At 71.4% G+C, this 164,657-nt stretch carries 129 protein-coding genes, 2 tRNA genes, 6 pseudogenes and 1 riboswitch; of the genes and pseudogenes, 47 read left to right on the top strand and 90 right to left on the bottom strand.

Going from position 1 to position 164,657, the window contains the following annotated elements; genetic code table 11:
• Window positions 1-76: 76 nt before the first annotated feature.
• The 6 genes from AMK22_RS29840 to AMK22_RS29815 form a co-directional block, all read right to left on the bottom strand.
• Window positions 77-964, bottom strand: a complete 888-nt coding sequence (locus AMK22_RS29840; RefSeq protein ID WP_073790107.1) for a Bax inhibitor-1/YccA family protein — start codon at window positions 962-964, stop codon at window positions 77-79.
• 150 nt (window positions 965-1,114) lie between these two features.
• Window positions 1,115-1,462 carry an ArsR/SmtB family transcription factor gene (locus AMK22_RS29835; protein WP_073790138.1) on the bottom strand — a complete coding sequence of 116 codons (348 nt, stop codon included), beginning with the start codon at window positions 1,460-1,462 and terminating at the stop codon, window positions 1,115-1,117.
• A gap of 250 nt (window positions 1,463-1,712) precedes the next feature.
• On the bottom strand, window positions 1,713-2,153 hold the full coding sequence (locus AMK22_RS29830) for an ATP-binding protein (protein ID WP_073790104.1): 441 nt from the start codon (window positions 2,151-2,153) through the stop codon (window positions 1,713-1,715).
• On the bottom strand, window positions 2,150-3,823 hold the full coding sequence (locus AMK22_RS29825; RefSeq protein WP_079186464.1) for a SulP family inorganic anion transporter: 1,674 nt from the start codon (window positions 3,821-3,823) through the stop codon (window positions 2,150-2,152). Before AMK22_RS29825 ends, AMK22_RS29830 begins: the two co-directional genes overlap by 4 nt.
• Before the next feature lie 77 nt (window positions 3,824-3,900).
• Window positions 3,901-4,242, bottom strand: coding sequence for a transcriptional regulator (locus tag AMK22_RS29820; RefSeq protein WP_073790101.1), 342 nt, complete (start codon window positions 4,240-4,242; stop codon window positions 3,901-3,903).
• 472 nt (window positions 4,243-4,714) lie between these two features.
• Window positions 4,715-4,800, bottom strand: a tRNA-Leu gene (locus tag AMK22_RS29815).
• Between the two features lie 720 nt (window positions 4,801-5,520).
• Between AMK22_RS29815 and AMK22_RS29810 the strand changes: the two genes are divergently transcribed.
• Together AMK22_RS29810 and AMK22_RS29805 are read left to right on the top strand one after the other, a co-directional pair.
• Window positions 5,521-6,291 carry an ABC transporter ATP-binding protein gene (locus AMK22_RS29810; RefSeq protein WP_073790099.1) on the top strand — a complete coding sequence of 257 codons (771 nt, stop codon included), beginning with the start codon at window positions 5,521-5,523 and terminating at the stop codon, window positions 6,289-6,291.
• Window positions 6,292-6,445: 154 nt separating this feature from the next.
• Complete coding sequence (locus AMK22_RS29805; protein WP_073790098.1) at window positions 6,446-8,974, top strand: ABC transporter permease; 2,529 nt, start codon at window positions 6,446-6,448, stop codon at window positions 8,972-8,974.
• Between the two features lie 183 nt (window positions 8,975-9,157).
• Here AMK22_RS29805 and AMK22_RS29800 read toward each other — a convergent pair whose 3' ends face one another.
• The 14 genes from AMK22_RS29800 to AMK22_RS29735 form a co-directional block, all read right to left on the bottom strand.
• The gene (locus tag AMK22_RS29800; protein WP_073790097.1) at window positions 9,158-10,462 is read right to left on the bottom strand and encodes an SAM-dependent methyltransferase; all 1,305 of its coding nucleotides are present in this window, start codon (window positions 10,460-10,462) and stop codon (window positions 9,158-9,160) included.
• 384 nt (window positions 10,463-10,846) lie between these two features.
• Entirely contained in the window at window positions 10,847-12,232 is a 1,386-nt protein-coding gene (locus AMK22_RS29795; RefSeq protein WP_073790096.1) for an NAD(P)/FAD-dependent oxidoreductase, read from the bottom strand.
• A gap of 493 nt (window positions 12,233-12,725) precedes the next feature.
• Window positions 12,726-13,676, bottom strand: coding sequence for a Ppx/GppA phosphatase family protein (locus AMK22_RS29790; RefSeq protein ID WP_073790095.1), 951 nt, complete (start codon window positions 13,674-13,676; stop codon window positions 12,726-12,728).
• Window positions 13,677-13,779: 103 nt separating this feature from the next.
• Window positions 13,780-14,313 (bottom strand): DUF501 domain-containing protein, encoded by a 534-nt coding sequence (locus tag AMK22_RS29785; protein ID WP_073790094.1) that lies wholly within the window; start codon window positions 14,311-14,313, stop codon window positions 13,780-13,782.
• A 159-nt stretch (window positions 14,314-14,472) separates the two neighbouring features.
• Window positions 14,473-14,943 carry an FtsB family cell division protein gene (locus AMK22_RS29780; RefSeq protein ID WP_073790093.1) on the bottom strand — a complete coding sequence of 157 codons (471 nt, stop codon included), beginning with the start codon at window positions 14,941-14,943 and terminating at the stop codon, window positions 14,473-14,475.
• A gap of 163 nt (window positions 14,944-15,106) precedes the next feature.
• Complete coding sequence (gene eno / locus AMK22_RS29775; protein ID WP_073790092.1) at window positions 15,107-16,387, bottom strand: phosphopyruvate hydratase; 1,281 nt, start codon at window positions 16,385-16,387, stop codon at window positions 15,107-15,109.
• Between the two features lie 333 nt (window positions 16,388-16,720).
• Complete coding sequence (locus AMK22_RS29770; protein ID WP_073790091.1) at window positions 16,721-17,461, bottom strand: LysM peptidoglycan-binding domain-containing protein; 741 nt, start codon at window positions 17,459-17,461, stop codon at window positions 16,721-16,723.
• A gap of 2 nt (window positions 17,462-17,463) precedes the next feature.
• Window positions 17,464-17,635, bottom strand: a riboswitch (cyclic di-AMP (ydaO/yuaA leader).
• A gap of 304 nt (window positions 17,636-17,939) precedes the next feature.
• On the bottom strand, window positions 17,940-18,965 hold the full coding sequence (locus AMK22_RS29765) for a LysM peptidoglycan-binding domain-containing protein (RefSeq protein WP_073790090.1): 1,026 nt from the start codon (window positions 18,963-18,965) through the stop codon (window positions 17,940-17,942).
• A gap of 117 nt (window positions 18,966-19,082) precedes the next feature.
• Window positions 19,083-20,441, bottom strand: a complete 1,359-nt coding sequence (locus tag AMK22_RS29760) for a cytochrome P450 family protein (protein WP_443333325.1) — start codon at window positions 20,439-20,441, stop codon at window positions 19,083-19,085.
• A gap of 110 nt (window positions 20,442-20,551) precedes the next feature.
• Complete coding sequence (locus tag AMK22_RS29755) at window positions 20,552-21,562, bottom strand: nucleoside triphosphate pyrophosphohydrolase (protein WP_073790088.1); 1,011 nt, start codon at window positions 21,560-21,562, stop codon at window positions 20,552-20,554.
• 193 nt (window positions 21,563-21,755) lie between these two features.
• Window positions 21,756-22,418 (bottom strand): SurA N-terminal domain-containing protein, encoded by a 663-nt coding sequence (locus AMK22_RS29750; RefSeq protein ID WP_073790087.1) that lies wholly within the window; start codon window positions 22,416-22,418, stop codon window positions 21,756-21,758.
• A 659-nt stretch (window positions 22,419-23,077) separates the two neighbouring features.
• A complete protein-coding gene (locus AMK22_RS29745; protein WP_073790086.1) occupies window positions 23,078-24,658 on the bottom strand; it encodes a serine/threonine-protein kinase in 1,581 nt (526 codons plus the stop codon).
• On the bottom strand, window positions 24,655-25,458 hold the full coding sequence (locus tag AMK22_RS29740; protein ID WP_242434176.1) for a hypothetical protein: 804 nt from the start codon (window positions 25,456-25,458) through the stop codon (window positions 24,655-24,657). Before AMK22_RS29740 ends, AMK22_RS29745 begins: the two co-directional genes overlap by 4 nt.
• A 139-nt stretch (window positions 25,459-25,597) precedes the next feature.
• The gene (locus tag AMK22_RS29735; RefSeq protein WP_079186463.1) at window positions 25,598-27,763 is read right to left on the bottom strand and encodes an N-6 DNA methylase; all 2,166 of its coding nucleotides are present in this window, start codon (window positions 27,761-27,763) and stop codon (window positions 25,598-25,600) included.
• Window positions 27,764-27,997: 234 nt separating this feature from the next.
• Here AMK22_RS29735 and AMK22_RS29730 point away from each other — a divergent pair, with 234 nt between their 5' ends.
• The gene (locus AMK22_RS29730; RefSeq protein WP_073790085.1) at window positions 27,998-28,837 is read left to right on the top strand and encodes a DUF4190 domain-containing protein; all 840 of its coding nucleotides are present in this window, start codon (window positions 27,998-28,000) and stop codon (window positions 28,835-28,837) included.
• 41 nt (window positions 28,838-28,878) lie between these two features.
• Window positions 28,879-29,646 carry a hypothetical protein gene (locus AMK22_RS29725; RefSeq protein ID WP_073790084.1) on the top strand — a complete coding sequence of 256 codons (768 nt, stop codon included), beginning with the start codon at window positions 28,879-28,881 and terminating at the stop codon, window positions 29,644-29,646.
• A gap of 175 nt (window positions 29,647-29,821) precedes the next feature.
• Here AMK22_RS29725 and AMK22_RS29720 read toward each other — a convergent pair whose 3' ends face one another.
• Complete coding sequence (locus AMK22_RS29720) at window positions 29,822-30,610, bottom strand: HNH endonuclease family protein (RefSeq protein ID WP_443333324.1); 789 nt, start codon at window positions 30,608-30,610, stop codon at window positions 29,822-29,824.
• Between the two features lie 315 nt (window positions 30,611-30,925).
• Between AMK22_RS29720 and AMK22_RS29715 the strand changes: the two genes are divergently transcribed.
• A complete protein-coding gene (locus tag AMK22_RS29715; RefSeq protein ID WP_073790082.1) occupies window positions 30,926-32,374 on the top strand; it encodes an ATP-binding protein in 1,449 nt (482 codons plus the stop codon).
• Between the two features lie 196 nt (window positions 32,375-32,570).
• On the opposite strand, the gene mfd is transcribed toward AMK22_RS29715, so the two are convergent.
• Window positions 32,571-36,113, bottom strand: a complete 3,543-nt coding sequence (mfd, locus tag AMK22_RS29710; RefSeq protein ID WP_073790081.1) for a transcription-repair coupling factor — start codon at window positions 36,111-36,113, stop codon at window positions 32,571-32,573.
• Window positions 36,114-36,932: 819 nt separating this feature from the next.
• On the opposite strand from mfd, the gene AMK22_RS29700 reads away from it, so the two are divergent.
• Complete coding sequence (locus tag AMK22_RS29700) at window positions 36,933-37,931, top strand: helix-turn-helix transcriptional regulator (RefSeq protein ID WP_073790078.1); 999 nt, start codon at window positions 36,933-36,935, stop codon at window positions 37,929-37,931.
• Window positions 37,932-37,947: 16 nt separating this feature from the next.
• Here AMK22_RS29700 and AMK22_RS29695 read toward each other — a convergent pair whose 3' ends face one another.
• Both AMK22_RS29695 and AMK22_RS29690 read right to left on the bottom strand, forming a co-directional pair.
• Window positions 37,948-38,235, bottom strand: a complete 288-nt coding sequence (locus AMK22_RS29695) for a hypothetical protein (RefSeq protein WP_073790077.1) — start codon at window positions 38,233-38,235, stop codon at window positions 37,948-37,950.
• On the bottom strand, window positions 38,232-39,449 hold the full coding sequence (locus AMK22_RS29690; protein ID WP_073790075.1) for an amidohydrolase: 1,218 nt from the start codon (window positions 39,447-39,449) through the stop codon (window positions 38,232-38,234). The genes AMK22_RS29695 and AMK22_RS29690 overlap by 4 nt, the downstream gene beginning before the upstream one ends.
• Before the next feature lie 368 nt (window positions 39,450-39,817).
• Here AMK22_RS29690 and AMK22_RS29685 point away from each other — a divergent pair, with 368 nt between their 5' ends.
• Window positions 39,818-39,994 (top strand): thiazolylpeptide-type bacteriocin, encoded by a 177-nt coding sequence (locus tag AMK22_RS29685; RefSeq protein WP_073790073.1) that lies wholly within the window; start codon window positions 39,818-39,820, stop codon window positions 39,992-39,994.
• 155 nt (window positions 39,995-40,149) lie between these two features.
• Here AMK22_RS29685 and AMK22_RS29680 read toward each other — a convergent pair whose 3' ends face one another.
• The 14 genes from AMK22_RS29680 to AMK22_RS29615 all read right to left on the bottom strand — a co-directional run bounded on the left by AMK22_RS29680 (window position 40,150) and on the right by AMK22_RS29615 (window position 65,705).
• Window positions 40,150-42,129: a TOMM precursor leader peptide-binding protein gene (locus AMK22_RS29680; RefSeq protein WP_073790071.1), complete on the bottom strand. Its 1,980-nt coding sequence runs from the start codon at window positions 42,127-42,129 to the stop codon at window positions 40,150-40,152.
• On the bottom strand, window positions 42,126-42,881 hold the full coding sequence (locus AMK22_RS29675) for an ABC transporter permease (protein ID WP_073790069.1): 756 nt from the start codon (window positions 42,879-42,881) through the stop codon (window positions 42,126-42,128). The genes AMK22_RS29680 and AMK22_RS29675 overlap by 4 nt, the downstream gene beginning before the upstream one ends.
• Window positions 42,882-42,996: 115 nt before the next feature.
• Window positions 42,997-43,992, bottom strand: coding sequence for an ABC transporter ATP-binding protein (locus AMK22_RS29670; protein WP_073790067.1), 996 nt, complete (start codon window positions 43,990-43,992; stop codon window positions 42,997-42,999).
• Window positions 43,993-44,090: 98 nt separating this feature from the next.
• Window positions 44,091-45,260 (bottom strand): M50 family metallopeptidase, encoded by a 1,170-nt coding sequence (locus AMK22_RS29665; RefSeq protein WP_073790065.1) that lies wholly within the window; start codon window positions 45,258-45,260, stop codon window positions 44,091-44,093.
• On the bottom strand, window positions 45,257-46,378 hold the full coding sequence (locus AMK22_RS29660; protein ID WP_073790063.1) for a lantibiotic dehydratase C-terminal domain-containing protein: 1,122 nt from the start codon (window positions 46,376-46,378) through the stop codon (window positions 45,257-45,259). Before AMK22_RS29660 ends, AMK22_RS29665 begins: the two co-directional genes overlap by 4 nt.
• The gene (locus tag AMK22_RS29655; RefSeq protein WP_073790061.1) at window positions 46,375-49,158 is read right to left on the bottom strand and encodes a lantibiotic dehydratase; all 2,784 of its coding nucleotides are present in this window, start codon (window positions 49,156-49,158) and stop codon (window positions 46,375-46,377) included. The genes AMK22_RS29660 and AMK22_RS29655 overlap by 4 nt, the downstream gene beginning before the upstream one ends.
• Window positions 49,159-49,242: 84 nt before the next feature.
• On the bottom strand, window positions 49,243-50,817 hold the full coding sequence (locus tag AMK22_RS29650) for a SagB/ThcOx family dehydrogenase (protein WP_073790060.1): 1,575 nt from the start codon (window positions 50,815-50,817) through the stop codon (window positions 49,243-49,245).
• Window positions 50,818-50,922: 105 nt separating this feature from the next.
• Complete coding sequence (locus AMK22_RS29645; protein WP_073790128.1) at window positions 50,923-52,935, bottom strand: TOMM precursor leader peptide-binding protein; 2,013 nt, start codon at window positions 52,933-52,935, stop codon at window positions 50,923-50,925.
• On the bottom strand, window positions 52,925-55,258 hold the full coding sequence (locus AMK22_RS29640; protein ID WP_079186460.1) for a TOMM precursor leader peptide-binding protein: 2,334 nt from the start codon (window positions 55,256-55,258) through the stop codon (window positions 52,925-52,927). The genes AMK22_RS29645 and AMK22_RS29640 overlap by 11 nt, the downstream gene beginning before the upstream one ends.
• Window positions 55,259-55,263: 5 nt before the next feature.
• Window positions 55,264-57,246, bottom strand: a complete 1,983-nt coding sequence (locus AMK22_RS29635) for an AfsR/SARP family transcriptional regulator (RefSeq protein ID WP_073790132.1) — start codon at window positions 57,244-57,246, stop codon at window positions 55,264-55,266.
• Window positions 57,247-57,255: 9 nt separating this feature from the next.
• Complete coding sequence (locus AMK22_RS29630) at window positions 57,256-57,531, bottom strand: hypothetical protein (RefSeq protein ID WP_073790058.1); 276 nt, start codon at window positions 57,529-57,531, stop codon at window positions 57,256-57,258.
• A 391-nt stretch (window positions 57,532-57,922) separates the two neighbouring features.
• On the bottom strand, window positions 57,923-60,511 hold the full coding sequence (locus tag AMK22_RS29625; protein WP_073790056.1) for an ABC transporter permease: 2,589 nt from the start codon (window positions 60,509-60,511) through the stop codon (window positions 57,923-57,925).
• A complete protein-coding gene (locus tag AMK22_RS29620; protein ID WP_073790055.1) occupies window positions 60,508-61,296 on the bottom strand; it encodes an ABC transporter ATP-binding protein in 789 nt (262 codons plus the stop codon). The genes AMK22_RS29625 and AMK22_RS29620 overlap by 4 nt, the downstream gene beginning before the upstream one ends.
• Window positions 61,297-61,742: 446 nt before the next feature.
• Window positions 61,743-65,705, bottom strand: coding sequence for a DUF11 domain-containing protein (locus AMK22_RS29615; protein WP_079186459.1), 3,963 nt, complete (start codon window positions 65,703-65,705; stop codon window positions 61,743-61,745).
• Between the two features lie 718 nt (window positions 65,706-66,423).
• Between AMK22_RS29615 and AMK22_RS29610 the strand changes: the two genes are divergently transcribed.
• Window positions 66,424-66,915, top strand: coding sequence for a DUF485 domain-containing protein (locus AMK22_RS29610; RefSeq protein WP_073790052.1), 492 nt, complete (start codon window positions 66,424-66,426; stop codon window positions 66,913-66,915).
• The gene (locus AMK22_RS29605; RefSeq protein ID WP_073790050.1) at window positions 66,912-68,564 is read left to right on the top strand and encodes a sodium/solute symporter; all 1,653 of its coding nucleotides are present in this window, start codon (window positions 66,912-66,914) and stop codon (window positions 68,562-68,564) included. Before AMK22_RS29610 ends, AMK22_RS29605 begins: the two co-directional genes overlap by 4 nt.
• Window positions 68,565-68,596: 32 nt before the next feature.
• Here the strand turns inward: AMK22_RS29605 and AMK22_RS29600 are convergent, their stop codons facing one another.
• Window positions 68,597-69,118, bottom strand: a complete 522-nt coding sequence (locus AMK22_RS29600; RefSeq protein ID WP_073790048.1) for an ATP-binding protein — start codon at window positions 69,116-69,118, stop codon at window positions 68,597-68,599.
• 177 nt (window positions 69,119-69,295) lie between these two features.
• Between AMK22_RS29600 and AMK22_RS29595 the strand changes: the two genes are divergently transcribed.
• Together AMK22_RS29595 and AMK22_RS41225 are read left to right on the top strand one after the other, a co-directional pair.
• A complete protein-coding gene (locus AMK22_RS29595; RefSeq protein WP_073790127.1) occupies window positions 69,296-70,210 on the top strand; it encodes a helix-turn-helix domain-containing protein in 915 nt (304 codons plus the stop codon).
• Window positions 70,167-70,313, top strand: coding sequence for a DUF397 domain-containing protein (locus AMK22_RS41225; protein ID WP_079186458.1), 147 nt, complete (start codon window positions 70,167-70,169; stop codon window positions 70,311-70,313). The genes AMK22_RS29595 and AMK22_RS41225 overlap by 44 nt, the downstream gene beginning before the upstream one ends.
• 146 nt (window positions 70,314-70,459) lie before the next feature.
• On the opposite strand, the gene AMK22_RS29585 is transcribed toward AMK22_RS41225, so the two are convergent.
• From AMK22_RS29585 to AMK22_RS29575, 3 genes are all read right to left on the bottom strand, one after another.
• The gene (locus AMK22_RS29585) at window positions 70,460-71,431 is read right to left on the bottom strand and encodes a cellulose-binding protein (protein WP_242434175.1); all 972 of its coding nucleotides are present in this window, start codon (window positions 71,429-71,431) and stop codon (window positions 70,460-70,462) included.
• A 321-nt stretch (window positions 71,432-71,752) separates the two neighbouring features.
• Entirely contained in the window at window positions 71,753-74,467 is a 2,715-nt protein-coding gene (locus AMK22_RS29580) for an SUKH-4 family immunity protein (protein ID WP_079186457.1), read from the bottom strand.
• A 5-nt stretch (window positions 74,468-74,472) separates the two neighbouring features.
• The gene (locus AMK22_RS29575) at window positions 74,473-75,450 is read right to left on the bottom strand and encodes an SMI1/KNR4 family protein (protein WP_073790044.1); all 978 of its coding nucleotides are present in this window, start codon (window positions 75,448-75,450) and stop codon (window positions 74,473-74,475) included.
• Between the two features lie 325 nt (window positions 75,451-75,775).
• On the opposite strand from AMK22_RS29575, the gene AMK22_RS29570 reads away from it, so the two are divergent.
• A complete protein-coding gene (locus AMK22_RS29570; RefSeq protein WP_073790042.1) occupies window positions 75,776-76,312 on the top strand; it encodes a YwqJ-related putative deaminase in 537 nt (178 codons plus the stop codon).
• 10 nt (window positions 76,313-76,322) lie between these two features.
• A complete protein-coding gene (locus AMK22_RS29565; protein ID WP_073790040.1) occupies window positions 76,323-76,847 on the top strand; it encodes an SUKH-3 domain-containing protein in 525 nt (174 codons plus the stop codon).
• A gap of 133 nt (window positions 76,848-76,980) precedes the next feature.
• Here the strand turns inward: AMK22_RS29565 and AMK22_RS29560 are convergent, their stop codons facing one another.
• Window positions 76,981-78,309, bottom strand: a complete 1,329-nt coding sequence (locus AMK22_RS29560) for a sensor histidine kinase (RefSeq protein WP_073790038.1) — start codon at window positions 78,307-78,309, stop codon at window positions 76,981-76,983.
• A 155-nt stretch (window positions 78,310-78,464) separates the two neighbouring features.
• Here AMK22_RS29560 and AMK22_RS29555 point away from each other — a divergent pair.
• From AMK22_RS29555 to AMK22_RS29525, 7 genes and pseudogenes are all read left to right on the top strand, one after another.
• A pseudogene (locus AMK22_RS29555) lies at window positions 78,465-79,105 on the top strand (hypothetical protein).
• An 11-nt stretch (window positions 79,106-79,116) separates the two neighbouring features.
• Window positions 79,117-79,190: transfer RNA gene (locus AMK22_RS29550), tRNA-Gln, on the top strand.
• Window positions 79,191-79,327: 137 nt separating this feature from the next.
• Window positions 79,328-80,776 carry a bifunctional UDP-N-acetylglucosamine diphosphorylase/glucosamine-1-phosphate N-acetyltransferase GlmU gene (glmU, locus tag AMK22_RS29545; protein WP_073790036.1) on the top strand — a complete coding sequence of 483 codons (1,449 nt, stop codon included), beginning with the start codon at window positions 79,328-79,330 and terminating at the stop codon, window positions 80,774-80,776.
• A 118-nt stretch (window positions 80,777-80,894) separates the two neighbouring features.
• The gene (locus AMK22_RS29540) at window positions 80,895-81,869 is read left to right on the top strand and encodes a ribose-phosphate diphosphokinase (RefSeq protein WP_073790034.1); all 975 of its coding nucleotides are present in this window, start codon (window positions 80,895-80,897) and stop codon (window positions 81,867-81,869) included.
• 192 nt (window positions 81,870-82,061) lie between these two features.
• A complete protein-coding gene (locus tag AMK22_RS29535) occupies window positions 82,062-82,649 on the top strand; it encodes a 50S ribosomal protein L25/general stress protein Ctc (protein WP_073790032.1) in 588 nt (195 codons plus the stop codon).
• Between the two features lie 155 nt (window positions 82,650-82,804).
• On the top strand, window positions 82,805-83,398 hold the full coding sequence (pth, locus tag AMK22_RS29530; RefSeq protein WP_073790031.1) for an aminoacyl-tRNA hydrolase: 594 nt from the start codon (window positions 82,805-82,807) through the stop codon (window positions 83,396-83,398).
• 221 nt (window positions 83,399-83,619) lie between these two features.
• Window positions 83,620-84,090, top strand: a complete 471-nt coding sequence (locus AMK22_RS29525) for a hypothetical protein (protein ID WP_073790029.1) — start codon at window positions 83,620-83,622, stop codon at window positions 84,088-84,090.
• Between the two features lie 248 nt (window positions 84,091-84,338).
• Here AMK22_RS29525 and AMK22_RS42435 read toward each other — a convergent pair.
• From AMK22_RS42435 to ppc, 3 genes and pseudogenes are all read right to left on the bottom strand, one after another.
• Window positions 84,339-84,459 (bottom strand): annotated as a pseudogene (locus AMK22_RS42435) (phosphoenolpyruvate carboxylase); the annotation flags it as partial.
• 1 nt (window position 84,460) lies between these two features.
• Window positions 84,461-84,673, bottom strand: a pseudogene (locus AMK22_RS41220) (hypothetical protein); the annotation flags it as partial.
• Between the two features lie 48 nt (window positions 84,674-84,721).
• Window positions 84,722-87,451: a phosphoenolpyruvate carboxylase gene (gene ppc / locus AMK22_RS29515; RefSeq protein WP_073790026.1), complete on the bottom strand. Its 2,730-nt coding sequence runs from the start codon at window positions 87,449-87,451 to the stop codon at window positions 84,722-84,724.
• 339 nt (window positions 87,452-87,790) lie between these two features.
• Between ppc and AMK22_RS29510 the strand changes: the two genes are divergently transcribed.
• Together AMK22_RS29510 and AMK22_RS29505 are read left to right on the top strand one after the other, a co-directional pair.
• The gene (locus AMK22_RS29510) at window positions 87,791-88,792 is read left to right on the top strand and encodes an acyl-CoA desaturase (protein ID WP_073790024.1); all 1,002 of its coding nucleotides are present in this window, start codon (window positions 87,791-87,793) and stop codon (window positions 88,790-88,792) included.
• A complete protein-coding gene (locus tag AMK22_RS29505) occupies window positions 88,789-89,475 on the top strand; it encodes a TetR/AcrR family transcriptional regulator (RefSeq protein ID WP_073790124.1) in 687 nt (228 codons plus the stop codon). The genes AMK22_RS29510 and AMK22_RS29505 overlap by 4 nt, the downstream gene beginning before the upstream one ends.
• Before the next feature lie 121 nt (window positions 89,476-89,596).
• Here the strand turns inward: AMK22_RS29505 and AMK22_RS29500 are convergent, their stop codons facing one another.
• Together AMK22_RS29500 and AMK22_RS29495 are read right to left on the bottom strand one after the other, a co-directional pair.
• Window positions 89,597-89,971 (bottom strand): VOC family protein, encoded by a 375-nt coding sequence (locus AMK22_RS29500; RefSeq protein ID WP_073790022.1) that lies wholly within the window; start codon window positions 89,969-89,971, stop codon window positions 89,597-89,599.
• Window positions 89,971-90,816 (bottom strand): trans-aconitate 2-methyltransferase, encoded by an 846-nt coding sequence (locus AMK22_RS29495; protein ID WP_073790020.1) that lies wholly within the window; start codon window positions 90,814-90,816, stop codon window positions 89,971-89,973. Before AMK22_RS29495 ends, AMK22_RS29500 begins: the two co-directional genes overlap by 1 nt.
• 103 nt (window positions 90,817-90,919) lie before the next feature.
• Between AMK22_RS29495 and AMK22_RS29490 the strand changes: the two genes are divergently transcribed.
• On the top strand, window positions 90,920-91,417 hold the full coding sequence (locus tag AMK22_RS29490; protein ID WP_073790018.1) for a MarR family winged helix-turn-helix transcriptional regulator: 498 nt from the start codon (window positions 90,920-90,922) through the stop codon (window positions 91,415-91,417).
• On the opposite strand, the gene AMK22_RS29485 is transcribed toward AMK22_RS29490, so the two are convergent.
• From AMK22_RS29485 to rsmI, 14 genes are all read right to left on the bottom strand, one after another.
• Window positions 91,376-92,203 carry a response regulator transcription factor gene (locus tag AMK22_RS29485; RefSeq protein ID WP_073790017.1) on the bottom strand — a complete coding sequence of 276 codons (828 nt, stop codon included), beginning with the start codon at window positions 92,201-92,203 and terminating at the stop codon, window positions 91,376-91,378. The two genes, AMK22_RS29490 and AMK22_RS29485, sit on opposite strands and share 42 nt — an antisense overlap.
• A gap of 395 nt (window positions 92,204-92,598) precedes the next feature.
• Window positions 92,599-93,813 (bottom strand): galactokinase, encoded by a 1,215-nt coding sequence (gene galK / locus AMK22_RS29480; RefSeq protein ID WP_073790015.1) that lies wholly within the window; start codon window positions 93,811-93,813, stop codon window positions 92,599-92,601.
• Window positions 93,810-94,790, bottom strand: coding sequence for a UDP-glucose 4-epimerase GalE (gene galE / locus AMK22_RS29475; RefSeq protein ID WP_073790013.1), 981 nt, complete (start codon window positions 94,788-94,790; stop codon window positions 93,810-93,812). Before galE ends, galK begins: the two co-directional genes overlap by 4 nt.
• Complete coding sequence (gene galT, locus AMK22_RS29470; protein ID WP_073790012.1) at window positions 94,787-95,830, bottom strand: galactose-1-phosphate uridylyltransferase; 1,044 nt, start codon at window positions 95,828-95,830, stop codon at window positions 94,787-94,789. The genes galE and galT overlap by 4 nt, the downstream gene beginning before the upstream one ends.
• Before the next feature lie 263 nt (window positions 95,831-96,093).
• Window positions 96,094-96,789, bottom strand: coding sequence for a helix-turn-helix transcriptional regulator (locus tag AMK22_RS29465; protein WP_073790010.1), 696 nt, complete (start codon window positions 96,787-96,789; stop codon window positions 96,094-96,096).
• 292 nt (window positions 96,790-97,081) lie between these two features.
• On the bottom strand, window positions 97,082-99,037 hold the full coding sequence (locus AMK22_RS29460; RefSeq protein ID WP_073790008.1) for an outer membrane protein assembly factor BamB family protein: 1,956 nt from the start codon (window positions 99,035-99,037) through the stop codon (window positions 97,082-97,084).
• Window positions 99,038-99,177: 140 nt separating this feature from the next.
• Window positions 99,178-101,055: an outer membrane protein assembly factor BamB family protein gene (locus AMK22_RS29455; RefSeq protein ID WP_073790122.1), complete on the bottom strand. Its 1,878-nt coding sequence runs from the start codon at window positions 101,053-101,055 to the stop codon at window positions 99,178-99,180.
• A gap of 316 nt (window positions 101,056-101,371) precedes the next feature.
• On the bottom strand, window positions 101,372-103,180 hold the full coding sequence (locus AMK22_RS29450) for an outer membrane protein assembly factor BamB family protein (protein WP_073790121.1): 1,809 nt from the start codon (window positions 103,178-103,180) through the stop codon (window positions 101,372-101,374).
• A 287-nt stretch (window positions 103,181-103,467) separates the two neighbouring features.
• A complete protein-coding gene (locus tag AMK22_RS29445; protein ID WP_073790007.1) occupies window positions 103,468-105,285 on the bottom strand; it encodes an ABC-F family ATP-binding cassette domain-containing protein in 1,818 nt (605 codons plus the stop codon).
• A 257-nt stretch (window positions 105,286-105,542) separates the two neighbouring features.
• On the bottom strand, window positions 105,543-106,436 hold the full coding sequence (locus AMK22_RS29440; RefSeq protein WP_073790005.1) for a 4-(cytidine 5'-diphospho)-2-C-methyl-D-erythritol kinase: 894 nt from the start codon (window positions 106,434-106,436) through the stop codon (window positions 105,543-105,545).
• On the bottom strand, window positions 106,433-107,398 hold the full coding sequence (gene rsmA / locus AMK22_RS29435; RefSeq protein WP_073790003.1) for a 16S rRNA (adenine(1518)-N(6)/adenine(1519)-N(6))-dimethyltransferase RsmA: 966 nt from the start codon (window positions 107,396-107,398) through the stop codon (window positions 106,433-106,435). The genes AMK22_RS29440 and rsmA overlap by 4 nt, the downstream gene beginning before the upstream one ends.
• A 93-nt stretch (window positions 107,399-107,491) precedes the next feature.
• Window positions 107,492-108,358, bottom strand: coding sequence for a TatD family hydrolase (locus tag AMK22_RS29430; RefSeq protein WP_073790001.1), 867 nt, complete (start codon window positions 108,356-108,358; stop codon window positions 107,492-107,494).
• Window positions 108,359-108,502: 144 nt separating this feature from the next.
• Window positions 108,503-108,916, bottom strand: coding sequence for a hypothetical protein (locus AMK22_RS29425; protein WP_073790000.1), 414 nt, complete (start codon window positions 108,914-108,916; stop codon window positions 108,503-108,505).
• Window positions 108,917-109,074: 158 nt separating this feature from the next.
• Window positions 109,075-109,962 (bottom strand): 16S rRNA (cytidine(1402)-2'-O)-methyltransferase, encoded by an 888-nt coding sequence (gene rsmI, locus AMK22_RS29420; protein ID WP_073789998.1) that lies wholly within the window; start codon window positions 109,960-109,962, stop codon window positions 109,075-109,077.
• 320 nt (window positions 109,963-110,282) lie between these two features.
• Here rsmI and AMK22_RS29410 point away from each other — a divergent pair, with 320 nt between their 5' ends.
• The 5 genes from AMK22_RS29410 to AMK22_RS29385 all read left to right on the top strand — a co-directional run bounded on the left by AMK22_RS29410 (window position 110,283) and on the right by AMK22_RS29385 (window position 116,924).
• On the top strand, window positions 110,283-112,133 hold the full coding sequence (locus tag AMK22_RS29410; RefSeq protein WP_073790119.1) for a dolichyl-phosphate-mannose--protein mannosyltransferase: 1,851 nt from the start codon (window positions 110,283-110,285) through the stop codon (window positions 112,131-112,133).
• Between the two features lie 268 nt (window positions 112,134-112,401).
• Entirely contained in the window at window positions 112,402-114,036 is a 1,635-nt protein-coding gene (locus AMK22_RS29405; protein WP_073789995.1) for a penicillin-binding transpeptidase domain-containing protein, read from the top strand.
• 742 nt (window positions 114,037-114,778) lie between these two features.
• Window positions 114,779-115,294 carry a YbaK/EbsC family protein gene (locus AMK22_RS29395; protein ID WP_073789993.1) on the top strand — a complete coding sequence of 172 codons (516 nt, stop codon included), beginning with the start codon at window positions 114,779-114,781 and terminating at the stop codon, window positions 115,292-115,294.
• Window positions 115,291-116,142 carry a DMT family transporter gene (locus AMK22_RS29390; RefSeq protein ID WP_073789991.1) on the top strand — a complete coding sequence of 284 codons (852 nt, stop codon included), beginning with the start codon at window positions 115,291-115,293 and terminating at the stop codon, window positions 116,140-116,142. Before AMK22_RS29395 ends, AMK22_RS29390 begins: the two co-directional genes overlap by 4 nt.
• A 194-nt stretch (window positions 116,143-116,336) precedes the next feature.
• Entirely contained in the window at window positions 116,337-116,924 is a 588-nt protein-coding gene (locus tag AMK22_RS29385) for an RICIN domain-containing protein (RefSeq protein WP_073789990.1), read from the top strand.
• Window positions 116,925-117,097: 173 nt separating this feature from the next.
• Here the strand turns inward: AMK22_RS29385 and AMK22_RS29380 are convergent, their stop codons facing one another.
• From AMK22_RS29380 to AMK22_RS29360, 5 genes are all read right to left on the bottom strand, one after another.
• Window positions 117,098-117,940, bottom strand: a complete 843-nt coding sequence (locus AMK22_RS29380; protein WP_073789988.1) for an SDR family NAD(P)-dependent oxidoreductase — start codon at window positions 117,938-117,940, stop codon at window positions 117,098-117,100.
• Window positions 117,937-119,097, bottom strand: a complete 1,161-nt coding sequence (locus AMK22_RS29375) for a serine hydrolase domain-containing protein (RefSeq protein ID WP_073789987.1) — start codon at window positions 119,095-119,097, stop codon at window positions 117,937-117,939. The genes AMK22_RS29380 and AMK22_RS29375 overlap by 4 nt, the downstream gene beginning before the upstream one ends.
• Window positions 119,098-119,333: 236 nt before the next feature.
• Window positions 119,334-120,119: an energy-coupling factor ABC transporter ATP-binding protein gene (locus AMK22_RS29370; protein WP_073789985.1), complete on the bottom strand. Its 786-nt coding sequence runs from the start codon at window positions 120,117-120,119 to the stop codon at window positions 119,334-119,336.
• Window positions 120,116-120,877, bottom strand: coding sequence for a cobalt ECF transporter T component CbiQ (cbiQ, locus tag AMK22_RS29365; protein WP_073789983.1), 762 nt, complete (start codon window positions 120,875-120,877; stop codon window positions 120,116-120,118). The genes AMK22_RS29370 and cbiQ overlap by 4 nt, the downstream gene beginning before the upstream one ends.
• Window position 120,878: 1 nt before the next feature.
• Window positions 120,879-121,988: an energy-coupling factor ABC transporter permease gene (locus AMK22_RS29360; protein ID WP_073789981.1), complete on the bottom strand. Its 1,110-nt coding sequence runs from the start codon at window positions 121,986-121,988 to the stop codon at window positions 120,879-120,881.
• Between the two features lie 241 nt (window positions 121,989-122,229).
• On the opposite strand from AMK22_RS29360, the gene AMK22_RS29355 reads away from it, so the two are divergent.
• The gene (locus AMK22_RS29355) at window positions 122,230-122,595 is read left to right on the top strand and encodes an SsgA family sporulation/cell division regulator (RefSeq protein WP_073789979.1); all 366 of its coding nucleotides are present in this window, start codon (window positions 122,230-122,232) and stop codon (window positions 122,593-122,595) included.
• Window positions 122,596-122,811: 216 nt separating this feature from the next.
• Here AMK22_RS29355 and AMK22_RS29350 read toward each other — a convergent pair whose 3' ends face one another.
• Entirely contained in the window at window positions 122,812-125,061 is a 2,250-nt protein-coding gene (locus AMK22_RS29350) for an MMPL family transporter (RefSeq protein WP_073789977.1), read from the bottom strand.
• A 271-nt stretch (window positions 125,062-125,332) separates the two neighbouring features.
• Window positions 125,333-125,905, bottom strand: a complete 573-nt coding sequence (locus AMK22_RS29345; protein ID WP_073789975.1) for a TetR/AcrR family transcriptional regulator — start codon at window positions 125,903-125,905, stop codon at window positions 125,333-125,335.
• 302 nt (window positions 125,906-126,207) lie between these two features.
• Between AMK22_RS29345 and AMK22_RS29340 the strand changes: the two genes are divergently transcribed.
• Window positions 126,208-129,516 carry a S41 family peptidase gene (locus tag AMK22_RS29340; protein ID WP_073789973.1) on the top strand — a complete coding sequence of 1,103 codons (3,309 nt, stop codon included), beginning with the start codon at window positions 126,208-126,210 and terminating at the stop codon, window positions 129,514-129,516.
• 211 nt (window positions 129,517-129,727) lie between these two features.
• Here the strand turns inward: AMK22_RS29340 and AMK22_RS29335 are convergent, their stop codons facing one another.
• The 3 genes from AMK22_RS29335 to AMK22_RS29325 all read right to left on the bottom strand — a co-directional run bounded on the left by AMK22_RS29335 (window position 129,728) and on the right by AMK22_RS29325 (window position 131,181).
• Window positions 129,728-130,210, bottom strand: coding sequence for an ATP-binding protein (locus tag AMK22_RS29335; RefSeq protein ID WP_242434174.1), 483 nt, complete (start codon window positions 130,208-130,210; stop codon window positions 129,728-129,730).
• Window positions 130,207-130,443 carry a hypothetical protein gene (locus AMK22_RS29330; RefSeq protein WP_073789971.1) on the bottom strand — a complete coding sequence of 79 codons (237 nt, stop codon included), beginning with the start codon at window positions 130,441-130,443 and terminating at the stop codon, window positions 130,207-130,209. The genes AMK22_RS29335 and AMK22_RS29330 overlap by 4 nt, the downstream gene beginning before the upstream one ends.
• Window positions 130,444-130,656: 213 nt before the next feature.
• Window positions 130,657-131,181: a class I SAM-dependent methyltransferase gene (locus AMK22_RS29325; RefSeq protein ID WP_242434173.1), complete on the bottom strand. Its 525-nt coding sequence runs from the start codon at window positions 131,179-131,181 to the stop codon at window positions 130,657-130,659.
• Window positions 131,182-131,197: 16 nt separating this feature from the next.
• Here AMK22_RS29325 and AMK22_RS42125 point away from each other — a divergent pair.
• Window positions 131,198-131,293: pseudogene (locus tag AMK22_RS42125) on the top strand (transposase); the annotation flags it as partial.
• 138 nt (window positions 131,294-131,431) lie between these two features.
• On the opposite strand, the gene AMK22_RS29320 reads toward AMK22_RS42125, so the two are convergent.
• The 5 genes from AMK22_RS29320 to AMK22_RS38670 form a co-directional block, all read right to left on the bottom strand.
• Window positions 131,432-132,001, bottom strand: a complete 570-nt coding sequence (locus AMK22_RS29320; protein WP_073789969.1) for a hypothetical protein — start codon at window positions 131,999-132,001, stop codon at window positions 131,432-131,434.
• Complete coding sequence (locus AMK22_RS29315) at window positions 131,998-133,260, bottom strand: DUF7224 domain-containing protein (RefSeq protein WP_073789968.1); 1,263 nt, start codon at window positions 133,258-133,260, stop codon at window positions 131,998-132,000. The genes AMK22_RS29320 and AMK22_RS29315 overlap by 4 nt, the downstream gene beginning before the upstream one ends.
• The gene (locus AMK22_RS29310; RefSeq protein ID WP_073789966.1) at window positions 133,257-134,003 is read right to left on the bottom strand and encodes an ABC transporter ATP-binding protein; all 747 of its coding nucleotides are present in this window, start codon (window positions 134,001-134,003) and stop codon (window positions 133,257-133,259) included. Before AMK22_RS29310 ends, AMK22_RS29315 begins: the two co-directional genes overlap by 4 nt.
• 81 nt (window positions 134,004-134,084) lie before the next feature.
• Window positions 134,085-134,495, bottom strand: a complete 411-nt coding sequence (locus AMK22_RS29305; RefSeq protein WP_143203603.1) for a hypothetical protein — start codon at window positions 134,493-134,495, stop codon at window positions 134,085-134,087.
• A gap of 317 nt (window positions 134,496-134,812) precedes the next feature.
• A complete protein-coding gene (locus AMK22_RS38670) occupies window positions 134,813-135,316 on the bottom strand; it encodes a hypothetical protein (RefSeq protein ID WP_107430661.1) in 504 nt (167 codons plus the stop codon).
• Window positions 135,317-136,191: 875 nt separating this feature from the next.
• On the opposite strand from AMK22_RS38670, the gene AMK22_RS29295 reads away from it, so the two are divergent.
• Complete coding sequence (locus AMK22_RS29295) at window positions 136,192-137,070, top strand: DUF5753 domain-containing protein (RefSeq protein ID WP_073789963.1); 879 nt, start codon at window positions 136,192-136,194, stop codon at window positions 137,068-137,070.
• A complete protein-coding gene (locus AMK22_RS29290) occupies window positions 137,027-137,299 on the top strand; it encodes a DUF397 domain-containing protein (RefSeq protein ID WP_073789961.1) in 273 nt (90 codons plus the stop codon). The genes AMK22_RS29295 and AMK22_RS29290 overlap by 44 nt, the downstream gene beginning before the upstream one ends.
• A 287-nt stretch (window positions 137,300-137,586) precedes the next feature.
• Here the strand turns inward: AMK22_RS29290 and AMK22_RS29285 are convergent.
• Window positions 137,587-137,833: pseudogene (locus tag AMK22_RS29285) on the bottom strand (transposase family protein); the annotation flags it as partial.
• A gap of 156 nt (window positions 137,834-137,989) precedes the next feature.
• Here AMK22_RS29285 and AMK22_RS29280 point away from each other — a divergent pair.
• Both AMK22_RS29280 and AMK22_RS29275 read left to right on the top strand, forming a co-directional pair.
• Complete coding sequence (locus AMK22_RS29280) at window positions 137,990-139,156, top strand: amidase domain-containing protein (RefSeq protein WP_079186455.1); 1,167 nt, start codon at window positions 137,990-137,992, stop codon at window positions 139,154-139,156.
• 58 nt (window positions 139,157-139,214) lie between these two features.
• Window positions 139,215-139,670 carry a hypothetical protein gene (locus AMK22_RS29275; RefSeq protein WP_073789958.1) on the top strand — a complete coding sequence of 152 codons (456 nt, stop codon included), beginning with the start codon at window positions 139,215-139,217 and terminating at the stop codon, window positions 139,668-139,670.
• A gap of 45 nt (window positions 139,671-139,715) precedes the next feature.
• Here AMK22_RS29275 and AMK22_RS29270 read toward each other — a convergent pair.
• A pseudogene (locus tag AMK22_RS29270) lies at window positions 139,716-140,000 on the bottom strand (transposase); the annotation flags it as partial.
• Between the two features lie 332 nt (window positions 140,001-140,332).
• Between AMK22_RS29270 and AMK22_RS29265 the strand changes: the two are divergent.
• Complete coding sequence (locus AMK22_RS29265; RefSeq protein WP_073789956.1) at window positions 140,333-141,943, top strand: pentapeptide repeat-containing protein; 1,611 nt, start codon at window positions 140,333-140,335, stop codon at window positions 141,941-141,943.
• 354 nt (window positions 141,944-142,297) lie between these two features.
• Window positions 142,298-142,699 carry a hypothetical protein gene (locus AMK22_RS29260; protein ID WP_073789954.1) on the top strand — a complete coding sequence of 134 codons (402 nt, stop codon included), beginning with the start codon at window positions 142,298-142,300 and terminating at the stop codon, window positions 142,697-142,699.
• Between the two features lie 61 nt (window positions 142,700-142,760).
• Here AMK22_RS29260 and AMK22_RS29255 read toward each other — a convergent pair whose 3' ends face one another.
• From AMK22_RS29255 to AMK22_RS29240, 4 genes are all read right to left on the bottom strand, one after another.
• A complete protein-coding gene (locus AMK22_RS29255; RefSeq protein WP_073789953.1) occupies window positions 142,761-143,453 on the bottom strand; it encodes a class I SAM-dependent methyltransferase in 693 nt (230 codons plus the stop codon).
• A gap of 271 nt (window positions 143,454-143,724) precedes the next feature.
• On the bottom strand, window positions 143,725-144,237 hold the full coding sequence (locus AMK22_RS29250) for a COG4315 family predicted lipoprotein (RefSeq protein WP_073789951.1): 513 nt from the start codon (window positions 144,235-144,237) through the stop codon (window positions 143,725-143,727).
• 207 nt (window positions 144,238-144,444) lie between these two features.
• Window positions 144,445-145,137 (bottom strand): zf-HC2 domain-containing protein, encoded by a 693-nt coding sequence (locus AMK22_RS29245; RefSeq protein WP_073789949.1) that lies wholly within the window; start codon window positions 145,135-145,137, stop codon window positions 144,445-144,447.
• The gene (locus tag AMK22_RS29240) at window positions 145,134-145,643 is read right to left on the bottom strand and encodes a sigma-70 family RNA polymerase sigma factor (protein ID WP_199883347.1); all 510 of its coding nucleotides are present in this window, start codon (window positions 145,641-145,643) and stop codon (window positions 145,134-145,136) included. Before AMK22_RS29240 ends, AMK22_RS29245 begins: the two co-directional genes overlap by 4 nt.
• Window positions 145,644-145,966: 323 nt before the next feature.
• Here AMK22_RS29240 and AMK22_RS29235 point away from each other — a divergent pair, with 323 nt between their 5' ends.
• From AMK22_RS29235 to AMK22_RS29210, 6 genes are all read left to right on the top strand, one after another.
• On the top strand, window positions 145,967-147,226 hold the full coding sequence (locus AMK22_RS29235) for a vanadium-dependent haloperoxidase (protein ID WP_073789948.1): 1,260 nt from the start codon (window positions 145,967-145,969) through the stop codon (window positions 147,224-147,226).
• Between the two features lie 221 nt (window positions 147,227-147,447).
• The gene (locus AMK22_RS29230; RefSeq protein ID WP_079186453.1) at window positions 147,448-148,179 is read left to right on the top strand and encodes a DUF6333 family protein; all 732 of its coding nucleotides are present in this window, start codon (window positions 147,448-147,450) and stop codon (window positions 148,177-148,179) included.
• Between the two features lie 226 nt (window positions 148,180-148,405).
• Complete coding sequence (locus AMK22_RS29225) at window positions 148,406-150,814, top strand: LPXTG cell wall anchor domain-containing protein (RefSeq protein WP_079186452.1); 2,409 nt, start codon at window positions 148,406-148,408, stop codon at window positions 150,812-150,814.
• 252 nt (window positions 150,815-151,066) lie between these two features.
• A complete protein-coding gene (locus AMK22_RS29220) occupies window positions 151,067-151,414 on the top strand; it encodes a hypothetical protein (protein WP_073789946.1) in 348 nt (115 codons plus the stop codon).
• Window positions 151,415-151,451: 37 nt separating this feature from the next.
• On the top strand, window positions 151,452-152,120 hold the full coding sequence (locus AMK22_RS29215; RefSeq protein WP_073789945.1) for a siderophore-interacting protein: 669 nt from the start codon (window positions 151,452-151,454) through the stop codon (window positions 152,118-152,120).
• Window positions 152,121-152,322: 202 nt separating this feature from the next.
• Entirely contained in the window at window positions 152,323-153,339 is a 1,017-nt protein-coding gene (locus AMK22_RS29210) for a threonine/serine dehydratase (protein ID WP_073789943.1), read from the top strand.
• 79 nt (window positions 153,340-153,418) lie between these two features.
• Here the strand turns inward: AMK22_RS29210 and AMK22_RS29205 are convergent, their stop codons facing one another.
• Window positions 153,419-154,033, bottom strand: a complete 615-nt coding sequence (locus tag AMK22_RS29205) for a TetR/AcrR family transcriptional regulator (protein WP_073789941.1) — start codon at window positions 154,031-154,033, stop codon at window positions 153,419-153,421.
• A 100-nt stretch (window positions 154,034-154,133) separates the two neighbouring features.
• Between AMK22_RS29205 and AMK22_RS29200 the strand changes: the two genes are divergently transcribed.
• Complete coding sequence (locus AMK22_RS29200) at window positions 154,134-155,075, top strand: beta-ketoacyl-ACP synthase III (RefSeq protein ID WP_073789940.1); 942 nt, start codon at window positions 154,134-154,136, stop codon at window positions 155,073-155,075.
• 224 nt (window positions 155,076-155,299) lie between these two features.
• Here AMK22_RS29200 and AMK22_RS29195 read toward each other — a convergent pair whose 3' ends face one another.
• From AMK22_RS29195 to AMK22_RS29180, 4 genes are all read right to left on the bottom strand, one after another.
• Window positions 155,300-155,533, bottom strand: a complete 234-nt coding sequence (locus AMK22_RS29195; RefSeq protein WP_073789938.1) for a hypothetical protein — start codon at window positions 155,531-155,533, stop codon at window positions 155,300-155,302.
• Window positions 155,534-155,627: 94 nt separating this feature from the next.
• On the bottom strand, window positions 155,628-156,521 hold the full coding sequence (locus tag AMK22_RS29190; protein WP_073789936.1) for an SDR family oxidoreductase: 894 nt from the start codon (window positions 156,519-156,521) through the stop codon (window positions 155,628-155,630).
• Window positions 156,518-157,495: an alpha/beta fold hydrolase gene (locus tag AMK22_RS29185; RefSeq protein ID WP_073789934.1), complete on the bottom strand. Its 978-nt coding sequence runs from the start codon at window positions 157,493-157,495 to the stop codon at window positions 156,518-156,520. Before AMK22_RS29185 ends, AMK22_RS29190 begins: the two co-directional genes overlap by 4 nt.
• Window positions 157,492-159,102, bottom strand: coding sequence for a flavin-containing monooxygenase (locus AMK22_RS29180; RefSeq protein ID WP_073789933.1), 1,611 nt, complete (start codon window positions 159,100-159,102; stop codon window positions 157,492-157,494). The genes AMK22_RS29185 and AMK22_RS29180 overlap by 4 nt, the downstream gene beginning before the upstream one ends.
• Window positions 159,103-159,269: 167 nt before the next feature.
• Here AMK22_RS29180 and AMK22_RS29175 point away from each other — a divergent pair, with 167 nt between their 5' ends.
• Window positions 159,270-159,929, top strand: coding sequence for a MerR family transcriptional regulator (locus AMK22_RS29175; RefSeq protein WP_073789931.1), 660 nt, complete (start codon window positions 159,270-159,272; stop codon window positions 159,927-159,929).
• 373 nt (window positions 159,930-160,302) lie between these two features.
• On the opposite strand, the gene AMK22_RS29170 is transcribed toward AMK22_RS29175, so the two are convergent.
• Both AMK22_RS29170 and AMK22_RS29165 read right to left on the bottom strand, forming a co-directional pair.
• Window positions 160,303-161,253, bottom strand: a complete 951-nt coding sequence (locus tag AMK22_RS29170) for a phosphotransferase family protein (protein WP_073789929.1) — start codon at window positions 161,251-161,253, stop codon at window positions 160,303-160,305.
• A gap of 101 nt (window positions 161,254-161,354) precedes the next feature.
• The gene (locus AMK22_RS29165; protein WP_073789927.1) at window positions 161,355-162,173 is read right to left on the bottom strand and encodes an exodeoxyribonuclease III; all 819 of its coding nucleotides are present in this window, start codon (window positions 162,171-162,173) and stop codon (window positions 161,355-161,357) included.
• Window positions 162,174-162,232: 59 nt separating this feature from the next.
• On the opposite strand from AMK22_RS29165, the gene AMK22_RS29160 reads away from it, so the two are divergent.
• Both AMK22_RS29160 and AMK22_RS29155 read left to right on the top strand, forming a co-directional pair.
• The gene (locus AMK22_RS29160; RefSeq protein ID WP_073789925.1) at window positions 162,233-162,715 is read left to right on the top strand and encodes a GNAT family N-acetyltransferase; all 483 of its coding nucleotides are present in this window, start codon (window positions 162,233-162,235) and stop codon (window positions 162,713-162,715) included.
• Window positions 162,716-162,934: 219 nt separating this feature from the next.
• On the top strand, window positions 162,935-164,497 hold the full coding sequence (locus AMK22_RS29155) for a peptide-N4-asparagine amidase (RefSeq protein WP_073790109.1): 1,563 nt from the start codon (window positions 162,935-162,937) through the stop codon (window positions 164,495-164,497).
• Window positions 164,498-164,657 lie beyond the last annotated feature (160 nt).

Raw genomic sequence — 164,657 nt, 5'->3', positions numbered from 1 at the left:
GTACGGGAACGGCCCGCAGGCGCGGTGCCTGCGGGCCGTTCCCGTACCCGTCACGGGGTCGGTGGGTCTCCGTGCGTCAGTCGTCGCCGCTGAGGATCGAGAGCAGACGCAGCAGCTCCAGGTAGATCCACACCAGGGTCATGGTGAGACCGAAGGCCGCCAGCCAGGACTCCTCGCGGGGCGCGCCGTAGGCGATGCCGTCCTCGACCTGCTTGAAGTCCAGGGCCAGGAAGCACGCACCGAGGACGACCCCGATGACGCCGAACAGGATGCCGAGGCCACCGGAGCGGAAGCCGAGACCGTCACCGCCGCCGAAGACGGCGAACAGCAGGTTGACCATCATCAGCAGCATGAAGCCCATGGCCGCGGCCATGACGAAGCCGTAGAAGCGGCGGGTGACACGGATCCAGCGCATCTTGTACGCCAGGAGCACACCGGCGAAGACGCACATGGTGCCCAGCACCGCCTGCATCACGACGCCGGGGCCGATGTACGTGCTGACCGCGCTGGAGATCACTCCGAGGAAGACGCCCTCGAAGCCCGCGTACGCCACGATCAGCGCCGGGACCGGCTTGCTCTTGAAGGACTGGACGAGCGAGAGGACGAACGCCACCAGGGCGGCGCCGATCGCGATTCCGTACGACTTGCCGAGGTTGGCCGGATCGACCGGCAGCAGGGCCCAGGCGAGAACGGCGCCGAGCACCACGGTGCCCAGCGTGATCGCCGTGCGCGTGACGACGTCGTCGATCGTCATCGCACCGGATCGCGCGGGCGCCTGCGGGGCGCCGTACTGGGCATCCGCCTGGGCGTAGGGGTTGGTGGCGTACGGGTTGGCGGCGGTGCCCTGGGCGTACGGGTTGGCACCCGTGACGGGGGCCCCGGCCTGCGGCGCCGCGTTGAAGCCCGCGTGTCCGTTGTCGCGGCTGAAGCCCCGTCGCGAGAAGACCGGGTTGCTGCTCCTCATCTCACTCCTCCATGGCCACCCTGCGTGGCCTTCCCACAAGAGTAATGGGTAGGCAAAGGATTCAGACTAGTGCCTGAGGAGGATCTTTACCGAACCGAAGGACGACGCGCAGCTCTTTTGCGTACCGTTTCCAAGGCCGTCGGCACCCGTTCAGTCCTGTGGCCTGTCCGGCTCGGTGGCGCGCAGGTCGGCAAGCAGTTCGGCCTGGCCGGCCAGGACCCCGGACAGGATGGTGCGCGCGACCCGCAGGAGCTCCGCCACCTGGGGGTTGGCCAGGGAGTAGTAGACGCCCGAACCCTCCCGGCGCGCGACGACGAGATTGGCCCGCCGCAACACGGCCAGCTGCTGCGAGAGATGGGCGGGCTCGACGCCGATCCCGGCCAGCATCTCGGACACCGCGTGCTCCCGTTCACTGAGCAGTTCGAGCACCCTGATGCGCACGGGGTGCCCGAGCGTCTTGAAGAACTCGGCCTTCAGTTGGTACAACGGCGCGCTCATCGAACCGGCCTCGTGCCCTCGGCCCCGGCCGTCCGGCCGACCCACCGCGGCCATGTGTGTGCCCTGCATCGCGTCCACTCACAACTCTTCGCCATGGGGTCATCCTCGCGCGTCCGCCTGGACGCGCTGACCTCGTCAATTATCGAAACCCGAAACCGGAGGCCCGAAAACGGAACCGGAGCCGCCCGAACCGGCGGCCCGGAAGCCCGGAGACCCGGAACATTCTGACGGGCCACCGCGGGGAGCGGCATCACGGGGCTCCCACGCCCCGCAGGGGCACGGTGACCCAGACACATTTGCCCTGGCCGTCCGGGTCCTCGCGAACGACCGCGGTGCCCGACAGGCCCCGGGTGAGCTCGCTGACCATGGCCAGCCCGCCGACCGTTCCGACGGCCGGTCCGTGCAGCGCGGGCCGGTACGGGTGGCGGTCGTGCACACCGAAGGCGAACGTGTCCGTTCCGGCCGCGTAGTACACCGTCACCGTCGGGGAGAGCACGGCGGCGTGCCGGACGCTGTTGGTGACCAGTTCGCTGAGGATCAGCAGCACCGGGTCGACGCCGGGGTGGCGCGGCCCGACGCCCCACTCGGCCAGCACCTGCTCGGTCGTCTCGCGGGCCATCCGTACGGCGGCGCCCATGGTGGGCAGGGTCAGGACGTGGCGCAGGGGCAGGGCCTCGGGCCGGGCCGTCATGGGGCTTCCTCGGGGACCGCGGCGGGGGCCGGGGCGGTGGCAGCGGCGGCGGGCCGGGCCGGTACGAGACCGGCGTGCTGGAGCCGGGCGCGGGCCGCCACGATGGCCTCGGGGGTGGTGGCGTGGTCCCGGCCGTCGGGCCGGAGCAGGTCGAGGGCGCCGACGGCGTCGAGCGCGCGCCGCTGGCCCGGTCGTATCCCGGAGGCCAGCACGGTGATGCCGCGCCGGTTCAGCTTCTCCACGGCGTCCTTGAGAACCAGTGCGCCGGTGGCGTCCATGGTGGTGATCCGCGACATGCGCAGGATGACGACGCGGACGTCGGCGACCTCGGAGAGTTCGAGGAGGAAGCGGTGGGCGCCGGCGAAGAACAGGGGCCCGTCCATCCGGTAGGCGACGATGTGCTCGGCCAGCAGCTCGTGTTCCTCGTCGCTGTGCTCGCCCGGCAGGTCGGGGCGGAAGTCGACCTGGTCCATCCGCGTCTGGCGGGCCACCGCCCGCAGCGCCAGCGCACCGGCCACCACCAGGCCGATGATCACCGCGTAGACGAGGTCCAGGACGAGCGTGGCGGCGGCCGTCAGGCAGAGGACCACGGCGTCGGAACGGGTGGCGCGGGCCATCGCGCGCAGCGAGCCGACCTCGACCATGCGGATCGCGGTGGCCAGCAGCACGCCCGCCAGCGCGGCCAGCGGGATCTTCGAGACGAGTGGTGCCGCCGCGAACACGATGACGGCCAGGACGGCGGCGTGGGTGAGGGCGGCGAGCCGGGAGCCGGCTCCCGTACGGACGTTGACCGCGGTACGGGCGATGGCGGCCGTCGCCGGGACACCGCCGAACAGCGGGGCCGCCAGGTTCGCGACGCCCTGCCCGAAGAGTTCCCGGTCCGGGTCGTGCCGCTGGCCCACGGTCATGCCGTCCGCGACCGTGGCCGACAGCAGCGACTCCAGTGCCGCGAGGGCGGCCACGGCCACGGCGGGCGCGAGCAGCGAACCGAGCGCCGACACGTCCAGGAAGTCCAGGGAGGGGGCGGGCAGCCCGGACGGCAGGTCACCGATCGGTGTCGCCCCGTCCAGGTCGAGCAGCTGGGCGGTCAGCGTCGCGGCGATCACCGCGACGACGGAGAACGGGACGGCGGGCCGCAGGCGCGCGCCCAGCAGCATCACGGCCGCCACGCCGACGGAGAGGGCGACGGCGGTCCAGTTCGGCGCCCTCACGAACTCCTCGACCGCCCGCCAGGCCACCACCAGGACCTTCTCGCCCTCGGGCTTGGCCACGCCGAGCGCGGCGGGCACCTGCTGGAGCCCGATGACGCAGGCGATGCCCAGGGTGAATCCCTCGACCACCGGCGCCGGGACGTACCGCATGTACTGACCGGCCCTGAGCAGGGCCAGGGCCATCAGGAGCACCCCGGCCAGCAGCCCCACGGTCAGCACGCCGCCGGGCCCGTACTGGGCGACGATCGGGACGAGGACGACGGTCATGGCCCCGGTCGGCCCGGACACCTGGAGGTTCGAACCGCCGAACAGCGCGGCCAGGGCCCCGGCCACCACCGCGGTGGCGAGCCCCGCCTCGGCGCCGAGCCCGGAGGAGACCCCGAAGCCGAGCGCGAGCGGCAGCGCCACGATGGCGACCGTGAGACCGGCGAGCAGATCGCGGCGCGGGTTGCGGCGCATGGCCACGAGGTCGGCGCGGACGGGCAGCAGCGCGCGTACCCGGCCCAGTGATCGTTCGAGAACCGTGCTGACCGTGCTCACGACGCGGCGACCTCGGCTTCCCGTGGTTCGGCCGGCGGTTCGCCGCGCCCGGCCGGCGCCTCGGCCGGGATCCGCCGCGCGGCCCGCATCGGCTCCGCGACGCCCCCGCCCGCGGGTGCGTGCACCGCGGTCGAGCCCTCCCGCGTGGACGTCACGGTCCCGGAGCGGCGCGGGACCGCCGGCCGCCGCGACGGCGCCGCGGGGTCCACCGCGGTCGCCACGAGCGGAGCGCGCACCGGCGTCGGGCCGCGCTGCGGCTTTTCGAGCGCCCTGATGCGTGCCGGGTGACCCGGCATCCGGAAGAACTCGGCTTTCGCCTGGTACAGCGGAACCGGCACGTCCGCGAACCCCCTGTCGAAAACTGTCGGCCGTCGGCCTGCTGTCGGATGTCGGCGTCCCCGCCCCCCGTGTCCCGGGGCGTCCGTCGGTGCGTGGCCCGGGGCGTCGCTCGGCTTCGCCGCGCTCACGGGTCGCGTCGCATCCGCGCGACCACGCGCCGCGAACACTTGCGGATACAACAAAGACAGCATGTAGTGAATTGCATAAATTTGCAATTCACTACAATGTGGCCACGGCGCGGTTCGGCCATCGCGCCGCACACACGCTGCCGCGCCCTCCAACCGCCGTCGGCGAACTGGGCGAGGAGCAGGGCTACGTCCGCCCTCGTGCTCGGGGCGGCGCAGGACGGACGAGGGGAGACCGGAAACAGCGATCCGAGGCGGTGACGGCGGCAGTGCGACAGGGAGCGGAGGCCGAGGCCGTGGGAGACATGTCACCGGGCGATCCGACCCTCGGCCGCCAAGCGCGAAGTGGTGCCCGGAACCGGACTCGAACCGGTACGCCCCCGAGGGGCAGCGAGGTTTAAGCTCGCCGTGTCTGCATTCCACCATCCGGGCCTGGCGCGCGGCTCCGCGTTGGCACATGACCCTATCCGGGGGCTTCCTCCGATCAGCGGACGAGTGGCGCGATGTTGTCTTATTTTATTGACCGTTTGAGGGTGCGTCAGCACTTCCGGGCATGCATCGTCACATGCCTGGGCGGGGTAGTGGGTACGGCGGACGGCAATCCGGATTGACGTAAAGTCGCCGCACCCGGACGGGCGCTTTCCCCAGGTGCGCGCCAGTGGCCGCCACGGCCGCGCCACCGCACCGGCCGGACGGGCGCTGCGCGCGGGTCGGGGCGGACGGGTGGGCGGGGTCCCGTGCCGTGCGTCGCGCGGCGACGCACGGGGCCGCGGCGGGCGAATCCCGGCCCGGCAAGGGCGTCAGCCTCCGGCCCCTCGGCGTCCCCCGTAAGAGGACCTCCGCCGCGCCCGTACCGGCGCCCGGCCCCCGCGTCCACGACACGGAACACGGTGCTCCCGGGGCGGCGGGTTGACGCCCGCGCGCCACCCGGCCCGGCGGGCCGTCTCGGGGTCGATGTCATACCGGAGGAGGACATCGCGCTCCGCCGATGCGACTCAAGACGACCTCGGGAACGGGCACGGGGACTGACGAAACGTGGCGAGGCGGCGGTGAGGATGAAGAGGTCCGAAAACGATCGGACACCTCGAACGCACCTCAGGTACACGACCCCGGACGAAACCCTCGTCCGGAGCCCCGGATCAGGAGATTCCCGTGACCACCACTTCCACCGCACACCGCGTCACCACGGTGGCTGCCCGCGCCACGGATCTGTCGAAGGTCTACGGCGAGGGCGAGACCAGGGTCACCGCCCTGGACCGGGTCTCCGTCGACTTCCCGCGCGGCGAGTTCACCGCGATCATGGGCCCGTCCGGTTCCGGCAAGTCCACGCTGATGCACTGCGTGGCCGGTCTCGACAGCTTCAGCAGCGGCTCGGTGCGCATCGGGGACACGGAGCTGGGGTCCCTCAAGGACAAGCAGCTCACCCAGCTCCGACGGGACAAGATCGGCTTCATCTTCCAGGCGTTCAACCTGCTGCCGACCCTGACGGCGCTGGAGAACATCACGCTCCCCATGGACATCGCGGGCCGCAAGCCCGACGAGGCGTGGATGCGCCGGGTCATCGACATGGTCGGGCTCTCCGAGCGGCTGTCCCACCGGCCGACCCAGCTCTCCGGCGGTCAGCAGCAGCGCGTGGCGGTGGCCCGCGCCCTGGCGTCCAAGCCGGAGATCATCTTCGGTGACGAGCCGACCGGGAACCTGGACTCCCGTTCCGGCGCCGAGGTCCTCGGCTTCCTGCGCAACTCGGTGCGCGAGATGGAGCAGACCGTGGTGATGGTGACCCACGACCCGGCGGCGGCCTCCTACGCGGACCGGGTGATCTTCCTCGCGGACGGCCGGATCGTCGACCAGATGATGCACCCCACCGCGGACGGGGTCCTCGACCGGATGAAGGCGTTCGACGGCAAGGGCCGCACCAGCTGAGCCCCGCCCTCCCGCACGCCCGAGTCCCGCACCTCCCGCACCAGCCCGGAGCCCGCCCCCGCCGCGCGGCCGGATCCCTTCCTTCCGCGCGCCCGGGGCCTGCCCGCGCACGCGCTCTTTGCCGGACCCCCTCCCTTTCCCAGGACTGACAGACATGTTCCGTACCGCCCTGCGCAATGTGCTCGCGCACAAGGCCAGGCTGCTGATGACCGTCCTCGCCGTGATGCTCGGCGTGGCCTTCGTATCCGGCACCCTGGTCTTCACCGACACCCTCGGCAACGCCTTCCGCAACCAGTCGGCGAAGAGCTACGACGACATCGCCGTCGCCGTCACCACCCGGGCCGACCAGCGCGACCCGAAGGCGCCCGGCGGCGTCACCACCGCCGGCCTGGCGAAGATCCAGGGCCTGGACGGCGTCGACACCGCCACCGGCCGCGTCAACGGCTTCGCCGGGGTCGCCGACCCCGACGGCAAGCTGATCGGCAACGGCTGGTCCAACACCGGCGCCAACTTCTTCCCCGGCAAGGACGGCAAGGACGCCGCGTACACCTTCGTCGACGGCAAGGGCCCGGACGCGGCCGACCGGATCGCGCTCGACGAGCAGACCGCGAAGAAGGGCGAGTACAAGGTCGGCGACCGGGTCCGGGTCGCCACCAACGGTCCGGTGAAGGAGTACACCCTCTCCGGTGTCTTCACCACCGAGGACGGCGCCGTCAACGCGGGCGGCAGCCTGGTCCTCTTCGAGACCCCGGTCGCCCAGAAGCTGTACCTGCGGCCCGGCGAGTTCATGAACGTCGACATCTCCGCCGCGTCCGGCGCCTCCGCCGACAAGCTGCTGGCCGAGGTGAAGCCGCTGCTGCCCGAGGACGCAGACGCCCGGACCGGCCAGGAGCTCGCCGACGAGCAGGCCAAGAACATCGAGACCGGCCTGAGCAGCCTCAACACGATGCTGCTCGCCTTCGCCGCGATCGCGCTCTTCGTCGGGATCTTCCTGATCGCCAACACCTTCACCATGCTGGTCGCCCAGCGCACCAAGGAACTGGCCCTGATGCGCGCCGTCGGCGCCTCCCGCCGCCAGGTCAAGCGCTCGGTGCTGCTGGAGGCCGCCGTGGTCGGCGCGCTCGCGTCGGTCATCGGCTTCGTGCTCGGCCTCGGACTCGCCGTCGGCCTGCGCTCCGCGATGAGCCTGACGGGCGGGAAGATCCCGGCCGGACCGCTCGTCGTCTCGCCCACCGCGGTCGTCGCGGCGCTGGCGGTCGGCGTGCTGATCACCGTGCTGGCCGCCTGGCTGCCCGCCCGCCGGGCCGCGAAGATCCCGCCGGTGGCGGCGATGAACAGCGTGCACGCGACCGCGACGGTCAAGTCCCTGGTGCTGCGCAACTCGATCGGCGGTGTCCTCACCGCGCTCGGCGGCGCGTGCATCGTGGCCGGCGCGGCCATGGGCTCGGACGGCCGGACGGCCATCGGGGCCGGCGCGTTCTTCGCGCTGATCGGTGTCATCGTGCTGATCCCGCTGCTGTCGCGGCCGGTCGTCGCGCTGGTCCGCCCGCTGCTGAAGAAGCTGTTCGGGGTCTCCGGCAAGCTGGCCGCACAGAACGCGGTCCGCAACCCGCGGCGCACCGGCGCCACCGCCTCCGCCCTGGCGATCGGACTCACCCTGGTCACCGGCATCTCGGTCCTCGGCGTCACCCTCGGCCAGGCGGTCGACCGGATGACGACGGACAACATCAAGGCCGACTACATGGTCTCGATGGCGAACGGGGACACGCTCGACCCGTCGGCGCTCGCCGCCCTGGAGAAGGCGGACGGCGTCAAGGCCATCACGCCCCACCAGTACGCCTGGCCGGAGTTCGGCAACGAGCATCTGCCGGCTTCCGGGGTCGCCCCCGACGACGTGTCCGAGCTCTTCGCCATCAAGACGGTCTCCGGCTCGATCGACTCGCTGCGCGACGGCGAGATCGCCGTCACCGAAAAGATCGCCAAGTCGAACGGCTGGAAGACCGGGGACACGATCCCGGTCGTGTACGAGGACGACAAGAAGGAGAAGCTGAAGATCGGGGCGGTCTACGAGGGCAACGAGTTCCTCTCCCCGGTCCTGATGTCGAAGGACATCCTGAACCGGCACGCCGACCACCCCTACATCCGCGAGGTCTGGCTGAAGATGGACGGCGGCGAGTCCGCCGCCAACGAGAAGGCCGTGATCAAGGCGCTCGGTGACAACCCGGCGATGAGCATCATCGACCGTCAGGGCATCCGGGACATGTTCGGCGGCTTCGTGAACACCGCCCTGAACATCATGTACGGCCTGCTGGCGATGGCCCTGATCATCGCGGTGCTCGGCGTCGTCAACACACTGGCCATGTCGGTCTTCGAGCGCCAGCAGGAGATCGGGATGCTGCGCGCGATCGGCCTGGACCGGCGCCGGGTGAAGCGCATGATCCGGCTGGAGGCCGTGGTCATCTCGCTCTTCGGAGCGGTGATCGGTGTCGCGCTCGGTACGTTCCTCGGCTGGGCGATCGGGCAGACCCTGAAGTCCTCCGTCCCGGGCTACGCCCTGGTCGTCCCGTGGGACCGGATCGGCATCTTCCTGGTCCTCGCCGGCCTCGTGGGAGTGCTGGCCTCGCTCTGGCCGGCCCGCAGCGCCGCGAAGCTGAACATGCTGACGGCGATCAAGACGGAGTAGTCCGGAGCCGAACGGTTCACGGCCGGACGGCTCCCCGTCGAGAGGTTCGACGGCCGAGGGCCGGTACCCGCAGCACAGGGCTGGGGGTACCGGCCCTCGGTCGCGTTCCGGTCAGGTCCTTCGCGCGTCCCGGTCGGCACCTCGGTGCGTCCCGGGCCGTCCTTTCCTGTCCTGCGGTCCCGGTCAGGCGGTGGCCGTCTCCGTCCACCGACGGGCCCGCAGCGGCATCCGGGAGGCCCCTCCCTCCGCCGGGCGCACCGCGAGGATCTGGTTGACGCCGATCCTGTTGTGCTCGAAGGAGAGCGCCGAGGCGGCCATGTAGAGGCGCCAGACCCTCGCCCGCCCGGCCGAGGTCAGCCGGACCGCGCGGTCCCAGTGCTTCTCCAGATTGGTGACCCAGCCGCGCAGCGTCAGCGCGTAGTGCTCGCGGATCGACTCGACGTCCCGGGCCTCGAAGCCGGCCTCTTCGAGGATGGCCATGGTCCGTCCCACCGGGGCCAGTTCGCCGTCCGGGAAGACGTACGCGTCGATGAACTCGTCCACGTGGTACGCGGACTCGTCCTTCTCGGGGCGGCGGGCGATCTGGTGGTTGAGCAGCCGGCCGCCGGGCCTGAGGAGTGCGTGGACGTCGTCGGCGTAGTCGCGGAAGCGGACCGCGCCGACGTGTTCCGCCATGCCGATGGACGAGACGGCGTCGTACGGGCCGTCCCGGACGTCCCGGTAGTCCTGGACCCGGATCTCGACCCGGTCGGCCAGGCCCTCGTCCGCGACGCGCTTCCTGGCGTACGCGGCCTGTTCGGCGGAGAGCGTCACCCCCGTGACCCGGGCACCGTACTCACGGGCCGCGTGGACGGCCATCGAGCCCCAGCCGCAGCCGATGTCGAGGAGGCGGTCGCCCTCCTTCAGCGCGAGCTTGCGGCACACCAGGTCGAGCTTGTCGCGCTGGGCCTCCTCCAGGGTCCCACCGTCCTCCCAGTAGCCGCAGGAGTAGACCATGGACGGGCCGAGGAACAGTTCGTAGAAGTCGTTGCCGACGTCGTAGTGGTGGCTGATGGCCGCCTTGTCGCGGCGCCTGGTGTGCAGGGTGCCGAAGCGGCTGCGCACCTCCTCGGGCGGCGGCGTCGGCGGGAGTCCGGGGCCGGCGAGGCGCAGCAGCCCCTTCGCGAAGGCCCTCACCCTCGGGTCGCGGACCGGGTGGACGGCGTCCTCGGCCGCCGCGTCCCGCTCCCAGATCAGCGAGGCCAGCCGGTCCAGGGCCTCGTACAGATCGCCCTCGATGTCGATGTCGCCCGCCACCCAGGCGCGGGCCAGGCCCAGTTCGCCCGGCTTCCAGAGCAGCCTGCGCAGTGCGCGCCGGTTGCGGACGGCAAGGACGGGGGCGCCGGGCGGTCCGGACTCGCTGCCGTCCCAGGCCCGGATCCGGACCGGCAGCCTCTCCCCCAGAAACTCCTCGACGAGAGCGGTCAGCCGCAACGCGGCGTCAGCCATGGTGCACACCTCCGTTGATGGTGTTCCCAATACGCCCAAACATGCCCAAACATGCCCGAAAGAGGTCGGACACGTCTGGAACCACGCCGGGCGCACACGGCGCCGCGGCGAGGTGCATCACCCTCAACAGTCCGCCGAACGCGCCCCATCCCGCTACAGCGCAATGGAACGGCAAAATACCTGCACGTCACACACATTCGGTGGCGCGCCGCCCCGCCCGACGGCCGGCACGAGTCCGCGCCGCCCGCCGCGGAGCGCGTGGAGAGCCTTCCGCCCCCGGGCACGCCGAAGGGGCCGCCCGCACCACGGATGGCGGGCGGCCCCTTCGGGCGTCGTGCGCGTACTACGGCGTGCCGTGCGGGCGGGTGGGCCCGCGACGGGACGTCAGGAGGCCTTGGCCTTCTCGCCCTCGGGCTTGGCGACTGCCGGGGCCGGGGCCGGCTTGGCGGCCTCGTAGAACTCCTCGCGCGGCGACTCGATCGCGCCGAGCGAGACGACCTCGCGCTTCAGGAACATGGCGAGGGTCCAGTCGGCGAAGACACGGATCTTGCGGTTCCAGGTCGGCACCGCCATGCCGTGGTAGGCACGGTGCATGTACCAGGCGAGACGGCCCCTGAGCTTGATCTTCATCTTGCCCAGGTTGATCATCGCGACGCCCTTGTGCAGCCCCAGACCGGCGACGGCACCCTTGTTGGCGTGGCTGTACTCCTTCTGCGGGAAGCCGCGCATCCCGGAGATGACGTTGTCGCCGAGGACCTTGGCCTGACGCAGCGCGTGCTGGGCGTTCGGCGGGCACCAGGCGTTCGGGTTGCCGGCCCGGCGGCCGACCATGTCCGGGACCTGGGCGTTGTCGCCCGCGGCCCAGATGTAGTCGGTGCCCTGCACCTGGAGCTTCTCGGAGGTGTCCACGTGACCGCGCGGGCCGAGCGGCAGACCGAACCGGGCCAGCGCCGGGTTCGGCTTCACACCGGCGGTCCACACGAGGGTGCCGGCGTCGACCTCCAGGCCGTTCTTCAGCACCACGTGGCCGTCGACGCAGGAGTCCATGGAGGTTCCGAGGAAGACCTCGATGCCGCGGGACTCCAGGTGCTCGCGCCCCCAGGTGCCCAGCTTCGGGCCGACCTCGGGAAGGATCTTGTCGGCGGCGTCGACGAGGATGAAGCGCATGTCCTCGCGCTTCACGTTCGTGTAGTACTTCGCCGCGTCGCGAGCCATGTCCTCGACCTCGCCGATGGTCTCCGCACCGGCGAAACCGCCGCCCACGAAGACGAAGGTGAGCGCCTTGCGGCGGACCTCCTCATCGGTCGTCGAGTCGGCCTTGTCGAGCTGCTCCAGGACGTGGTTGCGCAGGCCGATGGCCTCCTCGACGCCCTTCATGCCGATGCCCTGCTCGGCGAGGCCGGGGATCGGGAAGGTGCGGGAGACCGCGCCCAGCGCGATGACCAGGTAGTCGAAGGGCAGCTCGTAGGACTCGCCGACGAGCGGCGCGACCGTGGCGACCTTGCGGTCCTGGTCGATGGTCGTGACCCGGCCGGTGAGGACCTCGGCCTTCGGCAGGACGCGCCGCAGCGGGACGACGACGTGCCGGGGCGAGATGTTGCCGGCGGCGGTTTCGGGGAGGAAGGGCTGGTACGTCATGTACGAGCGCGGGTCGACGACCGTGACGGTCGCCTCTCCGTAGCGCATCTTCTTCAGAATGCGTCGAGCTGCGTACAGGCCTACGTACCCACCGCCTACTACGAGGATCCTGGGACGCTCCGTGGTGCTCATGCCATCGAGTATCCACCCCCCTCCGCGGACCCCCTCGTGAGCCCCTTCACAAGGTTGTCTCCACCCTCTGCTACACTGCCCCGCCCACGTGACCGAGGTCATGATCCCGTCAGGGAACCAGAGGGCACGCACGGACGTTGTACACCGCCTGTGAGCTGGCTCTTGTGCCCGAAAAGGCGGTGGACCACCGCCCTGGTCCACTCCACGGAAACACAACCGGAACAGTCCCGAACCGGCGCGGAACGACGCTCCGAACGGCTCCGGGCGCCCGCACGGACGAGAACCGCCCTTCACGAGGGCCAATTACTTGTGAAGAAGTTCACGAACTTTGTCGGGGGATGCCCCTCCGAGCCCTCCCCGAACACCCCACGGCAGCTCAGAAACGGCAGCTCAGAAGTGCGGGCGGGAACGCGGCCGGCGGGACGTCCGCCGTGACCTGTGACGCCCCGCCCCGGCACCGTCGTCGCCGCTCGTCGCCGCTCGTCGGCGACGGTCAGTCGTCTCCTGCCGCGTACCACGCGATCCCGTCGAGGATGTCGTGCTCGCTGACGACCACCTCGCGCACCCCGGCCCGCCGCATCACGGCGAGCAGGATCAGCGCCCCGGAGGTGATCACGTCGACCCGCCCCGGGTGCATGGCGCCGATCGCCGCGCGCTCGGCGTGCGTGGAGGCGGCGAGGCGCGCGGTGATCGCCTCGACCTGTTCCAGGGAGATCCGGGAGTGGTGGATCGCCTCGGAGTCGTACGTGTCGAGTCCGAGGGCGATCGCGGCGACCGTGGTGACCGTCCCGGCCAGGCCGACGAGGGTGGCGGCCCCGGTGAGCGGGACGGTCTCCTCGGCGAGGTCCAGGGCCGCCTCGACATCGGCGCTGATCGCGGCGATCTGGCCGGGGGTCGGCGGGTCGGTCACGACGCCGTCGTGCACGAGGTGGCGCTCGGTCATGCGGACACAGCCCATGTCGACCGAGCGCGCCGCCCGCACGTGGTCGTCGCCCACGACGAACTCGGTGGAACCGCCGCCGATGTCCACGACGAGGTACGGCTTGGGGAGGTGGTCGCGGCCCACGAGCTCCTTGGTGGCGCCGGTGAAGGAGAACTCCGCCTCCTGGTCACCGCTGATCACCTCGGGCTCGACACCCAGGATGTCCAGCACGCCGCGGACGAACTCGTCGCGGTTCTCCGCGTCCCGGGAGGCGGAGGTGGCGACGAAATGGATCCGCCGCGCCCCGTGCTTCTCGATCACCTCCGCGTACCGGCGGCAGGCGTCGAACGTCCGCTCCAGCGCCTTCGGGGCGAGCCGGCCGGTGCGGTCGACGCCCTGGCCGAGGCGGACGATCTCCATCCGGCGGTCGAGCTCGACGAACTCGCCGGTGGACGGGTCGGCGTCGGCGACGAGCAGACGGATGGAGTTGGTACCGCAGTCGATCGCGGCCACGCGGGTCATGGGGTGCTCCGTAAGTTGTCGGGTGGCCCGGGGCACGGCCCTCGTGCCGGCCCCGGCGGCGGCCGAGGGGCGCGGGTCGGGGGCGGAGCCCCCGTGGGAACGGTCAGCCCTCGTCGTCAGGGGCGCAGGGCGTCACGCACGGCCCCTTGCGCCACCACTCCGGCAGCATCGCGATCGCCTCGTCACCCAGCGGGTTCACACCGGGGCCCGCCGCCAGCGAGTGCGCGACCAGCACGTGCAGGCACTTCACCCGGTCCGGCATGCCGCCCGCGCTGGGGAAGCCCTCCAGCACCTCGATGGCGTCGCGCCGGGCGATGTAGTCCTCGTGCGCGGCCCGGTAGGCGGCGGCCAGCTCGGGGTCGGTGCCGAGGCGCTCGGTCATCTCCTTCATGACCCCGTTCGCCTCCAGCGTGCCGATCGCGGACGCGGCGCGCGGACACGTCAGGTAGTACGTCGTCGGGAACGGCGTGCCGTCCTCCAGCCGGGGCTGCGTCTCGACCACGTCCGGGTTGCCGCACGGGCAGCGGTGCGCGATCGTGCGCAGTCCGCGCGGCGGGCGGCCCAGCTGCTGCCGGAACGCGGCGATGTCCGCCTCGGTGGGCTCGGTGGGCTCGGTCTGCGGAGGAGGGGTTTCCATGCCTGCCTAGGTTCTGGGGTTCTGACGGTTCGGAGGGTGCCGGGGATCCGGGGATCCGGGGGCCTGAGGGACGAAGGTCCGAGGGCCCGGAAGTCCGGGGGTCCGGGCTTCTGCGGGGCCGGAAGGTCGGCCTTCCGGGGCACGGGCGGATGGACGCGGTCAGCCGCGATCGGCGCTGTCGACCCCGTCCCAGAGGTTCGCGTGCCACGGTCGGCCGGACCCGTCCGTCTCGCCGTCGCGTTCCTTGACCGCGTCCGGGTCGATCACCGTGTAGCCCGTCTCCCCGGGAAGAAGATAGTGCAGATGCTTGCGGGCCAGCTGCCTGACGTACGCGTCGTCGTGGAGCCGCGCCTTCTCGTCGCGCAGCTCCTCGGTACGGGCCCGGGCCTCCCGCGCCAGCCGCTCCTGGTCGGCGATCTCGTCCCGCTGCGACACGTACTGCCGTATCGGGTACGCGAGCGCGACCACGAGGGAGCAGACGACGAGGGCCAGGAAGGCGGCCCGGCCGGTGAGCCGGGAGCGGCGGTCCTGGCGACGGGTCTGCGACCGGTAGACACGGGCCGCGGTCTGCTCGCCCAGCAGTCGCAGCCGGGTCGCGGTGGAGAACCGGTCCCGGTCCTTCGCGGCCATGTCTCCGCCTCCCCTTCACACACGTCCGTCCCCGCACACGGTACGGGACCGCGTGCGGGGACGGACGGAGGCCGGGGTCTTAGGGCCCCTGCGGGCCGGGGCCGGCCGTGGGGGCCCGAAGGCCCGGTCCGCGGGGTGTCGGCGCCCGGAACGTCCTCGGGGCTCAGCCCTTGAAACGGGGGAACGCCGAGCGGCCGGCGTACACCGCGGCGTCGTCGAGGATCTCCTCGATGCGCAGCAGCTGGTTGTACTTGGCGACGCGGTCCGAGCGGGCCGGGGCGCCGGTCTTGATCTGGCCGCAGTTCACCGCGACGGCGAGGTCGGCGATGGTGACGTCCTCGGTCTCGCCGGAACGGTGCGACATCATGCACTTGAAGCCGTTGCGCTGGGCGAGCTCGACCGCGTCCAGGGTCTCGGTCAGCGAACCGATCTGGTTGACCTTGACGAGCAGGGCGTTGGCGCTGCCCTCCTCGATGCCGCGGGCCAGGCGCTCCGGGTTGGTGACGAACAGGTCGTCACCGACGATCTGCACCTTGCTGCCGAGCTTGTCGGTGATGATCTTCCAGCCGGCCCAGTCGTCCTCGTACAGCGGGTCCTCGATGGAGACCAGCGGGTACGCGGAGACGAGCTCCTCGTAGTACTCGGTCATCTCGGCGGCCGAGCGGGACTTGCCCTCGAACTCGTACGCGCCGTCCTTGTAGAACTCGGACGCGGCGACGTCGAGCGCGAGCGCGATGTCCTTGCCCGGGACGTAGCCGGCTTCCTTGACGGCCTCGATGATGAGGTCGAGGGCGGCGCGGTTCGACTCCAGGTTCGGCGCGAAGCCGCCCTCGTCGCCGAGGCCGGTCGACAGACCCTTGCCCTTCAGGACCTTCTTCAGCGTGTGGTAGACCTCGGCGCCCCAGCGCAGGGCCTCGGAGAAGGACTCGGCGCCGATCGGGGCGATCATGAACTCCTGGATGTCCACGTTGGAGTCGGCGTGCGACCCACCGTTGAGGATGTTCATCATCGGGACGGGCAGCAGGTGCGCGTTCGGACCACCGAGGTAGCGGAACAGCGGCAGGTCCGACGCCTCGGAGGCGGCGTGCGCGACGGCCAGCGAGACACCGAGGATGGCGTTGGCGCCGAGCGAGCCCTTGTTCTCGGTGGCGTCCAGGTCGAACATCGCCTGGTCGATCAGCCGCTGCTCGGTCGCGTCGTAGCCGACGAGCTCCGGGCCGATCTGCTCGATGACGGCGAGCACGGCCTTCTCGACACCCTTGCCCTGGTAGCGGTTGGGGTCGCCGTCGCGAAGCTCAATGGCCTCGAAGGCACCGGTGGAGGCGCCGGACGGCACGGCAGCACGACCCGTGCTGCCGTCGTCGAGGCCGACCTCGACCTCGACCGTGGGGTTCCCCCGGGAGTCGAGGATTTCCCGGGCTACGACGACGTCGATGGACGGCACGAGGCATCTCCTTCTGGGATATGACACTGGTTCTGCAGGGTCACTTTGGCCTTGCGACAAGAGCCTAACCGGCCCCGCCCGCTCAGCCCGACGACCGCCCGCCCCCTGGGACGAAAAAGGACCCGGGAGTGCACGATCCCGGTCAAATGGCCAGAATATTACGGATCAGTAACTACAACAGTTGAACGAACTGCGCCGCACACGAGCGGCGCACGCCCGGGTGCGGGACGCGCGGTGCCGCGTCGGCGCGCGGCGCGCGCTCCGAGCAGACGCCCCGGCCCGGCGCGCAGGAGAGCGCGCCGGGCCGGGCATCCGGAGAGGAGAGGGACCGGACTACTTCGTCAGGTGCAGCTGCTGGCCCGGGTAGATCAGGTCGGCGTTCTCGACGATGTCCTTGTTCAGCTCGAACAGCCGCTGCCAGCCGCCCTCGACGCCGTGGGCGGCGGCGATCTTGCTGAGGGAGTCGCCGGAGGCGACCTTGTACTCGCCGTCACCCTTCTTGACCTTCTTGCCAGTCGGGGTGGTGACGGTCTTCTTCGACTCGGCCCGCGGGGCGGCGGGACGGTCGGAGCGGGAGGCGGGGGCCTCGGCGCGCTCGACCTCCTTCGGCTGGGCCTGCTGCTTGGGGGCCGCCTGGGTGCTCTGCTTCTTGGCGGTGCCGGAGCTCTTCGAGGAGGTGTCGACGCCCGGGTCGACATTGTCGTTGCGCAGGTTGCCGGCGGAGGCGCAGCCCCAGGCACCCGGACCCTGCATGTCGAGGAGCCGCTCGGCGGTGGCGATCTGCTGGGCCTTGGTGGCCAGGTCGGCGCGCGGCGCGTACTTCAGACCGCCGGCGGCGGCCCAGCTGGACTGCGAGAACTGCAGGCCGCCGTAGTAGCCGTTGCCGGTGTTGATGGACCAGTTGCCACCGGACTCGCACTGGGCGACGGCGTCCCAGGTGGCGACGGAGGCGGCGGAAGCGCCGGTCGCGCCCATCAGCGGGACGGCGACGGCGGAGCCGGCGACTCCGGCGAGCGTGGCGACACGGACGGCCTTGGACGGGCGGCGGTGCTTGCCCTTGCCGGAAAACAGCATGGAACTCTCCTCACCGACGCCTACGAGGTGAGCTGTCGGGTTCGGGCCGAGTGAGTTGCCCGGTCGCACGTCCTAGCACGCGACTTCACCCCAAGTCGGTCCTGATGCGTCTCGCGACGATCGGGGCCGACGCCTACCTGGGTCCCCCGCTCCTGCCTACGGCGCTTGAACGCGTCTGTTCCCTCCGACCGACGGCAGGATTCGGCGTGACGGTCGACGGGGCCCGCGGTGCGAGCGGTTACGACCGTAAACACATACAAGCCTCACATTCAAAGATGGACACATCGGACAATCAACCCCTACTTGCATCTGAGGAACCGTCGTTTTCGCAGGTGGGACGCGATACGGACCGGACCTCCAGCCGCAACACGCCAATTGACGCAAAGAGACCCATGTCTCACTCGCACGCGAGTGGACACGGGTCCCCGAAAAGCGTCCCGGCTCTTGAGGCCCCGTCAGCCGGCCACCGGGGTCGGCCTCAACGGGCCTCCGCGTCGACCTCAAGGCTCTGGCCAGGAAGAATGAGGTCCGGATCGGAGCCCACGACCCCCTTGTTGGCCTCATAGAGTGCGGACCAGCCACCAGGGACGTTCTGTTCGTCGGCAATCGCCCAGAGATTGTCACCGGGACGGACGGTGTACGCGTCGTCGGCGGCCGGGGGGGCCGTGTCGCGCCCGCCGCCGTCGCGCGAGGCGTGACGGCCCGACTCGCGACCGGCACCCCCGTCGGCGCCCCGCCCCTCCTCGGCGGCCGGCGCGCCACGATGCTTGCCGCCCGCGCCGTCCGACGCCCCGGACTCTCCCGAGCCCCCGGGAGACTCTGATGGAGTGACAGAGATATCCGAATCGCCCATATCCACCGATTTGGGTGAACGGTGCGTATCTGCGGGTGAAGTGGCGGACCCGGTGGGCGAGGGCGTGGATCCGAGCCCGGTTCCGGCGTCCGGCTTCCCGGCACGGCCCGAAGGCGTGACGTCCTCGCCGGACGAGGACTCCGACGACTTGTCAGCCTGCTTCGCGCCCTTCTCCGCCCCGGCGCCGCCCGTCTTCTTCGCACCCTCCTGCACCGCGGAGCCCCCCGCGGGCTTTCCGGAGGAGGTCTCCCCCGGGTCGACCCCCGGCAGCCCCCCACCCGTCGCGAGGCCGGAAAGGGGCGCACAGCTCGGCCACGCCTGCGGACCCCGGTCGCCCAGGATCTTCTCGGCCACCGCGATCTGCTGGGCGCGGCTGGCGAGGTCGGCGCGCGGGGCGTACGCCTCACCGCCGTACGCCTTCCAGGTCTCCGGGGTGAGCTGAAGGCCGCCGTAGGAGCCGTTGCCGAAATCGGCGCTCCAGGAGCCGCCGCTCTCGCACTCCGCGACCCGGTCCCAGGTCGCGGAGTCGGCCGCCTGTGCGGCGCCCGCGCCGAGCAGCGGGATGGCGATGGCGGATCCGGTCACGCCCGCCGCGACGACGATGGCGGGTGCCTGACGAGGGCGACGGTGTCTGCCGTTCGCGGAGCCCATGAGGTTGCCTTCCGTGTGACGGACGAGTTCTGTCGAGCGACCCGGTGGGGTCGAACGGTGAACCTAACCGGACTCGAACGCGTGTCACAAGTCGATGCAGCGCCGATCACGCGCACATCACAGATGTGACGTAACGTCAGAAACGGGTCGTGCGGGCCGGGGTCCGAACTCCACGGGAAGCGTCCGCAGTCCGCGCATGATGAGCCCGCCGCGCCACCGCAGATCCGCGGGTTCCACCGCGAGCCGCAGGTCGGGAAGGCGCCTGAGCAGCGTGGCGAGCGCCGCCTGTCCCTCCAGTCGGGCGAGCGGCGCGCCGAGGCAGTAGTGGATGCCGTGCCCGTACCCGAGGTGCTGATTGTCACGTCGGGCGAGGTCGAGCGTGTCGGGGTCCTCGAAGCGCGCCGGATCGCGGTCGGCGGCGGCGAGCACGACCAGGACGGGGTCGCCGACCGCGATGTCCCGGCCGCCGAGCGTCAGCGGCTCGGTGGCGAACCGCCAGGTCGCCAGTTCCACCGGGCCGTCGTACCGCAGCAGTTCCTCGATCCCGGTCTCCAGCAGTCCGCTCTCCCCCGCGTCCAGGGAGCGTTGCAGCCGTTCGCGCTGGGCGGGATTGCGCAGCAGTGCGTACATCCCGTTCCCGATCAGGTTGACGGTCGTCTCGAAACCGGCGAAGAGCAGGATGAAGGCCATGGCCGCGGCCTCGTTCTCGGTGAGGTGCTCGCCGTGGTCGCTGGCCCGGATCAGCCCGGAGATCAGGTCGTCCCCGGGATTCTCCCGCTTGCGGTGGATGAGTTCGGCGAGATAGCCGCGCATCTTCTTCACCGACCGGGCGACGCCACCGCGCGGACCGCCGCCGTGCCGGATCATCATGCCCGCCCAGTCCCGGAAGTCGTCCTGGTCCTCGCGCGGGACGCCGAGCAGGTCGCAGATCGCGTAGATGGGGAGCGGGAAGGCGAAGTCGTGGATGAGGTCCGCCCGGCCCTCGGCGGCGAAGCGGTCGATGAGCCCGTCCGTCAGCTCCTGCACGCGCGGTGCGAACGCGGCGACCCGGCGCGGGGTGAACGCCTTGGAGACCAGGCGGCGCAGCCGGGTGTGGTCGGGCGGGTCGATGTTCAGCAGATGCGTCATCAGCTCCGCCTTGCGCTCGCCGGGGATGCCGGTCTTCCCCTTGGCGTGCGCGGGCTCGGCGTGGTGCGCCGGGTTCTTGGAGAGCCGCGCGTCGGCGAGTGCCTGCCGGGCGTCCGCGTACCGGGTCACCAGCCACGCCTCGACGCCGCTGGGCAGCGAGGTGCGGTGCACGGGGCTGTGCTCGCGCAGCCAGGCGTAGGCCGGGTACGGGTCGGTGGCGAACTCCCACGTGAAGAGTTCGGGAGCCCCCGCGGGGCAGGTGGCGGGGGTCGCCGCGACGTGGTCGACGGGATTCTCCGCAGGGCGGTCGGCGGGGTCCTCCGTGACGTGGTCGGCGGGGCGGCCCACGGTCTGGTCGGCGGGTCGGTCGGCGGGGCTGTGGTTCACCCTTTGACGTTATCCCCGTCTTTCGGGGGCGACCCCGGCGCCCCAAAGGCGCCTGCCGACGGCCGGCCGGGTCAGGCGTTGCCCTCGGCCGCCCGGATGGCGTCCCGGTAGGCACGGCCCGCGGCCCTCAGCGCCGCCTCGGGGTCCACGCCGTCCTTCTCGGCGCGTACGGCGAGGTCGAGGAGTTCGTAGCCGATGCCCCGGCCCGTGGGCAGCGGCACGTCGAGGCCGGCGGTACGGACCCGGGAGGCCAGCTTCGCCACCAGCGCCAGCCCGGGCTGGCCGAGCGGCACCCCGTCGGTGACGGACTCGCGCCGCTTCTCGACGGCCTTGGTCCGCAGCCAGTGCGCGTGCACGTCCTCGGGGGTCTCGGCGGTCTCGTCACCGAAGACGTGCGGGTGGCGGTGGATGAGCTTCTCGACGATGGTCGCGGCCACGTCGTCGACGGAGAAGGGCTCCTCCCCCTCCCCGGGGCCGCCCTCCTCGGCGATCCGGGCGTGGAAGACGACCTGGAGGAGTACGTCCCCCAGCTCCTCGCGCAGTTCGTCGCGGTCGCCGTCCTCGATCGCCTCGACGAGTTCGTACGCCTCCTCGATGGCGTACTTGGCGAGGCCCTTGTGGGTCTTCTGCGACGTCCACGGGCATTCGTTGCGGATCCGGTCCATGATCTGGACCAGGTCGAGGAGCCGCGCGCCGGGCAGATCGTAGGAGCCGGGCAGCAGTTCCAGGTCCGGCATGCTCACCCGCCCCGAACCGGCGAGCCGTGCGAGCCCGTCGGTCAGTGGCTGGTTCCCCTCGCCGCCGGTGAGGACGACGACGGTCCGACCGCCCGCGCAGGCGTCGACGAGCTCGTCCGCGGTGGGCGCGGTGTGCTCGACGGTGACGTCCGCCTCGCGCAGGTACGGCAGCTGCGGGTTGTCCGGCTCGGCGCAGAGCACCCGGTCGGCGGCGCGCAACGCCTGCCAGGCGGGCCAGGACAGGAGTCCGGGCGCCACACGGTGGCTGGCGGTGAGCAGGACGATACGGCCGGGGGCTTCGGCGCGGCCGGAGGTTTCGGCGCGGCCGGGGGCTTCAGCGTTCACCGTTCGAATCTACCTCCGGTCGAATCCGCCACCGGTCGAGTCCACCACCGGGTCGATTCCCTCTCCGGCCGGATCCCTCTTCGACCGGCCCCTTCCGCGGTCGGCCCCGGCACCGTCGTGCACACCGTTCGCGTACCGGCGCGCCGTGCACGTCGCTTCCGCGCCGTCCGCGCCCGGCCGACCGGCCGCGCTCCTACGCGCCGGACTCCGGGAGCGCTCCAGCGGGCTTGGTGACCTGGCTGATCCAGGGAGCCTTGTAGTCGGCGAGCTGGGTCTGCTGGTCGTTCCAGGTGCCGTAGCGCGGGTTCACATCGACCTTCAGCGCCTTCGACGCCTTGCTGAGGGCGTCACCGACGATCTTCTGCCCCTCGGGCTGTCGCAGGTCGGCGCCGAGCGCCTCGGCCAGCTTCGACAGCTGGACCTGCTCCCGCAGGACGGCGTCGATCTGGTCCGGCGCGACCCAGCTCTGCTGGAGCATCGCCGCCCGCAGCCGCTCCTCTCCCCCGGACTGGGCGACCGCCGCCTTCCTCATCTCCTGGACCTCGCTGCGCTCGACGGTCACGCCCGCGTCCCGCGCGGCCCGGTCGAGGACCCGGTCGAAGATCAGACCGTGCAGCTTGGCCCGGCCGAGCTGGCCGGACTTGTCGATGAGCTGGTCGACGTCCCGGGACCGGCTCTGGGCCTCGCGCACCGCCGCCACCTGGCCCTGCACGGTGGACACCTCGATCCGGTCGCCGCCGACGAGGGCCGCGGCGCCCGGATGGGCCTGGCTGCCGCATGCGGTCAGGAGCGGGGTGCCGACCAGCAGGGCGGCGGAGGCGGAGACGGTGAGCGCGGTGCGACGGCGGCGGTGCAAAGGAACCTCCCGGGGAGACTTTGTGCATCAGTGCACAAGACCTTGCGCTGATCGATGGTAGGCAGTGGATGTGATTGGGGCCACTGGTTCGACCAACGATTCGGGCGGAGTTGGAGATGTGGGGACCACGTACGGCTCCTCCACGGGTTCCTCGACCGCACGGATCGCGCGGCTTGCCGGGCTCCATGTCCGCGACGGAACGGCCCTGTTCGAGGACCGGCGGATACCCGTCAAGTGAATTGCCCCGTTTTGTAAACAATTTCAGGTGCGCGGCGCCGCGCGCGGGTGCGGGAGCGGGCGCGTTGGTCGCCCCACCATGGACGTCCCGGCCCAACCGGCCACGATCGCGACCGGGGCGCCCCCATGCGTTCCGGTCGATCGCGCGTGCGGCGGGACCGGCTTTGGCCGATGGCGCCGGCGGACTTCGCCCAGGAGGCGGTGAACGCGAGGGAGAAGAAGGATGAGGCCGACGGGGCAGGCGGGGTCGTCAGCCGCCCCGGCGGCAGCACACGATCTCACGCCACGGGGGCCACAGGGGCGGTCCGTGACATTCCGTTTGCGGAAGTTTGGCATGACCATTACCCGCAGGGTCCTGGCGAAAGCCCTGCTGAGGCCCCTGACGAAGGCCCTGATGGAGCTCCTGGCGAAGGAGGTGGCCCTCAGCCGCCCTGGACCTCCGCCTGACGGTCGAGCCGTCGGCGCAGTTCCACCGGCAGCGGGTGGTGCGGCCCGTAGGCCCGTTCCGCGTCGTACAGCAGTGCCTGGAGTTGTACACGTGCGCCCGCGTGGTCGCCGAGCGCGAGCAGCAGATGCCCGATGCGGTTGCGGATCCCGAAGGCGCGGGCGGGGTCGCCGCCGGTGGCCCGGTGGTTCTCGCAGTACGGGAGCACCGCGCGGTACTCGGCGAGCGCGGCGGCCGGTTCGCCGAGCTGCTCCAGGCACTGGGCCGCGTCCTGGCGGAACTGGAGCAGCTGGGCGTCGGCCGGTCCGGCCTGCGCCGCGCGCTCGTCGGCGAGGCGACGCAGCTCGGGCAGGGCGCGGCGGTACTGGCCGTCGTCCATCAGCGTCGCCGCGTACTGCTTGCGCAGGACGCGGACCACGGCGGAGTTCTCGCCGTGCTGTTCGGCCGCGACGGGGAGGAGGGCCCCGAGGATGTCCACGGCCTGGGTGATACGGCCCTCGCCGAGCAGTCGCTTGACCTCGTCGACGGCGGCGGCGACATCGGGCCGGGCCGCCGCGCCCGTCGCCGTACCCGCCGGGGCGGCCGACGGAGGCGGGAACAGGGGCGCGGACACCGGCGACGGGGTCGGGGCGGCGCCCCGGTCGGGCCACGGGGCGTGCGGGCGCAGGAAGGGGCGGGTCGGGTCGAGCGGGCCGGTGGGCAGCCCGGCGCCCCGGGCGGGAAGCAGCGGGGCGAGGTGTTCGTACACCTCCTGGGCGTCGGCCGGGCGGTGCTGCGGGTCCTTGGCGAGCAGGCGCAGCACCAGTGTTTCGAGCTGTCCGGGGATGTCCGGCCGCACCCGGCGGACCGGGAGCGGCGGTTCGTGGAGGTGGCGGTGGAGCACGCCCAGCGCGGTGGACCCGGCGAACGGCACGTCCCCGCTGAGGAGTTCGTGGAGGAGCACGCCGAGTGCGTACAGATCGGTGTACGGGCCGACGGCACCGCCCATCGCCTGCTCGGGCGCCATGTAGGCCGGGGAGCCGATCGGTGAGCCGGTGTGGGTGAGACGGGTGGTGTCGGTGTCCAGCACCGAGGCGACACCGAGGTCCAGGACGGTGACGGCGCCGTCCGGTCGCACAATCACGTTGCGGGGTTTCAGGTCGCGGTGGACGATCGGGACCGCGTGCACGGCGCACAGGACGGCGCACAACTGGGCGGCGACGGACACGGCCCACTGCCAGGGGTACGGGTCGTGCTCGGCGAGATGATCGGCGAGGTCGGCGCCCTCGACGTACTGCATGACGAGGTACAGGTCCTCGCCGTCGCTGCCCGCGTCGTGGACCGTGACCAGCCCGGGGTGGTCGACCTGCGCGGTGATCCGGCACTCGCGGACGAAGCGGCGGCGCAGTTCGTCCGCCGCCCGGCTGTCGACGGGGCCGGTGACCCGGTCGGGGCGGAGCAGCTTCACCGCGACCCGGCGGTCCAGGCGCTGATCGTAGGCGGTCCAGACCTGGCCCATGCCGCCCTGGCCGATGACGGTCGCGAGTTGGTACCGCCCGGCGACGACACGTCCGCTCACAGGCCGTCCTCCTTGCGGAGGTAGGCGCTCAGCTCGTCCAGCTCGGCACGGACCTGATCGATGCGTCGGGGCTGCTGCTGCGCGGACGACGGATCCGATGCCTGCGAGGGATGTGACGAACGCGGGGCGGGGCCGGGGGCAGGGGCGGAGGCGGCATGCGGATGCGGCACGACGGGCGGCTGTCCCTGCGGCGCGACGGGCGGCTGCGGCGCGACGGGCGGCTGCGATGCGGTGGGCGGCTGCGATGCGGTGGGCGGCTGCGGCTGATACCGCGGTGGGTGCACGGGGGTGGGGGCGGGCTGCTGGTGCCGCACGGGGGCCGGGAAGGGAGCGGGCACGGGTGTCGCGGCGGCGCCGGAAACAGGAGCGACGGGCGGTACGCCCATCGGCGCCATGAGCGGGTATCCGTACCCCGGCACCGTCGGATCCCCGTACCCGATCACGGGCGCCGGACGCCTGAGCCGCTCGTAGTGGCGGATGTCCTCGACCAGGTAGTACCCGACCGCTGCCGCCAGCACCAGCAGCAGCAGCGGTATGAGGACGTAGTCGATGCCGGTGGGGTCGTCGCTTCCGTCCCTGCCGAGGATCGGCAGGAGCACGCAGACGAACAGGAAGCCCGCCCCGGTCAGCCACCAGTCGGTCTTCCGGCGGCGCACGATCGCGAGCCGGAGCAGCGGGGTCCACAGCAGCAGGCCGAGCGAACACACCGCGAGCGCGATGAACAGCACTCGCATCGAGACGATCCAGGCCCTGCTGGGGACCCGACGCGGCGGCGTCGGGGGATGACCCGGGGCGTACATGGCTGCTCCTGGAGACCTGGTCGTGGAACGTCCGCGCACACTCCTCCATGCACGCGGATCCGAGCGTAAAGGGCGACACCGACAATCGGCCCCGGGTTGTACGGAACCGTTGTGGTTCCGATCACTTCCGCACGGCCGTTCACTTCGGCGCGACCGTGCCGTCCGCCAGCCCGTCGTACATCCCCTGGACCAGTCGGCCGCCGAGCCGGCCGATCAGCCTGAGCGCCTCCTCGAAGTCGGCCAGCGCGCGGAACCGCTCCCCGTATCCGCGCTGTTCCGCGAGCGGCAGGCGGGGCAGTTGGAGGCGGCGGGCGTCGAGCCGGGTGGCGGTGGAGGCGTAGCTGCTGGCCTGGCGGGTGTTGGCGGTGCCGCGCAGGAACCCGGCGAGGAACCAGGTGTCGAGGGCGACCGGGTCCGGGCGTAGCAGCTGGAGGTTGCGGCCCAGGGCCGCCCCGGCGGTGGCGTCGTCGATGACACGGACGACGGAACCGCCTCCGAGCACGGGCACCACGACATCACCCGCTTCGACGAGGACCGGTTCCTCGGAGGGGCCGTCGGCGGGGAGGCTGCCCGAGGGGGCGGTGGAGCCGAGCACGTCGTGCTCCGTGAGGACGGGCACGGAGGCGGGGCCCGCGCCGGAGCCGCCGGTGTACAGCCGGAGCGCGCCGGCGCGGGCGAGTTCACCGACGGTGGTGAGCGGCCAGTGCGCCGGCTCGGAGGGGAGCACGGGCGGCGGGGTGAGCGTGCCGGTGAGGCCGAGCGTCTCGGTCAGCCGTTCCCGTACGCGGATCAGTTCGGCGGGTCCGCTCGTGGCCGCCGGTGGCGGGAGACGGCGGGCGGGGGCCAGGTCGACGTCGTCGTCGAGGAGTTCGATGACGGGAACGACCCGGCGGCCCTCCTTCCGGCCCTCTCCCCCGCCGCGAGCACGGCCCCGGGTGTCGTCCGCCTGCCCCTCGGCCGCGCCGTTCCCGGCCCCCGCCTCCTCGCCCACGAACGACTGCCAGGCATCGAGCACGACGGCGTGCACCGCCTGCCAGTCGAGCCGGTCGCGCCCGCCGGCCGGAGCGGTGGCCGCCTGGCCCGGAGCGGCCGGTTCGGCCGGTTCGGCGGTGTCGACGAGCAGCACGTGCGGCGAGGGGCGCACTCCGCTGCCGGGCTTGCGCAGCAGCCAGAGGTGGAGCGGGATGCCGTACGGGGGCGCGGCACCGGCCGGGAGCGCGATGACGGCGCGCAGGGCGCCGCGCCGCAGCAGATCGGCGCGGATGCGGCGCCCGGAGCGGCGCGACGCGGCGGCGGGCGGCATCAGGAGCACGGCGGTGCCGCCCTCCCGCAGACGGGCCAGGGCGTGCTGGACCCAGGCGAGTTCGGACTCGGCACGGGCCGGGAAGCCGTACTCCCAGCGCGGGTCGTAGGCGAGTTCGTCGTGGCCCCAGTTGCGTTCGTTGAACGGCGGGTGGCAGAGCACCGCGTCGGCGGAGAGCCGCGGGAAGGCGTCGGCGAGGAGAGTGTCGCCCGCGCGGACGCGGATGGTGCCGCCCGTACCGGCGTCGTCGTGGAGGGCGAGGCGGAGCGCGGTGAGGGAGGCGAGGTCGGGGTCGGACTCCTGCGCGTACAGGGCGTCGCGGCGCTCGGCGGCGCACAGCAGGGCGCCGGTGCCCGCCGCGGGGTCGAGGACGGTGCGGGCGGGTCGTTCCCCGGCGTCCGCCAAGGCGGCCATGAGCGCGGCGAGTCCGGGAGGCGTGAGGGTGTACTGACGTGGGTTCGCGTCCAGTTGACGGCCCAACAGGAACTCGAACGTGTCCCGGGCGCCGTTCTCGGCGGCGAGTTCCGCGACACCCCGGAGCAGCGCGACGGACGGGAGCAGTTCCGCACGACCAGGGGTGTGAACCGCCCGTCCGCGCTCCTCGGCGGGCCCGAACCGTTCGGTGAGCACGTCGTCGAGGACGAGGGACAGCACACCGGCCATCGCCTCGTCGGGCACGGCGGCGATCTCCCGCCAGGCGGCAGGGTCGTTCCGCAGCACCAGCAGGGCGCAGCCGGTGTGGACCAGGGCGGGGACCGGGCCGAGCGGATGCCCGGCGAGCTGCTGCCAGACCCGTTCGCGGAGCGGGACTTCGGCGAGTTTCCCCTGGTCGCGCAGCCACTGCTCGACCTCGGACAGCGAGAAGGACGGACTCGTCTCGGTGCCGCCGACGGGCTTGGGGAAGTCCGCGTGACGCCGCCGCCAGTTGCTCACGGCGGCACGCCCCACGCCCGCGAGTCGGGCGATCCCGGCAGCGGTCACCTCTGTCGCGTTCTCCGGCACTGACTGTCTCCTGGTCCTGGCCCTGGTCCTGGCCCTCGGCGTGGTCCGGTGACGGCGAGCATACCGATGTCGTTCACATGAAACCGATTCACAGCGTGCACCGACCTATTCATTGTGACCCGCGTTGACTCGGTTCACAACCTCTGCTCTTATTGACCCGCCGCCACACAACGGCGACGCATCGATCCGCTCACACCCTGCTTTTCGTCCCGTCTTTCGCCGGAGGGCACACCCATGTCCGAATTCACGCAGCCGCCGCAGTCCCCGCAGCCCCAGCAGCCGTACGCCCCCGCCCAGCAGCCGGGCGTACGCCCGGCGCGCAACGGGCTGGGCATCGCCGCGCTCGTCCTGGGCATCATCGGTGCCGTGTCGGGTCTGATCCCGCTCCTGTTCTGGCTGGCGGGCATCCTGGGCGTCATCGGCCTGATCCTGGGCCTGTCGGGCCGGGGCCGGGCCAAGCGCGGCGAGGCCACCAACAAGGGCGTGGCCACCTTCGGCGCCGTGCTCGGCCTGGTCTCACTGGTCCTGGCCGTGGTCGGCGCGGTGATCACGTTCAAGGCCGTGGGCGACGCGGTGGACGAGATCAACAAGACGGTGTCGGACACCACGGCCTCCGCGAAGCCGAAGCCCGGCAGCGACACGAAGAACGGCGGCGTCGGCAAGGACGGCAAGAAGGACACCGACAAGGCACTGGGGGCCGGTGACTCGGCCGTGTACGACGACGACCTGACGGTCACGGTCGGCGACGCCACCACGTACGCCCCGGGCGAATACGCCATCGGACACGCCAAGGGCAACAAGGCGTACCGCGTCACCGTCGTCATCGAGAACGCGGGCAAGGAGAAGTTCGACGCCACCCTCGTCGATGTCGCGGCCCGGGCCGGCGAGGACGGCGTGGAGGCCGAGCAGATCTTCGACGACAAGGTCGGCAAGGGCTTCAGCGGCACGGTCCTGCCGGGCAAGAAGGTCACGGTCGAGTTCGCCTTCGACGCCCCGGCGGACGCCAAGAAGCTGACCGTCGAGGTCAACCCCGGATTCACCTACGACGCCACCCAGTGGGACCTGAAGCTCTGACCTCCCCTCCCTCCCGTTCCCCTCTCCCCCGAAAGTCCGCCATGCGCCTGCTCGCCCGCACCACCGTCAACACCCTCTGCGCCCTCACCCTGCTCGGCCTGGCCGCCTGCGGCACCGGAACCTCCTCGTCGAAGGACTCCGGCACCTCCCCGTCCAAGACCCCCGCCCCCTTCGCGGACATGTCGGGTCCCGAGGTCGTCAACAAGGCGATCGAGACCACGAAGAAGGCCAAGTCCATGCGCCTCGCCATCGATACGAAGTCGGACGAGGGCCCGGTCTCCGCGCACCTCACCGCCGCCCTGCCCGGCGACTGCTCGGGAACCATGTCCATCGGTCCGGCCGGGACCATCGAGATCCGCAAGATCGGCGGCACCGTCTACACGAAGTTCGACGAGGCGATGCTGCGCGAACAGTCCAAGGGCGAGCCCGCCGCCGACGTCGACGCCGCGGTGAACATGCTCGCGGGCCGCTGGATGAAGTCGAAGGCCTCGGATCCCGACAGCAAGGACATGCTCGAACTCTGCGACCTGGCCACGATGTTCAAGGAGTTCGAGGCCAACGACGACGTGGCCGAGAAGGCCGGCGAGACCACCGTCGACGGCAAGCGCGCGCTGCGCCTCGTCGAGAAGGACGGCGAGGACACCTACACGATGCTGGTGGCCGCCGAGGGCGAGCCGTACATCCTCCAGGTCGACGTCAGGAGCAGCGAGGAGCCGACGAAGATGACGCTCTCCGACTTCGACGAGCCCGTCGAGGTGAAGGCGCCCGCCCCCAAGGACATCGTCGATCTGAACAACCCGACCGGCTGACCCGGCCGGCCCGGCCGACCGGCCGGCCCGCCGGTGGGCCACGGGGGACTCACCGGCGGGCACGCACGGGGTACGGAGGTACGGGGCACGCACGGGGTGCGGAGGCCGACGCACGGGGTACGGGGGTAGGGGGCACGCACGAGGTGCGGAGGACGACGCGCGGCACGGCGGCGCGTCAGCCTCCGCACTGCTCCAGCATGGCCTTCTTGTCGGCGGCGGTGACGGGCAGTTCGTACTTCAGCGACACCTGCGCGAACCGCACGGCGTACGAGCAGCGCACCGGCTTGTACGGCGGCAGCCAGGACGCGGGGCCCGAGTCCCGCTTCGCGTTGTTGGCCGGGCCGTCCACGGGCAGGAGGTTGAGCGGGTCGTTGGCGATCTGCTGCCGCTTGACGTCGTTCCAGCGTGAGGCGCCCATCTGCCAGTCGTACGAGAGCGGCATGACGTGGTCGATCTGGACCTTGGCGGCCTTCTCCTTGCGCCAGTCCAGGGTGGAGCCGGTGTAGGGGTCCTTGAGGGTCATCGACACGACCACGCAGTCCGAGCCGGAGCGGAACTTCAGGTGCTTGCCGTCCCGGGCGAGAAGGTCGTTGCGGGTGTCGCAGCCGTTGCGGGCCAGCGGTATCCCGTCGACCGAGTCCTTCCAGGCGTAGCCGAACTTGTCGCGCGCGTAGCCGGTCTTGGGCCCCCGGCCCTTCGTCGCCACCTTCTCGATGAGCTTCCGGCCCGCCGCCCGGTCCGCCTCGGACGTGAGCGGGGCGAGGCCGGGCTTCGTGCCGTCGGGGTTCTCCAGCGGGCTCGCGCCGAATCCGCCGACCGCCCGCCCGCCGCCGTCCGCCCCGCCGTCCTGCTGTCCGGTGTCGGAGGACGGCGACCCCACCTCGAAGTCGCAGCCCGCCAGGGCCAACACGGCCGCCACGCTGAGCGCGGGCAGCATTACTCGGTACGTACGGGGAGATCTCACGCGAAACCGTCCTGACAGGGAGAAAGTCAAACCAGGAAATCGTACAAATGACCCCTGTCTTGACGGGTATTCACACGCGTGTCGGCCAGGGTGCGGCCTGAATCACACGGTTCGCGGCGCGGCGCACACGGGAAGCACCGCCCACCATCGGGGCCGGGCCGGACGTGGCGCCGTCCACGGACCGGGCCCCTGCGGCCTCCTGGAGATGCACGCACAACCAGGCCACAGCGGAGCCAGGCAAATACTCTCCGTAACACGCATTGGTGTATGATTCATAGACGAATGTTTCATGGACGACGGAAGGCCGATCGCATCATGGACTTCTATGGCCGCCAGCACGTCTTCGACGACCTGTCCCGACGCCTGGACCGCATCAAGCGGTCCGGGACCGGTGAGCTGCTGGCCGTACGCGGACGGCGCCAAGTGGGCAAGTCCCGGCTCTTCACGCGGTTCGTCGAGCGGTGCGGCCTGCCCTACCTGTATTTCACGGCCGTGAAGAACGCGACACCGGCGGCGGAACTCCGGAGCCTCGCGGCGGAACTCGGCACGTCCACGGCCCCGTTGAAGGATGCTGAGGCCCTGTTCGCCTCGCCCCCCAGCGACTGGCGCGACGCACTGGGCCGCATCGCCATCGCCTGCCGCGACACGCCTTCCGTCGTCGTCATCGACGAGTTCCCCTGGGCGGCGGCAAATGATCCCTCCCTCGAAGGGCAGTTGCAGAACAGCTGGGACCGACAGCTCGAGCACACCCCTGTGTTGTTCGTGCTGATCGGTTCGGACGTCACCATGATGGAACGGCTCACCGAGCACGACCGGCCGCTGTACGGGCGGGCGAAGAGCCGGACGATCTCGCCCTTCAACCCTGCCGAGTGCGCCCAGGCACTGGGCGCGGGCAGCGATCCGGCGGCGGCGTTCGACACCGCGCTGATCACCGGCGGATACCCTCGCCTCGTGCTCGACCGAGCCCGTGCGGAGAGCACGCGGGCGTTCGTGCACGAGGAACTCCGCGACGAGAACAGCGACCTCGCGGTCATGGGGCAGCGGTCCCTGGACGCCGAGTTCCCGGACGCGACGCAGACACGGCGCATCCTCTCGGCGATCGGCGGCACGGAGGTCGGGTTCAGCACCTTCACGCAGGTCATAGGGTGCCTCCCGGAGGCCGGCAGCACCGCGCAGACCGCTGTGACCAGAGCCATAAGAGTCCTCGGCGACAAGGGAGTCCTGGCCGTCGACACGCCTGTGGGCACGGGCGCGACGAGCAAACTGCGCCGGTACCGGATCTGCGACCCCTACCTGCGCTTCTGGTTCCGGTTCATCGAGGAGCAGCAGGCGAACATCGCCCGCGGCCGTCCGGACATCGCGCGCGGCTTCTTCGACCGCGGCTGGCCCAGCTGGCGGGGCAGGGCGGTGGAACCGCTCGTCCAGGAGGCCGTGTCCCGCCTCGCTCCGGAGCTGGCCCCGCTGGCCCCGCTCGGTGGCACCGGCCAGGTGGGCAGCTGGTGGAACCGGGACAACAGCCGTGAGTACGACATCGTCGTCCCGGCGGCGAGCGGCAACACGAAATTGCTGCTCGGTTCCGTCAAGTGGCGCGAGAACAAGCCGTTCTGCGCCCGCGACCTGGACCACCTGGCCGAGGGCCGGGCCGCCGTCCCCGGAGCGGCCGAGGCCGCGCTGCTGGCGGTCTGCCCCGCCGGAACGGCCGACGGCGTGGTCGTGGACCTCTCGCTCACCCCGGAGGACCTGCTGGCGGCGTGGAGCGTCTGAGCGACGCCGGCAGGACGTCCGGACGACGGAGGTCGTGCGAGGCGGCCCATGGTCCTGCCCGCTGAACACGGCCACGACCGAATCGAGGGAGTCAGCCCGTCAGCCACTCCCGGTGAAGGACCCGTCGCGTCCCTCGCACCATAACGGCGCCCGGCCCCGCCGAGTACGTGCGACGGGACGGCAGGGGCATCCTCGGTTACGACCCCAGGATCGTCGTCAGGAACTCCCCCGTCCATGCCAACAGTTCGCGGCCCACGACCGGCTTGCCGCCGATCCTTCCGGTGGTGGGGCGGGGGACCAGGATCTGGTGGACGGCCGGCTTGAGGACCGTCTTGGGGTAGAGGCGCTTCAGGCGCAGCTCCTGGGACTCGCGCAGTTCGACCGGGGCGAAGCGGATGTTCGGGCCCTGAAGCACGATCTCACCGACGCCGCAGGCGCGGGCCAGCATGCGCAGGCCGGCGACCAGGAGAAGGTTCTCGACGGGTTCGGGGAGCTTGCCGTAGCGGTCGGTGAGCTCCTCGCGGACCGCCCTGATGTCGTCCTCCGTGGAGGCGGAGGCGATGGCCCGGTACGCCTGGAGACGCAGCCGCTCGCCGGGCGCGTAGTCGTGGGGGACGTGGGCATCGACCGGGAGCTCGATCTTGACCTCCGGCGGCGCCTCCTCCTCGACGCCGCCTTCGAGGGAGGCCCGGTAGTCGGCGACCGCCTCGCCGACCATGCGGACGTACAGGTCGAAGCCGACGCCCGCGATGTGGCCGGACTGTTCGCCGCCCAGAAGGTTTCCGGCGCCGCGGATCTCCAGGTCCTTCATGGCGACGTACATGCCCGCGCCCATCTCGGTGTGCTGGGCGATGGTGGCGAGGCGTTCGTGGGCGGTCTCGGTGAGCGGCTTCTCCGGCGGGTAGAGGAAGTACGCGTAGCCGCGCTCGCGGCCCCGGCCGACCCGGCCGCGCAGCTGGTGGAGCTGGGAGAGGCCGAAGTTGTCGCCGCGCTCCACGATCAGGGTGTTGGCGTTGGAGATGTCGATGCCGGACTCGACGATCGTCGTGGAGACCAGCACGTCGAACTTCTTCTCCCAGAAGTCCACCACCACCTGTTCCAGGGCCTGTTCGGACATCTGGCCGTGTGCCGTGGCGATCCGCGCCTCGGGGACGATCTCGCGCAGCCGGGCGGCGGCGCGGTCGATCGACTCGACGCGGTTGTGGATGTAGAACGCCTGGCCCTCGCGGAGCAGTTCACGGCGGATGGCGGCGCCGATCTGCTTCTCCTCGTACGGGCCGACGAAGGTGAGGACCGGGTGGCGCTCCTCCGGGGGCGTGGTGATCGTCGACATCTCGCGAATGCCCGTCACGGCCATTTCGAGCGTACGGGGGATGGGCGTCGCGGACATAGTGAGGACGTCCACGTTGGCGCGGAGCTTCTTCAGCTGCTCCTTGTGCTCGACGCCGAAGCGCTGCTCCTCGTCGACGATGACCAGGCCCAGGTCCTTGAACTTCGTCTCGGAGGAGAACAGGCGGTGGGTGCCGATGACCAGGTCGACGGAGCCGTCGCGCAGCCCTTCGAGGGTGGCCTTGGACTCGGTCTCCGACTGGAAGCGGCTGAGCGCCCGTACGTTGACCGGGAACTGGGAGTAGCGCTCGGTGAACGTGCCGTGGTGCTGCTGGACCAGGAGGGTCGTGGGGACGAGGACGGCGACCTGCTTGCCGTCCTGGACCGCCTTGAACGCCGCCCGGACCGCGATCTCCGTCTTGCCGTAGCCGACGTCGCCGCAGATCAGCCGGTCCATCGGGACGGACTTCTCCATGTCCGCCTTGACCTCGGCGATGGTGGAGAGCTGGTCGGGCGTCTCCGCGTACGGGAAGGCGTCCTCCAGTTCGCGCTGCCAGGGGGTGTCCGGGCCGAAGATGTGGCCGGGGGCCGCCATCCGGGCCGAGTACAGCTTGATCAGGTCGGCGGCGATCTCCTTGACGGCCTTCTTGGCACGCGCCTTGGTCTTCGTCCAGTCGGCGCCGCCGAGCCGGTGCAGGGTGGGGGCCTCGCCGCCGACGTACTTGGTGACCTGTTCCAGCTGGTCGGTGGGGATGTAGAGGCGGTCACCGGGCTGGCCGCGCTTGGCGGGGGCGTACTCGACGAGGAGGTACTCGCGGGTGGCGCCCTGCACCGTGCGCTGCACCATCTCGATGTACCGGCCCACACCGTGCTGTTCGTGGACGATGTAGTCGCCGGTCTCCAGCGTCAGCGGGTCGATCGTCTTGCGGCGGCGGACCGGCATCCGGCCCAGGTCCTTGGTGGCGGTGCGCTGGCCGGTGAGGTCGGTCTCGGTCAGGACGGCGAGCCGCAGCTCCGGGTCGACGAAGCCGTGGTCGAGGGCGCCGCAGGAGACGTGCACGACGGACGGCGAGACCTCGGTCAGGTCCGGGTCCAGCCGGGCCGGGACACCCTCCCCGCCCAGCACCTCGACGGTGCGGGAGGCGAGTCCCTGCCCCTCGGTGACGTAGACCGTGCGCCAGCCGTCGGCGAGCCAGCCCTTGGTGTCGGCGAGCGCGCGGGCGGTGTCGCCCCGGTACGCCTCGGGGGCGTGCATGCCGAGCTTGAGCGTGTCGGTGTCCTCATCGGCCTCGTCGGCTCCGCCGGCGGCGAACGGGGAGACCGACCACCACATCATGCCCAGCTCGCGGGCCCGGTCCCGGACGTCCGCGATGCCCCACAGCGAGGCCGCGCCGACGTCGATCGGGGCCTCTCCACCGCCTGCGGTCGCCGCCCACGACGCCTGGAGGAACTCCTGGCTGGTGGCGACGAGGTCGGCGGCCCGGGTCCGCACCCGCTCCGGGTCGCAGACCAGCGCCATCGCCCCGGCGGGCAGCACGTCGAGCAGCAGCTCCATGTCGTCGACGAGGACCGGCGCGAGGGACTCCATGCCCTCCACCGCGATGCCCTCCGCGATCTTGCCGAGCAGTTCGCCCAGCTCCGGGTGGCTCTCGGCGAGGGCGGCGGCCCGCTCGCGCACCTCGTCGGTCAGCAGCAGTTCCCGGCAGGGCGGGGCCCACAGGCCGTGCTCGGCGACCTCCAGCGAACGCTGGTCGGCGACCTTGAAGTAGCGGATCTCCTCGACGTCGTCGCCCCAGAACTCCACCCGCAAGGGGTGCTCCTCGGTCGGCGGGAAGACGTCCAGGATGCCGCCGCGTACGGCGAACTCGCCGCGCTTCTCGACCAGTTCGACCCGGGAGTACGCGGCTGCCGCGAGCGCGTCGACGGTGCTGCCGAGATCGGCGCTCCCCCCGGTGCGCAGCGAGACCGGTTCCAGGTCCCCCAGGCCCTTGACCTGCGGCTGGAGCACCGAGCGAATGGGCGCGACGACGACCTTGACCGGGCCGGTCTCCGGGTCGTCCGCGCTGGGGTGCGCGAGGCGCCGCAGCACCGCCAGGCGGCGGCCCACGGTGTCGGAGCGGGGCGAGAGCCGCTCGTGCGGCAGGGTCTCCCAGGACGGGAACTCGGCGACGGTGTCCGGCGGCAGCAGGCCGCGCAGCGCCGCCGCCAGGTCCTCCGCCTCACGGCCGGTCGCGGTGACGGCGAGCACGGTCCGGCCCGACTCACGGGCCAGGGCGGCCACGGCGAAGGGGCGGGCGGCGGACGGCCCGACCAGGTCGACGTGCATCCGGTGGCCGTCGTCGGCGGCCTTCACCGCTTCGGAGAGTGCCGGGTCACGTACGACGACATCCAGCAGACCGTGCAGACTCATGAAGGCTTCCGTCCGGGTAACGAGGTAACGAGGTCTAACGAGGCCAGGGACCCGGCAGCCGGCTGCTGCCGGGTCACGGGCAACGCGAAGGACCCGACACGTACGGGGGGCGGCCTCCGGCCCGGCATGATCCGGGAGCCACCCCCGGCGGGCCGGGGATCCCAGCCTACGACTCCCCCGTGACAGCCGCGCCCGCAATTGCCCGGGACCGCGCCCGGTATCGCCGCTCGGCCGTGACCGTCCTCGGTCGTGAGCCCGATCGGTCGTGAGCCCGATCGCCTCCGCCCGGGTCCGCGACCGCCCGGGGGCGCCGTCGCCCGGGGCCGGTGCGCGCGGCCTGCCGGTGGCCGGTGCGCGGCCTGATCGCGTCGGCGGCGGGGCGGGCCCGTCGCGACGGACGCGACGGAAGCGGGTGGCGCGATTCCGGCGGCAAGGCGGCAAGGCGGCAAGGCGGCAAGGCGGCAAGGCGGCAAGGCGGCAAGGCGGCAAGGCGGCAAGGCGGCAAGGCGGCAAGGCGGCAAGGCGGCAAGGCGGCAAGGCACCGTATCCCGGTCCGGCCGGGCGCGGCGGGACCTCATATCCCCGGTCCGGACCATCCGTCGCGTACGCCGGGCCGCTCGTCGCGGGACGCACACCGTTCATCTCCGCATCGCACACAGTTGTGTCCGGCCCCCTCACAGAAATGATCTCAGCGTCTACTCTTTGGCCGAAAGATTCCGCAAAAGTTGCACGGGCAGGCAGTACGGCAGCCGTGAACCAGCGCTCACGGGCGACCACCGGGAGCGCACGGCCGACAGGGACCAGGCAGCGGGGGCGCGCATGGGCGAGAACGAGATGTCCATATTCGGGGTCTCGGAGGCCGAGGAAGAGGTCTACCGGCACTTCCTCCGCAACCCCGGCACCGCCACCGACGATCTGCACCTCCTCCTGCGCACGGACCCGCGGGCGGCGCGCGCATGCGTCGACCGGCTCCAGGAACTCGGGCTCCTCCACCCCGAGAGCCCCGACCTGCGTGTCTTCCCGATCGACCCGGAGGTCGCGGTGGCCAGGCTCATCGATTTACGCCTGCACGCCCTCCACCAGGAACTGCAGCGCGTCACCCGGTCACGCCATGTGATCGACGGTCTACGCGCGGAGCAGGGGGCGCGCAGGCCCCCTCCGCCGGGCATCGAACAGTTGGAGGGCCTCGACCAGATCCGCGACCGGATCGACGACCTGGCGTTCTTCGCCAGGGACGAGATCCTCTCCGTGGAGCCGTACACGAAGCTGTCGGCCGAGAACATCGCCCGCTCGCGCCCGCTGGACCTGCGGTGCCTGCGGCGCGGTGTGAAGATCCGGAACGTCGTGATCCGGGCGGCGCTGCACGATCCGGCGACCGCCGCTTATCTGCGGGAACTGGCCGAGAACGGGGCCATGATCCGGGTGACGGAGCACAGCGCCGAGCGGCTGCTGGTCTACGACCGCAAGGCCGCCCTCGTCCCGCTGGACCCGCACGACACCTCGCGCGGGGCGCTGCTCGCCCACCGCGGCGGCCTGGTGCGCAACATCATCGCCCTGTTCGAGAAGATCTGGGACCAGGCCGAGGACCTCTCGCGGGCGAGCGGTGCGGACGGCGGGACTCCGGACGACGGCCTGTCGGAGATCGAGCGGCGGGTCCTGGTGTCCATGTGCACCGTGGGCAAGGACGAGGCGGGCGCCCGCGAGCTGGGGGTCTCGGTGCGGACGTACCGGCGGTACGTCGCCGATCTCCTCCAGACCCTGGGCGCCGCCAGCCGCGCCCACGCCGCCCTGCTGGCCCGGGAGCGCGGCTGGATCTGACGCACGGCCCCCCGTCTCACGGTTCCTGCGCCCAGCCGTCCAGTGCCCGGTCGGCGAGGGCACGGGCGACGGCCCGCCGGACCGTGCCGTCGTCGACGGTACGGCTCAGGGCGATGCGCAGGGCGATCCGGTCGGGCCCCACGGACCGGGGGGCGCAGGCCCAGTGGGCGGGGAGCAGGCTCAGCAGCCGTACGACGGTGGTCTCGCCGGTCGGGGCGGTGCTGTCGCGGCGGACGGTCACCAGGTCGATGTGGCCGTGGTCGCGGCCCGTCCCGTATGCCGCCTCCCCGGTGGGACTGGTCACGGGGTGCCCCCTTCCGGCTCCAGTAACCGCCGGGCGGCCGACGCCATGGCCGCGATCCCGGCCGGCAGGGCGGTACGGACGTCCGGGGCGAACTCCGGCGCGTGGTTGGACGGGACCGGTGGTCCGCCGTCCCGGGCCGCGCGCCACTGCCGTGCCCCCGTGACGCCGAGCAGCCAGTACACCGTCGCCACGCCCTCGGCGCCGAACCACGCGAAGTCCTCGGTGGCGGTGAGCGTTCCGCAGTCGCCGACCCGGTGAGGGCCGAACGACTCCTCGTGCGCCCGGCGCACGGCGGCCGTGGCCGTCGCGTCGGTCAGCAGGGCGGGCGAGCGGGCGGTGACGGTGAAGTCCGGGTCCCTCGGGCAGCCGGACGCCGCGCTTTCGGCCCGCACGATCCGCAGTGCGGCGGCGGTCATCCGGTCGACCGCGTGCTCGCTCGACGCCCGTACGCACAGGGAGAGTTGTGCCGTCTCCGGGATCACGTTGCCGGGCCCTCCGGCGCGCAGCGCGCCGACGGTCAGCACCGCCTGCTCGGCCGGGGCGGTCTCCCGCGAGACGACGGACTGCAGCCGCAGCACCGTGGCCGCCGCCGTGAGGACCGGGTCGACGGTGAGGTGCGGGGTACCGGCGTGGCCGCCGCGCCCGTACAGGGTGATGTCCACCATCGCGCCTGCCGCCATCAGCGGCGTACGGAACTCCGCGGCGTGCGCGAGGGTGCCCGCGGGCGCGGGCGAGGTGTGCTGGGCGAGGACCGCGTCCGGGGTGCCGAACCGCTCGTACAGGCCGTCCGCCCGCATCTCCCGCGCACCGGTCAGGCTCTCCTCGGACGGCTGGCCCGCGACCAGGACCGTGCCGCGCCACGCGGAGCGGGTCCGGGCGAGTTCGGCCACCGCCCCGGCGACCCCGGCGAGATGCAGGTCGTGGCCGCAGGCGTGCATCACGCCCGGCACGGTGCTCGCGTAGGCGAGCCCGGTGCGTTCGGTGACCGGAAGGGCGTCGAGCTCGGTACGGAGCATGACGGTCGGGCCGGTGCCGTTGCGCAGCACGCCCACGAGGCCGTGGCCGCCGCCGACCTTCCGGGTCACCTCGCAGCCGCTCGCCGCCAGCCGGGCGGCGAACAGGTCCGCGGTGCGCCGCTCGGCCCCGGACGGTTCGGGGTGGGCGTGCGCGTCGAGGTACAGCTCCAGCGCCGGACGCAGGACCTCGCGCGGCACCGCCGGGGCCGGTGGGCGGGACGGTGCCTGCCGCCCGTCCGCCGGGGCGGCGGGCCGGGCGCCAGGTGGGCACGGGGCGCCGGGAGGACCAGCGCCAGGAGGGGACGGGAGGTGCTCCCGCATGTCAACTCACCTCGTTCCGCTGGGCGGGCCGGTCGTGATCCGGGCCCGCCGGGCACGTGTGGGGCCGGCGTCGACAGCCTGCGCCGCCCCGTCTTCAGGAATCCCGCGTTCCGCTGTCATGGGGTGCCAGCGATCTGACAGCGAAACCGCGGCCGATCTGACAGCGGTTCCCGCTGCAATGGCGTCAGAGCGGGGGAACGGTGCCGGAGCCGCCGGCCCGTCCCCGTGGACCAAGGGAGAAGACCATGGCCCCCAAGACCGAGCTCGCCACCCTCGCCGACGAGATCCTGGAGCTGGAGTCGGAGACCTTCGAGATCTCGGACTACTCGGACGCCGCGGAGGTCGTGCTGGCCGGTTCGACGTCCTGCTCCTCGACGTCGACCTGCTCCAGCACCACCAGCACCACCTCCTGCTGCGCCTGATCGACTCACCGATCGCGCACGCTCCGCACGTCCGCAAGCCCTCTTCGCGCCCGGAGCGCGAAGGGGGCTTGCGTGCTGCGGTGGCCGTTCCCCGGCCGGCCTCCGGCCGGTGCCGCGGCCACGAGGTGCCTCGTGCGGGGCATCGTGGAAGGGCGTCATGGGAAGGGGTGCGGGACGCGCTTGATCCCGGACTCCGGCAGGTCGTCGGCCCGTCGCCCGGCCGCCCGGAGCGCGGTCCTCAGCCGGGGCATCAGCAGGGCCCGCTGCCGGGTCCAGCCGAAGTCGAGCGGCAGCAGGCCGGGGACGACGGCGGCGATGGTGTGCAGGCCCATCCGCCGTTGTTCGGGGGTGGTCTGGTCGACGGCGATGACGTCGTGCCCGGCGGCGACGAGCTGGTCGCGCAGCAGGTTCAGGTCGTCGAGGAGGTCTCCGGTGCGGGGGCGCCGGGGCTCCCAGTCGGCGAAGGCGTCCGCCGACGGGAGCACGGCGACCGGTTCCAGGTACTCCTCGGCGTGCACGGCCATCTCCGGCAGCCCGTAGAGCTGGGCGTGGTCCTTGAGTTGCCGCACGAGGGTGAAGTCGGCGGCCATGGCGGCGAGTTCGGTGTGCCGCTCGGCGACCTGGTAGGGCAGGTGCGGGATGTACGTGAGGACTTCGGACAGCGCCGACTCGACGGTGGCCTCGGGGTCGAACCCGGCGGCGGCGGCGAACGACAGCGTCCCGTGTCCGCCGTCCCGGCGTACCGCGAGGGCGGTGACGACGGGGACGGCCAGGTCCATCCGGGTGTCGAAGGCGTGGACGTCGTAGCCGTGCAGCGCGGCCCGGTCGATCATGCTGCGGACGGCCGGGGAGCGGCAGGTGCCGAGGTCGATCGCGGTGAGCGGGGTACGGCCGTGCCAGGCCAGCAGGAAGGCGTCGCGTTCGACGATCTCCAGCAGCCCGTAGAGGATCGCCTCCTCCAGGCTGCCGCCGGTGGCGCAGCCGTTGGAGCATTCGAAGACGAAGTTGTCGGCCTCGACCCCGGCGCTGTAGTGGGCGAGCCGGGCGGGCACCAGGACGGGGCGGTCGTCGCGCAGGGAGTGGCCCCACACCCAGGGGATGGGCCGGTCGGGGTCGAACGGGGAGACCATGGGGTCGGTCGCGTAGGTCTCGGGGGCGTAGAGGCCGCAGGCGGCGGGGTCCAGGGCGTGGTCGGCCAGTTCGTGGTAGCTGCCGATCACGGGCGAGGTGCCGCGTCGGCGTGTGGTGCCCGCGTACCGTTCCAGGCCCTCCAGCTGGGCGAGGAGGCGGCTGGTGTCGTAGGCGTTGGCCTGGCCGCTCCAGGTGACGTCGTTGAGACCGGCGTACCCGCGGACGAAATGGGTTCCGGCGGCCGGTGCCGTGGTGGTGGACGTCGGGTTGATCCAGAGGTCGGAGCCGAGGGTGCCGCACACCGGGTTGACGAGCGCGGCGGTCGGCAGCGGGTACGAGGACAGGGGCCGCAGCCGGTAGCCGTCGGGGTCGGGTTTCGGGGCCGGGCCGAGGTCCATCCGGGCCGCTTCGGCGGTGTCGGGGACCTCCTGGACGCAGGAGGGGCAGAGGGGTTCGGGCAGGATCGGGAACGTCGCGGTGGCGAGGGTCACCAGATCGATCCGGGTGACGCGGGGCAGCGCGCGGTCGGCGGCGGTGGCGTCGGTCAGGTCGTGGGTGCCGCCGAGGACCGCGCGGTAGACGGCCCAGACGGCGTCGGCCGCGTACGGGGTGAGGACCGGCCAGTGGACGGCGCCGTTCGGGCGGTGGCCGAGTTCCAGGGCCTCGCGCTCCGAACGGCTGCGCAGCCGCTGCCAGCGCATGGCGAGGCACTGCCCGCAGGCGCCGGCGTCCGGTCCGCCGCCCCAGGGGCCGATCAGCACGGCCCGGGAGGTCAGTTGGACGTTGGCGGCCGGGCGGACGTCGGCGTACGGGTCGGGGCTGCCGTGGCCGAGCGTGTCGGCGGCGCCGAGCGGCACGACGAGCGGCGCGGGCAGGCCCTCGGTGGCCGCCGTCTCCCGGTGCCGGCTGCCGAGTTCGGCGTGGAGCCCGGCCCGGGCGGCCTCCAGCGGGGTCTCGCCGGGCACGGGCGGCCCGGCGGGGGCGGGGGCGATGGCCGTCGTCATGACTTGTCACTCCAGCGGAAGGTCTTGAGCGCGATCGCGCACAGGACGACGGCGAATCCGGCGAGCACCGCGCAGGCCAGCCAGATGTCGCCCGTGGTGCCGCCGCCGGTGAGGGCGCCGGAGATCCCGTCGTTGAGGTAGCGCAGCGGCAGCACGCGGGAGAGGTTCTGCATCCAGTCCGGCATGGCGTCCAGCGGGAAGAACGAGCCGGACAGGAACGCCATCGGGATCATCAGGCAGTTGGCCACGGCGGCGACGGCCTCGGGGGTCTTCGCGTAGCTGCCGACGATGACGCCCAGGGCGAGGAAGGCGGTGATGCCGATGACCAGGACGGGCAGGGCGAGCGGCCAGCGGCCGTCGAGCTGGAGCCCGAACGAGGGCAGCAGCGCCACGGACACGAACAGCACGCACTGCACGGCGCCGATGCCGAGCGCCAGGACGTAGCGGGAGGCGAGGACGGCGGAGACCGGCGTCGGGGTCATCCGGATGAGGCGCAGGATGTCGTCGCGCCGCCACTGCATGAGGACGAAGCCGACGCCGAACACGGCGGCGTTGCCGACGCCCCAGGAGAGGACGCCGGGGGCGATGTAGTTGATGTAGGGCTTGCCGCTCTGCTCGACCGTCTGGCCGTGGAAGATCAGCCCGAAGACGACGAGGAAGATGAGCGGGAAGGCGAAGGTGAAGAAGAGCGTGGTCTTGTCGCGTGTGTAGGCCCGGTATCCGGCCTGGCTCAGCGCCGTGTATGCGCTCATCGGGGTGTCTCCGTATCACTGCTGGGGGGTGCGGGGTCGCGCTTCGGGGTGCGCGGGCGCGCTGCGGGGCGCGCCGGGGGCGGGGGCGGTCCGGTCGGATCGCGGGCGGAACGGGCTACGGGCGCGCGGCGCCGTCGGCTCCGGCGGCCTCGGCGGCCTCGGCGGCGCCGGTGAGGGCGAGGTAGACGTCCTCCAGGTCGGCGGTGCGCGTCTGGACGCCCCGGAGTCCGGCCAGGGCGTCGATCGCGGCCAGGACCTTGCCGGATTCGAGGGTCTCCAGCACGAGGGCGCCGGGTTCCTCGGTGACGTTGTCGACGCCTTCGATGGCGCGTGCCTGGGCAGCGGTGAGCCGGTCGTCGGGAACGACCAGCCGGGTGGTGGGGGCGGCGGCCGCGATGAGGTGGGCCGGGCTGTCCAGGGCCACGACGCAACCCTCGACCATGATGGCGACCCGGTCGCACAGCGCCTCGGCCTCGTCGAGGTGGTGGGTGGTGTAGATGATGGTGCGGCCCTCGCCCTTGAGGTCGCGCAGCACCTGCCACAGGGCGCGCCGGGCCTGCGGGTCGAGGGCGGCGGTCGGCTCGTCCAGGAAGATCAGCTCGGGTTCGTGGACCAGCGCGGAGGCGATGGCGAGGCGCTGGCGCTGACCGCCGGACAGGTCGTCCACCCGGGTGTCGCCCTGCTCGGTGAGGCCGACGGATTCCAGCGCCCGCTCCGCCGCCGCGTGGTCGGTGCGGTAGAGGGCGGCCATGATGCGCAGGTGCTCGCGGGCGGTGAGGCGGACGAAGAAGGCCGAGGTCTGGGTCTGCACGCCGAGCCGGGGCAGCAGCGACGGGTTGCGCGGCCAGGGGCTGGCGCCCAGCACGGTGACCGTGCCGGAGTCCGCCTTGCGCTGGCCCTCCATGATCTCGACGAGGGTCGTCTTGCCCGCCCCGTTGGGGCCGAGCAGACCGAAGAACTCGCCGCGCGGCACGGTGAGGGACACCCCGTCGACGGCGTGCCGCTCGCCGTACCTCTTGTGCACGGTGTCGAGGACGACGGCCGCGGTGGACCGGGCGTCGTCCGGACCGGGCCGGTTCCCCGGGGAGGGGGTGGGGGTGGTGGGGCTCATGGGACTTCTCTCCTTGTCCGCCGCTGATCGGCGGGTCGGACTGGTCGGGACGGTCGGCAGGGGATACCGGGCGGGGGCAGGCGGTGAGTGGACGGCGGTCAGACGGTGAGCAGATGGTGGGCGGCCGCCACGGCGGCGGCGAGGATGCCCGCGAGGGCGAGCACCGCGCTCAGCGCGTACGCGCGGTACGCGGTCCGGGCGTGGCGCGGATAGTCACCCGCGGCGGGATCGCGGCGGGCGGCGAGTCTCAGGTAGGCGCCGGTCGATGCGGCCAGCTCGGTGGCCCCGCACAACTGGCTCGCGATCCGGTACCCGTCGAGCGGCGGCAGCGGGACCAGCATGGCCAGCGCCTGCACGCTGCCCAGGAGCAGCAGTGCGCCGAGCGCGTGATGCGTGGCGGCGTCCAGCGGGGCGAACAGCCAGAGCGCGCAGAACGGCAGCAGGAACAGCAGGTTCATCACCGCGCCGGCCAGTGCCGTCTGAATGCGTTGCCAACGGGAGCCCAGATAGAGGTAGTTGCCGACCGTGCAGTACATGATGACCACAGGCAGCCGCCAGCGCAGCCCGATTTCGGCCACCGTGCCGCCGTAATGCCGGGCGACGACCCCGTGGGCCAGTTCATGCAGCGCGGTGCTGAACCAGAGCAGCGTCGCAGCCCCGGTCAGCAGCACCGGATTTGTGAACAACTCCCGTGTATAGACGAGCAGTTCACCCGACCGGAGGGCGACGACGGCCTCCATCGCGAGCACGAGCGCCAGCAGCGGGACCAGCAGGCCGGGGGCCAGCAGGAAGCCGACCGCCCGGTGCAGCCGGTCCGTGGTGGCGTCCGCGTCGGCGACCAGCCGCACGCTGCCGCGCAGCACCCCGCGCGCCGGCCGGCCGTCCCCGCCGAAGGCCCCCGCCCCGGCCCCGTCCCCGGTCCGGGCGCCGGGCCCGGTGGCGGCGGCGGGCCGGGCGGGGGCCCCGGCCAGCAGTCCGCGCGTACCGAGCATCCGCAGGATCTGCTGCCAGCGCGCGGCGTCCAGCCTGCGCCCGTACTCCCGCGCGTACTCCTCGCCGATCTCCGCCAGGCTGCGCCGCCCGTCCATCCGGACGATGAGGAAGTGCTCCTTGGGGCCCACCCGGAAGGAGCCGCCGCTCGCGGTGTCCTTGATCAGGTGAACCGTCGCCGCGCCGTGCAGCATGGCGTCGCTCAGCAGCACCTCGGGCCGCAGCTCGGGCCGGTATTCGGCGAGGCCCTCGACGGCGCCCGGTGGGGCGGCGCTCATCCCGTCTCCCGCAGCGCCCGGCCCAGGACGTGCGAGAGGTACGCCTCGTCCCGGATCGTCACATGCAGCCGGTTGTTGGTCATATGCATGTACGGGGAGAGCAGCAGCGGCAGCGAGGCCGCCGGATCGGTGACGAGTTCGTCGCGCTCACCGTCCCAGGAGCGGAACACGAGGTCACCGTTCAACGTCAGTTCGACGGCCCGCTCCCGCAGTTCGACGCAGTGCTCGGCCCATCCGGCGAGGAAACCGGGCAGCCGGGCGGCATCGTCCCCGCCGTTGCCGTCCCCGCCCGGGCCGCCGGTCCCGAAGCCCTCGCCGGCCCGGTCCGTCACGGCGGCCACGGCGGCACGGACACGGGCGAAACGGGCGGCCAGCCCGGGGGCCATGGCGGCGTAGTTGCGGTCGTACTCGTCGCTGCCGATGAAGCCGGTGCCGGGGAACGCCCGGTGCCAGAACTCGTAGTAACTGTCCAGGTAATCGGCCAGTTCTTGACGGTCGGGCAGGAACGCGGCGGACATCACCATCATCAGCTGGGCCGAGGTGCCGAGCAGCACGGTCCGCAGATGCAGGTTCTTCGTCCGGAACGCGTCGATGACCAGGTCGCTGGATTTCCGGAAGTGCCATTCGGCCAGCTCGATCCCGGCGGGGCCGCCGTACTTGCCGTACTCCGGTTCGTACGGTTCGGCGCTGCGCGAGTTGTTGGGGCGCAGCCGCATCCGGCCCTGTTCGTCGGTGTAGTGGCCGCGTTCGGCGCCGGGGAACTCGATGTCGAAGAGGGTGTTGTAGAAGTCGTTGAGGAACCCGGAGTCCACCTCGTACAGGGCGGGCCGTTCGGTGAGGAAGGCGTCGACGGCGGCCTCCGTGCGGCCCCGGACCTCGGCCTCGGCGTCCGGGGTGGCGGGCTTGATCCGCAGCCGGACGTGCGGTCCCTCCAGCCAGTAGTTGATGAAGAAGTAGCCGTCGATCAGGCCGTCCGCCTCCAGTTCCTCGATCAGCGGGCGGACGCACTGGGTGAGCATGGGCCGGGGGTTGGCGGCGTAGAAGATGTGCGTGGCCTGCCAGGCTCCGGCCTCGCGGGTGCGCGCGGCCGGCGTCGTCGTGGGTGGGGCTGAACTCATGACTCGTTGCTCCTTCGGGCGGGGGCGGCGGTCTCCACCGCGAGTTCGGCGACGTGGCGGCCCCGGCCGGAGACGGTGTGCAGTCCGTCCTCGTCGGGCAGCATCTCCCGGAACACGACCCGCGCCCCGGACGTCTTGATCAGGGCCTCGAACGCGGCCAGCGAGAGCGGGCTGTCGAAGTCGACGTAGGCGGGCTTGGCGCCGGTCGCACCGCGCGCCCCGCTGTCGGCGACGGTCGCGAAGACCCGGTCGGGCAGCCCGTGGGCGCGGCGGAACGCGTGCCAGCCCAGGAACCAGGCGTCGTCCCCGCCCCCTCCTGCCCCGCTCCCGGTCGTGCGCAGCGGCAGCACGGCGGCGGGCGCGCTCCAGCTGCGCCGGCTGAGCACCACACTGCCGTGCCGGACGCGCGGCCGGGTGGTGACCCCGTCGACCGGGGCGCCCTCGGGGACCCCGCCCCAGACGTTCAGCGGGGACATCGAGGTCGGGGACAGCAGCAGCAGGGTGCGGGGCAGTTCGGGCAGGGCGAGGGGGACGAGGTAGCCGAGGTAGACCGGCACCACCTCCTTGCCGAGCCGGGTGGAGCGCAGGACGAGCCGGTCCGCCTCGCGGTCGTGGACGAGATGGAGGTCGTCCAGGTGGATCCGGTGGCTTGCGGGCAGGGTGCCGCGCTCGCCGGGGCAGACGATCTCGTACGCGGTGAGCCGGCTGTGCAGGTTGAGGTTGCTGGTGACCGGTCCGCCGGTGACCTCGGCGAGGACGGCGTCGTCGGGCAGCAGGTCCTCGGTGGCGGCGAGGAGCTGTTCGTCGAGGCCGTCGAAGAGGTGGGTGAACCTGCTGAACGGGAAGGACACCCCACCGTAGGAGCGGTTGAGCACGACCAGCGGGTCGCCGGGCCGGTCCGCGATCTGCACATGGTGCGCGAGCGGGGCGAACTCGCCGCTCAGCGTGTCCAGTTCTCCGGCGACCTCGTCGAGGAGCTCGCCGTCCACCCGGATCTCCGGGGCGGCGGGGTCGGCCTCCCAGGCCGCCCACAGGGCGCGCATCCGCTCCACGAAGGTCTGCCGGGCCGTGTCGAGGGCCTTGAGCTGCGGCAGGGAGAGCCAGTTCTCCTCGGGTACGTAGTTGCCGTCCGCGTCGAACGTGGTGCGCTTCGCGGTGAACGACATGTACTGGTCGAAGAAGTCCTCGTGGAAGTCGTGGACCAGCTTCAGCAGGTCGTCGCAGCGTCCGCCCTGCCCGTGGCGGGCGAGGAAGAACCCCTTGAACGTGACGCGTTGGGGCAGCGTCAGGTCGAAGGCGGGCAGGACGCGTTCGACCGCGCCGAGCGGTTCGGCGGCCAGCCGCTCCCAGGCGGGGGCGGAGAGTTCGGTGCGGTGCCCGGCCGCCACGTCCTCGTAGAGCAGGGTCTGCGGAACGCGTGCCCGCTCCGCGCCGAGCTCCTCCTCCTGCAGGGCGCGCAGCGAGGTGCGCAACTCACCGATGAGAAAGCGGCGTTCGGCCGGGTCGGCGGCGGCGAACCCCTCGATGTGCGAGGCGGGCGCTTCGAGGCGGTCGGCGAGCCGGTCGGCCCAGGGGCGGCCGAGGTCGCGCAGCGAGTCCTGGAAGGCGCGCAGCGGGTCGGTGTCATGGACCTCGGTCCGCAGGCACGGCACCTGCACCATGCCGACGTCGAGGAGCGCCTGGAGGTACTGGGCGCATTCCTCCGGGTCCGCGTCCCGGTCCTCGGCGAGCCAGTCGGCCAGTTCCCCGTAGCGGAGGGTGTCGCTGCTCTCGAACAGGCCGAGGAGGCGTTCCAGGGTGCCGCTGCGGCGCAGGAAGAACAGCCGGTCCTTCACCGCGTCGAAGGTGACGGCGGTGTCCTCGTCCCCCTGGGTGACCCAGCGGCGCACGTAGCGGACCCGGTCGTCGTCGCGCCCCCAGCCGGAGGCGGGGGCGACCGGCAGGTCGGCCCGGCGGACCGGGTCGGCGATCAGGGTCTCGGCGAGCCTGCCGACGGCGGCGACGTTCAGCCGCAGCCGCCCCTGCCACGCGTCGTCGACCCGGGCCCGCAGTCCGTGGCCCGGCCCGCCCTCGCCGCGGTCGTCGTGATGACCGTCGTGGTCGCCGTCGACGAAGGTGCCCGCGGCGACCCCGGTGAACGTGGAGAACGGGCTGGTCTTGCACGCCGTGCGGTAGAGGTAGGAGAGCAGCGAGCGCTCGATCTTGCGCTGCTTCTTGTCCGGGGGCGCGGCGGAGTCGGCCCGTATGTACGCGTCGAGCTGCGCGTCCAGGGCCGGGGAGGCGAGCAGCAGGCCCTTGCGCAACCGCTCCTCCCCCGCCAGCCGGCGCAGCGCCTCGCGGGCGCGGACGGTCTCGGCGGCGAGCAGGCCGGCGCCCGCCGCCCGGTGCTCCTCCAGGCGGCGCCGCCCGGTCAGCCAGTCCGCGAGCGCGGTGCCGGCGGCCTCGTCGAGCCCGCGCACCAGGGCCAGGGCCCGGTCCGCGGCGTCGGGGCGCGGCAGCCGGTTGTTGAAGATGTCGCGGCGCAGGGTGAGCAGGGTGCGGCGCAGGGCCTCGTCGTCGCTGCCGCCGACGAGGTCGTGGAGCAGGTCCCCGAGCCGTTCGCCGTCCGCGCGCAGCAGCTCGGTGGCGCGCAGGACCTCGTCGGCCCAGCGGCGGCTGTCCGGGCAGCGCAGCCCCCGCACGCTGTCGACCGGCAGCCCGGCGACCCGCAGCATGAAGCGGGGGCGGGTGACCGCCGCGGGAGCGGTCGCGGGGGCGGGGGCCGGGTGGTCCGGCGTCATGTCGGGTTCTCCCCTTCTCGTTCCGGTCGTCGTCTCGTCGTTCTCATGGATGGCCGCGCACAGCGTGGATGGCCGGTCACAGCGCTAGGCGATCTCGTACCGGAAGTCGGCCGGGGCGGGCCGCTCGTTGCCGATCATCATGATCAGCAGCGGCGCCTCGCCGGTCCCGTCGAGACCGAGTTCCTCGATGTACGAGATGTTGTCGAAGCCGAGCGCGACCCCGCAGCCGATGCCGACGGCGGACGCGGTGGTGTAGGCGGTCTGGGCGATCGCCCCGACAGCGGCGTTGACCAGGCGGTATCCCCGGTCCCCGACGGCGTCGAGGACGGCGTCGGTGCGGACGGTGGGCACCAGGACCGCGGCTGCCTGCTCCAGGTTGTAGTTGGAGAGGAAGTAGTTCTTCTGGAGGAAGGCGCCCGGGTTGCCCGCCTTCACCAGACGCAGGCTGTGCGCGTCCGGGTCGTACTCGTACGCGCCGGGCTCGACGCCCTCGACGTGGCAGACGAACGCGTAGAGCTTCGCCAGCCGTTGCGCGCCGGTGTCCCCGCCGATCCGTGAACCGGCCACCGAGGCCGCCAGGCAGGATGCCAACTGCTCGGCGGTGATGGGTTGTTGGGCCTCGAAACGGCCGAAGCTGCTGCGGCGGGCGCGCAGCGCGGTGCGGACGTCCGTGTCGAGCGGCGGGCAGGCGGGCAGCGGGGTCCCGGGCCGGTCCGGGTCGACGGGGTGCGCGACGGCGGGATCGAGCGCCTCGGGGGCGGGGCGTTCGGCCCCGCCGGCGGCGGTGACGTTCTGCATGCGCCGGAGCGCGTCGAAGGCGAGGACGGTGCGCGAGCGTTCCTGGTCGCGGTGGTGCACGGACACCGGGGAGGGGGACGGTGCGGGGGCGGTGGCGCCCGCCCACCTCAGCGGGACGACGGCGAAGACGCCCTCCGCCTCCGGGTCCGCGCCGAGCAGCCGCCCGAGCCGTTCCTCGTCGAACCACAGCGCGGGCTCTACGGACAGCCCGCGCGCCCCGGCCCACAGCCGCCAGGTCTGGACGCACGCGCCGAGGTCCATGGACACGGCGTGGAAGGAGAAGTTGTTGTACTTGAAGGCGTTCTGCCAGTACTTGATGGTCAGGACCAGGTACTGGTCGGTGTCCGGACCCGGCGCCCCCTCGCCCAGCGCCGCCCGCACCTCGCCGGTCACGTCGCCGGTCAGCAGCCGCCGCATCGCGTGGTGCCGGGTGGAGTAGTAGTGCACCCCGGGCGGTACGGGACCGCTCGGCCCGGAGACCCAGTGCACGGCGACCGGGTAGAGGCCGCCGCCGGACGCGGTGCCCCGGGACCAGTTGGCGAGCGGGTAGTGGGGCAGGGCGCTCAGGTCGGTGTTGGCCTGGACGCCGAGGCGGCGGCCGGTCAGCCCGTAGGAGTCGCGGAGCATCCCGGAGAGCAGCGCGAGGTCGAACGCGCCGTCCGTGCCGGCGTCCTGGGCCAGACCCCGGTCCAGGTCCGCGTGGGCCGGGTAGTCGCACTCGGGCAGCGGCAGGCTGTCGGTGCCGGGGTAGAACTTGGTCTTGCGCGGGCCGTCCGCCCAGTCGGGCACGAAGTCGGCGGGGTCCATCGGGACCCGGCCGCGCTGAAGGATCGCGGCGGCGTATTCATGGGCGTACCCCATGGCGGGCTCCTCGGTCACGGGAAGGGGTGCGGAACGGGGCCGGGTGCGGCCCGGCCGGGGCGGATGCGGGACCGGCGGTCGTCGAAAGGAGTGCGGGACCGGCGGTCATGGGAAGGGATGCGGGGCCGGGTTGAGGTCGGCGTCGGTCAGGTCGTGCTCGCGCAGCCCGGCCACGCGCAGGGCGGTGCGCAGCCGGTCCATGCCGAGCGCCCGCTGACGGCTCCGGCCGAAGTCGATCGGCAGCAGCCCCGGCACCAGGACGCCGACCGTGGTCAGCCCCAGTTCGCGCTGCTCCGGCATGGTCTGGTCGACGACGACCACGTCGAACCCGGCGGCGGCGACGGCGTCCACGCACCGGGTCAGGTCCTCGCGCAGGTCGTCGGAGACCGGCAGCACCGAACCGTCCCCGTACAGCGCGTCGAAGGACCGTTTCGGGGGGCGGGGCTCGCCCGGTCCGCCGAGCAGGAAGCGCGCGTGGTGACCCATCTCGGGCAGCCCGTAGACCAGCGGGTGGTCGTGCAGCGCCTCCACCCGGTCGAAGTCGGCGGCCATGGCGCGCAGCCGTTCCAGGTCGCCTTCGGTACGGCGGCGCAGGTTCACCGCGTCCGTGGCGATCTCGCACAGCGCGCCCGCCAGCGCCGCCTCCGGGTCGAGCCCGGCCCCGGCGCCGAAGCACATGAGGCCCGGCCCGCCGTCCCGGCGCACGGCCACGCCCGTGACGACGGGGATCGGGAAGGAGATCCGGGTGTCGAAGAAGCGGGCCTCGTAGCCGTACATCTCCAGCCGGTCGATCATCTGCCGGGTGGCGGGGCGGCGGCTGGTGGCCGCGTCGATCTCCGGCAGCGCGGCCCGGCCGTACCAGGCGAGCAGGAACGCGTCGCGCTCGACGACCTCCATCAGCCCGAAGTAGACGGCCTCTTCGAGGCAGCCGCCGGAGGCGCAGCCGTTGGAGCTCTCCTGGACGAACCGGTTCTCCAGACCGGGCGCGTGGTAGTACGTGAGGACCTCGGGCACCAGGACCGTGCGCCGGTCGCGCAGGGACCAGCCCTGCACCCAGGGGATGGGGCGGTCCGGGGCGAACGGGACCACCCGGGGGTTGGCTCGGTGGAAGTCGTCCGAGTACAGCCCGCACACCCTGGGGTCGAGCGCGTGCTCGCCGCGGGCCCTCAGGGCGTCCAGGGAGTCCGTCGTACCGGCCCGTTTGGCCCGGGACCGCATGCCCGCGTACCGTTCGAGGCCCTCCAGCACGCCGATCCGCATGCTCTCGGCGAACGTGTCCGCGTGGCCGCCCCAGAACGTCTCGCGCAGGTACTCCCCCGAGCGCATGGAGAAGCAGCCGATGGTGGCGGACGTGGAGGTGGAGGAGACGTCCTGGACCACGGAGGGGCCGAGCGACCCGCACACCGGGTTGGCGTACGGCTCCATCGGCAGGTCGTACGTCCCGATGTCCCGCACCCGGAAGCCGCCGGGGCGGCGCTTGGGCGCGGGGCGCAGGGTGAGCGCCGCCGCCTCGGCCGTGTCGGCCTCCGGCACCGCGCAGCGCGGGCACTCCGGGTCGGGCACCAGCGGGTAGTGACGGACCGTCAGGGTTTCCAGGTCCACCAGGTGCACGGCCGGGCGGACGCCGGTTTCCGGCCCGTCGCCGACCAGCCGGGCGGCGATCAGCCCCGCGAGGGCATGCGCGGCGAACGGGGTGACGTACGGGGACTCCCCGGCGGCCCGGGTGCCCGAGCCCAGCTCCAGCGCCTCGCGCAGCGCGACGGAACGGACCGCCTGCCAGCGCCGCTCCAGGCAGTGGACGCACGTCCGGCCGCCGTCCTGCCCGCCGCTCCCCCGGGGCGCGAAGGGACCGACGACCGCGTGCCGGCCGTAGAACCGGACGGGCACGGCGGGATCGGGAGCGCCCTGAGCGACCGGAGCGGTCGCGGTGCCCGCGCCGACCGGGGCGGGCGGCTCGTCCGGCGCCCCGTCCGTGAAGGCGTCGCGCACGCCGAGCGGCGCCACGTCCAGCGGGGGCGGCGTCCCGTGCCGGGCCAGCGCGTCCCGCAGCGCCGCCGCGAGGGCGCGCGCGGAACGGACCGGCGGGGGGTCCTGCCGGACCGGGGTCTCAACGGACATCGGGCCCGCCCTCGCCGTCCGCCGCACCGTCACCGGCCGTGCTCGTCGCGTCCGGGGCCACCGGGGCCGCCGCGCCGCCGTCGACCGTGAGCAGCACCCGGGCGGTGCTGATGCCGCCCCCCGCGAGATCGGCCGGGGTGGTCGGCACGTACAGGGCGTCGCGACCCGCGTCGGCGAGCCGGTCGAGGATCGCGTCGAACGTGGTCTCCGGCCCGTCGACCGTGACCGAGCCGCCGGTCACCGCGACGGACCCGGCCGCCAGGTCACGGACCAGCGGGTCGCCCGTGTCGACCGGGGACTCCGGGTCCTCGGCGGCCAGTTGGGCCTGCCCGAGCAGGTCCCGCAGCGCCGCGCAGGCCGCCGCGCGCCGCGACAGCCCCGCACCGGCCGCCCAGCGCCCCCGGCCGTTCCCGCCGTCGGCCTCCCGGGCCAGCACCACCTGCGCGGAGGTGCGCCCGCCCTCGCCCAGGTCCAGCAGTTCCACCGAGAGATCCAGATTGGCCGCGGACTTCAGCAGGAACACCAGCTCCGGATCGTCCCCGTCGGCGGCGACCGGGCGGACCTCCGTCGTGCCCCGCAGCGCCCGCAGCAGCGCGTCGTGCGCCAGCGCGGACATCAGACCGGTGCCGGCCGCCTCCCGCTCGTCCGCGCCCGCGCCCGCGCCGGCCCTCGTCGCGAGATGGACGCGCTCCCGGTTGTGCGCCCCGAAGGTCCGTACGGCCGCGGCGGGCACCCGGACCGGCTCCTTGCCGATCAGCGAGGTGGCCACGGTCCAGGTGTCCGGGAGCGCCCCGGTGCCGCCGCCGGTGGTCAGCGCGTCCGGGCCGAGCACCCGGTCCGCCACCGCGCCCCCGGCCGCGCCGAGGGGCACCACGTGTTCCACGTACGCGGTCGCCGCCGCGTACAGGGCCCGCATCCGCGCCCCCGCCAGGTGGTGCACGTCGAAGGCGGCGATCCGCCGCCGCTCCCCGGCCCCGAGCGCCACCTCGACCCGGCTGATCTTCAGCGGGGTCTGGGTCAGCGCCTCGTCGTCCCAGCGCCGCAGGATCCCGGTGTGCGGACGCACCAGCGCCGCGCTGTACCGGTTCAGCTCGTCGACCATGGCCTCCGCGTCACGGGCGGTCTCCACGGTCGGAGTGACCGGCAGCGCCAGCCCCTCGGGCAGGACGGCGGCGGGCTCGCGGTCGTCCAGGGCGGCACAGCGCCCGCAGCGCGGGTGCGGGCGGACCGGCTCGGCCATCACGTCCAGCGACGCCAGGTCCTGGATCAGGACCTGGCGGTCCGTCTCGGCGGGCAGGGCTCCGGTGGTGAGGCGGAAGACCTCGTAGCCGAGGAGGTTGCCCACCATCGCGGCGACCGGCCCGGACAGGGTGTCCCGGGACTGCGGGGCGGCGCCCGCCGCCTGGCTCCACAGCTCGGCGGCCTCCCCCGCCGCCACGTTGCCGCCCAGTCGCAGCACGGCGCAGGACCAGCAGCCGGTGGAGGCCGCGGTGGCGAGCGGCCCCACCACCAGGCGCTCGCCGAACAGCCAGGCCGGGACCAGGGTCCGGCCCTCGGGCACCCCTGCGGCCAGCAGCCGGTGGGTGCGCGGCCCGGCCCCGGCGCCGGTCATCACCACGACGTCGTACCCGTCGAGCTCGGCCCAGCCGGCCCCCGCCCCGGCGGCGATCCGGTCCGCGCGGGCGGCGGCCCGGCCCGCCTCGGCGGTCACGTCGGCGAACTCCGTGGTCGTGCCGATCCGTACGCACCCGTTGCGCAGCAGGCTCAGCGCGCACCAGCGGGCGATCTCGTCGTCGCCGAGGACCGCGACCCGGGTGGCCCGGAAGCGGGCGAAGCGTTCGGGGGCGCCGTCGGCGTAGTGGTCGACGTAGGCGATCTGCGCGGCGAACCGCTCCGCGACCTCGTCCGGCACCGCCTCGGCCTCGGTGCCGGGCTCGGGCACGTCGCGGGCGAACTCCCGCTCGTACAACGTCTTGACGAGCTCCGCGGCCATCGCCCGCTGGGCCGGTCCGAAGCCCGCGCAGAGATCGGCGAGCCGGTGGTGGCCGGTCAGGTGCGGGACGACGAGGGAGGCGAAGCGGTAGGCGGTGCGACCGGCCAGGTGGAACCCGCCGTCGGCGTTGTGGAAGAGCACTCCGCCGGGGGTCTCGGTGAACAGCACGTCCCGGCGGATGCGCGGCCGGGTGGCGGCCAGCGCGTCGAACGTGGCGGTGGACACGGGAGCCGGCGACGCGGGTGCGGTCGCAGTGGTCCCGGGGGTGCCGCCGGTGGTCCCGGGGGTGCTCCCGGCGGTCTTCTGGGTGCTCTCGGGGGTCTCGGCCATGGGGGTCACACCTTCTCTGTGCGGCGGATGCGTTCCTGGTCGGTTCTTCGCGCGTGGGCGCGGAGCAGTGCGTGGATCCGGTACGGGCCCGGCGGGCCGTCCTCCAACAGCCCGGCGTCGGCGAGCCGTTCCAGGTCCGCCTCGGTGACGGCGGGAACGTCCTCGGGCCCGAAGCCGTCCCCGGGGGTCGCGGCCACCCGGAGGAACGCCTCGGACAGCCTGGGGTCGAGCCGGTTCAGCGCGCCGTCGAGGACGGCGGTCACGGACAGGCCCGGAGTGTCGGTGAGCGTGAGCCGGGCCAGCGGGTCGTCGCCGAGCCAGTCGACGGCGTCACCGAGCCGCAACGCGGGCCGGGTCAGCAGTCGCGCCGTCAGAATCCTTAGGGCGAGCGGGAAATGACCGCACAGCCCGGTGAGTCGACGAGCGGCGTCCGGTTCCGCCTCGACGCGTTCGGACCCCAGCACGGACCGCAGCAGCGCGTACGACTCGGCCCCGGTGAACGCGGACAGCCGCTGCACCCAGCCGCCGTGCGTGGCGACGAGCCCGGCGAGCCCCATCCGGCTGGTGACGATCACCGCCCCCTGGGCTCGCGCGACGGCGGGCAGCAGCGGGCGCACCTGGTCGGCGTCCACGACGTCGTCGAGGACGAACAGGACGCGTCCCCCGTCCGGTGCGGTACGCAGGGCCGCCGCCACCTCCGCCCGGACGGCGGCGGGGTCCCGGGGCCCACCGTCCAGCCGGGTCATCCGCACCAGCACCCGGCCGCCCGGGAAGTGATCGCGCGTCAGGTGTGCGACGTGGTGTGCCAGCGCCGACTTGCCGATGCCGGGAGCGCCCGACACCAGCACGGTGGGCGGGTGCTCGGCGGCGTCGCCGAGCGGGGCGGTGAGCCGGGCGGCCGTCGCGGCGGTCTCGGCCTCCCGTCCGGTGAAGTTCGGCACCGGCGAGACCGTCGGCGGCCCGGCCGCGCCGACAGCCGCTCCGGGCAGGTCCGCGTCGGTGACCGTTCCGGACGGGTTCGCGCCGGTGACCACTCCCGGCGCGGCCGTACCGACGGCCACCGCTCCGTGCGGGGTCGTACCGGTGGCCGCACCGGCGTCGAGCGCGGCGGCGCCGGTCGCTCCGGACCCGGCCGCGACGCCGGCCGGCGGCAGCGCTGCGGGGCCCGCCGCCGTGACCACGGGCCCTTCGAGGATCCGCGCACCCGCACCCGCACCCGTGCCCGCGGCGGCAGCGGCGGCGGCGCCGAGGTCCTCACCGCGCAGGATCGCGAGCTCCAGCTGCTGGAGAGCGGGCGAGGGATCGACGCCCAGTTCGTCGAGCAGGAACCCCTTCACCCGGCGGTACTCCGCGAGGGCCTGGGTCTGCCGGCCCGTACGGTACAGCGCCTCGATCAACTGCTCGTGGAGCCGCTCGTGACCCGGGTATACGCGCGTAGCTGTCCATAGTTCGACGAGGGCCTCGCCGTCCCGTCCCAGCACCAGCAGCAGGTCGCAGACCCGTTCCACGCTCCGCAGCCGCTCCTCGGCCAGGCGCGGCACCTCGTCCCGGTGCAGCACGTCGGAGCGCACGTTGGCCAGCAGGGAGCCCTGCCACAGCGACAGCGCGTCCTTCAGCTCGCACAGCTCCGCCTCCGGATCGTGCGACAGGACCTCGGCCCGCCGCACCTGCTCCCGGAAGCCAAGCAGGTCGAGGGTGTGCGGTCCGGCGGTGATCCGGTAGCCGCCCGGCACCGCCTCGATCGACGTCTCGGTCACCCCGTGCTTGGTGAACAGCCGGCGCAGCCGCAGTACGCAGGTCTGGAGCGCGGCCTTGGCGGTGGCCGGCTGCTCCTCCCCCCACACGGCCTGCTGGAGGTAGTCGGCGGACACGACGGTGTTGGCGTGCAGGAGGAGCGCCGCCAGCAGGATCGTCGGCTTCGACGGCGGGAGCACGACGGCCTCCGGGCCGTCCGTGAGGGTCAGCGGACCCAGCAGCTGAAACCGCATCACCGCGGTCTAGTCCCAGCCATTGACCAGCTTGCACACCTGCGCGGGTGCGGAGGACACGGGCAGCTGGGCCACGATCGCCCCCAGCTCCGTGCAGACCCGCTGGACGAGGTGCGCGGGAAGGTCCTCGCCGGCCCCGGCCTGCGGGAGGGCGGACCGCTCGGCGGGGACGGTACCGGCACTGGCCGTACCCGCGGTGAACCCGAAGGCGGCGAGGGCGATTCCCGTGACGGCGGCGGTGCGTGCGAGGCCGGCCGGCTTCCGTGAAAGCGAAGAACTGAACACGTTTTCCCCTTCGGCTGGTACGTCCTGCCGGGGGTCCCCGGCAGAACGACGATGCCAGCGGGGAAGGGGCACGAGCGGGCCCGGTCGTGTCAGCTTGCTGCACCTCCCGCGGCAGCTTCGTGCAACCGCCGCCCCGCGCACGGGGAACATCCGGGCGGCACGGGCACGGCGCGACACCGCACGACACGGCGCGACACTTCATGACACGGCATGACACGACAGCGGCCCCGGGGTGTTTGGAGGAACACCCCGGGGCCGGTCAGTCATCCTACGTCGACGCGTACACGGCGATCGCACCACTCGGTGACGGTGCGACCGTTCCATGACGCCGCGGTCGATCCGTGACGGTTCCGTCGCTCCATGACGGTTCCGTCGGTCCGTGCCGGTTCCGTCAGTCGGTGGCGATCGCGTTCAGGACGTTCATCCTGCCCGCCCGGAACGCCGGGACCAGGGCCGCGAACAGGCCGACGAAGGCGGATCCGACGAAGACCGTGAGGATCGTCGGCCACGGGATCTCCAGGACGCCGAGCCCCTCCAGGGCCAGCAGCTTCTGGGCCGCCGTGCCCCAGCCCATGCCCAGACCGAGGCCGAGCAGGGCGCCGAAGACCGCGATGACCACGGACTCCAGCCGGATCATCCGCCGCAGCTGACGCCGGGAGAGACCGATGGCCCGCAGCAGGCCGATCTCACGGGTCCGCTCGACCACGGACAGGGCCAGGGTGTTCACCACGCCGAGCACCGCGACGATGATCGCGAGCGCCAGCAGCCCGTAGACGATGTTCAGCAGCTGACCGATCTGGTCCTCCACCATCTCCTTGAAGTCCGCCTGGTTGCGCACCTCGTACTGCGGGTACGGGGCGAGGGCCTTCTTCAGCCCGTCGTACGCCTCCTTCTCCTTGCCGTCCACGGCCTTGGCGAACATGAGCATGTTGTCCGGCACGGCGTCGGCGGGAAGGTACCGGGCGGCGGTCGTGATGTTGACGTACATCGAATCCCGGTCGACGGTCGCGTCGTCCGAGGTGATCGCGGCGACCTTCAGCTTCGCCGTCTCACCACCCGTGAACGCGACGGTGATCCGGTCGCCCACCTCGATGTGGTGGTCGGCGGCGAACTTCTCCCCGACCGACATGGCGTCCGGGCCGTACGCGTCGGCGATCTTCCCGGCGACGGTCTCGCGACGGACGTCCTCCGGGTAGGTGGGGTCGGCGGCGGACAGGCGCGCGCCCTTCTCGACGGAGCCGTCCGGGGTGGTGAGCCGGGCGCCGACGAGCTTGTACTCGGTGAAGTGCTCGATGCCCGGCGCGGACTCCACGGCCTTCGCGGCCTGGTCCACCAGGAGCGAGCCCGAGCCCCCCTTCGGCTGGACGATGAAGTCGGCACCGACCGACTTGTCGAGTTCGTCGGTGGCCGAGGCGACCATCGAGGAGCCGACGACCGAGAGGCAGGCCACCAGAGCGAGGCCGATCATCAGCGCGGCACCGGTCGCTCCGGTGCGGCGCGGGTTGCGCAGGGCGTTGCGTTCCGCGAGCCGGCCGACGGAACCGAAGACCCGCAGCAGTACCGCGCTCAGCACCCGGACCACGAACCCGGCCAGCAGCGGCCCGATCACGACGAAGCCGACCAGGCTGAGGACCACGCCGACGCCGAGCCACAGCGCGCCCGTGCCCGACTCGTCGGCCCGCGTCGCGGCGTACAGCGCGGCGCCGCCACCGAGGGTGAGGACCAGACCGATCACGGCCCTGACCCGTCCGGCGCGCCCGTCGGCGGGGGTCCCGGCGTCGCGCAGCGCGGCCATCGGGGAGATCTTCCCGGCACGGCGGGCCGGCACGTACGCGGCGACGACGGTGACGACGACGCCGAGCACCAGCCCGGCCACCGGGGTCGTCCACACGACGGTGAGGTCCTGGGTGGACAGCTCCATGCCCACGGCACCCATGACCTTCATCAGCCCGACGGCGAGGCCGATCCCGGCGCCGACCCCGAGGACGGAGCCGACCAGACCGAGGAGCAGCGCCTCGATCAGCACGGACCGGTTGACCTGCTCGCGGCTCGATCCGATGGCCCGCATCAGCCCGATCTCACGGGTGCGCTGGGCGACCAGCATCGAGAAGGTGTTGACGATCAGGAAGATGCCGACGAGGAAGGCGATCCCGGCGAAGCCGAGCATGGCGTACTTCATGACGTCCAGGAAGGAGCCCATCGAGTCCTTGCTGGCGTCCATGGCCTCCTTCTGGGTCTGGAGCTCGTACCCGGAGGTTGTGCCGAGCGCGGCGGCCACGTTCTTCTTCAACTCGGTGTGGGCGACGCCGGGTTCGGCGGTCACGAAGACGACACTGAAGACTCCGGGCGCACCGAGCAGCTTCTTCTGCGCGGTGGCGGTGTCGAAGTAGACGGCCGCCGCACCGGGGTTGGTGACCTTGAACGTGACGATGCCGCTGATCCTCGTCACGAGGTCGCCCTGGGCGGTGATGGTGCGCAGGGTGTCGCCGAGCTTCAGCTGGTGCTTGTCGGCGGTGTCGGCGTCGACCATGGCCTCGGTCGGGCCGCGCGGCACGTGACCGGAGGTGATCTCCATCGAACGCAGGTCGTTCTTCGTCCAGTTGCGTGCGATGGTCGGGGCGCCCGTGGTCGAGCCGATGTTCTTGTCGTGGCTGTCGACGACGGTGACGGAGGTGCTGACCACGGCGCCCTCGGCGTGCCGCACGCCGGTGGCCCGGGCCGCCCGCTCGACGGCGGTGGCGGGCACGGTGGCGGGCCTGCCGTTCCCCTGGGGCGGGGCGTCGTCCTCGGGCTTCTCGGGCCTGACGGTGACATCGGCCGCGGTCGCGGCGAAGAGCTTGTCGAACGTGGTGCTCATGGTGTCGGTGAAGACGAGCGTGCCGCACACGAACGCCACCGACAGCAGGACCGCGACGGCGGAGAGCGCCATGCGTCCCTTGTGCGCGAGGAAGTTGCGTCTCGATGTCTTCCAGACCGTCATGACGTCCGCCCGCGCGAGTCGAAGTCCTTCATCCGGTCCAGGACCTGGTCGGCGGTCGGGTCGCGCATCTCGTCGACGATCCGCCCGTCGGCGAGGTACAGCACCCGGTCCGAGTAGGACGCGGCCACCGGGTCGTGCGTGACCATGACGATGGTCTGGCCGAGTTCGTCGACGGACCTGCGCAGGAAGCCCAGCACCTCGGCACCGGCCCGCGAGTCCAGGTTCCCGGTGGGCTCGTCGCCGAAGATGATCTCGGGCCGGGCGGCGAGCGCCCTGGCCACCGCGACCCGCTGCTGCTGGCCGCCGGACAGTTCGGTCGGCCGGTGCTTCAGCCGTCCGGCGAGACCGACCGTCTCCACGACCTGCTGGAGCCAGGCCGCGTCGGGCCTGCGCCCGGCTATGTCCATGGGCAGGGTGATGTTCTCCAGCGCGTCGAGCGTGGGCAGCAGGTTGAACGCCTGGAAGATGAAGCCGATCCGGTCGCGGCGGAGCTGGGTGAGCTTCTTGTCCTTGAGCCCGGTGATCTCCGTCTCGTCGAGGAAGATCTGGCCGGAGGTCACGGTGTCCAGCCCGGCGAGGCAGTGCATCAGCGTCGACTTGCCGGACCCGGACGGGCCCATGATGGCGGTGAACTGCCCGCGGTCGATGTCGACGTCGACGTGGTCGAGCGCGACGACCCGGGTCTCTCCCGCCCCGTACGCCTTGACGACCTGTCGTGCTCGTGCGGCGACGGCAGTAAGCCCTCCAGTGCCCCCATGCCTGGGAATGGTCACAGCCGTTGTCACGGTATTTCTCCTATTTCGGTTGGTACTCGGGATGTCGCGGTGATCGAGGTGTCGCGGTGGTCGGGATGTCGCGCGGTCGCGGAGGTCGCGGCGTACGTGTACAGCCTGCTGTTCCCGCGGGTCCGGCGCGCTGGTGCACGGCCCCGTGTTCGGGTGGGGTTTTCCCCACCCCGCCGCCGTGGCCGGCCGTGTCCGCGGTGGCGGCACGCTGCGGAAACACGCTACGGAACCGCCCGTGACCGCCACGTCGTCCGCCGGGACGAACCGCCCCTGCGCAAAAGTGAGGGGCGGCCCTTAAGGGCTCTCCCTCCTCGGGAGGAGCCGTCCGGGAAACGTGGAGGCGCCCGCCGGGCCCACGGTCGGTTCCGTGAGCGCGGCGGGCGCCGGTACGTGCGGGTACGAGCCGGTTCTGGATCAGTCCCGTCTCAACCCTTCAGGGGTGCGGGTCAGTTGGTGCGGCGTCGGCGCTTGCTGACACCGAGGACGAGTCCACCGGCGACCAGCAGCGCGCCACCGACCCCGAGGAGGGTGAGTGCCTGTGCGCCCGTGGATGCCAGCCACCCGGAGGGCTTGTGGGCCGGCGGGACCGATCCGGTTCCCGGGACGTACGGGGTGCCGGGCCCGTTCGGGGCACCCGGTCCGTTCGGGACGCCCGGTCCGGCGGGCTTGCCGCCCGGCGTGATCTTCACCGTGGAGCTGGCCTCGGGGGAGAAGACCTCCTTGTCGCCCGACTTCCCGGAGGCGGTTGCCTTGTTGACGACCTTTCCGTTCGTCACGTCCTTGGCGGTGATGGTGTGTGCCGGGGCGGTGCAGTCCATCGACTTCCCCGGTGCGAGGCTCGTCGCCGGGCAGGTCACCTGGCCCGCGGTGGGGTCCGACACCTTGATGTCGGTGACGGTGCGGGTGCCCTTGTTGGACACCTTCAGCGTCCACTCGATGCGGTCACCGGCATCGGTCCTGCCGTTCTTGTTGACGTCGACCGGCTTGGCGGTCTTGACCAGGTCGAGCCGTCCCTCACCGTTGGGCGGAACGGTCACCTTCGACGGGGGCGACACCGGGGGTTCGGTACCGCCGGGCGGGGTGCCCGTGGCCGTCGCGGAGTTCTCGATCGAACCCGCGTCGACATCCGCCTGCGTCACCTCGTACGACGCCTTGCACGTCACACTCGCGCCGGGCACGAGGTTCGCGGCCTCGTCGGGGCAGACGACGTCGGACAGCTTGCCGCTCCCGGTGAACTCGCCCTCGTTCACCTTCACGTCCTTCAGCGTGACGTTGCCGGTGTTCGTGACGAGGAACGCGTACTCGACCTTCTCACCGGCCACCAGCTCGCCGGGCTTCTCGGCCTTCCCCGTCTTGACGACCGTCAGAGCGGGCTTCGGAGGCGCCGGAACCGTCACCTCCGACGGGGGCGACACCGGAGGCTCGGTACCGCCGGGCGGGGTGCCCGTGGCCGTCGCAGAGTTCTTGATCGAACCCGCGTCGACATCCGCCTGCGTCACCTCGTAGGTCGCCGTGCACGTCACGTTCGCACCGGGCGCCAGGGACGCCGCCCCAGCGGGGCAGTCGACCTCGGACAACTTGCCCGTACCGGTGAAGTCACCCTCCTTCACCGTGACGTCCTTGAGCGTCACATTGCCCGTGTTCGTCACCACGAAGGCGTAGTCGACCTTCTCGCCGGCCACCAGCTCGCCGGGCTTTTCGGTCGAAGCCGACTTGACGACGGTCAGCGCGGGCTCCTGGGGTGCCGGAACCGTCACCTCCGACGGGGGCGACACGGGCGGCTCGGTACCGCCGGGCGGGGTACCCGTGGCCGTCGCGGAGTTCTTGATCGAACCCGCGTCGACATCCGCCTGCGTCACTTCGTACGACGCCGTACATGTCACACTCGCGCCCGGAGCCAACGAACCCGCCCCGGCAGGACAGACCACGTCCGACAGCTTCCCGCTACCGGTGAAGTCACCCTCCTTCACCTTCACGTCCTTCAGCGTGACGTTGCCGGTGTTCTTCACGAGGAACGCGTACTCGACCTTCTCGCCGACGGCCAGTTCGCCGGGCTTGTCCGTCGTGGCCGTCTTGACAACGGTCAGCGCGGGATCCGAAGGCGCCGGTACCTCGACCTCCGACGGAGGCGACACCGGAGGCTCGCCATCGCCAGGAGGCGTACCCGTGGCCGTGGCCGAGTTCTTGATCGAACCCGCGTCCACGTCCGCCTGCGTCACCTCGTACGACGCCGTACACGTCACACTCGCGCCCGGAGCCAACGAACCCGCCCCGGCAGGACAGACCACATCCGACAGCTTCCCGCTACCGGTGAAGTCACCCTCCTTCACCTTCACGTCCTTCAGCGTGACGTTGCCGGTGTTCTTCACGAGGAACGCGTACTCGACCTTCTCGCCCACCACCAGCTCGCCGGGCTTCTCGGTCTTCGCGGTCTTGACGACCTCCAGAGCGGGGTCGGCCGGAGCCGGAACCTCGACCTCAGACGGGGGCGAGACCGGGGGCGGTGTCCCACCGGGCGGGGTACCCGTCGCCGTGGCGGAGTTCTTGATCGAACCGGCGTCCACGTCCTCCTGCGTCACCTCGTACGACGCCGTACACGTCACACTCGCACCAGGTGCCAGGGATGCGGCCCCGTCAGGGCAGACGACGTCGGACAGCTTGCCGGTGCCGGTGAACTCGCCCTCGTTCACCTTCACGTCCTTCAGCGTGACGTTGCCGGTGTTCTTCACGAGGAACGCGTACTCGACCTTCTCACCGGCCACCAGCGTGTCCGGCTTCTCGGACTTCCCCGACTTGACGACCGTCAGAGCGGGCTCGGGCGGCGCCGAGACCTTCGCCTCGGACGGAGGCGACACCACCGGCTCGCCCCCGTCCGGCGGGGTGCCGGTGCCGGTGGCCGTGTTCTGCAGCGCGCCCGCGTCGATGTCCTCCTGCGTGACCGTGTAGGTGGCGGTGCAGGTCGCACTCTTGCCCGGGGCCAGCGGGCCGTCCGGGCACTGCGCCACCGGCGCGGTGCCGGTGCCGGAGAACGAGGTCTCCTTGACGGCCAGATCCTTCAGTTCCACGTTCCCGGTGTTGGTCAGCACGAAGGAGTACGTGATCTTCTCGCCCGCGGCCTTCACGGTGCCGGGGTCGGCCGTCTTCTTCACCGACAGCCCCGGGACCAGGGGAGAGCCCTCGGTCGAGGACTCGTTGTTGTCCGGGGTCGGGTCCTCCTCGTTGGCGACGACCGTCGAGGTGTTGGTGACCGGTGCGGTCATCGAGGCCGGGCTGTCCGCGGTGATGGTGATGGTGTTCTCCGCCCCCGCGAGGGTGCGGCCGCCGACGCAGGTCACCGTGTTGCCAGCCACCGTGCACCCCGACGTCGAGGTCTTGACGTTGGTCAGCGGTGCCGGGACGACATCCTTGACGGTGTAACCGCTGGAGTTTCCGGGCCCGTTGTTCTTCACCGTCAGGGTGTAGGTGACGGGGGTCCCCGGCTTGAACGTCTCGGGGCCCTTCTTCACGACCGCGAGGTCGGTGGGCAGACCGGGCGAGGCCGCTCCGTCGTTGTTGCCGCTGGCAGGGCCGGGCGCGGTCGAGACGAGGGTGAACGTCGGATTCGCCGAGGCCGGGTTGGCGATCTTGATCTGGTAGACGGTGCCCGACGCGTTGTCGGAAACGCCGATGTTGCCGTTGCCGAACGTCCAGGCCGCACCGAATCCGTATCCGGCTTCGGCCGCCGGAACTGCCGCGCCGAGGACCGTGACCGTCTTGGTCGCGCCCAGGAGGTCGACACGGACCATCTTGCCGCCCGCCTCGACGCCCCAGAAGTAGCCGTCCGCGTACGTGAGGTCGGCGGTGGGCGGCACCATGGGCAACTGGATCGTCGACGTCACCTTGCCAGTGGCGGAATCCACCCGGTAGGCCACGTCGGTGGCACTGGAGCCCACGTAGAAGCCGCCGTCAGGGGCGAACGACCCCCAGTTCGCGCCGCCCGGCACGATGTCGGTGCCCACGCGGGTGACGACACCCCCCTGGCCGATACGGATGATCGAGCCGACCGGCATGGCGGTCGACGAGGCGGAGACCACCCCGTACAGATAGTTGTCCGCCGTGTTGTAGCTGATGGCGTTGTAGGTGAGTCCGGCTGCGGCCGTCCCCTCGGGCTGGAAGGTCACGCTGCCGGAGGCCCCGGTGACCGCCTTGTAGAGGCGAGTGGGTATCTCCTGCGCGACGAAGACCGTCGGGTCGGCCGGGTCGAACGCGTCACCGGCCGCCGCGTGCGAGGCGGGGGCGGTGAGCAGCGGGGTCGCGGCGGCGCTGAACCCTGTCAGCATCGCCATGACCACGAGTCCGGTGAGCGAGCGGCGCTTCCTGTGCCGTCCCCGGCGTACGGGTTTCACGTCCCGTGCGGGTTTGATAGCCATTCAGAATCCTCCCGGCTTCCGTCTGGGTCCGGGACGTCCGTCCCCGTGCGCACCCGCCGCCCTGCCGGGCCTCGCATCCCCGTATGCCCCGGGGCGGGACGACGGCCGCCAGGACCGTCCTCCCCCGGGTCCGCTCGTCACGGCACGGAGCCGCCTCAGTGCATCCATTCCTGGCTACCCCTCTGTATGAGACATCCAGCCATTCATGCCGTCAGATCCCCGTAGACATCGCACATGTGACGGTATGGGCATCTAAACCTAAGAAAGGAGTAAAGCACCCAACCGGCCATTCCGCACTAGTTGTCTTTTTTGGGCAATTGTGTCGCCTTGGCCGCGTATAGAGATGACCGGGGGCACACGACCGGCTGCGGACCGTCCGAGACCGGAGCGCCCCCGCGCGGAGGACCCGGGCGGAAGATCCCGGACCCCCTCCCGAAACCGCCAAGCAAGCACCCCCGGCAACACACGGGGAGGCACCCCGACGACACCCGGGCGGCACCTGGACGGCACCTGGACGGCACTTGGAGAACACCCCCCGGGGGCCACGCTCTCCAACGACCGCACACAACTACGCCAATCCCCTCGGCAGTTCGAGCCAGGGTCTCCCCAAGCCCGCATACCGGCGAGTAATGTTCACGCTTCCGACAGCACTCCCCCACCCCGCACTCCTGCCTTGCCGTCCAGCCAGGAACCGAGCCACGCAAGGAGCAGCACCCCGATGCCGCACGGAACCCCCCCGCCCCCGTCCCCCTACTCCTCCTGGCCCGGACGGTCGCAGCAGCCGACCCGAGGACACCAGCCCCCGCCCCCGCAGCAGGCCGACTACCTGCTGCCCCGGCAGCGCTCGCACCCCTTGCCGCCGCTGGCGCCGTCGCCCGGAACCACCACGTCCGAGTCGCCCTCCACCCGGACGCCCGACCACCCGCCCACCCGTCACGGCGATCTGCGCCGGCTGCGCACCTCGTACCGTTCGCTCAGGCGCATCGCGGCGCTGACCGCACTCGGCTACTTCATCGTCTTCCTGCTGCTCTCCGGCTTCGCCAAGGACCGGATGCAACAACCCCTGTTCGGCGGCCTCAACCTCGGCCTGGTGCTCGCGCTCGGCCAACTGCCCGTCGCGCTGCTCGCCGTCAGCCGGTACGAACGGACCGCCCGGCGCACGGTCGACCCGCTCGCCGCCCGGCTCCGCAGAGGAGGAGCGGACCGGTGAACGGATTCGACGACTCCGCCCGGTCGATGTCGCTGGTGGCCTTCATGGCCGTCGGCACCATCGCCCTGCTGCTCTGCGTGATGTCCGGCCCCGACCGCGACGACCTCGAAGAGTTCTACGCCGGCTCCCGCGGCCTGTCCCCGCGCCGCGCCGGCTTCGCGCTCGCTGGCGACTACCTGTCCGCCGCCACCGTCCTCGGCACCACCGGCATCATCGCCCTCACCGGCTACGACGGGATGATCCTCGCCCTGAGCATCACCCTCTCGCTCGTCCTGCTGATGTTCCTGCTGGCCGAACCGCTGCGCAACGTCGGCGGGTTCACCATGGGCGACCTGTTCGTACACCGCGCGCCCGGCCGCGCCGTCCGCATCACCGCCTGCGCCACCACCATTGCCGCGCTCGTCCCGATGATGGTCGTCCAGCTCGCCAGCAGCGGCGACCTGCTCGCCTTCATCCTGGGATTCGACAGCTCCCTGTTCCGCACCGGCGCCATCATCGGCCTCGGCGCCCTGATGATCGGCTACGCGGCGATCGGCGGCATGAAGGGCACCGCCCTGATCCAGATCGTGAAGACCGTGGTGCTGCTCGTCGCCTCGTTCACCATCGCCGTACTGGTCATGAGCCGGTTCGGCTGGGACACCGGCGCGCTGCTCTCGGCGGCCCGGCAGGGCAGCGGTGCGGGAGCCGCGTTCCTCGGCTCCGGGCTCCAGTTCGACGGGAGCGGACTCGACATGGTCAGCTCCGAACTGACCGTCGTGCTCGGCGCCGCCTGCCTGCCCCACGTCACCATGCGCCTGACGAGCGCCCCGTCCGCGCAGGCCGTACGCCGCACCATGTCCTGGGCCGTCTCCGTGGTGGCCGGGATCTGTCTGCTGCTCGTCGTGATCGGCTTCGGCACCGCCGCGTTCGTCGGCCACGAACGCATCACCGCCGCCGGGGCCTCCGGGAACAGTGCGATCCTCCAGGTCACCGGCGCGGTCGCGAGCGGCGGCCGGCTCGGCGCCCTGGTCGTCACGACGATGACGACGGCGATCTTCCTGACTCTGCTCGCCTCCGTCGCCGGAATGATCCTGGCCTGCGCCAACTCGCTCGCGCACGACCTCTTCGCGCACGGACTGCACGGGGTGCGCGACCCCGCCAGGAAGCCGCTGCCGGGCCTCTCCGAGATGCGTACGGCACAGTTCTCCGCGACCGTCGTCGGGATCCTCGCCACCACCCTCGCCGTCGTGGCCCGGCACTGGAACGTGCAGGCCCTGGCCACACTCTCGTTCTGCGTCGGGGCGTCCGCCCTGGCCCCGGCCCTCATCTACAGCATGTTCTGGCGACGCTTCACCCGCACCGGGCTGCTCAGCACCCTGATCGTCGGAACCGGCACCGTGATGGTGCTGATCACCGGCACCAACCTGGTCTCGGGCTCACCCTCGTCGGTCTTCCCCGACCTCGACTTCAACTGGTACCCGTACACCACGACCGGGCTCGTCTCCGTCCCGGCCGGTTTCCTGGCCGGCTGGCTCGGCACGGTCCTCCCCCGCGGCACGGCACCCGCGGCACGCCGCCTGTACCAGGGCGAGGAACCACGCATCCTGGCGGGCGCGGTACCGGCAGGCGCGCCCCCGGCCGCCACGGCACCGACGCCGCACGGCGGATGACGACGCCGACGGGGCCCGCCCACGATCAACCGCTAACCGGCGTCGGCCGGTTCGGCGACGCACTCCGCCCACACCGTCTTCCCGAAGGGAGCACGGGGAACGACCCCCCACCGGGCGGCCAGCACGTCGACCAGGACCAGACCGCGCCCCGACTCCTCGTCATCGGCCGGCCTGGACGGGCCAGCCGGCGGCAGGTCCGGGCACGCGTCGGACACCTCGACGCGGATACGCCGGGCGTCCGTCTCGTACGTCGCGTTCAGGAGAAGGTTCCGGCCACGGACCCTGCCATGACGCACGGCGTTGGCGGCGAGCTCGGCGACCACCAGGGCGACGGTGCAGGAGGTGTCCGACCCCGGCGGGAACCCCCACTGGTCGAGATGCCTCGCCATCACCCGCCGGGCGAGCCGCGCACCGCGAGCCGTGGAAGGGAACTGCCGTGAGACGAACGTCCGTCGGCCTCCTCCGAACGCCTCCGAATCCCGCCCTTCCGCGGGCAAACCCCCGTCCGGCTCCCGCTCCGGCCCGTCGTCCGGCACAGTCACTGCCCTGAGCATGGTGCGCCCATCCCATCCCGTCGTTCCTCACGCATCCCACAGAGTGCGGAATCCGCTACGTTCCGCAGTCAAGAATCGACCAGCATGCCTAGGGTCGGAAGGTGACGAAGCATTACCGCCCTGGCCGTAAGCAGAGGAAGTGACGCCATGGCCAAAGCGATCGATCCCCAGCAGTCGATGGCCGCTCTGTTCGGTTCACGCGTACGCAGACTCCGTACGGCGGCCGGGCTGACCCAGGCCGAGCTGGGGAACATGACACACGTCGTCAGCACCCGGATCACCCAGATCGAGCGGGCCTCCGGAGCCAGGCCGACCCAGGAACTGGCACAGGCCCTGGACACCGCGCTGGTGGCGGACGACCTGCTGATCGACCTGTGGCCATACGTCTACCGCGAGGCGTTCCCCGACTGGGCACAGGCGTTCATGACCCTCTCGGCACGGGCGCGGGCGATCAGGCAATACGTCGCGCATGTCGTGCCGGGTCTGCTCCAGACCGAGCCCTACGCGCGGGCGCTCCTGAGCGTCGGACGCACGCTCAAGAGCAAAGAGCAGTTGGAGGAGCGGCTGTCGGCGCGCATGGCCCGCCAGGCCCGCCTGCGCGGTGCCGACCGCCCCGAGCTGTGGGTGATCCTCGACGAGGCTGTGCTGCGGCGCCCGGTGGGCGGCCCGGACGTCATGCGGGACCAACTGGCCCGTCTGCTGGCCGCGGCCGAGGAGCCGCACATCACCGTGCAGGTGCTGCCGTTCGCCCACGGCGAGCATGATGCCCTGGGCGATTCCCTGACCGTTCTGGATCTCCCCGACGGCACGGAAGTCGGCTATACGGAAGGCGCGCACTACGGCCAGTTGGTCGAGGAACCGGAGGAGGTCAGGCGCTTCGCGGTGACCTACGATCACCTCCGGGCAGCGGCTCTGCCCCCTCACATGTCGCTCGACACGATCCGATCCGCGATGGAGGACGACCACCATGACGCGACCGTCTCTTCCCGATCCGACCGCCGTCGCCTGGCGCAAAAGCAGCTACAGCAATCAGGAGGGAGGCGACTGCGTGGAGGTGGGGGACGGCTTCCCCGGAATCGTCCCCGTCCGTGACAGCAAAGCCGCCGACGGCCCGGCACTCACCTTCGCCGCGCACTCCTGGACCTCGTTCATAACCGAGCTCAAGAAGGACCACCGCTTCCGCCCCGGGCGGTAGCCGACGCCGGAATCTCCGTGGCATGCACCGATCCGCCCGTCGTCGGAGCCGGGTCCGGCCTTCCGGCTCAGATGTCTGTCGGGTGACCTCGGACCGGGCGGCCACGCCCTGGCACACATGCTTTCGGCCTCAGGTCACCCGACAGTTCAGCCCTCCGACTTCGCGCCGGACCCCGTCCCCGTCCCCGTCTCCGCGTCCGACTCGGGCTCGGCCTCCGGCGCCTCCTCCGTCGGGTCCGGGACCACCCGCCCGGTGAGCGCCGCCAGCGTGTTGCGCACGTACGTCATGTGCGCGTGCATCTCCTCGCGGGCCTCCTCGTGCTCCCGCAGGATCCGTTCTGTCTCCCGGACCACCCGCTCCTCGCGGAGCCTGCCCTCCGCGACCAGTTCGGCCGCCCGCGCCTCGGCGTTCTCGTCGGTGTGCCGCGCCTCCTCCTCCGCACGCGCCAGTTCGCGCCGCGCCTCGGCCAGCCCGGCCTCCGCCCGCTCGGTCAACTCGTCGTGGCGTGCCACCTGCGCCGCCTCGGCCTCGGCCACTTCTCCCTCGGCCGTCTTCCACCGATCGGCGTGCTCCTGCTCCTGGTGCACGAGGACGCTCTCGGTGCGACGGCGCGTCTCCTCCATCATGAACCGCGCCTGTTCCCGCGTCTCCTCGGCGTCCGTACGGGCCTCCGCGACGAGCCCCTCGGCCTCCGTGCGGGCCGTGGCCAGCGCCTCCTCGGCGTATTCACCGACCGCCGCACGCATCGCCTCGGCATCCGCCCGCGCCGACCCGCGCACCGCCCGGCCCGCCTCGTCCGCCGCGTCCCGCAGCGCCTGCGCCTCCTCCTGCGCGGCGCTCCGCATGGAACCGGCCTCGCCCTCCGCGAGCGCCAGGATCCGCTGGGCGCGCTCGCCGAGCGAGGCGTAGTCCTGCGGGGCGAGCCCGGCGACCACCTCGCGCAGCCGGACCGTCTCGGCCGACAGGTCCTCAACCTGCGCCGTCAGCCGGGCCACCCGCTCGCGCGCCTCGTCCCGCTCGCCCTCCAGCCCGGCCAGAGCCCGGTCCACCTGCTCCGGACGGTAGCCGCGCCCCCGCACGCCGACGAAGCCAAGTCCGGACCCCGGTGCAGAACTCATCCCTCAGCCTCTTTCCGACTCGCCGAACAGCAGCAACAGGTCAAGGATGCGGCAATTCGGCGCAGAAGTCGGAATCGATCAACGGCTTTTCGGAGGGAAGCGACGGGTTTCACAGCACGACACGGCACGACACGACACGACGCGGCACGACACGACGCAGCACAACGCGGCACGACACGGCGCGGCACGACACGGCGCGGCACGACACGGCGCGGCACGACACGGCGCGGCACGACACGGCGCGGCGCCCGGCCCCTTCCGGGAGCCGGGCGCCGAACCTGCGGCCCGCCCGCATCCGTACGACCGGGCCGCCCGCATCCGTCAGAGCAGCCCGTCCCACATCTGTTCGAGCAGTACGGACCACCAGCTCTCCGGCGACGCCAGCGCCGCCCCGTCCAGCGCCGCCAACTGGGCCTGGAAGTCGACCGTCCAACGGCCCGCCTGCTCCGGGTTGAGCCCGAAGCGCAGCCGCCACATCCGGCCGAGCAACGCCATCGAACGCTGGAACTCCGGCAGCCCGGTGTTCACGAACTGCGGCGCCACCGACTGCCCGCCCGGCCCCGCCTCGACCGGTACGGCCACGATGTTCGCCGTGCCGTACTGGACGCAGATCGCCCGGCCGAAGTCGGTCCCCATCACGAGGTACGCCCCCGCGTCCGGCGCCGCCTGGATCTGCCGCTGCGCGGCCAGCTCGGCCAGTGTCGGCACCACCGGCTGCCCGGGCTGCGCCCAGAAGAACGGCCCGAAGTCGGCGGGCAGCCCCGCCCACACCAGCGCCCGCGCCACGGTCTCGGGCACACCCTGCCGGGACACCGCGCGCTGATCGAAGCGCAGGATGCCCTGCGGGCCGAAGGACTGCACCATCTCCTGCGCGACGGCCTCCGGAGGCACCGGCGGCGCGGGCGGCATCTGCGGCAGCGGCGCCCGCACCGGCGCGGGGCGCGCGGGACCGTCCGCCACCTGGTGCAGCTCGCCCTGATGCGTCAGCAGATGCCGCATGCCCTGCTGCCGGCTGGCGTGATCGGTGCCGTACGGGGCGACGCTGGTGATCCGCACCTGCGGCCAGGTCTCACGGATCATCCGCGCGCAGTAGCCACCGGGCAGCTCGCACGACTCCAGCTCGGTGTGCAGCTCGATGACCTGCTGCGGCGGCACGTTCATCGCGCGCAGCTCGTGCAGCATCTGCCACTCCGGGTGCGGGGTGCCGGGTGCCGAGCGGCGGATCAGCTGCTGCTCGCTGCCGTCGTGCGCGCGGTAGCGCAGCACGGCCTGGTAGCCGGGGCCGACGGTCGGCTGCCCGGACTGCTGCGGGTAGCCGTACGCGGCGGGCGGCGGGGTGTGCCCGGGCTGCGGTACGGGACCGGGCCCCTGCGGCGCACCGGGAGGGCCGGGCGGACCGGGAGGCTGCGGCATGCCGGGGCCACCGATGCTCGGGTCGGCGAGCATCGTCGCCGCGTGATGCACCCCACCACCCGGCGGAGGCGTCGAACCAGGAGGCGCAGGCGGCACCGAACCACCAGGAACCCCAGGCGCACCCGGAGGACCCGGCGGACCGGGCGGACCGGGCGGACTCGGCGGCTGCGGCGCGCCGGAAGCGTCGGCACCACCGGGAACCCCGGGAGGACCGGGGGGACCGGGAGGGCCGGGCGGACCGGGAGGCTGCGGCAGGCCGGGGCCACCGATGCTCGGGTCGGCGAGCATCGTCGCGGCATGATGCACCCCACCACCCGGCGGAGGCGTCGAACCAGGAGGCGCAGGCGGCACCGAACCACCAGGAACCCCAGGCGCACCCGGAGGACCCGGCGGACTCGGAGGACCGGGCGGACCCTGCTCGGGAACGAGCTGCGTCGGCAGGTACCCGCCGGCCGGGGCCCCGGGCGCACCCGGACCCGAGGGCGGCGCCACCGGCGCGCCGGGCACACCGGGCGGCGGCGGGGTCGAGGGGCCGCCCCCACGCGTACCGCGCGGCGGCACGACGGCCTTGCTGGTGGTCGCGTCCGCGATGTCACCGGCCCCGGGCGCGCCGGCCCCGGGCGCGCCGGGCACGGGCGTACCCGGGGCCGGGGCGGGGGTCCCCGGCACAGGGGTGCCGGGCGCGGGAGTACCGGGCGCGGGAGTACCGGGCGCGGGAGCCCCCGGCACAGGGGTACCGGACGCGGGAGTACCCGGCGCGTCCGCTGCCTGCGCCCCCGGCGCGGAACCGGCGGCGCGCGGCGAGTCCAGCCCCGGGACGATCGCCGTCGGCGGCAACTGACTGCCACCGGACATCAGCGCGGTCGGCGCGTCGGCGGGCACGACCGGCGGCGGGGTGCCCTCGTCGTCGGCGCCCGAGAGCGGCGGCGCGAACACCGTGGCGGGAAGCGGGACCGAGCCCTCGTCCGAACCCGCGTTGGTGTCGGTCCCGTCCCACGGCGTGGAACCGGCGGGCACGCTCGGCGGCGACGCCGGAACGCCGTCGTTCGCGGTGGGCTCGTACTCGACCCGGCCCCCGCCCACAGCTCCGGACATGCCTCCGGCCGCAACTCCGGGCGCGCCCCCGCCCGTACCTCCGGTCGACGAAGGCGCGCCCGGGACCTCCGGGACCTCGGCCCGGCCGCCCCGGTCGTCCCGGCCGCCCTGCTCGTTCCGCTCCCCACCGTCGTTCCGGTCGTTCCGGTGATCGGGAATGCCCAGCTTGTCCGCCGCCTCCTGGAGCCACTCCGGCGGGCTCAACAGGAAGGAGGTCTGATTCAGATCGACCCGCTGCGGCGGCTCCGGAGCGGCCGGCGCGGCGGCGACCGTCCCGTACTCCTCCTCGTACCGCCGGATGATCTCGCCCACCGGCAGCCCCGGCCACAACGTGGCCTCACCGCTGTCCCTGGCGATCACCAGCCGCTGCCTGCCGCCGTCCGAGACCGGCCCCTCGGCACGGTCCTCGCCCCACACGACGAACCCCAGCTCGAACTCCCGCACCCGCACCTCCCGGTGCTGATACGCGGGTACATCGCCGTTGATCCACTCATCGGCGCGCTCCTGCGCCTGCGCGAACGTCACCATCGCGCTCATCCCTCCACCGGGACGGCCCGCGCGAAGCCACCGTCCACCATCAGGTTCGCCACGGTCTCCAGCTCCGGCGGATTGCCCGCCAGACGCTCCAGGAACGCATCGAAGTCGTCACCGCACGGCAGCAGCAGCCGGTCCACCCGCTCCTGCACGTTCCAGCCGTCCCGGTCCCGCGCGTCGTCGTACGCGCAGAACCACACCGAACCGGTACCGGAACCTTTCACCTTCACCGCGAGCAGACCGCCCTGGACGAAGGCGACCCCCAGGAAATCCTTGGTCAGATGGTCCCGCAGACACTTGTTCACATACACCAGATCGTTCACGGCGGCCTCCTCGCGCACCGTGAAGAACGGCTGATCGACCAGGAGCCCCAGCTGCGCGTCGAGCGCGGCGCCGACCGGCGCCGAACCACCCGCCGCCTTGAGGAACGAACGGTACGCACCCGGCAGCCGGTAGCCCAGGTCCTCCTCGACCCCCTGCACCTGCTGCTCGGTCACCGCCACGGCACCCTTCGGCAGACCGAAGTGCGCGGGCCGGGTCTCCTGCAACGGCCGGGTGCCCCGCTTGTCCTGGTCGACCTGCGTCGCCGCGAGACCCGCGTGATGCCTCAGCAGTGCCTTGACCTCGACCGGGATCAGCTCCATGCGCCGACCGCCGGGAACGTGGTGCCACGTCCAGCCGTGCGGCGTCGCGACCGCCGGAATCGTGTCCCACAGCTCATGACCGCTCGCCGCCAGCGCCGCGTTGGCCGAGACGTAGTCCGTCAACCGCAGCTCGTCCACACCGAACCCCTGCGGGGGCTCGGCGATCTCCGCGGCGGCGCGCGCGTACGGCGAGAAGTCCGGGCTCCCGTCCATGCCTATCCGCACACCCGCGGGATGCCGCGCCGCACGGACCGGATCCGGGAAGTGCACGAGCTGCCCGGCATAGGCCGCGTTCGGCGGCGCGGCCTGCTGCCCGGGCCGACCTGTCGTCATGGCGTTGCCCCCTGCTGCGTCTGGCTGGTGAGGACCGGCCTGCCCGAGGGGGACGGTCCGCGCACAGCCTATGCGGTGCCGCAAGCCCCGGAACCGCCCTGTTCCCCTCCTTTCCCCCCGCCCTCCCGACCGACCTCCGCACCGTCACGAACCGTCACGACCCCACGACGGACGAGCGACGACTCCCCGCCCCCCAGGGCGACACAAACCGCCGTAACCCCGCCCCAGCTTCCCCACCAGCCCGGACATTTGGCAGGCTGTCACCGCAACTCGGGGGCGTGCACACCACGCGGCCACCGCCGCGGGCACGGGAGGGAACAGCACCATGCACACCGCACGAACAGTCACACCCACCGGTACACCCGGGGATCCACGCCTCAGCTGGAGCAGCACCCGCACCGCTCACGCACCCCGGCTGCACCAGCGCCGCGACGGCATCCTCCCCGCGGTGGCCGCTGCCCTGTCCGTACGCGGCGAGACACTCACCTGCACCGCGGGCAAGGGCGACCAGCCCCCCGTGCTCCACCCCCTCGTACAGGACTTCCTCGACACCCTCACCAGCGGCCAGCGCGAACGGTTCACCGGCCGCTGCCCCGAGGCCATGCTGCTGTCCCGGCACCTCGCCGCGGCCGAAACCGCCCGCTCCAAGCGCGCCCGGCGCAAGCCCCTGACCAACGGCGAGGCCCGCCGCGCCCTCAAGCACTCCCGCCTCACCGCACGGCACATCCGCGAGGACGGCGACCCCCTGCACGGCAGCTACGCCCCGCCGTGCCGCTCCTGCACGGCGATGCTCGCCCACTTCGGAGTACGTCCCGTCGACCTCGCGACGGACGGGGCGGCGACCACCGCCGAGAAGGGCTGACCACGCGCCGATGCACGACCGAACCGACCTGCCCGGACAGACGGCCCCCGCGCACCCCGGCCCGGCCCGCTTCCCCGCCCCCGTCGACACCGCCCTGCGCTCCGCGGGCTGGCAGCCCGGCCGCTGGGACATCCGCCGGGCCGAGGAATGGGCCGACGCCCTGCGCGCCCACCGCTCATCCGCCGGCCACCAGCACGCCGTCTTCCCGGCGGCCGTGGAGGCATGGGCGGAGTTCGGCGGACTTCACATCAAGGCCACCGCACCCGGCCGCCAGATCGCACCCGCGCCGGTACGCATCGACCCGATGAGCGGCCTGCACCTCGCCCGCACCCTCGGCGACCTCGGCCGGGCCCTGGAGACCGAGCTCAGCCCCCTGGGCGAGGAGGGCGACGGACAGGCGATCCTCGCGATCGACGCCGAGGGCCGCGTCTACAGCATCGACCACACCGGCGACTGGTACCTCGGTCCGGACATCGACCAGGCCCTGACCAGCCTCGTCACGGGCATCCAGCCGGAACGCCTCACCGCGGGCTGACCCCCCGCTCCGGCCCCGGCGACAGCAACAGCAACCGACCGTCCGACGACGGCCCGGTGGGACCGGCACGGCCCGGATCGAACGGCCGCGGCCCCGCACACACCCCGGACCCGACCTCGACGCGCCCCCGCGATCAGGCGGACGCGACCCCCGGGTCCGGCAGCACCGCCGACACCCGGAAACCCCCCGCGTCCGTCGGACCCGAGACGAACACGCCCCCGAGCCCCAGCACGCGCTCCCGCATGCCGACGAGCCCGTTGCCCCCGCTCGGCAGCCCGGCATCCGCCGTCGCGGCGTCCGACGGACCGTTCTCCACCTGCATCGCGACCTCCGAGCCGCGGTGCGCCAGCCGTACCCACGTCCTCGCGCCCGCCGCGTGCTTGTGCACGTTCGTCAGCGCCTCCTGCACCACCCGGTATGCGGTCTGCTCGACCTCCGGCGCGTACGGGCGGGCCTCGCCGTCCACCGACAGCTCCACCGTCATACCGGCCGCCCGGGACTCCCCGACCAGCTTCTCGACCTCGGCCAGCCGGGGACCGTCCTCCACCGCCGCCGCCTCGGCCGCCGCGGCCGCCGCCCGGCCGACCGAGGCGAGCGGCACCTGCGCCCGCGCGGGCCCGGGCACCACCGACTCCCCCGCCCGCAGCACCCCGAGCATCTCCCGCAGCTCCGTGAGCGCCTGCCGCCCCATGTCACCGACCAGCGCCGCGTTCCGCACCGCCTTCGCCGGGTCCTTCAGCGCCACGGCCTGGAGCGCGGCGGCGTGCACCACCATCAGGCTCACCCGGTGCGCCACCACGTCGTGCATCTCACGGGCGATCCGGTGGCGCTCCTCCGTCCGCGCCCACTCGGCCCGCTCCTCGGCGCGGTCGGCGAGCAGCGAGAGCTCCTGCTCCAGTGAGTCCGCCCGCTCCCGCAGGCTCTCCATCAGCCGCCGCCGGGCCCCTATGTACAGGCCGAGCAGCACGGGCGGCGCGGTGAGCCCCAACGACATGAAGAGGGAGATCAGCGGGACGTACCCGTCGCCCGGCCCGAAGTCGGCCTGGTCGGCGACGCTCTGCCGCATCCGGACGTACGTGACGATGAACGACCCCGCGAAGGACATCCCCGCCAGCACGACCGTGATCCGGCGCGGCACCTCGGAGGCGGCCAGCGTGTAGAGGCCGACCAGCCCCATCAGGAAGCCCATGTCGGCGGGTGCCGTCGCGATCGCCACCAGCACCACGGCGATCGGCCAACGCCGCCGGACCACCAGCACGGCCCCCGCGACCAGCCCGAACACCACGCCGACCGGCACCGGCAGCGCGGCGTCGCGGGCGAAGTCCACCCCTTCCCACCCGCACTCCAGCGCCGACAGGAGCGCGAGCCCCACGTCCAGTGCGACACTCCGCCGCCGTCCCCACCACGCATAGCCGCGGGCAGTCGCACCCACGGCTTCCCGGTGTTCCCCCGTTGCGGTCATACCGCCCAGCCTACGGGCGCACGCACCTCATTTACGGGCGACCTGGACAGCACGCGCGTCCCTCGAACGAAGACGGAACAGTCAGTTATCGCCTGAAATAGCGAATCGAGCAGGCTTTCGCACCGGACGTCCGCATTCCGGACGACGCTCGGCGCATGACGGAAATCACGAGCAAGTACGCCGACTTCGAAGGCCTGCGCGCCCAGGCCGTGGCCCTTCGCCGCCAGGGGCTGAGCCGCCGCCAGATCCGCGACCGGCTCTTCGTGGGCAACAACGACATCCTGAAGCGACTCTCAAGCGGCGCGAGGCGGAACGACAACGAACCAAACAGGCGGCGACGGAGGAAATCGGGACGCTGAGCCCACGCGAACTCTTCCTGCTCGGCGTGGGGCTCTACTGGGCGGAGGGCTCCAAGGCCAAGCCGCACCGCCCACAGGAGCGAGTCACCTTCGTCAACAGCGACCCCCACATGATCGAGGTGTTCCTCGCCTGGCTTCGCCTGTTGGGCGTGCGGCCGGATCACCTCCGGTTCCACGTGCACATCCACGAGACGGCCGACGTCCCGGCGGCGGAGCAGTTCTGGCAGGCCCTGACGGGCGCCGACGCCTCGGCATTCGGTAAAACGTCCCTCAAGAAGCACTCCCCCAGGACCAACCGGAAGAACACGGGTCCGGCCTATCGGGGCTGTCTCGTCGTACGAGTCCTGAAAAGCGTCGACCTGTACCGTCGCATCGAGGGCTGGTGGTACGGCATAGTAGGAGCTGCCTCGACGCCCGATCATGAAATTCGGGCATAGCGGACGAACTATCCCGGGTCGTCTAATGGCAGGACAAATGGTTTTGGTCCATTGAATGAGGGTTCGATTCCTTCCCCGGGAGCCACGACACGGGCCCCGACCACCAGGTCGGGGCCCGTACGCATGTCCGCACGCGTACCACCCGCCCGTCCACCCACCGAGCCCCCACAGGCCCCCCGGTATCCTTCGGATGTCCACCACCCGAAGCCGAAGGGCATTTTTGTGAGCTCCGAACGCCCGGCAGCCGTCGTCGTCCTCGCAGCGGGTGAGGGCACCCGCATGAAGTCGAAGACACCCAAGGTCCTGCACGAGATCGCCGGGCGTTCGCTCGTCGGACACGTCGTCGCCGCCGCCCGCGAACTGGACCCGGCCCACCTCGTCGTGGTCGTCGGCCACGAGAGCGAGCGGGTCACCGCACACCTCACCGCCGTCGACGACCGACTGCGCACCGCCCACCAGGCCGAGCAGCGGGGCACCGGCAACGCCGTGCGCGTCGGGCTCGACGAGCTCGGCGGGACCGTCGAGGGCACCGTGATCGTCGTCTGCGGCGACACGCCGCTGCTGTCCGGTGAGACGCTCGCCGCGCTCTCGGCCACGCACACGGCCGACGCCAACGCCGTCACCGTGCTGACCGCCGAGGTCCCCGACTCCACCGGTTACGGGCGCATCGTCCGCGACCCGGCCACCGGCGCGGTCACCGAGATCGTCGAGCACAAGGACGCGAGCGAGGCCCAGCGGGCGATCCGGGAGATCAACTCCGGGGTCTTCGCGTTCGACGGCCGGCTGCTCGCGGACGCGCTCGGCAAGGTCCGCACGGACAACAGCCAGGGCGAGGAGTACCTCACCGACGTGCTGTCCATCCTGCGCGAGGCCGGTCACCGGGTCGGCGCCTGCGTCGCCGGCGACCACCGCGAGATCCTCGGCATCAACAACCGGGTGCAGCTGGCCGAGGCCCGGCGGCTGCTGAACCAGCGGCTGCTGGAGCGGGCGATGTCGGCCGGTGTGACCGTCGTCGACCCCGCGTCCACGCTGATCGACGTCACCGTCACGTACGAGCAGGACGTGATCGTGCACCCGGGCACCCAGCTGCTCGGCACCACGCACCTCGCCGAGGACGCCGAGGTCGGGCCGAACTCCCGGCTCAAGGACACCCGCGTGGGCGTGGGCGCGCGCGTGGACAACACGGTCTCCGACGGGGCCGAGGTCGGCGAGGGCGCGACCGTGGGCCCGTACGCCTACCTGCGGCCGGGCACCAGGCTCGGGACGCGGTCCAAGGCCGGCACGTACGTGGAGATGAAGAACGCGACGATCGGCGAGGGCACCAAGGTCCCGCATCTGAGCTATGTCGGTGACGCGACGATCGGCGACCACACCAACATCGGTGCCGCGAGCGTGTTCGTGAACTACGACGGTGTGGCCAAGCACCACACCACGATCGGCTCCCACTGCCGTACCGGTTCGGACAATATGTTTGTGGCTCCCGTCACGGTGGGGGACGGCGTTTACACCGCCGCCGGCTCGGTCATCACCAAGGACGTACCGCCCGGCTCGCTGGCCGTCGCCCGTGGCCAGCAAAGGAATATCGAGGGTTGGGTGGCTCGCAAGCGTCCGGGGAGCACCGCCGCGCAGGCGGCTCAGTCGGCCGCCGCGGGGCACGACAGCGAAAGCTGACCGGAAACAGGCACGCCGTGCACGGCGTACCGTGATAGGTGCTCACCCCATTTCGGCTGGCTCGTCGCACATTGGGACACGTGCGCGGTGCCAGGAACATGTCTGAGGAGACTGTGCTGTGACCGGGATCAAGACGACCGGCGAGAAGAAACTGATGCTCTTCTCCGGCCGCGCCCACCCCGAGCTGGCCGAGGAGGTCGCGCACCAACTGGGTGTCGGTCTCGTGCCGACGAAGGCGTTCGATTTCGCCAACGGTGAGATCTACGTCCGCTTCCAGGAGTCCGCGCGCGGCGCCGACTGTTTCCTGATCCAGAGCCACACCGCTCCGATCAACAAGTGGATCATGGAGCAGCTGATCATGCTGGACGCGCTGAAGCGCGCGTCGGCCCGGTCCATCACGGTGATCGTGCCGTTCTACGGTTACGCCCGGCAGGACAAGAAGCACCGCGGTCGCGAGCCGATCTCGGCGCGTCTGGTGGCCGATCTGATGAAGGCGGCGGGTGCGGACCGGATCCTCACGGTGGATCTGCACACGGACCAGATCCAGGGCTTCTTCGACGGTCCGGTGGACCACCTGTTCGCGCTGCCGATCCTGGCGGACTACGTCGGGGCGAAGGTGGACCGTACGAAGCTGACGGTGGTCTCGCCGGACGCGGGCCGGGTGCGGGTCGCGGACCGCTGGTGCGACCGGCTGGACGCGCCGCTCGCCATCGTGCACAAGCGCCGTGACAAGGACGTCGCCAACCAGGTGACGGTCCACGAGGTGGTCGGCAACGTCAAGGGCCGGGTCTGTGTCCTGGTGGACGACATGATCGACACCGGTGGCACGATCTGTGCCGCCGCCGACGCGCTCTTCGCGCACGGTGCCGAGGACGTGATAGTGACCGCGACGCACGGTGTGCTGTCGGGTCCGGCCGCGGACCGGCTGAAGAACTCGAAGGTCAGCGAGTTCGTCTTCACGGACACGCTGCCGACGCCGGGCGAGCTGGAGCTGGACAAGATCACGGTGCTGTCGATCGCGCCGACGATCGCGCGCGCGGTGCGCGAGGTGTTCGAGGACGGTTCGGTCACCAGCCTCTTCGAGGAGCAGTAGCCACCGGCCGGCATACGGTCCGGAAGATCCACTTTGGGGTGCGGCCTCCGCGCCGGGTAGACTCAGCGAGTTGCTCGGCGAGGGAGGCCGTACTCATGTGTACGGCGGTCCGTTATCGACGCGCTCTTCGTAGCAGGCCTGTCGTGGGCCGGGTGACCGTTCGTTTTCCGTCACCTCACGAGGAGTGCAGTCATGGCTGAGGTCAAGCTCGCCGCCCAGGTCCGTACCGAGTTCGGCAAGGGTGCCGCCCGTCGCGCCCGTCGCGACGGCCTGGTTCCCGGGGTCATCTACGGTCACGGTGCCGAGCCGGTCCACGTCACGCTGCCGGGCCACGCCCTGATGATGGCGCTCAAGACGGCCAACGTCCTGATCGGTCTGGACATCGAGGGCAAGAGCGCCCTGGTCATCCCGAAGGCCGTGCAGCGCGACCCGCTGAAGGGCTTCCTGGAGCACGTCGACCTGCTGACGGTCAAGCGCGGCGAGAAGGTCGACGTCGAGGTCGCGGTGCAGGTCGAGGGCGACCTGGCTCCGGGCAGCAACCTGCTGGAGTACGTGATGAACACCCTGCGCATCCAGGCCGAGGCCACCCACATCCCCGAGTCCGTCACGGTCTCGATCCAGGGTCTGGACGCCGGTGCGTCGGTGCTCGCCAAGGACATCCCGCTGCCCGAGGGCTCCGCGCTGGTGGACGACCCGGAGGCCACCGTGCTCCAGGTCCTCGCCGCGCAGGCCGAGGAGCCGGCCGCCGAGGGTGCCGAGGGTGAGGGCGCCGGGGCCTGAGCCTCGTCCGCGAGCTTCGCCGACCTTCACTGACGGGGCGGCGGTTCCCGTGTCCGGGACCCGCCGCCCCGTTTCCCTGTTGAATCCCTGTCGATCGGGCCGTCCGGGTCTTCCGGGGCCCGGGGCCGTTCCGTATGCGAGGAGACCGAGCGCAGATGTCCGACGCCACCGCCCCCTGGCTCATCGTGGGCCTGGGCAATCCCGGTCCCGATTACGCGGCGAACCGGCACAACGTGGGTTTCATGGTCGTCGACCTGCTCGCCGAGCGGATCGGCGGGAAGTTCAAGCGGGCGCAGAAGGCGCAGGCGCAGGTGGTCGAGGGCCGTATGGGTCCGCCGGGGCCTTCGAGCCGGCGGGTGGTGCTGGCGAAGCCGATGTCGTACATGAATCTGTCCGGTGGCCCGGTCACGGCGCTGTGCGACTTCTACAAGGTGCCGGTGGACCGGGTCGTGGCGGTTCACGACGAGCTGGACATCGACTACGGGACGCTGCGGCTGAAGCTGGGGGGCGGCGACAACGGGCACAACGGGCTGAAGTCGATGACGAAGTCGATGGGCGCGGGGTATCACCGGGTGCGGTTCGGGATCGGACGGCCGCCGGGGCGGATGCAGGTCGCGGACTTCGTGCTGAAGGACTTCTCGTCGGCGGAGCGCAAGGAGCTGGCGTATCTCGTGGACCGGGCGGCGGACGCGGTGGAGTGTCTGCTGGCGGAGGGGCTGGAGCGGGCGCAGAGCGCGTACAACTCCTGACGGTCCCGGCCCGCCGCACCCGAAGCCCGCTATCCGGCCCGCCGCACCTGAAGCCCGCATCCGGCGTGCGCGCCCGACGCCCGTGTCTCACGTCCGGACCTGATGTGCGCGTCCCGGACGACGGCCGCGGTGGTGCGCAACTGCTGACATTCCTGGCGGTAAGCCGTGTTTTTCGGGCGCGAGTTGACCGGGCGTGCCGCTCTGTCCAAGGATCGCTGCCCATGAAGCGGAGCTCCTCCCACCGCGCCGTGGTCCATGCCCGTACCGCCGCCATGGGCTGTGTCGTTCTGTTGCTGCTCGTCGCGGGGGTGCGGTCCTCGTGGGATTCGGCGCACCACATCGTTCTGGGCAAGGGCCGTGAGCACGGGACGATGACGGTGACGGGCTGTGGTGCGGATGTGTGCACGGGGCCGTTCACGCCGTCGGGGCAGGCGGTCGCGCGGTCCCGGGTGACGGTCGAGAAGTCGGTCGGGGCGCGGCGTGGTGATCGTTTCCCGGTGGTGGTGCGGCCGGGTACGGATGATGTGGTGCGTGCGGGGGTGGCGGGTTTTCTGCACGCGTGGGTGCCGTTGGGGGGTGCGCTGGTGCTGGCCGCGTTGGTGATCGGGGGCGGTATGCGGCTGTCCCGGATCGCGTGGGGTACGGGGATCGCGGGGGCGGTTCTGCTGGCGGCGGTGTTCTTCGCGTTGTAGTGCCGTGACCGGCAAGGTTTGCCCGGAAGGAGCGGCGTCCGGTGCGTGCGATCGCAAGGCGGCCGAAAGCCCTCGTAGCGGGCTACGTGGGCTTTCGGCCAACGCCGCGAGCGTGCGTGCCGGACGGTGCGACGGGGCAAACGTTGCCGGGAGCGGCAGTAGTTCCATGCCGCGATGTCGACGGCGTGGCGCGCGGTCATGTCGCCCTGGCGGAACCGCCCCCGTGGGCCCGGGTGCGGGGTGTGGGGTCAGCCGGTGTTGCGCAGGCCGGCGGCGACTCCGTTGACGGTGAGGAGCAGGGCGCGGGCGAGCAGCGGGTCGGGGTCCTCGCCGCGTGCGGCCGCTTCGCGCTGGCGGGCCAGGAGGGAGNGGCGAGGGCCGGGGATGCGGCGCCTCCGATGACGCCGGTGGTGGCCAGCGCCGCGACGCCGGCGATCCTCGCGCTGCCGCGCGTCAGTCGGCCGGGGGCACGATGCTTCCCGGTGGCACGGGTGAACGCCATGAAGTGGCTGATCCTTTCCAAACGTTGCCGGGAGCGGCAGTAGTTCCATGCCGCGATGTCGACGGCGTGGCGCGCGGTCATGTCGCCCTGGCGGAACCGCCCCCGTGGGCCCGGGTGCGGGGTGTGGGGTCAGCCGGTGTTGCGCAGGCCGGCGGCGACTCCGTTGACGGTGAGGAGCAGGGCGCGGGCGAGCAGCGGGTCGGGGTCCTCGCCGCGTGCGGCCGCTTCGCGCTGGCGGGCCAGGAGGGAGACCTGGAGGTAGGAGATGGGGTCGAGGTAGGCGTCGCGGATGGCGAAGGTCTGCTGGAGGACCGGGCTGGTGCCGAGGAGTTCGGTGGCGCCGGTGACCTTGAGGACTTCCTGGACGGTGAGGGCGTGTTCGGCCTCGATGGCGGTGAAGACGTGCTTGAGCTCGTCGGGGACGAGGGTGTCGACGTAGTGGCGGGCGATGCGCAGGTCGGTCTTGGCGAGGGTCATCTCGACGTTGGAGATGAAGTTGCGGAAGAAGTGCCAGTTCTCGTGCATCTCGTCGAGGACGGTGTCGAGTCCGGCTTCGCGCAGGGCCTTGAGGCCGGAGCCGACGCCGTACCAGCCGGGGACGATCTGGCGGGACTGGGTCCAGCCGAAGACCCAGGGGATGGCGCGGAGTCCGTCGAGTCCGGCGCCCGAGTCGGGGCGTCGGGAGGGGCGTGAGCCGAGGTGGAGTTCGGCGAGCTGGTCGACGGGGGTGGAGGCGAAGAAGTAGGCGGGGAGGTCGGGGTCCTCGACGAGCCTGCGGTAGGCGTCGTGGGCGGCGTCGGAGACGGTGTCCATGGCCGCGTCCCAGCGGGCGAGGGCCTCGTCGGACTGGCGGGGCGCGGTGTGCAGGGCGGATGCCTGCAGGGTGGCGGCGACGGTCAGTTCGAGGTTCTCGCGGGCGAGGGCCGGGATGAGGTACTTGTCGGAGATGACCTCGCCCTGTTCGGTCACCTTGATCTCGCCTTCGAGGGTGCCCCAGGGCTGGGCGAGGATCGCGTCGTGGGAGGGGCCACCGCCGCGGCCGACGGTGCCGCCGCGGCCGTGGAAGAGGCGCAGGCGTACGCCGTAGCGGTGGGCGACGTCGCGCAGCCGGCGCTGGGCGCGGTGGATCTCCCACTGGGAGGTGGTGATGCCGCCGAACTTGGAGGAGTCGGAGTAGCCGAGCATGACCTCCTGGACGTCGCCGCGGAGCGAGACGAGGCGTCGGTAGGAGGGGTCGGCGAGCATGTCGTCGAGGATGACGTCGGCGGCGCGGAGTTCGTCGGTGGTCTCCAGGAGGGGGACGATGCCGATCCTGGCCCAGCCGGCGTGGAGGTCGACGAGGCCGGCCTCGCGGGCGAGGACGGCGGCGGCGAAGACGTCGTCGGCGCCCTGGCACATCGAGATGATGTAGGACTCGATGACTTCGGGGCCGAAGCGTTCGAAGGCTTCCTTGATGGTGTGGAAGACGCCGAGGGTCTTCTGTCCGGCCGCGTCGAGCGGTGCGGGGGTGGGGGCGAGGGGGCGGCGGGAGCGGAGTTCCTTGGCGAGGAGCTTCTGCCGGTAGTCGCGGGGCATGTCGGCGTAGCGCCAGGATTCCTCGCCGAGCCGGTCGAAGAGCTGGCCGAGGGCGTGGTGGTGGGCGTCTGCGTGTTCGCGGACGTCCATGGTGGCGAGCTGGAGGCCGAAGGCGGCGAGGGTGCGGATGGTGCGGTCCATGCGGCCGTCGGCGAAGAGGCCGCCGCGGTGTTCGCGCAGGGAGGTCTGGATGAGTTCGAGGTCGGCGAGGAGGTCGGCGGTGCCGAGGTAGTCGCAGCCGGGGCGGTGGGGTGTGCCGCCGGCGAGGCGTTCGCGGGTGTTGACGAGCTTCTGGCGGATGCAGGTGGCCTTGAGCCGGTAGGGCTCCTCGGCGTTGAGCCGCTTGTAGCGGGGGCTGATCTCGGGGAGGTGTTCGAGGTCGGCCTGGAGGGAGGTGAGGAGCTCGTCGGTGGCGCCGGTGTAGCGGATGGAGTTGGAGAGCTGGGCGCGCAGGTGGTCGACGAGTTCGAGGGCGTCGGTGATGCCGTGTTCGTGCTGGAGGATCAGGACTTCGCGGGTGACGTCGGGGGTGACGTTGGGGTTGCCGTCGCGGTCGCCGCCGATCCAGGTGCCGAAGGTGAGGGGGCGGGTGCCGGCGGGCAGTTCGACGCCGACGCGTTCGAGTTCGGCGGCGAGGTCCTCCAGTACGTCGCCGACGGCGCCCATGTGGAGTTCGTCGAGGTAGTAGATGGCGTTGCGGGCCTCGTCGGCGGGCTCGGGACGGACGACGCGGAGTTCGTCGGTCTGCCAGATGAGGTCGATGTTCTCGGCGAGGCGGAGGTCCTGGCGGCGCCGGTCGGCGTCGATGACGGGGGTTTCGAGGAGCTCGGCGATGCGGCGGAGCTTGTTGAGGACGGAGCGCCGGGCGGCCTCGGTGGGGTGGGCGGTGAAGACGGGCCGCACGTTGAGGTGCTTGACGGTCTCGCGCAGGTGCTGCGGGTCTGCGTCCTTGAGGCGGTCGGCGGTGCGGGCGAGGACTCCGCCCTCGGCGGCGCGCCGGTCGCGCATCTCGCGGGCGCGGTGGACCTGTTCGGTGACGTTGGCGAGGTGGAAGTAGGTGGAGAAGGCGCGGACGAGGCGCGCGGCGGTCTCCAGGCCGGTGTCGCCGAGGAGTTCGGCGGCGGCCTCTCCGTCGGTGCGGGTCAGGGCGCGCACTCGCTCGACGAGGTCGAGGAGCTCCTGGCCTTCCTGGCGTACGAGGGTCTCGCCCAGCAGGTCGCCGAGGCGGCGGATGTCGGCGCGCAGCTCGGGGCTGGCGGCGTGGGTCTGGTCGGCACTGCTCACAGTGTGCGGCTCCTTGCAGTGAATGAGGAGGTGCGTCGCGTTGCGGCTCCCGCACGAGGGTGGCGGCGGGAGTCGCGCGGGCACGGGGTCTCCGGGGCCGCGGCCGGCAGCGGTGCTGGGGCCACCCCGGAAAGCAGAGTGCGGACCGCGCTGTCCGACTCCACCAGGATAGGTGTCCATGCCGTCGGCATGGCTGGCGGCCCGTTCGGGTTTTCCCCACCCGGACGGTCGTCGCGCTCTCGTGCGGCGGGTCTCCGCGCTGCCATACTTACGTAACCGTAGGTTACGGAACCGTAGCCGGGACTGTCCGTCGTACTCCTCATCCCCAGGGGACCCCCCATGAACACCAGCCCCGCTGTGATCGACGACACCGAGCCATCGTCGGCCGTTGATCAGGCCCTTCCGTCCGCCACGCTGGGCGGGGACAGCAAACGGTCGATCGAGCAGATCACGCTTCTGCTGTTCATCGTGGTGCCGTTCCTGGCGCTGGCGGCGGCGGTGCCGTTGGCCTGGGGCCGGGGGGTGAGCTGGCTGGACCTGGGTCTGCTGGTGGTGATGTATTTCATCGGCTGCCACGGCATCACGATCGGTTTCCACCGCTATTTCACGCATGGTTCGTTCAGGGCGAGGCGTCCGTTGCGCATCGCGCTGGCGGTGGCGGGTTCGCTGGCGGTGGAGGGGCCGCTGGTGCGGTGGGTGGCGGATCACCGCAAGCATCACCGTTTCTCGGACGCGGAGGGCGATCCGCATTCGCCGTGGCGGTACGGCGAGACGCTGCCGGCCCTGCTGAAGGGGCTGTGGTGGGCGCACATCGGCTGGATGTTCGACGAGGAGCAGACGCCGCAGCAGAAGTACGCCCCCGATCTGATCAAGGATCCGGCGATCCGCGGGATCTCCCGCCACTTCGTGACCTTCACGGCCGTGTCGCTGGCGGTTCCGCCGCTGGTGGGGGGTCTGGTGACGATGTCGTGGTGGGGCGCGGCGACCGCCTTCTTCTGGGGATCGCTCGTGCGGGTGGCCCTGCTGCACCATGTCACGTGGTCGATCAACTCGATCTGCCATGCGGTCGGCAAGCGCCCGTTCAGGTCCCGTGACCGGTCGGGGAACGTGTGGTGGCTGGCGGTGCTGTCGTGCGGCGAGTCGTGGCACAACCTGCACCACGCGGATCCGACGTGCGCGCGGCACGGCGTGGAGCGGGGGCAGATCGATTCGAGTGCCCGGCTGATCCGCTGGTTCGAGAAGCTGGGGTGGGCGTCGGACGTGCGCTGGCCGAACGCGTCCCGGATCGCGTCCCGGCGTATCGAGTCCCGCCGCGACCCCGCGTGCGGCGACGCGGCATGATTGACGACGTGGCCACCGACTCCAGCACCAGCAGCGAGAACATCCGTCCTGCCTTGACCCGGCGGGCCCGCCGGGTCAGGATGACCGGCAAGGAACGCCGCGAACAACTGTTGGACATCGGTCGCACCCTGTTCGCCGACAAGGGTTTCGAGGGCACCTCCGTGGAGGAGATCGCGGCCCGTGCGGGTGTCTCGAAGCCGGTGGTGTACGAGCACTTCGGCGGCAAGGAGGGGCTGTACGCGGTGGTGGTCGACCGCGAGATGCGCCGCCTCCTCGACATGGTGACGGGCGCGCTGACGGCGGGGCACCCGCGTGAACTGCTGGAGCAGGCGGCGTTCGCGCTGCTCGACTACATCGAGACGTACACGGACGGTTTCCGCATCCTGGTCCGGGACTCCCCCGTCGCCCAGTCGACGGGCACGTTCGCGTCCCTGATCAGTGACATCGCCACTCAGGTGGAGGACATCCTGGGCCTGGAGTTCAAGGCCCGCGGCTTCGATCCGAAGCTGGCCCCGCTGTACGCGCAGGCGCTGGTCGGCATGGTGGCCCTGACCGGCCAGTGGTGGGTCAACGCCCGCAGGCCGAAGAAGGCGGAGGTCGCGGCCCATCTGGTGAACCTGGCCTGGCACGGGCTGGAGAACCTGGAGTCGAAACCTCGGCTGGTAGGACACCGCAAGAGCTGACACCGGGCGGCCGGCGGGCCCGGCCGCCCGGTGCGCCGCGGTCGTTCGTCGGCCGCGACGCACCGGATCGACGTCATGCCAAAGGCGCCGAGGGAGCTGCGGCGCTCCCGCCGCCTCCCGTTCATCGCCCGGCGGGTCCTGTCGGCTCCAGGAACTCCAGCCGGTTGCCCACCGGGTCGTGGCTGAAGAAGCGCCGGTGGCCGGGCAGCTCGTCGTCCCAGCCCACTTCCGCGCCGTGCTCCTTCAGCCGGGCCGCGTACGCCTCGATGTCCGTGACGCGCAGGCCGGGGTGGGCCTTCCTCGCCGGGCGGAAGTCCTGTTCGACGCCGATGTGGAGCTGGACCGGGCCCGCCTGGAACCAGCAGCCGCCGCGGGCGGCGAGGGCCGGGGGCTTGGGGATCTCGGTCATGCCGAGGGCGTCCGCGTAGTACGCGCGCAGCGTGTCCTCGGATCCTGCCGGGGCGGCCAGCTGGACATGGTCGAGGGCGGCGATCATCACTTCTCCTCGGGGGTCGCGGGGCGGCGGTCGGTCCGGGTCCTGCTCCGGGTCTCCTTGTGGGCCACGGCGAAGACGCGGCGGAACGGGAGGACCGTGCCGTGCGGGCCCGCCGGATAGGCGGTGCGCAGCAGGTCGCGGTAGGCGGTGAGGAACTCCTCACGGGCCTCGGGGTCGTCGGCGAGGGCGGTGAGGACGGGGCGCAGGCCGGTGCCCTTCACCCAGTCGAGCACCGGGTCCTCGCCGGGCAGCAGATGCAGGTAGGTGGTCTCCCAGACGTCGGCCGTGACGCCGGGGACGGTCAGGGCGTCGAGGTAGGCGGCGGGGGTGAGCACCGCGTCGGTGTGGCGCAGTACGCCGCCGAGGCGGTCGCGCCAGCGCGGGGAGTCGGCGAGTTCCCGCATCAGGACGTGGGTGGGCTGGTCGAAGTTGCCGGGGACCTGGAGGGCGAGCGTGCCGCCGGGGGTGAGGGCGTCCAGCCAGACGGGGAAGCGGGCGGCGTGGCCGGGGACCCACTGGAGCAGGGCGTTGGAGACGATCAGGTCGTACGGCTCGGCGGGGGCCCAGGTCGCGGCGTCGGCCTCGGTGAAGTCCAGGAGGGGTCCGGCGTGGGTCCGGGCCCGTTCCAGCATCTGCGGGGAGTTGTCGTAGCCGGTGATGCGGGCCCCGGGCCAGCGGTCGGCGAGGAGGACGGTGACGTTCCCGGCGCCGCAGCCGAGGTCGGCGACGCGGGGTGCGGGGGCTGTCGGCGGGTCGGGGACGCGGGCCAGGAGGTCGTGGAAGGGGCGGGTGCGGTGGTCGGCGTGGCGCAGGTACTGCTGCGGATCCCAGACGGGTGCGGTCATGGGACCAGCATCGCGCCAGATTTAACTCGATGTCAAGATACTTGAATTCGAGATACTTGAGTTCAAGAGACTTCACGTCGACAGATCCTCTACACTGAGCGGTATGGAGGACGAGGTCGACCGACTGGTCGCTGCATGGCGCCGCGAGCGCCCCGACCTCGACGTGGAACCGCTTGAGGTACTGAGCCGCGTCTCCCGACTGGCCCGTCATCTGGACCGGGCCCGCCGCATCGCGTTCTCCGAGCACGGCCTGGAGCCGTGGGAGTTCGACGTGCTGACGTCGCTGCGCCGCGCGGGCGCCCCCTATCAGCTCTCCCCCGGCCAGTTGCTGACGCAGACCCTGGTCACCTCGGGCACGATGACCAACCGCATCGACCGGCTGGCCAAGAAGAACCTCGTGGAACGGCTGCCGGACCCGAACGACCGCCGGGGCGTGCTCGTCCGGCTCACCGCCGAGGGACGCGACAAGGCGGATCAGTCGCTGGCCGGGCTGCTCGCCCAGGAACGCGCCATCCTCGCCAGGCTCTCCACCCGCGAGTGCGCCGAACTGGCCGGGCTGCTACGCCAGTTGACCGCCCCGTTCGACAACATTCCCGGATAGGACGTTCCCGGTGAGGGCGGGGTCGTCCGGTTCCAGGTCGACCGGGCCGATGCCCGCCCGTCGCGCCAGCGCGACCGCGGCCAGGGTGGAGTGCACGTCCAGCTTCCCCAGGACGTTCTGCATGTGGGTGCGCACCGTGTGCGGCGAGAGGAAGAGGCGCTCCGCGACCGCCTTGCGGCCCAGTCCCGCCACCATGCAGCGCAGCACCTCGCGCTCGCGCGGGGTCAGCGACTCGACGAGCCGCTCGCTCTCGGTGCGATGTCTGCGGGCCGCGGTCAGCTCCCGCAGGACGCCGGTGAGCAGGGCCGGGGGCAGGTGCGTCTCGTCGCGCAGCACCCCTCGTACGACCGTGAGCAGCCGCTGCAGCGAGCAGTCCTTGGCGACCCAGCCGGATGCCCCGGCCTGGAGCGCCAGGGCGGCCCGGTGCGGGTCGTCCTTCTCGGCGAGCACCACCGTGCGCACCGACGGCCGGGCGGAGTGGACGCCCGCGACCAGCGAGATCCCGTCCACCGGCGCGGTCTCCCCGGCGCGCGGCGCCGGGTCGGGCGCGGGTGCGCGGCGCCCGCCCACCGTCGCCAGGGCGCCCAGTTCGGCGTCGATCAGCATCACGTCGTAGCCGCGCCCGTCGGCGGCCGCCCGCTCCAGGCAGCGCAGCGCCGCCGGGCCGCTGCCCGCCGCCGACACCTCCACGTCGGGCTCGGCCGCCAGCGCGGCCGCCAGTGATTCGGCGAAAATACGGTGGTCGTCCACCACGAGAACCCGGATACGGGCCACAGGCACCCCCATGCTGCCTCTGTTGCCGGGCCACCCCCGGCCCGCCGAAGGAACGCAACGACGCGGGTACGGCCGCCCGGACCGGGGAGTTGGACCGCAGTCCCACGGCCGCCGCCGTGCTGTCGACTGCCACCCGCCCCGGGCGCCGTACCCGACTGTCTCGTACCCCTGAATCGGCACCGGCCCCCACCGGTGCTGTGCATCAGGGTACGGCGGGGCGACCGGCACCGAGGGCGATTCCCAGAACTGACCGGCACCGGTCGGTCGTTGGCCGATGCCGGTCGGTCCGTGGGCGGTGAGGGTTCCTCCGCGGGCGGTTCGTGGCCCGTACATGACGGTTCGTGGTCCGCACTCGGGGTTCGGACCGTGCGCGACGGTTCGCGTCCGTACGCGGACGGGGGGTGGGCTCAGGCGAGGCGGCGGGCGCCCACGGAGGGCACCGCCGGGAAGATCCTCGGCTCCGTGTGTCCCGCCGCGGCGAACGCCGCCGTCAGGGACTCGGCGACCTTGTCCGCCGACGCCTCGTCCACCAGGACGATCGCCGAGCCGCCGAAGCCGCCGCCGGTCATCCGCGCGCCGTGGGCCCCGGCCGCGCCCGCCGCCGACACCACCAGGTCCAGCTCCGGGCAGGAGACCCGCAGATCGTCGCGGAGCGAGGCGTGCCCCGCGTCGAGGACCGGGCCCGTCGCGCGCACGTCGCCCGCGTCGAGCAGCGCGATGACCTGCTCCACACGGTGGTTGTCGCTCACCACATGGCGCACGCAGCGCACCACCGACTCGTCCACGCCCGCCCCGGCCAGGGTCTCCAGGGCCGCTCCGAGACCCTCGTACGGCAGCTCGCGCAGGGTGCGCAGGCCGAGCGCGGCGGCCCCCGCCTCGCAGGCGGCCCGCCGCTCGGCGTACGCGCCGTCGCCCAGCGCGTGCTTGACCCGGGTGTCGACGACCAGCAGCCGCAGCCCGTGCGCGGCCAGGTCGAAGGGGACCTGGCGCTGGGTGAGGTCACGGGTGTCGAGGTACAGGGCGTGGCCGTCGGTGCAGCAGGCGGAGGCCATCTGGTCCATGATCCCGCACGGCACGCCGACGAAGTCGTTCTCGGCTCGCTGCCCGAGGACCGCCAGCTCGGGGGCGGAGAGCCCGAGCCCGAAGAGGTCGTTCAGGGCGAACGCGGTGACGACCTCCAGGGCGGCGGAGGAGGAGAGACCGGCGCCGGTGGGCACGGTGGAGGTGAGGTGGATGTCCGCCCCGGTGACCGGGTGGCCGGCCTCGCGCAGCGCCCAGACGACTCCGGCCGGGTACGCGGCCCAGCCGTGCCCCTGGTGCGGGGCGAGTTCGTCGACCCGGAGGCTCACGACCCCGTCCGGCACGTCGGCCGAATGGAGCCGCAGTTCGCCGTCGGTGCGGCGGGCGACCGCGGCGCGCGCGGTGTGCGGCAGGGCGAGCGGCATGACGAAACCGTCGTTGAAGTCGGTGTACTCGCCGATCAGGTTGACCCGGCCGGGCGCCGCCCAGATCCCCTCGGGGGCGCGCCCGTACAGCTCGGTGAAGGCCGCGGCCGGGTCGGTGTCCTCCGCGGGGGCGGGGGCGGTGCCGACAGTGGTGGTCAGGGGGTGCTGCGCGGTCATGGTGCGGTGGGTTCCTCTCGGCGGGCGAACGTCCAGGCGTCGGCGACGATCCCGGCCAGGTCGGCACGCGACGGCGTCCAGCCGAGCCGTTCCCTGGCGGTGGTGGCGGAGGCGACCAGCACGGCGGGGTCGCCGGCCCGGCGTGGACCCGCGGTCTCGGGCACGGGATGGCCGGTGACCTCGCGGACGGTCTCGATGACCTCGCGCACGGAGAAGCCGTTGCCGTTGCCGAGGTTGCAGATCAGGTGCTCGCCCGGGGTGGCCGCGTCCAGGGCCAGCAGATGCGCCTCGGCGAGGTCGGCGACGTGGATGTAGTCGCGGACGCAGGTGCCGTCGGGGGTCGGGTAGTCGTCGCCGTACACGGCGATGGACTCCCGCTGCCCGAGGGCGACTTGGAGGACGAGCGGGATGAGGTGCGTCTCGGGGCAGTGCCGCTCGCCGCAACCGCCGTACGCCCCCGCCACGTTGAAGTAGCGCAGGGAGACCGCCGCCAGTCCGTGCGCGGCCGCCTCGCCGCTGATCATGTGGTCGACGGCGAGCTTGGTGGCGCCGTAGGGGTTGGTGGGGGCGGTGGCGTCGGACTCGGTGATGGGGGTGGTGGCGGGTTCGCCGTAGGTCGCGGCCGTGGAGGAGAAGACCAGGGTCCGAACCCCGGCGTCCCGCATCGCGGCGAGCAGCGCGACGGAACCGCCGACGTTGTTCACCCAGTACTTCTCCGGGTTGGTGACGGACTCGCCGACCTGCGAGAAGGCGGCGAAGTGCAGCACCCCGTCGTAGGAGGGATCCAGCCACTTCGCGGCGTCCTGGATCCGGCCCTCGATGAACTCGGCCCCGTCCGGGACGCCCTCCCGGAACCCGGTGGACAGGTCGTCGAGAACGGTGACCGCGTGACCGGCCTCCAGCAGATGCTGGGCGACCACGCTGCCGACATATCCCGCACCGCCCGTGACCAGGTACTTCTTCTGGGGCTTGCTCACTCGCTCGCTACCTCTCGCAGTCGCTGGGCCGCGGCCTCCGGCGGCACATCGTTGATGAACACGTTCATGCCGGATTCGGAACCCGCGAGGAACTTCAGCTTGCCGGAGGTACGTCGGATGGTGAAAAGCTCCAGATGCAGCCCGAAGTCCTCCCTGCCGGGTGCCTCGAACGGGGCCTGGTGCCAGGCCGAGATGTACGGGGTCGGCGGCTCGCCGGGGCCGAAGATCCGGTCGAACCGTCGCAGGAGTTCCAGATAGATCTGCGGGAACTCGGCGCGCGCGGCGTCGTCCAGCTCCCGCAGGTCGGGGACGCGGCGGCGGGGGTAGAGGTGCACCTCGTACGGCCAGTGGGCCGCGTACGGCACGAAGGCGATCCAGTGTTCACCGGGGATGACGACCCGCGAGCCGTCGGCCTCCTCGCGGTCCACCACGTCGTCGAAGAGGTTGCGGCCGGTCGTGGCGCGGTGGGTGGCCGCCGAGCGGAGCATCAGCTCGGTGCGGGGGGTGACGAACGGGTACCCGTAGATCTGCCCGTGCGGATGGCCGAGCGTGACACCGATCTCGGCGCCCCGGTTCTCGAAGCAGAACACCTGCCGGACCTGGGGAAGCCGGGCGAACTCGGCGGTGCGGTCGGTCCAGGCCGCCAGGACCAGGGCGGCCTGCTCCTCGGTGAGGTCGGCGAACGACGCGTCGTGGTCGGAGGTGAAGCAGACGACCTCGCAGCGGCCGGAGTCACCGGCGAGCGAGGGGAAGCGGTTCTCGAAGACGGCGACCTCGTAGTCCGCCTCGGGGATCTCGCTGCGCCGGCCGTCGCGCGAGGGGCAGAGCGGGCACTCGTCGGCCGGCGGGTGGTAGATGCGGCCCTGCCGGTGCGAGGCGATGGCGACGCTGTCGCCGAGGAGCGGGTCCCGGCGGATCTCGGACGAGGTCGACACGGCGCCGAGGGGCCGCTGGTCGACGGCGTCGCGCACGACGTCGTCGTGGCTGTCGTAGTAGAGCAGCTCCCGGCCGTCGGCGAGCGTCGTGACCGTCTTCTTCACCAGACTCCTCCAAACACAATCAAACATAATGAATCACAAGTCAACATTGACGTCAACGGCGGCATCGGAGGTGCGGCACGGGGGCCGAGGTGTGGGCGGAGGGCGTGAAGGGGTGCCGCGCAGGCGGGGTGCGCGGCCGGGAAGGAGTGCGTACGAATGCGCCTCAGCGGGTTACGGGCCCGGCCCCTCCGGACGGGAACGGGAACGGGCGGAGAGGACCGGCAGCGGGTCCGGGGCCGGGCCAGGGCCCGGGCCCGGGAGCGTCAGCCGGCTTCCGGCCGTCCCTGCCCCGGGACCGTAGCGGCCCGGTCCAGCAGCCCCGTGCGGGCCGCGAGCGCCGCGGCCTCCAGCCGGGAGCCGACGCCCAGCTTCATCAGCACCCGCTGCACATGCGTGCGCGCGGTGCTGGACGCGATGCGCATCCCCTCCGCGATCAGCCGGGTGTCCTCGCCCTCGGCGACCCGCACCAGCACCTCGACCTCGCGCGGGGTGAGCATCCGGAGCAGCCGCTGCCCCTCGTCGTCCGGTGCGGCGGCCGGGTCGAGCAGCTCGGCGAAGGCGCATTGCAGCAGTTGCGGCGCCACCGCGGCCTCCCCGGCGCGCGCCTTGGTCATCGCGCGCTCGACGCCCTCCATGCGCTCGTCGTGACGGACGTATCCCGCGGCGCCCGCCGCGAACGCCGCCGCGATCCCGCGCGGGCTGGGCACCGGGCCGAGCACCACCACGGCCACCTGCGGGCGTTCCCGCCGGATGCGTACGACCGGGTCGAAGACGCCGGGTTCGGCGGGTTCCGCGGTGCCGAACAGGCAGACCTCGGGCACCCGGCTGATCACCAGTTCCGCCGCCCCCGCGGTCGGCGCGACCGCCGCGAGCACCCGGTGGCCCCTCAGTTTCAACGCCGAGGCGAGCGCCTCGGCGAGCAGTCGGTGATCGTCGATCACCATGAGCCGCACACCCATCGAGCACACCCCCGTAGCACTGGCGCCAGACCCCCCGGCCCACCATGACCCGGCAAGGTACACGCTCGTCCGGCACCGCGGACGCCTTATCGGCCAAAGGACACGGATGACTGATCTCGTTGCCCTCACGACCAGTTGACGCCTCGTCATGTCCAACGGGCGCTGCTACAATCGCCCGCCGCCGAGGACGGGCGGCGGCTGGGGCGACGACACTCGGCGACGCGGGCCCCAAAACGCGTACGGGGGTGGTGTCCGACGGACGGACACCACCCCCGCGAACCGCGCCCGGCGGTTACTTCCGGCTGAAACCGACGAACAGGCGCCGGTCCGTGTCCAGGGAGCCGTGCGGCTTGCTCACGAGAGTGCCGGACAGGTACAGATGCCCGTCCTCGTAGAGCATCTCGGAGTAGTCCGGCGTGAAGCTCCTCTCCACGTCACGGATGGCCTTGTCGCTCGGGTTCTCCATCAGCAGCGTCTGCTTGAACGTTCCGCCGTCGATGGAGACGATCTGGCCGCCCTTGTCGTACGGGGGCAGCTTGTACGCGATGATGTTGCCGCCGTCCATGCGGAGCGGGAACATCGTGTACCGCTCGCCCGCGTCGGCCCGGTCGCCGGTCGGCTTGCCGGTGGTGAGGTCGAACGAGACGATCTCGTTGGTGTCGCCGTAGTCGCTGGTGCCCTCGTGGTCCTCGGTCGGCACGTAGATGCGGTTGTTGCCGACGGCCACCTTGCCGCAGGACTCGACCTGGGTGGAGGCGCAGCGCGCGGCGTACTTGTCGCCGTCGGCCGCGATCCTGGTGAGCAGCTTGCCGGTGGAGGCGTCGATCGAGAAGAAATCCGAGATGCCGCTGCCGTCCCCGGCGGTGTCGCCGACGTCGGCCGCGACGACCAGCGGCTTGGTGGAGACGATGCTCGCGTAGTCGACGCCGGGCGGCATCTTGAACGAGGAGATCGGGGCGCCGGTGGTCGGGTTCAGCGCCTGGACGACGAGCTGCCGGTCGTCGTACCCGCCGCAGCTGCGGACCACCGCGAGCGCCTCGCCGCCGCCGTACCCGCGGTCGGAGCAGCCGTCGGCGCTCGCCTTCGGCTTCCAGCGCTCGGCGCCGGTGTTCAGGTCGAAGGCGGCGCCGCCCTCCAGGCCGCCCGCGGCGACCGTGGTGCCGCTGACCGTGACCTCCGCGAACCTGACCGCAGCGTCACCGCTGGTCTCGGCGGTCACCGACTTGCTCCACATGAGCTTGCCGGTCTTCAGGTCGAGCCCGCCTATCTGGTTGCACGGCGGGTACTTCTTGTCCTTGGTCGGCCTGCCCTCCTCGAAGACGACGGCCGTCTTGTAGTCCGCGGACATGTGCCGGGAGGCGGCGCAGAGCTGACCCGCCAGCGGGATGGACCACAGCTTGGTGCCCTTGACCCGGTCGTAGCCGACGATCTCGTTCAGACCGGTCTTCACGTACGCCTTGTCGGTCAGCCAGGAGCCGTTGAGCTTGGTGACGTCGGTGACCTTGGGCAGCGGCGCCTGGAAGGCGACCGCGGCCTTGGGGTCCGTCGGCGCCTTCTCCTTGCCGCCGCCTCCGAGGGTGCCGCCCGTGCCGTCCTCCTTGCCGCCGGTGCCGCCGCTGGACCGGGACGCCTGGTCCTTCTTGTCGTCGTCACCGCCGCTGGAGCCGTACCAGATACCGGCGACGACGATCAGCACCACGGCGACCGACGCCGCGACGATGATCTGCATCTGGGTGCTGAACTTCTTGCGCCCGCCCCCGTCGCCGTTCTGCTGCGGCGGGTGCTGCATGGGAGTGGTCGGGTAGCCGTAGCCCTGCTGCGGCGGCCGGCCGGGCGGGAAGCCGTAGCCCTGCTGCGGGGGCTGACCGGGCGGCAGCCCCTGCGGGTAGCCGTAACCGGGCTGGGGCGCGCCGCCCTGCGGGTAGCCGTATCCCGGCTGGGTGGGCTGGCCGGCCGGGTAGCCGTAACCGGGGCCCGGCTGCTGCTGCGGGCTCTGCGGGGCACCGAAACCGCCCTGCGGGGGGTTCTGCGGGGCACCGGTTCCGCCGTGGGGCCCGCCCGCGGGCGGAGCGGCGTCGGCGGGCGGCGGCGTCGGGGCGCCGAAACCGCCCTGCGGCGGGTCCTGGGGTGCACCGAAGCCACCCTGCGGGGGATCCTGCGGTGCGCCGAAACCGCCCTGCGGCGGGTTCTGCGGGGCGCCGGTTCCGCCCTGGGGCGGTTCGTTGGGTGGCTGGGGCGGCTGCGTCATGACGTACGTACCTCGGGGGGAAGGGAGTCGTTGGGGTCGGGGCCGACGGGGACGGACGCTCCGGTCGCCGCGTCGGCCGGTCGTGATCGGCGAGGGCTTCCGGAGCGTCGGAGGTCCGCCCCGAAAGCCCTTGCGGACCGTCAGTTGCCGAAGGCCATCATGGTCTTCGTCTCCAGCTCTTCCTTGTCGTTGCTCGCGCTGACCCGGCCGCTCGCGACGAAGCACCGGCCGTCCGCGTAGACGACCTTCGAGTTGTAGAAGCTGCTCTCGATCCTGGCCGTCGACGCGGGGTGGCTCAGCAGCATCTTCGGCGTGCCGCCGGTCGGGGCGAGGGTGGCGATGCCGCCGCCCTTGCTGTAACCGGCCTCCACGTAGAGCAGCACGTCACCGCCCTCCATGCGCAGCGGCTTGATCACGCTCTCGGCCGGGGCCGCGGCCTTCCACTTGGTCTTGCCGGTGTTCAGGTCGAACGCCACGACCTTGTTCGTACGGCCGAGGCCGGAGTCCGGCGCGGTCGCCATGTAGAAGGTGTTGGCGTCGGCGGCGACACCGGTGCAGCCGTCCAGGGACTTGCCGAAGATGGCGAACGCGCTGCCGCAGTCCGGCGCGAACTTGTCGCCCTTGTCACTGGTGAGGCCGGTGCGGAACGTCCCGTTCTCCCTGAGGGCGAGGATGCTCCACTCCTTGTCCTTCTTCAGGGAGACGACCAGCGGGCTCACCGAGAAGACCCGGTCGACCTCCCACCCGCGCTTGGGCTGGTAGGTCCACCGGGGCTTCCCGCTGACCGGGTCGATCTCCTGGATCCGGTGCTGCGGGTTGTCGACGTCGCCGGTGCGGCAGTTGGAGGCGGCGATGAGCTTCGGGCCTCCGGCGAAGGCGAACGGCTGGCAGTTGCCCGGCTGCTTGCCGAACAGCTCCGTGCCGTCGCTGACCCGGTAGGCGTTGGAGTTGCCGGTACGGCCGACGGTGACCGTGTCCCCGCTGATGGCGAGCGAGATGTCCGACATCAGGTCCCAGATGCCGTTCTTCTTGATCGACTTCTTCCAGCCGGCCTTGCCGGTCTTCAGGTCGATCATCTGGAGGTCCGAGCAGTCCGCCTTGCTGGTGGTCCCGTTCTTGACACCGATGACCATCTTGCCGTCGGTGGTGGTCTGCGCGGGCGCCGCACACAGGTCGGCGGGCAGGTCCACCTTCCACTTCGGCTTGCCGTCGGTCACGGAGTAGCCGGATATGCCGCGGTACATGCCCTTGACGACGGTGTCACCGACGACCCAGGGGCCGTAGACGGTCGAGCCGTTGCGCGGCAGGTCGACGTCGTTCTTCAGCAGCCAGAGGACCTTCGCCTCGCCCGGCTTGCGCCCGGCGTTGAGGTCCTCGTCGACGACGCGTCCGTCGCCGCTGCCGTCACCCTGGTCGACGGACGGCGACGCGCTCGGTTTGCCGTCGTCGCTCTTCTCCGCGACGGGCTTCTTGTCGTCGCCGTCCCCGCTCGTGGCGACGTAGACGCCACCGCCGATCAGCAGGAGCGCGGCGGCCGCGGCGCCGGCGATCAGCGCGGGCTTCCGCTTGGACGCACCGCCCCCGCCCTGGCCGCCGGGGACCGGCGCGCCGGGGAACTGCTGCTGCGGGTAGCCGGGGCCGGGCTGCGCAGGCTGGCCGTACGGGCCCGGCTGCGCCGACTGGTTGTAGGTGCCGGGCTGCGTCGGCTGGTTGTACGGGCCGGGCTGCTGACCGTACGGACCGGGCTGCTGACCGTAGGGCCCCGGCTGCTGGTTGTACGGACCGGGTTGCTGGTTGTACGGGCCCGGCTGCTGGGGGTAGCCGTGACCGGGGGCGCCGGGCGCCTGACCGGGGGCCTGCGGGTAGCCGTATCCGGGCTGCGCGGGCGGCGGGGTCTGCGGAGCCGGTGGGGTCTGCGGGGACGGCGGGGTCTGCGGCGGCAGAGGGCTCCCCGGCGGCGGCCCCTGCGGTGCGCCGAAGCCTCCCTGCGGCGGTTGCTGGTCGGGCGGCTGGCTCATCAGCACGTCCCCCTTCGTGCGGTCCGGTGCCCGTTCCGGTCTCCCCCGCGATTCCGAGAAGCACAAAGAGTCCGACAAGACTCCCCGAACTCCACGGAAAGGAGCGAATCGGGCATGGTTCCCGCGGTGTTACGACAGTCGAGCGGGGCTTCTTTGTACCACCCGCAACACCCGGCCCACCGGGTCGGTCCACCCCCTGTTCCCAAGGGAGAACCGCCCCGTGATGCCCTTGTTACGCCCCCGACCCCGGACCGGTCACGCCCCGGACCCCGGGCCGGACGGGTCCCCGGCCTCGGGCCGAGCGGGCGCGTGACCGTCAATTCCCGAAAGCCACCATGGACTTCATCGACATCTCTTCCTCATCGTTGATGCCGCTGATCGTCGTGTGCACCAGGAAGCTGCGCCGGTTCAGATAGACGACCCTGGCACTGGAGAAGCCCTCCTCCACGGTGTACGCCGCCGCCGGGTGCCGCAGCTCCATCCGCGGCGTGCCGCCGGTCGGCGGCAGGGACGCGATGCCGCCGCCCTTGTTCTTCGTCGCGCTCAGGTACATCAGCAGCCTGCCGCCCTCCACCTTCATCGGCATCAGGGTCTGACCGGCCGGTGCGGCAGCCTCCCACTTGGCCTTGCCGGAGTTCAGGTCGAAGGCTACGACCTTGTTGGTCAGGTCCTTCCCGACCGGTTTCGTCGCCAGGTAGACCGCCTGGTCGTCAGCTGCCACACCGAGGCAGTTGTCGAGGTTCTGGCCCCGGACGACGAATTCGTCGTCACACTTGGTCACGTAGTCGTCGGTCCCGCCGACCAGATGGGAGCGGAACGTCCCGTTCTCGTTCAGCACGACGATGGCCCATTTGTCCTCCTGCTTCAGCGAGACGACGAGCGGGCTGACCGAATAGAACTGTGAGACCTGCCAGCCCTTCTTGACCTTGTACGTCCACTGGACCTTGCCGGTGGCCGGGTCGATGCGCTGGACCTGCTGTTCCTTGTGGTCGTCGGCCGCCGTCTGACAGCTGGTGGCGGCGATCGCGACGGGGCCGCTCGTGAAGCCGAACGGCTGGCAGTTGCCCGGCAGCTCCCCGAAGAGCGGGGCACCGTCGCTGACCCGGAAGGCGTCCGTCCTGCTGGTCCGGCCCACCGTCACGGTGTCCCCGTTGATGGACATCGCGACGTGGGAGAACGAATCCCAGGTGCTCTGCCGCTTGTACTTCTTGTGCCAGCCGGCCTCGCCGGTGGTGAGGTCGACCATCTGCAGCGAGTCGCAGACCGCATTGTCCCCGCTACCGGATTCGACCCCGAGGACGATCTTGCCGTCGGCGGTGGTCTGCGAGGGCGCCGCACACAGCCTGGTCGGCAGATCAAGGCTCCACTTCCGGCCGCCGTCGGTGACGGAGTAGCCGGAGACCGTCTGATACATGGCCTTGACGATGGTGTTGCCGACGAGCCACGGCCCCTGCACGTCATAGCCGTTGCGGGGCAGGTCGACGCCGCCCTCCTGGAGCCACAGCACCTTGGCCTCGCCGGGCTTGCGCCCGGCGTTGAGCTCTGCGGCCTCCGCGCGCAGATCGTGGCCGCCGTCCCCGGTGTCCCCGTTCTTGCCGCCGCCCGCGCCCCCGTCACCGGCGGACGGGGAGGCGGTCCCGGGACCGCCGGTCGGCTTCGCCACCGGTCCCGCGCCGTCGCCGTCGCCCCTCGTGGCGATCCAGACGCCGGCTCCGGCCAGCAGCGCCACCGCGAGCACGCCCCCGACGACCGCGCCGCGCCTGCCCCGGAAGAACCCGCCACCGCCGGGCTTCGGCTGCGGCTGCGGCTGGAGTTGGGGTTGCTGTGGTGCCGGGTGGCCGTGGCCGGGCTGCGGCGAGTACGCGTACGGGCCGGGGGCGTACGGGCCCGGCTGCGCGGGGGCCGCACCATAAGGGCCCGGCTGCGGGGGCGGCGGGCCGTACGCCCCCGGCCCGTACGGACCCGTGGCCCGGGGCTGGTCCGGCGGCGGTACGGCGCCGGGCGGTACTGGGCCGGGGCCGAAACCGGCGGGTGGCGGCGAGGACGGCGTTTCCGGCGCCGACGCCGGGTCGTACGGAGCCCCGAAGCCTCCCTGCGGCGGTTGCTGGCCGGGCGGCTGGGTCATCAGCACGTCCCCCTTCGTGCGGATCGGACCGGCGGCTGGAGCCGTACCGGGCAAGGCTTCTTTCTACCACCCGCCTCACGAGCCCCGGCTGGACCACCAGCCACAGCGGTCACACCAGCCGTGCCGGGCCCGCCCATCGCATCAGTCCTGCCGCACAGGTCACGCACGGCACAAGTCCCGCACGCCGCACAGGTCCCGCACGCCGTACATGTGACGAGTGACGACGTATGCGGCGTGCGAGACGCGTACCGCACACGTCACGCGCGCTGCGGCCGGGCCCGAAGGGGTCAGGCGTCCTCGGCCAGTTCCAGCCAGCGCATCTCCAACTCGTCGCGCTCCGCGACCAGTTCGCGCAGCTCCGCGTCCAGCTTCGCCACCTTCTCGAAGTCCGTGGCGTGCTCCGCGATCTGCGCGTGCAGGGCGGTCTCGCGCGTCGCCACCTTGTCGAGCTGCCGCTCCACCTTCTGCAGCTCCTTCTTGGCCGCACGGGCGGCCTGCGGGGAGAGCGTCGCGGTCGGCGCGGCCTGCTGCCTGGCCGGTTCGGGCGCGGCGGAGGGGGTCGCGGCCTCCTCCATCCGCTGTCGGCGTTCCAGGTACTCGTCGATCCCGCGCGGCAGCATCCGCAGCGTGCGGTCGCCGAGCAGGGCCATCACCCGGTCCGTGGTCCGCTCGACGAAGAACCGGTCGTGCGAGATGACGACCATCGATCCGGGCCAGCCGTCGAGGAGGTCCTCCAGCTGGGTCAGGGTCTCGATGTCGAGGTCGTTGGTGGGCTCGTCGAGGAAGAGGACGTTCGGCTCGTCCATCAGCAGGCGCAGGATCTGTAGCCGTCGCCGCTCACCGCCCGAGAGGTCGCCGACCGGGGTCCACTGCTTCTCCTTCGAGAAGCCGAACTTCTCGCAGAGCTGGCCGGCCGTCATCTCCCGGCCCTTGCCCAGGTCGACCCGGTCGCGTACCTGCTGGACGGCTTCCAGCACCCGCAGGTTCGGGGCGAGTTCGTGGACCTCCTGGGAGAGGTAGGCCAGCCGGACGGTCCTGCCGACGGCGACCCGCCCGGCGGCGGGCTGGGTCTCGCCCTCGGTGCGGGCCGCCTCGGCGAGCGCCCGCAGCAGCGAGGTCTTGCCCGCGCCGTTGACGCCGACCAGGCCGATCCGGTCACCGGGGCCGAGCTGCCAGGTGAGGTGTTCGAGCAGGGTCTTGCTGCCCGCCCGTACGGTCACGTCCTCCAGGTCGAAGACGGTCTTGCCGAGCCTGGCACTGGCGAACCTCATCAGTTCGCTGGTGTCGCGCGGCGGCGGGACGTCGGCGATGAGTTCGTTGGCCGCCTCGATGCGGTAGCGCGGCTTGGAGGTGCGGGCGGGGGCGCCGCGGCGCAGCCAGGCCAGCTCCTTGCGCATGAGGTTCTGGCGCTTGGTCTCCTCGGTCGCGGCGATCCGTTCCCGTTCGGCGCGTGCGAAGACGTAGTCGCTGTAGCCGCCCTCGTACTCGTGGACGGTGCCGCGCTGGACGTCCCACATGCGGGTGCAGACCTGGTCGAGGAACCACCGGTCGTGGGTGACGCAGACGAGCGCCGAGCGGCGTTCCCGGAGATGAGCGGCCAGCCAGGAGATGCCCTCGACGTCGAGGTGGTTGGTCGGCTCGTCGAGGACGATCAGGTCCTGTTCGGCGATGAGCAGCTTGGCCAGCGCGATGCGGCGCCGCTCGCCGCCGGAGAGCGGGGCGATGACGGTGTCCAGGCCGTGTTCGAAGCCCGGCAGGGCGAGTCCGCCGAAGAGGCCGGTGAGCACGTCGCGGATCTTGGCGCTGCCCGCCCACTCGTGGTCGGCGAGGTCGCCGATCACCTCGTGGCGGATGGTCGCCTGCGGGTCGAGCGAGTCGTGCTGGGTGAGCACGCCCATGCGGAGCCCGCCGCTGTGGGTGACGCGCCCGCTGTCCGCCTCCTCCAGCTTGGCGAGCATGCGGATGAGGGTCGTCTTGCCGTCGCCGTTGCGGCCCACGACACCGATCCGGTCCCCCTCGGACACGCCGAGGGACACGTTGTCGAGCAGGGCACGGGTGCCGTACACCTTGCCGACCTGCTCGACGTTGATCAGATTGACGGCCATTTCGCTCCTGCCCCGGGGTTCGATCGACGTCCCAGGGTAGTCGGCCCGCAGCCGCGGCAACGCTCGGCGACCGGTCACGGGGGCGATACCGGCCCCCGGGGGCGGTCACGAGCGGCCCCGGATCCGGGAGGCGGTCCCGGATCCCCGCTTTTCCCCGCGCCTCTTCGTACCTCCCCGCGCCGGGTCCCTGAAGCGTTCGCGGTCGACGGGTCCGGGCCCGGCGCCGAGCACCGCGCGGCCCCGTGCGCACGGGGCCGTCAGACGACGATCGCGCCCGGCGCCGGGGACACCGCGGTCCGGGCGTTGCGGCAGGTCCCCGAAGTGAGCAGCGCCTCGGCCACCTTGCGTGCCGTCTCCTCGTCCGCCACCAGGAACGCGGTGGTCGGCCCGGAGCCCGAGACCAGGGCGGCCAGGGCGCCGGCCGCGGTGCCCGCGGCGAGGGTGTCGGCCAGGGCCGGGCGCAGCGAGAGCGCGGCGGGCTGGAGGTCATTGCCCAGGGCGCCCGCGAGGGCGGTGGTGTCCCCGGTCCGGAGCGCGTCCAGGAGCGCCGGGGTCGCGACGGGGGCCGGAACGTCCGTACCGGCGGTGAGGCGGTCGAACTCGCCGTAGACGGCCGGGGTGGAGAGCCCGCCGTCGGCGACCGCGAAGACCCAGTGGAACGTGCCGCCGACCTCGATCGGGGTCAGCCGCTCGCCGCGTCCCACGCCGAGGGCCGCGCCGCCGACCAGACTGAACGGGACGTCGCTGCCCAGTTCCGCGCAGATGGCGAGGAGTTCGTCCCGGTCGGCTCCGGTGTTCCAGAGGGCGTCGCAGGCGAGCAGTGCGGCGGCCCCGTCGGCGCTGCCGCCCGCCATGCCGCCGGCGACGGGGATGTCCTTGGCGATGTGGATGTGCACGTCGGGCTCGATGCCGTGCCGTTCGGCCAGGGCGATCGCGGCGCGGGCGGCGAGGTTCGTCGCGTCCAGCGGGACCTTCGCGGCATCCGGGCCCGAGCAGGTGATCCGCAGTTCGTCGGCGGGGGCGACGGTGACCTCGTCGTACAGGCCGACGGCGAGGAAGACGTTGGCCAGGTCGTGGAAGCCGTCGGGGCGCGCGGCGCCGACCGAGAGCTGGACGTTGACCTTGGCGGGTACGCGGACGGTGACGCTCACTCGCCACTCCCTGAAGCCGTGTTCGTGTTGTTGTCGTTCGTGTCCGTGTCCGCACCCGGCCCCGAGTCCTCGCGGGGCCTGTTCGCTCCCGGACCGGTCCCGCCCGGCTTGTTCTCGGCGATGGCGGCGAACTCCTCGACCGTCAGCGCCTCGCCCCGGGCCTGCGGCGAGATCCCGGCCGCGACCAGGGCCGCCTCGGCGGCGGACGCGGAGCCCGCCCAGCCGGCCAGGGCCGCGCGCAGCGTCTTGCGGCGCTGGGCGAAGGCCGCGTCGACGACCGCGAAGACCTCGGTCCGGCTCGCCCGCGTCGTGACGGATTCGGTGCGGCGGACCAGCGACACCAGGCCGGAGTCCACGTTCGGGGCGGGCCAGAAGACGTTGCGACCGATGGCCCCGGCCCGCTTGACGTCCGCGTACCAGTTGGCCTTGACCGACGGCACGCCGTAGACCTTGTTGCCCGGCCGGGCGGCCAGCCGGTCGGCGACCTCGGCCTGGACCATGACGAGGGTCCGCTCGATGGACGGGAACCGTTCCAGCATGGTCAGCAGCACCGGCACGGCGACGTTGTACGGAAGGTTCGCGACCAGCGCGGTCGGGGCCGGGCCCGGCAGCTCCCGGACCAGCATCGCGTCGGAGTGCACCAGGGCGAACCGGTCGGCGCGTTCCGGCATCCGGGCCGCGACCGTGGTCGGCAGGGCCGCCGCCAGCACGTCGTCGATCTCGACGGCGACCACCCGGTCCGCCGCCTCCAGCAGCGCCAGGGTCAGCGAACCGAGCCCCGGGCCGACCTCGACGACGACGTCGTCCGGGCGGACCTCCGCCGTGCGCACGATCCGGCGGACCGTGTTGGCGTCGATGACGAAGTTCTGGCCGCGCTGCTTCGTCGGGCGCACGCCCAGCGCGGCGGCCAGCTCGCGGATGTCTGCGGGGCCCAGGAGGGCATCGGGCTCTGTGGTGCTCACCCGGTAAGCGTACGGCCGTGCGGGAGGGGACTCGTCCCCGCGAGCGCCCGGCGCCCGCGCGAGGCCGCACCGCCCGGTGGCGGCCGGTGGCCCTCAGTAGTCGAAGGCGCGGGCGGTGTTGTCGGCGACGGCCTCGGCCAGGGTGTCCTCGTCCAGCCCCTTCACCTCCGCCATGGCCCGCAGCGTGATCGGGACGAGGTACGGGGCGTTGGGCCGCCCCCGGTAGGGCGCGGGCGTCAGGAACGGCGCGTCCGTCTCGACCAGGATCAGCTCCGTCGGGGCGACCGCGAGCGCGTCGCGCAGGGGCTGGGCGTTCTTGAAGGTGACGTTCCCTGCGAAGGACATGAAGTACCCGGCGTCCGCGCAGATCCGGGCCATGTCGGCGTCGCCGGAGTAGCAGTGGAACACGGTCCGCTCGGGCGCGCCCGCGTCGGCCAGCACGCGCAGCACGTCCGCGTGCGCCTCGCGGTCGTGGATGACGAGCGCCTTGCCGTGCCGTTTGGCGATCTCGATGTGGGCCCGGAACGACTCCTCCTGCGCTGCCATGCCCTCGGGGCCGGTACGGAAGTGGTCGAGGCCGGTCTCGCCGACACCGCGTACGTGGTCGAGCGCGGCCAGTGCGTCGATCTCGGCCAGCGCCTCGTGCAGGGCTGCCGTCCCGCCCGCCTCGCGCGCCCCCTGGCGCGACCAGCCTTCGGGATCTCCGTGCACGATGCGCGGCGCCTCGTTGGGGTGCAGGGCGACCGCCGCGTGCACGTTCGGGTGCGCGGCGGCGGTCTCGGCGGCCCACCGCGAGCCGACGACGTCGCAGCCCACCTGGACCACGGTGGTCACGTTGACCGCGGCGGCCCTGGCCAGGCTCTCCTCCACGGTCGCGTCCTGCATGTCCAAGTGGGTGTGCGAATCGGCGACCGGTACCCGGAGGGGCTCGGGCAACGGCGGGGCTTCGGAGCGGCTCATGCCGACGATCGTACGAGGGTCCTACGACGGCTCCCCGTACCAGCTCCCCGTACCCGGGCGATCCGCGCCCGGCACCTGATGCCGCGTGCCCGGCGGCGTCCGGTCACTTCCGGCGGCGTCCGGTCACTTCCGGTGGAACGCCGGTCACTTCCGGTGGAACGGATGCAGCAGGTTGGACAGCTGCCAGTGGTGCTGCTCGCCCTTGGGCGCTTCGATGACACCCCCGGCGCCGATGGGGCCCGCCGGGGCAACACGGTCCTCCGGACCGCCGGGGCCCTCCGCCGCGGCCCGGCCCGGCCGGGAGTGGTGCAGCAACTGCTGGACGGTCGACACCCGTCCGGCCCGCATTATCCGGACGACGTGACCGCCGCAGTTCACGCAGGTGGGCCTGGAGAGTGGCGAGGGCACTCGCTCTCCGTCCGCCTTGTAGATGATGAAGGGTTTACCGGAACCGTCGACGTGATGCTCTATCTCGTAGGACTGTTCCCAGCCGTACCCACACCTCATGCAAGCGAAGGCGTACGCCTCGTGCACGGTGGTTGCTGCGATCTCGCTCATGCCTGCTCCTTTGTCCTCCGGACCGGCACTCCGGGGAGTGGGTCCCCGGTCCAGTGGACGCCCGTACCGGCGGGAGCGCATCAGGCCCTGTCGAGTGTTGGAGCGGTTTTGGCCTTCTCATGGCAGAAAAGCCCGGTGCGCGGCTCGCACTTTGCTTTTTACGATAGTCCTTTGCCTTCCGCAGGGCCGGTTCGCGCCGCGTTCTTTGCCGCTACGACGGCGTCGAAGACCTCGCGTTTGGGCAGTCCCGCCTCCGCGGCGACGGCTGCGATGGCTTCCTTGCGTCGCTCCCCCGCCTCCTCGCGCACCCGCACCCTGCGTACCAGCTCCTCGGCGTCCAGTTCCTCGGGTCCGGTGTCGGCCGCGCCCTCGACGACGACGGTGATCTCGCCGCGCACCCCCTCGGCCGCCCAGGCCGCCAGATCGCCCAGCGGGCCGCGCTTCACTTCCTCGTAGGTCTTGGTCAGCTCCCGGCACACGGCGGCCCGGCGGTCGGCGCCGAAGACCTCGGCCATCGCCGCGAGGGTGTCGTCGAGCCTGTGCGGGGCCTCGAAGAAGACCATGGTGCGGCGCTCGGCGGCGACCTCGCGGAGCCTGCCGAGCCGTTCGCCCGCCTTGCGCGGCAGGAAGCCCTCGAAGCAGAAGCGGTCGACGGGCAGGGCGGACAGGGCGAGCGCGGTGAGCACCGCGGACGGGCCGGGCACGGCGGTGACCCTGATGCCGTGCTCCACGGCGGCGGCCACGAGCCGGTAGCCGGGGTCGGAGACGGACGGCATCCCGGCGTCCGTGACCAGCAGGACGCGGGCGCCGCCGGTCAGGGCCTCGACGAGTTCCGGGGTACGGGCCGACTCGTTGCCCTCGAAGTAGGAGACGACCCGGCCCGTGGTGTGGATGCCGAGCGCCTGGGTGAGGCGGCGCAGCCGGCGGGTGTCCTCGGCGGCGACGACGTCGGCCGACTCCAGTTCCGTGGCGAGGCGCGGCGGGGCGTCCGCCACGTCGCCGATGGGGGTTCCCGCGAGCACCAGCGTTCCGGTCGTGCCCGCCATGGCAGTCGTTCCATTCGTTCCGGTCGTTCCAGTCACATGGGCCATCCTCCCAGGCCCCCGAGAACCGCTGGGACCGCAGGGACCACCAGGACCACAAGGGCCACCAAGACCACCGGAACCGCAGGGACCACCAGGACCACCGGAACCACCAGGACCGCAGGGACCACCAGGACTCCGGTGACTGCAGGGCCCCTGGCCCCGTAACCCCCAGGGAATCCCGGGCCCCCTGGGACTCCCCGGGACGGATGACGCGGGACGGACGACGACGCCCGGACGGACGCGTCCCCTGCGTCGGCGCGGCGGTTCCCTACGATGGCGCGGTGACGAGTACTGCGCCCGACGCCCGGCCGGGCCAAGACGCCGGACATCCGCACGGCGAGGAATCGACCTCCTGGCAGCGACGGCTGCGCCGCTTCGGCCATGTGCCCCGGCCCGGGATCGGGCTGCGTGAGCGGCTGGTGCCTCCGTACGCGCGGCCCGGTGCCCAGCTGTGGGCGGTGCTCGGGATCTCCCCGGCCATGGCCGGGCGCCTGGTGCGGTGGTCCGCGTGGGGCGGTCCGCTGCTGGTGGCGCTGGTCGCCGGGGTGCTGCGGTTCTGGAGGCTGGGCAGCCCGCACGCGCTGATATTCGACGAGACGTACTACGCCAAGGACTCCTGGGCGCTGATCAACCAGGGGTACGAGGGCGACTGGCCCAAGAACATCGACAAGCTGATCCTGGAAGACCCGTCCAAGGTGACCGTCCCGGTGGACCCGGGCTATGTGGTGCATCCGCCGGTCGGCAAGTGGATCATCGGCTTGGGCGAGCAGCTCTTCGGCTTCACGCCGTTCGGCTGGCGGTTCATGGTGGCGGTGCTCGGCACGCTCTCGGTGCTGATGCTGTGCCGGATCGGACGGCGGCTGTTCCGTTCGACGTTCCTGGGATGCCTGGCCGGGACGCTGCTCGCGTTCGACGGTCTGCACTTCGTGATGAGCCGCACCGCACTGCTCGACCTGGTGCTGATGTTCTTCGTGGTGGCCGCGTTCGGGGCGTTGCTGATCGACCGTGACCGGGCGCGGCGCAGGCTCGCCGACGCGCTGCCGGTGGACGAGGAGGGGGTGCTGCGGCCCGACGTGGACGTGGCGGAGCATCTGCGGCTCGGGTGGCGCCCCTGGCGGATCGCCGCCGGTGTGCTGCTGGGGCTGGCCTTCGCCACCAAGTGGAACGGTCTCTACATCCTGGCCGCGTTCGGTCTGATGACGGTGCTGTGGGACGTGGGCGCGCGGCGGACGGCGGGCGCGATCCGCCCGTACACGGCGGTGCTGAAGCGGGACCTGCTGCCGGCGTTCGTCTCGACGGTCCCGGTCGCGGTCCTCACGTATGTCGTCTCCTGGACGGGGTGGATCGTCACCGGCAAGGGCTACTACCGCGACTGGGCACAGACCGACGGCAAGGGCGGCGCCTGGACCTGGCTGCCGGACTGGCTGCGCAGCCTGTGGCACTACGAGCACCAGGTCTACGAGTTCCACGTGAACCTGACCTCCGGCCACACCTACGAGTCCAACCCGTGGAGCTGGATCGTGCTCGGCCGGCCCGTGTCGTACTTCTGGGCGGAGCAGCCGGGCTGCGCGGAATCGGCGACCGGCAAGTGCTCCCGCGAGGTGCTCGCCATCGGGACGCCGCTGCTGTGGTGGGCGGCGTGCTTCGCCCTGGTGTACGTGCTGTGGCGGTGGATCTTCCGGCGCGACTGGCGGGCGGGCGCGATCGCCTGCGGAGTGGCGGCGGGCTGGCTGCCCTGGTTCCTGTACCAGGAGCGGACGATCTTCCTCTTCTACGCGGTCGTGTTCGTGCCGTTCCTATGTCTGGCGGTGGCGATGATGATCGGCGCGATGCTGGGCCCGGGGACGAGTGCGGTTGCTACGGACACGGGCGCTACGGGCACGGGCACGGGCACGGGAACTGGTGCGGGCCGGGAAACCGCTGCGGGCGCGGGCCTCGGACCGACATGGGAGACCGGCCCGCCGAGCGGTGATGTGTCGAGCGATTGGCGCCGGACGCTGGGGGCGGTCGCGGCGGGCGTGCTGGTGCTGCTGATCATCTGGAACTTCATCTACTTCTGGCCGATCTACACCGGCACCCCGATCCCGGACGACTCCTGGCGCGCACGGATGTGGCTGGACACCTGGATCTGACGAGCACACCCGGATCCGACGAGCACGCCGCCCCGGTCCGATCGCCACATCCTCGAATCGGAAGGTCGCCCGGACCTGAGCGGCACGTCTCGCGGATCCGACCGGCGTGCCCCGGCACGTCCCGATGCGTTCAGGCCGCACATATCCCGTTCCGATAACGGTGGTCCCGGTTGTCGATGGTGTCCCGTAGGGTGCCCAGCGGCATCCGCTTGAACACGTTCACTTGAACGCGTTCAAGGGGGGAACTCCTGGGGAGGGGACTGCAAGGGTGCGCAGTGGAGCGAAGGTGGCGATCGTCGGCGGCGTGTTCGCGGTCGTGGCCGGCGGGGTGGGTTACGGGGCGTACAACGTCCTGAACACGCTGAACGACGCCGACGGCGGGTCGGGCACGGGGACCACTTCCGCCGAGGTGCGGACGGGACCGGTCACCAAGGCGGAGATCGACGACGTGTCGAAGAGGTTCCTCGACGCCTGGGCGAGCGGTGACTCGGCCATCGCGTCGCAGCTCACCAACAACGCGACCGAGGCCGAACCGGTCCTCGCCGGCTACCGGGACGAGGCCCACGTCAGCCGGGCGGTGATCACCCCGGGCGCGGCGGTCGGCACGAAGGTGCCGTACACGGTGAAGGCGACCGTGTCGTTCGGCGGGAAGTCGAAGCCCTGGTCGTACGCGTCCGAACTGACCGTGGTGCGCGGTCGGACCACCGGCAGGCCGCTGGTCGACTGGAAGCCCGCCGTGATCCACCCGGAGCTGACGGCCGGTACATCGTTGAAGACCAAGGAGGCGTCGTCGCCGTCGATCGAGGCGGTGGACCACAACGGCAAGGTGCTCACCAGGGAGAAGTACCCCTCCCTGGGCCCGATCCTGGACACGTTGCGCGAGAAGTACGGGGAGAAGGCGGGCGGCACCGCGGGCATCGAGACCGTGATCGAGAGCGCGGAAGCGGGCGGCCCGGACAAGACCCTGGTCACCCTCGGCAAGGGCAGACCGGGCAGGCTGCGGACCACACTGGATGCGAACGCCCAGGCGGCGGCCGAGACGGCGGTGAAGAAGTACAAGCAGGCATCGGTGGTCGCGATCAGGCCGTCCACGGGGGCGATACGGGCGGTCGCCAACAACCCGGCCGACGGATTCAACGCGGCGTTCCTCGGCAAGCAGGCGCCCGGTTCGACGATGAAGATCGTGACCGCGGCGACGCTGATCGAGAAGGGGCTCACCTCCGCGAACCAGAAGATCGAGTGCCCGCCCACCGCGATGTACATGGGCCGCACCTTCAAGAACCTGGACGACTTCTCCATCCCGGACGGCACCCTGACGACGAGTTTCGCCCGGTCCTGCAACACCGCCTTCATCAAGCTGATCGACGACACGAAGGACGACGCGGCGCTCGCCAAGGAGGCCCGTGACGTCTTCGGGATCGGCCTGGACTGGCAGACGGGTGTTGCGACCTTCGACGGCAGCGTTCCGGAGGCCACCGGGGGCGAGGCCGCCGCCCAGTACATCGGCCAGGGCACGATCCAGATGAACGCCCTGAACGTCGCGTCCATCACCGCCACCGCGAAGAACGGCACCTTCCACCAGCCGATCATCGTCGACCCTGACCTCGACGGCCGCCCCATCGCCAGGGCCGCCCGTTCGCTGTCCCCGTCCGTGTCCCAGCAGCTCACCAACATGATGCGGCAGACCGCGAGTTGGGGCACGGGCAAGGCCGCGATGGCCACGGTCGGCGGCGACAAGGGGGCGAAGACGGGCTCGGCGGAGGTGGACGGCCAGGCCACGTCCAACAGTTGGTTCACCGGCTTCAGCAACGACCTGGCCGCCGCCGCGGTGGTCCAGTCCGGTGGCCACGGCGGCGACGCGGCGGGCCCGGTGGTGGCGGCGGTGCTGCGCGCGGGTTCGTGAACCGCGGCGGGCTAGGCGACGGACACGGCGGCGGAACAACGGAATGGATGTGCCAAGCTGTCGGCGGCGGGGCGCATGAAGCGTTGGCACTCCACGCCATGGCAGGAAGCAGGAGGAACTGTGTCCACCAGGCCAAGTGAAGGAGGAAGGGGAAACCCGAGCAGTCGCCCCGAGCGAGCCCAGGCCGGTGAAATACAAATGACGCGCTCCGGCCGTACTCCTTCCTCTCGGCAGCGCCAGTTCCGTCCCTGGCGCTGGTTCAGGCCCCGTGGATCGCGCACGTTCGTCCTCGGTGTCTGCGCATCCGTCGGCGGTATCACCGGCGGGATCAGAGGCGTGGCAGACCATGCCGGAGCCCCCCGGGTCCTTGGGCTGTTCGGCATCGGCCTTCTCGGACTCGTACTGACCATCAGTTACGTCGTGAACTACTCAAAGGAAAGATGAGCGCTTTCGGCATCCCCTCTCACTCGTCCTGGCGAGCTCGTGATCTTTTCTTTGGCGTGACTCCGTTGACCGGGGACCCGTTGGCTACTGGCTCGCACCACTGGTTGTTGACGCCGTCTGATTCCTTGAGAGTCGCGGTGACGACGAAGTGTCCCCGGGCGTGACGTGCCCGGTGGTGGCGCGGGGGTGCTGCGCGCGGGTTCGTCGGGCGGAGCACCGTGTGCGGGTTCGCGGGGCCGCAAGCGGTCGGGCGTCCCCCGTCACGCAGGCGTGCCATGGCCCTCGGTAGCGTGCGGACATGACTACTCCTGACGCCGCGAACAGCACCGCCACTACCCCGTCCGACGCCCACCCCCGATTCGCCGAGGCCCTGCGGGAGCTGGGGCTCGATGTCGAGGTACGCCGGTTCCCCGAGGCCACGCGTACCGCCGCCGAGGCCGCGGCCGCGATCGGCTGCGGGCTCGCGGAGATCGCCAAGTCGCTGGTCTTCGAGGCGGACGGCGTCCCGGTGCTGGTCCTGATGGACGGCGCCTCGCGGGTCGATGTCGAGCGGGTCCGCGCGGAGTTGGGGTCCGGGAAGGTCAGGCGCGCCAAGGCCGACCTCGTCCGGGAGACCACCGGGTACGCGATCGGGGGTGTGCCGCCCTTCGGGCACCGGACGAGGACCCGGGTGCTGGCCGACCGGGGGCTGCTGGAGCACGAAGTGGTGTGGGCGGCTGCGGGCACCCCGCACACGGTCTTCCCCCTCGACCCCGAGACGCTGATCAGGCACGCCGGCGCCACCCTGGTGGACGTGCGCGAGCGCTCCGCGTGACACCGCTGGTCGCGTTCGCCGTACTCGTCGCCGCGGTCACCCACGCCAGCTGGAACGCCATCGCACACGCGATCGAGGACAAGCTCGTCTCCTTCACCCTGATCTCCGGGGGCGCGCTGCTGATCAGTGCGGCGGCAGCCTGCTTCGTTCCGTTCCCGGCCGCCGGGGCCTGGCCGTACCTCGCGGTCTCGGCCGCTCTGCACGTGGTGTACATGCTGCTGCTGATGCGTTCGTTCACGCTGGGCGACTTCGGGCAGATGTATCCGATCGCCCGGGGCACGGCCCCGCTGGTGGTGACCGTCCTCGCCGCCGTCTTCGTCGGCGAACGCCCGGACGCCTGGGTCGCGGCGGGGGTCGCGGTGGCCTCGACGGGGCTGGTGGGGCTGGCCCTCTGGGGCATCCGCGGGTCCGGCGGGCGACCCGACTGGCCGGCGCTGCTCGCCGCCGTCGCGACCGGTCTGGCCATCGCCGGGTACACCACGGTCGACGGGGTCGGGGTGCGGGCCTCGGGCACCCCGCTGGGCTACACCGTCTGGCTGATGATCCTGGAGGGCCTGGTCATCCCGGCGTACGCGCTGTACCGGCGGCGGGGCGAACTCCTGGCGCAGCTGCGCCCGTACGCCGCCCGCGGGCTGCTGGGCGCGGCGCTGTCGATGGCCGCGTACGGTCTCGTCCTGTGGGCGCAGACCCGGGCGGCACTGGCCCCGGTCGCGGCGCTCCGGGAGTCGTCGATCATCGTCGGTGCGGCCATGAGGACGCTGTTCTTCAAGGAACGGTTCGGCGCGCCGCGCCTCGCGGCGGCGGGGCTGATGGTCGTCGGCATCGGGCTGATGCTCCACACGAGTTGAGCCGACGCGGGAAGGGGTGGCGTCCGACGGGGTGGGCCTGCGCCGGGGTGGGGCGCCAATGGGGTGAAAGGGGGCACACCCGCACCGCGCCCCCCGTCTCGGCGGGGGTGGTGGCTGCTTGGATTCCCAGGTCTCGCCCGCGCGCACCGCTCAGCACCGGACGCGCACTCCCCAGCACCGAAAGGGACACCACCATGCCCAAGCGCCTTCACCCCGCCAGGGTTCTCGCCGCTGCCGTACTGGCTGTGGCCGGCCTCGCCGCCTCCGGTCAGGCACCGGTCTCCGCGGCGCCCCTCCCCGGCCAGGACCTGATCAACAAGATGGACGGGAGCCGCCTGGCACTGCTCGGCAACAGCACCGCCGAGGGCGCCACCGGCATCACCCTGCGCGACCCCGCGTGGAAGTACAGCACCGAGCGGTGGGAGATCGACCTCTCCGCCTGGCAGGCGGACGCCCCCCACACCTACACCGCCACGCTGCGGAACGAGGCCGCGAACAAGTGCCTCCAGCCCGCTGCCGCGACGCCCCAGCGAGGGACCACGGTCGTCGTCCGGACCTGTGACGGTTCGCGGCTGCAGAAGTGGAGCCTGTACCCGGAGAGGGTCGGCGACAGTTACACGGGCTGGTGGATGTACCGCCCGATGGTGGACGAGAAGCTCGCACTCAGCCTGAACAAGTACAACGACGGCAGCTGGGACAGCCTCTACCTGAACATCGCCCAGCCCAGCTCCGACCGGCTGTGGCGCAGGACCACCGACGACACCCCGCTGGCCAACGGCTGACCCGTCGACCAGCGGTCGGCCCACCAGGCGTCGGTTGACCCGTCGACCGGCGGTTGACCCGTCGACCGTCGGCCGACCGTTCGCACGCCCCGTCGGTGCCCGTCGCCGCGTGGATCGCACGATGCCCGTCCCGCCGTACGACACGGTGGGGCGGGCATCGCGCGAGCACCCCGCTACTCCCCCGACATCGCCTTCCGGAAGCCGTAGTTGACGGCGGTCAGTCCGCCGTCCACCCGGAGCGTCGTCCCCGTGATCCAGGCCGCGTCGCGGGAGGCGAGGAACGCGACGGCGGACGCGATGTCCTCCGGCTCGCCGACCCGGCCGAGCGGGTAGAGGCCGCCGGCCCGGGCCAGTTCGGCGTCCTTGCCCGCCCAGGCGTCGGTACGGACCGTGCCGGGGGCGACCAGGTTGACGCGCACGCCGCGCGGTCCCGCGTGGCCCGCGAGGGTACGGGTCAGGCTGGCCAGGCCCGCCTTGGCGGCGCTGTAGCCGTGATTGCCGAAGTCCTGCTCGCCGTTGACCGAGCCGATGTTGACGATCGCGCCCCGCCCGGAGGCCACCAGGTGCGGGAGGGCGGCGCGGGCGCAGCGGTACGGGCCGGTGAGCGTGATGTCCAGGTCGCGCTGCCAGGACTCGTCGGGTGCGTCCTCGAAGAGCGGGGTGTCGGCGGTGCACGCGTACGCGTTGTTCACCAGCACGTCGAGGGAGCCGAACGCGGCGACCGCGTGCGCGACCGCGGCCTCGACCGCCGCCCGGTCGGCCACGTCGCAGGACAGCGCCTCGGCCGTCGCGCCCGTGGTGCGTATGGCGGCCGCGGTGCGTTCGGCGCGGTCGCCGTCCAGGTCGGTGACCAGGACCCGGGCGCCCTCGGAGGCCAGGCGGCGGGCCGTGGCCGCGCCGATGCCCTGGCCCGCTCCGGTGATGAGCACGCCGTATCCCTCGAACCGTGAATCGGCCCGAGGAGAAGGGGAGTCGGTGCGGGCGACGGGGGAATCGGAGGAAGCAGCAGGAGTCATGGCGCCGACCGTACTGCCCTGATCAGTGCCTGGGCACGGGGATCGGCGGTGACTCCCTTCTGCAGACCGTTCGTCACATAGCCGAGGGCGATGCCGGATTCGGGGTCGGCGAAGCCCAGCGATCCGCCCCGGCCGGGGTGCCCGAAGGAGCCGGGGGCCAGCAGCGGGGCGGCCGGTCCGTGCAGCATGTAGCCCAGTCCGAAACGGGTGTTGACGACCAGGACCCGGTCCGGTCCGGCCGACTCCTCGGTACGGGCCAGGGTGAGCGTGGCGGGGGCGAACAGCCGGTGCCCGTCGACCGGGCCGATCATCGCGGCGTAGCAGCGGGCCAGGGCACGGGCGGTGGCGATGCCGTTGGAGGCGGGGAGTTCGGCCGCCCGGTAGCCGGGGTCGTTCTCGTCGGGCAGTGGGTCGATGGCCCCGAAGGCGCGGCGGGTGAGGGACAGCGGGTCGCGGTACGCCTCGGCGACGGACCGCTTGGGACGCAGCCGCAGGGCGCCGCCGCCCGGCCCGTCCGGAGTCTCGACGGGACCGATCCGTCCCACCCGGTGCGCCTCGTCGTCCGGGAGGCCGAACCAGAAGTCCAGGCCGAGCGGGCGGGCGATCTCCTCGGCGATCCAGCGGCCGACCGTGCGCCCGGTGACCCTGCGCACCAGTTCACCGATGAGGAAGCTGTAGGTCTGGGCGTGGTAGCCGTGTCCGGTGCCGGGCTCCCACTGGGGACACTGGGCGGCGACGGCCTGCGGCCCGGAGATCCCGTCGGTGGCCTCGGAGGGGGTCAACGGGCAGTCGAGGGCGGGGATGCCGGCCCGGTGCGCGAGCAGGTGGCGGACCGGGACGCGTTCCTTGCCACCCGCCTTGAACTCCGGCCAGTACGTGCCGACCGGGGCGTCGAGGTCGAGCTGGCCGCGCTGGTGCAGCAGCAGCGGTACGGCGGAGGCGATGCCCTTGCCCGCGGAGCGGACGATCTGGACGGTGTCCACGGCCCACGGTTCGGTACCGTCGACGTCTCTCGTACCGGCCCACAGGTCGACGACCTTGCGGCCGTCCCGGTAGACCGTGACGGCCGCGCCACGTTCGCCGCGCTGCTCGAAGTTGCGGACGAAGGCGTCCCGGACCGGTTCGAATCCGGCCGCCACCGTGCCGCGTACGTCCACGCCTGCTCCTGCGCTCCCGCTCCCGCTCATCCCTCCATGGTGCATCCCTCCGGGGGCCGGACGGGTGGCGGGTCACCCGAAGTTCACGGACGGATTCGCGGACGGATTCGCGGGCGCGTTCGCGGGCGGATCCACGGACGGATTCGCGAGCGGGTTCGTGGACGGATCCACGGGCAGGCGCACGGACGGATCCGCCGGAAGCCGGCGAAAGGGCCGGCCGGCGCGGGCCGGAACGCTCAACGCCGCGTGGTGTCCACGGTGACGGAACGCGGATCGAAACCGAAGGGCAGCTCCAGGCGGTGGGCGCGCATCAGCTCCTCGTCACAGAGCAGGTCCTGGGTGCGGTCGTCGGCGGCGATGACGCCCTCGCTCAGGATCACCGAGCGCGGGCAGAGTTCCAGGGCGTACGGCAGGTCGTGCGTGACCATGAGCACGGTGACGTCCAGGGACCTCAGGATGTCGGCCAGTTCGCGCCGCGAGGCCGGGTCCAGGTTGGACGACGGCTCGTCCAGGACGAGGATCTCCGGCCGCATGGCGAGGACGGTGGCGACGGCGACGCGGCGGCGCTGCCCGAAGGAGAGGTGGTGCGGCGGGCGGTCCGCGTACGCCTCCATGCCCACCCGCTTCAGCGCCTCGGTGACGCGTTCCTCCAGTTCGGCGCCGCGCAGCCCGCAGGAGGCGGGGCCAAAGGCCACGTCCTCGCGGACGGTGGGCATGAAGAGCTGGTCGTCGGGGTCCTGGAAGACGATGCCGACGCGGCGGCGGATCTCCGCGAGGTTGCGTTTCTCCACGGGTAGCCCGGCGACGCGGACGGTGCCCACGCCCGCGTCGAGGATGCCGTTGAGGTGGAGGACGAGGGTGGTCTTGCCTGCTCCGTTCGGGCCGAGCAGCGCGACGCGCTCGCCCCGGCCGACGGTGAGGTTCACCCCGAAGAGGGCCTGGTGACCGTCGGGGTAGGCGTACGCGAGACCGCTGACCTCCAGCGAGGGCGCGGCGGCGGACGTGGACGTGGGCGTGCTCATACGGTCCATCCCAGCAGACATACGACGAGGGCGAGGACGGGGAGGGCGGCGGCGTACGCCCATTGGGTCCGGGAGGCCGTCACCTCGTCGATGACCGGCATGGAACCGGCGTAGCCGCGGCTGACCATGGCGAGGTGGACGCGTTCGCCGCGCTCGTACGACCGGATGAAGAGCGCGCCGGCCGACTTGGCCAGGACACCCCATTGGCGTATCCCACGTGCCTCGAAACCGCGCGAGCGGCGGGCGATCGACATCCGGCGCATCTCGTCGCTGATCACATCGCCGTAGCGGATCATGAAGGACGCGATCTGGACGAGGAGCGGGGGCAGCCTGAGCCGCTGGAGGCCGAGCAGCAGCGACCGCAGTTCGGTGGTGGAGGCGAGGAGCACGGAGGCGGCGACGCCGAGGGTGCCCTTGGCGAGGACGTTCCAGGTGCCCCAGAGGCCGGGGACGCTGACGGAGAGGCCGAGCACCTGGGTCTGTTCTCCGGGCACCACGAACGGCATGAGCAGCGCGAACGCGACGAACGGCACCTCGATGAGCAGCCGCTTGAGCAGGAATCCGGCGGGGATCCGGGCCAGGGCGGTGACGGCGCCGAGCAGTACGGCGTACAGCGCGAACGCCCACATCGCCTCGCGCGGTGTCGAGACGACGACCACGACGAAGCAGAAGGCGGCGGCCAGCTTGCAGTGCGGCGGCAGCTCGTGGACCGGCGAGCGGCCGGGCCGGTGGAGCCGGTGCGCGTGGCCGGCGCCCATGTCAGGCGTCTTCCCCGCCGCGCGCGCTGCCTGCGGTCGCGGCACCGATGGTCGCGTCCGGGGTGCGACGGCGGCGGATCACGTAGAAGACCCCGCTGCCCACCACGACCGTGGCACCGACGCCGATCACTCCGGCGAGACCGCCGGAGAGCCGGGCGTCGGAGACGTCCTTGACGCCGTAGTCGGCGAGCGGGGAGTCCTTGGCGGCGTGTTCCTCGGTCTTCTTGTCGATGCCGTGGTCGGCGGCGACCTTCTCCAGGCCGTCGGGGGACGAGGAGGCGTAGAAGGAGACGAATCCCGCCAGGACGAGGGCGGTGACCAGGCCGACGGCCCAGAAGCCCCGGTGGGAGCGGGCGGCGACCGGGGCGACGGGCTGCCGGGTGGGGGCGTCGACGAGTTCGCCGTCGACCCGGAGCTTGAGCGGGGCGGCGAGTCCACGGGCCCCGTGCACCAGGTCGGGGCGCACGGCGAGGACGGCGCCGACGGTCAGCGCGGTGATCACGGCCTCGCCGACACCGATCAGCACATGGACGCCGACCATCGCGGTGAAGACCTTGCCGATCGGGATGTCCGTGGTGCCGCCGATCCAGTAGATCAGCGTGAAGGCGCAGGCCGCGGCCGGTACGGAGAGCAGAGCGGCGACGAAGGACGCGATGGTCGTGGAACGACGGGACCGCGGCAGCACACCGGTCAGCCCGCGGAAGACGGCGTACGCGACGACGGTGGTCACGATGCCCATGTCGAGCACGTTGACGCCGAGCGCGGTGAGACCGCCGTCGGCGAACAGGATGCCCTGCATCAGCAGGACCACGGAGACGCAGAGCACTCCGGTGTACGGCCCGACGAGTATCGCGGCGAGCGCCCCGCCCAGCAGGTGCCCGCTGGTGCCCGCCGCGACCGGGAAGTTCAACATCTGCACCGCGAAGATGAACGCGGCCACGAGACCGGCCAGCGGAGCGGTGCGCTCTCCCCCACTCTCGGCTGCGCTCGAGCGGGAGGTGCCCCCCAGCTCCCGTCGCGCGCCCCGCAGGCTGACGGCCACCGCGCCGGCGGCGACGACTCCGGCGACGGCGGAGACGGGTGGGTCGATGAATCCGTCGGGTACGTGCATGAGGGCTCCGCTTCCTGCGGTCCCGCGTGGTCGCGGACGTCGGATGTCGTGAACCGCTCAATGATAGGGCCTTGTTGCAAACCCTTCGCAAGAGCGAGTGGGTCACAGCCCGAGTGACATCCCCGACTCCGGCGCGCCCGAGAACCGGTGGATACACCCGTACCGGGCACCCGCTGAAAGCGCTCACGGAATGAAATATGCGACATTTGATGCGGGGAAGAACACACACGAGGAGTCCGCCATGCCCCCCGTGATCCATGAACAGGCCGAAGCCTGGCTCGTCAACGACACCCCCGATCTGCCGGCGGTGCCGGTGGACCTGCTGTACGACGCCGACACCGACCCCCGAAACGTCCACCTCGCCTTCCCGGGCGGCATCGACTGGTCGTTCGACCGCGAGCTGCTGGAGCGCGGCCTGAACGGCCCCGCCGAGCGTGGCGGCGTCCGGGTGTGGCCGTGCGGACGGACGCAGCTGGTCGTGGAACGCCATACGGAGGAGGGCGTGGAGGTGGTGCAGTTCGACAACGCACCGATGATCCGTTTCCTGCACCGCACGGAGGACGAGAACGTCGACGACGAGGGCGTCGGCGCCCACGCGTCCGACTGACACGTGCCGCCCGCCCCACGCGGGGGTGCGGGCACGCACGGCGAAGCCCCCCGCGCCGCTCGCACGGGGGGCTTCGTCGTACGCACGTCGGTACCCCGTCCCCACGGGTGACCGGCGCATCCGGGACCGCGCGCCGCTCAGGCGCGGTCCCGGCGACTCGACGGACCGGTTCGCGGGGTCCGGCCCACCGGCCGGCCGCCCGCGCCCGGTTCCGGCTCAGACCCGGCTCAGCTCGCGCTCCCCCTCCGCGCCGCCGCCCCGGCCACCGTGGCCGGAACCGTCCTCCGGGTCCGGGGCGTCGCCGAGCTGCTTGCGCAGCCCCTCGCCCTCGACGTCCACGTTCGGCAGCAGCCGGTCCAGCCAACGCGGCAGCGACCAGGCACGGTCGCCGAGCAGCGCCAGGACCGCGGGAACGATCGCCATCCGGACCACGAACGCGTCGAAGAAGACGGCGATGGCGAGCGAGAAGCCGATCATCTTCACCATCTGCTCGGTGGAACCGATGAAGCCCGCGAAGACCGCCATCATGATCACGGCGGCGGCCGTGACGACCCGGGCGCCGTGGCGGAATCCGGTGACGATCGCCTCGCCGGGCTTCTCACCGTGGACGTACGCCTCACGCATCCGGGTGACGAGGAAGACCTCGTAGTCCATCGCGAGACCGAAGACCACACCCACCATGAAGATCGGCATCATGGACATGATCGGGCCGGTCTGTTCCACGCCGAAGAGCGAGCCGAGCCAGCCCCACTGGAAGACCGCGACGACCGCGCCCAGGGCGGCGACCACCGAGAGCAGGAAGCCGAGGGCCGCCTTCAGCGGCACCAGCACCGACCGGAAGACCAGCATCAGCAGCAGGAAGGCCAGGCCGACCACGAGCGCCAGGTAGGGCAGCAGCGCGTCGTTCATCTTCTGCGAGAAGTCGATGTTCATCGCCGTGGCGCCGGTGACCAGGACCTTCGCACCGGTGTCGGACGTGATGTCCGCACCCGCGTCACGGATCGCGTGGACCACGTCCTCGGTCTCGGTGGAGCTCGGGCGGTCCTTCGGGACGACGGTGATCATCGCGGTGTCGCCGGCCTTGTTGAACTGGGCCGGGGTGACCGCGGCGACGCCCCGGATGCCGGAGATCTCGTCGGTGACCTGCTTGACCGCGGTCTTGCCGTCGGAGCTGTCCGCGGTGTCGACGACGACCAGCAGCGGCCCGTTGAAGCCGGGGCCGAAGCCGTCCGAGAGCAGGTCGTAGGCGCGCCGCTGGGTACTGCTGGTGGGCTGGGAGCCATCGTCGGGCAGGCCCATCTCCAGGGACGTGGCCGGTACGGCGACGACGCCGAGGCCGATGACCCCGGCCAGCAGCACCCACACCGGTTTGCGCAGCACGAACCGGGCCCAGCGGGTCCCCATGTTCGGCTTGGCCTCGGCCGGGGCGGACGCGTCGGCGGCCTTGCGCGCCTTGCGTCCCATGACCCGCTTGCCCGCGAAGCCCATCATCGCCGGCACCAGGGTGAGCGCCACGAGGACCGCGATCACGACCGTGCCGGCCGCGGCGAAGCCCATCTTCGTCAGGATCGGGATGTTCACGACCGCGAGGCCGACCAGCGCGATGACCACGGTGAGACCCGCGAAGACCACCGCGGAACCGGCCGTTCCGACGGCCCGCCCGGCCGCCTCCTCGCGCTCCCGGCCCTCGGCCAGCTCGGCGCGGTAGCGGGAGACGATGAACAACGCGTAGTCGATGCCGACCGCGAGGCCGATCATCATCGCGAGGATGGAGGTGGTGGAGTCGAGTCCGAGCGGGTTGGCCAGCGCCGTGATCGTCGAGACGCCGATGCCGACCCCGATCAGGGCGGTGAGCAGCGGCAGCCCGGCGGCGACCAGTGACCCGAAGGTGATGACCAGCACCACAGCGGCGACCGCGACACCGATGACCTCCGTGGCACCGGTCTCCGGGATCACCAGGAGCGCGTCACCGCCGATCTCCACCGTCAGCCCGCCCTTCTGCGCCGCGTGGCCCGCGTCCTTCAGGGCGTCCCGGGTCTCGTCGGTCAGCTCCATCGCGCTGACCTTGTAGGACACCGCGACGTAGGCCGTGGAGCCGTCCTTGCTGACGGCGCCGACGGTGTACGGGTCGGCGACCGAGGCGACCTGGTCCGAGCCGGACTTCAGACCACTGACGGTCTTGGTCACCCGGGCCTTGTTCTCCGGGTCGGTCATCTTCTGGCCCTCGGGGGCCTTGAAGACGACCCGGGCGGTCGCGCCGTCGGCGCTGACTCCGGGGAAGCGCTGTTCCAGCAGGTCGAAGGCGCGCTGCGCCTCCGTTCCGGGGATGGAGAAGGAGCTGGAGGCGGCGGTGGACGCGGAGGCCGCGCCGAACCCGGCGAGTGCGAGCAGCGCCACCCAGATCAGGGCGACGAACCGGCGGCGCCGGAAGGCGAACCGTCCGAGCTTGTAGAGGAATGTGGCCACGAGGGCGTACTCCCGGTCAGGTCGTATGGGTGGGAATGGGCATGGGGGACCAGCCCGACGACGAGAGCGGCGTGTCAGGTGGGGCTCGGTGCTACGGAGAGACTCGGTGCTGCGGAGGGAAGGGAAGGGTGCGGTCGTACGAGTACGAGGGGGACGCGACCGTACGGATACGCAGGGGGAAGCGGGCGGAACGAGGGAATGCGGGAGAGGCGGGGGTGGTGGATGGATCGGACGGACAGGACGGACGGGACGGACGGGACGGACGGGACGGTCAGACTCCGAGGGCCGGAAGGATCACGGAGTCGACGTAGTCGATGACGTACGCGCGGTCGACGGCACGGTCCTCGACCAGCCACCGGGTCGTGTAGGCACCGATCAGCATGTGCGGCACGTACTTCAACGCCGGGTGGTCCGCACGCACCTCGCCCCGGTCCACGGCTCTGCGCAGCATCGTTTCCAGGCCGGTCATCTCCGGATCGATCAGCAGCTCGCGCATGGCCTGGAGCAGGTCGGGATTGCCGTGGGCGGCATGGGCCAGACCCCGCATCAGCGCGGAGTCCTTCTCCATCTGACAGGTGTCGACGAGGTCCAGCGCGGCATGGAAGTCGCCGCGCAGCGAACCGGTGTCGGCCCCGGCGAGGGCCACCGGCTTGTCGTGCCGCAGGGCCCTGACGACCAGCTGGGGCTTGCTCCCCCACTGGCGGTAGAGGGTGGCCTTGCTGGACCGGGTACGGGCGGCGACGGCGTCCATGGTCAGGGCGTCGTAGCCGACCTCGCGGAGCAGGTCCAGCACGGCGGTGTACAACTCGCTCTCACGCTCAGGTGTGAGCCGGGTGCGCGCCACGGTACCGACCTCCCGTTTCCCATTGCCCCGCGGTTCGAGCGGCAGACAATCGAACGAAACTGTTTCGTACACATACGCTAGCGCGCCCGCCGAGCGAAACCACACCGTTTCGCTTGTGTTCCGCACCACAGACCGCACCACGGCCGTCGCGCCCCGGCCACCGAACCGCAGCCGCCGCGCCACAAGGCCGCACGCCGGCCACCGCACCACGGCCGTCGCACCATGGCCACCGCACCATGGCCGCCCGGCATCCCCCGGGATCACGAGTTGCCGGGCCCCTTCCGCGCGGAAAGCATGGAGAGGTGAGTGACGACGCCGCGTATCTCCGTTTCCCGCACCTCCACGACGATCTGATCTGCTTCGCGGCCGAGGACGACCTCTGGGTCGCCCCCCTCGCCCCGGAGGGACAGCGCCCCGAACGGGCCTGGCGGCTGACCGTCGACCGCACCCGGATCGGCCACCCGCGGTTCTCCCCCGACGGGACCCGCATCGCGTACACCACCTGGCGCAGCCTCGACCCCGAGATCCATCTCGTACCGGTCGAGGGCGGCCCGGCCCGCCGGCTCACCTACTGGGGCTCGACGGACGCGCAGGTCTGCGGCTGGACCCCGGATCCGGACGACACCGCGCAGATCCTCGCCGTCTCCTCGCACAACCAGCCCCTGTCGCACCTCTCCTGGGCCTACACCCTCCCCACCGACGGCAGCCCCGGCGGCAAACTGCCCTGGGGCCCGGTCTCCGCCATCACGGTCGCCGATGTCGACGGCGAGCGCCGCACCCTGCTCCTGACCGGCACGCCGCCGCACGAACCGGCCTCCTGGAAGCGGTACCGGGGCGGCGCCACCGGACGGCTCTGGCTGCACGGCAAGCGGCTGCTCCCGGACATCGGCGGCCACCTCGACTCGCCCATGTTCGTCGCCGGGCGGATCGCGTTCCTCTCCGACCACGAGGGCGTCGGCAACCTGTACTCCTGCCGCCCCGACGGCAGCGACCTGCGCCGCCACACCGACCACGACGCCTTCTACGCCCGGCACGCCTCCAGCGACGGCCGACGGGTCGTGTACCAGTGCGCGGGCGACGTATGGCTGGTCGACGACCTCGCGTCGCCGGACGCCGTCCCCCGCAAGCTGGAGGTGCGCCTCGGCGGGCCGCGCGCCGGGCGCCGTACGCACCAGGTCTCGGCCGCCAGCAACATCGCCTCGCTGTCCGTCGACGAGACGGGCCGGGCCAGCGCCGTCGCCGTACGCGGCAGCCTGTACTGGCTCACCCACCGCGACGGCCCGGCCCGCACCATCGCCGACACCCCGGGCGTCCGGGTCCGGCTGCCCGAGATGCTCGGCAGCGGCGGCCAGGTCGCCTATGTCACGGACGCGGACGGCGCGGACGCGATCGAGATCGCCTACCTGCCGCGCGCCAGCGGCGACCGTCCGCCGCGCCGGCTGGCGTCCGGGCGGATCGGCCGGGTCCACGAACTGATCGCCGACCCGGACGGCGAACGCCTGGCGATCGCCACGCACGACGGACGCCTGCTGCTCCTGGACACCGACGAGGAGACGGCCACCGGCGAACCGACCGAGCTGATCCGCTCCGTCAACGGCCCGGTCCGCGACCTGGCGTTCTCCCCGGACGGCGCCTGGCTGACCTGGTCGCACCCCGGCATCGGGCGGTCGCTGCGGCAGATCAAACTGGCCCGCATCCTCGGCACCGGCTCCCCGGTGATCGTCGACGTCACCAACGGCCGCTTCGAGGACGAGAACCCGGTCTTCACGGGCGACGGCCGCTATCTCGCGTTCCTCTCCTGGCGCGGCTTCGACCCGGTCTACGACGTGCACACCGGCGACCTGTCGTTCCCGCTGGGCTGCCGCCCGTACCTGGTGCCGCTCTCCTCCGCCACCCCCTCCCCCTTCGCCCTCTCCCCCGAGGGCCGCCCGGCGGCGGGCGGGCTCGACCCGGTCGACGACGTCCAGGCGACCGCCCCCGCCACGGGCGAGGAACTGTCGGGACCGTCGACGGTCAGCGTCGAGTTCGAGGGGCTGGAGAACCGGGTGACGCCGTTCCCGGTGTCCGCGTCGAAGTACTCGGGGCTGCGCCCGGTGAGCGGCGGCGGGCTGGTCTGGCTGCGCTGGCCGATCTCGGGCGCGCTCGGCGAGACGTTCGCCAACCCGGCGGACATGTCCGGCCGGCCCACGCTGGAGCACTTCAACATCTCCCGGGCCCGCAAGACCGAACTCGTCGGCCATCTCGACTGGTTCGCGGTCAGCGGCGACGCCACCCGGCTGGTCGTCATGGACGAGGGCGAGCTGCGCGCCGTGCCCGCCACCGAGATCGCCGACAGCGACACCACCGTCTACCTCGACCTGCGCCGCATCCTGCACGAGGTCGACCCGGCGGCGGAGTGGCGGCAGGCGTACGCGGAGGCCGGGCGCATCATCCGCGCGTACTTCTGGGACCCGGGGATGTCCGGCATCGACTGGGACGGGGTCCTCGACCAGTACCGTCCGCTGGTCGAACGGGTCGCCTCCCCCGACGAGTTCGCGGATCTGCTGCGGGAGGTCCTGGGCGAACTCGGCACCTCGCACGCGTACGTGACACCGTCCCGCCGCAACGAGGGCCCGCCGCACTACCAGCGGGCCATCGGCCTGCTCGGCGCCAACCTGGTGTGCCGGGACGGCGACTGGACGATCCGGCGCATCCTGCCCGGCGACTCCTCCGACTCCAAGGCCCGTTCCCCACTGGCCGGTACGGGCATCCGGGCGGGCGCGGTCCTCACCCACGTCGACGGCCGCCCGGTCGACCCGGTGGCGGGCCCGTACCCGCTGCTGGCGGCGGCGGGCGGCACCACCGTCGAACTCACCTTCAGGCCGCCGGAGGCCGACGGGGGCCGCCCCCGCCGCGTCGCGGTCGTCCCACTGGTCGACGAACGCCCCCTGCGCTACCAGGACTGGGTGGCCAAACGCCGTGAGGTCGTGAGGGAGTTGAGCGGCGGCAAGTGCGGCTACCTGCACATCCCGGACATGGGCGGCTCCGGCTGGGCCCAGTTCAACCGGGACCTGCGCATGGAGATGTCCCGTCCGGCGCTGATCGTGGACGTACGCGGCAACGCGGGCGGCAACATCAGCGAGTTGGTGGTCGAGAAGCTGACCCGGACGATCCTCGGCTGGGACCTGACCCGCGACGCCCAGCCCGTCTCGTACGCCTCCACCGCCCCGCGCGGCCCGGTGGTGGCGCTGGCCGACGAGGCGACGGCCTCCGACGGCGACATGATCACCGCCGCGTTCCGGCTGCTGAAGCTGGGGCCGGTGGTGGGCCAGCGGACGTGGGGCGGCGTGGTCGGCATGACCGGCCGTCACCGGCTGGGCGACGGCACGGTGATCACGGTGCCGATGAACGCGGCCTGGTTCGACACGTACGGCTGGTCGGTCGAGAACTACGGCGTCGAGCCGGACGTGGAGGCCCTGCGCACCCCGCTCGACTGGGCCGAGGGCCGGTACGCGGTGCTGGACGACGCGGTACGGGTGGCCCTGGACCTGCTGGCCGCCCATCCGGCGGCGACCCCGCCGACGTACGACACGGTCCCGGACCGGCGGCGCCCGCCGCTGCCGCCTCGCTGACCGTTCGGCGCCCCCCTGCCCCGCGCCGATCGTTCGACAGCCCGCCCGTACGCCGCCCCTCGCCGCCCCTCGCCGCCCCGCACGCGAGCAGCGGGATCCGTGATCTGCCTCCCGTGCTGTCACAGCGACCCGTCACGCGATGTCCTGATGCCGACAACCCGGCAACGGCCGACCACACGGCAGCGCCGACCCGGGTGTGCCGTACCCGCCGTCACCCGGCGCCGGGCACGGCACCCGCTTCCGTTCTGCCGCCCGGGGCGGCCGGTTCGCCCTCCGGCTGCCCCCACCCGTCGGGCGCGGGCAGCTCGCACCACACCGTCTTGCCGCGCACGCCCTGCTCCACGCCCCACCGCGACGCCAGCGCCCCGACGAGCGCGAGCCCCCGCCCCGACTCGTCCTCGATGCCCGCGGCCCGGGGCGTGGGCCACACCCCCGGCTCCGGATCGCTCAGCTCCACGCGGACATGACCGCAGTCCGTACCGGTGACGCGAAGACCGACCGGCGTGCCCTCGCCGAGGTGCACGATCACATTGGCCAGCAACTCGCTGACGCAGAGCAGCAGATGGAGCGCGTCCACCTGACCGCACCAGTCGCGCAGTATCTGCCGCACCTGCGGTACGGCCTTCGGCACGGCGATCAGTTCCAGCGCGAACGGCTCGAACGACTCGAACGACTCGAACGGCTCGGCGGTCACGCTGCGGCCGTCGCACGCAGGACGTCGGCCAGCCGACGCGCGGTCGCCGCGTTGCAGTTGCCGAGCGCGACGAGCTGCGGCTGTCCCGCACCCCCGGCGAGGGTCAACGGATCGACGCCGAGGGACGGCAAGGTGATGCCGTGCGCCGCGAGGGCCCCGCGCAGGGCGCGGACGTCCGCGTCGATGTCGTAACCGACCGCCTCGTGCGGGGGCGTGTGGTGCGGGCTGTCCATGAGGAGTCGCCCACCTTTCGTTGCTCACTGTGACGAACCCTTCACACACTGCCGCACCACCTCCCTCCGTGAAAGGGTTTCCCGATCCACACACCACGGCGCGAACACGGGCGCGAGACGACGCCGTTCGCGGGGCGGGGCCCTGCCGTCCTCCACGGCGAACCGCCTGGTTGCCGTCACTTCAACTACCCGTGATGCCCGGACGGTTCGAGGTCACTCACCGGCACGGACGGCTCGGATCAGAAGTGTGCCCACCGTGCGCTTGTCGTCCTCGGGGGCCGGAAGAACCATCGCCGTCACATCGAGGAACCCGTATTCCTTGAGGAGGGCGGACCACACGTCGAGTTCGTAGTCCCAACGCTTGACGATCGCGGGATCCTCGTCGGGACCACGTGAGATGTAGGAAGCCTGGCAGCCGTAGCAGCCTTCCACAGGTGGCCGCTGGGACACGGCGAAGACGCCGCCGGGACGAAGACCGGCGTGGACGGCCGGAAGCATCAGGCCCGGATCGCAGAACCAGGCTGCGCCGAACACGCTGTAGACCGCGTCGAAGACCGTGCGCGTCCCCGCCAGGTGCTCAAGGGCGTCACCCTGGTGCAGTTCCATGCCCCCTGCGTCGCCCCACCAGTCGCGGGCCTTCCGGAGTTGCCCGGAAGAGAGGTCAACCCCCACCGCCCGCATACCGAGGGTGGCGAGATGAGCCGCGTTCCCCCCGGACCCGCATCCGAGGTCCAGCACCGCCTGCCCCGGCTTCCAGGACAGCGTGATCCGCCGCTACATCATCCGGCGGAACAAGCACGCCGCCGACGAACGCCTTCGCGAGGTCGTGAGCAGGGCGAACGTTTCCTGATGCGGCACGAGATGGGTGCGCTGGCCGCGAATTCCGGGGTCGGCTGCCGAAGAACGGCAGCCGAAGCCGACCATCCCGCGACGCTGAGGGCCACACCGAAACGTCGGTGTGGCCCTCAGCGTTTCGCACTTCACTCGCCTAGCGAGAACGTCTTGCCAGACCCAAACCTGTAACGACGGCCAAGGAAGCAGTGGCGGCGAGCCATGCCACAAAGCTGTCGGCCGGATAGAGCGGCAGAGCCCACCATGCGTGGCCCGCCTCGCCACTGGGTTGGTAGGTGCGGCCGAGCATAAGACTGGCGATCAAGCACATCAGTCCTGCGGTCGCGGCGGCAGCCTCGTTCGTGAACCACCGGACGAGAAGGGCCAAGGAAAGGAGGAGAGTTACATTGCGTGCAATGTCCATTCCCACTATCAACCCGGCGGCATGGGTGAGGACTACAACGAGCAGTACGGCGCCGAGGTCGAGGCGGGCGATTTTGACCACCGCCGCACTCTCCACGTGGTTGAGCCGTCTTTCGAGGCAGTACAACGTGGCTACGACGACGAAGAGCGGAGTGAAGTACGCGAGGCGCGCCCCCGTCATGCCGCCGATCAGACTCGGGACTGGCACTTCAGTGGTCCCGAGCGACCAGCAGACCACGACGAGAGCACTGATCGCCACGAGGACGGCCCACCAACGGCGCACGGTGATCGTGTAAAGCCTCACGGGATCACGGTCCCGCAGTGAGATTGCGCGGTCACGTTACGGGTGAACCAGTCGGCCTGCTCAGCGGGGGGCAGCTTCCTGATCTTCTGGATGGCTGCCCAGTCAGCCTCAAGCATTGCCTGCTTCATCGATAGTTCGTCCACTCCGATCACCAAGGCGGCCCACGCGGCGGTGAGAGAGCCCGGTTGCCGGCAATCGTGTACGCCGTGGGCCTCAGCAACACCTGTCACCGCGGACTCTGCCAGGTCAACCGCGTACTGACTGCGGACATCGCCTTCAGCACCGGGAGAAGGAAGTGACCAGTGGAGGGGCCACGTTCCTTTCGGCAGGGGCTGCTTCGCGGAGGCGATGCGCAGTTCCTCAGGGGGCTCCAGTCCGGCAGTCTTCAGTCGGCTGATCGGAGCGAGCGCGTCTCGGTGAAGTGTCGCCGCGTAGGGCTCGTATTCCGGCGGCACGCATACCTTCGGTGCGTCACCGACGCACACCAAGGCGACAGTGCGGGCCCGTGTGGGCGAGTGGAAACCCCAATCGTCCACCAGAGCCAGACCACTGGTGAACGTGATGGAAGCGACCAGGACGCTCCCGACCACGCTCGTGACGGGGCGCTTCCGCACCCGGGCAAGGAGGAGGGCAGCGACCGCGAACCCGGCAGCGACCAGCCACGGGACGAGATACGCGGCAGGGCTGCGTAGGTCGGTCACCGTCGAAGCTCCGTCGATGAATCCTCCGAGATGCCGCACGGTCGCGTTGGACGTCGCATGTGGCATGGAAAGCCATGCCCAGCAGCCGATGCTGACGATGGGCGCGGCAATGCTTCTGGGCATGATCAGCCCGAACGACCAGCCGATGGCCAGCCAGGCGAGAGGAAGCACAACCAGGTGCGCAACAGCCAGCCAGCCTGCGCCTCCCGGCCAGACTCCGACCTCGCTACGAGCCAGAACAAGGGCTCCGGCGACGAGAATCAGGAGGAGTATCAGGGCGGGCGTGGTGGCCTGGATCAGTTTGCGCAGAGAGCTGCGTGTGCTGGCTGCGCGCAGCGCTTCGGCCAGACGGTGGCGGCCGGCTTCCCATGCGGCGGCACCGGCTATGGCGGGGGCGATTACAGCCATGCCGTAGCCAGCAAGTTCACCCGACTCCACGCCGTACTCGGACGGGACGGTGTGAGAGGCGTCGGTGATGTACAACCCGGCGTAGAGCAGGATGGGGATGGCAAGCCAGGGTGCCGACGAGGCACGCAGATTCGCCAGGGTGACCCTCACTCCGTCACCCCGAGCAGCGTCGAGTACGCACTTACCAGCTGGTGGCCCGGCGCGTGATCGGGTTCGGCGTGTGAGGCGAACTGTTCAACCGTCCCGCGAAAACGGCACTGCCCGGATTCCAGGACCACGACTTCGTCGAACGCCTTGTCGAGATCGCCGATGTCGTGGGTCGAAACGATCACGTTGACCGACCCGCGAAGCGAGATCAGCAAGTCCAGGAACCGGCGACGCTGGTGAGGGTCCAGACCCACGGTGGGCTCGTCGAGGAGCAGAAGTTCAGCGTCGTGAACGAGTGCTTGTGCGATGGCAACCCGCTGTTGCTGTCCGCCCGACAGCGTCTTGATCTTGTTGTCAATCTTTTCGATGAGCCCGACCCGCTCAAGGGTCGCTGGAGCGGCGTGCCAGGCGTCACGCTCCCCCATGCCCTTGAGCCAGCCGACATAGGCAACGTGCTCCCGGCATGTCAGCCCGGGAAGAAAACTGGGGCGTTGGGGAAGCCAAGAGATCCTGCGTCGATAGTCCCGTAGATGCCTGCGATTGGCTGGATCGAGGCGGCCATATCGCACAGATCCAGATTTCGGAAGCTCCACACCCGCACCAAGGGTGAGTAACGTGCTCTTTCCCGCGCCGTTCGGCCCAAGAAGGACGGTATGGCCCTGTGAGAAGTTCAGATCGAGTCCGTCCAGCACAGGGCGCGAACGGCGCGCGTATCGGAAGGTGCAGGACTGGTAGCGCAAGGGCATCTCGGGGACCTCATCGGCAGAAAAGAGGGGCCCTTGAGTCGCCCCCTTCTCAGCGGGGGGCGACTCAAGGACGACGTGCGATCAGTATGAGACAGTCAGCGAATTTACCCAGACGTTCAGGCTGGAAGCGCCCACGTTCACGGCAAAGTAGTAGTCACCGGAGCCGTGGTCATCCCAGTTGCCGGTAGAGGTGGAGGACCCACTTTCGAAGCACTTCGTGAACGCGGCGTTCACGTAGGACGGGTCCGGCCCGACGGTGTCCTTGCGGAGAAGGACGTTCACCACTTTGTTACCACCGTTGTCACGGCACCCGGTGAACTTGATCGTGGTGGTGCCGCCGGAGTCGTACCAGCGACGGGACTCGTAGCCCGGACCGGCGTTCGACAACGAGCTGGACCAGCTGGCAGCTTGAGCGGGAGAGGCGATGACGCCGAGAGCAGTGGCCGCACCCACGGCCACGGTCGCTATGCGGCGTCTGTGTAGAGACTTCATGTCTCTCCTTCACCTGATCGACACGAGCGACCCGCAATGTATGAACACGCTCAAGCTGTGACCAATAGCTGCAAGGGATTCGGCCATACTTTTCCTTAAAGCGTGCCTCACGTGGCGAGTTTTGCGAGCTTCCAGGCCAACGCCCCCTGGCTGGCCCTGTGGGGGACCACCTACAACCTGCTGTGGGCCACAGGCGCCCTGACCTCGGCCGTCCACGCCAAGGCACCACCGCCACCCTGCGCGCCAACTCCTGTTGGATGCCAGGCTCGTGGTGGCCCCGGCCCCTGCATCCGGCCATGTGTGCGTGACGGTCGCGGTCAGGCCCCACCGACGGCGGGCAGCTCCGCGTGCTCCGGCGTCCGCAGTGCGGCGCGTACCAGGGCGCGGCCTCGGGCGGCGGTGCGGGCGCGGATGGCGGTGTCGTCGTCGGGGCGGGGATTGTCGGGGCGGGGGCCGTCGGGCCCGGCGGCCGGGGCCACGCAGTCGCGGCAGAGGCCCTTGTCCGGGACCGGGCGGCGGCACTCGTCGCACTCGGCCCAGCGGGGCAGGCCGGTGCCGGGCGGGGGCTCGGGTGGTGCGTACCCGGGGAACGAAGGCTCGGGCGGCGGGGGCAGTTTGCGGGTCAGGCGGTCGCGCAGGAGCGCGGCAGCGGAGTGGATACGGGCGGGCAGCCCGCCCAACAGGGCCCCGGCCAGGTCGCGGTGGCCGTAACCGCGTTCCAGCCAGGCGGAGACCAACGGCGCGAGCGCGAGCGCCTCGACCGCACCGAGCCGCAGGCGCGGTTCCGGGCCGATCACCCGGAACAGCGTGGCAGCAGCCACACCATGCGCCTCGGCGGTAAACGGATCAACGCTCCCCCGGCCGTCTCCGGTCCCGGTCCCGGCCTCGGCTCCGACTCCGGCTCCGGTCCCGAAGGTCTCCGGCGCCGTGGGAGGCGTCGACGCTGCGGGCGTCTCCGGCAGCTCGCCCGTACCCTGCCGCCGACTCCGACTCCGGCTCCGACGGCGACGTCGACTCCGGCGTCGACCGGGGAGGGAGGGTTCTTTCCCACAGTCCTTTACGGGGTTGGCGCCAGGCCCACCGGAGGTCGGCTCACCGGAACCCGGACGGTTGATACCCGGTACGACCTGGCAGGCAAGGCCCGAACCAGAACCAGGGACGGGCTGCTGCGGGGTGTCGTAGACATGGGACTCGCTGACGAAAGTCCCGTCTTCGCGGCGCACTTTGAGGACTCGGTAGTACCCGAATGACGCCAGCTCCCGCAGCGCCTTCGCCACGGCCAGCCGACCCTGCGGACTCGTGTCGGCCATGCGCCGACCGTCCTCGGACCAGCCGTCCGGACGGGAAAGAAGATCGACAAGAAGGCCACGGGCGGTGTACGACAACCGCCGGTCCTGCAACAACGCGTTGGGCAGGACCGTGAAACCGCACGTATGGCGGCTACGATGAATCTGCATGAGGAGCTTCTTCTCCTTGTGCCAGGCCCCGGGGCGTTGCCGCGCCGCCGGGGTCACCTTATTGAGTTTGAGGTCACAGAACGTACCACGCCCGACACGTTCGGTCGCCCAGCAGATCGAGCCGCGCACCGTCAACCATCCGCAGCACATTGTGACGAACCCCTCACACGCTGCTGCGATGGCCTCTACCGTGAAGAGGTTTTCCGCTCCACTCGGCACGGCGCGAAAGGTGGTCAACCGTGGCTACGCGCAAGGAAATCGACGGCTCCGAAGGCGTCCCGCAGTTCTACGGAAGCGAACTCCGCTTCAAGCGGGAACAGGCGGGCCTCACCATCGAAAAGCTGCTCGACGGCAGCTACTACGGCATCACGTACCTCAGCGAGATCGAACGCGGTTACCGCCGCATGCCCAGCGACCTCGCCCAACACGTGGACCAAGTACTGGCGACGGACGGCTTCTTCGCGCGGCACTGCGAAGACGTACGCAAGGCACGGCGCAAGGGCCACGCGGAGTACTTCGAACGCGTACTGGACGCGGAGAAGCGGGCCGAGGTCATCGCACAGTGGTCCCCCACCGTCTTCCCGGGCCTGCTCCAGACGAAGTCGTACGCGCGGGCCGTCGTCTGTGCCGAACGCCTGCCAGAGCTTCCAGAGGAGACCGAGGCCAAGGTCAACGCGCGACTGGAGCGGGCACAACTCTTTGAAGCAAACCGCCGGACCCCGCAGTACTGGACCATCCTGAACGAGTCCCTGCTGCGCCAGCCGATCCTGTCTCCTGAGCTGATGGCCGAGCAACTCGACCACATCGCCACCCTCATCAAGCGCGGCCGGATCCTTGCACAGGTCCTTCCGTGGAACGCGGGCGCGCACGCCCTCATGCTGGGCAACGCCATGATTCTGGACTTCGCGGACGCGCCGCCGCTGTTCTACACGGAGAGCCAGCATCACGGTCACACCGTCGACGATCCAGGCCTCGTGAAGCAGTATCGGAGGTCGTACGATCTGCTGAGGGCCGCCGCCTTGCCGCCGGGGGTGACCCTCACCCTGATCGAGGAAGCGGCAGAGGACTACCGAAATGGCCTGCAGCCGCCTCGACTTGACCGCCGCAACCTGGCGTAGGAGCAGCTACAGCAACTCCTCCGGAGGCGACTGCCTCGAAGTCGCCGAGGAGTTCGCACACTGGCGCAAGAGCAGCCACAGCAACACGTCCGGAGGCGACTGCCTCGAAGTCGCGGACGGCCACCCCGGCATCGTCCCCGTCCGCGACTCCAAGCGCCCCGAGGGCCCGGTCCTCGTCCTTCCCGCGTCCGCCTGGACCCCGTTCATCGATTCCGTCAAGGCAGTCTGACCGTCGCCCAGCCTCGCTGTTTCGGTTGGCGTCGGCTGGTCTGGGCTGATCCATGTGCTGGGGGTCGCGGGGCTGACCGGGTAATGCGCACGCAGAAAGTGCCTTCCTGCTGGTACGACTGGGACCTTGGACAAGCCTCACCGTTGCAGCTCAGAAGGCACTTTCGCTTTTCCGATCGTGATCCGGACGCAACCCCGGATGAAACGCGCAGGCTCAACGCCATCCCGTAAATGATCTACGACATGGTGGTCGACCAGCGTTGTCTCCCGGTCATCCGGTGAGGGTGAGCGGTCGGCCGCCGACTCCGACACCCCGAACAACGGGACCAGTTGGCGCAGGGTGAGGTTCGTGCGCCAGTACGCGGTGACCGGCGGGACCCGGTCCTCCAGCGACAGACTTCCGGGGCCGGCCCTTGCGGACCGGGTCGGCACCCTCGCGTCGCAGTGCGGTGACCAGCTTGCCGAACTGCCGCGGGCTCAGTCCGGTGAACGCGGCTGTCCAGGACGGCTCCAACGCCGTAATCACACCGGCCACGGCAAGATCATCTCACCCCGACCAGAATTTGCGGGACAGCACTTAGGAATCAGACATTCCCCAGCGAAATAGAGCCGCGGGGGAACGTGCCGACTGGATCCGATCTCCTCAACTACGGCTTGACAGCCATCAATCAATTCGTAACCAGGAGGTCTTATGCGCCCTGAACAACTCAGGCTCGCCTTCGCTGCTGCTTTTACGGTGTCGGTACTCGCGTTTGCCGAGGTGCCTGCGAGCGCCGTCACCAACCCTGACACGTCTCTGCCGGATGCAACTGAGGCGTCGCTCGCGCAGATCGCCGAAGGCTATCTCCAGCAGCGTGCCGACATGCTCACCACCAGACCGCCCACGCTCCGTACCGCCGTGGCACACATCAAGGCCACGCACACCATGGCTACCCAGGCGCAGGATGACTTGTCCGCACTGGCCGCGAAGGGCGAGCGGTACGAGAAGGTCGACGGTGGCTATACCAAGGCTCAGGTCGAGGTGAGCGTCACCGACGTCACCGTCAACGGTCCTCAGGCCACACTCCAGTTGATGGAGGGCACTCGCCTCTTTCTCCCCTTCACCCAGGAGGAGATCGAAGACGGAGCACCGGAGTATGAGGAGTTGTCCGTGCCTCATACGGTCGAATTCACGAAGGCCGAGGACGGCACCTGGCTTCTGGCTTCGGACAAGGCGCACACCGAAGGGGGCCCTACTCCGACCACTCAGGTCTCCGATGTCGGTGCGGAGCCGGAGACGACGGATGAGGGAGGACCCGCAGACGAGAACGAGGGTGGTAAGGGCGGTGGATCCAGCATCACGCCGTCGGGCGGCGCTGAAACCGGTTCCGGCACCGTCAAGCCCAACGCGTCAGTTCTGTACAACTACAGCAAGATGATCGCGTACGCGGACAAGCACTGGAAGAACCACAACTCCGCGTTCCGCACGTACAGCGGCAACGACTGCACCAACTTCCTTTCGCAGATCGTGTACGCCGGCGGCTGGAAACCTGCTGGCGGCTCCCTGATCCAGCGAACTAGCAACAAGTACTGGTTCTACGGTCCTGCCAACGCCATAACGTCCTACACCTGGGGCGGAGCCGAGAACTGGTACTGGTTCGCAACAAAGCACTCCAAGCGCGCGAAGCCGCTCGGCAACGTGTGGAGCCTGCTTGCGTCGGACGTTCTCCAGGCCGACTGGAATCGCAACAACGTCATCGACCATTCGATGTTCGTCACCAAGAGATACAACGGAATCCCCTACCTCACGTTCCACACCTCCGACACCCACAACAAAAGCCTGAAGAAGCTCCTCTCCGACCACCCCAAGGCGTGGTAGTACGCCCACCGGACATGACAAGCTGCCGTTCCCCACAGGAAGAAGTAAGGAGTCCTGCGTGAACCGTCGCCACATCGCCGCCGCCGCGTTGGCGTTACTGGCCCTGTCCGGCTGTTCGTCGGGGGACGACAAGGCCGAGCCTGCCGCTTCGCCCGGTGACGGCGCGCAGCAGGCCGTCCACGACTACGTCACCGCCCTGAACCAGCGCGACGCCACCGGCCTCATCCGGATCGGTGGCGTGAAGGACGAAAGCTGGTCGCGGAGCGAAGCCGAGGAGATCCTCGCCGACAAGGGCGGACGGGGATGGAAGATCAGCCGGCTGGAGATCGGCCACGACATGGGTCCGGACGTGGGCAGCGCCCAGTTCGCAGTCAAGGACAAGGCGGGCCGGTCCATGAATGACGCCATCACGGTGACCCGGGACAAGGGAGTGTGGCATTTGACCATTTTCACTGGTCAACCCGTAGAACCCGGTAAGTCACCGGCTGAGATCGGCGAGCCCTCCGCCTCCTGAAACGACGAACCCGCGTGAGGAATGAACCGCCCCGGCTCGACGAGCGTCGGAAGCGACCGGGCCGAACACGGACGGCTCACACCGCAGCATCGCCACGTTCGCGAGACAGTCTCCGCCCAGCGCGACCGCCAGAGCAAGGTCCACAAGCACCTTCCCAGGATCGTGAACGGCCCGCGGCTTGCGCCAGGACGCCAGTCGCGCGGCTATCGCCTGCTCAAGGCCGATCTTGCGGGCCGTCTCCACCAGCAGGACCGCACCCGCCTGCGAGACCACCTGCCGACCGTCTCCCTGGACACGGACACGCGGGTACAACGAGATAGGCGCTCTCACCTGGAAAGTGCTCTTTTCCTTGCAGCCAACAGGACCCTCAGCAAGTCCTATCGTTGCAGGTCAAGAGCAATTTCCGCGTTTCTGATCAACGCTGGACCGCTCACCTCGTGAAAGCGCGAGGCTAGTGCCGCTCCCGGCACTAATTGGCGCTTCCGTCGCCACATGGTGGCGAGCCGGCCCACCTTCGTCGGGGCGGTCGCGGCCACACGGAGCCTGATCGACAAGCCGTCTGATCGGCGTCGATGTCAGTGGTGCGGAATACGATCCGGGGATGCGCGCCTCAGGGACGTTCAAAGTGGCCGCACAGTGCCCAGCCGGCAGAGAGGGGCCTCATGGCTTCGCGACCGCAGCTTCCCGACGCTTACCACAAAGCCGTCGACCGCTTGACGGACCGGGACATCGGCGCCCGCCACTCCGCGTTGCTCGAACTGGACGCGCTGGCTGCGGAGGGCTCCCCTTGGTGCCAGAGCGTGGTGGACGCGATCTGCGCCTATCTGCGTGAGCCCGAGGTGGAGGGATGTCCGGACCGTGAGGTGCGGCGCGAAGCACTCCGGATTTTGGCCTCGCAACTGCGCGTATCGCCGGAAGACCCAGGAGAGGCAGAAACCCCTGCTGACGTGAGACTTCCGAAGGCGAGGGATTTGCGGGTGGATCTCTCCGGCATCGAGCTTGGGGATGTCGATTTCAGCGGGTGCCGTTTCGGCGAGGCTTATTTCGCGGAGACATCGTTCAGCGGTCAGTCCGTCTTCGACGATGCGCATTTCACTGGTGAGGCGCAATTCCAATGTGCGCTCTTCGCATCCGATGCCAGCTTCTCCGGGGTCCGGTTCGACGGCTGGGCCGTCTTCGGCCGCACCCGATTCCATGGTCGAGCGAATTTCGACGGGGCCCGTTTTCAGGAAATTGCCTGGTTCGGGCGTGGCGAAGAGTCGATCGGCGAGGATGACGATGTGGCATGGGAGGCCGTGGAGAAGAGGAGAACGCTTCCCTGGGAAGAGCTGAACGAGGACGACCCGGTGTGGCCGTGCGACGTCCTCATGGACGAATACCAGTCCTGGGAGGAGGGCGGTGATGGAGCACGTTTCAACGGAGAGGCGTCTTTTCGGGACGCCCGGTTCGAGGACGGCGCCTGGTTCTGGAAGGCGCGATTCGGTGGCGGATCGCTGTTCCAGCGCGCGGCGTTCTCCGGTCGGGTACATCTCGACCACCACTCCGTCGACCTCACCGCCGCCCGGGTTACCGGCGTCGATACGGACGATGAGCAGCACTGGCCTTTCGGCTGGACGGTGAGTTCCGAACACGCAGGCGACGACGAAGGCGAAAGCAAGGATGAGCGCTCGGGCCGCCTGGTACCCGATCGGGCAGCCCACGCGTACTGTCGTCGGCTCGCCGATTCGGACCCTGCGGTACGGCTGTCCGGCTTGCGCGCCCTCGAAGGGCTCGGCGACGCCGAACCCGGGCTCAGGCAACGAGTGGCCGACACCATATGCGAGTATCTGCGAACACCCCTGGCATTCGACATGACCGCCCGGCCGGCAGCCCTCACCGCCGACCAGGCCCAGGAGTTGCGCGTACGGCACACCGCACAACGGATCCTCGCCGACCACACGCACCACTCGGCGGACATGCGTTGGGAGGACATCTCTCTGGGCCTCTCCGGTGCAACACTGATCGACTTCGACCTCAGTGAATGCCACCTGAGATACGGGGACTTCTCCGGAGCCCAGTTCCACGGGACAACCACATTCGAAGAAGTGTTGTTCAGCGATGGCGTTGATTTCTGCATCCGAGGCACCCACTCGGGACGCGCGTCCTTCCACGGCGACGCCACCTTCACCGGAGCCCGTTTCGGCAGCGAGACATGGAGCATGCGGGGTTTGATGGAACAGGGTCTGCGAGGCTGCGTATTCCATTCCCGGGTCACCGAAGACTTCTCATCCTGATCGCCCGGCGATCTCGACGGCGTTCGTCCGCCGCCCGCGGACGGGCGTGGAGCGTGGGCCGTTCCTCGATGACTGTCCGCCGCGTCTGCGGATCGGAGAACATGGGCGTGACGTCTTCCTCGTCACGGCGGAGTGCTTCGCCTCGGAGCGGCTCTCGTGCCTCGGCGATACGGAGACGTCCACCCGGATCAAGGAGCCCATGCCCGGTCACGAACGCCCACGGGCGTCAGCGAAACGTGAGCGGAACGTCAGCGGTGAGCCAGAGAGTGGAGGGGCGCCGACGAGCCGGGCCCGGTGATTGACCACACCGGGCCCGGCTCATACCCATGGCGTTCGAGCGAAAAGGGATTCGGGATGAAGAGGTTCAAGGCTGCCCTCCTCGCAGCCGCCGTCGTCGCGGGCGTGGCCGTCTCGGCCACCCCGGCGCAGGCGCTCAGCCACTGCAACGTGGGCGGCGGGGTCGTCATCTGCGAGTATGGCGTGAGTGTCTACACGTTCTCCAACGGAACGAAGCAGGAGTTCGCGATCGGCACCGATCTCGCCGTGTGGACGCGCTGGACGAACACCTCCGGCACCTGGACCTCGTGGACGTCCATGGGCGGGGAGTGGCGCAGCGGGGTCGGCATCCGCACGCAGCAAGTGAGCCCCTACCTCTTCGCCATCGTCCTCAAGGGAACCGACGGCTGGCTGTGGGCCAACTGGCGTGATCACAACGGCAACTGGACCGGCTGGGGTCACCTCCCCGACCCGACGTGAGCCGACCCCGGGCGCGCCCCGGGGCATCACGGAAGAACTCGCCGCAGCCGAACAGAAAGGCTCAGGCCCGCCGACACGCGGCGATCAACAGCGTGTCCGCCGCGCGCGGACCCGTGGCCGTGGCCGCGAGCACCTCGGCGCTGATCCTGGTAAACCCAGCCTCGTCCAGAAGCCGCATCCAGACGTGTCGCTGAAGCACCCAGCGGCGCATCGTGGTCGCTTCCCCCTGCGGAGTCCTCGCCGGAACATCGACGCCCACGACGTCCAGTTGCCCGGAAGCGCCGCCGACGTAGTGTGCCAACGTGGAGAACACCAGCCGCCCGCCCGGCTTGAGGGCGGCGGCCACCGCGGGCAGCAGTACGCGCGGGCCGGTGAAGTCGAGTGCACCGAAGACGCTGTACAGGACGTCGTACGTGTGAGGCATCGCGCGCAGGTGTGACACGGCGTCGGAATGCACGATGCGCAGGCGCGGAGCGAGGCTCCCGAACAGGCGGGTGGCCAACCCGTATTGCGCGGGCGAGGCATCGACTGCGGTGACCAGGCGGGGCCCGTGGTGGACGACGAGGTGGGCGGCGTGCCGGGCCGCCCCGGATCCGAGGTCGCCGACGGTCTTTCCGGACAGCTCCCCCAGGACCTCCGGGCCGGGGCCGCCATCCTGGCCCCAGGTCCAGCAGAAGTCCTCGGGTACTGCCCGGTCGCATTCAGCGCGGGCGCGGCCGTAGTGATGCCAGAGATCCGAGGGGTGGGTCGTCATTTACGCCATCCTGGCAGCGTGGCTGAACCTCTTGGAGTTCGGCGAGGACGCGGTCTTCCACACCCGTGATGGTGAAGTGGAGTGGTCCATCGCCCGTGACGACCTGCCGGCACCGTTTCGACCGCGTCCGGCGGACCTGCTTCCGCTGATCCCGGGCTCCTGCCGCCGGGCAGCGCCCGGCCCGGCGGCAGGGCTTCGCGCCCGGCCGCCCGCACGCGCCGGGGTTCGCGCGGCGGACGGCCTCTCAGTAGTCGCGCACCGGGATCGGCGATCAAGCCTTCGGCGTCTTGATCTCGGTGCCCTGGGGGGTGAGGGCGTGCCAGACGCCCTTCAGGGCCTGTCCCTTGGTGTCACCGGCTGCCTGGTCGCCCGCGAAGAGATAGACCGGGTGAGCGTTGACGGTGAGCTGCTTGGTGCCGTCCTTGCGCGTGACCGAGCCGAGCAGGCCGGGGTCGATGCCCTTGACGTCGGTGGTGGCCGGCACCGCCGGCCACTTGGCGGCACAGTCCGCGTAGCAGTTCGACTTCGGAGGGTTTGTGGTGTCTTGGGCGAACGCGTACAGGGTGCGGCCCGCCTCGTTGACGATGATGGTGCCCAGCGTCGGCGAGGACGACGTGCTCACCTTCCCGGCAGCGGCAGCACCGGCGGCATCCGACGAAGCCGGTGCGGAGGGTGCGGACGGCGCGGTGGTTGCGCTGCCGTCGTCGGAGGAGCAGGCGGTCGCCAGGGCGGCAACGGCGAGCATGATGGCCGCGGCAGATGCGACACGGCTGTGATTCTTCATCGGGGTAACCCTTTCGACAGGAAGGAGGAATTGCAGTGAGGTGGCTTGAGTACGGCGCCGCGCCCGGTTGCCCCGAATCGCACGCGCCGGGGCAACTGCTCCGCAGGGGCAATGGCGTCAGGGTCAGTGGTGTCCCCCGCCGCCGCGCCAGGGCAGGCGGGACCCTCCCGGCGGTGGAGCGAACCGCGGGATGGTGGTCGAGGCAGGTCAGAGTGGTCGGGTCGTGGCGACCATGTGTCCCGCGTGGTCCATCACGGAGATGGATCGGATGTCGGGAAGGTGCAGGGCACTCGCCCCCGTCACGGCGGCGCTGCCGTTGGGAGTGATCGCCCAGGTGGCGGCCTGCTCCTTGCGGCCGTCCACCGAGGAGACCTGAAGGACGAAGGGTCCCGCTTCTCCTGCGGGCAGGTCGGCCAGGGTGACGCTCACCTCAGTGCCCCAGGGCTTGGCCGTGAGCGTGGCACGACCGGACACGGAGTACCCGGCAGCCGAGGTGAAGGCCGTGGCCGGGCCGGTCGACTGCCGGAACGGCAGCATCGCCCCCAGTCCGAGCCCGGCAAGCACGATCAGGGCCGCAGCCACTGCCAGCCACTGCCGACGAACTCGGCGCCCGCGTGCGACATCGGCGGCGCGGACCTGATCCAGCAGGCGGTCGAGCCCGGCCGGCGAAGCCGGGGGCGCCGCATCGGTGTCGGCCTCGCGCGGGACCTGGGGACGGGACGCGGACATGCCCGGGGCGCGGCGGAGCAGTCCGGCCAACGGGGCCGAGCGCACGAGCTCGTCACGGCATTCCTGGCACGTGGGCAGGTGCGACTCCAGGACGCGGCGGTCGGTCTCGTCGAGACCGCCCAGCACATACGCGCCGATCAGCATGCGCACGTCGTCATGGTCGGTGCTCACCGTAGAACTCCCATTTCTTCAAAGGCTGCGCGCAGGTTGCGTACGGCGTAGTAGGCGCGGGACTTGACCGTTCCCTCCGGGATCGTGAGCCGTGACGCAGACTCGGCGATGGTCAGCCCCTCGAAGTACAGCGCCTGGATCACGTCACGATGCTCGCCGGACAAGCGTTCCAACGCTGCGCTGATCACGTGCCCTTCCAGCGCCGCCTCCACATCATCGGCGGAAGGTACGGCCGCGAGTGCCTCGTCGTCGTAGAGCGGTTCCGGTCGCCGCTGCTCAGCGCGCCAGCTGTCGGTGAGCACGTTGCGGGCGATCGTGAAGAGATAGGAGCGGATGGTTGCGTGGCACGGCTCGATCCTGTTGATGCTGCGCCACGCTCGCAGCAGCGTCTCCTGTACGACGTCCTCCGCCTGCTCAGGACTGCGCACGTACCTGCGCACGAAGGAGAGCAGCACATCGTGGTGCTCGGTGTACAACGCAGTCATCAACTGCTCGTCCGGCGTCACGCGCGATGTCCTCGTCTCGCAGGCTGGGGTCGCTTCGAGCATCGCCGGGGCCGAACCGCGGGCGGTGGACAGTCCGCGCCCTGGGGAGGCGCGGAACCAGATCCGATCCATCCGACTCACTTCCATACCTGACCGCACCGGCCGCGTCGTCTTCGAGGACGGCTGCGACATGCGGCTTCTTGTGTCCTGAGGCACTGGTCGCGTGCCCTTGCGGCTTGGTGTACGACGGGATGGGGGTCGAAGTTCACGAGGGTTCCTGAACCGGGTGCCGCAGGTGTTCGTACACATGGCTGCAAGCCTCCGAACACTCAGGAGAACAAGTCATGAACTCCCTGAAGACCCGTGTGGCCGTGGTGGCCTCCACAGCACTGCTGGTCGCCTCCGGCGCAGCGCCGAGCGCCGCCGCCCCTGCGCCTGTGCACAGTCGCACCTCCGTGGCGCTCGCCTGGTACGACACCACGGCCGACACGATCGCGGCGGCTTGCTCGTCACTCCCTCCGGTGACGAACAGCCGGACGTGGGCGATCAGTTGGACCGCTGCGGCACGAGCCTTGCAACATGTACCGTCCGGGGTCGACCGCAGGACCTACCAGGACGCGGCGCTGGCCGCCGCAGTGCACCGCGCCCTGGTCGAGCTGGTGCCCACCCGTGCCCCGGAGCTGGATGCCGCCCTGCGACAGACTCTGGATCGGACCCCCGACGGCCCGGCCGAGACATTGGGCGCAGCAGTCGGCGAACGCCAGGCGCTGGAGGTCCTGCACGACCGCGAGGGAGACGGTCTCGATGCGGCCTCGGTGAACGCCCCGTTCGCCGTGCCGCCGGCCGCGCCGGGCGTCTGGCGACCCACCCCGCCCGCGTTCGCCCCCGCCATCCAGAACGGCATCCGGTTCGCCCGGCCCTTCCTGCTGAAGAGCGCCGACCAGTTCCGATTGCCCGCGCCTCCCGCTGTGACGTCCAAGCGGTACCAGACCGACCTGAAGGAGGTTCGGGACTTCGGCGAGCTGAACAGCACCGTGCGCACCGCGCGGCAGACGGACACGGCCAACTTCTGGTTCGACTCCTCGCCGGCCCTGTGGACCAAGCCGATTCGCGTCGCGCTCGCCGCCACCTCCCACCAGCCGCTGCGCAAGCAGGCCGAACTCGTCGCGCTGGCCAACGCCACGCTGGTGGACACCCAGATCGCCACCTCGGACAGCAAGTACACCTACCCACGGTGGCGCCCCGTCACCGCGATCCGAGCAGGCGTCGGCGAGATCCCTGCCGACCCGTCGTGGAATCCGCTGCACACCACACCGGCACACCCGGACTACCCCAGTGGCCACAACACCTACGCAGGCGCGGCGGAAACCGTTCTCACCGCACTCGCAGGACCGCGCACGGCCCCGTTCACCCTGACCAGCGTCACCGCACCGGGCGTCGTCCGTACCTATACCGCATGGCACCAGCTCACGCTGGAGAACATGGACGCGCGGGTCTGGCTGGGCATCCACACCCGACTCGCGGACGAGGCCGGGGTCACACTGGGTACCGATGTCGCCAGGTACGGCCTGAACCACGCACAGGCACTGTTCCAGAAGCGCTGAATCCGCCAGGCGAACACCGCCTCGACCGTGCTCAAGCCCCCGCTCCGCTGGCAGTCGCCCATGGGCCCCGCCCCGGTCAGAGGCTGGGCGGGGTCCACCAGACGAGTTCGATGCGGTCTTCCCGCCTGCCCCGGTCGTCCCGACCGTCGCCCCTTCCTCTCGCCCGAATCCCCACCTGCCCGTCAGCGTGGAGGAGTCGACGCGCCACTACCGTTGCGGCCATGAACAGCAATGGATTCTGGACCTCCCCGCCGGACCGGACGGTCCGTGGCTCCATGGGGCACTGCGATCTCACCGTCCTCCAGCCGCCGTTCGACGCGGATCCCCTCACCTGCACACGCGCTCTCGCGGCCAACGACCCGTTGCGGGCAGCCGAGTTCGCCGCCTCCTTCGGGACGGTGGAGGCGATCCTCGAAGACCTCGGGCCCCGATCCTCCCTCGATGTGCCCCACCCCGACCGGCGCGCCGATCTCGATGTCGTACAGGCCGGCGCGTGGGGTCATGTTCTGGGGATCTGCGATCCGGCGCTCGCCGACAACGGCAATGACACCCCGCTGCTGTACGAGGCCCAGGCGCTGCGGGAGCGGTTCCCCGACGCCCGTGTCGTCGGCCGTGTCCACTTCCACGCGGGCGCCGATCACACCGAGGACATCGTGTGGCTGCCGGACGGCGCCATGTTCCACGCCTCCGGGTGGCCCGGCGACGAGCCGTTCGTCATCGGCGGCGATCCCGACGCCGTGATCTCCTCCCTGGGTCTGACCACCGAAGTGCTGGAGAACGCCGGCCTCTACCTGGACGAGGACGAGCCCAACGAGACCGAGTGGTCCGCCCTCGCCACCCTCGCCCTGGGACCGGCCGACCCCTGGAACCGTCCCGACGTACAGACCCAGGCGTTCCGCGTCGGTCACACCGGTTCCGCGGTCCGGGCGATGGAGCACCTGTACTTCATCTGACCGCCGCAACCCACCACAAACCTCCTTCTTTTTATGGCAGTTGACACGTCGTGGCCGACATCGTGAATGCGTTTGCCGTGACGGCGGATGCCCCTACTGTGGAAGGACGGCGCGTACACGTCACGGGGGCCTCGCGCGCCGCCGTACATCCCCCGGCCCCCAACCGAGGTGAAGACAAAGCACCTTGAACCGGAAGTTACGCATTCCCGCACGGTGGCGGCTGACCGTGCGATGGGCTGCGGCCGGCACACTGGCCGCCGCCGTCGCCCTGACCGGACTGCCCGCCGTCGAGACCGCCTACGCGGCGGGTCCGCCCGTCCTGGCGAGACCCAAGCTGGACACCGGCAAGCGCTGCGACACCCGCAACGGCCTCCCGGCCGCCAAGACCACTCCACGGGACTCCGGGTTCCCCGACGACCCGTCCGGGCTGCTCCACAAGTCCGACGAACTGCCGAAGAACTACGAATTCGACCTGCCCGGCAAGGCTTACGACGGACTGAGGGCGCCCACGGCGGCCCAGAAGAAGGATGCCCTGTCCAAGGTCCCCGGCAACCCGAAGAAGAACGTCGACGCCTGGACCAAGCAGGCCGATGCTTCCGGCGAACCCGCCGACCGGGCCATGGAGATCTACGCCCGCTTCCTCGCCAACACCGAGGGCCTGACGTTCGACCACTGGTTCAAGCACCGCTACATCCGCAACCAGACGAACAACCACAAGGGTTCCGGCTTCGAGCGCCAGCTCGTCAGGGACTACAAGCTCATCGGCCCCGACTGGCTGTGCGAGTACTACGTCGAACTCTTCGACAAGGACGGCAACAAGGTCGGCGAACGCCGGTACGACGCCTACAACAAGCGCACCAGGGAGTTCAACGAGTTCAAGTCCAACTCGCGGCTCGACCCCAAGCAGCTCGCCAAGGACCGCGTCGTCGCCAAGTCGATGCCGGACCACACCTTCCGCTTCACCGGCGCGAAGAGGTTCACCCGCGGTCAGCAGCAGCACATCACCGACCTCAACCGCGACATCGTCAAGGACCGACCCGGCACGTCCAACCAGGTCCGGGGCAACCAGCGCTTCTACAACCCCGTCGGCAAGACCACCCCGGTCCCCGGCTACGGGAAGAACGACGGCTGGTTCGCTCCCGGCTGCCAGACGGGCGGCAACGGCGCGCGTACCCGGCTCGCCGCCGCGGGCTCGTCGTGCGGTACGCGCGGCCCGCTGAACGACCGGATCAACGGCTCCGGCCGCACACTGGACGAGGCCCGGCGCATCCAGGCCGACGCCCGCCGCCTCGACACCCGGGGCACGCTTCCCCGAGGGGGACCCGGCGGCGTGGACTTCACCACCCTGGAGCTGCGCTACGTCGGCGGTCTCGGCAAGGGCAAGGGCATCCAGTACTCCATGAAGGCCGACATGATGCCGGACCCGGACGAGAACCCGGGCTTCGGCGGCGAGGCCAAGATGCAGCTCGCCTCGGACGCCCTGTTCACGTGGCTGGCGCTCACGCCCGAGAAGTTCTGGGTCAACCTCAACCCGGACCAGCCCGACAAGATCATGGACTCGAAGTTCGCGTCCACCGACGCCGGGCGGATCCTCCTCGACGCCGACCTGGACATGAAGTTCGACTTCGCCGAGGCCATCAACCCGGAGAAGTACGCGGGCGCGCGCCGTTTCTGGGACACCCAGCCCCGCGAGGACGGCATCCCGTGCTTCCCCGAGGTCCGGCTGTGGATCGAGCCGGAGGTGGCCCAGGTCCGTGAGCAGGACGGCGGCATCTACATCCTGGACGCCCCGCTGAAGGTGTCCACCGAGTGGATGGACATGGACTGGTCCGCCCCCGGTGCCCACAACTGCACCTTCACCGAGGCCGAGAAGCGCTTCAGCGAGGCCAACCTGCGCACCAACGTGATGCCCGAGGTGTCCAAGCGGGTCAACACCGGCGCGAAGTACGCCGACCTGCGCCGCGTCTACACCTCCCGCGTCGCTGCCGAGTACATCCGCCTGCAGGACGCCAAGTCGCCGACCGACTTCCACTCGGTCATCGACTCCAACGACGTCTCCGCCTGGCCGCTGCGTGCCCCGAACGAGAAGTGGACCAAGCAGGGCACCTACGACCGGTACATGAAGTCCCTCCGCGAGGGCGTCGAGTGGTTCGAGCTGAAGTACGACGGCAAGACCTTCACCCAGGGCGTCGGCGGTGTCGACTTCTCCAAGTCGCCGAAGCGGAACATCACCAAGGTGCGCTTCCAGACGGAGAACCGCGACCTGGACAACACCACCCACAACTCCCTGAAGTCCGACGACACGTCGTACCGGGACACCGACACCCTCTACCTGGGCGGAGGAACCCGCATCGGGGACGACGACGACCCGGCCCCGACGCCCACTCCGACCCCGACCCCCACCCCGACGGACAAGCCCACCGACAAGCCGACCACCCCGGCGCCGACGCCGACGACCCCGCCCACCGGCGGTGGCGGCGACGGCCAGAACCCGCCGAAGAACCCGGACGGCAACCTCGCCCACACCGGCTCCGACACCCCCGTCGGCCTGATCGCCGCGATCGCCGCGGCCCTCGCCGCACTCGGCGGCGGCCTCGTGTGGTGGAAGCGGCGCCGGACGACCGCCCGGCAGTAGCCGGACGCGATTCGGCCCGATGAACGGTCACGGCCCCGCTCCTGTCCACCGGACAGGGGCGGGGCCGAAGCCGTCCACGGGGCACCGACGGCCCGTCACCCGGCAGGACTCTCCGGCGCCTCCCGCTTGAAGACCCGGAATTGAACATGTTCAATAAAGGCAGAGCGTACGGCTCCTCCTCACAGGAGCCCGGCCACGCCGCCCCCGAGTCCGGATCCGAACCCCTCCCCTCCAGGAAGGCGGGCGTCCCCCATGACACAGACGGATACTCCACGCCACAGGATCAGGTACGTCGTTCCGGCCGCCTGGTACGTCGGCCTCGTCTCCGTGACCTCCGTCGCGTTCGACGCCATGGGCCAGCCGGAGATCCTGGCGTACGTCCTGCTGCTGGCGACCTCCCTGGGGGTCCCCCTGGCCATCCTCGCCCTGTCGTACCCGCCGCTCGCCCTTCTCGGCGAAGCAATGGACACCGGCCCGAGCCTGTTCGACTCACTGCCGCTGTTCGCGACGGCAGCGGTCGCGAACGTGCTCCTCGTATGCGGCTTCGGCGCTTTCGTGCGGCTCATGCAGCGCGTGGCACGCCGCGAATCCGGCCAGTGACGAGCGGCAGCCCCGCTACCGCGTCCACCGCGCCGTCGTGGTGGCCAGGACCCAACTGGCTCCGCGCTTCGTGCGCATCACCCTCGGCGGCCCCGGGCTGCGCGGCTTCCGGACCTCCGGCGCGGCGGCAAAGACCAAGATCTTCCTGCCCGCCGAGCCCGGCGCGGAACTCGTGCTTCCCCGCATCGACGAGAACCTGCGGTTCGTGTACCCGGAAGGCGCCCGGCCGGCGATCACCCGCACCTACACCGTCCGTAACCACCGGCCCGAGTCCGGAGAGGTGGACATCGACTTCGCCATCCACCAGAACGGCCCGGCCGCCCTCTGGGCCGCCACCGCGCAGCCCGGCAGCGCCATCGGGATCTCGGACGGCAGCGGACAGCTCCCTCCCACGGCCTTTGACGTCCTGTTCGTCGGCGACCCGGCGTCGCTGCCCGCCATCGAGACCCTCGCCGAAGAAATCGGTGCCGACGCGTCGATCCGCATCGTCCTGCTCGCACACGACCACGACGACGAGATACCGCTCGCCGAGTCGCTGAGCGGCACCGGCTGCCGGTGGGTCCACGCCCCGCACGCGACGGACGCCGGGGAGGTGCTCGTCTCGGCCGTAGACGGGACGGCAGCGCAGCCGTACGCCGAGCAGCGGCCCCGGCACACGCGTGACAGCGACCCGGCACACGCGTGCGTCCACAGCCTGTTTTACTGAGCCGACGAACTCTCCGGCGCACGACCGGACGGAACACGGGTGGAACACGGACGGAGCACGACGGAACCCGCGCGGGAGGCGGCTCGTCCTCGCGTCCGGCCCGAACCGTTCCAGCTCATTCCGAGTCATTCCGAATTCTGAACCCGTCCGCCGACCGGCTCGTCCACCCGGCCGATGGACACCTCGCGGCAGGAGCAACGAAGTGCAGCAGCTCACGTACGACGACATCAAGGCCGCCACCGACCGGATCACCGGACACGTCCGCCCGGTCGCCGTCGCCCCCGTCGACCCGGGAACGGTCCGTGCGGCATACCTCGGCGCCTCCGACGGCACGTCCGAGGCTCCCCTCGGGGACGTCTGGTTCGCGCTGGAGTTCCTGCAGCACACCGGCTCCTTCAAGGCGCGCGGCGCGCAGAACTTCATCCAGGCCCACCGCGAGGCCGGCACCCTGCCGGACGCGGGAGTGACCATCGCCTCGGGCGGCAACGCCGGGCTCGCCTGCGCATGGGCCGCGCGGCAACAGGGCGTGCGGGCAACGGTGTTCCTGCCGACGCTCGCCCCGGCGGTCAAGGTCGCCAGGCTCCGCGAACTCGGCGCGGACGTAAGGATCGTGGGCGCGGAGTACGCCGAAGCGCTGGAGGCGTGCGCGGAGTTCGCCGCCTCGACCGGGGCGCTCGCCTCGCACGCGTACGACCACCCGCTGATCGCCGCCGGGGCCGGGACCCTGATGGAGGAGATCCACGCCCGAATCCCCGGCCTGGACACCGTGGTGGTCTCGGTCGGCGGCGGCGGACTGTTCGCCGGGGTCGCCACCGCCGCCCGGCACCACGCAATCCGCACGGTCGCCGTCGAACCGGAGAACTGCCGGGCGCTGAACGCCGCCGTCGAGGCCGGCGCCCCGGTCGACGTGCCCGTCGACTCGGTCGCCATCGACTCCCTCGGCGCCCGCCGCGCCACCGTGCTCGCCCTGCACGCCGCCCGCCGGGACGACGTGCGCTCCGTCCTCGTACCGGACAGCGAGATCGTCCGCGCCCGCCGGGCGCTGTGGGACCAGCACCGCGTCGCCGTCGAGCACGCCGCCTCCGCCGCCCTGGCCGCACTCACCGCGCCGGCCCCGTACGGCTACCGCCCGAGCGAGGGCGAGAGGATCGCCGTCGTCCTGTGCGGCGCGAACACCGATCCGAGCGATCTGGCGTCCACCCCCGACGATCGCTCCTGACACCTCGGTGACGGGTGGGCCCCGGCCGTGAACCGGCGGTCGGGGCGGTCCCGCACGGCCCGGCCCCGGAGCCGTCCGCTCAGGATGTCGGCGTCAGCAGGCGATCGAGGGCGCGGCGGGTGCGTTCGGGGGCCTGCGGGTCCCGTTCCAGCTGGATCGCGTGGTTGAGGCCCATGTAGAGGCCGATCAGCTCGAAGGCGATCTGGCGGGGGTCGGTGTCCGCGGGCAGCTCGCCCGCCCGTACCGCCAGGCGCAGGTCCACCACGAGGCGGCGCCGCCAGATGCGGAACAGCCGCTCCACCACGTCCCGGACCGGCCCGTCGGCGCGGCCGTCGAACTCGACCACCGCGGTGGTGAACAGGCAGCCGCCGGGGAACGCCTCCCGCTCGCGCTCCAGGTAGTCGATCCATCGCTCGCAGACCGCCCGCAGCCGGGTCAGCCCCGGCCCGGCGTCGGCGACCGGCTCCCACACCGATGCCAGGAAGATCACCGACGCCCGTTCCAGGGCGGCGAGTTGAAGCACCTCTTTGGTACCGAAGTGGCCGAGCAGGCCTGACTTGCTCATCCCGAGATCGGCGGCGAGACGCCCGATCGTGAGCCCTTCCAGGCCCTCGACCGAGGCGACCGCGACGCTGCGCTCGATGATCCGGTCCCGCGTCCTGCGGGCCTCGACGGCGGAATTGCGCGGGCTCATGAGTTCCAGGGTATCCGGGGGCACACCGTGCGCCGCGTTTTAACTTCCGATCGGTCGTTCGCTATATTCGCGGCATCCTGATGCCCACCAAGGAGCTGCCATGCCAGGAGCCCGCATCGCCGCGCTCGGCCACCACCAGCCGGACCGCGTGCTGACCAACGACGACCTCGCCGCGATGGTGGAGACCGACGACGCGTGGATCCGGCAGCGCACCGGGATCGCCACCCGCCGCATCGCGGACGAGGAGTCGGTCACCGACCTGGCCGCCGCCGCGGCGGGCAAGGCACTCGCCGCCTCCGGGCTCACCCCGCAGGAGATCGGCCTGGTCACCGTCGCCACCTGCTCGGCGATCGACCGCTGCCCCAGCATCGCCGCCCAGGTCGCCGGCCGCCTCGGCATCCCGGCCGCCGTCGCCTACGACCTCAACAACGGCTGCGCCGGCTTCTGCACCGCGCTGGCCACCGCCGACCACGCGGTACGCGCCGGGGCCGCCCGGCACGCCCTGGTCGTCGGCGCCGAGAAGATGTCCGACGTGACCGACTGGACCGACCGCAGCACCTGCGTCCTGCTCGGTGACGGCGCCGGGGCGGCGGTGGTGAGCGCGGCCGAGGACGACTCCATCGGTCCGGTCGTCTGGGGCTCGGACCCCACCCGGCGCGACGCGGTCCGGCTCGTCGACGACTGGCATCCGCACTTCGCCCAGGAGGGCCAGACGGTCTTCCGCTGGGCCACCACCGAACTCCCCGCGCTCGCCGCGGAAGCCTGCCGCCGGGCCGGGGTGAGGCCCGACGACCTCGGCGCGATCGTCACCCACCAGGCGAACCTGCGCATCATCGACTCCGTCGTACGCCAACTCGCCCTGCCCGAAGGGGCCGTGGTCGCCCGCGACGTCGTCGACTCCGGCAACACCTCCGCCGCCTCCATCCCCCTCGCCCTGGCCAAGCTCGTCGAACGCGGCGAGGTCTCCCCCGGCGCGCCCGCACTGCTGTTCAGCTTCGGCGGCGGGCTGTCCTGGGCGGGGCAGGTGGTCCGCTGCCCGTGACCGGCGGGCACTTCGGCCCGGCGGACCTCACGCATGAGGGGTGTGCCCGGTCTCCCGGGCACACCCCTCACGGACAACGCGCGGACTCGCGGACGACGCCCGGACTCACGGACCACCGACCCGCCGACCCGCGAAGTCGCGGGATCGAGAAGTCGCGAGGCCGAGAGGTCCGAAGCCGAGAAGTCGCGGACGCGTCAGCGCTCGCCGCTCCGGCGGCCGCGGTGTCAGCGGTCGTCGCGGCGTCGGTCGCGGATGTCGTCCTCCGCGTCCTGAAGCCGGTCACGACCCCGCTGCGACGTCTGCTGAGAGCGGTCGGACGTGCCCTGCGTCCGGTCCCGACCCTGGCCCGTCCGGCCGCGGCCCTGGCCGCGTTCCTCGTTGCGGCCCTCGTCCGGCTTCTTCTTGGCCTGGTCGGCGAGCTGCTGCGCCTTGTCCTTGAACTGGTCTGAGATGCCCATGCTGTTCACTCCTCGTGGGTGCGTGGGGGCGGTCCGTGAGGACCTCGACCACAGTCGCACGCGCCGACACCCCCCGCATGTCGATCAGTCACGCTCAGTCACGCCGTGCGCGCACCGCCCGTGCATCCTGATCCGCGGCTCCCCCGGCGCCCACGAGCCCGCTCCGCACGCCCGCCAGGCGCGGCCCGAACCGGCGCATCTCGCGCTGTCCCACGACCCCGATCAGCGTCGGCAGACAGCCGCGTACGGACTGCATCCCCCGCAGCCACCGCTGCGCGTACACATGCGCGGAACGCCGTTCGACACCGGACACGATCCGGTCGACGGCCGGCCCCAGCGGATATGTGCGGTTCGCGGGCCAGGGCAGTCGCTGCCTCAACTCCCGCATCACGTCGTCCTGGTCGGCGCCCCGCACCATGTCCGTGTCGGTCCAGGACAGATAGCCGACCCCGACCCGCACCCCGCGGTGGCCGACCTCCGCACGCAGACTGTGCGCGAACGCCTCCACGCCCGACTTGGACGCGCAGTACGCGGTCATCATCGGCGCGGGCGTCATCGCGGCGAGCGAGGCTATCTGGAGGAAGTACCCGCGGCTCTCCATGAGCACCGGCAGGAACGCCCGCCCGGTGACGGCGCCGCCGATCAGGTTGACCTCGATGACCCGGCGCCACGCCTCCGGATCCGAGTCGACGAACAGACCGCCCGTCGCCACCCCGGCGTTGGCGACGACGACGTCGACCTTCCCGAACCGCTCCTTGACCTCCTGGGCGACGCGGGCCATCGCCTCGTGGTCGGTGACGTCCGCGAACCAGTGGTCGCTGTCGCCGTGCAGCCGCTCGGAGACCTTCTTCAGCTCGTCCGGTTCCAGGCCGACCAGCGCGAGCTTCGCGCCGCGCGCCGAGAGTTTGCGCGCCAGCAGTTCGCCGACACCGCGCGCCGCGCCCGTGACGACGACGACCTGCCCTTCGAGACTCCGTGCACCACTCATGCCACATCCTCCTCGGCCGTACCGTCATCCGCCGCCGCGGTACGAGTCCCGTCGCGCGCGGCATCCGGGCCGCCCGCGGGGACGTACGTGGTGACCAGCTCCCGGATCTTCGCGGTGACCGCCTCCGGAGCCTCCACCGGCGTCATGTGCCCCATCCCCGTCAGCATGGTCAGCCCCAGGGAGCCGGGCAGCGTCGCCACCAGGGCGTGGGCGTGCACGAGCGGCGTCAGCCGGTCCTCCGTACCCGCGATCAGCGCCGTCGGCACCTTCAACTCCCGTACGCAGGCGTCGAGGTCGAGGTCCGCGAGGACATGCCCCCAGGCCCGCCTCGCCGTTCGGGGGCAGGCGTGCACGATCCGGGCGCAGGTCTCGACCCGATCCGGAGCCGAACCCGGTCCCATCGTCCCGTACTTCAGCATCCGCCGTGACAACGGTGTGACCGGCCCGAGCGGTGCGGGCGAACGCAGGATCGCCCTGTGTATTCGGTCACGCACGCCCCCGGCCGGCAGCGGAACGACCCGTGACTCGGCGGCCAGCCGCGAACTGCCGGTGCTGCACAGCAGCACGGCGGCCGCATGGGCGCGCAGACCGGGCCGCCGCGCGGCGGCCATCACCGTCATGCCACCCATGGAGTGCCCGGCGATCACCGCCTTCTCGCCCGGTTCCAGGGCGGCGGCCAGCACCGCTTCGAGGTCGTCGGCGAGCGCGTCCGTGCTGTACCCCTCGCGGCCCGCCTCGGGCGAACGGCCGTGCCCGCGCTGGTCGTAGGCGATGACGCGGTGATCCACCGCGAGGTCCCTGATCTGCGCGTCCCAGAAGCGGGTGCTGCACGTCCAGCCGTGCGACAGGACCACGGCGGGCGCGCCGTCCGGACCGTGCACCTCGACGTGGACACGGGCGCCGTCGGCGGAAAGCGCGGTCAGCGTGCGTATCGGAACGGGGGCGACGCCGTCGCCCCGCAGCAGCCGGCTCATCCCGCGGCCTTCTTCCCGGCGGACCCCGCCATGGCGGACACCGCGGAACCTCCAAAAGCCCCGGAGGCGGCGGCCACCCCCGGCGCACCGGCGGCGACCGCCCCGACGGCGGCACCCGCTCCGGCGGAGCGTTCCCGGGCCCGTACGACCTCGTACTCCCCCAGGTCCACCGCCCGCGTCACCTTCCGGAACTCGGTGGTGGTGCCCGGCCAGACGGTGGTGTTGCGCCCATTGGCGTCCAGGTACCAGCTGTCGCAGCCGCCGGTGTTCCACACGGTGCGCTTCATCCGCTGCTGGACTCGACGGTTCCAGACGTCCACCGCGGAGCGGCGCGCGTCGAGGGCGGCCCGGCCGCCGAGCACGTTCAACTGGCGCAGGTAGTCGGCCATGTAGTTCAGCTGGGACTCGATCATCAGGATCATCGAGGAGTTCCCGAGTCCCGTGTTGGGGCCGATGATCGTCATCCAGTTCGGGAACCCGTCCGTGGTCGCGCCGCGCAGCGCCCGCATGCCGTCCTTCCACGCCTCGGCGAGCGTGGTGCCCTCCGCGCCCACCACCCGCTCGGCGATCGGCATGTCGGTGACGTGGAAGCCGGTGCCGAAGATGATGGCGTCGACCTCGGCCTCCGTCCCGTCGGACGCGACAACCGTGGAGCCGCGCACCTCGGCCAGACCGGAGGTCACGACATCGACATTGGGCCGGGCCAGAGCCGGGTAGTAGGTGCTGGACAGCAGGATCCGCTTGCAGCCGATGCGGTAGGAGGGGGTCAACTTGGCCCGCAGCACGGGGTCCTTGATGGCACGTGCCACGTTGGACCGGGCGATCTTCTCGACCAGACCCAGCTCGTTCGGGTGCTTGGTGAAGGCGCTCACCTGCAGCTCCCGGATCCCCCACAGCAGTCCGCGACGCGCGGTCCCGGTGATCGGGAGCGTGCGGTGAAGCCAGCGCTCGGCACCGCTGATCCGGCGGTCCATGCGCGGCATGACCCAGGGCGGGGTGCGCTGGAACAGCGTCATCCGGCCGACCTCGGGCTGGATCGCGGGCACGATCTGGATGGCGGAGGCGCCGGTGCCGACCATCGCGACGCGCTTGCCGGTCAGGTCGTAGTCGTGGTCCCAGCGCGCCGAGTGGAAGATCCGCCCGGGGAACCCTTCGAGGCCGGGGATGTCCGGCGTCTTCGGGTCCGACAGCGGGCCGGTCGCGGAGATGACGACGTCGGCCGTGAAGGTCGCCCCGTTGGCCGTCTCTATCCGCCAGTACAGCTCCTCGCGATCCCACCGCATGAGCGTTACTTCGTGGTTGAGCCGTATGTGCGGACGCAGCCCGAAGGTGTCCGCCACGTGTTCCAGGTAGGCGCGGATGTGCTCCTGCCCGGAGAAGGTGCGCGGCCACTCGGGGTTGGGCGCGAACGAGAACGAGTAGAGGTGCGACGGCACGTCACAGGCGCAGCCGGGATAGCTGTTGTCGCGCCAGGTGCCGCCCACGGAGTCGGCCCGTTCGAGGACGACGAAGTCCGTGATGCCTTCGCGGCGCAGCCGGACCGCGGCCCCGAGGCCGCCGAATCCGGATCCGATCACCGCCACTCTTACGTGCTCGTGCTGGGTCATGCTGCCGCCTCCCGCGATACGTCACACGACTCTGCCAGCAATCACTGGCACGATGGGAGCCTAGAACAGCTCCGTACCGATGGGTAGGGGTACGGCAAAGGGAAGTTACCGTCGGTACGACGTAAGGTGCGGATGTGGTTGAAGGACGCGATCATCGTGAGTACCGGATGGAGGAGCTGGCCAAGGAGGCCGGCATCCCCGTACGGACCGTGCGCTTCTACCGGGAACGCGGCCTGATCTCGCCGCCCCGACGGGAGGGGCGCATCGCCTGGTACGACGACCACCACCTGGCCAGACTGCGCACCATCGCGGGCCTGCTGGAGCGCGGCCACACCCTCACAGGGATCGCCGATCTCGCCCGCACGTTCGAGAGCGGACGGGATGTCGCCGAGGTGCTGGGACTGGGTGAACCGACCGAGGAGACCCCGGTCCGCATGACGCCCGAACAGCTCGCGGACCACTTCGAGGGCGAGACCACCCCGGAGAACCTGGCCACCGCGCTGGAGCTGGGCTACCTGGCCACCGACGGCGACGAGATCGTCCACATCAGCCGCCGCCTGCTGGAGGCATCGGCCGAACTGGTGCGCGAGGGCGTCCCGCTGGCCACGGTCCTCGCGGCCGGCCGCCACGTCCGCGAACACATGGACGCCCTGGCGGACCTCTTCGTGAACGTGCTCGAAGCGCACACCGACGCCCCCGAACCGCCCCAGCTCCGCCCACTGGCCCGCGCGGTGATGGACGCCGAGCTGTCCATGGCCCTGGACCGCCGACTGCGCCGCGAGTCCCCCGACCGGCCACCGGCGGACCGGGAGCCCGAGCCGTCCTGACGCACCGCCGCCCCGGCGCACGGACCGGAACACCGCGAACGGGCGGGAGCGGGGGCGCGGCCGGGCGCGGCGCTTACGGCCCGCCCTGAGACGGTCGGCCGGGAACGGAGGGGCGGAACGGACAAGCGGGAAAGGGTGCACGGAAACGGACGACGCAAAACAGGAGTCCACGGTTCCGCCCCTTTGGTCCCGACTCCTGGCGGCGGCTCCGGCCCGTGGTTCCGGTTCAGGATTCCGGTCCGCGGTTCCGGACCGTCTTTCCGCCCCGGGGCACCGGGCCCATGGCCCATGGCCCATGGCCCATGCCGCCTGACGGCTGACGGCTGACGGCTGACGGCTGACGGCTGACGGCTGACGGCTGACGGCTGACGGCTCAGCGGTATCCGGCCAAGCCGTCCGCCAGTTCCCCCTCGTCGCCGTCACGCATGCCGCAGAGAGCCTGTTGTAGGGCGAACGTGCCCCGGATCGCGGCGATGCGGGTGGCCATGCGGGTGGCGCACCCGAATTCCGGCCCGCCGCACAGCGCGAGCACCCGCCCCAGCAGCTCGCCGTCGTGGCTCGCCCCGATGGCCGCGAGGTCCTCGGCCGGATCGCCGATCACGATGTCGTCCCAGTCGAGCACTCCGGCAAGGCGCGGCAGACCGCCCTCCCACTCCCACAGGACGTTCTCGGCGCCGAGGTCACCGTGCACCAGCGCCAGGGCCTTCGCCGCGCCGTGGCGCGGCAGGCCGTCGAGCGCCGCGAGTTCCCCCTCGGCCCGCAGCCGCCCGGCATCGGACATGAGCGCGAACAGCTCCGCACGCACGCTCTCCGCGAACCGCGGCCACCGGCCCTCCGGCTCCCGGGGCACAGCCGCGCGCACGGTCTCGTCGGCGCCGGCCCGCGCCAGACCCCTCAGCAGCGCGGCGTACTGTTCCGCCGCCGCGCACACCACCCGGGGATCACCGAGCGCGTCGTCCGTCAGCGGCTCCCCGGGAATGCGACCGAGCACCAGAAACGGCGTCCCGCCGCCGGGCGCCCCGCCGCCGTGGACCTCGCCCCGGCCCAACGGCTCCGGCGTACGGAAGCCGAGGTCCAGCCCGGCGAGCACCCGCAGAACGGCCTCCCGTTCGGGCAACCGGGCGGCCGCCGCCCGCGTACGCGGCAGGCACACCACCCGGTCCGAACCGATGACGACATCGTGGAACTGCCCCCGCCGCACGGCGAGTTCAGCGGGCTCGTCGTCGGGCAACAACCGGCTCAGCAGAGCGCCGTGCTCCGACAGCACGCGCCGTGCCGACGGAGCGGCGCCCTCCCGGCCGGCACCCGCGGCGGGTCCGTCCACGCCGGGTCCATCCACGCCGGGTCCATCCACGGCGGGTCCGCCCGCAGCGGATCCGCTCGCGCCAGGTCCGTCCACGCCGGATCCGCTCACACCAGGTCCGCTCACGCCAGATCGTAGGTCACCGTCACCGGGGCGTGGTCGCTCCACCGCTCCGGGTGCGTCTCGGCCCGCTCGACCCAGCCCTTGACCGCGCGGGCGGCCAGACCCGGCGTCGCCACCTGGTAGTCGATCCGCCAGCCGGCGTCGTTGTCGAAGGCCCGCCCGCGGTAGGACCACCACGAATACGGCCCCTCCTGGTCCGGGTGCAGGGCCCGTACGACGTCGACGTACTCGGCCTCGTCGAAGACCCGGGTCAGCCATTCCCGCTCCTCGGGCAGGAAGCCGGAATTCTTCTTGTTGGCCCGCCAGTTCTTCAGGTCGGCCTCGTGGTGGGCGATGTTCCAGTCGCCGCAGACCACGACCTCAAGCCCGTCGGCGGCGGCCCGGCGCTTGAGGTCCTTCAGGTACGGGAGGAACGCGGCCATGAACCGTTCCTTCTCCTCCTGCCGCTCCGTACCGACCTCACCGGAGGGCAGATACAGGCTGGCGACCGTCACACCGGGGAGATCGACCTCGACGTAGCGGCCACTGGTGTCGAACTCCTCGCCCCCGGCGGGGCCGAAACCGCCGAACCCGATCTGCACCCGCTCCGGCGCACGCCGGGTGTAGAGCGAGACACCCGCCCGCCCCTTGGCGGCCGCGGGGGCGTGCACGGTGTGCCAGCCCTCCGGGTCACGCACCTCGTCCGGCAGCTGCTGCGGCTCGGCACGTACCTCCTGGAGGCAGATCACATCGGCCTCGGTCCCGGCCAGCCACTCGACGAATCCCTTCTTGGCGGCGGCACGGAGCCCGTTTACATTGGCGGTGGTCACAGTGAGCATTACGGCACGATACCGACATCCACCCGGAGGCGGGTTCGCATACCTGTACCATTCTTCGCATGATTATCCAGTCTCGGCCCTTCGATCACGCCGACGCCGTCAAGCTCAACGACCAGGTCCAGCGTGAATACGCCGAGCGGTACGGCGACGGTGAGGGCGATGTCACACCCCTCGACCCGTCGATGTTCGAGCCCCCGCACGGTCTGTATCTGCTCGCCTACGACGAGCAGGGCCGTCCCGTCGCCACCGGTGGCTGGCGTTCCCAGGAGCGGAACGACGAGGGCTACGCGGACGGCGACGCCGAGCTGAAGCGGATGTTCGTGATTCCCGAGGGCCGCGGCCAGGGCCTCGCCCGCCGCATGCTGGCCGCCCTGGAGGCCGACGCCCGCGCCGCCGGCCGGATCCGCATGGTGCTGGAGACCGGGGACAAGCAGCCCGAGGCCATAGCGCTGTACGCGTCCAGCGGCTACACCCCGTGCGAGAAGTTCGGCTACTACCGCATGCACGACAGCAGCCTCTGCATGGCCAAGCCGCTGCGGTAGGGGCGGTGGGGGGCGTCCGTGTCCACACCACGTCGGCAACACGTCGACCGGAACGCGGGTGATGTCGCAACACAAGAGCACAGAACGCAACAACGTCGACCATCACCTCTGGCGCACCCACGTGCCCGCGCGCTTCACTCATGTCCCATGAAGAGACGGACCACGAAGAAGAGACAGGCCACGAAGAGACGGATCACGTCCCTGCTCACGGGGCTGGTCATGGCCGCGGGTACGGCGCTCGGCGCGAACCCGGCGTCGGCGGCCGAACCGATACCCACGGAGTTCGGCACCGACTGGCACGACCCGCTGACCGCGGCGCCGCCCGTCGACAAGCCCGCCACCCGCTCCTGCGAAGTGACCCTCGTGGACACCGAGTTCCGCGACTTCACGCCGTACACCGGGAGCTACACCCCGCCCAAGGGCTGCGGCGACCGCTGGAGCAAGGTGGTGCTGCGCCTCGACGGCAAGGTGAAGGGCCGTCAGTACGACCGCCTCGGCCACCTGGAGGTCGGCGGCGTCGAGGTGTTGCGCACCTCCACGCCCGAACCCTCGCCCGAGGGCATCCAGTGGTCCGTGGAGAAGGACGTCACCCACTACAGCGACACCTTCCGCCGCGGCCGGTCCGTCGAGATGCTCATCGGCAACGTCGTCGACGACACGTACACCGGCGTCATCGACGTCGAGGTCACGCTGACCTTCTACGCCGCACAGGGCCGCGCGAAGCCCGCCGACGCACCCGACACGGTGCTTCCGCTGAAGAACGCCCCGCTCACCACCCCCCGCAACTCCGAGAAGATCGTCGCCGAGGTGTACGCCACCGGATCCGGCGGCGGCTGCGAGGAGTTCTGGTACCTGACCGTGCCGGACGACGAACCGTACTCGTGCAAGGCCGACAAGGGTCCCTACCGCGAGGTGCAGGTCAAGGTCGACGGACAACTCGCCGGAATCGCCTCGCCGTTCCCGAACGTGTGGACCGGCGGCTGGTCCAATCCCTTCCTCTGGTACGTCGTTCCGGCACCGCGCGCCTTCGACGTGAAGCCCCTGGAGTACGACCTGACGCCGTTCGCGGGCATCCTCAACGACGGGCGTGAACACCGCGTCGAGGTGTCGGTGGCGGGCGTGCCCGAGGGACAGAGCGGCTGGAGCACGCCCGCCAACGTACTCGTCTGGCAGGACGAGAACAGCAGGACGGTCACCGGGGCGCTCACCCGCCACGAGGAGAGCGACCCGTCCAACACGACGACGCACACGCCCGGTCCGCTCCACCGCCAGGACACCGAGGGCGGCCACCGGCTCACCGTCTCCGGCTACCTGAACACCTCCCACGGTCGTGTCGTCACCACCGTCGGCCGGACCGTCGCCAACACCTCCACCCACCGCTGGACGGAGGACGAGAACACCGACGGCCTCAAGGCCCGCTGGAGCGACGACGAGACGGTGACCGTGGACGGCCGCGGCCCGGCGCGCGTCACGCACACGAACCGCGCCTACACCGTGGACGGCGAGATCACGGTCGACTCCGCCGACAGGCTGCGCACCGTCATCACCCTCGGCGACCACGCGAGGACCTCGACCACCCGGGCCGGCAAGCGCGTCTCCTGGTCCCGGCTCGACGACACCTACACCGGCGACGCCGCCTGGACGCTGAACGTCCCGCGCGACCAGCGCCGCGCCGTGGGCACGTCCGGCGAGCACTACCGGCTCATCGGTTCCGAGGGCTGCTACGACCGCACGATCCGGACCGAGCAGGGAACGCTGACGCAGGACCGCCGGATCTGCTGACCCGGGCCCTGCCCGCGGCCCGCCGCCGTTCGGCCGCGGGCCGCGCCGCGCGGCGTCCGGTGCGTGCGATCGCAAGGCGGCCGAAAGCCCACGTAGCCCGCTACGAGGGCTTTCGGCCAACGCCGAAGGGGGTCCCCCCCTGGCCCTTAAGGCCTTGGGG

Source organism: Streptomyces sp. CB01580, from assembly GCF_001905795.1.
Classification (GTDB): Bacteria; Actinomycetota; Actinomycetes; order Streptomycetales; family Streptomycetaceae; genus Streptomyces.
Note: the sequence above shows the minus strand (reverse complement) of the source record. Positions and strands in the feature narration are given on the sequence as shown.

Excerpts from the sequence above, each read along its gene's own strand:
- AMK22_RS29840 (WP_073790107.1), bottom strand. The coding sequence starts at position 964 with ATGAGGAGCAGCAACCCGGTCTTCTCGCGACGGGGCTTCAGCCGCGAC.
- AMK22_RS29835 (WP_073790138.1), bottom strand. The coding sequence starts at position 1,462 with ATGAGCGCGCCGTTGTACCAACTGAAGGCCGAGTTCTTCAAGACGCTC.
- AMK22_RS29830 (WP_073790104.1), bottom strand. The coding sequence starts at position 2,153 with ATGACGGCCCGGCCCGAGGCCCTGCCCCTGCGCCACGTCCTGACCCTG.
- AMK22_RS29825 (WP_079186464.1), bottom strand. The coding sequence starts at position 3,823 with ATGCGCCGCAACCCGCGCCGCGATCTGCTCGCCGGTCTCACGGTCGCC.
- AMK22_RS29805 (WP_073790098.1), top strand. The coding sequence starts at position 6,446 with ATGTTCCGTACCGCCCTGCGCAATGTGCTCGCGCACAAGGCCAGGCTG.
- AMK22_RS29800 (WP_073790097.1), bottom strand. The coding sequence starts at position 10,462 with ATGGCTGACGCCGCGTTGCGGCTGACCGCTCTCGTCGAGGAGTTTCTG.
- AMK22_RS29795 (WP_073790096.1), bottom strand. The coding sequence starts at position 12,232 with ATGAGCACCACGGAGCGTCCCAGGATCCTCGTAGTAGGCGGTGGGTAC.
- AMK22_RS29790 (WP_073790095.1), bottom strand. The coding sequence starts at position 13,676 with ATGACCCGCGTGGCCGCGATCGACTGCGGTACCAACTCCATCCGTCTG.
- AMK22_RS29785 (WP_073790094.1), bottom strand. The coding sequence starts at position 14,313 with ATGGAAACCCCTCCTCCGCAGACCGAGCCCACCGAGCCCACCGAGGCG.
- AMK22_RS29780 (WP_073790093.1), bottom strand. The coding sequence starts at position 14,943 with ATGGCCGCGAAGGACCGGGACCGGTTCTCCACCGCGACCCGGCTGCGA.
- AMK22_RS29770 (WP_073790091.1), bottom strand. The coding sequence starts at position 17,461 with ATGCTGTTTTCCGGCAAGGGCAAGCACCGCCGCCCGTCCAAGGCCGTC.
- AMK22_RS29765 (WP_073790090.1), bottom strand. The coding sequence starts at position 18,965 with ATGGGCTCCGCGAACGGCAGACACCGTCGCCCTCGTCAGGCACCCGCC.
- AMK22_RS29740 (WP_242434176.1), bottom strand. The coding sequence starts at position 25,458 with ATGTACGCCCCGGGTCATCCCCCGACGCCGCCGCGTCGGGTCCCCAGC.
- AMK22_RS29730 (WP_073790085.1), top strand. The coding sequence starts at position 27,998 with ATGTCCGAATTCACGCAGCCGCCGCAGTCCCCGCAGCCCCAGCAGCCG.
- AMK22_RS29725 (WP_073790084.1), top strand. The coding sequence starts at position 28,879 with ATGCGCCTGCTCGCCCGCACCACCGTCAACACCCTCTGCGCCCTCACC.
- AMK22_RS29715 (WP_073790082.1), top strand. The coding sequence starts at position 30,926 with ATGGACTTCTATGGCCGCCAGCACGTCTTCGACGACCTGTCCCGACGC.
- mfd (WP_073790081.1), bottom strand. The coding sequence starts at position 36,113 with ATGAGTCTGCACGGTCTGCTGGATGTCGTCGTACGTGACCCGGCACTC.
- AMK22_RS29700 (WP_073790078.1), top strand. The coding sequence starts at position 36,933 with ATGGGCGAGAACGAGATGTCCATATTCGGGGTCTCGGAGGCCGAGGAA.
- AMK22_RS29685 (WP_073790073.1), top strand. The coding sequence starts at position 39,818 with ATGGCCCCCAAGACCGAGCTCGCCACCCTCGCCGACGAGATCCTGGAG.
- AMK22_RS29680 (WP_073790071.1), bottom strand. The coding sequence starts at position 42,129 with ATGACGACGGCCATCGCCCCCGCCCCCGCCGGGCCGCCCGTGCCCGGC.
- AMK22_RS29675 (WP_073790069.1), bottom strand. The coding sequence starts at position 42,881 with ATGAGCGCATACACGGCGCTGAGCCAGGCCGGATACCGGGCCTACACA.
- AMK22_RS29670 (WP_073790067.1), bottom strand. The coding sequence starts at position 43,992 with ATGAGCCCCACCACCCCCACCCCCTCCCCGGGGAACCGGCCCGGTCCG.
- AMK22_RS29665 (WP_073790065.1), bottom strand. The coding sequence starts at position 45,260 with ATGAGCGCCGCCCCACCGGGCGCCGTCGAGGGCCTCGCCGAATACCGG.
- AMK22_RS29660 (WP_073790063.1), bottom strand. The coding sequence starts at position 46,378 with ATGAGTTCAGCCCCACCCACGACGACGCCGGCCGCGCGCACCCGCGAG.
- AMK22_RS29655 (WP_073790061.1), bottom strand. The coding sequence starts at position 49,158 with ATGACGCCGGACCACCCGGCCCCCGCCCCCGCGACCGCTCCCGCGGCG.
- AMK22_RS29650 (WP_073790060.1), bottom strand. The coding sequence starts at position 50,817 with ATGGGGTACGCCCATGAATACGCCGCCGCGATCCTTCAGCGCGGCCGG.
- AMK22_RS29645 (WP_073790128.1), bottom strand. The coding sequence starts at position 52,935 with ATGTCCGTTGAGACCCCGGTCCGGCAGGACCCCCCGCCGGTCCGTTCC.
- AMK22_RS29640 (WP_079186460.1), bottom strand. The coding sequence starts at position 55,258 with ATGGCCGAGACCCCCGAGAGCACCCAGAAGACCGCCGGGAGCACCCCC.
- AMK22_RS29635 (WP_073790132.1), bottom strand. The coding sequence starts at position 57,246 with ATGCGGTTTCAGCTGCTGGGTCCGCTGACCCTCACGGACGGCCCGGAG.
- AMK22_RS29625 (WP_073790056.1), bottom strand. The coding sequence starts at position 60,511 with ATGACGGTCTGGAAGACATCGAGACGCAACTTCCTCGCGCACAAGGGA.
- AMK22_RS29615 (WP_079186459.1), bottom strand. The coding sequence starts at position 65,705 with ATGGCTATCAAACCCGCACGGGACGTGAAACCCGTACGCCGGGGACGG.
- AMK22_RS29610 (WP_073790052.1), top strand. The coding sequence starts at position 66,424 with ATGCCGCACGGAACCCCCCCGCCCCCGTCCCCCTACTCCTCCTGGCCC.
- AMK22_RS29600 (WP_073790048.1), bottom strand. The coding sequence starts at position 69,118 with ATGCTCAGGGCAGTGACTGTGCCGGACGACGGGCCGGAGCGGGAGCCG.
- AMK22_RS29595 (WP_073790127.1), top strand. The coding sequence starts at position 69,296 with ATGGCCGCTCTGTTCGGTTCACGCGTACGCAGACTCCGTACGGCGGCC.
- AMK22_RS29585 (WP_242434175.1), bottom strand. The coding sequence starts at position 71,431 with ATGAGTTCTGCACCGGGGTCCGGACTTGGCTTCGTCGGCGTGCGGGGG.
- AMK22_RS29580 (WP_079186457.1), bottom strand. The coding sequence starts at position 74,467 with ATGGTGACGTTCGCGCAGGCGCAGGAGCGCGCCGATGAGTGGATCAAC.
- AMK22_RS29575 (WP_073790044.1), bottom strand. The coding sequence starts at position 75,450 with ATGACGACAGGTCGGCCCGGGCAGCAGGCCGCGCCGCCGAACGCGGCC.
- AMK22_RS29570 (WP_073790042.1), top strand. The coding sequence starts at position 75,776 with ATGCACACCGCACGAACAGTCACACCCACCGGTACACCCGGGGATCCA.
- AMK22_RS29565 (WP_073790040.1), top strand. The coding sequence starts at position 76,323 with ATGCACGACCGAACCGACCTGCCCGGACAGACGGCCCCCGCGCACCCC.
- AMK22_RS29560 (WP_073790038.1), bottom strand. The coding sequence starts at position 78,309 with ATGACCGCAACGGGGGAACACCGGGAAGCCGTGGGTGCGACTGCCCGC.
- AMK22_RS29535 (WP_073790032.1), top strand. The coding sequence starts at position 82,062 with ATGGCTGAGGTCAAGCTCGCCGCCCAGGTCCGTACCGAGTTCGGCAAG.
- pth (WP_073790031.1), top strand. The coding sequence starts at position 82,805 with ATGTCCGACGCCACCGCCCCCTGGCTCATCGTGGGCCTGGGCAATCCC.
- AMK22_RS29525 (WP_073790029.1), top strand. The coding sequence starts at position 83,620 with ATGAAGCGGAGCTCCTCCCACCGCGCCGTGGTCCATGCCCGTACCGCC.
- AMK22_RS29510 (WP_073790024.1), top strand. The coding sequence starts at position 87,791 with ATGAACACCAGCCCCGCTGTGATCGACGACACCGAGCCATCGTCGGCC.
- AMK22_RS29505 (WP_073790124.1), top strand. The coding sequence starts at position 88,789 with ATGATTGACGACGTGGCCACCGACTCCAGCACCAGCAGCGAGAACATC.
- AMK22_RS29500 (WP_073790022.1), bottom strand. The coding sequence starts at position 89,971 with ATGATCGCCGCCCTCGACCATGTCCAGCTGGCCGCCCCGGCAGGATCC.
- AMK22_RS29495 (WP_073790020.1), bottom strand. The coding sequence starts at position 90,816 with ATGACCGCACCCGTCTGGGATCCGCAGCAGTACCTGCGCCACGCCGAC.
- AMK22_RS29490 (WP_073790018.1), top strand. The coding sequence starts at position 90,920 with ATGGAGGACGAGGTCGACCGACTGGTCGCTGCATGGCGCCGCGAGCGC.
- AMK22_RS29485 (WP_073790017.1), bottom strand. The coding sequence starts at position 92,203 with ATGGGGGTGCCTGTGGCCCGTATCCGGGTTCTCGTGGTGGACGACCAC.
- galK (WP_073790015.1), bottom strand. The coding sequence starts at position 93,813 with ATGACCGCGCAGCACCCCCTGACCACCACTGTCGGCACCGCCCCCGCC.
- AMK22_RS29465 (WP_073790010.1), bottom strand. The coding sequence starts at position 96,789 with ATGGGTGTGCGGCTCATGGTGATCGACGATCACCGACTGCTCGCCGAG.
- AMK22_RS29460 (WP_073790008.1), bottom strand. The coding sequence starts at position 99,037 with ATGACGCAGCCGCCCCAGCCACCCAACGAACCGCCCCAGGGCGGAACC.
- AMK22_RS29455 (WP_073790122.1), bottom strand. The coding sequence starts at position 101,055 with ATGAGCCAGCCGCCCGACCAGCAACCGCCGCAGGGAGGCTTCGGCGCA.
- AMK22_RS29450 (WP_073790121.1), bottom strand. The coding sequence starts at position 103,180 with ATGACCCAGCCGCCCGGCCAGCAACCGCCGCAGGGAGGCTTCGGGGCT.
- AMK22_RS29445 (WP_073790007.1), bottom strand. The coding sequence starts at position 105,285 with ATGGCCGTCAATCTGATCAACGTCGAGCAGGTCGGCAAGGTGTACGGC.
- AMK22_RS29430 (WP_073790001.1), bottom strand. The coding sequence starts at position 108,358 with ATGAGCCGCTCCGAAGCCCCGCCGTTGCCCGAGCCCCTCCGGGTACCG.
- AMK22_RS29425 (WP_073790000.1), bottom strand. The coding sequence starts at position 108,916 with ATGAGCGAGATCGCAGCAACCACCGTGCACGAGGCGTACGCCTTCGCT.
- rsmI (WP_073789998.1), bottom strand. The coding sequence starts at position 109,962 with ATGGCGGGCACGACCGGAACGCTGGTGCTCGCGGGAACCCCCATCGGC.
- AMK22_RS29395 (WP_073789993.1), top strand. The coding sequence starts at position 114,779 with ATGACTACTCCTGACGCCGCGAACAGCACCGCCACTACCCCGTCCGAC.
- AMK22_RS29385 (WP_073789990.1), top strand. The coding sequence starts at position 116,337 with ATGCCCAAGCGCCTTCACCCCGCCAGGGTTCTCGCCGCTGCCGTACTG.
- AMK22_RS29380 (WP_073789988.1), bottom strand. The coding sequence starts at position 117,940 with ATGACTCCTGCTGCTTCCTCCGATTCCCCCGTCGCCCGCACCGACTCC.
- AMK22_RS29370 (WP_073789985.1), bottom strand. The coding sequence starts at position 120,119 with ATGAGCACGCCCACGTCCACGTCCGCCGCCGCGCCCTCGCTGGAGGTC.
- cbiQ (WP_073789983.1), bottom strand. The coding sequence starts at position 120,877 with ATGGGCGCCGGCCACGCGCACCGGCTCCACCGGCCCGGCCGCTCGCCG.
- AMK22_RS29360 (WP_073789981.1), bottom strand. The coding sequence starts at position 121,988 with ATGCACGTACCCGACGGATTCATCGACCCACCCGTCTCCGCCGTCGCC.
- AMK22_RS29355 (WP_073789979.1), top strand. The coding sequence starts at position 122,230 with ATGCCCCCCGTGATCCATGAACAGGCCGAAGCCTGGCTCGTCAACGAC.
- AMK22_RS29330 (WP_073789971.1), bottom strand. The coding sequence starts at position 130,443 with ATGGACAGCCCGCACCACACGCCCCCGCACGAGGCGGTCGGTTACGAC.
- AMK22_RS29310 (WP_073789966.1), bottom strand. The coding sequence starts at position 134,003 with ATGCCCTTGCGCTACCAGTCCTGCACCTTCCGATACGCGCGCCGTTCG.
- AMK22_RS29305 (WP_143203603.1), bottom strand. The coding sequence starts at position 134,495 with ATGAAGTCTCTACACAGACGCCGCATAGCGACCGTGGCCGTGGGTGCG.
- AMK22_RS29290 (WP_073789961.1), top strand. The coding sequence starts at position 137,027 with ATGGCCTGCAGCCGCCTCGACTTGACCGCCGCAACCTGGCGTAGGAGC.
- AMK22_RS29280 (WP_079186455.1), top strand. The coding sequence starts at position 137,990 with ATGCGCCCTGAACAACTCAGGCTCGCCTTCGCTGCTGCTTTTACGGTG.
- AMK22_RS29265 (WP_073789956.1), top strand. The coding sequence starts at position 140,333 with ATGGCTTCGCGACCGCAGCTTCCCGACGCTTACCACAAAGCCGTCGAC.
- AMK22_RS29260 (WP_073789954.1), top strand. The coding sequence starts at position 142,298 with ATGAAGAGGTTCAAGGCTGCCCTCCTCGCAGCCGCCGTCGTCGCGGGC.
- AMK22_RS29255 (WP_073789953.1), bottom strand. The coding sequence starts at position 143,453 with ATGACGACCCACCCCTCGGATCTCTGGCATCACTACGGCCGCGCCCGC.
- AMK22_RS29250 (WP_073789951.1), bottom strand. The coding sequence starts at position 144,237 with ATGAAGAATCACAGCCGTGTCGCATCTGCCGCGGCCATCATGCTCGCC.
- AMK22_RS29235 (WP_073789948.1), top strand. The coding sequence starts at position 145,967 with ATGAACTCCCTGAAGACCCGTGTGGCCGTGGTGGCCTCCACAGCACTG.
- AMK22_RS29230 (WP_079186453.1), top strand. The coding sequence starts at position 147,448 with ATGAACAGCAATGGATTCTGGACCTCCCCGCCGGACCGGACGGTCCGT.
- AMK22_RS29220 (WP_073789946.1), top strand. The coding sequence starts at position 151,067 with ATGACACAGACGGATACTCCACGCCACAGGATCAGGTACGTCGTTCCG.
- AMK22_RS29205 (WP_073789941.1), bottom strand. The coding sequence starts at position 154,033 with ATGAGCCCGCGCAATTCCGCCGTCGAGGCCCGCAGGACGCGGGACCGG.
- AMK22_RS29200 (WP_073789940.1), top strand. The coding sequence starts at position 154,134 with ATGCCAGGAGCCCGCATCGCCGCGCTCGGCCACCACCAGCCGGACCGC.
- AMK22_RS29195 (WP_073789938.1), bottom strand. The coding sequence starts at position 155,533 with ATGGGCATCTCAGACCAGTTCAAGGACAAGGCGCAGCAGCTCGCCGAC.
- AMK22_RS29190 (WP_073789936.1), bottom strand. The coding sequence starts at position 156,521 with ATGAGTGGTGCACGGAGTCTCGAAGGGCAGGTCGTCGTCGTCACGGGC.
- AMK22_RS29185 (WP_073789934.1), bottom strand. The coding sequence starts at position 157,495 with ATGAGCCGGCTGCTGCGGGGCGACGGCGTCGCCCCCGTTCCGATACGC.
- AMK22_RS29180 (WP_073789933.1), bottom strand. The coding sequence starts at position 159,102 with ATGACCCAGCACGAGCACGTAAGAGTGGCGGTGATCGGATCCGGATTC.
- AMK22_RS29175 (WP_073789931.1), top strand. The coding sequence starts at position 159,270 with ATGGAGGAGCTGGCCAAGGAGGCCGGCATCCCCGTACGGACCGTGCGC.
- AMK22_RS29165 (WP_073789927.1), bottom strand. The coding sequence starts at position 162,173 with ATGCTCACTGTGACCACCGCCAATGTAAACGGGCTCCGTGCCGCCGCC.
- AMK22_RS29160 (WP_073789925.1), top strand. The coding sequence starts at position 162,233 with ATGATTATCCAGTCTCGGCCCTTCGATCACGCCGACGCCGTCAAGCTC.
- AMK22_RS29155 (WP_073790109.1), top strand. The coding sequence starts at position 162,935 with ATGGCCGCGGGTACGGCGCTCGGCGCGAACCCGGCGTCGGCGGCCGAA.